The organism is Epilithonimonas lactis (genome assembly GCF_900110605.1).
Taxonomy (GTDB): domain Bacteria; phylum Bacteroidota; class Bacteroidia; order Flavobacteriales; family Weeksellaceae; genus Epilithonimonas; species Epilithonimonas lactis.
In genome coordinates this window covers 749727-980412 of sequence record NZ_FOFI01000001.1, presented here as the reverse complement: position 1 = coordinate 980412, position 230686 = coordinate 749727, and the positions used below count along the sequence as shown (strand labels likewise).

Here is a 230686-nt window from a genome sequence, read left to right as displayed (position 1 = left end):
ATTGTGTTTTTATGTTGACTGTTGGTTTTATGTTGAAATCTGCAGCCCGACTTGAAAGGAAATCCTTTTTTGCGTGGTCATCGGGTTCAACTAAACTGAAAACGTCTGCAAAAAAGATTGGGAGTGGAAGGCGGAAATAGCTGCCCAAACAATTATTCATAACCATTATTTATAAAGAAAAACAAAGTGCGCCGGGATGTTGCCGCCTTCTGTTTTCCATTTGAATTTTCCGTTTTTATCGAAGCAATAGACGAATCCGGTGGAAACGTAATTCCGCGCATCGGTCATATAAATATCTTCTGTGATTGGGTTCACGGCGATTCCGTAAGGCGTTTTGATGGCGTCCACATATTCCTGGTCGATGATTTTGTTGGAGATGATTTGCTCCGTTTTCACATCGATGATGCCGAAAGATTTGGTGTAGGCGTGCGTGTTGTAGTTGAACTCATTGCCGTAATAATAGAGTTTACCGTTCACAATCGTCATTTCGCTGACCGCAATTTTGAAGTCTTTTTTGACTGTTCCCGTTACTGCATCTACCAAAAATAAACTGGACGGAACGTTGTAATAATCGCCTCTGGAACTGACGTACAAATCGCCGTCGTCGTCCTTCGCAATGTGATGAAGATTTATTGCCACATCGATTTTCTTGGTTTCGGTGAAAGTACTCAAATCAACGACTGAAACGGTTCTGTCGTAATTCGGGAAACGGTACCCGCCGGAGTTGGCGACGTAAAGATTGTTTCCGATGATTTGCATTTCTTCCGGCTGGTAACCGACGACAACTTCCCGTTTTATAGAAAGCGAAATCGTGTCAATTTCAGCGACTTTTCCGAGTGGTGCGTTGGGATTTAGAACGACAGGTCCAGCGTAGCTCGAAGCGTAAACTTTCCCATCTTTGAATGTCACATATCTGCAATTTTCGAGGTTGATGGTTTTGATTCGTCTGGCCGTTTTTGCCTCCAGAACTTCGATTTTGTTGGATACGTTGATGACCGCGTACATTTTGCTGCCGTAGATTTTGATGTCATTCCCGACGTCTCCAAGTTCCTTCACCACATCCGGATTGATGTCCGCGTAGATATTCCGGTGGTAAGTTCCGGTTGTGTAATCGAAGAAATCCAAGGTGGCTTTGTTGCTTCCCATATTGCCTTCGTTCAGAAGATAAAATCCTTTGATAGCCGTATTTTCCGGTGTCGCAAGACCTTCCTCCACTTCCGGGCGAACGATTATTTCATCTGTTCGGCAAGACATCAGGCAGAGTAGAGTGAGCAGAAAAAAGTTTATTTTTTTCATAATGTAAAGCTTAAAATGAGTTTGAAATTCCGGCCTGGCATTGGGTAATTCAGCACGACATCGTAGTATTGATTGAAGATATTATTGACCTCGAAACTTGCTTTGAACTGGTGATTTTTCCAATTCATTTTTTTTTGTATTGATAAATCGTGTGTGTACCAAGGCTGGATGTAATTGTATTGGATGTTGTTCTGCTGACCGTCGTAACGCTCGCCGACGTACATAAAACTGTAATTGAAACTCCAATCCTTGTAATCTGACATCAGGGAAAAAGTTCCGGAATGCCACGGCGTGTAAGGGATTTGGTCACCAAAATAAGTTTCGTTTCTGTCGGAAAAATCTCTGGCTCTTTGGAACGTGTAACTCAACAATGGTTTCAGTTTGACATTGCCGACGAGCAAATCAGCTTGAACATTGACATCGGTTCCGATGATTTCCACTTCGCCGAGATTCAGCATCATCCAGCGAAACATATTTCCGGTTGGTGCAGCGATGATTTTGTTTTCAACTTTGTTAAAGTAGCCATCTACCTTCGCATAGAAACTTTGAAAAAACTGATTATTAAAAGACTTCTGGTACGTGAATCCAAGATTGTACTGATTGGTAAATTCCGGCTTCAGGAAAGCGTTTCCAATCATCGTATAATACAAATCGTTGAAAGTCGGCATCCTGAAAATCCGTTTGTAGAAAGCTCTGACCGTAAAATCATTAGAATCAAAAGGCTGATAACTGACAAAAGCGGCGGGCGTCCACTCGGTTTTGTCTGGCGATTTGGCATTTTTCTCCACATCTTCGTGGACGAAAGTTCCCAAAATACTTCCAAGGAATTTCAGTTTTTTCCATTGGTAAGTTGTGGCAAAAGCAAGCAAAGAAGTGTAGCGCGTCGGATAAGAAAAGTTGACCAAATCCGCATCCAGATTGTTGTACTGAAAGTCAAAACTGGCGCTGACATCCCAGTTCTGGGTTACATTATAAATATTAGATGAAGACAAATAAATCTCTCTCTGGATGTACTGATTCTGGATTTTGATTGATGAAACCGTGTCGATATAATGCGTGAAATCGTAAGCGAATTTGGCTTTGAACTGCGTTTCTAATTTCGGAAACAACTTCTTCCTCAAATTGGCCTGAACGAAATAATTCTCGTCGACCAACCTTTGTCCGCGCCCATCAAAACGATTATTGACAATTGCTGCTGGAATGCCGCGGTCAGAAAGATAGCCGTAACCACGCACATTCCAACTTCCATTGTTCAAGATTCCGTGAAAGCTGGTTTCGAAACGTTTGGCGTGGATATCGGAATCGAAACGCTTCGCAATTGTGTCGTAAGCAACAGCGCCATCGGGATATTTTTTGCGGTAACGAAATCTATAAATCCCGTCACTCTGCAGAAACTCCGAACTGAAACTTGCTGAAATTTTATCCGAAATCTTCTGTTCCAATCGGATAGAAGGATTGAACAAATCGATGGAACTGTTCTTGAGTCTCAGAACGAGATTTGTTTTTTTATTAAATTTAAAACTTGGTGTTTTGGGCTGAAGATAAATCGAACCTGACGAACCGAAATCCTTCGCTGGCTGGAAAATTTCAGATTTTTGCCCATTGTAAAGTGAGATTTCCTCGATATCATCCAAAGAGAATCTACCTAAATCGACGACACCATTTTGCGCATTTCCCAATTGGATTCCGTCATAGAAAACACCAATGTGCTGGCTTCCCATACTTCGGATATTGATGGTCTTAAGGCCGCCAATGCCACCGTAATCTTTGATTTGAACGCCTGAAAAATACCTCAGCGCATCGGCAACCGATTGGCTATTGAGTCTTTCCAACTGTTCTCCGGAAAGTGTTTGCGCCGGTAAAATCTCTTTGAAATTCTTTTTGTAAACATCAACTTTGAGAATCTCAGTTTCGATAGAATCTTTTTTGGATTGGGAAAAACAGAAAGATGAGGCTGTTACAAATATTGCAACAACAGTTTTGAAAAACCGGGAAGTAAATCGTGTCACCATTAGCTCATATCGAATAATGATGACGCCAATGGAGGTAAGAAAGCAAGGATAAGGCGCAGTTTGTGCTGCACAAAATCATTGTTGACTAAGCTTTATTCCACGAAAGCGTCAAATATTAAAACATTCTGGCAGGTCTTCTGACTTACTTCATTTTTGAAATCCTTCCCATCTTGCGACAGTGGATATAATTTCCAAAAACCTTTGTGTGAAGCTTACAGCAGCGGGTCTGCTCCGGATTTTCACCGGATTCCCTATTAAGCGCTTTTTACGGCTCACCAGATTGGCGCAAAGATATATAAAATAGGTTTATAAAGCACCGCTCTCTTTTTGTTTCGTTAAAATTTAAATTAATTACTAATTATCAATAACTTACAACTTCAAATCACTAAAACAAAAGGAACCACAGAATAATCTGCAGTTCCTTTTTTTATTAATATGTAGAGAAAAATACGTCTCTTCTATTTCCAATAGTTCCAAACCGTGCCGTCAAAGACAGCCAAACTTCGGCTCGTGGTATCGTAACACATCATTCCTGGGTAAGGATTCAGCACATTCAAATGTGGATTCGCAACCCAAGGCAAAACCATTGCTTTGTTGGCAGCTTCCAAGACCAAAACACCTTTTGCGGCACTCGTGGCCGAACCAATGATGGTTCCCTGATTTGGGACGATTTCATCAGAAGTATTTGGGGTGATTTTTGCTTCGCTGCCAGGGTCGCTCAGGTTGACCCAAGTCTGGTTTTGATACATTTTGACGCGGTCATCACTTCTATCAAAAAGAAAAGTGCCGTTGTTTACCGCTGGAGTCGCAGTAGTGATCGCGTTATTTACATTTTCGACTCCAGACAGGATAATACCTTTTTTGTTTGTTGTGGCATTATCAAACTCCAAAAGGACACTGGCGTTTGTAATCGTACTTTTGCCAATTGCAACCTGCGCGTTGACATTAGTCATAATTAAGCTCAAAACCGCTGTGAATATTATGTTTTTCATTTGTTTAATTATTTAGATTAATTACTAGCCGTGTTACAACTTCTCTCTAGACATTTCCAGTTGATGCCATTGAAAAGTTTCACACAAGCATCCTGAATATCATAAACCAACATTCCCGCAAATGGTGAAGCGATGGAATCTGTAGCCTGCGGTACAAAACTTACGTGCGCAACTCTTGTGATCACAAGGCCTTTCTCTTTGGATTCCAGAACGATGTGACCATTCGGGATATTCTCTGGCCAATTTGTCTGTTTCTGCTGAACTGAGATTCCTACTCTCGTAATTTCTCCTGTTCCCGCAGCAGGTGGTTGTGTACAATAACAAGCAGTAATCGCTCCGTTTTGCGAATCTCCAACTGCTTGTCCTGTTGTATTGCTGTAGCCAGTAGGCAATGTGGCAAACTGTGGTAATCCGATGTTTGCTCCGCTTGTACTAATACACGTGGTACATATATTCTGATTCACACTGGTGCTTCCACCGTTTACAGTTCCTCCAGCAGTTAACAGTTGATTTGCCAGAATATTAGCACCACCTTCCAAAGCATCGGAACATCCGTCGGCATCGGAATCTAAGTCTAGTCTGTTTGGAATCCCGTCCATGTCAGAATCACACTCCAGATACAAAACGACCTCATAAGTAGGATCTGCAAATCTGGTAGTGGTAGAGAACCCGAATCTTTTGTCTCCGAAATTCATATTGATAAACCTCCAGTCTCCTGGAACTGTTGAAGTAGATTGCTCTGCTCTAAGACTTCTTAAAGTTTTTACAGTAGCTGTTTCGCTGACACTCCACTCTGCTGAATTGACCTCATTTTCTAAGGACGGCAAAGCAAAGGGAATCACTGTGGAACCATCGTAAATATGAATGGTCTTGGTATCTTGACCATAAAATTGTGGATTTTGTGCCATCAATACGAATGAACTTAGTTTTCCGCTTACTGTCCAAATGGTAGGTGCTTCGCCATCTTTTGTCCAAAAGGAATTCGTAAGTGGATGAACTGAAGCATTTTGCAGCGTAATAACCAAAGCTCCTGAATTTGCAGGATAGCCGAACTTAGCACTCAAATCTCTGGTAACTGTTTGATTCTTAACACCCAATGCTAAACCAAAATCTGAAGGAACAATTCCCTTTGCACCTCCTGTTCCATCTGAGTAATACGATTGTAATTTTGTGTACATAATACTGACCGCATTGCTACATTCTTCAGTATCCAAAATCCCGTCATTATCATCATCCACATCTTGCCAATCAGGGATGCCATCGCCATCAGAATCAAGACAGTCATTTTTGCTTACATCTTGGGAATTGCCAATAGTTTGTCCTGTGGCCACTATCGTAGGAACACCAAGTGTAGTTGCTGTATTACCCACTGTATTTCCAAGGTTTTGATTTGGAGTCTGAGTCGCAAGCGGACCAACGGTCACCGTCACCAAGCTGGAAGCTGCGATTGTATTTCCACCTTCTATTGCATCTGTACATCCATCGCCATCAGAATCTAGATCCAGACGATTTGGAATACCATCACCATCGTTGTCTAGATCGATTGGAAGACTGCAAATATTAGCAAAACGTATTCTCTGATCATTAAAATACAGACCTGTGGATGCCGTGTACCCAAAATATACTTTACTAGCGCCACCAAAATAGCTGGTAATAGGAGTTGATGCAGGGAAAGTATAAGTTCCCGCATTGATGCCACCTACCGTGTAAGATAGTGTTTTAGTCTGGAAGTTCCAGTTGATCACTACTGCCTTCCACGTACCATCTTCAAGCTCACCAAGGTCTGCAGCTGCAGTCAATAAACCAGCTCCGGCTTGATTGCTAGATACCCAAATCTGACCGTGATCATTCGCGATGTCACCAACACCCTCGCCTGCATTTTCAAAAGTATCTATCTCGAGAACTATTCCGTTCGCAATACCCCTTGCACCCATTCCAACACCAGTACTTCCTAAAGCATTAACACCCAGTGGAGAATTGTGAAAAACAGCAGCAATACCATCTGCTCCTGTAGCATTGTTGTTCCCTAAATTAGCTTCATAATTAAGAGTGAAACTTTTAGAAAAATCAATTTTCCCATAAGACCACATTTGCCCGGCCTCACTACCAATTGCTGCAGTCAATTGTATTTCATTGCTGCTTATCGCGTTTGCTGTTCCATTAAGTTCAAAGACCGTACTTGCAGTAGCGCCAGCACCTAGTCCATTTTCTACACAGTCTAAGATGCCGTCGTTATCATCATCCAGATCCTGCCAGTCAGGAATTGTATCTCCATCAGAATCTAAACAGTCGTTTCTAGAAGCATCTTGGGACTGACCGATTGCTTGACCTGTAGCCACAGCTGTTGGAATACCTGTGGTAATATCTATTGCGGTTCCAAAATTGGTATTTGGCGTTTGTGTTGCGATAGGTCCAGAAGCTGATGTTGTTGGATTAAAATCTCCCGCTCCTTCTCTCGCATCTGGACAGCCATCACCGTCAGAATCCAAGTCTAAATTATTAGGGATACCATCTCCATCCGTATCTCCACAGATTTGAAGACTTATATTCTCAAAGAAAATATCATCTGCATTTCCATTGCTGTTGGGAGATGAATACACTAATGCAAAGGTTCCACTTGCAGGCACTGAATAAGGTAGAGCCAACGCCAAATCGGTGTAAGGTCCTATTGCACTTCCGTTATTAAAACTATTAAGTACATTCGTATTTACAGTGGCACCATTACTTGCCACAATTGTACCTGGACCACTAGCACCACTTATGCTGGTCAATGTCGCATAGGTAACGCCTGCATATTGAATTAAGACATTGATACCCGTATTATTAAGGAATAGATTATCCCTATTCTGAACTCTTATATTAAATACCGGCGAAGTGTTAGGATATTTAATATTGGTTAAATTCTGAGATAATGTTTGTGTTGTATTTTCTAAATTAAACACAATGGCATTATTATTTTGAGATGTTACAGTTCCACTACTTAATGACCAACCTGGAACTGAAGAAAGAACAACATTAGTCCCAAAGCCATCAAAAGTACCTGAAGTAATTTTTTCGATAGAATTACACTCTAAAGTATCAGGAATACCATCATTATCATCATCCAAATCCTGCCAATCAGGAATTGTATCTCCATCAGAATCTAAACAGTCGTTTCTTGAAAGATCCTGAGATTGTCCAACCCCTTGTCCTGCACCTACAGCTGTTGGAATACCTGTGGTAATATCTACCGCGGTTCCAAAATTGGTATTTGGCGTTTGCGTTGCGATAGGTCCCGAAGCTGATGTTGTTGGATTAAAATCCCCCGCTCCTTCTCTTGCATCTGGACAGCCATCACCATCAGAATCTAGATCCAAACTATTTGGAATCCCATCAACATCTGTATCCGTTCCACAATTGAAACTCAGTGTTGGTGCTTCGGAAATATCAAGCCAAGTATATGCTGAGAGATTTGTGGTCAATGCTCCCTCATTAGCTCCTGTATGGGTATTAATGCGTATTAAATTACCGCTATTACTACCTATCAGATCACCATTGGCTCCAAAGAACAATTGAGACGAAGCTGCTGGTGACGCAGTACCTAACAAGGACCATGCTGAAGCAGGTGCAGTTACGGAAAGATTCAAAGCTGCCAGATCCAATCTGTAGATTTGACCACCAGAATTAATATAAACGATTCCTGAGCGGCTAATCGCCATATCACCTAAATCAAAACCCGCAACAGGATTTGCTACTTTACTAAGTGAAGACGCGTTTCCAGTGGCATCAAAAATAACTCTAAACAAACCTTGATTCGTTCCATCATCATCATAAATGTAATAATCTCCGTTATACATAGAACCACCACCGCCGGACGCATCTAAAGTTGAAAGAAAGTTAGAGGTGCTTACTGTCACCACAGTATTTGTAGAAAATTGATAAGCAGATATTGCTCCCTGAGTACCTCCAGGAGTAAACAGAATCCTGTTCCTAGAAGCATCAGTTGCCAAGTGATTAGCACCAACTGTTCCCAGAATACTTGCACTTATCAAGACAGGAGCATAATTTGTACCAGTAAAGCCATACAAATCTGTTCCCGTGGAAGCACTTCTCAGTCCAAATCCTGTATAATTATAGATCGCACCTCCGCCACACTCAGCAGAATCCAAGATACCATCATTATCGTCATCAAAATCACATTTATTATAAACGCCGTCATTGTCGGAGTCCAAGGTGTCAATTCTTGCTATCACGGGAGCTGAAGCAGGAGTATAACAATTTGCGGCAGTTGAATAATAAAAAGCATAGTAAGTTCCGGCACCAGCTGCAGTGATGCCAGTACCTGTAACTTGAGTTCCCGCAGCACGGTTGCTTGTGGTAAACCAGAGCAACAATGCATTGGTCGGTACAGTTCCTGTATGAGCGTTATTTAGATTGACCGTCGGCTGAGAGCAGGCATTTTCTAAAGATGTAAAAACCGATGGTCCTGTATTTCCTGCAGTACATGCAGTCACTCCAAATCTGTTAACTGTATTACTCGCACTATTGGCGGTTCCAATCGTTAGGGTGAATTCTCCGTTTGGTGTTCCATCACTTGTTCCCGAAGCTGTACTTTCACCAACTGTTCCCCAACCGTCTGGCAATTCTTTAACTGGTGCAGGCTGACCAACGACACCTTGATTTCTGCTTAACTGAAATCTTACAACATCATTTTCAATTAGATTCCCTCCTGAAGGAAAGCTAAAAATACCGGTATTGCTAACCAAAGATGTTGCTATAACATTCCCATTTACATCGACTGCATTCACATAAAGTGTATTGGCTGTATTCCAAACGCCTCCACCAGTACCTCCACCATCAATAGTTCCACCATTATTATCCCGGTAAACTGTTCCAGAAACACTTGGTCGGGCTAAAGGAAGCAGCACGTTCATACGCCCATAGAAAGTTAAGATTTTAGTACTAGAACTTCTGGAAAAAGTAACACTTGGATTTCCTGTAACACCTGTGAGGTAGATTGACTTTAGCGCTATGCCATCCGCCTCATTATTGGGCATATAGGTAGTCGTCTGTTCTAAACCAACTAAGTTTCGACCTAAATTATTTGTTGAATTGATGGAATGAACATCCGTCCAACCAGCTGTATTATTAAGTGCAACATCCTGAGAAACTGCACCTATGGTATAATACACGACATTGGCCTGAGTTGTACCTACAGGTATTGCGGTTCCTGTAGGCGCTGCCGCTGTTAGCGATGTAAATGTTGTCGAAGCTGAAGGAAAATCAGTGACATTTCCGGAAGGGAGGGATGGTTGCTGACTCGCATTTTCAAATATAGCTACACTAATGACAACATCATCCCCTGCAGACAAAGGTGGCTTACCTGCAATAGTAGGAAAGGAAAAATTTGTAAGTCCTGTGGGTAAATCTTGATTTAATATTCTGTAAACAAATAGTGATGTACTGAAATGAGCGGTAGTAGGAGCATTATTTGTTGCGGCAAAATAATTATAGCGAGAAGTTTGAGTGTTTATAGCTGTGCCGATATTGAGCTGTGGAGTTGCATCAGCGTTTGCACCTGGATAATTTGAACCAGGTGTAACGTGATCCCTCTCAAAATAAGCATTTACATACATTACCCTGTTTTTTCCCGCAGGAATATTGTAAGAGAAAGCAGGAACTCCAGCTGCTCCAGCACCTTTGGTCGTATAGGTAAACTGACCTATAAGTGTTGGTGTCTGAGCTGACAAAATACCTGATGTTACAAGCACCAATGCCAAAGTAGAAATCAAAGAACTGAGCTTATTATTTCTGTTAACAGGAACCGCTTCAGATTTTCTGATAATTTCTAAAATACAGTTTCTGAGATTGGCGTATACCGATACCAACCAGACAAATTGAAATTTATCTTTTATAAATTTGGATAAAGTTTTTTTCATTTTTAGTTGTATAAAAATTATTAATTAAAGCATCACCGCTACATAAGTAAATCATGAAGAAGTGTTGATTGATAAGTTTTATACAAGCACTGGCGGTGGCCTTACAAAGAGTAATGCAAATTGATTATTTGAAATTAGAGAATCAGAATACGAGAATGATCCTGAAGTGATATCAATGGTGATCTTATTAAAATCAAAAAACTGCAATATGACATCAGCGTTTTCGATCTTGTTGTTGGAAGGCGTGAAGATGGCCAACCGGGATTTGGAAAACGTGGTAAAATTGATCTCGGAAGGGATTTTACCAGAGAACTTATATCGATTGACAAAGACCTTTTCCTTTACATGCTTCTTTTCTTTTTTGGCAAGAAGTATTTTCTTTGCAACAGGTTTGGCGTGTTCTACTTTTTGTTTTGTAACAGGAGCTTTGGTCCTTACAACTGTAAAATTAGTATCACCTCCTGTAACCATCGTGGTTCCAGGCGTTATGTAGATCGTAACATTTGAAGGCGTTTGATCTTGTTGATCAATAGAGGCAGAATCTCTTACAGAAGTCGCTTCTCCGTCACTAACTATTTTATCCGTTTCAATACCAACATGGGCGGACAAAAAGTGAATGAGAAAAAAAAACAAAAAACCACACATTTTTCTCGTATTGAGAAAAATATCTGATTGATATTCTCTTAAAAATTGTTTTTTTTCCATCATCGTGATTTCTAAATATCTTAATCAATTGAACAAGAAATCATCTAAAAAGTGAGTATAGATAAGCTTCTTGATATTTAATTTAAACAATTGATTAATAAATATTTATAACTACATCGACAAAAGTAAAATAATTAATTTGAATAACAAAATAAATAACAATAGGCTAATATTATTACAGGATTCTAATGATTAATCATTTATTAAGCTAAAATCAACAGAATAGTAGCTTTAATTAAATTTATAATTATTCAAACCGATGATTAGGAGCAACTTAAGATAATATTATAAGTGGATAAAGATTTTATTTCAATCTAGGAGATAAACAATTAAGAATATGACATGATTTCAAAGTAGATATTATATTGATGCGATAACGAAATCACAGAAAGACAGTCCAAATTTCTGTGATTAAATGAAGATTTGACAGAAATCATTTTTCCAACTTCTTGATCACCTTCAACATATCAACACCTTTTCCAAGGACTGTTTTGAAAAGGTCGCCTTTCTCCTTCAAGCGTTCCAAAGCATTGTGAATCGTGAAATCCGTCGGCTTTAAACCAACTTTCACCTCATCCCATTCCAAAGGCATCGATACGGTCGCACCTTCTTTTGGTCGCAGACTGTAAACGCTCGCGAGCGTCTGTCCACGGCGGTTTTGAAGATAATCGAGATAGATTTTGTTTTTATCCCGTTTTTGAAGACTTCTTTCAAGCGTTGTCAAATCCGGCAATTTTTGCTGAACCATTTGCATCAAAAGATGTCCAAAATCCTTGACTTGGTCGTAATCATATTTCGCACCCATCGGAATGTAAATATGAATTCCCGAACTCCCAGAAGTCTTCGGAACAGCTTTGATTCCTGCTAAATCCAAAACTTCTTTCACCGCCAAAGTGGTTTCTATGACGTCTTCAAACGTATTTTTGTCTGATGGGTCAAGGTCCAAAACCAAGTAATCGGGGAAATCGGCTTTCGGTAATCGGCTGGTCCAGACATTCAGTTCAATGCAACCGAGATTGTTGAGATAAGCCAAAGTTTCCTTGTCATTGCAAATGATGTAATTGATGTATTTGTCACTGCTTTCCGAGAAAACTTTTTCAATTTCAATCCAATTGGGCGTTTCTTCGGAAGCATCTTTTTGGTAAAAACTCAAGCCTTTGATGCCGTTCGGAAAACGGTTCATAGATTGCGGACGCGCTTTGAGATGTGGCAGAATATATTTCGAAATGCTTTGGTAATAATCGATGACATCGCCCTTGCTCACGTCATCATCGGGAAAATAGATTTTGTTCTGATTCGTTAGTTTCAGCTCTTGTTTTCCGATTTTTTTGGTGATTTCGTTTTTGGCAGTTCTGGTTTTTGGTTCGGCTTTTTTCACAATTTCGTTTTTTGATTTGTTTTCAGCATTGAATTCCACCTCTTTCGGTTTCACATCGTCGCGAAGTCGCAGGAAAACGGGATGACGGTAAATAAAATCTTTGGTGACTTCCGTAAATTTGATTTCAGCAACCAATTCCGGTTTTATCCAAGTCGCTTTCGCATTGGTCTTCGGCGTGATTTTGAAGACCGATTTTTCGACAATCAAAGGTTTCATTAATTGATGAAGTTCAGAAAGCGCTTTGTCGTTGAAACCTGTTCCCGTGTGACCACAAAAAACCATTTCGCCGTCCAAATATTTCCCGAGAATCAGGGAACCAAATTTATTCCGAGAGCCTTTCGGTTCCGTAAATCCGCAGATAATTGCTTCATCGGTTTGGTTGATTTTAATCTTCAGCCACTCCGAACTTCGGACACCTTCTTTGTAAGTGCTGTCGATTTTCTTCGCCACAATGCCTTCCAAACCAAGGTCATTTGCGACTTGATAAAAATCTTTTCCGTCTTTGATAATGTGGTCGTGGAATTGGACAATGTCGTTTTGAACCAAAGCTTCTTTCAGCAATTCTTTTCGTTCAAGATAAGTCAGTTCCTCGGTTGAATGTCCGTTAAGCCAAAGCAAATCGAACACCTGATAAATCAAGGCCAAATCAGGATTATCACCAATTCTCTGAAGCCATTGGAAGTTCGGTTTTCCCTTGTCATCGTACGCTACAATTTCGCCATCCAGAATCATCTCGTGCTCCTGAAGTTTCAATGCATTCGCCACTTTCTTGAATTTCTGAGAAAAATCCAGTCCGTTTCTGGAATACAATCCAACAGAATCATTTCTCAAATCTGCAATTGCCCGGTAACCATCCCATTTGATTTCAAATGCCCATTCCGCATCATCAAAAGGTTTATCAGTGGTTTTGCACAACATCGGCACAATGAATTCCGACAGTTTTTTCTCACCTGAAAGTGCTGGCGTATAATTTTTAAAATGCTTTATGCTTTCGGAGGCGGTATTTTTTTTTTACTGTCTTTCCCTTCTAGGTAAGCCGTTACTTTTGAGTTTTTGGATGTGTGTTCTTCGGCGTTGTAATCGTCGGAAACTGCGAAATCGTCTTTATGTTTGATGAGCAACCAAGCGTTGTCCTCTTGCGGATTTTTGATTTTGACCAATGCAAACTCGCCTTTCAATTTCTTGCCGTGAAGAATAAATTTCAAAGATTGCTTATGCAGTTCGGCACGCATCACAAGGTCATCTGTTTTGCCTTTTACTTTTTCGATGGGTTCGTACGTTCCTTCATCCCAAATTTCAACTTCACCAGCGCCATAATTTCCTTTCGGAATCGAGCCTTCAAAAGTTCTGTACTCGTAAGGATGGTCTTCCACCATCATCGCCAATCGTTTGTCAGAAGGATTCAGCGATGGTCCTTTCGGAACAGCCCAACTTTTCAAAACGCCTTCCATTTCCAATCGAAAATCGTAATGCAATCGCGACGCAGCGTGCCTTTGAATCACGAATTTCAGTTTTTTACCACTCGCCTTTTCCTTTCCACTCGGTTCTGAAGTTTCTTTGAAGTTTCTTTTTTTGTTGTAATCCTCTAAAGCCATAATTGATAAATGATGAATTATAAATGATTTCAATTCTAAAGCCTGAATATTTTTTCTTTTTTCTTCTATCTTTTTTTATCCAGCTTTTTTCTTTTTGCCTTCGAGACTGGCTTTCAGCATTGCCATTAAGTCGGTGGTTTTTCCTTTTGGTTCTTTTTCTTCCACCAATTTCACTTTTTTGCCTTTTGCCTTTTGCTTGATGATTTTCAATAAATCTGCGTTGTAAGTGTCCTTGTATTTTAAAGGGTCAAAAGTGGTTGCCAAAGATTTGATTAAGGACTCAGCCATTTTAAGTTCGTCCGGTTTCGGCGCTTTTCCAGTTGGGATTTTCAAATCTTCGTAGCTTCTCATTTCCTCGGGATAACGCATTCTGTTGACCATCAATATTTTGTCATCATAAGGCCGAATCAAACAAAGGATTTCACGTTCTCTTAAAATAAAAGAACCGATGCCGGCCATTTTGGTTTTCATTAATGATTTTAATAATAATTTGTAGGCCGCTTCGCCATTCTTTTGAGGTTCAAGGAAATATGGTGTTTCGAACAAGGCAGAATCAATTTCATCTTGTTTTACAAACTGCGCAATACTGAGAACTTTTGATTTTTCCGGACTTGCGGCCGCGAAATCTTCTTTATCAAGAACAATATATTTGTCCTCAAGTTTGTAACCTTTGACAATATTTTCCCAAACCACTTCTTTTCCAGATTTCTCGTTCACACGTTTGAATTTGATATTACTCAAATCCTTGCTGTCCAACATATCCAAATCCAAAGTGCTGGAATCTGTCGCAGAATATAATTTGATGGGAATATTCACAAGTCCAAAGCCAATGGCGCCATTCCAGATTGCTCTCATAATTCAGTTTTTAAAATTGAAATTAATAATGAAAAATTATTACTGATTCTGTTACAATAAATATTCCATCATCAAAACTTTTAAAATTTCATTATTAATAGGATTGAAATCTTTTAGCACATTATTTGTAACTGCTACAGAAATCAATCACTAAAAAATAAATTATTATGTCTACAAAAGATTTAACAAACCAAGAAGCAATAGAAAAAATCAAGGAACTGTCGGAAAAAGCGAGAATCTGTATGTTTTGTACAGAGTTGGACAGATTGCCAGTAAACTCCAGACCAATGGGAATCCAGGAAACCGACGAAAATGGAAATCTATGGTTCATCAGCAGTGAAACGAGCAACAAAAATTTCGAAATCAAAGAAGACAAGCGCGTTCAGCTTTATTTTATGAACAACAGCGATTCCGAATATCTTTCCATCTTTGGCGATGCTTACATTTATAAAGACAAATCCACCATCGAGGACAAATGGTCGCCAATGGCAAACGCCTGGTTCGACGGGAAAGATGACCCCAACGTTTCCATCATCCGAGTTGAGCCGAAAGAAACTTATTATTGGGATACGAAAGCCGGCAAATTGGTAAGTCTTCTTACTTTCGCCACAGCAGCAATCACAGGAAATAAAACCGACAATTCTGACGGAGTGGAAGGAAACGCGACGATTTAATTTTCTAAATTAAGAATATAATTTCTCCAGCGATAATCATTTATTGTTGGAGATTTTTTTTGATTGAAATTTAAATTTCGAAAATAAATAATTTTGTTCCTTTGCAAAACAGACCAATAGGTATTTTATGAAAAAATCTCAGGAAACCCGCTTAAATATTCTTCAGAAAGCTTTTGAACTGATTTACCAAAAAGGGTATCAGACAACAAGTGTTGATGAAATTATTGCTACAACTCAGGTTACGAAAGGTGCCTTTTATTATCACTTTAAAATCAAAGATGAAATGGGTCTGGCGATTCTCAATGAACTGATGATCCCCAATTTTAAAAACAACTTCATCCAGCCTTTTCAAACTGAGGGAAATCCTTTGGACACGATTTATAATTTACTTCATTATTTACTGATGGAAAGTAAAGATTTAAAAGTGGAATACGGCTGTCCGGCCTCCAATTTCACTCAGGAAATGGCGCCGTGGAATATTGATTTTACAAAAGTTTTAAATAACCTCTCCCTCGACTGGGAAAAAACAATGATCGATGCCATTGAAAAGGCTAAGAAGGAACAAGTTTTAAAATCTGACGTAAACGCAAAAGAGGTTGCTGTTTTTGTAATATCGGGATATTGGGGTGTACGGAATTTAGGTAAACTTGAAAATTCAAAATCTGTATATCTTATTTATTTAAAAGGACTTAAGAATTATTTTGAAAGCCTGAAATAATTTTTTCTTTAAAAACATACTAATTAGTATGTTTCTGCTTTATCTTTGCTATATTAAAGTTTAAACAATGTATCAAACGCTTACATTTCTCCATTCCATATTTCGCTGGCTGGTTTTACTGAGTTTGCTCTACTCGATTTTCAGAGCTTATCAAGGTTACTTTTCCGATAAAATCTTTTCAAAAACAGAAGATTCCGTCAGACACTGGACGGCGACCATTGCACATATTCAACTGGTTTTGGGAATCACCTTATATTCTCAAAGTCCCATTATCAAATATTTTTGGAAGAATTTCACCGAAGCCCGAGAATCTTTTGACTTATTTTTTTTCGGATTGATTCACATTTCACTGATGCTTATTTCCATTATTCTAATTACCATTGGTTCCTCCATTTCAAAAAGAAAGACCGATGACAGGGAGAAATTTAAGACAATATTAATTTACTTCGTTATCGCTTTAGTGATAATTTTCATCGCTATTCCGTGGCCATTTTCACCGCTCGCCAACAGACCTTATTTCAGATAATTATGATTAATTTATTTAGAACAAAAATCGGACGCCTGAGAATCATTGCCATTCTTGAAGGGATTTCGTTATTAACCTTGGTATTTATCGCCGTACCTTTAAAATATGGATTTGATAATCCTGCTTTCGTCAAAATGATGGGCCCAATTCACGGTTCATTATTTCTGCTTTTTTTATTCAATACGTTAAGTGTTGGCGTCGAACAAAACTGGAAGTTTAAAGAAACAACCTGGAAAGTTCTTTTGGCTTGCATCATTCCGTTCGGAACATTTTATATCGATAAAAAAATCCTGAGCAAACTATGAAGAATATCTTGATTTTCTGCGGAGTAATCTTGTTGATTTATGTTGTATACAGAGTTTATCAATATCAGACTTTGGACGATGGTCTAGACAAATTGATTAAAAACGGAGCTGTAATTTTAGATGTAAGAACAGAAAAAGAATTTGAAACTGGACATATCGCTGGTTCACAGAATATTTCTTTAGGAACAATCCGTGAAAGATATATTGAACTTGACCCTGATAAAACGTATATCACAGTCTGCAGTCACGGTTTGCGAAGTGTAAAAGTGGAATCTATTTTAAAGGAAAAAGGATTCAAAAAAGTATACAACGGCGGTGCGTGGAGTGATTTGCAGAAAAGTCTTGAACAAAAGTAATTTGGTTAGGTTTTTGAATATTCAGAGACACACTAATCATCGCACTTTTGAAACTCATCACATTCACAAACAAAGGTATTTACTGTCCGCAGGGAAAATTTTACATTGACCCGTGGCGACCTGTAGATTATGCGGTCATCACGCACGGACACGCCGACCATGCGCGTTGGGGAATGAAAAAATACCTTTGTCACCATTTTACAAAACCAATTTTACATCAAAGAATTTCTCCGGACATAGAATGTCAGACCTTGCAGTACGGCGAGGTTTTAGACATTAATGGTGTCAAACTTTCGATGCATCCGGCTGGTCATATCATTGGCTCGGCACAAATTCGCTTGGAATATAAAGGTTATGTGAGCGTGATTTCAGGTGACTATAAAGTTCAGGATGATGGTTTGAGTACACCGTTTGAGTTGGTAAAATGCAATGAATTTGTGACGGAAAGTACTTTCGGACTTCCCATTTACAACTGGCTCGAAGTTCCGGATTTAAATAAGAGACTGCAGAATTGGGTTTTACGAAATCAGGAAAATCAGAAGACTTCTGTGTTCATCGGATATTCTTTGGGTAAAGCACAAAGAATTATGAAAGCCGTAGAAGGAATGGGAAAAATCCACGTTCACTACTCGATTGGCAAACTTAACAAAGCCTTTGAAGAAGTCGGCATCGTGCTTCCTGATTATGAAGTTCCCGATTTCAGGGAAAGCATTAAACACGTTGCGGGCGATATTGTGATTGTTCCTCCGGCTTTGTTGGACAGCAATGTCATCAAGAAAATTCCTGATGCAGCAACTGCAATTTGCTCCGGTTGGATGCAGGTTCGTGGTGCCAGAAGGTGGCGTAGTATGGATGCAGGTTTTCCGATGAGCGACCACGCCGACTGGAAAGGATTATTGCAGGCCATCAAAGCAACGGAAGCAGAAATAGTCCACGTAACGCACGGACAAACCGAAGTTTTTTCTAAATATTTAAATGAATTGGGAATTAAATCTGATGTTGTGGAAACTTTGTATGGCGACGATGATGAAGAGGTAACTGAAAAAGAAGTTGTAAAAGATGATGATTGATTCTAAATAACCTTGACAAGGTTGATAGCAAACTTCAAAAACAGATATCACATTGAAAAATGTTGAATATTATTTAACAGCTCCGTAGGAGCGAACTGCTAATAGCAGATTAGAACAAGAATTATAATAGCTCCGTAGGAACGACCTGTTAATTTTTAAACATCGAATTGCTCGCAGCCCGACTTGAGTGTAAATCCTTTTTTTGCATAAAATGAAACTTCAATTAAAGACAAAACGTCTTGCAAAAAAAGATTGAGAACGTAAGGCGGATACAGCTGCCCAAATTAAACAAAAGATAAGAAATGAAAAATTTCGCAGAACTCATCAATGCTCTCGAAAGCACGAATAAAACCAATGCTAAAATCGATGCCATCATCGATTATCTTGAGCGTGCACCTGATGATGATAAATTGTGGTTCATCGCCCTGTTTACGGGGAAAAGACCTAAGCGGAATGTGAACACCAACTATATGAAAGAATGGGCGTTGGAAATTACCCAACTGCCATTCTGGCTCTTCCAGGAAAGTTATTCTTCAGTCGGCGATTTGGGTGAAACGATATCCTTGATTCTTCCGCCACCAACTGAAAAAATAGAGAAAACTTTATCTGAATGGATGAATGAAATCATCGGACTTAAAACGAAAACCGAAGCTGAGAAAAAGGAATTTGTTCTTAATTCCTGGAACGGTTTGGATTATACGGAACGATTGATTTTCAATAAATTACTGGGTGGAAGTTTCAGAATTGGGGTTTCCTCGAAGACTCTGATTAATTCTCTGACCAAATTTTCCGGACAGGAAGCGAGCACGTTGATGCACAGTTTAATGGGAAAATGGCAACCGGATGAAGTTTCATTTCATGAACTGATTTCTGCTGAAAATATCAATCCCGACAATTCAAAACCCTACCCTTTCTGTCTGGCTTATCCGCTTGAAAAAGAGCTGGAAGATTTGGGAAAACCTGAGGAATGGCTCATCGAATACAAGTGGGACGGAATCCGTGGACAAATTATCAGACGAAATAATGAAGTTTTCATCTGGTCGCGTGGTGAAGAATTGGTTACCGAGCAATTTCCTGAAATTGCCGAGACCGTGAAAGTGATGAAAGGCAACTTTGTGATAGATGGAGAAATACTTGCGGTAATGGAAGGTAATGTTTTAAACTTTAATGAATTACAGAAACGTTTGAACCGTAAAACTTTAACTAAAAAAATGCTCGCCGAAATTCCGATTGAAGTTTTTGCATATGATATTTTGGAACTGGAAGGAACTGACTTAAGGGAAAAACCTATCTCCGCCAGAAGAGCAATGTTGGAAGAATTATTATTAAATGAAGCGCCAGAAAACATTAAAATTTCTCAGGCCATTGATTTTGAAGACTGGAGCAAATTAGATTTAATCAGAGAAAATTCGAGGGAAATCAATAGTGAAGGCTTAATGCTGAAACAGAAAAATTCACACTACCATTCCGGACGGAAAAAAGGCGACTGGTGGAAATGGAAAATCAGTCCGTTGACGATTGATGCAGTTCTGATTTACGCCCAAAAAGGAAGCGGACGACGAAGCGCCTACTACACCGATTACAGTTTTGCCGTGAAAAGTGGCGATAAATTGGTTACCATTGCCAAAGCTTATTCGGGATTGACGGATAAAGAGATAATGGAAGTGAGCAAATTTGTCAATAAAAATGCTATTGAAAAATTCGGACCCGTCCGCACTGTGAAAGCCGAGTTGGTTTTCGAGATTGCGTTTGAAGGAATTGGCTTCAGTAACCGACACAAAAGTGGTGTGGCATTGCGTTTTCCAAGGATTTTAAGATGGCGGAAAGACAAAACCGTGAATGATATTGATGATATTGAAGAGATTAAGAAATTGATACAATAACGGAAAAAATTAACCACAAAAGTCACAAAAGTTTTTTGTGTTTTGATTAATGAGAATCAAAAGTTCAAAAAAGCTGATGCAAAAGGCTTTTTTGAACTTTAATAAGTATTAATTAAAACTTTTCTTTTGTGACTTTTGTGGTGAAATATTATGCAGTAAAAAATGAGCAACTACGAAAATACCGAAGGCTTTAAAATCATTCAGAACTGGATGATGGAAAAAGGCAACGCGCCATTTAAATTTCAGGTCGATACCTGGAAGAAATTTAGCAGTGGCTATAGCGGAATGGTGGTAGCTCCGACCGGTTTTGGCAAAACGTTTTCTGTATTTTTAGCTTTGGTTTCAGATTTTCTGACAAATCCTGACAAGTACAAAAAGGGGCTTAAAATGATTTGGATTACGCCTCTTCGTTCTCTTTCCAAAGACATAGCCAAGGCAATGCAGGAAGCAATTGATGAGATTGGTTTAGATTGGGCAGTTGGCGTGAGAAATGGCGACACCGACCCGAAAGTCCGGCAGCAACAGGTAAAAAATATGCCTGAAATTCTAGTGGTCACACCTGAAAGTTTACATTTACTTTTAGGACAGAAAAATCATCAGCGGTTCTTCACCAATATGCATTGCGTTGCAGTGGATGAGTGGCACGAATTGCTTGGTTCAAAACGGGGCGTGATGGTCGAATTGGGGATTTCACAACTCTTTCATTATGTTCCGAAACTTAAAATCTGGGGAATTACCGCAACCATCGGAAATCTTGATGAAGCGCAGGATGTTTTGATTCCCTATGATATTAAGAAGACAAAAATTACGGCGAAAGAACTTAAGAAAATCGATATCATTTCGGTTTTTCCGGATGAAGTTGAACTTTTGCCCTGGGCAGGGCATCTCGGACAAAAATTAGCCGATAAAGTGGTTCCGATTATTTTGGAATCAAAATCGACCATCGTCTTTACGAATACGAGGAGCCAGAGTGAAATGTGGTATCAGCTTCTGCTGAATGCCTATCCTGATTTTGCCGGACAAATCGCTATTCACCACAGTTCGATTGATGCGCATCTCAGAATTTGGATTGAGGAAAATTTAAGTTCAGGAAAGTTAAAAGCCGTCGTTTCAACGTCATCTTTGGATTTGGGAATTGACTTTAAACCTGTCGATACAGTCATTCAAATCGGCTCTGCGAAAGGCGTTGCGAGATTTCTGCAACGTGCCGGACGAAGCGGCCACTCCCCTTTTGAAACCTCAAAAATTTTCTGTGTTCCCACGCATTCTTTGGAACTGATTGAAGTTGCGGCTTTGAAAGAAGCCGTAAAACAGAAAGTGATTGAGCCTCGAGAACCTGTGGTTTTGTGTTTCGATGTCTTGGTTCAGTTTCTGATGACTTTGGCGGTTGGCGATGGATTTTTACCGAACGAAGTTTACGAAAGAATTAAAAAAGTCTATACTTTTCAGGAAATCAGAGATGAGGAATGGAAAGCGATGATTGATTTCCTCACGATTGGTGGAAGTGCTTTAAAAAGCTACGAAGAATATCACAAGGTCGTCGTTATGGAAGACGGTTTGCACAAAGTGACTTCCAGAAAAATTGCAATGCTCCACCGGATGAATATGGGTGCAATCGTAAGCGATGCGATGCTGAAAGTGAAATTTATTTCCGGCGGTTACATCGGGATGGTTGAGGAATATTTTATTTCAAGACTGAAAAAAGAAGAGAAATTTATTCTGGCCGGTCGTGTTTTAGAGGTGGCAATGATTAAAGATATGACCGTTTTCGTGCGGGCTTCCAAAGGAAAAGCGCAGGCTCCGAGTTATCTGGGCGGACGATTGCCTTTAAGTTCCAATCTAGGTCATTTTTTAAGAGAAAAACTATCCGGTGCATTAAACCCGAAAGCGTCTGAGAAGGAACTGAAGTTTCTGCATCCACTTTTGGCGAATCAGGAAAAACGCTCTCACATTCCAAGAGAAGATGAATTTTTGATTGAATTAATTAAAAACCGCGAAGGTTATCATTTGTTTATGTACCCATTTGAGGGGCGTTTGGTGCACGAAGTGATGGCGGCTTTGATTGCCTACCGAATTTCAAAACTGGCTCCGATTTCTTTTTCGATGGCGATGAATGACTACGGTTTTGAATTGTTCAGCGACAAAGAAATTCCTGTGACTGAAGATAATTTAGATAGAATTCTGACCAGAGATAATCTGATGGTTGATGTGATTTCGAGTATCAATTCAGCGGAAATGGCAAGCCGCAAATTCAGAGATATTGCGGTGATTTCGGGAATGGTCGTGCAGAATTTCCCTGGACAGCAACGTTCGAATAAAGCTTTACAAAGTTCAGCCGGATTGATTTTCAAAGTGCTGGAAGATTACGACCCGAATCATTTTCTCGTGAGACAGGCCTATACGGAAGTTTTTAATATGCAGTTGCAGGAACAGCGATTGGTCGAAGCTTTTAAAAGGATTGAAAAATCGAAGTTTATTTTAAAATATTCCAATAAATTTACGCCTTTAAGTTTTCCGATTAAAGTTGACAGTTTAAGACAGACTTTGACGAGTGAAAATCTCGATGCGAGAATTCAAAAATTAATTAAACAATCCGGTAGAAATATTAAAGACGATTGAGTCGAAAGATATCCGTAAAGTTGTCATTCCAAAGGAATTTCAACGTTGCCGATATTAAAAAAATTAAGTTATTGCAGAATGAAAAATGATAAATTTAAATGAATATAGCGACTAAAGATATTACGATACATAACGAAATTTTTACCTTAACTAATCAACGCGCGCTATACTGGGAAAAAGAAAAAGCCTTAATTTTTTCAGATTTACATATCGGAAAAACCGCTCATTTCCGTAAAAACGGAATTGCTTTGGCCAATCATATTATGAAAAATGATTTGGAGCGTTTATCTATTTTAATTGAAAATTTCCAGCCCGATAGATTTATTATCGTTGGCGATTTGTTGCACGCAGGAAATAATTCTGATGTAGATGAATTTTGCGCGTGGCAAAATCAATATCCAGAGATTAAGTTCTGTCTCGTAGAAGGCAATCACGACAGGATTTCGAAAACCTTGGAAAAGAAATTATGTTTGGATTCGAGAAGTGCTTCTTTGGAAATTGATGACATTGCTTTTGTCCACGACTTTGACCGGTCAAATCCAAAATTTCAGATTACGGGACATATTCATCCGGGTTTTGTTATTAATTCTCCTGTAAAAAGAATAAAACTCCCCTGTTTCGCCCAGACTTCAAAACAATTATTGTTACCTGCCTTCAGCGAATTTACGGGATTGGACACGAAAAACATTCCCAAGAAAGGAAGTTACTTTGTCTTCACCGATTCTGAAATTTATGTAATTTAATCTTTATTTTTGAAGATTAGACAACACGTCAACAAGGTCAAATTGACCAAGACTGAAAATCCATTAGACAAAATAATCGGTAATTCGTCTTTCAAGATTCCGTACCAGACCCAAAGTGAAAGTCCGGAAATCAGGACCAAGAGCATCATTACCGAAATGTCTTCTACGTTTTTTTCCCTAATGACTTTGATGAGTTGTGGCATCATTGCGACCGATGTCAGGATACCTGCGATAATTCCGAGTAAGTTTTCGTCCATAATGGTCATCAATCCAAAATAAAGCCAAAAAAAATAAGCTCTAAAATTAATTAGAGCTTATCATTTTCAATGGAAAAACTTTTATGCTTACGCAAGTTTTACATTAACTGCGTTTAATCCTTTTTGTCCTTTTTGTACTTCAAAAGTTACTTTGTCATTCTCACGAATGTTTCTGCTAACTAGACCTGATGAATGTACAAAGATGTCGTCTCCTCCAGCTGATGGAGAAATGAATCCGAAACCTTTTGTTTCGTTGAAAAATTTTACTGTGCCTTCTTGCATTGTAATGGTATTAAAAAATTGTTGTTATAAATTATCTATTTGATAAGTTGAATGTTGATAGCGGAGTAACCTTTTGGCGACCTCTCTTTTTCGAAAGAGACCTTGTTTCCTTTTTTCACCAAGTGCACACAATTGTTGCTATGGAAGAAAACGTTTTCTTTGTTACCATCCTCTGTGATAAAACCGTAACCTTTCTCGCTAAAGAATGTTACAATTCCTGTTTTTACAGCTTCTTCGGCTTCAATAGGCGCTGCACCTAATTGGATGTCATCCAAATTAACTTCTAATCTTTCCTCTGGAGGTGTAGAAGTAAGTCTGCCATAAGCATCTACGTACATGAACTCTGACTCTTTTCCTTTGTCATTGTTGTTTTTACGGTCTTCACGACGTATTGCCTTTTCTTTTTGTTTTGCGATTTTTTTCTTAAAATTTTCTTTTTTGGAGAAAGAATCTGCCATAAATTATTCTAGTGTTATATTAATATTTTTGTTGTGATGATAACTCCTTTCCACCAGAGCTATGGTTTTTTTTATAATTTTAAAATCGAGGTCAACAACATATTCAATTTTATAATTAAAATTTGAAGTTTGGTACTGTAAGCGAAAACTGGGAGGGAGTAAAATTGGTATTCTAAACTGTGACAGAAAAAGCAAGGCAGAAACCTCTGTTTGTAAATTATAATGCAAATATACAACATTAATATGACACAAACACTATTTTAATTAATTGATTTTCAAATTAATATTAAATCCAAAGATTATTGAGAATCTATTAATAAAAAAATGACCTCAAAACGTTTAGCCTTGAGGTCATTATATTTTAATTATTGAAATTACGCAAATGCCATCCAATCACTGTTTCCTAAATCTTCTAAAGCAGAGATGTTTTGATGATTTTGCAAGGATGCCGACAACATTACAATCTCCTGTCTCACCATTTCGATAGAGTTATCTGTCAATTGCTGGCTGAAACCTTCGTTATTCAATTCCAAAAGGTCATTGACGGTTACAACTCTTGCGATAATTTTACCAAGATCGATCATTTTTCTTTGAGAGATCGGACTTCCAATCGTAAAATCAAATTCCTTCTTATAAAGTTTTGAAGCGTTGGCAGTCAACTCGTTGATGGCAAGATAATCTCCCAAGTTATCAGTTTTCTTCTTCTTCATATCTTTCAAGATGCCTTCTGAGATCTGCGTGTACAGCATTTCGTTGGAACCTTCGAAGATTTGGAACGGACGGCTGTCCATAATGCCACGTCCACCGATATGGCTCAATCTGTAACCTTTCCCGCCAGAAAGCTGAACCAACATCTGTGCAGAATCTTGCATCATATCCGTCACCAACGCTTTCATACTGTTGGCGTGAACGCCGCTTCCTGAAACGTCATTTTCAATTCCGCTCACTTTGCAACTTTTCGCACACATTGCTGAACAAAGCGTGAAATAAGACTGCATTTTCGCCAATTGGAACTGAACTTGGTCCAAAGCAAAAAGATTGGAAGTTCCAACGATTCTTTCTTTGCAATGTGTGGTTGCCTCGTCCATCATTCTTTTTAGGAATCCCATTCCCATTCCTGGAAATTGGAATCTGCTTCTGTGAAGTACGTCCAGCATCAATTTTAATCCGGTAGATTCTGGGATCAATTTATTTTCCTGAGGAAGTTTGACATCTACTTTATTAAGACCGTAAGGAATCATATATAATCCCGCATTGTCATAATATTCTAGAACCTCGATATTTTGATTTGGCTTGTGCGTGTCTGCGATGAAGAAATCTACATCTCTTCCCAGATTGCCTTCTGCATTGGCGTTTCTGGAAGTGATCAACCAGTAATTGGCCAATCCTGTAAGACCTTGCCAGTGTTTTGTTCCTTTTACGTGATATTCGTTATCGATCAATTGATTTTGAGTTCTCATGCTCAAGGCATCACTTCCGTAATCTGGCTCGGTGATCATCAAACCACCCATTGCGCCATAATCTAAGAAATGTTTGAAGATATCACCCTTGATGATCTCATTCCCATATTTTGCCAAAGGCTCCAGGAAAAGTGCAATGTTGATCCCGAATGTCAATGACAAAGGCAAAGACTCATATGAAGCAGCGGACAAAATGCCAAGACACTCCTTCACCTTCACACCTCTCCCACCGAATTCTTTGGGAATAGCAACAGATAACGGTTTCAAATTGAAGATCTCTTTCCAAACATTGGGCGGCAAACCTCGCGAAAGGCTGAGCTGGTCAATATTTTCTTTTTGAAAAAGTGATGAGATAGAAGTTTTGAAACGTTCCAGAAATTCTGAGTAAGAATCTGTAGGTAAATCTAATGCTAGTGCATTCATATAGTGTGAGAGATAAAATGCCGTAAGCCATTAATTACAGCAAAAATTTTAAGGTGAGGCGAATGGCGATTGAATCAATAAAATAATCCAGCAGCTTCACAATTATAAATAATAAAACAAAGGTAAGATAATTAATTGGTTCATACTACTTTGATCATCTTATGTTGAGATTTCTATTGATATTACAAACAATTGATGCAAAAAGTAAAAGAACAGGAAGCCGAAGCTGCTGTTCTTTATATTAAAACCTGCGAAAAGATATTCTCTCCTCTTCGATCTTAAGTCAGTGATCTTATGATAACTGAGTCTTGGTTACCATTCATCATCGTGTGTTTTTTAGCGGTCAATGAAACTCTAGTTGATATGATTATCACAATGACAAATTTCGGTTAAACATATTCTAACATTATTACAGTATTCCTAAATATAATTACATATATCACACTTTTTTTTACAGATCTTCCAGATTATCCAGGCGTTTCTGATTAAGTTGTTTGTAATAAGACGGTGAAAATCCAGTGACCTTTTTGAACTGGTTGGATAGGTGCGCGACGCTGCTGTAATTGAGCTTATAGGATATCTCGGTCAAATTCAGTTCATTATACAAAAGCAGCTCTTTTATCTTTTCAATTTTATTGATGATGATAAATTGCTGAAGTGTAATGCCTTTGACCTCAGAGAACGTGTTGGCAAGATAAGTATAATCATAACCCAGCTTTTCGCTGATGTGATCTGAGAAATTCTCTTTTGGAAGTTCATTGTAATGGTGGATCATTTCGGTGACGACGTTCTTTATCTTTTCGGTCAAGATGCTCTTTTTGTCGTCTAATAATTCCAGGCCAGATTTCAGCAGATTGATTTTCAATTCTTCTCTTATCTCCAAACTCAGGTCTTCGGGAATTTCCACCAATCCAAGATCTACGATAGCATTTGTAATATTTAATTTTTCCAGTTCCTGATGGACCATCATTTTGCACCTGAGACTTACCATGTACTTTATATATAATTTCATCTCTGGTGTTTTGTGCTGACAATCAAATATTTAATATTAATTTTCATCAAAGTTAGAATTTAAATCGATGCATGTACATTTTTTTTACAAATAAAAATAATATTGAAAAAAGTCAACAGCTCCGTGAGCATATTCTAAACATCATTATTAGAAAGGCTTAAAAATGAATAAAAAATTCTATTAATGATAATCTTATAATTAAAAATATAACGAAACCAGTGAATTTGTAAATAATTAAAAATCAAATAATTAAATTTAGCAACTATTGGCATACATGTTGAAAGTAAGACATCACAAATCAAAAACAAACATATTATGGCAACTAAAACTGCACCAGCTGCAAAAAGTACAGCGAAGAAAAAAACGGTAACAAAAAGCACAACTTCCAAAGCGGCAACAACAAAGAAAACACCTGCCAAAAAGGATGCAGCCAAAAAGCTGGAAGACCTTTTCGAAGATAGCTTGAAGGATATCTATTGGGCAGAAAAAGCATTAGTAAAAGCATTACCGAAAATGCATAAAAATGCAACGGATGCAAAACTGAAAAATGCGATCAGCGACCATCTTGAGCAAACCAAAAATCAAGTCAAAAGATTGGAAGATTGCTTCGCAGCACTCGGTAAAAAAGCAGTTGCAAAAAAATGTGACGCCATGCAAGGTCTATTGGACGAGGGAACAAGCATCATCGAAGAAACTGAGCCAGGAAGCGTGAGAGATGCAGGGATCATCGCAGCTTCTCAGAAAGTGGAGCATTACGAAATTGCCACTTACGGCACATTGGCAGCATTCGCAAAAGTTTTGAAAGAAAAAAAATGCCTGAAAAATTTACTGGAAACACTAGAAGAAGAGAAAGGCTGCGACGAATTGCTAACAAGCATCGCCGATACCAATCTGAATTCTAAAGCGAAATAACATCATAAAATTCTGGCTCGCCCAGAATTTTTTTTATTTAAAATCGAAACTAAAGCCATGAAACCAAAACTAATTCCAGGCATTCCAGAGCAAACGCACGGCAGCTTTCATGATTCCGAAAGCCGAAAGATATTTGACAATTCTGAATCCACAAAACTTGCCTATGAAGAATTGAAAAAGAGATTTTTAAACATCAACGACTGGAAAAACTATTGCAAAAAAAAGTCAGCAGATTTTAAACTATTTGATTCTTCCGGCAATCATATCAATGACAATCCGAAAGTTAACAACCTCATCAGGATAAGGATTCCCGGACCTGGAAATCCCGAATCAAACGGCTATGACTGGGTAAAGATCACAAAAATAACCGACCAAGACCTTGCTGTGGGCGAAGAAGAAAGTCTCACGATGATCTGCGAACCGACGACCATTCCAGGACAAGATAGCAACAGGCATATTGCACATTTCTATTCCAAAGATTCAACTTCTAATTTTAGGATCACGAGAGGTTCAAAATTTATAAAAATTGGAATCTACGGCCGAAACGAAACGCCCAACATGGAGACCAAATTTACTGGCAAGATCAGAAATCTATTGATTGGCGCTGGCGGCATGTTCGGAATGTCCAAAACGCAATGGAAGGTTTTTGCTGATGAGATCGTAAACTTATAAATAATCATTTAAGCACATTATTACCAATCTTTGTCATTTTAATTTTCAGTTTTCATAATTTAGCCTAATGAGAAATTTTATCTATATTTTCTTGGGCGGCGGTTTGGGAAGCGTCATGCGTTTTTTGATATCAAATTATACACAGAAGTTGTGGCATATCAATGCTTTTCCGATGGGAACCTTTGTGGTGAACATTTCCGGTTGCTTTCTGATTGGCATTTTGTCGGCTTATTTTCTAAAAATTGACAGTTCACTCAAATATCTTTTGATCACTGGAATCTGTGGCGGTTACACTACTTTCTCCACATTTTCGGCTGAGAACTTCTCGCTTTGGCAAAATGGCAACTACAGTATTTTGATTTTATATGCGCTATTGAGTCTTTTAGTAGGATTACTCATGGTTTTTTTAGGCTTTCAAATGGTGAAGAATTAATTTTTCCCTTTGATAACGAAAGATTTAAACTTTTTTCGTAAAAATAATTTGGTCATAAAGTAAAAGCGTTTTATATTTGCACCACTGAAAACGACAATGTCGTAGCAAGTTTGGAGAGATGGCAGAGTGGTCGATTGCGATAGTCTTGAAAACTATTGACTGTAACAGGTCCGGGGGTTCGAATCCCTCTCTCTCCGCCAGGTGAGACACCAAAATAAGCTGAAACGCTGTAAACATCGAGGTTTACAGCGTTTTTTGTTTTACGCCGGTATCAAAAATAATCAAGATAGGTCACGAATTATAAGACCTATTCCGTGACCCATTCTTAAATTTTTAAAATGGGTCATGGAAAACTGAAGGAAACCCGACCAATAGGCAATCTAACGGTTGTACATCTTGCAAAAAGTGGTAACAAAAATTAAATTATCAAACATTTAAAGTTGCCATATCATGAACAGAACATTCAATCTTTTATTCTTTGTAAAAAAGGGTAAAATCAGAACAAACGGAACCGCTCCCATCTACTTGCGTATAACTATCGATGGCAAAGCAGCGGATATCACAGCCAAAAGATATATTGACCCAAAGAAATGGGATAATAAGGCACACAAAGCAGTAGGTAATTCCTTAGAGGCGAAAACACTGAACAGCTATCTCAAAACTCTCGAACAAAAGGTTTACGATTCTCATTACCTGATGCTGAAAGAAGAAGACCTTGTTACATCAGAAAGTTTAAAATCTAAACTGCTTGGAACCGATGTTTCCAAACGAATGCTCATTCCTATTTTTCAAGACCACAATGATAAAGTGGAAGCGCTTGTAGGTCAGGATTTTGCGCCCGGAACATTGGAAAGGCACAAGACATCTTTGAAACATACACAGGAATTCATTAACTGGAAATACAAGATGTCTGATATTGACATTACCAAGATCGACCATGCTTTCATAATGGATTATGACTTCTGGCTTCGCAGTGTGCGTAAATGTGCAAACAATACAGCGGTAAAGTATATCAAGAATTTCAAAAAGATCATTCGTTTATGTATGGCGAATGGCTGGCTCTCTAAAGATCCTTTTCTAGGCTACAAGGCAAAGCTTAAAGTAGTTGATCGTGCATATCTTACCAAGGAAGAAATCCAGACGATCTCTGAAAAGGAATTTGCATCCGACAGATTGAGGCAAGTAAGTGATATTTTCCTTTTCAGCTGCTATACCGGACTGGCATATGTGGATGTAAAGAAATTATCGAGATCCCACATCAATGTAGGAATAGACGGTGACAAATGGATATTCACCAATCGTCAAAAGACCGATACTTCAACTAGAGTTCCCTTACTACCTCTCGCAGAGCGGTTGATCTCAAAATACGATGACCATCCCGAATGCGTAAATAAAAACATCCTATTTCCTGTCCTAAGCAATCAGAAAATGAATTCCTATCTCAAGGAGATCGCAAATATCTGTGGAATTAATAAGGAGTTGACATTTCATATTGCCAGACATACGTTCGCAACCACTGTCACGCTGTCCAATGGCGTCCCTATAGAAACAGTGAGCAAGATGCTCGGCCATACCAACATAAAGACCACTCAGCATTACGCGAAGATCCTGGATAAGAAAGTAAGCGAGGATATGTCGATACTGAAAGATCAATTTAAATAGGTGATAGGAAGATATTTCACCCTTCTTTGGATAACGACGGATATTGATATCGTTCATCTTTCAAAAGAAAAACAAATCCACCAATTGGAACCTTGATCAGATGCAGCTACGACAGCAGGTGCCATATCGTACGACAAACTTTCAATGTGACCTTTTCAGATCCAATAGATCTACTTTTACAAAGGTCCTCCAGCTTAAAATTTTAAATGGTAGATCATTACAAATATTAAATCAATCACAAAAAAATCAATTATGGAATTAAACATCATCACAAAAGAAGACCTCCAGGAATTCAAGATAGAGTTGTTGGCTGAGATCAAAGACCTTTTCAATAATAAAGCCAAAGATACAAGGTCATGGCTGCGATCTTCAGAAGTCAGGGAACTCCTGAAGATCTCACCTGGCACATTGCAGAATCTTCGTATAAATGGCACATTATCCTATACCAGGGTCGGAGGTACACTATATTACAAATATGAGGATATAGAGACCGTCCTTAATAACAAAATATAAGGATGTAACCCTATCAGAATATTCCCCAACTTACTTAGTAAAACCATAAAAAGCAAACAAATGTATTACATCAAACACTTGACAGGCTTCTTTCAAAAGGTATCCCAAGACAAGATGCTCAAACCTACACATATCAGTCTTTATATTGCACTATTCCAATACTGGAACTTCAGCCGCTTCAGAAATCCCATCAACATCTCGCGAGATGAGCTGATGACGATCAGTAAGATAAATTCAAGGGCAACCTATCATAAATGCCTGAAGAATCTGCACGCCTCAGGCTATATTGATTATCGACCTTCTTACGACCCCTTCACAGGAAGTAAGGTATTTATGCTTGACCTTACGGTAGAAAAGCCAAATCCCAAGCAGGCGGTCAAATAAATGACCAAAATCAACATGTAATCCTTTTATAAAATTAATTCATTTATGATTTAAAGCAACTCAAATAAAAAATAATGCTACCATCACATGGTGGTTATATAAATTAAATAAAAAATCTCAGAAAATGATGATCATTACTCTCCCTGCTTACCAGTTATCATTTTGCGATGCTCTATTCCCCAATCTGCTAGATTATTTATAATAGTTTTCAACGATAGACCATATTTTGTAAGTTCATATTGAACTGTAATTGGCTGAGTATCCAAAACAGTCCGTGTAACAAGTTTGTTGATTTCCAATTCCTTCAATTCTTTGCTTAGCATTCTGTTAGAAATTCCTTTTACATCGTTTAAGATATCAGAAAATCTTCTTTTGTTATAATAGCAAATAGAAGATAAAATAGATATTTTCCATTTACCATTCAGGACATCCATCGCATCGTGTACTGCCATAATTTCTCTTTTGTGTTCTGCTACTGCTTTTGTTCCGATCATAATGTTATCTGGTTACTCAAATGTTACTGTTACTTTACGTTACAAAGTTACTGAAATTAATTACTTCCTCGTAAATTTGCAGCATAAATAATTTTTTTACTATGAATTTTGAAAATAAAAATATTGTAATAACCGGGGGAACTACTGGAATTGGATTAGCAACAGCAAAAGCTTTTATCAATGCAGGAGCACAAGTATGGATCACTGGTCGAAGTGCAAGCAATTTAGAAAAAGCTGCTACGGAGATCAATAATCCTAATTTAAAAACAGTGATCTCGGACACGTCAAAAATCAGCGAGATCGCAATCTTGGAAAAAACAATCGCTGAAACAGGAAATAAATTGGATGTGTTATTTTTAAATGCCGGGATCGGAAAATTTGAGCCGATAGCAGAAGTTACCGAAGAGAATTTTGATGCACAGTTTAACACCAATGTTAAGGGAAATTTCTTTACCCTACAAAAACTAATCCCTCATTTAGCTGACGGAGCATCAGTTGTTTTAACATCCTCTACAGTAGCTACGGCTGCAAATGCTGGCGCAATTGTATATTCAGCTACAAAAGCTGCGATCAATAAAATTGCACACGTTGCTGCAAACGAATTAGCAAGCAGAAAGATACGTGTTAACATAGTGAGTCCTGGCTCAACGGAAACGCCTGGATTGAATAGTGTAGTTTCCCCAGAAATCAAAGACTATTTTGCAAGTGTTACAGCATTGCAAAGATTGGGTCGCCCGGAAGAGATTGCGCAAACCGTGCTGTTTCTGGCATCTGATTCTGCAAGTTTTATCACTGGTACCGAGATCGTGGCCGATGGTGGTTACCTCAACTACCTCTTAAAATAATCTTCAGATTTTAAAGCATTAAAATGGGAGAAGCGGCAAATGCCACTTCTCCTTTTTTTAGTTGTATAGTTAACCTTTCATTTGTGAGTGAACTTATTTTGCGATTCAGATCAAATTATCTAGCTATCTAACATTGAATAGATATTTCCATTCAAATTTAGAAAAATTGCCCCATTTATGTTAATCAATTCCCTGATTCTGTTATTTCTATTTCCTGTGGTTGCCGCAATTTTGTATTCATAAATATAAGTACAATGAATATCGTATTAACAGGTTCTTTAGGGAACATAGGAAAACCACTTACAAAATTATTGGTAGCAAAAGGGCATCAGGTAACACTCATCAGCAGTAAAACTGAAAGAAAAGCTGAAATACAAAAATTGGGCGCTTGGCCTGCTATTGGAACTATTCAGGACGTTAAGTTTTTAACGGAAACTTTTCAGGGTGCCGACGCGGTCTATTTGATGGAAGCTTGGGAAGGAATTGGAAGTATCTTCGATAAGGATATTGACTTCTTAAAACAATTCAAAAAAATAGCTGCAAATTATGTGCATGCTATTCAAAGTTCCGGAGTAAAAAATATCATCCACCTAAGCAGTGTTGGTGCCCATTCGGAGCAAGGTACAGGAAGCCTTCTCGTACATCACAATGTAGAAAATATTTTGCGGACATTACCAGAAGGTTTTTCCATAAAATTTATTCGCCCCGTAGGTTTCTTCAGCAATACCTACAGATGGATGCCAATGATAAAATCTCAGGGAGCTATTATCCAAAGTTATGGCGGCAGCATAAAAGAACCCTGGGTCTCTCCTCAAGATATAGCAACAACCATTGCAGATGAAATGGAAAGACCTTTTGCTGGTAGAACGATACAGTATGTCGCAAGTGATGAAGTTTCGCCGGACGAAATTGCAGATGCTTTAGGAAAAGCGATCGGAAATACAGATCTACAGTGGAGAACGATCCCGGCAGAAGAATTGCGTAATCAGATGCTTTCTGCAGGAGTCAATGAATGGATTGTACAAGGTATGATAGCGATGCAGAAAGCACAGGCTGATGGAAGTCTGTATCAAGATTTCTACTTGAACAAACCCAAGCTAGGCGTGATAAAACTTAATGATTTTGCGAAAGAATTCGCAGAAGTATACAACCAATAAATAATTTAGCTAAACGCTAGCCTGAAATATAAAATTGGCCATTATGAAAGATACAAAGAACAAATTCCATAAGTTCAGTTCGCTGTCCGAGTTTCATCATAAATTTGGTTTGACAAAACCTGAACATCCTTTAATCAGTTTTATTTCCTTAGAAGAAATGTCGATGCCTGAGGATATTCTGCCCGACTTTATGGTAATGGAATTTTATAAGATAGCGTATAAAGATACTATTGGGAGCGCAAAATATGGACAGAGTCATTATGATTTCGGTGAAGGCGGGATGGTTTTTACAGCTCCCGGACAGCTATTTGAAAAACCTAAAAACAATAAAAGCAAAGGTTATATTTTGCTTATACATCCTGACTTTTTATTGTCCTATCCTTTGGCCAAAAAAGTAAAGCTATATAATTATTTTACATACGCTACAGACGAAGCATTGCATCTTTCCGAAAAAGAAAAGGTAACAATATTCTCTGTATTTAATATCATTAAAGAGGAGCTGGATAGCAGGATTGATAATTTCAGTCACGATGTGTTAATTTCACAAATTGACCTTTTGCTTACTTATTGCGAACGATTTTATAAAAGACAATTTATTACGGAAAAAGCTTTGAATAACGGTCTCATTCAACAGTTTGAGGATATATTAAATCAATATTTTAATAATGAACAGGCTATTCAGAAAGGCTTACCCTCTGTTCAGTATATCGCAGAGCAACTGAATGTATCAGCCAACTATTTAAGTGATATGCTCCGGTCGTTAACGGGATCGAATACCCAACAACACATCCACAATAAACTCATTGAGCTAGCAAAAGAGATATTGTCGACAACAGATCTATCAGTCGCTGAAATTGCCTATCAGTTGGGTTTTGAATATCCGCAGTCATTCAGCAGACTATTTAAAACCAAAACCTCTATGACTCCGGCCCAATTCAGGCAATCATTTAATTGACAGATTCAGAAATAAAATCAAAAGGCGATCCAGGTTAAAAATTAAATCCTAAATCGCCTTTTCATTTTTTAACACCTCAGTTTTCTCGATGCATTGCACAATATGTGTTGCTTTGTCTGCGTGGAATAGGCCTGATAATCGCTTTCAATAAATATGGGAACCGTCTTGTCTCATTGAAGCGGAGGAATGCTGAAACGGAAATTTTTCACTTTCCGCCCAACGCATACATTACATCGGATATGACTCTTACATGTTCATCACACTTGCTGGTCAGGAGTTTATCACCTTACATATGTTACCTAGTTATCCGAATGTTACAGTTACTTTTTGATACTTTGTTACAAATTTAAACAATTGAGTTGTAAATTTGCAAAGGAAATAATATGATTCTGGAAGGAATTTATTATAAAATTAAATTTTAAGCCCTAAAAAAATGGAACAATTTACATTAGCGATCAAGTTTACTGCAAAACCTGACAATTACGAACAATTTAAAAAAGCCCTTGCGGACCTTTTTGAAACGGTGAGTCAGCAGGAAAATTTCGTTCACGCCACTATTCATCAGAATATTCAAAAAGCCGAAGAATTTTTTGTTTATGAGGTATGGAATGAAGATATTGAGCATTTTATGAATGTTACCCTCAAGCAACCTTACGTTCTGGAATGGGAACAGTTGTTATTGGATTTGGAAATACAACGTGAACCATCGGTCTACCAGTCTTTTGCAAAATTTAAAAAATAAAAAAAAGCGTCTCAAAAAATATCTTTGAGACGCTTTTTTTTAATGTGAGATCACTGTTGGAATAAATTATCTGACTTTCAAATAATATGATAAAGAAATTAAATGCCTTCGATAGATCAATTACTAAGGCATGAGATGCGTCTAAATTGATATAGTCTGAATGGAATTATATTTTGACTCGTACGAAGATGTTCAAACGTTTCACATTTCCTGCGCGCTTCCATAACAAAATACTGATAGACGTTTTAGTATCATTTAAACTTTACAAAATATAACTAGTACTATCAATTTATCATGATACTGCCTGCTCTATTTTTTTTTTGAGACTTCTGTTCAAACTTTGAACGGAGACTCTAAGATACGCTGCAAGATCGTCTTTAGACAAATTCATATTTTGTGTAGATTGCAGTCTTAAAAGCCTACGAACACTATGGTCTAAAGTATATAATTGCTGAAACGAGGATTTGTTGGAAGTATTAAACAGACGCTCGGCAAAAATATCTAGTAACAGCTCATTCAATTTGATACTATTTACTAACAGATCCCGAAAAAAGGGAATTGAAAATGCATATACGGATACATTATTCATCGCTTCTACACTACATAGACATGGCAGATCCTTAATACATTCGATCTCTCCCAAAATTTGCCCCTGGCCCAAAAATTCCAGGATATATTGTTTGCCATTTTCCTCGCTAACCTAACATTTAGTGATCCCATCTTTTATAAGGAATACTTTTAGCGCCTGATCATTTTGAACTAGGATCGTTTCACCTGACTCATACTCTTTTGGGGTCAAGTCTTCTTTTCTTTCCTGAGCTTGATACAATTTCTCTGTGAATTCCAGGAATGACTGATTGATACGTAACATTTTAGGCTAGCGGGACAAGAAATGAAGATCAACAATTAGAAGTTAACCTTGGACCGTTCTATTATTTTATAGACGAAAAAGACTAGATAATTTATTGAAAGTCCAAAAGGCAAATTCTGTTTTTTTTCGTATTCGTAATCACAAAAATAATAGAATTTTTAAAGGGTCATTTCCTGATTAGAAAACAAGAGCTCATTTTTCTGCCATCATTTAGAATTCTTCTGTTTCAATGCTCTCTGGTAGAAAGTTTGATCGTTAATTTTTGCTTCAACTTCTTCAATAGCTTTTAAAAGGTGATTTCCATTATCTGAGATCTCCTCCAATACACTTGATATCAATTCCCAAACAGGTTGGATCTGGCCAACTAATCCAATACCTTTTGTCGTAAGTAGCACCAGGCGTCTTCGCTCATCCAGCTTATCTTTCTTTGAGGTGACCAAACCTTTTTTCTCTAATTCTTTAAGCATACTGATAGTTGATGGATGGGTATATCCAATCTCACCAGCTATCTGAACCACACTTAGAAATTCTTTCTGAGCTAATACAAAGATGATAGGAAACCATTTTGGTTCGAACTCGATGTCGAAGCTTTTATAGATAAGTGCACCATCTCTACGCAATTGATCACTTAGTCTTTGCAATCTTGTGGATAGTGCAAGAACACCAGCTTCATTGATAACATTCATTCTATTTTAATTTAAGTGAATAGAAAACATCATCTGCGCCCATTATGGGGAATCTGTCGGGAAGCTTGACTTTCTCAATTTTCCCAAAACCGTTGCGCTCGTAGAATCGTTGAGCAGCTTTAAGGACAGAGACGGTTCCTAATAAAACATTTTCGATATTGTTCCTTCTACATTGATCAATGAGAACATTAAACAAATTTTGCGCGATATTCAATTCTTTACCTCGAAATTCCTTCTTCACGAACATCTTTCTGATAGCACCAGAATTTTCATCGAACTTGATCAGTGCGATCGTGCCAACCAATTGGTCACGTACAAAAGCTCCAAAGAAATTTCCTCCTTTGGCAAAGTAAAAGTCTTCAATTGCTAAAAGATCTGGCTGATCTTCTATAGAGATCGATATATTGAACTCATTCTGCTGGATATTCAAAATGAGGTCTGTGACCTGTTGGATGTAGCTATCATCCAGTTCTATAATTGTTAAGTTCATAATAAATCAATTTAATGTACAAAACTACGTAGTTAAATACATAATAAAAAATATATTCTCTTTTTTATCAATATAAAGCAATTGAATGTGCTATAATGACTCTCAAATATTGACCATCATCTCATAAGTAGATTGATGAATAAATATACGATTCAGTTCTAGACTTACCATCCTGTGTAAAACATAAAAAAAAACTTTCAATATCAAATTTGTCTCATTTATGAGACATTAATCTTTTTTTTATTAGCTTTGCAGAGTATGACCACACTAACAAAAGATCGTATTATAGAAGCTGCCATTTCAGTTTTTAATCAGGACCATTCTGCACCACTTCAAAAAGTAGCGGACAGAGCGGGTATCACTAGACGTACCTTGCATCGCTATTTCAAAGATAGAGAAGAACTTGTGGCGATCTGCGAACTTGAGATGGAGATCAGTTGTAAGAAAGCTATGATCTCTGCTATAAAGAGTTCTGATGATGCTTTTACACGTTTGAAAAATATCTTGTTCGCAGGTGTTGATTGTGGCGCTAAATATTCTTTTTTTTATAAACTTCACCAAGAAGAAGGCTATTATCATAATGCAAACGATAAGGATTGTTCAGACTATGATTATATATTCCAAAGTTTCAGATCCACCATCCAACAGCTACAGGACAAAAATGTTGTCAATAAAAGTATGACCGTCAAGTGGATCCAGCATCTACATGCAGGAATTATTAATTCCAGCGTTAATGCGTCGAGTTCTGGTGAATTGGATCAGAAGACCATCAAAGATCTAGCATGGCAATCATTTATAAAAGGAATTAGCAGCTAAAAAAAATTTGACCACAAATGTCTCAAAATTGAGACATTTATTTATATTTTAATTTATCATGAAAAAGAACCAATTTAAAATTTTAGCATTTCTAATGCTCCTTTTATTTTTCTCAACAACAAATTTTGCCCAATCAAGTGCAGAAAAAGATATTGAAGATCATATTGCGAAGTTGGATGATCAACAGATCCATTATTTGAAATTAGGTTCAGGTCCAAAAACCTTGGTCCTGCTACACGGATGGCCAGAAACTTCATTGATGTGGAAACAAATGATGCCAAAACTTTTAGGCAACAACGAATATACCATTATCACACCTGATCTGAGAGGAATTAATGGCTCTTCTATTCCCACTGCCGAATTTGACAAAGCAACTTTAGCAAAGGATGTACATAAACTCATTCAGTACTTAAAGCTAAAAAATGTCATCATCATCGGTCATGATATCGGCGGAATGGTCACTTATGCCTATGCGAGGCTCTATCCAAAAGAGATCCTTGGCTTTGCCATTCTTGATGTTCCTTTACCGGGATTGGGAACGTGGGACCAGTTGATGACCACTGAACACGTCTGGCATTTTAGACTCCACGATCAAAAACCACTGGCAGAGGAACTGGTTCTTGGAAAGCAGGATATTTATTTCCGATATTTCATCCGTGGTCATTCTGCCAGCCCCGATGCGGTGGCGGATACGTCTATTAATTCATATGCCAACTCCTATAGTACCTACGCAAGTTTAAATGCGGGATTCGAATGGTATAGGGCGTTTGGAGAAGATGTGTCTTTTAATCGATCCCACAAAGAAAAAATAAATGTTCCACTGCTTTTGGTTGGAGCAGAATTTAGCATGAAAGAATCTCTGACCATAACAAAAGATAGCTTACAAAGTTTTGGAATAACGAATATAAGAACTGCGGTTGTGGACAAAGCAGGCCATTATATTGTGGAAGAGAAAGCAGAGGAAACGTTCAAGATAATTTCTAAATTCATTTCAGAGGTAGCACGTTGATCTCAGGTCCAATGCACCACTCCGCTTCAACTGTAAATTAATACAAAACGATTATTTTGAGCACAAGAAGAACATTTATCAAAAAAGGAAGCCTAGGATTGGCAGCTCTAGTGTTCCCATATTCCTCACTATCATTTGAACAATACATAACAATGGAAAGCAATAAAAATTTTGATGTGATCATAGTAGGTGGCAGTTATGCAGGTCTTTCTGCGGCGATGGCCCTTGGAAGATCTTTACGAAATGTACTGATCATCGATTCAGGTGATCCTTGCAACAAACAAACTCCCCATTCACACAACTTCATCACCAATGATGGAAAAGCACCTTCTGCAATATCGAACAAAGCAAAAATGGAGGTGCTAAAATACCCAACAGTACAATTTCTAAATGACGATGCTATTGATGGTATTAAAACAGATATGGGTTTTGAAATAACTACCAGGTCAAAGAAAAAATTCAGTGCAAGAAAGATCATCTTCGCGACAGGAATTAAAGATACAATTCCTAAAATAGAAGGATTTGAAGAGTGTTGGGGCATCTCGGTAATCCATTGTCCTTATTGCCACGGATACGAGGTCCGTAAAGTTAAAACCGGCATTCTGGCCAATGGTGATGGAGCTTTCGAAATCGCCAAACTCATATCCAACTGGACCGATGACCTTACCATCTTCACCAATGGAAGATCAGAACTTACTAATATCCAAATAAAACTGCTTGCCAAGAAAAATATTTCTATCAATGAACATACGATAGGTAAGATCGAACATACAGAAGGTTACATTTCAAGACTCACATTTGACAATGGCGATTCTACTCCACTTAAAGCATTGTATGCACGTGTATCATTTACACAAAAAAGTGAGATCCCTAGAGAACTGGGTTGTGAAATAACGGATCAAGGTTATTTAAATGTTGATATGTTCCAGAAAACTTCTATTCCAGGAGTTTATGCTTGCGGAGACAATACCACATTTATGAGGTCAGTTGCCCAAGCGGTCTATGCCGGTGGGGTTACGGGATCTGCGGCCAACATGGAAATGATACATGAACAATGGACCGGTTTATAAGTTATTGGCCGAACTTAGAAGTAAAATAAATTTTAATCTGATCACAGATCAACCCTTTTGCCAAACAGAGAGATTGCAATATCAAAAAAGACACTTACAGTAATGTAAATGTCTTTTTTGATGGATAGAACCATTAGATCATTATTTAGACAAAAGCGTCTATGATCCAGGTTGGATTCCAATATTCTTTAAAGTTAGAGATCTTGTCTCCATTCATCGTAATACGGGCGATGAATATTTGATCGTACGTTTTACCTGTCGAAGTTACCAAAGCACTGCCGTTGAACTCAACAAAAAACACATTAGGATCAGACGTTGCACTGAATTCAAAATCGGTAAAGTTCCAGTCGGTAGCACCTTTTACTACATTCTCGATATACGATGCAATGGCATCACGGCCCTCTATCTTTGTTGAAAAAGGTGCAGGTGCATATGGGTATTCCTGTACTGCATCTTCTGTAAATAAATTGGCATAGTCTTCTCTGCTCATGCCTGTTGTGAACATTGAAAGATGTTTGTAAAATATGTTCTCAGCATTGATCTTGTTTTCCTCATTAACAATTGTTGTCATATGTTCTATTTTTTAAAGATTTTATTTTATTGAACTCTTTTTTCGTGTGTACAAAGCTAGCGGGAAATTCATTAATTTTGTCTTGTGTTACATTTAGGATACTGGTTACAAAAAGGATATCATGACAAGAAAAACCCAATGTTTAATACCGGCAACTGACCGGGAATGTAAAATAGCCATGCTTACACTTCAGGATACACTACATGTTGTAGGCGGTAAATGGAAACTGGTCCTTATCTCAATATTGAGGGCTGGCAAATTAAAGTTCAGAGAGCTATCGAGAGAAGCCGGGATATCATCTCGTATATTATCAAAGGAACTAAAAGAAATGGAAATGAATGGTTTGGTAACACGCACCGTATGCGACACGAACCCAATAACAGTTGAGTATGAACTGACTCCCTATAGTGATACACTATCTGAATTGATCACCGTAATGCATGCATGGGGCAAACAACACCGCGAAAAGATCAAAGGATAGAATAAAAAAAATTATGTCTGTTTTCATAAATATTACCATGATCATGCTGTTTGAATGATACAGTATCTGTTTTGAACCGAACAATTTTTCAGGCAGACCTCAAGATAACTTTGCATTATCAAAAAGATCATTATGATTACAGATTACAAAATTTGAATCTATCAACGATTCATCAACTAAAGAATTAGAATTACTTTTTAATAACTGTTTCAGGAACAGCGCAAGAAAAAGTTTTTATTGTGTATGAAATTCTATCTGTAAAAGAATATTCCACAGTTTATTATGTTGTTGAGAAATGCTATTTGGAAGAAGATTTGAAAAATCATTCAGAATTAGTTGCGGAGAAAGGTTATGCGACACAGGCAGTCCATTAATTAAAAGATGAGATCAATCCTGTTATTCAAAAAATTTAAATTAATAAAATGAAAACAGTATTAATTACAGGTAGGTCTTCAGGAATTGGAAGAGACTCTGTCTTAAAATTTCAAAAAGAAGGTGGAACGTGATCGCAACGATGCGTACCACTGACAATGAGGCAGAATTAAATCAATTGAAAAACATTCTAAATGTAGATTTGGATGTTCAAAAGCCGGAAACCATCAAGAATGCGGTCGAATCAGTTGAAAAAAAATCCGGTTAGTCCGATGCGGTCGTTAACAATGCAGAAGCAGCAGTATTAGGAATTAAATTGCAAATATTACAAGTTAAATCCTTAATTAGTGATTGTCAATCCCGTTCTTTTTTTGGCTCTAAGGAATTAGATCAGCAATAAAGGTCCTATAAGATATGCTCCTCTTGGTCATAAACTAATACAGTATCTGTAGAAGACTTTATTGATGATGATCTACAAAATACGAGGTGTACCAAAGTGGTAAAATTATTCTTTTATTTTTAGCATTTTAACCAGATCTAAAAAATACTGTTTAGACCAAATATCCAATATTTTTGGATTATGGATAAATCTTTCTACATCTCTCTTAGCTATTTCGACATTCAGATTTTCGATTCGCTCTGTCAGCATCACTGTGAATTCTGTTTCAGAAATAGTTTCTCTTCCCCAATCAGAACTGTCTTTTGCTCTTGATAAGAAATGCTGAAGATTCAAATTAACGCCTTTTCTAATATACCATTCCAGATCATACCAGTCACGACCTTTAACATTATTTCCCCACTTTCTGAAAAGTAAAGCGTGCATTTTACCTGCAAATAGATCCTCTAGCACAAAACATTTCACATAAAACGAATATGGTTTTAAAAGCAATTTTTCTTCTGTCTCAAAACCTAAAGGTGGTTTTGTATCTACTTCAATTTTTATTTTTAATCCGATATTTTGTTTGATACCTAGTCCTGGAACCGAAGTTTCCAAAATGAGTTCTCCCCAAAAGGTCTCTGACTTCAAGAACGCACATTCTATGGCGGAAACAACCGATTTATGTTTTGTTTTGATGGTGACAACCATACCTTGAGCCAAAAATTCATCCTCAATGAACTTGAGATAATACTCTAGATCGAAATTTTCATCTTCTTGCAACAAAGAAAAGTCCAGATCCTCCGAGAATCGATCAAGTCCATAAAAAATCTGCAAAGCAGTGCCTCCGTAAAAAGCAGCTTTTGAAAAAAAACCACCACGGGATAATCCTGCCAGTGCCAATTGTTGCATTATTTCACGCAATGCCTGTTTGTAATCATCGGCAGTTTTGGGTTTATATTCTGCTATCCAATCTTGTATCATAAATTTTCTATAGTTTTTATAACATTCAACAAAGATTCTTTTTTAGGAGCAAATTCCAACCAAGTTCTCATTTCTTTGGTATTGAATATCTTCAATTGCTCATCATCCATTCTTAGATTTTCGAACAAAAACTTTTGAGCAGAGATCTCACTTCTAATGATGATGCCAGGTGTTGTAATAACTTTGTCCATCAAGGCTTTTTCTCCAGTTGCCATCAAACAAAATTGCCCATCTCTGATAGAAATTCTTTTAATTCCAAATGAATAATATGGTGTTGGAATTTTGATATATTCGAAGTTACCGAGTGAGTTTGAGAATTTTTTTGACGTTTTGAACGTCATTGAACTTACTGAAAAAACACGTTCCGGAATCAATCCGTAAAATGACAATGCCGATTCTACTGAAATGTAACTTGGCGTGTAAAGAATATTTGCAATACTGAAGTTCTCGGGTAAAGAATCACTATTCCAAACGTACAGACCTTTTTTCAATGAGATTAGTTTTTCTTCATTTATCAAGGAATGAATTTTATCATTCGGTCTCTTATACCCCTGCAAAAGGCTTATCAACACCTGATGAGGAATCGGGTGTGCACTATATTTTCGGATTAAGACTTCAATACTCACAGTACAAATGTAAAAATAAAAACAGATAATCGGAAATAAATCGATTATCTATTTAATATTTCACATTGCAAGTTTGTTTTTACATTATTTTTACCTATCTAATAGATGTCAATATAATTATCGTATTCTGAGATTATTTAATAATGATTTTTAAAGATAAAATCCTTGCGAAAACACAACGTAAACTTATCACAAAATTTGCAATTGCGAGGCATTTTTAGAAGCACCAATGATATTTCCGCCTTCATCGATAACCGGGAAAACCGTCAACGAAAGGGGCACTAATTTCCCTTTTTTCGTTTTACGAACCGTTTGAAAGTGGTCAACCTTTGTACCTCTGCTAACTTCTCCAATAATGTATGTTTCTTCATCTAACCTGTCATCAGGAATAAATGAGCGAAATATGTTGACCAATTGCCTGCTCCTCTGCAAAGCCAAACAAACGCTCCGCTGCTGGATTCCAGCTGGTAACAATTCCCTGTAACATTTTACTGATGATGGCATCATCTGATGCAGCAACAATGGATGCAAGCATAACCTGTTTTTCCCGAGCTTTTTTCCGTTCCGAGATATCACGTGATATTTTTGATGCTCCAATAACTTTCCCGTCTCCATCTAGGATCGGAGATATGTTGAGTGACAAGGAAATAAATTTGCCATCCCTGGAAATTCTGACAGTTTCAAAATTTTCAACTTTTTCTCCAGCTATTATCCGAGGTCACGTATTGGTAAAAGACTTGCTCAAATATCATAAGAGACAAGTTAAAATGTTAGCCTATCTAATTTCAAGAAAGCACGTTCCAATTAAAAGCAAAAACCAACCCGGTAAAAAGGACGATATGTATTTCGGGACTTGGATCGATGCCGAGGGAGAATATTTTGATACGGCCCATTTTCCTGACAGTCTGAGAAAGTTTCCTTTTAAGGAAGGGGGAATTTATTTGTTATTAGGTACTGTAGAGGTCGATTATCATTTTCCGACGGTCACCATTACAAAGATGGCGAAGATGCCATTGGTTGCAGATCCCCGATATTCTATGGATCAGCATAAAGCCCGTGAGATGGAGAGAAGCCTACGGGAGGATGTAAGTATGACCTCGCGTGATCCGTATCCGCAAGAACACGAAATTGGCTTGCCAAGAAAAAAGAAGATCGATTAAAGTTCAAAATTCTTGTTCATTAAAATGCATTTTTGAATGTAATTTGTTGCATAAGTACCAAAGTTTATCATACGATACTATTTATTCCTACCATCGATAAAAGAGTTTAAATACAATGAAGGGACTATAAAATTAATCACTTTTGATAAACTACTTTGTTCCTATGGACCGGTCTCTAAACTTCATTCGCTTCAGGTAATTTCTTTTCTGTGAGATTTACCCCATTCCAACATTTTTTCTATAATTGGATATAGCGACTCACTGTAGTCTGTTAGCTCATACTCTACCATTTTTGGAAAATCCGGATCTTCCGATCTTTTCACAAGATTATTGAGTTCCATAAATTTTAATTCTTTTGAGAGCATCGTGAAGGTGATCTTGGGAATGCTTCGGGCGATTTCCCGATATCGTCGATTGCCATTGTAGAGGGATATTATAATTGACAATCTCCATTTCCCATGCAAAACATATAGTGTGTCCTCGACATATTTAATATCGATCTGATCTTTAACAGTACATATATGAGAAGTGCTTTCCTGTTTCATCTGCTATACTTTTGAATAGCATTTCCTATTTCAAAATCATTGAACAGTACATTTGCTACTCATTACAATACAAATTTAATAAAATCAGAATGAGTAACATTATGAAAAATGAAGTGTACCAAACAATCAGAACAGAACGCAACGGCGGAGTTGCTACCATTTTCATCAATAATCCGCCAGTCAATGTACTGGGAACAAAGCTTATGAAGGAATTGAAAACTGTACTTCAGGAGTATGCCGGGGATGATACAGTTAAAGTTATTGTTTTTGAAAGTGATAATTCTGAATTTTTTATCGCGCACGTGGATATCAATATCCTGGATGACCAGGAAGCAGTCGAAGAACTTACAAAAGATGTCTACGAAGGATTAAATATTTTTCAAACCATCGGTGAAATTATTAGAAGGCAACCACAGGTTACGATTGTGAAATTGAAAGGAATAGCCAGAGCAGGAGGTGCTGAATTTGTAGCTGCAGCAGACATGAGCTTTGCGTCGCTGGAAACTGGGAAAATAGGTCAGACCGAAGCTTTGATGGGAATTATTCCCGGCGGTGGCGCCACACAATATCTGTCAGAGAAGATGCCTCGAAACCGAGTATTGGAAGTTATTTTGGGTGCTGAACTATTTGATGCCAAAGATGCAGAGCGTTATGGCTGGATCAACCGCTCAGTTCCTGATTCGGAAATAGACCTGTTTGTTGATAAACTTGCACAGCAGATCGCTTCCCTTCCTGATGGTGTTGTTGCCACTGTGAAAAAAGTTTTGCCTCCCGCAAATCTGCAGCAGGGTTATCAGAAAGAAAATGATGGTTGGCTGGAATTAGTTTCAAAGCCAAAAGCTGCTGAAATTTTTAGTTCAATTATGAAAAAAGGTGCGCAGACACCAGATGTTGAAAAAGAGATTGAAACTTTATTGCGCAGTTTGTAATAATGACTCAATTAAAAAAAGCCGGAAGTTTAAATCTCCGGCTTTTTCTTTTAACAAATTCTGACAAAACTTTTTTACTACAAAACGGTTATTGAAATCTTTTATAATGATAAAAAAGCGTTGTTTTAAGACCTAATTCTGAATGAATTTAAAATGAATTAAAATTTAATCGTTTTTTAGAGATTTAAATGGTAATAATTAACGCTTCTCATAATTATGCATTTGCGGAAAAGCCAATTCACCTCTCTCTCCGCCGAAGATATACTTTCTTCATGAAATTCGAAGGCTGAAGCCACTAAGAACCAGATTTGCTGAGTTGCACTGTTATAAACCGTTTTTTCTATTTTACTTTCATACAATGCCTGGTCTACCCTTGATTATAGAAGTGTTCTCAAAGGCTTTTTAAAACAGACGCTGTTTTCGCTATTTTTATACTTTCCGAAATTGGGAATTATGGAATATTGGTTTGCTTTATAGAACTCAATGGCTTCGGGCTGATTTAGACCTGTCTCCAAAACGCAATTTCTATATCCTAACTCTACAGACCAGTTCTCCAACTCGGTCAAGATCGTTGTTGCTATTTTCTTCCCACGATTTCCGGGTTTTACAAACATGCGCTTAACTTCGATATTTTCTTGGTCATATTTTCTGATAGCACCGCATCCTGTCGGTACTCCATTCAAATACACAACAACTGCATTTGGTATTCTGTCAATTTTATTTAGTTCAGAGTAAAGTAAATGTTGGTCTCCATCTCGAATTTTGAGGTCTCGTTCCAACTCATTGGCCAATTCTTGAAAATCCTGATCGTCTGATGTCGTTCGTTTTACTGTAGTTTCTGTCTTCATATTGTTAGTAATTATTTTCAGTTTAGGCTTGCCTAAAATGGCTTAAAAATTATTTATATCCGCTGTACAATAGCGCATAACCACCCTAATCGCAGTACTATGGGCTATCCAAGTATTCGTTTTGTGAGATTTTAAAAGTAATTATTAACTCTTTGGGTATTGCCGAAGTGGGGCAATTGAAACCGTCAGTAAAAATATAGTGCAAAGGCTGATATAGGTAACAATTGTTGATGAGCTCCGTCAGCCCCCATTATGGAAATACCTTGTTACAGGCAGTGTTTTTAGTTCCTTAATATTTCACCGTCTTTTACCAAGGACAACTTGCAGGTTCTGGAAAGTATTCTTCGCTAATAAACTTTCCTGTTGGTCCCTTTTCGTCAATCATAGCATATTTAGCAATTCGTTTTCCTGCTTGTTCAGGAGTACTTGTACCTTGATGTCCTGTAAAATCAGTTTGGGTATAACCTGGGCAAACCATATTTATTTTAAATTTACTACTATCACGAAGTTCATACGCAAGATTTACAGTGTACATATTTAATGCTGCTTTACTTGATTGGTATACCGATGTTTTAAATTCATTTGTGGGACTTTCTGGATTAGAAGCAATTGTAATTGAAGCCATAGCAGTACTTACATTTACAATTCGAGGTTGTTCTGCTTTTTTTAGTAACTCAACAAATATTTGCGTTACACTTACCACACCAAATAGGTTAGTTGCAAATACTGAATAGAATTGTTCCAATGTGGCAGTAAGTGCGGATTGTGGAAAACCACCAGAAATTCCTGCATTATTTATCAAAACATCTAATTTACCTTGTTCCTTTTCAATGATGTTTTTAGCTGATAAAATAGATTTTGAATTGGTAACATCTAATTCGATAGCTTTTATATTTCCAAAACCATTTGCTAATAGATCATTTACTGCTACTTCTCCTTTCTGAATATCTCTACAACCAATGTAAACAAAATATTCATTTTGTAATAACTCTTTTGCTGTGGCTAAGCCAATACCTTTATTAGCCCCTGTGATTAATGCTGATTTCATTTTTTATTCTTTTAAATTAATAATGCAAAATTGCAATGAATAAAAATGAGCTGATTTACCATTTGGTAAAAAATCTAACGTATATTTTTTCTAATTCTGCTTAATGATTGTTGAGTAACTCCTAAATAAGATGCAATATAAGTTAAAGGGATTCTATTTATAAGGGATGGATGATTATTCATAAATTCAAGATACCGAGTAGTAGCATCTTCTGAAATTACAGGACTTTTTCTCGATTTTTGATAAAGGCATTTTTGAACCATTTTGTTTTTGATATTATCCCAACCCACAATGGTATGAGTAAGCTCATCCCAATTATCTTTTGAAAATAAAATCAGTTTACAATCAGTACAAGCCTGCAAATATTCAGTAGATACTGTATGAGCTTCAAAATTAATATAGTCAGCTATAAGGCTATTTTCAGTTATGAAACATCGGGTAATTTCTTCACCTTTGTTATTATAATAACAACCACGAACAACGCCGTCCACAAGGAAACCGACTTGTCGGGGAATTTTTCCCGCTTCCGAAAAATAGTTTTCTTTCGAAAGTTTTAACTCTGTCGCTTTGCCTGCAATAAGGTCAATTTGCTGTTTGTTCAAGTTGCCAAATTGCAAAATATATTCTATCAATTCTTTCATTGTCGCAAAGTTAGCAAATAGCTACGTCTGTCATTTACAAATTGGTAAAAAGCAGTTAGTGTTGTCAAATTTTTTTTATTGGCTTGGGTGTCCTAACATTGCCTGTAACTTTTATATAACCGCTGTATTTATAGCGCGTATCTATCCAAATTCGACTGAATATGCGATAAAATACACGCTTTTATCTTTTTTCAGTTTATTATTACCTAACAAAAAAAAAGAGCCATTACATTTGCAATGGCTCTTTTTATAATAATTTTATTAAATTATTATTTCTTAATAAACTTGATTGTTTGTACACCCTTATCTGTAAAGATGTTAATCAGATAAGTTCCTTGAATCAATGTGTGGACGTTTAGTTTCCTTTCGTTCGACATTGTTTTCTCAGAGACTTTCTTACCATCAATAGACATAATCACAATCTTAGTAATTTTTTCTTCACCACTGAAATGTAATACATCATTAACTGGGTTGGGATAAATTTGAAGCTTGATATTACTGCTCGGATTATTCACTCCTAAAGTATCATTATAAGCTAAAACAGCTAATGACGTTTTGGACTCGCATCCACCAATTGTCTCAGTAGCGTAATAAGTTTTATTATTTACTATTAAAGTAGTCATCGGCAAAGCATTGATGTGATCTGTCGCATCAGTAGCTGTTGCATACCATTTAATTCCCTGACCATTAACAACCAGTGCACTCAGCGTATCTCCCGAATTGAAGGTTTGTGTTGTAATACCAGTCGGCGCATTCACCACATCTGCTTCGGTGATTGTAAATGATTGAGTTGTCTGACAACCATTAGCATCTGTTACAGTGACCAGGTATGGTCCTTCTGCTAGGCAAAGATTATCTTGATCAACAGAAAAAAGTCGAGGAATATATTAACACACCCGAACTTTTTCAGAGTGTTCAGGGAGCGATGCTCGTTGCGGGAAGAAAAATTAAAAATTTAATTGGAAAAGAAGAAGACCCCAATCATTTCAGCATACCCGGATCACATATTTTAGGTGACCGTTACTTCAGTATGGCAGCAATACGATACGGAGATTATGTTGCTAAAATTTCCATTGCTCCGAAATCAGAAAATGTCGCAATCCTTCATGGGAAAGATATGGATGAAAATTTAATTAAGAATGAACCTGAAAGTTTTCTGACCACCATTGTAAAAAACTTTTTTGAAAATCAGACTGCTGTCTACGAACTGTCTGCACAGTTGTGTACTGATCTTGAAAAAATGCCGATTGAGGATGGTTCTGTTCAATGGATGGAAGATGACAGTCCGTTTCAGGCAATTGCAAGTTTGACCATCAGTCTGCAAAACACGTTCAGTCCGGAACGAAGAGTGTACGGTGATGATGTTTTAAGCTTCAATCCTTTCCATTGTCTTCCAGACCACAGACCACTCGGTAACATCATGCGTGTAAGAAAACTCGCCTATGAAACCTCATCCAAATATCGTCATCATATGAATGCTGCACCACGCGTGGAGCCTATCAGTATAGATGAATTGCCTGATTAACTATATGAGCAATGTATAAAAAAGAGATCCTGATTCGATCAGGATCTCTTTTTTGATCAAAAATAATGCATATCTGTTTTTTTTTAACCGATTTTTTTTAAGTCATATTCGACTGCAAAATATCTACTTAGATTTAATTTAAAGTCCACTTTCATTACAAAGTATATATCACATCAAAAATATGAAAGAGAATTAATAAAAAAAAAAGAACCAACGAATGACTGCATTTGTTTAAAATGAGTTTTGTAATTCTTGTCTAATTTGGCTCAAACGAACCAAATCATCGATAAAAGTGTTTAAAGATACGCTCGTCTTGGTCCCAAGACGAGCGTATAATTTTAAAACAGATAAATTCTTTTTAGATATTACGTGAATTTATTTATTATCTAGATTTACTTTATAAATCCCAGCCCCCTCTTTGACCCCCCATTAAAAAACAAACCATTAAATATCAGCATATTAAAGGGTTCTATTGTGATCCCAACTGGATCACTGCCAGGCACCTACATTTTAAAAGGCTTGAAAAAGGATGGAACATCTGTTGTAAAAAAAATAATTAAAAACTAGTCCATCTTTAGCTGATGGAAGGTCTGACCGAATGCCATTCTTGGAGTGGATATTTCCAGGGTTCAAATTCTGTTTATGTCTGCTCCGATCGAACTGACCTGTTTTCGCAACGGTAATTTTCTTGTTTTTATTGGGACCTACGAATGGTAAGGTCTCTATTACTCCCTATTTCAAGATCGATGTTCAGAACAAAGACGACATGGTCCTGTATAGTGATGAACTTGTCGAAAAAGTGAATGGCGGTGGAATTACGATAGAGGCCCGGTCATATCAAGGCAAAATTTATTTAAAAGCAAAATGAAAAGCTTGATATCCTTTGTAATGGTCTTGGTCTTTCGATCCAATGCAGCTAAAGCAAAGACCAATCGAACTTTTCACCTACTAGACTCCAGATCGGGCCATATCTTAAGAAGTTCGATCCAAAAGTCCAAAATGAATCAAAGCTTTTTCTATACCGTGATCATCGACATCTTCAGTGATATGGTCAGCGATCTCTTTGACGTTATCTCCAGCATTTCCCATGGCAACCCCTATCTTTACAGACCTCAGCATAGAGATATCATTTCCACCGTCCCCGAAGGCCATCGTTTCAGACATATCGATATCAAAATATTCACAAAAATATTCTATACCTCCTAGTTTGCTTATCCCCCCTGGATTCACATCCGCGAATAGCGGTGTCCATCTTGAGGACAGTGAATTTGGCATGACCTCCCGCATAAAGGTTTCCTCGACCTCACTATCGATAAAGACATTGACCTGCAGGACGTTCTCAATGTCAACATCTTCCTTGTCATATAAAGGCGGGACTGGAATATCTACGTGGCTATATAGTTCAAGGACCCTTGGGCTTTCATGACTGATCCTTACCTTATCTTCATACATCAATGAAAAACTCACATCAGATCTATGAGAGTACTCGATGAGATTTCTGATATCAACGGGATCGATCACTTTTCTGAACATCACCTGACCATCAACTGTGGTGCAATGACCACCATTGAACGTAAGAAAACCATCGAACTCTATATGTTTTATATGGTCGAGATCATTGACCGACCGACCGGTGGCAACAATCACCTTGATCCCTTTTTTACGGAGATCCTTTATGGCCTTCGTAGTCGATTCCGGGATCGATCTTGTCTTGAAGCTGAATAATGTTCCGTCCACATCAAAAAAGATGGCTTTTATCTTAGTGTTTTGCAAAGAGGTCATATGAAGTAATAACTATATCATTTTTATAAAAATACAAACATTACTACGCAAGATTGCCTTCTAAACATGCATTTAACTCTATTTTAATATTTGGCTCTTTGGAAATGATCTAGAGATCAAGTTTCTAAACTTTCAGTTTCTTAATTAAATTAATAGCTCTTTCCCATTTTGAAAAGATCTCGATCGGTTGGGGATAGTCTGGAATATCGAATTCCCAAGGGATCAATACCTCAATGTCATTTTTGCGTTTCAGCTCAGGGATCCACTCCCTTATAAGATCCTGCGCCTTATATTTGTTCGACTGATGGATGGGGTTTGTATAGTAGATCTCAAAAGCCTGCATATGCCAATTCATCCAGTTCGAACTAACGTCGTAGTCGATCAGTTTACTTTCAAAATAGGCAGCTCCCCATGTCCAGTCAATATTCAGATCGTGCACGAAGTAACTGGCACAGTTGACACGGCCGCGATTGCTCATATACCCTGTTTCGTTCAACTGCCTCATATGTGCATCTACAAATGGAATTCCCGTTCTTCCCTCACACCATCTTTCATATTTTGTCCTATCATTTTCAAACGTGATCTCCTTCTTCTTATACCCTTTCGTCTTGAAGATCTCATCACCGAATTTCATCCCCTTGAAGGTGAAATAGTCGCGCCAAACCAGCTCAAATACGATCCACCATGTGCTTTGGTTTTTCTTTATCTTTTTTTCATATTCTTTCACTGTCTCAAAAATTTCCCTCGGAGAGATGCAGCCTAAAGCCAGGTATGGGGAGAATTTCGAACTGTAATCCAATACCTGTGACTGGTTTCGCGTCCAACGGTATCCTGTCAAGAGTTCAGATCTGAAAGCATAATATTTAAGCCTTTCCAATGCTTTGGTCTCTCCGCCATCTAAAAGCGGCTTTGCGGCGTCATATTCTTTCTTTGTGAAACCAAACTTTTTATATGATGGAAATTTTGTACTCTTTACCTTTCTTACACTATTCAATTTTGCCGGTGCTTTAAGTGTATTTCTTGGCTCCGACTCTTTGCCCGCAGGAATCCTATAGGCTTTACTTGACAACGGGATCTTTGAGATCGAAAAAGGAATATCGTCTTTATGATACAGCGTTTTTCCCCAATAGAAATGAAATTTCACTTTAGGCAAAATGTCCTGAATTTCTTTGATCAGATCGAGCTCTTCGCTCGCATATTCCTCTTCTGCATAAATATCTGAAACATCATATTTCTCTACCAATTCGGGTAGAAATTGAGCAGCAGAGTCTGAGCCTATCAACAAATGGCCACCCAATTTATCCAGATGGTCCTGTAGGTCTACGACAGACTGTTCAAGAAATTTGAACCGGTTGATATCACATTTTTTAAATCCCAGATCCAGTTTCTTATAATTGCTTTTTTCCATGGCATAGCAGAAAATAAGTTTGTCACATTCCTCAATTGCTTTAGTCAAAGCCTCATTATCATGAAGTCTCAGATCATTTTTAAACCAGACCAATCCTGTTTTCATAGTAAGTTTTTTTTTAATGCTAACAAATTCAAAGCCTTTTGATCTTTATTCGGTCCGTTATTTTTAATAATTAGTTCTCATTAGGCGTACTTTTTGACAGGAGACCAGTAAATATCATACTATGACCATCAGATCTCTCTTATCTGTTTCCTCACTACTATTATTCATAGGAATTACTTCAGTACAGTGCGACAGCAACGACGACAATGATAATACTTCAGATCCTACCACAGCTACGGTCTATGCCACAGGCCGTGAAGGCTACAAGGCCAAATACTGGAAGAATGGAAACGCGGTGTCATTAGGTACAGGTTCTGGGAGCTCCGACTCCAATGGTATGGCGATTGTGGGGGATGATGTCCACAACGTAGGATACGAAATGAACCCCGATGGAAGATATGTTGCAAAGTACTGGAAGAACGGTGTTGCCACATATCTGACGGACGGGTCAAGGGATGCCTATGCAAACGACATTTTCATCAACGGGACCGATGTCTATATTGCAGGGCAGGAAATGAAACCAGGTGAAACGACCTATGCGGCAAAATATTGGAAAAACGGGATAGCAGTTGATCTTGCCGATGAAGCTCAGAACGTCATCGCCACAGGCATAGCTGTAGTAGGAAACGATGTCTATGTCATTGGGGAGCGTAGAATGCAGAACTGGCTTACGCCTGTTACCTGCTATTGGAAAAATGGTCAGATAAGTGATCTGTCAGACCGGACCACCACAGCCGATGCCCAGGATATTACCGTATCGGGCAGCGATGTTTATATGATGTGGTCTGTTGTCTATAACAGTTCAGGACAGCTACAGACCAGATACTCTAAAAATCTGGCAACTCCTACATTAATTCAAGATGGAACTCCGTATGCGGGTGGAACGGCTATCGCAGTGAAAGGAAATGATGTCTATGTTGCGGGAACAGGCATCTTGCCTAACAGCCAGTCCCTTGTGTCAAAGTATTGGAAGAATGGTTCACCTGTCATATTGGGTTCAGACGATTCTGCTGCATTGAGCCTCGATATTTCCGGTGATGACATCTATGTTGGAGGTTATCAAGCAGTTCCAGGCGGAGGATCTGAAGCCGTTTATTGGAAGAACGGAAAAGCACAGCAGATCACAAGTGGCACCGGAAGTGGCATGATCAGGCAGATCTTTGTGAATCAGAAATAATTTAAAATATCATTTCTCTATTTACAGAGCTCGCAAATAACATTGGTAAAAACTGATATGACCTTTAATTAGTACCAACCAACAAAGGATTAAAGGAATTGGCTATTATGTGATTGGTAGAGACCGAAAACTTCCCTTTCACGATTTAAAATGCAAATTTATTTGAGAATGCCGTAAAAAGAAGTTGCCGACCAGATAACCTTTCGACCACTGATCAATAGATACTTCAGGTATTTCCAGTTTTTGAGGCATGATCTAGAGCTTGTTTTGTATCTTTGATATCTTTTATTTAAAAGAAAAATTTAGACTTTCTTGGTCTGCAGCTGTACCAGATCCTCAGGAGTCATCTAAGATCCTATCTTTATCTAACATCAAATTATGACAGGTCCCAATAAAGACATTAAATTTCCAATTGAGAATTACGACAGGCTTTGCTTTTTGAAGAATGTTGTAAAAAACCCCAATATAATAGTGGGCGACTATACCTATTATGATGACTTCGAGAATATTGAAAATTTTGAGAAAAATGTAAAATATCATTTTGACTTTATTGGCGACAAGCTGATCATTGGAAAATTTTGTATGATCGCATCTGACGTCAAGTTTATAATGAATGGAGCAAATCATCTGACAGACAGTTTGACAGCTTATCCCTTTGCAATTTTTGGGAACGGCTGGGAAAATGCAATGGATAATAGATCTTATCCAAAAAAAGGTGATATAAATGTAGGAAATGATGTGTGGATCGGTTACAATGCAACAATAATGGCAGGAGTAACGATTGGAGATGGAGCGATCATTGCGACAAATTCTACAGTTGTAAAAGATGTTGAGCCCTATTCGATAGTCGGGGGAAATCCTGCCAAAGTGATCAAGAAGCGGTTTTCCGACGAACTGATTTTAAAGTTACTAGAACTAAAATGGTGGAATTGGGATATTGAAAGGATAACCGCAAACATCCAAAACTTGACAGACAACGAATTTGATAAATTGAAGTTATAAAAACGAACATAAAAAAACAATTTGGCAAAATGATGGACCTGGTGCAAGCGCATCTCTCGAATTTCAATTCAGCCACATCACAGGACAGCAAAATTCTATGAACAGATATCTTAGATGTGGCTCCATAACTGTAACTTTCGGGATCAAACTTTATTTTAGATGGTCCTAAATTACATCAACAGCTTCAATGTTCTATCAGAGAGTGATCTTCGCGATCTTATGTCATTGGTAGAAAGAAGATCATATACCAAAAATCAGTTCTTGGTAAAGGAAGGTGAAAAGTGCACCGAAATAGCTTTTTTAGAATCTGGTATATTTCGCACCTACTATTTGGGAGACGATGGCAAGGAAACGACCTACTGTTTCAGATTTCCTGGTGACCTTGTGGCCTCCTACTCTTCTTACATCTCCGGAAAAGTAAGTAAAGAGAGCATTCAGGCTATCTGTGATGCAGAGATCACCGTTTTTCAAAAAAGCAGGCTGGAGGAAATGTTCAACGATAATCCCAATTGGATCAAATTTTTGAAAATTATCGCAGAACAGGAATATCTGGAGCTGGAAAGAAGATTTTTTCAGCTACAGAGGGACAGCGCCTCTATGAGATACAATGAGCTCATTACAGTACAACCTCATTATATCCAAGAAATTCCATTGCAGTTTTTAGCCTCATATTTGGGGATCACTCAAAGACATTTGAGCCGGATCCGAAAAGAAGTTTCTTTTTAGACAAATGTCCTGTCCAAGGATATAGGGACCCTGTAGTTTTGTAAAAAAAAAATAATGGAGTCAAATATTTTAATTATCGGAGGTACAGGCATTGTCGGGAAGACGATCGCAAGAATTTTACAGGACAGAGATCCCAAGTTGTCCATAAAGGTAGGCAGCCGCAGATCCAACAATTCAATGACAAATATTTTCGTTGATGTCAATGATCCTGATTCATTTCAAAATATTCTCGAGAACAAAATCACACTCATCATTCTGTCGGTCAATGATCCGGAAGATCATATTCTGAAATTTGCGATCGAGAATGGAATTGATTATCTTGATATTACAAAGCCGACCCCGGACCTCATAAAAGCATACACTATCGCCAGGTCCGCACCTGTCAACAGTAGGATCGTCTTCTCCTCAGGATGGATGGGTGGAATCGTTCCTGGATTGGTCGGGAGTTTAGCTGACAGGTCTAGGAAGATCGATGATGCCAAACTCTTCGTCTTTTATTCAACAAAAGATCTAGCGGGTAAGACCTCTGCTCATTTTATGGCAGAAAATGTGGCAAGGCCATTTGTGTGCTATAAGGATAATGAGAGGAGATCGGTCAGGCACTTTTTGAATTCTGAGAACTATCACTTTTCATTTGGTATAGGGACAAGACAATCCTACAACTTCGATGTCCCCGATCTTTTTATTTTAAATCATATTGAAAAGATCCCCAACGTTTCGGTGAAGATGACCTATGACTCCAAGGTGATAACCTGGCTTCTGGGTGCATTCCAATCATTGAGAATTTTTGATATACTATCTCTGAAACAGAGACAGACCATCTTTGGAGGCAGCGGAAATGGGGATCAGGCTGTTTTTGAAATTATCATAAAGCAAGGTGAAAACGTCAGAAAAATGAGCCTTCAAAGTGAACGAGGACAGGCAGAACTCACCGCATTATCTGCAGTTTTGCATACTGAGGTGATCTTAAAGGATACATTGGATAACAAAATTTATTTCAGTCATCAGATCCATCGATCTGATGATCTATTATCATCATTAAGAAGTTATCCTGGGATCAATGTACAGGTTTTATCATGAAAAAACTAGCAATGATCATTCATAGAACCTGTTTCTGAATTGACGTTTTTTAACAGACGGCGAATCGATAGATGTTTGAATGCCTTTCGACGAGACAGAATGGTCGTTGGGAACTTTAAAATCATCCTCTCCCTTTTCACCACAAGCAGACATCGTGATGACGGCCATGATGAGAAATGAAAAATTTTTCATTGCATTATATTATTATAGGTTTTTTATTTTGTTTAAAATTTGGAATGTTTAGTTCGGACCGATAATTGTAACATTGGATCATTTCTCACCGACCATCTCTTTAATAGATCTTATAATAAATTAGCACAGAAAAGTGATAAAGATGACAACATTCCATATGTGACCATCATTTTGCGGAGACCCGCAAAAGACCTATAAAGATCAAAATGATACCTGGATAGATGTAGATATGTGGTGCTTCTGACAGAAACAGATAAGCAAAGACAATTGCAAAAACAGGCTCCAGCAACAATAGGTTAGACAATAATAGCGATGGTAATTTCTTAGAGGCAACAACTCTCACAGACAATATGAGATCTACTCTATGATCGCAGCAGCATACGTAGAGATCAATGATTTTGAAAAATCAGCCAGTTTTTCGAAAAAGTACAAACATCTTTTGGATAGTCTTGATTTTGTGAAGAAAAGATCAGGCGATGTCAATTTTATCAACCGGATCAATCAGAAGGTCTCTGACACAAATGAAAAAATATCATTTTTAAAAGAAAGAGCTTTCCTTCTCACGATCGCGGTTATCATTATTTTGATCTTGGTGGCAATTGTTCATTTTAGAAGGCAAGGCAAAAAAAAGAATACAGCCGAAATAATTACGCCAGAAAATATTTCCACCCCTCAAATTGATATTGTATCCTACGAAAAGTTGCAATCCGATGTTGAGCCGGATACAGTAAAAACTTTAGTTTTCCTAGCAAAAGAAGATATCAATACTTTTCATATAGAGTTCCAGAAAACATATCCATCATTTTATTTAATACTTAAAGACAAATATCCCGACCTTAATATCTCAGACCTTAATTTCTGTTCATTGATCAAAATGAATTTTAGTATCAAAGAAATTTCTCAATTCACCAATTCGACCATCAGGGCGATCGAGGCAAGACATCAACGGGTCTACAAAAAGATGGACCTTAAGAATCAAGATGAGCTATATAGGGTCGTGTCTGTAATGTGAAAAAAAGTACCACATATTGAACACACTATTTTCAGATAAGGAAAATATGCGGTTTAACGCTATCTATTATCATCACTTGTACGGAGTCCTTTCATAAACTATACTAGATCATGATCCGCTTGATATGATCGAACGACGTTCTTAGATAAGAATTTGGTCGGAATCGATCATTACTGATGAAATAGTACAAAAGGAAATGGCAAAAAGACCTTCACATAAAGTAATGATAAAGAGTTGGAAACTTAAAAAGATCACACAGTGTTTTAAATTACGGCAACAATTGCTAAATTACAATTAAGTTTTAAATTTACGATGTGAAACAACAGATCCTTGATTTCTTACAAAGCCGTTTTGATACTTTCGGGTTAGGTGCTGGTACGACATTCTCCGAAATAGTATTCGCCACCAAAATAAAAAGAGAGTTATTGGGACCTTTATTATTTGAGTTGCTTGACGAAAAAAAGATAACGGTCAGAAAGGGTGAACATATAGATCTATATTTTATCCAAACTTGATCTCATCACACAGATAAGATATAGTTACAGTACATTTGCGTCGTCGGATACAAAACGTCATCCTCTGAGTTTATATTTTTATGACAGCCAACTCTTACTTTCTGTTCGATAGTGTAGAAGGTCGATCCTCCTTCAAAATATTTTTCCGTATTGGGCATTTCCAAGCGGAATGCCCGGAGAAGTCCATATTTACATTGTGACCGGTCTTACGGGTGACGGGATGACAGTCGGTACGATGACCTTACTGATCATTCCGGACCTTCCTGATGACTCGGAATCAGGACTCGCGCAGCTTTTTCAAACCCTTAGCAAGCGTATCCGGTTTCTTTGATGAAGTTTTCAATAGAGAAACTTAAGGAGACCAACGCAGGAACTGGCAGAATCGTCAAGTTTGAAGGCAAAACCAATGCAGCTTACTTTGATCAAAAAGCAGCAGTACACCTATCATTTACTATATGTCCCGATACTGGCGGTACACTCAAATGGAATCCCTCTGAGGTATCTCGGGACTGCCCTCGCCATGGGTCACCATTCGATAACAATGGTAAACTGCTGAACGGTCCAGCACTTACAGGACCTACATCACTAGCTGATAATAGAGAATGATCTGAAGCACTTACGGAACCGCTTCTGAATAGATTGGAAATAAATGAAGATAACAGTCAAGCAAATTCGTTAAATATAAGGAGAGACCAGATATCTGGTCTCTCATTATATTTAACGAAAAGTTTTTTAGATAAAAAAACACATAGCTGTCCTAAGAAAAATTTATAAAGACGAAAATGGATCTCTTCTTTTATAGAATAATAAAGTCATTTTCATTGACCAGTGTGGACCGATCAGCTTATTTGACAGCCGATCTTGTTTTTTCGGACTCCATTAAATGGTGTTCCAAAGTGGGAACGGTCTTTGTGGCAAATGATCTTAGGGACGCTTCACTGCCATCCGTAGATTCTTTCTTGAACGCTGCCAAGACTTTTTTGTGATCGTTCACCATTACCTCCGCGAACATACGGTCGAACTCAGCGCCTTTTTTAGCTTTCAGCTCATCATAGGTCTTCTGTTGCTCCGCATTGACTGCGCTTGGTAATGTATATCCGGCTGCCGAAGCCCAGCCTTTGAGTTCCTCATTAGCCTTGCCGTGGTCCTTTACCATCATAGCGCCCAAAGATCTTACCGAGGCATTGGTCCCATTAGATGATGCAAGTTCACCAAGCATCACTTCTGCCATCCCGCCTTGTGCGGCCGCATCTGCAAATTTCTTGTCCTGATCTGTCAGTTCAGATCTGCTCTGGTCGGTAGTTGGAGCTACTGCTGTGGAATCGGTCATCGTGACGGTGGTATCAGCCGCTACCGCTGTGCTGTCAGCTGAGCTATTTGCATTTGTCGTTTCTTTCTTTTCGCAAGCCATGATCGCGATCAGTGCCATAGAGGTTAGGATCAATTTTTTCATAATGATAATATTTTTTTATTGGTTAGTGATTGGTATCGTTCTCTTTACAAAAATTAAGCCTAGAAATAAATATGGGTTGGTGTGCCATCAGAAAATGTGTTCTTTCTTATTAAAAAATGACAACGAAAGTGAAAGGAAGAGGGAGAAACAAATTGAACTTTTCATCCCTATGGTATATGGATAAAATTTTGGTCATTCTTAATGACGACACACTCGTGCCCTCATCACAAGATCTGTTAAACTATGAAATTGATCTTTCTTAACAGGTCGATATCAAATTTTTCACCAAAATAATAATTATTAATACAGTAATGATCTTACGGGCGCACGGCATAAGCTTTGAATAGCTACATCGGATCTGATCGCATCAAATATTGACCATAGTATGAATAATAAAGTGATCCTGATCAAAGCCAACAAGGCAATTTCTGAAGGTGACTATGATACGTTCATTAATTTATTGACAGACGATGTCATATGGAATCTTGTTGGTGAACAGGTCTTATATGGGAAATTCAGGTACAGCATTATATAATGGAAAACCACATCCAACCTCCCAGATCTGAAATGGAGCAACCAATCGGAGAAAATGACGCTCTCACAGCTGTAGGCAGGATATCATTATTCAATGCATTAAGCGGATGGACAGAATACAACGATTGTGATGTATGGCGTTTCAAAAATGGCAAGATGCCGGAACTGAAAGCTTTTGTCATTAGGATTTAATGATCGATAGGTCCCGCGATAGACCGAACACTATTTATCACCTTTTATATATGAACAAGAAATGGGCTTATTTTACCGGTACATTCACGGCACTGGTCTCTCTGATCTATATTTCAGGATACGGTTATATTTTCAAAGCGATCCTTACCAACTTTAAGAGGGGATCTTTAACTCCCTCAAATGATGATGGTGAAAAGTTCCCTGCTCACCCTGTCACAAATCAGCATGCCCAAGGCTTTGCAAAGGATGGTGGCTGCAATCCCACTGAGCTTTCAGCATATCTGCTGAAGGATCTGAAAAGAACAGGAACATCTTCATTGGTGATGATCCGGAATAACAAGATTGTTGTTGAACGATACTGGAAAGATCATCAGGCATTCATTCCTCAAAATTCTTTTTCAATGGCCAAGGGCATTCTTGCAATGCTTGTAGGTTGTGCAATTGATGATGGATATATTACGTCTGAAGATCAACTTATATCTGAATTTCTCCCAGCCTATAAAGACAGTACCTATGGGAAATATCTGACATTTAAACACCTGTTGACCATGCAGGCTGGTATGGACTGGGATGAGGAGTACCACCACCCTTTTGCGCCTAACGCAAAACAGTATTTTGTTGACGATCTTTCAGAGCAGACCTTAAGTGTGGAAGTTAAAGAGATGCCAGGGAAAAAATATGAGTATCAAAGTGTTTCTACGCAGCTGTTGGGGCTGACATTGAAAGCAGCCATAGGAAAAGATCTGGCAGATTACCTCTCCGAGAGGATATGGAAGCCTCTAGGTATGGAATTTCCTGCAAAGTGGAGTACAGATGAGAAAGGTCTTGAAAAAGCATTTTGTTGCATCCATGCTTCTCCAGTGGATTTTGCAAAGATAGGTCAATTGATACTGCAGGACGGAAATTGGAATGGCAGACAGATCATCAGTAAAAGTTATATTCAAAGGATGCTCACCCCCACAAACGAAAATGACGCTTTTTGTTATTCCGTCTGGGCAGATGATGACCACAACTTAAAACACCGTTTCTTTTATGGATTCCTGGGCCAATTCATTATCATGGTCCCAGAAAAGAATATGGTCATTGTGAAAACCGGTCTTTCCGATGATCTGAAAGTTGATGACAAACTAAGACCTTGCCAGGTGCGCCTATTGATCGATGAACTGAAGGACCTGACCTAGTTTTCCGGCATGACAGAGAACATCATGGATATCATAAGCAGCAGGAACCAGAAGATAGTTCTAAAAATGACCATTGTACAAAATCACCACTGTGAAGAAAGGGATCTGGATAATAATGGTGCGTGCTGAATTCAGTAATAATTCGATGTCTGTTGATTACGTAAATAGATCTCTTGTGAAAGAATATCATTAAAATAGTGGTTTGCCTTTGAAATAATAAAAGGATCGGCCAATTTTTTTCAAAGAAAAGGACCGTTCTTAGCGGTCCTTTTCTTCTGGTAATTCGAAATTATTATTCTGGTCTATGATGGATTATTCCTTTCCATTTCCAAATCCCAGACCCTATGATCTGCTACAGCGTTTATAAAAGCTTCATCAGAACCTTTACTGCCGGAAATGATGATGGCCGGATCTTCGTGCGTTTTTTTGCTTACCTCACTCGCCTTATATATTTCATTTGTGTCCGTTCCAAAATAAATGGCCTTGCAATGCTTATAGGCTTCATTTACAAAAAGGATCGTTCCTGGTCTATTATCTTCATTCAATAGATTTTCAGAAGATCTTTTTCCGCTGCAAAGATATAACGCATCGAAACAGACGCTTGCCGTGCTCGTCAATGAATGCTTAGGGGTAAAACTACTGCCATCATCCCCTGTGACAGGTGATAGACTTCCAGCGATGATCTGGACCATGGCACCCTTGGATTCCAACTTTGACCTTAAGGAATTGACATCCGCAGCAATGACACCATCTTCCATGATGAAACCGATCACCCTGCTTTTTATTGAGTCTTTGACCGTATTTTTCATACTTAACGCATCGGAGCTCTTTGTCGACGGTTCCCTCTCAACGCTTTGAAGCGTTTTTGGATCTGCATCTGCCGGAATACTGCCGTTAGGCTGTTCTAGTTCCGTAACTTCAACACCTACTTTTTTGGCTACCAAAGCTGCTAGATCTTTATCAATAAAGGCCAATTGACCGACCACCCTCTCACGGATCGCAGGAATGGTCACTTTTGACAATTCAAATATCAGGGCGTTTTGAAGGTGCTTTTTTTCCGGAGCAGACTGGCTATTGTAAAATAATTTTGCCTGAGAGTAATGGTCTACAAAACTCTGACTTCTTGCGCGAACTTTATGACCGTCCACCCTTTCTTCCTGTGATGCGAATCCGCCGTCTTTCCACATCGCCTGAAATGGACAGCCACCTCCTATCGAATTTGGTTCATAGCTTACCTTACCTTTGGAGATCTGCTGACGCATATGGCCATCGCGTTGATTGTTGTGAACGGTATTGATCGATCTGTTGATCGGAATTTCGTGGAAATTGGGAGAACCCAATCTAGATAACTGTGTATCGGTATAAGAGAACAACCTGCCTTGAAGTAAAGGGTCGTTGCTGAAATCGATTCCCGGCACCAGATGTCCTGGATGGAAAGCGATCTGTTCGGTCTCTGCAAAGAAATTATCTGGATTTCTATTCAACGTCAGTGTTCCCACCAGCTCGACCGGTACCTCCTCTTCCGGGACCAGTTTGGTCGGGTCCAGAAGATCAAAATCAAATCTGTGCTCATCTTCTTCTGGAATGATCTGCACACCAAAGTCCCATTCCGGAAAAGAACCGTTCTCGATGGCATCCCAAAGGTCCCTTCTATGGAAATCCGGATCTTTTCCAGAGATCTTGGTTGCTTCATCCCAAGCTACTGAGTGCACACCTAATTTTGGTTTGAAATGGAATTTTACAAAGTGCATCTTGCCTGCTTCGTTGATGAATTTAAAGGTATGGACCCCAAAACCTTCCATCATCCTGTAGCTTCTCGGGATCGCCCTGTCACTCATCGCCCACATGATCATATGCATACTTTCCGGCATCAACGAAATAAAGTCCCAAAATGTATCGTGAGCTGATGCGGCCTGTGGTATGGCATTATCTGGTTCAGGTTTTACGGCATGGACCAGATCGGGAAATTTCATTGCATCCTGAATGAAAAAGACAGGAATATTATTTCCGACAAGATCATAATTTCCTTCTTCCGTATAAAATTTAATGGCAAAACCCCTGACGTCTCTCGCAAGGTCCGTACTTCCTGCACTTCCCGCAACGGTAGAAAAACGGACAAATACCGGCGTCTCTTTCCCTTCTTCTGACAAGAATTTAGCTTTCGTGTACTTTGCAAGACTTCTATTGAGTTTAAAAGTTCCGTGTGCTCCCGATCCTCGTGCATGAACTATCCTTTCAGGGATCCGTTCGTGGTCAAAATGGGTAATTTTTTCTCTGAGTATAAAATCTTCCAACAGACTTGGTCCTCTTTCCCCAGATTTTAAGGAGTCCTGGTTGTTGTTGATCTTTAGACCTTGATTGGTGGTGAGCGCCTGATCGGAATTATCTGTCGTATGATCCTCGAGCTGATGTGATTTTTCATTTGAAAGATCCTTTTTTTTCATAATGGTGATATTTTGGTGTTTACTAAATTTCATCATACTTTAACAAATACTGTACCTGCGATACACCACAGATACTATCAACATTGGGTATAAATAATCAAACGGATTGAATGATATCAAGATGCCATTATAGATGGGATCAATACCAGCTGTACTGCCATACGAATGAATTCCGCTGTCATTTGAAGAAAGGATATCTTTTCATGTAGCTCTGATTTTAGATGTTTTGTGCTGATGCTAGGAGCGCCACCTATGACAATGTCATTCAGAGGGACCTGATCTTTTCGCCGTCGAAATAAGAAAAGTAAGATACCATGATCTATCAATGGACCGATGATGATCTATCCACTAAACTTTTCAATATGTCCTCTCTATTTTAGACCCTTAATATCTGTATAAGTCCTGCACGATTATCTGCCCAAAAAATAATATTTATGTTAAAATCTTAACAAACTTATCAAGATATCAATATTATCATTAATTTTACCCAGCACAAAATCAGATGATTGGATAATTTTTCCCACTCAATTTTTAAGGTCAGATATATACTGAATTACTTCGTGGGTTCCAGTGTTTCGCTGTATTCTATTGCATCACTTCTATTCGTTTTTCACTCCAGCCTATTATCAGCACAAAAAATTTCCGACGGCAAAAGACAGGGTCCTGACGTTATCTCGGTTATCGGAGGTGCACAGATCTATTCCACAGATGAAAGTTTCAATGCCTATATCGTCAATAACAGCACCAAGGTAGATGGTTCTATAACGATCGTTGGAGAAAAACATGGTAGCCGGAAACTAATTGTAAAAAGTGAAGGAGGAATTAAAGATGGTAGAAGGAACTTTGCGTCCCATATCAAAGAGAACCAGAGGAAAAAGGATGCTTCAGATCTGAAAAAGGTCAAAGCCCAACTTAAAAAATATGAAGAACAAAAGGCCCATCTCCTAGTAAAGGTCGTAGAGGCCCCTGGCTCCTCTGATCGTTATTTTCGATCAAAATATTCTTCTCGGTCAACTGCAGTTCCCAATTTTAATAAGAATGATGTTTCTAAATCCTGTATCGTTCAAGACAGTTATATTTTAAAACGCGCGCTTCACGACTTACATTATCAAAAATATCTATTTTACAACAATAGATCTCTAGCTCTTTCTTTTACGTTGGTCTTTTCTGTGAGACCTCCCCCTGTTTTAGCTTAATTTATCGAATTTTTATTAAATCTTCATCTCACTTTTTTTAATGAGATGTGCTAAAACATTACCATATGAATTATAAATTTACTTTTGATCAGCTAAGGAAGCTGTCCATTGCCACTACGCTTATTTTGGGGGCTTTGGTCTCGGGGCAAAACAATGGTCCCGCATTGGAAATGGCAACAGGAGCAGGGAATCCAACTGGAAATGGTCCAGTACTTACCACTGTGATCAATTTTCAGAATAATACAGATAATCCTGGAGGGACTACTTTTACCACACATAATCCACTTCTGTCTGCAACTTACACGATATCGAATCCACGTTTGACAAGTTCTGTCAACAGCTCTCCCCTAAATATCGGACATAATGGTGCCGCGGCACCCATCTTCGATCTGATGAACAGTCAGGGAGTGCCTGCCAATGGCAACTTCACTTCAGCATCTTCTGCAAATGGCACAGGTGTGATGATCGCTAACAACAGAGCAGTTAGAATGTATGTAATGACCTATCCATTGAGGGTCGCGGCAAGATCTACAAGTGGTATCCACGCATTGGCCGACCTGACCATAACATTCAATAGACCAGTGAATAATCCAGTGATCCACCTTGGCGGACTTGGAGGCACTGCAAATTCAGGTCTGGGATTCTCCGGACATTTTAATATTACCGCATCAAATGTCGCTTTGGCAAACTTGTCATTAACACGGCTTTCAGGGATCGATGCGACTGGTTTTCAAACCTCAGGACTTACCATTTCCAATGGTGCAGCTGTCATGACGGGTTCAGGTACGGGTTCCGGAAGTGGCTCGGTTAGGATCAACGGAACCGGGATCACAACTTTGACCTTCACTGTCTCTATCAAAGGCGACGGTACCCAGACCGCAACTACAGCTTGGGCTGACAGTAATACCGATACAACGACAGGTGAAGCTTTCACCATGGGATTCTCTGCTGCAGAGAGCGATATCCAATTGACGAAGACCATGGCGAATACAGCCGTTGCGGTAGGTGGTACTACGAGTTTTACAGTAACTGCCAGAAACAATGGACCTTCAAATAACGCAAATATCAATATCACTGATGTGTTACCGTCTGGATATAACTATAATGGAGCGGCAACAGTAAGTAGTGGTGTATTTAACCAGGCCACTGGTGTCTGGAATATTTCATTATTAAACAATGCCGCCTCTGCAACGCTCACAATACCAGTAACTGTAATGGCTTCAGGCAATTATACCAACACGGCGACATTGACAAGTTCTACCGTTGTAGATTCCAGATCTTTTAACAATTCAGCTACAGCTGCCAGGCTTTTGGATTCTGACGGAGATGGCATATTTGACGATAATGATCTGGATGATGATAATGACGGGATTCCCGATACACTGGAAAAAGGGATATGCGGAACACCTGGAACAGTTACCAATATGACCGGCTACAAAGCGGGTGTTTATGATGGTGTACCCAATGTGGATGCTTGGGCGGAGATGAATGCCAGTACAACATTTCCAACGGCTAGCTTCAATCAGATAGCAACGTTTGACTACAATGAATTCGCAGCTACACAGAATGCATTTAATTTGAATTTTACAGCTAGTGGAAACGTATCAGCTACGACCCCGAAAGTCTCCAATTACCAGGGAATAGCTTTGTCACCAACTCAGCATGAATATGCAATTGTTTTTTCAAAAATAATAAATGCTGATGAGGTCGGCACCTATCAATATACTTTGACAAATGCCGACAACCATGTATTCGTATATAAAAATGGGTTGAAGGTGGCCTCTCGTCAAAATGTCTACTCGTCAGTGATACCAGCTGCGAATTTTGTAACTATTTCAGTCGTTCTGGGAGATAGGATAGATGTGGTCCTGGTAGAGGAAGACGTTAATAATACATACATTACGATGTCTGCAACAAAGACCGCCGGTCAGTGTATTCGTAATACAGATGGTGATGGTATTCCGGACCATCTGGACCTAGATTCAGACGGTGATAGTTGCTTCGATGCAATCGAGGGAGACGAAAATGTAATTCCTTCGCAATTAAATGCAAATGGAAGTATCAACACTGTTACGACAGGAGGTCTTAATGCACAAGGTATCCCAAATCTTGTGAATACAGGCGGAATAGCGGATACAGGCAGTGATGCAGGCCAAGGGACAGGAGATTCCCATAGTAGTTCCGCCAATACACAATGTATTGATAGTGACGGTGATGGCATTCCGAACAATTTGGACCTGGATGATGACAACGATGGGATCCTTGATACTGTGGAAGATGCCTGTGCAACAGAGGGATCGCCTGTTTATAGTAATGATTTTGGAACAGGAGCTGCAGCCACTATAGATGACCCGTTTGTAATTGGGCACACACGTGTTACTGGAGATCCTGGTGACGGTTTTTATATCGTTACAACTTCGGGCGCACGCACTGCAACATACACCAGAACAAATCTCATAGGGGAACTAGACGCCGGTAATCCTAACATAACTGCTGGAAGTACCAATGGAAGATACTTAATGATCAATATCAATTCACCAGTAACAGTTAATCAAGCTATATATAGAACTGGTAGTTTACCTGTTACCATTGGAACCAGGTACCGTTTCCGGTTAGATCTGGCTGGTCTTGCTGATGGTGCGGTAGATATCCCGGATCTTCAGATCTCTCTAAAAGACACAAGTGGTAATATCCTGGCAACGGCCAATTCAGGAGCATTGGGCATGGCGAATGACGATGTGTGGAGGCGACTATCTTTAAATTTTGTAGCTACTACGACCAGCGTTGTTCTGGAGATTGTCAATTTACAGGGTAATGCTAACGGAGGAAACGATACAGGAATTGATAATATCGTTTTGGCACCACTCACTTTATGTGATGCAGACAATGATGGGATTCCAAATTCTCAGGATCTAGATTCAGACGGCGATGGCTGTTTTGATGCCATTGAAGGAAGTGAAAACGTACTTCCTGGACAATTGAATCCTAATGGAAGTATAAATACAACCAGCACAGGCGGTTTTGGCACTGCATTCGGCATCAATGCAGGTGTGCCTAATGCTGTTAATTCTGGAGGTGCGGCAGATATTGGTAGCAATGTAGGACAGGGCATTGGTGATTCTCAGAACAGCGCTGTAAATATACAATGTCTTGATACAGATGGAGATGGTTACACGGATAATATTGATCTCGATGATGACAATGATGGTGTCTTGGACTGTATCGAAAAAGGACTTTCAGGAGGAACTGTCAGCACTGTATTTCAGCTTAATGGCAATGCAACGCAATTAGCAGCTAACGAAGCAAGACTTACATCGGACGCAGCAACTCAGGCAGGACAGATGTGGAGCCGTGGAAAAGTGGATTTCGGTAAAAGTTTTACTCTTTCCTATAGAGCCAATCTTGGTTCGAAAGATGCTGCAGGCGCTGACGGTATAGCAGCAGTATTCCACAATTCACCAGCAGGGCTTAATGCCACCGGTTCTACAGGATCGGGGATAGGCGCACAGGGTATTGCCAATGGTCTTGTCTTGGAGATCGACACCTATTTCAATGAAGGCACATTCGGGGATATTGTAAATGACCATGGTCAGATATGGGTGGCTAGTAATCAAACGGCTACAGGATTTTTAACCACGGCAACAGATCTGGGTAATCTGGAAGATGGTGCTTATCATAATGTTGTTATCACGTGGAATTCTACCACGAAAAATCTATCATATACTGTAGACGGAATCAATGCAGGATCGTACACATTCCCTGCGGCAAATCCAATTACAAGTTACTTTGGTGGTGCTAGCAAGGTCTTCTTTGGCTACACTGCCTCTACAGGTGGCTCCTTTAATGAACAAAAAGTCAGTTTTGTAAACCTTTGTTCGGATCTTCCTGTAGAATTAGACACAGACGATGATGGGATCCCTGATCATTTAGACCTTGATTCAGACAATGATGGCTGTTTCGACTCTCTAGAAGGTGATGAAAATGTAACGGTGAACCAGCTTAACACAAATGGTAGCATCAATACAACCACCACAGGCGGACTTGGATCAACTTTCAATGTCAATTCCGGGGTCCCGAATCTCGTCAATTCAGGAGGTACCGCAGATATTGGTGCAGATATCGGACAGGGAATAGGTGATTCTCAGAATGCATTGTCAAGGGCGTGCTCGTGTTACAGAAAACCTATACTCAATGCTGGCACTAATGTGCCTGTTCAGCACGGTATTACCGCTTTAAGTAGAGCTGGGGGCAATGCAGTAGAATGGCCAACTGTGAGACAAAGCGCCTGGACCGTTCTCGAGGCTAATACCAAAGGTTTTGTTGTAAACAAAGTAGCCTTTGAAAATGCAGATAATGATGCCTCTACCCCAACAACACCGATCGGTATTCCTATGACAAATTATGTAGAGGGGATGATGGTGTACGATACGACCGCCAACTGTCTTAAGATCTACAATGGTACATTCTGGAATTGTTATAGTACTCAGTCTTGTCAATAATCAAGTTTAAAATCAATAGAAAAACAATGAAAAATATTATAAATTTCGCTCTCGTCTTTTTTGGCAGTTTTGCGATAGCACAAGTAGCTATTGGAAAAGCTTCTATTTCTGTCATTCCGTCTACGACGACGCCCAATCCGTCAATTTCTTTGGAATTTGGTAATTATACAGCTCCTCAGGGGAAAGGGATCGTTTTACCTTGGGTCGTCTCTGCAACAGGTACTATAGATTCCGTGACAGGCACTTTGATCTACGATGTGAATGATAAGATCGTCAAATACAAAAACAGCGCAACGACGTGGTTCAACCTATCAAAGAATGAAACGACCTTGGTAGATGGTACGATGAATTATGACACGACCGGAGCTGTGAATACCACTCTTCAGAATTCACTGACAGATGCTGCAACGGCAAAGACGAGTATCGGGACACCGACCGATGTTCCCGGCATACTGGTCTTGGAAGATGGAAACAAGGCGATGGTGTTACCCAAAATGCCGAGTCCCCATCTTAATATCATCAATCCGGAACCTGGAACAATGGCGTACGATACGCTGACCAAACAGCTGGCCATCTACAATGGCAAAGTATGGTCCTTCTGGAAACCTTAAAGAATATTGTAGATCAAATATACGAAGCCACCTCAGAGATGAAGTGGCTTCGTTATTTCTTAAAGATCGAACTTGCTGACCAGCTACTTTACCGATAGCCAACGAAGAGATTCAATTAGAGATCTTATAGATGTAGAGGTTGACCTTTGCACTGCTCAGTAATGCGACATCAACCGGTAACAAACCAGAAACATTGACCGCAAAAGTCAGCGTATCCCCAGCATTTAGCTGTACCAAAGATGTAAGTTTTGTGGAGGTTATAGGTACGGAAGCAAGTGTGATACCTAGCAGTGAGACTCGTACGCCGTCAAAGATTTTCTCGTCCCACAATACATTTCCATTTTTGATCAGACCCAATCTCTTCCCACCTAGAACTTCTAGATTGACACCGGCGTTGAACTGAAATTCATAATTGACGGCATAGGTCCCACTTTGTGCTGCTGTATATACCCCTGCATTGAACAATTGGGCATTGCCAAGCTTTGTATCAAGTGCACCCGTAAGATTGATCTTGGACCATGAATTTCCGAGGCCTAGATCGAGAAGTGACCATGAACCGGTCTTTGAGGCATAATAGGCATTGGCATTGGCGATAATTAGGATGTCAGAACTGATCTCCTTTATTTCGAAATCACCAGTGGAAGCATTCTTATCCCTTAAGAGAATGGTGCGGTCGCTATTCACAGAAGTGACAGATGGAATGTTTCTGACCTTTAGATTCCCATTGATATCCAAAGTAGCTTTTGGGTCTGATGTGTTGATACCGACTTGAGCCGTGCAGATATGTGCCACAAAGAAAAAAATAAAAGACATAAGATACTTTTTCATAATCGTGTTATTTATCATTACTATTAAAATTCAGGTTACCTTGATATTTTATCACGATCAAAGGAGATCGACATCCATCGATTTCTCAATTATTTTTGTGAGGCTTCCATTTCAAAATTAGCAACACGGATTTTTAAAAAAAAATATTCAATGTATCAATTTTCGAATTAGTACAGATAATCGGTTGTCCATAACCATCAGGAAACAAATGATTTATATTCCAATATCATTCATAATTAATTATAATTATTAAAATGAAAATGTTATTTCGTTTAGCACGATTTTAGCTGTTTTGATACAAAACCTAACAGCCATAAAATCAACTTTAAATGGGAAAGTTCTATTTTTTAATAGGAATCTTATTTTTCGAGTTGCCGAGAGCTCAAAGTAAGGACCATTCCGACAATCAAATTTTCAGCAAAGATTTTCAGCACTCTCAAAAGAATGCCGATCGCACTCTTGAGATCGCTAAAGGGAAGATACGGACCGCAAAGAAGAAAAAGAAGTATGCACATATGGCGAATGGGTATCAGGATGCCGTCTTCTCTTCTCATTCCAAAGAGGTCAAACTAAAATATGCCGACAGTGCGGTCGTTGCGGCCTTGTTATCAAAGAATGACCATGTGATCGCCAATGCCTTTCTCCTCAGAGGTAAAGTTTACCATTATAGTTTTCGACAATATAAAGATGCATTGGATGATTATATAATGGCGTTCGACATTACCAGATATTCAGCGGATGCTTATTTACAAAATGACCTCTCTTACCATATCAGCATCTTAAAGTGTAATTTGGGCTATTTTGAATCAGCTTATAGAGACCTTCAAAAGACCACCGCTTTTTTTAAGAGAAACCAACAGACGAAACGCCACCAGAAGGTACACCTGCAAAACGTCAAGGCCTACTATAATAGCCTCCATCAAATGATCGTCTGCCTTAGACATCTTCGTGATCTCAAGCCGATCGACTCTCTGATCGGTGTTGGCCTAGATCAAACGCAGAACAGACTGGAATTGCAACTGGAATATGGTCTTTTTTTAAAGGAGCAAGGTATTGAGCAGTTTCGCAAAAAAAATATGGATAGCGCAATACGGTCTTTAAAAAGGTCATTGGAATACCTGAGCGTTGATGACGATCTTACCTGGGAACCGGTAAACTACTTCCATATTGGTCAGATCTACCTGGCATCAGGCGAACAGCACAGAGCCATAGGTTACTTTCAAAAAATAGACTCAGTATTTCAAAAACATCATCAGATACTCCCAGGTGTTCGAGAAAGCTATGAGTTACTTATCAATTATTATAAAGCACAAAATGATGTTAAAAAAGAACTTTACTATACCAGACAACTTCTAAAAGTTGACAGGGTACTTTCCCAAGATGTAAATTACTTGTCATCGACCATACATAGACGATACGATACCGCTAGATCGGTACTGGAAAAAGAAACATCGGAGAGACCAGCGGAGATCGCTTTGGTCGTTTGCCTTATTCTAGCGTCAGCATCTATTATCGTTATTGTGATACGAAAAATGAGAAATGAAAAAAAGGCGAAGAACGATCACTGGATACTGGAAAACAAAATTCTTGACAACGCCGTTATCGCTGCTGAAAAAATCGACCAGCAGCTTTCTGAGGGTGAGGGGTCCATATTAAATGAGGAGACCTCAGATAACATTTTGGCAAAATTGAAGATCTTCGAGGAAGCAACAGGTTTTACAGAACAAGGGCTGACCCTGCATAAGTTAGCGAGTAGATTGGAAACCAATTCCAACTACTTGTCACATGTCATCAACCAGTACAAGGGGATGAATTTTTGCAGGTACATCGGTGAGCTGAGGATCAAATACATTACAGAAAAATTAGAGAATGACAAAACGTATCTCAGTTACAAAATTGAATACCTGGGACATGAATGCGGAATTTCTTCAAGGACCAATTTTTCCAACCTCTTTCGGGAGATCAACGGGATAAGGCCAAAGGATTTTATAAAAAATAGATTGAGAAAGATCAGAGACGATGAGGAGGCCTTGAAAATAAATAAATAAATAAATAAATAAATAAATAAATAAGGTCTCATCATGCTCGATCTACCAATACCAGAGAAACATCAACTATTTAAAAATTACGCGGCACTCATTTCCAGTAACTCCAATTTACACCATCATATAACGCCAAGGTATCCGATTCCCTATCATAGACCATTGTTCCTGCTACGGCACCTTTCATATTTAGGTTCGGGCTTGAGACCCCTGGCAGGACAAGGGCCCTCAAGGAAGATTCTAGGATCAAAACCCCATCCTTGTTAGTGCTGCTATTACCAATGATCGCTCCTTTGGCTGATGCAACATCATGTCCTGAGTTAATGAAATTATGGTTGATGCCCGAGGTCTCATTTTTTGTAAGGTCTGTCCATCCGCCATTTCCAGAGTTCGCACGCCCTTCCCAGACCTGTACCGACCGATCTTTTGCACTGTAGATAAAGGTTCCCCCGATCGAGCTTTTCGAGGACAAGACCTGCGGTAAGATGATCCCCTTATTTTCATCTCCGAACTCTAAAAGAACACTTGCATTGGTCACACTCTTCTTACCGATGGCTACTTGAGCACTGGTCAAGGTACAGACCCCAAAGCTGAACACTGTCAGAAATATTTTCATATTATTTTTTAAATAAAACTCATAAATGGTCGGTTGAGATACTAATCTTCATTACATCCACGGTCTATACAATTCCATCCTATTCTCTTAGGATCGATCTTGGGTGCTTTTCCCCTATAGATCTGAACGCACTTCAGATCTGTATTATAGACCATCATTCCAGGTATTGCATTGAGTGCGTTTCTCTGGTCCGTCGTAACATGGGTAATGACAAAGCCTTTAGTTTCGCTATCCAGTACTATATGACCATTCGGAACGGTGTAAGGCCATTTTACATTTTTTTCATTTACATTGTCAATACTTTGTTTGGTCGTAATTCCCAGTTTGGAATAACTGTCAGGTGTGCCTGAAGCTCCTGGTTTTAGACACACCGGAACAGACACGCCGAAATTGACATTTTTTATACTTGGACTTGCAGCATTAAATCTGACCGGTACCCTGAGTTCCGGCGCACCATTTTTGACACCGCTGCCAGCGAGATTACCTGTTCCGTAATCTTCTCCGACCATATTCCAACCTTCTGGGAGTATGGACATGCTATATGGATATGTCGAAGTGACGTTCCGTGTATCAATGATGACCTGATAGTGGTTATCATCTGCATCAAGCATAGTTGAAGGAATATTGTAAGTTCCGTTTGGGTCGACGTTTGTTTTTGCAAGTATCTCTCCGGTAGTGACCCTTACCAGATACACAAACAGAGGAATACCTTTGATAGAGCCGATACCGGTTCCATTGATAACGGCGCTACCATCTCTATCTACGAAAAGTTCTCCACTGACCTGACCTGGGACGGCACGATCGGCTAAGGAGAATTTAACTCTAACGGGATCCAAGACCTTTGGTCTTGCAATAATACCCAGCTCTTGATCTTTATAAGATGTCACTTTCAGGTCACCATAGTGGATAAGGCGTTGACATTTTTTGTCAGTTGCTGATAATACATTTTCACTTGTATTTATCTTTGAATCGATCTGCCCTGAATATACAATGAGTGTATTGACAGACGGAAGATCTGTTATCTCACTTTTAAAGAAATCCTGTTTATCAGCGGCAGTATTAGCAAGAAAATGATAATTGCCTGGAACTTTTGCAAGAGAAAGACCCGATTTTAAAAGTAAACAATAAATAGATATCTTTAGCATTTTCATTCGATAATAATATATATTGACAAATTAATTTGATAAAATTTCGGTTATTCTTTCAAAATGATAAATTTAATGATTTTAGATAAATGATAATACATATTTTTTGTTTTGATCTTATTTTACCTGAAGATATCGAAGCCCTGATTCAACGATCCGATCCACTGAAGCCACTGCCAAGGAAATAACAGTTCTAATTGCATTTCATATCTCTATCTATAAGCTAATTCTCCAGAAGTTAACGTTATACCATATGATGGTTGACCAAATTTCAATCAAGCGAAATTGTTTTGTTTCAAGCGTATTGAAATATCTTGCATGCAGATCTTAATTGAATGTTTAAATTGGATACTACTGCAGTATTTTCACAAGAACCGAGACCTCACAATGAATGTGACAGACCTTCGGAAAACAAAAGTACGCTTTCCAGATTCTGACGCCCCTCTATTATTAACTCCCCAAAAAAAATATGCTTATCCTTGATGGATAAGCATATTCAATATCATTTATCGATCATGTATCGTAGTGGTCGATCCTTAGGAAACATCTCTAAAAGACCTTTCTTGCCAACAGGATATTTAGCAGAAATGAGGCGGTCCAGTTTGCAGAGTTATTTACATTGGTCCCTATCTGATCGACCCTTGCAACGGAAACTGTGATTCGGGTCTTTCCATTGACATTTGCTATACCGACAAATGAGGCGATAAATACATCCGGAAAACTTGAGCTATTTCCCGTAGTAAGCGTTGGATAAAGATTGGTTATATTGAATGCTGGACCTTGATATTCGTAGACCAGTAGCATCCTCGCCGCATTTGAGTAGTCAGCCGTCTGGGCCGTAACTGTCGATGCCTTGGAAACGATCCACCACACATCTGTCCCTGTGCCAGAATCGTAATTTGTATTTGAGTGGTTTATCCAGTCTGCAACCGTACCGTTATGTGGAGGAATTCTTACCTGTGTTCCATAGATCTCCACATTATTGGGCTTTGGAAGTACCGTAAAGGACAGGTCCCATGTGCCAGCTGTTGTATTCCTGTTATTGACCACTTCTGCATAAGCGCCTGGTGGGATGACAAATGTGCTTACAGGTGTATTGTCAATTCGAAGTGTGTTGCTATTCGAAGCTTGCAGTATAACATTGAAATTTGAAATGTTCTTTATCTTATACAACCTGCCGGAATAGTTTGTAGCCGCTGTACCGATGGGTGGTAAAGTAAAGGTCGAAGCTGCTGTTCCGTTATATGTAACGTAATGGTCCAACGCATCCAGAGTGTAAGCTGTGGAAGTTAGTTCTTTGTAATTGGCACCAAATGAACCATTGACGGTCAAAGTACTATTTGGCTGTGTTGTATTGATACCTACCTGTGCACTAAAAAATACCGAAGTGCTTAACCCTAGAAGTAGAAATAGTCTATTCATTTATAATTCTTTTTTTTTGATTTCGCAAAAATAAAAAAATATTGATAAAAATATCCTAAAATATTAACTTTATGGATGTTATATTTATGTTACATTATCATGAGCTTTGACGACGTGCGAGGTTCAATGTTCGCAGATCTGGAATATCACAGCTTTGACCTCATATCGATGTCCTTTTGATCATCAAATAAAACCTAGATATACTTCATGTAATTTACTTCCAACTAAAACATAAAAGGAACTGTAAAGGGATGCGCTATATATTACCAATTGAATTCCGATATCCTCCTAAAAATAATTTGATATTGTCATCGCTGTATCTGTAGAATAAAAATGATCATAGCACAGGCAGAATAACACACTTCGGGACCCTCTAAATATTGTTTATTTTGAATAACTGTATCGTTATTTTTTCGGCCGAAAAAAATTGACCACTACTCGACTGCCCATGATATCAAACTCGTCATCCGCATCATTAGATCCTGGAGTTTTTAGATCAGTACAATGCCGTTTCACCAATTGCTGTAAGACCATTTTTTTCAGAAATGAGATATTTTCTCCTTCACACTTCGAGCTCTTCGATTTTGGAAATACATCACTTGGATAAAAATATCGATCCTTATTTTCCTCACCTTTGACCTGTCGATCTGTAAATAAATGTGTATAAAGTGAAGATCCGGGACCTGGAGGATGGATCAAGACCATACAAATAAGATGTCGTCCAACAATGTGCGATCGATCGGAATTATCAGTATCTTTAAATTTCGAACGGACAACTAATCAAAAATGATAACAATAACACGGTTCACAATGCTCGCCCTGATCGGTATGATGACTCAACAGCATGTACAAGGCCAAAAGGCCACTACAGCAAAAGAACAACCTGTCTACACTTTGGAAAACTGTGTGAACGAATTCAACAAGGCCAAGGCAAAAGAAACGAGATCAGGATATCAATACTGGTTTGCCGATAAAGATCTTACACACGAGAATACCTTGAAGATGAGCATCGTGGCACCTGGAAGATCGACACACCCACCCCATCATCATCCTGAGGAAGAATTGTTTTATATCCTTGAAGGGAACGCCACTTTCTATCTAGACGGCGAGACCGTCGAAGTAGGACCTCATACGAGTTTGTATTGCCCACCAAATGCTGAACATGGCATCAGTAATGCCGGATCGGGGGACCTGAAATACCTGGTCATAAAAAAAGACCTTCGTTGATCGTCATTATAGAACAAAACGAGATCCAATGATAGCAGTAATAAGGGGAGATATCACAAAAGTACATGCGGACGCCATAGTGAATGCTGCAAATTCCTCTTTGCTTGGAGGAGGAGGCGTCGATGGTGCCATCCATAGAGCAGGCGGACCAGAGATCCTGGAGGATTGCAGGAAGATCATTGCACGACAAGGTGGATGCAAGACGGGCAAGGCTGTGATCACCACTGCGGGCAGATTGCCTGCAAAATATGTGATCCATACGGTTGGACCAGTGTGGAATGGAGGATCGACAAATGAGAGAGATAGGCTTAAGGACTGCTACCATAATTCCTTAGCTCTCGCCCTGGCAAACGATTGCAGGTCGATAGCATTCCCAAATATCAGCACAGGTATCTATGGGTACCCGAAAGAAGAGGCCGCCATCATCGCAGTGGGAACGGTCAAGGACTTTCTCAGTGACCATCCGGTACTGGAGGTCATATTCGTGAGTTTTGATGATGCAAGTGAGCAGCTGTTACGAGCAGCACTAAAGACCGATTGATGGCAGAACCTAGTACAGCAAATTTATCCACCGTCTATCCCGGTTCACAAGGAATGTCTTTCCATGACCGGTCCGCCAAGACACAGATCACCTTCTTATGTCTTGACAACAGACATCAAATGGATATCGGTAGTAATTATTTCGGATAAGACGGTCCACGTACTGAATGGGCAAGATCACTCGACAAGGTGAGACCAATGATGAAAACATTCCGCGATTTGAAACTTATTAAGTTTGGTCAAATATCACATGTATATGTTCATTATTTCTGGTATTGCCGCCACCGAGTGTAAACGTAGAGCACCATTGAGAAAAGACCCATCCAACAGGTGATCTGTAAGCTTGCATCTGTTGAGACAGGTTCGTCTGAATGACCAGTTCTATTCGTGAAACAGATGGAAAAGGTCCTTTGACAACCGCATAGAACTGAAGTGATGTATGACCGGCGTTTCTAAAAGAGCAAGATCTATCCGACAATGTAGTCTTTATTTCCAAAATGCATGATAAGGTCATGGCGTGCGACCTGAATAAAGGTCTGGGATATTAGACAGCGATCACCTTATTTGATCCGTGTCAAAGTCGCAGGAAGTATGAATGGTGATGAAATAACGAGGAAGAACAAGCTCCTGTAGATCGTCAAATATTCGATCTGCCATATGTGAACTTCACATTTTGATTTCAGGTGTCTGTTCAAGAAGGATCTTTATGAAATGCGGAACAATGTATTATCCTACAGGAATGTAATATCCCGCTTAATAACGTATCGTACTTAAGTGCAACCGATGATCATACTGTACACAACCTATTTCTCCTTTATGATCTCCTGCACCTTTGCAAGGAGTTGTTCGAGATCGAAAGGCTTGGGAATGAAGTGGTCCGGATGGCAGATGTGACCTATCTCTGCCAGCTTTGCATGTGCACTCATGATGATTACAGGAACATCGATGTTGTAGACGTCCCTTTTGATCTCAGAGCATAGGTCGATGCCTGAACCGTCAGGGAGCATGACATCGAATATGTAAAGGTCTGGATCCACATCCGTAACTCTCCGTTTAAATCCATCGACCGTTGAAAATACCTGAACTTCGTAATTTTCACCTGAAAGTACTATCTCAAGCACTTCCCTTATGTTGGGGTCATCTTCAACTACAATAATTTTCCGCATATTCAGGGATTGCAATAATGGAACCAAGAAATTGTAGACGTCCTTAAATATATTGGCCGCTTGAATGAAGACCAAACTAGAGATAAAGATCCATGGAGACCTATCATCCATTTTCAATGGTGATGTTCGGATTAGATGACACCCACAGCACATCCGTATGTGATGGCTATCAGATCAATTTTGAGACAAGTCCTTCCAATGCCTCGATATCGAAAGGTTTTGCGAGATATCCGTCTGCATGCGCCATTTGGGAAAGGGTTGCCACATCGTTCTTTGCCGTGATGAAGATGACCGGGATACCACTGTAAGAACTATGGGACCTTATCAAGGCTGTCGCACTGAGCCCCCCTATGGTGGGAATGTTTATATCCATCATGATCAGGTCAGGTTCAAAATGGTCTATCCTTTCGATGATACCATCAACAGTTTCAGCTGTTTCGACCTCATAGCCTATATCGGTGCATATGATGCACACAACCTCCAAAGTGGCTTTATCATCATCAAATATCAGAATTTTCTTTCTATTCATAAACTCAACTGTGGGCCGTCCATCAGGGTCTGAGATTTGTTCTGTCAATGGACATGGCAAAAATAGTTGTTAATAGAACACGTCGATATGATTTGAATCATATTGGTGACTGTGAATATATTTCAGCGATACCTGGCGTTCTACATAATGATACAGGCTATAAAATATTATATTTTAGTTGATTATCATAGAGACGATGATACAATGACCAAGCACCTCCAACTTAAATTATATATCCATGGTTATCAGTGATGGTCTAAAGAGATGGCCGTCCACACCTTTCACTATCCTTCGTCGTTGGTCGTCAAAAAATAGTGGCAAATAAATCTTAAAGCTGCCAGGCAACTGTAAAATGGATATATTTGTATCGTAGATGCGACAACTTCCAATCTTTTAAAGCATGCTGATATCCGAAGAACTACTCAAATCCTATGGCGCCACCATTGAACACTACAGACAGGGCGATATTATTTTCAATGAGCACGAGAAACCGAAATACTATTACCAGATACTATCAGGGCGAGTTAAGCTGAATCATTATAATGAGGAAGGTAACGAATTGATATTTGCCATTCTGGATGAAGGATTGAGTGTCTGCGAGATGCTTCTCTTCATCGACCAGACATTTCCTGTCAATGCTGTCGTTTTCGACCAGGTGAGCGTTCTCCGTCTACCGAAGGTAAAGTTCATAGAGATGCTGGATGACCATCCGAAAGTATCAAGGGATGTCAATAGATTTCTGGCAGAGAGGCTCTATCAAAAATATATGATGTTGGAGAATAATTCCTCCAAATATGCCAATGTCCGGATAAAAGGTGTCCTAGACTATCATAAAAGCTTCAGTCCGGAACAGACCCCTTTCTCCTTCAAAGTACCATTGACACGCAAACAGATCGCAGCGATGACAGGATTACGGATCGAGACGGTGATCAGGGGTATCAAAAAATTCGAGAAGGAGGGTGTTCTGCGGATAAGCAACGGTAAGATCCATTTCTGAGCTTGACATCAGTAGAATATCTTTCGTTTGATTATCTTGACAAGACCTTGTTTTTCCATGAGCTTCAGCGTTCTTATGGTCGTTTCAACACGCATTCCCGTGATGCTTGCCATCTGCTGTCTGGTGATAGGCACCTGAAATGAAAAGTTGGCAGCTTGACCAGGCGTCTTTAGAAAGTCCATGAGCAGCGTTAACTTGGACGCCGGATCTTTGATGGACATCATCTGTCTCATCAGGACGGCCACAAATAAAGAGTCTGACAGTTTTCTGATCATAGCCATCTTCAGTTCGGGATGACCGTCCAAGAGTTTGTAGAATTTCATGCTTGATACCCTAAGGATCTCACATGGCATTATCGCAATTGCATTGCAGGGAGATCTCCTGTCTGTGAATAGAAGGAATTCACCGACACTCTGTCCTTTGACCGCAATATTATGAATGGATTCCTTTCCTTCCTCGTCAAAGTTACTAAGCTTTACACTACCTTCGATGATCAGATAATAATAGTTCGGGGTGGATCCTTCGCAGAAGATGGTATCTCCTGTATCATATCGCTTGACCCTACCTATGTTGGCATTAATTAAAAACTCTTCTATTGTCATAAAAACTAAAATACAGACTATGACAGTTTATCTATAATGCCCCATACATCTATTCAAGTTGTAGATCGGTTCATGGTCAAGTTCTGCACCTCAAAAATATCCAGAACTTTAATATGGAATTATGATTGAGGTCATATCATACTTTAGAAATTTTGATATTCAATGGTCCCCTTGTTATTTGAATGATTCAGAGCTTTCATCCCCCCCTGCTTCCAGCACGATCGTCAAAGAATGGAGTTGCACATCTTGCTATATCCATACCCACTGTTTCGATGGAATTTCATATCCTGTCATATCATATTCCAAATTACATTAGGAGGATCTTCCTTAAATATCGAACATACCGAGGAGAGAAGGTCGATGGTCTTTGCACCAGCTTCGATATTGGACATTGTGAAAGTTCCATTATCGGAATTAGATATATGGTCAAGTGAGAACTACGATATATATTGAATTGTGATCTCTTGGAAAAGCTTAGTATGGTATTTGATGGTCATATCCGATCTAACCAAATACATTGACGATATGCAATTCATAGATTTTAACAAGGAACACTTTTCCAAAAAGGAGGGCACAGAAGAATATTTCATTGAGATCCTGAAAGAGGACATAGGATTCGGAGATATAGAGGTCCAGGAGAAACAGGATGAAAGTTTTTCCAAAGCAGAATACCAGTTGGTAAATGATGCTGACAGAGTGACCATAATAATGAAGGGGCCTAGCGACATCCGGGTGAACTTTTAGAAATAAAAGACCCAAATAGAGGTCTCAACAAGTCACATCACTCAACTATCTCACTATCCGGTGAGATAGTTTTTTTTGACCTATGATGATCTATCTATGGCAGGGCATAGTAAATTATTTGATATTTAAATATCTATATGACAAATGTTTTCAGTTAGTCATAGAATTTCTTTTATGAAAGACCATAGAGTATTGATACCACGCATATATCCGACCGGTTCCCCTGTGACATTATCCTGATATATCCACATACAGGTCAATTGTCATGAGAGGTCCTACCCTCACTCTTACAAGTATTAACGTCCTAACATGATCCTTGCTGGATTTCACCGTGTTCGAGGTTATCCTGATGAAAGACGTTCCATCATTTTCATCTAATTCCTACAACATTGACCTGGATATCACTTCACTTGAGGACCGTTGTCATTGCTTACAAACATCTCATTAGAACGGTCGGCGATTATTTTAAGGAAGCGGTCATAATGTTTGAGCACGTCGCTGATCAGTTCATTCTTAGTGAAGTATTGGACATCGTATCCTTCTCGGGAATCCCCGAAATAGGTCTTAGGAAAGTAGGTGACATTACTTTCCAGATCAGGTAGATTCTTGTCATCGACCATATATTCCGAAACGATCCTCTTCTCACACTTCACGCCATAGATGAAATCATTGACAATGTCATGGCGTATTTCAAGATAGACCCTTTTCGAATCCTCGATATAATGGACCTCAGCAATTATCCCATTGGCTTCTAACTCATCCCTCAGATCATTGAAAGCAGCCAATGCCTCCTCGTCGATGAACTTTTTTACCGATTCCTCTGTCTTGAACGAGACAATGGTCTTAAGACGCTGTCTCCAAAATTCACCTGACCATGGAACGGTCGAGACAGAAAGTCCTTTTTCATAATAAGCATGGTCGATGACGAGTGCCTTCATGAGGGATACCACAAACAGCACCATAATGATGGCAAAAGGCAAGGCTGTAATGAGCGTCATCGTCTGTAAGGCCTGTAATCCTCCGGCATTCAGCAACATCAACGCCAGTGCCGCAAGGAGAATTCCCCAAAAGAGCATCTGGACCTTTGGTGAACGTGATGAATTCTTGGTAGAGATACTATCCATGACCAGTATCCCGGAATCTGCCGACGTGACGAAGAAGATCATAATGATACAGACCACTGCAACGCTAAGGATATCAGAAAATGGAAGATATTCCAGGAATCGGAACATTAGTGCATCCGGATCTGAGACCAGGTTGCCCAATGCACCGTTCGCAACATTGAGATCGATCCAGATCGCACTGTTGCCTAGAACAGACATCCATAGGAAGTTGAACAAGGTCGGGATGATCAATACGGCGGCAATGAACTCCCTGATGGTCCGACCCTTCGAGATCTTCGCAATGAAAAGACCTACAAAAGGCGACCATGATATCCACCATGCCCAATACAGGATCGTCCAGTTGTAGAACCATGGTAAGGTCTTTTCCTCATAGACGTGTGTATTGAATGTAAGGTCGAAGAAATTATTGATATAATTTCCCAGACCATATGTGAAGCTCCCTATAAGATAGACCGTAGGCCCCAGTATCAATATAATGGCAAGTAGGACAACGACCGCAACGACATTGATGTTACTCAATATCCTAACTCCCTTGTCAACTCCCGACGTCGCAGAAAAGACGGCAATGGATACCAGGACCGCCACGATCATGAATTGGTAGATCGCCCCTGTACCAGGCAGGATGTTCAAGGTCTCCAGACCTGAGTTGATCTGCACTACGCCGAACCCAAGTGTCGTGGTAATACCAAAAAAGGTACTGCACAATGCGAAGATATCTATCACATCTCCCCATTTGCCGTTGACCCTTTCCTTCAACAATGGATACAGACAACTGCGGAGCGACAGAGGAAGGCGGTACCTGTATGTGAAATATGCCAAACATAGTCCTACAAGACCATAGATAGCCCATGCATGGATACCCCAATGGAAGAAGGTGTAAAGCTGGGCATTTTTCGCCCTACTGATGATATGACTTTGTGAGAAGGCGTCCGTCGAATAGTGCTGCATTGGCTCCGCAACGCTGAAGTACATCAGTCCGATCCCCATACCCGCTGCAAAAAGCATTGATATCCATGAGAAAAAAGAATATTCCGGTGTGCTTTCATTCGGTCCTAACTTGATCTTCCCGTATTTACTGAACAAGAGGAAGACCAGAAATACCACGAAGATCGTGACACACCAGACATAGATCCAATTCAGGTCGACAAATATGAAGTTCTTCACATCTGTCAATAAGGAATTGACCATTGTTGGAAAAATGACAGACAGGAGACAGGTCCCAATTATAAAAATAAGACTAGGTACTGTCACACCATAGTCAAATGTGAGTTTGGGTCTGGAGAAATTTTTGGGTAGGTCCATGGCGGTCAAAGGTATTGATATATTTCTGAGGTGATCTTGTGATGATTGCAAAAAATAGACCTTTAAGATATTCATTAACATCGTTGCCCATTATAAATGATATAAGGTCTCACCTGAGAGCTTGAAATATCATAAAGACCATCGTAGAGGTATTTTCGGACCATCTCTGGTAGAAAAAAGACGCAGGAAAAATATTTTTTCTACGTCTTCGTATTATTCATTTGTCTTGATATGCCGACATTCATCATTCCTCTCTTTGCGAATCATCGCAAAGAGATCCAAAAGGCTATTTTGTCTTGGTCATACCTTCTGACCATTTCCGTTCCAGGTCTTCCACCCTGGATGTTAGTTCTTTGATGACCTGCTGTTGGTCGGTCACCTTTTTAAGAAGTAGCTCCGTTTGTCGCGATCTCGCATTAAGTTCCTGAATACTTTTGATGATAGGTGCAAGAAGGTCATCATAACGGATCGAAAGGTATTCTTCCTTGGACCTGTCACTGCTGATGATCGCGGCACCTTCATAGTGATTGTCCTTAAGCACCTGCTTCAGGTCCTGGGCTATAAGTCCCCATTCCTTTCTCTTTTCCGCATCGTTCTTTTTGACATATTCTACTGGTGTAAGTTGATCTATAAAATCCAGACCAAGGGAGATCGGAACGATGTTCTCTTTGAAACGCCTGTCCGAAGCGATAGACAATCCGACCTGCACCTCTATCGAGGTTACATCCTGATTTCCTATCCTCACCTTGTTTGAAACACCGACCTTTGCCCCATTTCCCAATGCGGTGGCGTTGGTGATATCTGGTGTAGATACATCCGCGGCATTTCCCAACGCTGTGTTGTTATTTCCAGTGGCATTGGTAAGCAATGCAAAATTGCCAACAGCCACATTGCCATTTCCGGTCGTGTTCACCCTTGACGCGTCGTGACCGATCGCAACATTTCGTGACCCCGAGCTGTTGTCCCTCGATGCTTCGGTACCTATGGCGACATTTTCATTTCCATTGGTATTGTCATAGAGTGATGCAAAGCCCAATGCCACGTTGGAGTTCCCTATCCTGTTATTATACATCGATTCTTTACCGATCGACGTATTACCTTCTCCTGAAACATTCTGATAGAGGGAATTGATGCCAGATGCCACGTTTCCTGAACCAATGGTATTGTTATAAAGGGAATATGGACCAATTCCTACATTGTCATTACCTGTTAGGTTATTACGCAATGCCTGTACTCCCGATGCCGTGTTGTTACCGCCAGTAGTATTCAGCTGAAGGGCTTCCCTGCCTACTGCCGTATTAGAATTCCCGCCAATGGTGTTTCTCAAAGCTTCCCTACCTACCGCCGTATTTGAATTGCCGGTGGTATTCTCGAACAGCGACCGATAACCTACTGCCGTATTTGAGTCCGTGGTATTGTTCCGCAAAGCCTGATATCCTACCGCCACATTTTCTCCGGATATAATGTCCGAATACAATGATTCAAAACCTAATGCTGTATTTGCAGAAGACGTAGTACTGGACATCAGCGCCCTAGAGCCTATCGCAGTATTGTTGGCCCCTGTGGTATTATTGTACAAAGCCTCATTTCCGACCCCCACGTTCATCTCGCCATAGTTGCTGTTACCAGATCTATAGCCATAGAATGTCCTTTCTGCATCTATCCTCCCTGCCTTTTCATTGTTGAAACGAATATTGAGAGGCACATTGTCCACCGTACCTAAAAAATTTGTTCCGTCAAGAGTTCCACGATTGCCATTGATGGACCAGTCAGACCTACCGGCTTCAATGGCCACCCACTTCAGCTCGGAAAAGTTCCAGTAGTAAAATCCGGGAGGATTGACACCGAATTGCGATCCGGAGGTCGTGGCCACGGTAAGGTAGACCAACATGCTGTTTTGTGACACTGTTGGATTTAGAGTAGGAAAAGTATTGATCCTCGGGATCAACAGACCGTCCATGTTGGATGGATCGGTGATGTTCTTTCCTGTGATGTCCAGGATAGCCTGTGGCGAATCCGTGTTTATACCTACTTGGGCATTTGTAGCTGACAAGGCCGCAAATAAAAGCGATGAAAATAGAATTTTCTTCATAAAAATTTAAAAGTTGTTTAAGTGTATTTGAAAATCTTCCTACGATCTAAAAGATGATCATAAATAGAAAGATGAAGTGAAATATAGAAAGTTATGTGGCGGATATGCTGAATTAAGATCTTTAATATGTTTATGCATTAACTATGCCGAATATTTGATCATAATCACTTATAATGATAATATCTCTGATCGGACAAAGATGGAATATTCACGCACGCAACCAAGCAGCTCCTTAGCAAATTTCCAATAATAATTATATTTTTATAACAAAAACTGATTAATATCATAAATATTAGGGAAATTATAAACCACTAAGCAATTATCATTACGATTTTTATATTTTCGCGAAAAATTACCGATTTTTTCGGTCTAAAATTTAATGAAACGATCTCTTACTGCCGAAGTGTTTTTACTTCTGGCTTTTTTATCACACAATGTGCTCAGTGCACAACGTAGACCTGATGCTATATTTGGCGATCACAACGGTTATTGGACATCCCAGACGAAGACAACCCCGACTCCCGTCGTAATACCGAACGACAATAATAATATTATCGGCTTCACAGTTGGTGGTACAACTTACACCACCGGGGTCAATGACCAGGCCGTTCGCCAGCGTATACCTTCTGCCATCTTGGAAAATTACAGATCTTTTCCGGTCTCTTTTTCTGTATTGAACAGAGAATCGAATTTCCTTATAGGTATGCCCCGATTCGTCAATAAGGTCGAACAGACACAGACCGTCTCACCTTCCCTACCCTGCGATTCTTCACTTGGATATTACCTCAGAGATGGGCTGAACGGGCTGAATATTGCGACAGCAGTGTTCAACATACCGGCCCAGGACCTTAATTTCCTGGTCAATGTTCTGGCGGACATAAATCCGACCTGCATCGATGACAACATCCCCGACATAGTAGTGACACAGGTCGGCGAACCAGCGAACACCACCGCAGGTTCTGATATATTCAGGTTCACAGATTCCAATGGGACCACAGTCGGCAATCCTATAACCATCAATTTCTCGACCGTGGACCCATCAGGAGAGGCGCTCTGGAATTTTTATTCTGCGGGTGTAGCATCTTGTCCATATCCTATGTATACATCATTCTCGAATACGAAACGTGATATCAGGATGCTTACCTTCAAGCTTAGCGATTTCGGTATCACTTTGGACAATTATCGCAGTGCGACAAAATTTGTACAGAAATTATCTGGACAAAGCGATGTTGCATTTTCTGCATATAGCACCAGGTCGATGTCAATGTATTGTCTGGAAAATGCAGTGAGTTCAGGAAATGCGCTGGATACCAAGATAGGTATCACCTCGCAAGGACGCGCGGGTGAAGATAACAGCAACAACAATTGGCCTATGGTGAGAAAGGGAGGCTATCTGGCCCTGGAGTCCAATACCAAGCCATTCGTACCTACTCGTATCTCCACTGCCGAGCTTGTCAACATCACAAATCCTGTTGGGGGTATGATGGTTTACGATACAACGGCAAACTGTCTGAAGATCTACGTCAATTCATCTATCGGATGGAGATGTTATAACAAAAAGACCTGTCCTTAACATGAAAAAAATAACGCTCTTTATCATCATGAGCTGCTTCAGCAGTTATAACGCCCAGGTCATCTTTGGTGATAACATAGGTACCGCGACAGATAAGACCTCAGTATTGATGGAATTCCCCAACGCTGGAAACAGAGGAATTATCTTGCCCTACATCACGAACAAGGTAGGAACTCCTACGCCTGGAAGCATTATCCTCAATGCCACGACGCCGACAGCGGCAAAGGTGGAATACTACAATGGTACCATGTGGGTAGATCTGAGTGTCCAGACCGCAAACATATCATCATACCTTGGTATCCAACCTCCATCACGGGAAAATCCCAGTGCCAAGATGGTCATAGGGAGTACATCCTCTACAACGGAGGGGATCCTGGTCCTGGAATCAACATCCAAGGCGATGGTCCTACCAATAGTTTCCTCCCATTTGGATATAATAGATCCAGCACCTGGAATGATGGCCTTGATAAATAATGGAGGGAATAAGATAATGGCAGTTTATAATGGGAGCCAATGGGCCTTTTGGACCTATTGACAGGGAGAGACCGAAAGAGGAGATCGTTCTACAACATCCTATGGATCCACTTCAAGTTTACGACCGGTTATGCTACAACGCATTGGAAGCTCTGATCACTGGTTGAAGATTGGAAATATCTACGACCATTTCCAAGTCTTAAAATCGAGTTCGCAATGAATACAAGAAATATCCTGCACCCAGAATTTATCGTTGATAGCGTGGCGAGTACCAGTTTTTGACCAGCTTTTTGTCTTTTACGACCTTTCCTCACATTATAGAATCCCATTTATCTTTGCCGTAAAGACATTTTACGACAAATGGGACCCAGAGATGGCATAGTGTGATATTTTAAATGCTAGCACTATAACTTGACCTGTTGTCTGAGATCATCTCAGTCATAATAAACTAAATATGTTGAATCCCTACGAAAAAGATCCCTCCACAAATAAGCGATCAGAAAAACAGATCGGAGGATAAGATAATAGACTTTATTCAGAATACTTCAAAAAAAGTTTCCTTCGAAAGATCTAAAAAGATTCTCACGGAATCTGGACTAAATCCTATAGATGATGAGATCAGGAGTATGATGGATCTTGCACATCAGTTAGCAGATCTTCTCAAGCCATCAGAATAAGTTCAAATACCAGTTCAAATTTTAGCATAAAAAAGTTGCAAATCCGAACGAAAATTTTTACTTTTACTAAGTAAAAATTTTATATTGGATTTTACCGCTTTTTGCTTATGTCCTATTTAGGGCCCACTACAAGATGTTACTGCGAAACACTTATAAATAAAGGGATTACAACCAAAGTTCGAATCCCTCTCTCTCCGCCAGGTGAGACACCAAAATAAGCTGAAACGCTGTAAACATCGATGTTTACAGCGTTTTTTTATGCAAGACCAGAAAGACAATAATCTATTTCGCGATCAATCCTACAATTGGATGGTCATCTATCATCAAAACGATACTTCACAATAATTTATGTTGTTTTCCATCCCTAATAATCAGAAGATGAATTCCTATCTCAAACCATACACACTTTTAAAGTTCATCTGGAAAAAAATTTTATTTCCAATTTAAATGCAAGATTCGAATGTCTTATTACAAAAAAAGCCGCTGTTATGCGGCTTTTCAATTTTAGTAACTAAATAGTTTTCAAATACAATTCCTGTAGATCCTCTGCAGAAAAGGCTTGTGCCTTCAAATCTTGAACTAAAATACCATTTTTCATAATTCCGATATTTGTCGCGACACTTACTGCATTGAAAATGTCATGGGTCGCCATCAAAATGCTTTTACCCATTTGCCCCAACTCTCGGATGATCTCTGTAAACTCTGCGGTCGCAATCGGATCGAGACCACTTGTCGGCTCGTCAAGCAAAAGGACGTCGGCATTTTTTGCTAGCGCAATGGCTATTCCTACCTTTTGTCTCATTCCCTTAGAATAACCGCCGAGCATCTGGTTATGAGCATTGGTCTGAAGTCCTGTCCGGGATAGAAAATTGGATAATTCGGCCTTTGAATATTTGAAACCAGCTATCCTCGAAAAGAAATCCAAATTCTCAATCCCGGTCAAATTGGGATAAAGCAATACTGTTTCGGGAATATAGGCAATGTCTTTTTTGATAAGTTCAGGAGATTGTTTTACCGAAACACCATTGATGAATGCATCTCCTGACGTTGGCTGCACCAGACCCAAGATCATATTGATCGTCGTACTTTTGCCGGCACCATTCTGACCCAATAACGCGTAGATCTCGCCACTCTTAACTTCAAGGTTCAAAGATTCAAGGGCTGTGAAATCATTATATTTTTTGTGGAGGTTGATTGTTTTTAACATAGTTTTCTGTATTTGAACTGTGATAAGATTAGTAGTAAAAAAATAAGCGAAATGATGGGTAATAACATTTTTAAAAGATCCATTCGATCCGAAGTTTCAAAATATTCTACCTTCAAAGCATTCCAGTCGATGGTTTGCGATGAGGCACCAGAAAATATAGGCATGTAAAAAGACAATCTTTTGTTTTCGTGGAAGGTTTTCAATCCTTCAGCAAATTCCAAATGGTTCTCCATTCCTGTTTTTGCTAGAGCACTTGTTGCCATTTGCAATTGGATGTTCGGGAAAATGTAGCCTAGAACAGAAGCTGCCTCATTACGCATTTTCATCTTCTGTCTGTAGTTTACAGATGATCTTGAAGATTCCAGATCACCCATGTGTTGCATTGCATAATACCAGACCCAACTGGAACTGGCGGTTTCTTCTACCTTATAATTTTTGTATTGTGGATAGACTTTGTAAAATCGATCCATCGTCGGCTTTTTGGCCTCGTCCCATTTCGTATGATAGCCTTCACGCTGTTCCATCACGGCATCCAAAGATTCATTGACCGGATAATTCTTTTGAATGAAGATATTGCTGCTCATAGGCACGATAAAATTCATTCCGACCCAAACGACAAGAAGGATCAGCGCATTCACTCCAGAGGATCGTCTGAAACTAATGATCCATCGGCATAAGGCAAACCAAAACGAAAGATAAAGCCAGCCAAGTGCAGCAAAAGCCAAGAAGTTCCCGTCAATTGGTATATTGACCCAAACCTTTGCGATGATCAGCAACAATAGATAAACTGCTGTGATCGCGATAAATCTTATCAACATTTTTGCATCTATCAATTTTCCAAGATCCTTACTTTGTACGGACAAAAGTTTCCATCTGCCACTTTCCTCTTCCTCCGAGATCAGATTAAAACAAAAAGCGATAATGATCAATGGAAAGAGAAAAACCAACACAAAACTGAGGTCGAAATTTCCAGACGCAGCATTTGCAGGATTGTAGAAATCAGAATTGTAGCGTTGCTCCTCCAGATTTCTGATCGTGACACCTTGTATGGATGGATTGATATCTCTCAAGCCAATATTCAAAGCTGACAATCTTGGTGTTTCGTTTACCAGATTGAATTTAAGATAATAAAGAATTAATCCAAGATCGTCACTGTGGTATTTCACGGTCTTGTCTATGCTTTGCTTTTGATAAGAAGCACTTTTCGCGATGATATCCTGGTTCTTATCAAGGAATTTCTTGCCAGTGTAGATGGCCATTAATCCAGCAAAAAATAAGAGTAAGAGTGAAAGTATATAAGCTTTGTTACGCCAAAACTGTTTTAATAAATAATTGTTCATTTAGATGAATTTTAGGTTTCTGGATCTTATCTCAATGGCACACGTACAGGCAATCAACCAAAATATAAGAATTCCAAAAGGTATTATCTGTTCTTTGATCGTTTCGCTGACATTGGAAAATCTGTACTCGAAATCTGCGAATTCCTTCCAATGGTCACTGTCTACCACAGCAGCAGGCTGCCCAGATGTGGGTTTGATATTGCTTATATTTTCAATTTGAAGGTCATTGAGATGCTGCGCCATTTTGTAGCGATATTGCTCGGCTTGACCTTGAAAACGCTGATACGTGTCAAAATCTGTCCCGGCAGCTGTCATAGAATAATTTTTGACAGCTAGCAATGGATCAACAAAACCAAATAATTCCGAAAATCTCAATTGATTGATGTATTGTCCCTGCAATTCTTTTTGATGCCTTATGTAGATCTGAGAACTCATCTTCTCTCCTTCTTTCATAATAAATCCGCTGTAATTAAATGGCAATTTAGCCGTCTCGTCCACATGATATCTTTTTAAAAGCGAGTCTTTTATTTTCTTAAAATGAGGATCATCCGGATTATGGCTATCACCAGATCTTATAATTTCTTCTTCCAGTGTAGTCTCAAAAGCAATTCGCGATGGTGTAGGAAAAATATTCTGCGCTGCAAACTGCACCGTTTTCGGCAGGAATACAACCAACAACAACCAACAACCAATCGAACTTACCAAAGACAAGGACGAGGTTTTACTGAAGGATGAAATGATCACAGTAATAGTTGCAATGAAGAAATAATACATGGTGTAACTAACCAGGACCATGATGACCCTAACTAAGATATCCACCCACATGGAAGGCTCTGCTAAAACGGCAAATATGTAAGCCACCGGAATTAGCGGGATTAAAAAACAAAGAGAGAACTGCCAAAGTCCTAAGACCTTTCCCCACAATATGTCCCGCGCTGAAGCACCTTGGAGATTGAGAATTTTCAAAGTTGCATTTTCCCTCTCCTGAGAAACGAGTGCATAACCAAAGAAAATGATGATCAGTGGCACCAGGGTTTGAAGGATAAAAGCACTGTTAAACGAACCAAACCGAACAAGAATGCCTGAGCTTCCTGCTTCAGAGATATTGGCCGTGTTTTGTTTATGTGCTTCCAGGAAGATGACATTTCCAAGAAAATCATCCAGTCCACTGTCAAAGATACTGAGCGGATATGCTGACCTGAAGACGAGATAACCGTAATGGGCCATCCGGTGTGGATGTTTATCCGGCCTGTGCTCCCAGTTTTCCCGCACTTCCTTCCTGTGCTCTTGTATTTGAGAAATATGATCACGGTATTTTGCAAATGCCAGAATGATGCTCGCTGTACAAAATAAAAAGACCGTTGCCAGGATAATGCGACTTGCCTTTCCTTTTAGGAGATCTTGCCGAGTTTTCCGGACAATTAATTTTAATGTTGATTTAAACATGTATTGATAGTTGAATTATGAAGATTAATGATGAACCGAAATAGCTTCTCTCTCTTTTTACCTTTTCCAATTCAATATTTGATGGATAGGAGTTGCAATGACACTAAACATCATTATCAATTCCGTACGATATTAGAATTGGGCAAAATAAAATGTTTAAGATTTGAAGTTACGCCGATGAAGGTTCATAGGTGAATGATCACAGACCGCACGACGATCTGTAACAAGGATTTTCAGCAAAGTGTTTACTTAAACTGCTGGAGAGAAAGATTTTGGTGGCGCCCGCGAACTGAAAAAATCCAAAAGGCAATCATACGACGTGGTCTTCTTTTTTGGAATCTCACTATTTGTCGCATCTTGTAAAGAAAAAGCAATGCTTAGGTTTTCTGGCATGATCACATTATGCATATGCATGTGAAGTGCGCATTGACAGTGGTCGCCTTGTGAAAACTTAGCATTTTGATCACTCTTGCCTTCCTTTTTTGTGTTGCTGTGGCTTTCTGCATGGTTTGCGTGTTCTATGCATGTGCTGATGCCACTGACATTGTAAAAGAATATCAGTACCAAGGAAAAAACCATTAAGCCTTGAAGGAATTTTTGCATAGAGATGCGACAAAAGTACAATTTATTTTGGATCTACATTTATAATCAACCATCATCTTAGGAAAACAAACCCAATCGATTGGAGTAGATTAATGGTTTTTCAGATTCTTATTTTTGGATTAATCCCAAACTCGTATCTTTGATTTTTACAAAGCAATGAGCTCTATCACCATCAAAGAATTTTATCAGGATATTTTGGGAGACACTTGTCCTGACATCAATCAATTCCTTACTGAAAATATCAATAAGGATATTGGGCACTTCAATGTTTTTGATATTTCTGAAATCTACAGGACCAGTACTTCGAAGACTGAAATGCCCTACAACAGGAGAACTTACTATAAAATAAGTTTGATCAATGGAAAGAATAAAGTCGAATACGCAGACAAAACCATTGAGATAGAAGATTGCGCCGTTCTTTTCGCATCGCCGAAGATTCCTTATAACTACACCAATCAATGTAAAGAGCAATCGGGACATTTTTGTGTTTTTACGAAAGATTTTTTGCCAGTCACGAAAGTTGGATTGGAGCTTGACTTTCTTCCAGTTTTCTCGGCTCAGAGCGATTTTATCTTTCAAATCTCGACAGAACAGTTTCATCAATTTGAAGCAATTTTTCTGAAAATGCACGAAGAAATCAAGTCGGATTATCTTTATAAATATGATTTGCTGAGAAATTACGTAATGGAATTAATTCATTTGGGTCAGAAATTAAAACCAATTAAACCAATTGAAAATACCAAAACTGCCGCTTCCAGAACGACTACTCTATTCATCGAACTATTGGAAAGACAGTTCCCTATCGAAAATATCAGCCAACTTCTTCAACTTAAAACGCCTGCAGATTTTGCCGGAATTTTGGGTGTTCACGTGAATCACCTCAACAGAGTTCTGAAAGAAACAACTGGCAAAACAACGGGTGAAATCATAGGAAGCCGGATTTTTCAGGAAGCTAAAATATTACTGACCCAAACGCAATGGAATATTTCGGAAATCGCTTTCACATTGGGTTTCGAAGAGGTCGCACATTTTTCTAACTTCTTTAAAAAATACAGCCAACAATCGCCGCAACATTACCGCGAATTACTGATTGTTTGATTTTCACAAATTTAAATTTGATATATGCAAACCAACGAATGCGATAATTTTCCAACTTTGTAGCATTAATTAAAACAAATAAAAATGGCAAGTAAAATAGCATTAGTAACAGGCGCAAGCCGCGGATTGGGAAAAGATTCAGCTTTACAATTGGCAAAAAAAGGATTTGATATCATCTTAACTTATCAAACCAAAAAAGAAGCAGCAGACGAAGTTGTAAAAGAAATCGAAACTCTTGGACAAAAAGCATTCGCTTTACCTTTGGATATCTCTACCACAGCAGGTTTTGACCAGTTCGTAACCGACGTGAAAGATGTTTTGGACACTCAATTTGCTTCTGCAAAATTGGACGCATTGGTCAACAACGCAGGAATCGGAATCAACGAAAGTTTTGAAACAACAACTGAAGAGATTTTGGATGCAATGACAAATATCCATTTCAAAGGCCCATATTTCTTAACTCAAAAACTTCTACCATTATTGAATGACGGAAGCAGTATTGTGAACACATCGTCTGGATTGGCAAGATTCTCAATGCCTGGTTATTCTGCTTACGGCGCGATGAAAGCGGCAATCGATTCTTTGTCAAGATATCAGGCTTTGGAATTTGGCGCTCGAAAAATCAGAGTTAATTCTATTGCTCCTGGTGCGATTGAGACTGATTTTGGTGGCGGTGTTGTCCGTGACATTTCCGATTTGAACAAACATTTGGCTTCTGAAACGGCTTTGGGAAGAGTTGGTTTGCCGGATGATATCGGAAGCGTGGTTGCGTTTCTTTGCTCAGACGATTCCAAATGGATTAATGGTCAAAGAGTTGAAGTTTCAGGCGGTTTCAAACTTTAATGAAATTTAAAATCAATCAAAATCCCATTCGACAAGTTGTTGAATGGGATTTTTTATTACCAGGTTTTACTGAACTGAATAAGTATCGAACTTAAACAAAAAAAAATTCAATAGTTTCTAAAAATGTGAAGAAGAGTAATGAGACAGATTACAAAGACATAATGGCTTCAAAAGTCAGTCAAACTTTGTTGGGAATTCTTCACAACTAGACAGATTATTTTGAATTTGTAAAAAACTGTCTTTTTAGAACATCAAAATTAAAAGTGAATACCTCAAAGTCAATTTCAGAGACCTTTCGTAAGGACCAAAAAAGACTTGCTGTACGCAAACGAAATAAATTTCTAGCATTTTCCTCAAAACAAAAAGCTACTGCGGTGGAGCTTTAAAATTAAATTGTTATTTTTGAACTACCACAACCATTGTGAAGTCTAAACTCTATGAAAAAAATCATTCTGATCGAAGATGAATCCAGCGTCGTTTCCTTTATCAAAAAAGGTCTTCAGGAATTGGAATACGAAATCTCTGTTGCATTGGACGGCAATAGCGGAATCAAGATGGTGGAAAACAATGATTTCGACATGATCATCTTGGACATTATGTTGCCAGACATTAATGGTTTAGAGGTCTGTAAAGAGATTCGAAAAAAGAACAAAACCGTTCCCATCCTGTTTTTGACAGCCTTGGACTCTTCCGAAAATATTGTCATGGGATTGGAAAGTGGTGGCGATGATTATCTCGTGAAACCTTTTAAATTCATAGAATTGGTAGCGAGGATAAAATCTTTGTTAAGAAGAAGCGGACACAGCAATGGTGCGGATGCAATCGAAGTGGAAAACGATGAAAACATCTATCAATTCGAAGATCTTACCATCAACGATTACGCCAAGAAGGTTACCAGAAACGGCACCGAAATATCATTGACCTCCACAGAATATAAACTTCTACTTTATTTCCTAAACAATCCCGAAAAGGTGATCTCCAGAGCAGAAATATTGGAGGCCGTCTGGGGCGTGAATTATGAATTGGGAACCAATGTGGTGGACGTCTACGTGAATTATCTCAGAAAAAAACTCGACAATATGGACGACAACAAAATCATCCACACCGTCATAGGAATGGGCTACGTCCTGAAAAAACCTTAAGAATATGCTAAAAAGGATCTCTACCAATCAAACCAAGACCATGCTTCTTTTGATGCTTGTTTTCACTGTGGTCATACTGCTTTTCAGTGGATTGGTTTATTTTTCCATTGTTAATTTTTCGCATCAGAGATTCTATGAACTTTTGAAGATCCGAGCAACAACGATTGTACAGATCGAGAAAAGCAGACCGCATATTGATACGACGACCAATCAGATCATTTCCAATTTGACCAGAGAAGAGGAATTACCGATGGAGAAAGATTATGTTTTCGAAGTTCCGAAGGATTCCAACTACAGCAAGATCTCACACCAGATCCACATTCCGGATACATTCTTCAAAAATATTGTAAAAAAAGGTGTTGCCAACTACAACGACAAGGAGCTCTATTACATAGGTCAAAGTTTCCATTCGCATAACAAAGATTACATCGCCATAGCATCTGCGAAAAACCATTATGTCGTCTATTACTTGGGATATCTGAAGAGAACTTTGATCACTTGTATGATCTTGGCACTTTTCTTCTCCATGATCTTTTCTTTTTATCTCTCTAAAACCTTATTCAAGCCGATCCTGAAGATCACAAATAAGGTGAAAGAGATCAGTTCCGAAAATCTGCATTTGAGATTGGAACCGCAGCCAGGCAACACAGAATTGAATGAATTGGTCGATACTTTCAACGGCATGCTGAACAGAATCGAGACGTCTTTCGAAACACAAAACCACTTGATCGGAAATGTCTCACACGAACTAAGAACGCCTTTGACTTCCATCATGGGAGAAGCTGACGTGGCGCTATCTATGAAAAGAACCGAGGAACATTATCAGGAAACGCTTCAGATCATCTTGGAAGAAGCTGAAAAGCTAGATAAGAAAATCAAAGCGCTACTAATGATCGCGCAAACAGGTTTTGATGGCAAGATCCAGAAAATGGACAAAGTGAGAATGGACCAGTTGCTCTGGGACGTTATCGAAACGGCAACGAGGATCAATTCCAACAATAATGTCTTCATGGATATCAGCATGTTGCCAGACAATCCTAAGAAGTTAAAAGTGCAAGGAAACGAGCAACTACTCCATCTTGCGATGGCAAACATAATCAATAACGCCTGCAAATACTCTAATTTTCAACAGGTTAAAGTTTCACTTGGCGCAACAGACACGCACGTCTACATCATCGTGAAAGACAACGGAATTGGAATCCCGGATTCTGAATTCGATAAAATCTATGATCCCTTTTTCCGCGCTTCTAATACCAAAAATTACGAAGGTTATGGCATTGGATTGCCGCTGGCAAGGAATATCATCCGAATACACAATGGCGAATTGATCATCAATTCTAAGCAGGATATTGGGACAACGGTGCAGATCAGCTTTCCGATCTTTGTGACCTACTAATTTTCGTTTTGTTTCGCAGTGCCATTTGCCATTTCTTTCGAAATCTTACGAAGTGGTTCGACGACTAAATTCTTTTGAAAAATGAAATTCTAATCTCATTTTAATCTCTCTAATTACATTTTAATTCGGTTCCAAAGACTTTCTAATTTGGTGGGTATAGTTTTGTAGTATCAAAAAACGACAACTCACAAAAATTATAAAGTTATGACCAAAACCATTTTAATAGCGACAGACTTTTCACTGGAATCTTTGGACATCTTGAAAAAAGTTTTGAAGAAGAAGCATGAACAACATGATGAGAACAAATATAACATTCTTTTCGTTACAGGCTACGATATGGGCGATTCTATCAGAGATCTGCTGTTCACAACAAAAAGTACTGTTTTTGGGAAGATAAGATCTCAGGCTTTTTGTGATGCTTATAGCATTATCAACAACAAATATCCGAGTCTCATCAACAAGATCACTTGCGACATCTTCACAGGAAGTTTCCAGCGCACCTTCAACAATTACATCGAGGCTGCAGCGATAGACGAAGCTTACTTCTCTGCTACCAAGAGCAGGACTCTGAAGAAAAACCAATTCGAAATTACAAACTACCTGAAGAAAAACAAGCACGTTGAACCTCAAGAAGTGGTGACTGCGACTACAGAATTCATCCCGGAAAAAGGAAGATTGGCAGAAGTTTTCTTGTAGGGAACGATGATGAAAAATTAGAATTTAATTATTAAAAGTAAAGTAAAATGTTAAGAAATTATAGTAACAGCAGAACGTTGGGAGACAACATCAGACTGGGAACGCTGACTGCTTTCACAGCAGGGACTATAAATATAGCATCTCTATTGATATTTCTCTCTTTTACGTCCAACGTCACAGGACATTACGCCATCTTCGCGGCAGAGATAAGCCAGGGAAACTGGTCTCAGGTCGCCGTGGTAGGTGGATGGATCTTTTTGTTCTTCTTCGGTGGATTTGTATCCAACATGAGTGTGATCAACCTGAATAAGAAAAGTAAATATTTTGCCCACTCATTGCCGATATTTCTAGAAATACTATGTCTGTTGGCAGTCGGTGTCTATGGTCAATTCTTCTACGAAAAGACTTTGGGAGAGACGGAAGCCTTGGTAGCATTGATGTTGTTCGCAACAGGTCTTCAAAATGGTTTGACGGCCAGTATCTCCAACTTCTCGGTAAAAACCACGCACCTTACTGGTACTACCACCGATCTTGGAATCTTGGCTTCAATGTTTACACAGAAGAAATTCAGAAAGAACCCAGAGTTGATCGCAAGAGCAAAGCTTTTGATGAGCATCATGGCAGCCTATGTTTTGGGCGCGATCTTCTCTGGATTGACCTACTACAGCCTAGAGTTCCGAGTGTTCTACCTCATCAGCATCTGTCTTTTGGTAGTGATCGGATATGACTTCTACAAGATCAACTTGAGACATTTCCAAACGGAATATAGATATTACAAAATCTATCACAAACCAACTTTCATCGCATTCTTATATTATAAGATCCATAACAAAGATGAGAATAGGACGACCAGCCGTCCAAGAACAAACACAAAACTTGCTTTCAGCGAGGATTAAAAAAATAAGAAACACATTTTATATATATTAGTTTTTTGTAATAGTTCTTTTCTAAAGAAATACACCGGGAATTCTCGGTGTATTTTGATTTTGTGAGGAAAATTTTTATCTATTCTAAATGCCGTTGGTAGTGACGAAGGTTTTGGAACTCAGTTCGATTTTTATTATTGATTTTTTTTATCTTAGTCTAAAGCAAAAAAAATACACCGAGATTCCCGATGTATTTTGATTTTATAAAGATTGAATTTTTGCTTACTGTTCAACCCAAGTATGGTTTTCACCGGCTAATTCACCTAGATATTTCTCTGCATCCATTGCCGCCATACAACCGCTTCCTGCAGCCGTGATCGCCTGTCTGTAATGATGATCCTGAACATCGCCCGCTGCGAAAACTCCTGGAAGATTGGTTCTTGCAGATTTTCCTTCGGTGATGATGTATTCGTTTTCGTCCAAGTCGATTTGTCCTTTGAAAATCCCAGTGTTCGGTTTATGACCGATTGCGATGAAAATTCCGTGAACATCGATTGTTGAAACTTCGTCAGTCAAATTGTTCACCACCTTTGCTCTTTCTACCAAAGCATTTTCACCTTCAATTCCAATGAGTTCGTGGTTGTACTTCACTTCGATGTTGGATGTGCTCAAAACCCTGTCGACCATTACTTTGGATGCACGGAAATGGTCTTTTCTAACTAATAAAGTCACTTTGTTACAGATCTTTGAAAGATAAGTTGCTTCCTCTGCCGCCGTGTCTCCAGCACCTACCACCACTACATCTTTTCCTCTGTAGAAAAATCCGTCGCAAGTTGCACAAGCCGAAACGCCGCCACCAGAATATTTTTTCTCATCTGCCAATCCAAGATATTTTGCTGCAGCTCCAGTCGAGATGATCACACTTTTTGCAAGGATCTCACGAGAACCTGTACTTAGTTTGTGAATGCCACCTCTTACTTTGGAAAACTCCACTTTGGTGATCATTTCGTAATGCACTTTGGTCTCAAAACGTTCTGCTTGTTTTTGAAGATGAAGCATCATTTCCGGACCTGTGATCCCATCTGGATAACCTGGGAAATTCTCAACTTCGGTCGTCGTCGTCAGCTGTCCGCCTGGTTCCAAACCGGTGAATAATTCAGGTTTAAGACTTGCTCTAGCTGCGTATATTGCTGCTGTAAAACCAGCCGGTCCTGAACCTACAATGACACAATCTAAAATATTGTTTTCCATTTTTATAATTAAATTATTTTATTCTTTACTTATATGTTATTTCTCCTTTTAAAGATATTAAATGAATTATTGATTAATGCCTTCAATAATTATACAAAATATTCTAAGGATATAATATTTGAACAATCAGTGATTCGGAAACGTATGCGAAATTTACAGCATTTTTAAGTTCAACGAACTCTGTATAAATTGAATTTTCGTCAAAAATGTATTTCATATTATATCCATTTTCTCTTGCAATTTTCGTTCTTAATAAACTATTTTCAATTGATATTTTGATTTCTTTATCATTAATACCTTTAAGTATTTCATATAAAATACTTACTTCATCGATTGTAAATATTTTCGTGTATTCATTAGATTCGATGCTTGATTTATACTCACTTAACTTATCAAAAATATTATTTCCTGATATATTACCAAGTAAAGAATATAATGGATTCCAGCTTTTCACAAAAGTTGAAAATGATTTTATTTCAGCTCGATTTTGATTTAAAAAGGTTTCAATATTAAAGTTTGAATTTTTATTATTCTCAATTTCTATTATTAAATTTAAATCTTTAATTACTTCATAACTTACAATTATTCCCATTTTTATAATCGTTTTTTGAAGAAAATTATCAGTCAGATGAATTTCAATTTTTTTTAAATACAAGTTTCCAAATATAAATCTTTATGTGAAAAAGCGGATACAAATTTCGGGAATTAATTATTCAAAACCTATCTAAACTGTCGATTTCAAAGATTGACCAAACGCGTAAATGGAAATACAAATGAATTACTGATGATTGAACACAAAAGCCAAAATGATCAGGACAATGTCGATCCCTACGATGATCCAAATCAATTTGAGGTCTGGTTCTGCAAAACCTGCGATGAACTGTTTTATTTTGAGCGATAAAATACTATTCAGATTTGTATTTGGATTTTTAAGGTCAACGTCATCCATTTTGATTTTTTTGAGGACGAACTTGATGATTCTCTTCTGCAATTTGGGTGTCTGCGAATCATTGTTGATGGTGTCTAGCAACTTTACTTTCACAACGCTCCATTCTGTGATGTTCTTCAAAAATCCAGGTTGCTTCTGGAGCATTTTGTCGATATAAAAATCGATTTTAGGTTCGATGAAATCTGCAATTTTATATTTCCAGACATTATAAACGGCGGAAGCGATGGCGTTTTTATTGGCCAAAACAATGAAAAGGATTGGTGCCAAAATCCCTACAGTCATAAGCAACGCCGTCCAAAACTCGACTGTAAAAAGTACAAAAAATCCGACAATTGCACCCAAGATCCCCGCGTGTGCCGAGGCCGGAAATCCACCACCAGTGTTGTCGCCCAATAAAATAATGGCAATCACAATATTGACAATCATAATGACTGCACCAATCAACGCAACTTTGACCCACGCTAAGGAAGCTTTTCCGCTGATCTTTGCGAACAGCTTGATGTTACCGATTAATTCTTCTTTCATTTGTGTATTTTGTTTTTTATTAATGACTTTAAACTTTCACTTTCAACTCATCCACTTTTATGATTTTGTAAACCAGCTCTTTATAGATCTCGTCATCTTCCATTTGTCTCACACCCACACCTTTGGATTTCAGATCCATTTCTCGAAGTATGGAAATCACTCTTGTCGCGTGCTTCAAAGGATAGAACCGCGCCGCTTCCGAGTAATCTTTAATTGCATAAGGATTCACGCCCATTTGGGAAGCAATGTTCTGAGGAGATTGTCCCGTCAAAGTATGATAAATGACGATATTCGAAAAGAAATTGTACAACGCACCAAAAGCCATTTGAACAGGATTCGATTTTTTGTTTTTGCCCATATAATAAGCAATGCTGAAAGCCTTAGCCTGATCCTTGGTCGCCAACGCCTTTTGAAGTTCGAAGATGTTGAAATCCTTGCTGATCCCAATATGTTCCTCGATGATCTTTCCATCCAGAACGGCGCCGTCTTTCAAAACGATTTTCAGTTTGTTGAGTTCATTCGCAATTCTGGAAAGGTCATTACCAAGATATTCTGCCAAAAGGTGGCTGATGTTCGGCGCAGATTTGATTCCCATCACACTCATTTCTCCTTGGATCCAGGTTGGAAGTTGGTAATCTTTCATCTTCTCACTCGTGAAAAGCATTCCGGATTTGGCTAATGTTTTCGTGACTTTTTTCCTAGCATCTAATTTCTTAAGCTTGTGTGCAAAAATTAAGATTGTTGACGGAACAGGATTTTCCAGATAAGTTTCCAAAGCTTTGGATTCGTCGTCATTCAATTTCATATCCTGAGCTTCCTTCACGATGATGAGCTGTTTGTCGCCCATCATTGGATATTGTCTGGCCAATGACAGAATTTCCAGATAATTGGTATCTCTTCCGTAAGCAACGGTTTGGTTGAAAGCCTTCTCATCTTCTTCCAAAACATCCTGCTCAAAATGTTTGACAGCAAGGTCGATATAAAAGGACTCGTCGCCGTGAAGAAAATAAACCGGTAATAGTTCTTTATTTTTAATATTTTTGAGGATAATATCTATTTCTTTCATCTTAACGTATGCAGGTTCCGAAACTTAACTTTGAAAATGACTTTGATCTGCAGATCAAACAAGACAAAGATACATTTTTTATCTATGATCTGGTAAGGAAAAACTGGTTCTTGCTCACGCCCGAAGAGTGGGTGCGACAGCATTGGTTGCACTATTTCCGGTTTGTAAAAAAGAAAAATCTGTCATCATTGATCCTGGAACAAAAGCTGGAACTGAACGGCACAACCAAACGAATCGACCTTTTAGTCACAGAAAAAACAAAACCAAAAATCCTGATCGAATGCAAAGCACCGAACATCGCTTTGAAACAAATTCATTTTGAGCAGATTGCGCGTTACAACAGTTTGATCGGTGCAAAACAAATCATCATCAGCAACGGACTTCATCATATCTTTGCAGAACATACAGAGAATGGTTATCAGTTTCGTAAGGATTTTGAATAAGTTAATAATAATGATTTATAATTTTGGAATAAGTATTGTTTATACCGAAATCTGAAACGGACACAGAATGAATGAAAAAACTACTAAGCCATCTAAACTGAAAAAAATATTGATTATCACAGGAAGCATTATTCTTGTGTTATTTTTGATATTTCCTTTTGCGCTGGATGCTTACCTGAAGCGTAAACTTCCAGACCTCATCAACGATAAAACACCTTATCATCTCACGTTGGACCAATTCGATCTCGATCTATTTTCTGGTAATTTGAATGCCGAGAATTTGGTCATTAATAATAAAAACAAAAAAGATTCTACGGTAACACAGATCAATGGAACGGTAAAAGAACTAAAAATTGAGGATTTCAGTATTTGGAAAGCAGTTTTTGATAAGACCTACAAAGCCAAAGATGTGGTTTTGACAGACCCGAATATCGCCGTCGTTTTCGCCCCGAAAAAAGATAAAACCAATCAGAAAAAGAAGAAAATAGATATTGCTTTGGAAAACATCATTGTCTCAAACGGCAATGTGAAAATCCAGAATCATAAAGGAAAAATTTTGTTCAATGGACAAAATGTGAACATCAAACTGACGAACATCAAGCAAAGTGACGATGCTTCCAAAATTCCTTTGGCCTTCGAAGAGTTCAAGATCGATGCGCAAAATGTGGTGGTGACGGCGAACGAATTCTATGAAATCAATGCTAAAAAAATATCGGCGAAGAATAAAACTTTGAACATTCTTGGTTTTCATCTAAAGCCTATTCAAAATGCGAAGAACTACAACGCTAAAAGTATTTTTGATTTTTCTTCTGATGAATTGAGTGCGACCAACTTTTTGGTGGATCAAGATTCGTTGATCGTGGATCAGGTCGATTTTGTAAAACCAGACCTGAAAATCACTTCCACAGGCAAAAAAACGGTGGAGAAGAAAGCGGAAAAAGAGAAGGAAATGAACCTGAAAATCGGGTTGAAGAATATCAACTTCAATCAAGGGAAAATATTGGTTCTGCAATCTGATCTTCAGAAAACTGCGTCCATCGATAACTTTAATTTCAAACTCAGCAATATCGTTTTTGATAAGAATACGGTGAAGGAAAAAATCCCGTTCCGATTTACGAATCACAATATCGAAGCTGAAAATATCTATCTGAAGACCGATGATCTGCAAGCACTGAAAATCGGAAAGATCAAATCAGAAAATCAAGATATCACCATTGACAATTTTGAGCTGATCCCACTTGGAAAGAGCAGTCACAAAGATGTTCTTGACATTAAAACAGATAAGATCCTGATCACGAATAACCAATCCAGATACATCGGTCAACAATTGAATTTGAACTTTGCCGGAATCGATGTGGTGAATCCAAAGATCAAAATTTACGCTTCAAAGCATCCATCTAAAGCTAAAAAGAAAAGTTCAACGATGCCAGACTTCAAAGCCTTGGTTGGGAGATTCAATATTAAAAACGGGACTTTCAAACAGATATCGGAAGGAAAAGAAAAGTTGTCCGTTGGTCAGTTTGATATCAATCTTAATGAGATCAAATCTGATAAAAATATTGCCAAAAGTGATCTGCCTTTCACCATCAAAAACCATTTGATCACGGCAAAAACCATCAACTTGGATGCAGGTAAACATTACAGACTGAAGTTGGCTTCATTAAAAAATTCTGGGAAACAGACCGATCTTCAGAATATGGAATTTCTGCCAAAATATTCACGAACAGCCTTCAGCAAAGTGATTGCTGTAGAAGAAGACCTTTATACTATCAAAACAAAGCACATCACGATCACGGACAAAGATTCGAAGATCGGGAAAAATACGGTCATCAATCTGGACAAGATCCTGATAGACAATCTGAACTGCAACATCTATCACGACCTTGCACCGCCAGACGACCATGCGGTGAGATATTTGTTTGCAAAGAAATTGAGAGATGTGAAATTCCCGCTCTTTGTGAAGCAGATCCAGATCAGAAATTCGGCGTTGACCTACGAGGAAAATGCTGAAAACGCCAATAAGCCTGGGAAATTGACCTTCGAGGACTTCAATGCGACCATCAACAATGTGAATAATACAAAGATCAAAGGTTTGCCGACGATGATCACTGTTGATTCTGATTTCAAATTCTATGGAACGGCGCCTACGAATGTGACCTGGAAATTTGATGTGAAAGATATGGAGGACAAATTCACAATCGTTGGAAACATCCAAAAATTGTCTGCCGACAATGTAAATCTATTTGTAAGACCTTATCTGAATGTGACCTTGGACGGGAAGATCGATTACATCAAATTTGATTATTATGGTTCCAGCGCAGGAATTGCGGGGAAATTCTATTTCAAATACAAAGATATGTACGTGAATTTCATCAATAAAAATAATGGAAAAGAACGTAAAATCCTAAGCACGATCGCCAATTGGTTTGTCAAAAATGAATCGACAGGAGAACCAGACCACGTGAAAATCGAGAAAAAAAGAGATCCTGAGAAAAGTTTCTTCAATATGTTGTGGCAAGGTATTATGGAAGGTCTGAAGAAATATGTTATTTGATCTTGATAGTTATAAATCCTAATTTGGCTACAAGTCGTCACTAAAAATCTTGAACAAAACATCGACTATGCGAAGCTGCAGCCCGGCTTGAACGGAGCTCTTTTTTTCATTGCGGCCCCTGAAAACGCTCTTTTGCTTGTTGACATGTCGTACGCAATGACAAAAAAGCGGGAGTGGAAGACGGAAAAGCTGCCCAAATATTCTTAAAGATTAAAATCCCTTTTCGGATTGAAAAGATAGATCAGAAAGAAAAACAACACAGAAACTGCCAGGAAATATTGGTAGTAATGGACCGAAGACTGTGAGCTGATCGTCGTGGAACTGGAGCCCGCAGACTTTTGCAGTTCGGTCGTCAAATGATTGATAGCCTCCTCCAGATTGTTACCGTTGAAGTAGCTTCCGCCCGTTGATGTCGCGATATCCGTGAGTGCTTTGGTCTGCAGTTTGGAAACGACCGTTTCGCCATAAATATCAGATTTGTAACCCATCAATTGGCCATAATAGTACTCTGGAATCGGTGCGCCTTCCTCGGTCCCGACTCCAATCGTTGTCACTTTGATGCCATGTTTTTTTGCCAGGTCTATGGCTTCGTCTTCATGGCCTTCGTTGTCTTCCCCATCGCTAATCAGGACGACGTTTTTCGAACCTTTGTTAATGTTCTTAAATTTTTGGGAAGCAATTTCCATCGCTTTTAGAAAGTCGGTTCCCTGGTTTTGCACAACACTGGTCTCGATGCCGGAAAGGTAAGTTTCCGCCGCCGAATAGTCACTGGACAAAGGCATCACAGAATAAGCATCGCCTGCAAAAACCACAATCCCTACTCTATCATTGGTCATCTTTTGAAGGGAATTGATGATGATATTCTTGGCCTCGTCCAAACGGCTTGGCTGGATGTCTTGCGCATTCATCGAGTTGGAAACGTCCAAAACGAAAATCGTATTGCTAACATTCTGGGTGACACTGATCTCTTCTTTTCCGCCTAATAGATCGATGATGGCAAAAATTAGAAATAGAAATCCAAACAGGTAGAGAATTGGGAAAATCTTTGCGAACCAAGACGTCTTATCAAAGAGTGTTTCCTGAAATCTGTCCTCCGCAAAAATATTCCGCCTTTTCCCTTTCCATCGGATATAATGAATGATAAAGTAACCGATGACAGGCAACAGCAGAAGTAATAATAGATAGTAATAATTTCCTAAAGACCAATTCATCAGCTTAATTCAAAATTTTAAAAATGACCCAACGAAACAAAGCGTCCAACAACAAAAATCCTAATGCGATCCAAAGGAAGATCCTGAAATATTCCTCATAATTGTAAAGCTTTGAAGTCTTGACATCAGATCGTTCCAGTTGGTTGATCTCGTCATAAACGGTCTGAAGGCTGTTATTATCTGTCGCCCGGAAGTATTTTCCGCCTGTCAATTGTGAAATGTCCATCAAGGTATTTTCATCAATTTCTGTTTTTTGTTCTGTGAAAACGATGTCGCCAAATATATTGGTCCCTGTAGGGAACGCTGCAAATCCGTTGCTTCCAATTCCGACCGTGTAAACTTTGATGCCGTTGTTCTTCGCCAATTCGGCAGCGATCTGCGGAGGCATCGCGTTGATAATGGTATTCACGCCATCCGTCATTAGAATGATGATCTTGCTTTTTGCTTTGCTGTTCTTAAGGTGATTCACCGCAACCGATAATCCTTCTCCAATCGCAGTTCCAGGTTGCAGTTCCAAAGGATTTAATTGATTGAGTTCATCTACAACCACTTGATGGTCGGTCGTCAAAGGAACTTTCGTGTAGGCTTCTCCTGAGTAGGCCACCAAACCAATTCTGTCATTTTCCCTTTTGTTGACGAAATCGACAGCAATCTTTTTCAACGCTTCCAAACGGTCCGGATCTAGATCTTTTGCCAACATACTGAGTGAAACATCCACAGAAAGCATAATGTCAATTCCCTTGGATTCATCGCGGTCCTGGGAAATGGTGTAAGTTCTTGGTCGTGCCAAAGCGATGATAAGCGCTGTGAGAATAAAATATTTCGAAACCTTCAGAAAGGTCATTACCAGAGAGATGTTTCCGCTTGGCCGCATATTCTGAACCGAAGGAACAGCAATTCCCCGACTTTTCTTTTTGCCCGCATCCAAGATGAACAATGGAATGAACAAAATAAAAAGCAATAAAAACCAGGGACTGTAAAATTCGAAATTCACGGGTTGATTATAATTGATAAATGATGGTTGATAATTGATTGAATGAAACTTTACGTGTTTTTATTTCTAAAGTTTTCTTGCTCTCCGCTGTTCAAAGTTCTTAGATTTTCTGCCTCAACATCTTTGGTCGAACGTTTCACAAAATCTCTGATGTCTGCAAAATCCTTGGACATGATCTCCTGATTTGGAATTGTTTTCGCAAACTTCACGAGGTCGCCACGCAAGAAGATATCTTCCACAATTTTCTCGTTTTCCTCAGAAATGGCGTTGGTCGATTTCATATATGTGATGAGATCATCCGTCAACAGAACATCTGCAGGAATCTGATATTGTTTTGTAATGAATGCTCTGGAAATCTCGATTAACTCTACATAAAAAGCACGGAAATTTTCATTCTCGATGTAATTTTTCTTTTTCAATTTCTCCAGATCCTTCAAGGTTTGATTGGTTGTAACGGCTGGGCTGCTTTTGCGCTTTCGTCCATATTTTACAATTCCAATGATCAAAACGATGATGGCAATGAACAACAAAGCCAGAAGAATGTAGAATTTATAAAGTTCCCAATAATCTTTGACATCCAAACGAACTTCCTTGTTCTTCATAATGTCATTGATCTGATCACCTTTTTTGGCTGTGTTGATGACCTCCACTTCGTAAGGAATGGTCTTCAGGATCTTGTCTCCGACTTTGACCTCAATTTCTGGAATCGTAAATTTGCCTTCCTGGAAAACCGCAAATTTCACCGACCTTAGATAAATATCTTTTTGTACCGCAATACTGTCATTCACCATTTCAAAATGAAAAGGCAACAACTCATTTCTCGCCGCGATCTGCACATCTTTGCCATTCAGATCCAAGATCTGGATCTTGAAAATCGCCACTTCTCCCAACGCCAAAGTCGTCTTATCAAGATTGGATGATAAGGTTTGCGAAAATCCTAAAAATGATGTGAGGATAAAAAAGAAAAAATATAATCTATATGTTTTGAATCTTTGCATTTGCAATTTCTAACTTCTAATAACTAATTTCTAAATCTATTTCTTAAAATATTGATACAAAAACTTGCTGTAATCATCTGATGTTTTAATATCTAAAAAATGAGCCGATGAATTCTCGAATTCTTCTTTTGTCTGGCGCATTTTTCGTTTTTGTTGTTCGGCAAAATCGTATCGCCATCTAGCGCTGGAAGTGTTTGCCCAAACTTGCTGACCAGTTTCCGCATCACGAAAAAATGCATAACCAATGTCTGGGATCTCCATATCTTTTTCGTCAAAAACACGAAGTCCCAAAACTTGATGTTTTCTGGCAGTCACATTTAGGATTTTTTGGTCAAATTCATCTTCGAAATCCGAAAACAAAAACACCAAAGATTTTCTTTTGAAAACGCTCATCATATAATTGAAAGCCAAATCCAGATTGGATTTTGTAGGAACATAATCTGCCGACAAAATGTTGCTGATGATGGACAAAACGTGTTTTCTACCTTTCTGTGGCGGAACCACTTTCAGAACTTTGTCGGCGTAGAGAATCAATCCGATTTTGTCATTGTTTCCAGCGGCCGAAAATCCAAGAGAAGCGCAGATTTCTGCAACAAATTCTCTTTTCAACTGAGTTCTCGTTCCATAATCCATCGAGGCGGAAACGTCCACGACAAGCATCATTGTGAGCTCGCGTTCCTCTTCCATTACTTTTACGAACGGCTCGCGGAAACGTGCGGTTTTGTTCCAGTCCATTCTTCGGGTGTCATCACCAAATTGGTATTGGCGAACCTCAGAAAAAGTCATTCCCTGACCTTTGAATGCACTGTGATATTGCCCCATAAGCGATGCTTCCGTCTTCTTACGAGTCCGGATTTCTATCTGCTTTACTTTTTTGACAATGTCCTGTATTTTCAAAGTTCTTTAATTTTTAGTTTAAAGTTTTTACAATTCAACTTTAATACTATTTATATTTTGAACCTTTCAGTTCACTATTTTTTAAATAATTAATAAACGCTCCAATCCTTTTACTTAATGTTTCGGTTTGTTCAATCAATATTTCAAATTTCTCTTTTGAAATAAAATTCCTATCAAAAACCCTATACAATTGTGACCGTGTTTCTCCACAGGATGCTTTAGCAATTGAAAGAAATTGGATAAATTCTTTATTACCGTTTCTTTCAAAACCCTCAGCAATGTTGTCCATTACTGAACCAGAAGAACCATCAATTTGATTACAAAGCCTATAATTGTTTTTAAGATTACTTTCTTCTATAACTTGATAAACTTCTTTACAAAGTATTCTTGATAATTGCCAAATTTCTAAATCTTCAAACTTTTTAACCGTTGCCATAACCTTGAAAATTATAAACTTTAGACATTGAACATTGTAGTTTTGGCGGTCATCGGTTGATAGTTTTCAGACCTCTTAGTTTTTTCAAAAACAATAGGACGACTGACCACTATCAACAGATTAACCAAATTTTAGAACAATATTTGTCCTGAATATTCTTAATATTTTCTCAAACTCAAAAACTCTCAAACCCTCCAACTCATTTACGGCGCTTGTATCTTTGCCAGAATTTTATTCACAATATCGTCTTGAGTTACTTCCTCGGCCTCCGCTTCGAAACTTAAACCAATTCTGTGTCTCAAAACATCTTTCGCAATTTCTTTCACATCTTCCGGGATAACGAATGCTCTTCCTTTGATGAACGCATAAGCTCTGGAAGCAATGGCCAGGTTGATACTTGCTCTCGGTGAAGCACCAAAACTGATGTAATTTTTGATTTCGGACAAGCCGTATCGCTCTGGAAAACGGGTTGCGAAAACCATATCCAGAATATATTTTTCAATTTTTTCGTCAAGGTAAATTTGGTTGATGAGTTTCTTGGCTTCAACAATTTGGTTCAAATCCACCACTTTTCTGATTTGCGGAATATCCTGCGTCGAAATCATTCGCATCACCTTTCTCTCATCCTCGAATTCGGGATAATCGATTTTACATTTTAACATAAAACGGTCGGTTTGCGCTTCTGGCAAAAGATAAGTTCCCTCTTGGTCAATTGGATTTTGAGTCGCTAATACGAGAAAAGGTTTTGGTAAAGGCATTGTTTCATCGCCAATCGTCACTTGTTTTTCCTGCATCACCTCGAGAAGTGCAGACTGAACTTTCGCCGGCGCACGGTTGATCTCATCTGCCAAAACAAAATTCGCAAAAACAGGTCCTTTTTTGATACTGAAATCGTTGTCTTTCACGCTGTAAATCATCGTTCCTACAACATCTGCGGGCAACAAATCCGGCGTAAACTGGATTCTGGAAAATTGTCCGTCAACAGCTTCCGACAAGGTTTTGATGGCCAAGGTTTTTGCCAATCCTGGAACACCTTCCAAGAGAACGTGTCCGTTGCCAAGAAGTCCGATGAGCAAACGGTCTATCATATATTCCTGCCCGATGATGGCGCGGTTGATTTCCTGTTTTAAGATGGAGAAAAAGTAATTTTGTTCTTTAACTTTTTCGGTAAGTTGTCTGATATCTTCTGCTTGATTCAATTCTGACATATCAATTAATAAAAATAATTGGTAAATTTCACATAAAATCCAGCAACAGCAAACATAACAATTGCCAAACTTCCGTTAAATATTTGTTAAAGAGATGGAAGTTGGAAGCCAGATGATGGAAGTTTTAGGCAAAGTGATTTACTTTTTGCTAATAAATCTCAATAATTTGTCGTTTATTTATAATTAATATAACTTTGAACTAAATAAATTTCTCTCCGAAAATGAATTATCATTTTGCCAATCATAGACAGGTTCGAAAAAACCTTTTAAATATTCTACAAACGACCTCAGAAAAAGACCTTCTGACAATCCCGGACGGCTTCAACAACAACATCTATTGGAACATCGCGCATTGCGTGGCTCAGCAACAGTTGCTTTGCTATTATCTCAGCGGAAACCAGTTCCGCATCGACAAATATTGGGTGGAAACCTACAAAAAAGGAACGTTCGCCAACGTGGATGTGAAACAATCCGAAATGGAGGATTTGGCTTATCTATTAATTGAAACTTCAAAAATCCTGATGAAAGATTACGATGATGACTTCTTCTCAGATTACACGCCCTATTCCACGAGTTTTGGGATTGATTTGAAAAATGTGCAAGACGCCATCATCTTTAATAATATGCACGAAAGCATTCATTACGGTTATATTTTGGCTCAGAAAAGAGCTTTGATTGCGGAAGGATTAAGTTTATAATTAATGAAATTCAGATTCCTTTTTCCAGTTTTCCTCTTGGGAATTTTATCATTTTCGAAATCCGATAATGAGCGATTCAAATATTACCAACCTATCAGCAAAACTCAGGAAATCGAAGTTCTGTATTTGACTTGGGATGACTCAACGCTTCCGAATTTCGTGAAAGTTTCGGATTACAAAAAATACGTTGATAAGGCTGAACTCTTTGCGCATTGTTTCTACGTCGATTCCAAAGACCCAGAGAAAAGGAAATTCAAAATTCCGGTGACGACGGATAAACTCATCAAGAAAATCCCTTTAAAAATAAAAGGAAAATTCTTCAAGACCAAACAATTCGACGATACGTTTCCAACGCCACTTTTCGAAGATTACAGAAAAACCGGTGATTTGAAATTCAAAACTGAGAATGGTGAGTTTTTGGTTTTTGTGTTGGATTAATTATAAAAAAACGCTTCCCAGATTTGAGAAGCGTTTGAATTTTATTTTTTAATAAACTTAGAAGTTTGTTCTCCTAATTCTGTTTTCACTTTCAAAAGATAATTTCCTTTTTGTAAAGTAGAAACATCTATTTTAGAGTCGTTTATTTTTTTTCCATTTCTGATTTTCTTTCCTTCTAGAGAATAGATCTCGTAATCAAAAATTGAAACATAATTTTTAATATTTAAAGTATCTTTTACTGGGTTTGGAAAGATTTGAAGACTTTCTTTTATATTTTCTGAAACTGAAAGTATCTCCTCACCATTTATTCTTACAATTTGTTTTTTATTAACTCCATTAAATGAAGTGAAATATCCACAAACCAATATTTTACCATCTGGTTGTAAAATCATCCGTCGAACCTCTCCTCCGGTGTCAAATAATTTATCTGCACTTCCATCTGACTTCAGACGATGAAATTTGCTGGTTGAAAAAAAATTTCCGTTAGTTAATATTTTTCCGTTAGGCAGAACAATCGCTGAATGGGCGCTGGCTGAATTATTTTTTACAAATGTAGTATCCAAACTCCCGTTGATATTAAGACGTGCAATTCCTCCGGTCTCTACATTATTAAAAGAAGAAAAACCTCCGCAAATTATTATCTTCCCGTCTGGCTGTACTGCCATAGTATAAATTGGAAGATTACTACCCGAACCAATTGCGTTGAAGCTCGTATCCAGACTGCCATTACTATTCAATCTGGCAATAGTTCTTTTGGCAATATTGTCATAAGTACTTATATAACCGCCAATCAATATCTTTCCATCAGATTGTAAAATAACAGAATTAAGATTATTATTAGATCCAACTGACGAATCAAAAGTACCATCTAAACTCCCATCTGTATTCAAACGCGCAACCTTACCTCTCCGCACTCCATTGTAGTAATCAAAATCACCAGCAATGAGAATCTTACCATCTGTTTGTTGAACTACAGAGTAGATACTGGTGTTAGCACCAGAACCACCAGCATTAAAAGTATCATCTAAACTTCCATCTGCATTTAGTCGTGTTACATATCTCTTTTCTATATTATTAAATTTTGTAAAATCTCCCGTTATTATAATTTTCCCATCTTCCTGTACAATAATATTTAGAACTCTACCTTCTAAACCTGCTCCTATATCAAAGTTTTGATCAATGCTTCCGTCATTATTTAACCTTGCAATACCTTTTCTCGCAATACCATCGAAGGTAGTAAAATCACCAGCAACAATGATTTTACCATCTTTTTGCAAACCCATAGCCATAATACTATAGCCATTTGAACCTGCACCTGTATTGAAGTTTGAATCTAAAACACCATCCTGAGCAGATAAAAGGAGATGAAATACAGAATAAAAAAGTAGAAATATTTTTCTCATAGTTTAATTTTACGCGAAATTATAAATTAATCGTAAATATTGTAATATATTAAAGAACTAAAATCAAAAACCTTACTTTTGCAAAACAAAATCTCATTAATGAATCCAGAGAAAAAAGACGATTTCATATTCGGTTTAAGACCAGTGATGGAAGCCCTAGAAGCCGGAAAAACCGTAGATAAAATATTTTTACAAAACGCTTTGACGGGCGAAATTTACTTCGAGCTGAAGCAACTTTTGGCCAAGCATAATCTCCGCCCAAACTACGTTCCCGTAGAAAAACTCAACCGTTTTACAAGAAAAAACCACCAAGGTGTGGTGGCCTTTATTTCAGACGTTCCATTCCACAAAATCGAGGATGTTTTGCCTCAGCTTTTTGAAGAAGGAAAGACGCCATTTATCTTGATTTTAGATAGATTGACCGATGTTCGAAACTTCGGAGCTATCTGTAGAACCGCAGAATGTGTGGGCGTTGACGCGATTTTGATTCCTGAAAAAGGTGGCGCACCAATTAATTCTGATGCGATTAAAACTTCGGCTGGAGCGATTTATAATATTAAAATCTGTAAAGAAAAAAATCTTGCGCACTCGGTAGATTTCCTTCAGCAAAGTGGCATCAAAGTATTCTCTGCCACGGAAAAGGCGCAGAAATTGATATACGACGTGGACTTCACAGAACCGTGCGCAATCGTGATGGGAAATGAGGAAACAGGAATCTCAAAAGAGGTGCTTCACCACTCCGATGAAAAAATAAAATTGCCAATCGAAGGTAAAACCCAATCCCTGAACGTCTCTGTAGCGTGTGGTGCGATTCTTTATGAAGCCGTGAGACAGAAGATAGTTGTTGCTGGTTGATAGTTTTTGGTTGATAGAAATCAACTTGATAATTATCAAAACATCAATTATAATTTATTATTAAACATCAATTATGAAAAAAATAACAGCGCTTGCGCTAATTGCAATAGCATTGGTCGCTTGTAAAAAGGAAACAAAAACCGTTACAAGAGTTGACCCGAAAACCGGAAAAACCGAAACCGTAACCGTGGAAGTTTCCGAAGAAGAAGCTTCAAAACCAAAAGCAATAGCTGACAGCAGTGGCGTTTTCAAACAAAAATTCATTCTGGACAAAGGCGTGACTTACCCGTTGGTTTCTTATCAAAGAGAAATCCAATCGTTGAACACACCAGATGGCAAAACAATGTCTGCAACTACAGAAACAACGGACGAAATGTCTGTAACAGTCAACGATTTCAAAGATAACATCTACGATTTGACCTTGAATATGGTAGGCAAAAGAATGTCCAATACTTCAAATGGAAAAACGGTTTCCATCGATACGAAACAAGCCGCTCCAAAAGAAGAAGCGCTTAAAATGGATTATCTTGTAAGCAAAGGTCTGGCAGGAAATAAACTGAATGTGAAGATGGATGCTTACGGCAATATCAAGTCTGTAACTGGATTTGATGTCGTTTACAACAATCTTAAAAAGGCAATCGCTGGAACCGTGAAGGACACAAAACAGCAGAATGCTTTTATTGAAAGTTTCAAAACTGGCTTCAACGAGGCAATGATGAAAGAACAATTAGGCAAAAATCTAAAACTTCTTCCAGCAAAAGGAGCAAAAATCGGTGACAAATGGACCGATTCTGAAGATATCGTTCCAGGCAAAGTAAAACAAACCTTGACTTTCACCCTGACAAAAGTTGAAGATGGAAAAGCGGAAATCAGTGTGACTGGCGTGATTCCTTCAAAATCCGACAAGCAAACTCAAAACGGAATGACGCACACGATGAGCGTTGGCGGAACAGAGAGCGGGAAAATCATCATCGATGAAAACACAGGCTGGCTTCTAAACCAAAACCTGAGCATCAAGACCAATCAGAAGGAAAGTGTTTCTGACGGAAAACAGACGCAGAGTATGAGCAAAAACTCGACGACGTCTATCATTATCAATCCTTCGTACAAATAGATTTTAGAATTAATTAAAAAATAAGGAAATGAAGTACATTTTCGAATTTATCATCGCAACCATCATCATATTCTTCGTTTGGAATATCTTGAAGAGAATCTTTTTCAATGCGTTTTATAAAAACTTTCCGACCTTAAATCCAAAAAATCAACAACAAAACCAGCAAACCAGTTCGAAAAAAATGCCCGAACAAAAAGTTAAATGGGATGCGGAAACGGTGGATTTTGAGGAAATAAAAGAGGAGAAAAAGCAATAGTCAGATTCTGACATAAAATAAACATAAAACCTTTCAGATTATTAAGTCTGAAAGGTTTTTTAATATTAAATTTGGAATTTGAAATTTTAAAGTCATTTGATAATTGATATCAATTGTTAAAACGCTGATTTCAAATCTAATATCAAAAGCTTAATATCTAACATCTATGTTCAAAAACAAGAAAAATCTCATTTTCATCCTTGCAAGTTTGGTCGTTTTCATTTTGCTGGCGATAGTTTACGCCAATCCTGTCATTTCGGGGAAACGTCTGATGCAACACGATATCGTTTTCTACAAAGGTGGCGCGGAAGAACTTTTACAATACCGTGCGAACAACGAAAATGAAACCTATTGGAGCGACGCAATGTTTGGCGGAATGCCGACTTACCAAACTGGCGCGCAATTCCGTGGCGATGTCATCAAGAAAATTGATGATTTGTTTTTGTTCCTTCCAAAGCCTGCGAATTATTTGTTCTTGCTATTTGCCGGATTTTTCTTTTTGGGAATGGTGGCTGTTAGAAATTGGAAATATGCTTTGCTCGGAGCGACATTCTTCGGATTGTCAACTTATTTTTACATTATTATTTCGGCTGGACACAACGGAAAAGTTCATACTATTGCCTACTTTGCGCCATTGGTAGCTGGGATTTTATTGGTCTATTTTAGGAAAAAATATATTCTCGGATTCATCACCACTACCCTATTTATGGGACTTCAGATTTGTGCGAATCACCCACAGATGACTTATTATCTATTTCTCGGATTAGGATTTTTGTTCCTCTCTGAATTAATAAGAGCCATCAAAGGAAAAATCGAATGGAGACATTTTCTTATTTCGACAGGAATCGTTGCAGTGGCTGGAATCATCGGCGTTGGAATGAACTCGCAAAGAATAATGGCAAATGCCGAATACGTGAAAGAAACCGTTCGTGGAAAACAAATCCTGAACGATAAAAATCACACCGCCGGAAAATCCGGAATGGACAAAGAAAGCATCACGATGTGGAGCTACGGAAAACTGGAAACGCTTAACTTATTCATTCCTAGATTAATGGGAGGCGCAAGTCAGGAAGAAGGTTCCGACAAAATAATGGAGCAAATCCAAGTTTTGGCTCAGGACAACATCAAATCCCAACAAGAATACGATATGTTTCTCAGAGGTTTCGGAAGTCCGACTTATTGGGGCGACCAGCCGAGCACTTCGGGTCCGGCTTATCAAGGTGCAGTCGTTTGTTTCCTTGCGGTCTTAGGATTTTTCTTTGCCGGAAGAAAGTACAGATATTGGATTTTGGGTGCTTCGATTTTGACGATTTTCTTGGCTTGGGGAAGCAATTTCTCTGCGCTGACAGATTTCTTCATCGATTATGTGCCGTTGTACAACAAGTTCCGTGCGCCGTCTTCTATCTTGGTGGTTGTGGAATTCTTGTTTCCTCTGATTGCAATTCTTGGTCTATATAAATTCTTTACGGATGAAAATCTGACCGAAGAGTACAAAAAGAAAATCTTGCTTTACGTTTCAGGAAGTGTTCTAGGAATCACATTGATTTTGATGGTTTTCGGAAAAGGAATTTTAGGTTTCTATACTGCGAATGAGAAAACTTATCTTCCGCCGTATGTGTTGGATTATTTGATTGATGAAAGAGCGTCGATGTTCCAAACCGATGCTTTAAAGGCGATTATTTATGTTTTGATTACAGCTGGCGTTTTATTTTTTGGATTAAAGAAAAAACTGAACGTCAACATCGTTTTATTAATTATCGGATTCGTGAGTTTGTTTGACCTTTGGACAGTGAACAGACGTTATCTGAACGATGATAATTATGTTGATAAAACCTTCGCCGATTATCCTTTCCAAACGGAAAATTCGGAATATCTGATGAGCAAAGCAGGCGACAATTCTTTTGTTCAAAGCCTTCTTCAACAGACCGAAGTGAACAAGGCCTTACAAACCATCGCTGAAAAAGACAAAGACCATTACAGGATTTTCAACAATGTTTTGGGGACTTTCAGCGAGACAAATACTTCTTACTTCAAATCTTCAATCGGCGGTTATCACGCGGTTAAACTGAGACGTTATGATGATTTAATCAATAAATATTTCTCGACCACAGACCAGGTAAAAACCATCCGAATACTGAATATGCTGAACACCAAATATTTCTTGGTTGGCGACCAGCAAAAACCAGAAATCTCGCCAAACCCTGAAGCCAACGGCAATGCGTGGTTTGTTTCTGACATCAAATTCGTAAATAACCCAAACGAAGAACTGAATGAAACAGGAAATCTTGACACAAAAAAAATCGCTGTGATTTCTAAAGATGACAAAGCTTATTTCAACGGGAAAAATCTGGTAAAAGATTCAACCGCGTTTTTGGCTTTGAAATCTTACCAGCCGAATGAATTGTCTTTTGATTCATCTTCCAAAACATCTCAATTGGCGGTGTTTTCCGAGGTTTATTACCCTCACGGCTGGAATGTTTACTTGGACGGAAACAAAGTGGATTACATCAAAGCAAATTACCTTTTGAGAGCGCTTTACGTCCCAGCAGGAAAGCATAAAATTGAAATGAAATTTGAACCAGCCGTTATCGAAACTGGGAAATTATTTTCTTTGATAAGTTTTGGATTGTTTGTTTTGTTGAGTTTGATTGGGATTTATTTTCTGTTTAAGGATTCTCGGAAGTCTGAGATTGCGAAAGCTTAATTAAATTTTTAATTCAATAATCACAAACAACCAATTGAAATTAGAAAAATTTAATATCGGAATATTATTAATCATACTAAGTTTTATCGCAAGTGTGATTAGTTTTTATCTCTTAATTTTTACTATTCCAGTTTTTCTAATTGGTTGTATTTGTATCATAAAATCAAAAGAAAAAATTATTTTAAAAGTTTTAAGTATTTTAATTCCGTTGATTGTATACTTTCCTGCAACTTTTCTTTTTTTAAGTCTTTACAATTATACAAATCCAAAAGAATTTCTAATTCCAGAAAATTATGCTGGCCCTCTTCGAATCATCTATGAAGAAGAATGTGGTCAAAAACTTTTTAAAGAAAACGGAAGTGAAGTATTTAAATTTCCAAAAAATGGAATTATTATTTTATCCTCTGAATTTGATGGAGGAATAAATCACAAATATTTTTTCATTGACAAAGCCGGAAACAAAAAGCAGATTCCTCAAGCAAATATTGATGGACAAAACTTAAAATTTCCTAATGTGTCAATTCAAGGAGCAGGCATAATGAGTAATGGAGAAGTGAAAATTGGAGTTAATTCCAATGATGATAAGGATAACATAAAGTATTCAGATTTTAATGTGAATCGAAACAATGTTGATGATTTTAATTATAAGAAACAGCAAACATTTGATTCTTTAACAACGGCAATTGTTTTTAAATGCAGAAAAAATAGAATCTTATATAAACAAAAAAGCAACCCAAATTGAGTTGCTTTAATTTTTTGCTTGAAAGCGGAAATTATTTTCTGATTCCCAATTCAGCGATGATAGCTCTGTATCTAGAGATTTCTTTCTTCTTCAAGTAATCAAGAAGAGATTTTCTCTTACCTACCAATTTCACTAGAGACCTCTCAGTAGCAAAATCGTGACGGTTAGCTTTCAAGTGCTGAGAAAGGTGGTTGATTCTAAAAGTGAATAGAGCAATCTGTCCTTCAGCGCTTCCTGTGTCATTTGCAGATTTTCCGTGCTTTGCGAAAATTTCTGACTTTTTTTCTGTTGTTAGATACATTCCAATATTATTTAAATGATTATTATGTAATTCGGGTGCAAAGATAGGATTTTATTTTAGATTAAAAACTTAAAATCAAAACTATTTTTATTGGAATAAATTCTATTCAATAAAACACATTTTTGTCATTCCGTAGGAAACCTAACGTAGTGGTTCGACGAAGTCAATCTAGACAGCTAAGTTGAGATTCCTACGGAATGACAAACTTACTGAATAAATACTCTTACTTCTCCTCCATCAAAAATTGTTTCACCACTTCAAAATCCTCTGGAAATTCCAACGATTGTTTTTCCTTTTTGTTGAAAGCTTCCAGTTTTTCAGGGATTTCGATTTTCGTTTTTAAAACATCTTCCACAACTTCCACAAACTTTGCAGGATGAGCGGTTTCCAATAGAACACCAACAAAATCTGCACTTGATTTTTCTGAATACTTTTCCAATCCCAAATAAGCCACCGCGCCGTGCGGGTCCAAAGTATAACCGAAATCGTTCTTCACTTTTATCATCGTCTCTTTTGTTGCTTCATCCGAAAAAGAATACGACTCGATTTCTTTTTTGAATTCCGAAACATCATCATTGAAAAGACTTTTCATTCTTTCAAAATTGCTTGGATTTCCGACGTCCATTGCGTTGCTGATGGTTTGTTTTGAAGGTTTTGTTTCGTAATTTCCGGTTTCAAGATAATTTGGAACCACATCATTTGCATTGGTTGAAGCAATGAATTGATAAATCGGCAATCCCATTTTCTTGGCAAAAAGTCCAGCGGTTAAGTTTCCAAAATTCCCGCTCGGAACAGAAAACACGATTGGTTTTCCTAATTTTTCTAATTGAGCAAATGCCCAAAAATAATAGAATGATTGCGGAATCAATCTCGCAATATTAATACTGTTTGCTGACGTCAAAGTGAATTTCTGATTCAATTCTTCGTCGGACAGAATTTGTTTTGCCAAAGCCTGACAATCGTCAAAAGTGCCATCGATTTCCAACGCTTTGATATTTCCGCCCCAAGTTGTCAGCTGTTTTTCCTGCAACGGACTCACTTTTCCTTTTGGATAAAGAATATAAACCTCAATTCCCGCAACATCGAAAAATCCAGACGCAACCGCACTTCCCGTGTCGCCAGAAGTCGCAACAACAACCTTCATCGGTTTTCCTTCTGAGAAATAAGCCATCATTCTCGCCATAAATCGAGCGCCAACATCTTTGAAAGCCATCGTCGGACCGTGGAACAATTCCAGGGAATAAATATTCTCCGTGATTTTCACATCCGGAATTTCGAAGTTCAAAACTTCATCGATGATTTCTTTCAAATTGTCATCGGAAATGGATTCGCCGAGAAATTCTTTTGCTACTTGGAAACCGATTTCTTGCAAGCTAAGATTCGGTAGATTTTCAAAAAACCCAGCATCAAGTTGCGGAATATATTCGGGCATAAAAAGTCCGCCGTCATCTGCCAAACCTTTTAAAATGGCTTTTTTGATGTTGGTTTCTTCGTGTTTTCTTGTTGATATGTATTTCATTTTTGGTTGATAGTTAATGGTTGTTGGTTGATAGATTTAAGGTTTTAACGCAAAGTCCGCTAAGATTTTTTTGATTCTTATTGAAAATATTTAAGGTTCGCAAAGACGCTTACGCTCATCAAAGAATAAAACTTTAAAGCCTTTGTCATTCCTTAGGAATCTAGACCTTTGAGATTGACCTCGTCAAACTACTACATTGATTTCCTACGGAATAACAATATTGGTTTTCAGGACAAATCTTGATTTAACGACGAATCTGCAGCCCGACTTGAGTGGAAATCCTTTTTTGCTTTGACTAAATTTCTTTTGAAAGGGAAATCGTCGGCAAAAAAGATTGGGAACGGAAGGCGGAAATAGCTGCCCAAATAATTTTAATTAATCACTCGTGCGCCTTCGTCGTTGATTTTTGTGACGAATGATTCGCTTTCTATATTTTTTTGGTTGAGTAATTCTTTGATTTTGTATGAAATAACTTCTGCAATATCTTTCTTTTCACACAAAGCAAACACCGACGGACCGGAACCGGAAATCCCAAAACCAATCGCGCCATTGTCCAAAGCGAGTTGTTTCATCTCGTAAAAATATGGAATCAACATCGCGCGAACGGGCTCTATGATGACGTCCTCGAGACTTCGGCTGACCAAACCAAGGTCGTTGGTGCAAAATCCGGCGACCAATCCTGCGATATTTCCCCATTGCTGAACGGCAGATTTCAGGCTGATTCTTTCCTTGATGATTTTTCTCGCTTCGCCTGTCGGAACGTCTACGTGCGGATGAACGGAAACTACCGACAAACCCTTTGGATAAGGCAATTTAAAAGCATCTAAAGGTTCATAACTTCTGACCAAAACCATTCCGCCCAAAAGTGCCGGCGCAACGTTGTCTGCGTGGGCATTTCCGCAGGCGATTCGTTCTCCTTCCATTGCGAGTGGCAACAATTCTTGACGAGAAAAAGGCTTTCCCATCAATTCATTAATGGCGACCAAAGCCGCTACGCTGCTCGCTGCGCTGGAACCCATTCCGCTGTTGAGTGGCATTTTTTTGTACAGCTCGATATCGATTCCTTGGGTTGAATTTACCTTTTCCAAGAACAATCGGATGACGTGGGAAACTACATTTTTCTCTGGGTTTTTGGGGAGTTTTCCGCCGTCGCCTTCGATTTTTGTGATGGTGATTTTGTTGAAATCGTTTTTTGTCAGGATGATTTCGTCGCCTGGTTCATCGATGGCGAAACCGAGAATATCGTAGCCACAAACGACGTTGGCGACTGTTGCGGGAGCGAAAACTTTTATAGAATCCATTTTTATAATTGATAAATGATGAGTGATAAATGATATTTATTAAAACGATGAATTGAAATCAACTAACAATTATCGTTTATCTTTTATGATTATTGAGCCGTAACTCTTACCAAATCTGCGAAAACACCTGCGGCGGTAACTTCTGCGCCGGCGCCTGGACCTTTGACCACCAATGGCGTGTTTTTGTACCTTGAAGTGGTGAATGAAATGATATTATCGCTTCCTGAAAGTCCGTAGAATGCGTGATTGGCATCAACCATTTTGACTTCGATGTTGATTTTTCCGTCTTCCAAAATTCCGATTAGTCTAAGTTTTTGACCAGAACTTTCTGCTTCATTTTTGAATGATGAAAAGTAAGGTTCGTTCTTTTCCAACTCTGCATAAAAACTCGGAATCGAATCTGCTTTGAGGCAAGCTTCCGGAAGAAAATCTTTGATGTTGACATCGGACATTTCCAAAGGTAAGCCAATTTCTCTTCCAAGAATCAGCATCTTTCTGGAGAAATCCATTCCGTTCAAATCGTCTCTTGGGTCGGGTTCTGTGTAACCTAATTCTTGCGCTGTTCTTACGACCTCTGCAAAGGTCTTATCGCCAACATAATTATTGAAAATGTAAGAAATGGTTCCTGATAAAATGGCTTCGATTTTTAGAATTTCGTCTCCAGAAATCCAAAGGTCGTTCAACGTTTTGATTATTGGAAGTCCGGCGCCAACATTTGTTTCATATAGGAAACTGACGTTGTTTTTTTTTGCCAATCTTTTGAACTTGCTGTACTGCTCGTAAGCCGAAGAATTTCCTTTTTTGTTGCAAGTCACAATTGAAATATTATTCTCAAAAAACTGTGGATAATAGCTCACCACATCTTCACTCGAAGTATTATCTACGAAAACCAAATTAGGTAAATTTTTACTTGAAATAGAATTTATAAAATATTTTAAATTAGAATTTTCTAAATTTTTATCTAAAATTTCATTTAAGTCAAAATTCAAAGTTTCATTTTCTGAAATAATCATTTGTCGGCTGTTGGTTACGCCTATAACATTGATTTTGATTTGGTGATTTTTCTCCAGATTTTCTTCTTCTCTTTTCAGTTGTTTGAAGAGTTCTTTACCAATATTTCCTGTTCCAGCGAACATCACATTGAAGGTTTTAACTGGCGAAAGTAACAGCGAATCGTGGACAACATTCAAAGCTTTTGAGAGTTCATTTCTTTCAATGACAGCAGAAATATTGAGCTCGGAAGAACCTTGTGCAATGGCGATAATATTAATTCCATTTTTGCCTAAAGCACTAAAAAATTTACCGCTGATGCCTCTCGTTTTTTTCATATTCTCGCCGACAACTGAGAGAATACTGAGCTCATTATCGAATTGCGGTTCATCGATTTTGTTAGCATTGATTTCAAATTCAAATTCTTCCCGGATGGCTTTTTCGGCTTTTTTCTCATCATTAAAATTGACCACAAAAGAAATGCTGTGTTCCGAACTCGCCTGCGTAATCAAGATGACATTGACGTCATATTTTGCCAAAGCATTGAACAATCTTCCGCTGAAACCTTTCATTCCAATCATTCCGTTTCCGGTGATATTGACGAGACAAGTTTTCTCAATGGAGACAATTCCCTTGATTAGACCTTTTGAAACTTCGGATTTTTGTTGAATCAAAGTTCCTGGATTTTCCGGGTTGAAAGTATTCTTGATATAAATCGGAATTTGACTTTCGATAGCCGGAATCATCGTTGGCGGATAGATGACTTTTGCGCCGAAATAAGACATTTCCATCGCTTCCTGATAACTGAGTTCCGGTTGAGAAAAAGCATTCTTTACCAATCTTGGGTCAGCTGTCATAAAACCATCAACGTCTGTCCAAATCTGGATTTCTTTAGCTCTCAAACCTGAGCCTAAAATCGCTGAAGTATAATCCGAACCGCCTCTTCCAAGTGTTGTCGTATCTTGATTTTTATCTTGCGAAATGAAACCTGTTACTACATAAATTTGATTTTCAGGATTCCAATTCTTTAGATTTTCATTGGTTTTGATGAAATCGACGGACGCATTTCCGAAGTTCGAATCTGTGACAATCAGTTCTCTCGAGTCTTTGTAGTTCGCAGGGAAATTCTCTGATTGAAGATATGTTGCGATGATTTTACTGGACATTTGTTCGCCGTAAGCCAACAATCTATCTTTGATTCTGCCTGATAATTCGCCCAAGTTTTTGACACTGAAAAGAATATCTTCAATCTCATTAAAACTCACTTTGACCATCATCAACAAAGGATTCTGAGAAGTTCTTGGCAACAACCCTGAGATGATTTGATAATGTTTTTCTTCTGCGACTTTCAATATCTCTGAGAAATCATTTTGTAGCAACGCCTCTTCCGCGGACAACAAAAGCGAGTTTGTAATTCCTGAAAACGCGGAACAAACCACAATCAAAGGTTCATTTTCATTGAATTCTTTTTCAACGATTGATTTTACATTCTTCAATGCTTCCAAACTTCCGACTGAAGTTCCTCCAAATTTTAATACTTTCATTTGTATTGTAGTTATTTTAAATAAAAAAAGCCTTTCTGGAAAATTCAGAAAGGCTTTTTTATATTGTTATTATTTTTCAATTTCACATACAGACCTTTCCGCGACATACTGTTGTAGTCGTTGTAGAAATCGTTGTTGTGATTGTTAAATTCATTTCTTTATTCTTAATTCTGTTACAAAAATAGAAAAGTGTTTTTAATATGCAAGTAATTTCGGGTTAAATAATTATTTTATTTTATAAATCAATCAAATTCTTGAAGTTTCATTAAAAATTAATTTTCAGAAAAAGGTATTTTTTTTAAGATATAAATTTCAAAACTCTATCAGTTTTTAAGCTTCAAGTATCAACAAAAGCTTGAATTATTGCTCAATTAAAAATTACTCAAAATCCAATAATGAAATTTTACAATTGATTATCAATACTTTAAATATTAATTTTAAAAATATTTGGTACTTTGTATTGCACAATACCTTTTAGTTTACATATCTTTGCAATGTAAAGTTAAAGAAAGACTTTTTTTTGAGCTTGAAAGACGGAAGTCTGAAGAAGTTAAATATTGAATCTTGAACTTTAAATTTTGAATTAAAAAAACCAAACAATTAATATGAATACCGAGAACACAAAGGCGCAGATGCGCAAAGGAATTCTGGAATTCTGTATTTTGAGTCTTATTCAACAACGTGAAATGTACGTTTCCGACCTGATAGAATCTCTCAAAAAAGGAAGACTGGATGTAGTGGAAGGAACGCTTTATCCGCTCCTTACAAGATTGAAAAATGGCGAATTCCTCGCTTACAGATGGGAAGAATCCACAAGCGGACCGCCAAGAAAGTACTACCAGATCACGGAAAAAGGAAGCCTCTTCCTCGCTGAACTGCAAACCACTTGGCAAGAACTGACAGATTCTGTCAACCAAATTATCTCAAACTCTCAAAACTAATTATTATGAACAAGACATTATCTATAGCACTCGCTGGTTTTTCCTTTACGATAGACGAGCTGGCTTACATAAAATTAAGCGATTATCTGAATGCTCTTAGAAATTCTCTAGACGCCGCTGAAGCAGATGAAGTGATGAACGACATCGAGATCAGAATGGTGGAGATCTTCAAAGAAACACTTGGAAAGAGAGAGGTGATCAATGATTCTGATGTTGAGAGAGTGATTGCTCAAATTGGAACGCCTGAACAAATTGACGAACAAGAGGAAGCTTACTTCTCAGAAGGCAAACAGAAACAATCTAAAACTTCTGGAACATTCTCTTACAGCAGCAATTCTCAAAAGCAATTGTTCCGTGATCCCGAGAAACAAAAGATAGCAGGTGTTTGTGCAGGTTTGGCGGCTTATTTCGGAATGGAGATCAGCTGGATGAGATTGATCTGGATCGGTGCATTTCTTTTCCTTTGGGTAGCGCCAGGATCTTCTTTCCTAGTGGTGATCTTGTACTTTATCCTTTGGGCGGTTTTGCCAAAAGCAGAATCAGCTTCAGATTTTTTGAAAATGAAAGGAAAACCTTTGAACTTCGACAATCTAAAGGAAGAATCTGGAAAAATCGTTCAGTTTGCTAATGAAACTACGACCAGAGCAGGCGAGATCTACACAGAGAACAAACCAAAGATTGGTTCAGCTGGTGACACGATCCTGAAAATCCTTAAATATTGTCTTGCCGTTTGGTTGGCATTGATGGCTGCAGGTTGCTTCATCGGACTTTTCGCAATGACTTTTGCTTATGGATCTGGAAAATTCGGGATAGACAACAACCTTGGATTCTATCTTGAGGAAAACAATATGGGCTATTTGATCTTAGCGATCGCAGCTTTACCAACGATTATCTTCGGTGTTGCGTTCTTATTATTATCGATCAAATTATTCTCTCCGAAGACGAAATTCAACTATGTAGGACCTGTTTTGGGAACATTGGGGATCATCTGGTTAGTTTTGGTTGGCGTATTAGCGGCGAATGCTTCAAGGTTCAACTTTGCTTACAGTGGAGAAAATGAAGATTATGAGAACATCTCAATCAGCGCTCCAAATGCAATTGACACGATCTACATCGATAGCAAAAAGGTGGACATTCCTGAGAACTTCAAAACGTACTTCAATAATATCTATTCTGACAAATCAAAGATCTATAAAAAGGATTATCCTCACGTAGAGATCACGAGAAAAGATGACATCAAAACGCCATATCTGATCGTAAAAAGAGAAGCTGATGGTTACAACCAGCCTCTGAAAATGAGAGTGCCTGTAGAAATCGTTGGAAACAGAATCATCCTTCCAAACTACTTCGAGTATCCTTACGAATACCGTTTCAGAAATTACAGATTGGATTATGAACTTGTAGTTCCTAGAAATACGAAAGTCATCAATGAAAAAGAATATCAGGTCAATGTCAGCGATGATAACGACGATGATGACAACGATTCTGACAATCATAACAACAGCGGAATCACCGTTGAGAAAAACAAGATCAACATCAACGGAACTACAATTGAGTACAATTCTGATGAGAATGACAGTGTGAAGATCAATGGAAAATATTACTCCAAAGATTCTGCAGACGTGGTTTTGGAAAGACTAAAAATTGATGAGAAAGTTAAGAAATCGATTGAAGACCTTAACATCAACATCAAAGATGGCAAGAAAGAGATCAATATCAAAACTAAATAAAAATTGAGAGTGGATTAGTCGAAAAGCGGGTCAAAAACTGTAAAGAGTTTCCGCTTTTCCTCTAGTTCTTCCAAGATTTATAAATGATAATTGTCAAATGATAAATAATCATAAACTATGAAAATCTATACTTTTTTTCTTTTGGTATTTTTCACCACATTATCAAAAGCTCAAACACACCGATTCATTTACGAATATCAATTCAAGCCCAATTCCGAATCCACAGAATACAGAAAGACCAATATGGCTTTGGACATCAATCCAACTGATGTCAAGTTCTACGATTACGAAAGTGTTTTGAATGATTCCATTAATAAAAAAGGAGGTCGCAATTACAATTGGACCGGCGCGCCTGTCATCACCAGGAAGAAAAACTCTTATCAGAATACCAATTACGAAATGATGATGGACTATTTCTCCTACCAAACCACCGACAAAATGGATTGGAAACTGGAAAACGAGACCAAGACTTCTGGACAGTACACTTTGCAAAAAGCAACGACCAATTTCGGAGGTAGAGAATGGACCGCTTGGTTTGCCAAAGATGTCAACATCTCAGAAGGACCTTACAAATTCCGAGGTTTGCCAGGTTTGATCTTTGAAATGAATGACAGTAAGGATAACTTTATATTTAAATTGATCAAAAGTCAGAAAATAGAAAAGACCTACGACACCTCAGATTTCTTAGAAGCTTTCGCAGGCAAGAAACCTCTGAATGTCAAGATCGAAGATATGCACAAGCAAATGCTGAAGTTCTACAACGATCCGATGAAAGATCTACGAGAGAAGTTCGATGATGTACCACCAGGAACTTTCCAAGTGGGCGGAAAGAAGATCACGAGCAAAGACCAATTCAAGGAAATGGCAAAGGTAATGCAGGAGCATATTTTGAAGAGCTACAATCCTTTGGATCTTACAAACGCCGTAACTTATCCGACGGTGAATTAAAAATTTAATAAAATATTAACCAAATTTTTATTAATCCCATTATTTAATTTCTTAAATTTGTTTCAGAAAATCAATTTCTAACTAAAAAACTACAACAAAATGATACAATTGGTAATTACGATCGCCATCAAGTTGGTCGATTTTTTCTCAAGCCTTTTTTGACACGTAAAGAATATCTAGATATTTCTTAGAAAATAAACATATTTTGTAAATTTGTAAAGTATAGCTTTGTCGCTGTACTTTATTTTTTTGTCTATGAAAAAATTCTTAGGAAAAGCCATCCTCAAGTTGGTAGGCTGGAAAATCGCACTTCAAGGCGATGTCAACAATCTCGACAGATGCATCCTCGTGGTTGCGCCACACACCGACAACAGCGAGTACATTCTCGGAAACCTTGCTTACTGGGCATTGGGTAAAAAACTAAAGATCATCATCAAGGATGCTCATACCAAAGCTTTCTACGGCAGCATCGTAAAAGGTCTAGGCGGAATCGGGATCGACCGTTCTCAGAAAAATGACCTTGTGAAATTCGTAGCAGACGAATTCAAGAAGGATGATTTCAGTTTGGTGATCACGCCGGAAGGCACAAGAAGTTGGGTCCCAAAATGGAGAAAAGGCTTTTACAATATGGCTTTGGCAGCAAAGGTTCCTATCGTTTTAGCTGGTGGTGATTACAAACGTAAAACCGTCAATCTAGGCTACATCATTCCGTACGACAAATTAGAAACGCATACTTTTGAAGAGATCATGCAGGAAATTCAGGATTTCTATGTGAAATACGACATCACGCCAAAACATCCTGAGAATTGGAATCCACAGATCTATTAGTGATAGTTGATAGTTGATAGTTGATAGTAAAATTAATTTTTTAATCCTTTAATTGTATTCGATGGACGAAGCAAAAAAAATAGAAACACTGGACCGCTTAAACCAAGCCAGCAAGAACACTTTGGGCGAAACGCTAGACATTGTTTACACCGATGTGTCCGATGATCATCTCACTGCAACAATGCCAGTAACACCGAAGGTTCATCAACCTTACGGCATCATGCATGGTGGCGCGAGTTGTGTGTTGGCGGAAACTTTGGGATCTTGTCTTTCACTAATCAATCTTGACCTTTCCAAATCTGTTCCTGTTGGTACGAACATCAACAGCAATCATTTGCGGGCAATCCGAGAGGGAATGGTGACCGGAACTGCGACCTTCATCCGAAAAGGAAACACGATGCACGTTTCCCAGATCGAGATCCGCGATGAGAAAGGCAACCTGATCAATCACACGACCATGACGAACAACATCGTTCCAGTCGGCAAAGTTTAAAATCGTCTTATTTTATATGCTAATTTTCAGATTGCCAGACTCAGAGGTTTTTCACACTTTGGAAAACTCACAGGAAAAACAGGTTTCGTTCGTCAGTTTTGATTCTAAAACCGTTTTGGATTTTAAAGGTTCTATTGTAGACATTACAAAAGAAGACATTGAAAATCAAATTGTTTCTCCGAAAAACAAAAGTTCACTAATCGAAATTGGGAAAGAAACACAGGAATCCTACGCGGTCAAAATTTCTCATGCTAAAGATTTCATCGAGAAAAATGAACTGAAAAAACTGGTCCTCTCCAGAAGGAAACTTTTGATGTATCTGGATGTAGATTCGGAGAAAAAATTATCATTAACGAAAAGCTTCCTTAAATTCTGTGACAGCTATCCTTCCGCTTTTTGTTATCTATTTGAAAAGAACAATGAGATATGGATGGGCGGATTTTCTGAGATCCTGGGAAAATTTGATAAAAAGACCAACGCATTTGAAACCATGAGCGTTGCCGGAACTCTCCCACTCGATGAAAGCTGGACAGATAAGGAAATTGAGGAGCAAAAGGCAGTTACGGATTATATTCAATCGATCATTAGAAAATTCTCGTCAAATCTAAAAGTATCATCTACAAAAGATTTGATCTCTGGAAATATCAAACATCTGAAAACTGATTTTACGGCAGAGATCAGTCCAGAAAGTTTGGATAAGATTATTTCAGAATTGCATCCAACGCCTGCAGTTTGCGGTTTTCCAAAGGAACTCTGCGCTCAGGGAATCAAAAGTATCGAGCATTTCAACCGTGAATTCTACGCAGGCTATATCAAAGTTGAGACGGCGGATTTTATCTATTACTTCGTGAATCTAAGATGTGCAAGCTTTTTCAAAAACTACGCTTTCCTGTTTGTTGGTGGCGGCATCACTTTGAAAAGCGATGTTCATAAAGAATGGGAAGAAACCGAACTGAAATCTTTAGCAATTCAAAACAATTTGGTTTTCGAATAAAAGCTTGATCATGATTTGCGATTAGATCAATATAATTTAAAATAATTGCTTAATAAGCACAGATTTAAACAAAGCGAATCATAATAAACATTATTTTATTAATTTTACAGGAAACTGACAAATATGAATCAGCTTCTAAAATTAATTTTGACAGGTATTTTGATTCTTTGTTTTTTCAAAATGTCTTTTTTGTTCTATAGGTTTTCCGGCTATATTTTGTTTGCAGGATTCGGATGGCTCGCCTACGATGCATTCCAAAGACAAGACCAATGGGACGTAAAGATCTTTGCCATATTGGCTGTACTTTACAATCCATTCATCCAATTTCCATTTCCCAATTTTTTGTGGCTTATCATCAATACCATTGTTATCATTGGCCTTATCCTTAATATCCTTTTCGCAGAAGACAATCCTTATGATGACCAAATAAAAAAAGATGACCGCTGAGTCATCTTTTAATTTATAATATTTGTTTGATTTTTTTACAATCCAACTTCAATTTTGAAGCCTGTATTAACCGTAATTTTCATCTGTCCAGCAGTGATTTTTGAACCTTTGATCCTAAGAATAAAAGAATTTTGCTTCGACTTCAAATGATTGATTAGATCTTCATTTGTGGGAGTAAAAGTTATAGTCGTTGGATTGGTGTTACCTGTGACTGTCGCAACCAAAACATTTCCTAACTCTGGTGTTTTAAAATATACTTCTGCATCTTGGATCGCGTCCAATGGAACTGCGTTTCCGTCTTTAGCTACAATTGTAAACTTCTCCAATCTCGCTGCCTTCAAATTGTTAATAGACAATGATGAATATTGCTCCTTAATCTTTGCATCTACATCTATATTAACGGGAACTTCCGGATAAGTCACAAAATCTGTGGTGTTAACAGTTGCGAAAGGAAATTCCGTATCAAAATTTAGCGGAATCGTAAAAGGAACAGGCACAGAAATATCGTCAATGATATCTTCAACTTTACTACAGCTTGTTGTAATATTTCCTATCATCAGAAAAGAAGAAACTAAAACGACACTCGTGATTATTTTTTTCATAAAACTTTATTTTTCTGAATGTGTATATAAAAATATGCCAAAAGCATTTATAATTTTAATGAGTCACTTTTTCTACGTCTGCGATAGAATGTTTGTGACGGAAAAATAGACCGAACAAAATCGCGATCACTAAGGAATAAGCCGCAAAGTAAAGCCAGATCTGATTCCAGTCTTTTACAAACACAATATTGGACAAAGTCCCATCTGGATTGACCGCCGAATTAAAAGAATTCTTCAAAATTCCCAAAAATGTGGAATTCTCCGGGGTCGTTTGCAGATAATTAGACAATTCAGAAGCTGTCGTGAATTTGATGGTAAAAAATTTATCAATCGCCCAACCAGCAATATAACTTCCGATGACCGCACCAAAACCATTGGTCATCATCATAAATAATCCCTGAGCCGACGATCTTATCTTTTTGTCCGTTGTCGTTTCTACAAAAAGGGAACCCGAGATATTGAAAAAATCGAAAGCCATTCCATAGACCACACAAGACATGATGATCATCCAAAGTCCATTCACAGGATCTCCGAAAGCGAACAATCCGAAACGCAAAACCCAAGCAAACATACTGATGAGCATCACTTTTTTGATTCCGAACTTTCTCAAGAAAAATGGAATTGCCAAAATGAATAAGGTCTCAGAAATCTGAGAGATCGACATAATGATCGTTGATTTTTCAACCACGATGGAGTTCGCGTATTTTGGAAAATTAGCAAATTCACTTAGGAAAACGTCTCCGTAAGCATTTGTCAATTGTAATGCGGCACCCAAAAGCATCGAGAATAAGAAGAACAAGGCCATTTTGAAGTTGCCAAATAGCTTGAAAGCATTCAGTCCCAATTGCTCAGAAAGTGGCGCATCTTTATCGATCAATTTTTGAGGTGGACATTTTGGAAGCGTGAGTGCATAGATCCCTAAAAGAATCGCAGCTGCACCACCGATGTAAAACTGTCCTTCTGTCGCTTTGTTTCCTGTAAGGTTTGTGATCCACATGGCTACGATGAAGCCAATCGTTCCCCACACTCTGATGGGTGGAAAATCCTTAACAACATCCAAATGGCTGTTTTTCAGAATTGTATATGAAATTGAATTGGTCAAAGCGATGGTCGGCATGTAGAAACACATGGCCAAAAGCATGATGTAAAAAAATGAATCCGGCGTCTCCGAATGCGGCAGAATGAAAAGCACAATACCATAAAAGATCTGCAAAACAGAATAGATCCTCTCTGCATTGACCCAACGGTCTGCGATGATGCCCGTAATGGTTGGCATAAAGATCGAGGCGATTCCCATGGTTCCGAAAACAGCGCCAAACTGCGTTCCATCCCAATGTTTGGTTCCAAACCAGAAGTTTGCCATCGTTATCAGCCAAGCTCCCCAGACAAAGAATTGCAGAAAGCTAAGTATAGTCAATCGTAATTTTAGACTCATTATCGTAAAATGATATTATTATTGGTTAATCAATTTTTTTGTTTCTTCTTTTGATCTCTTCCTGAAGTCTGAGTGCAGTGTCAAAATCTTCCTCCTTCACGGCATCTGCCAGCAACTGGTTCAGCTCTTCTGCAGAGATGCCAGACAGATCGTTGAAATCTGAGACGTCATCGGATTCTGTTTCCTCGTCTCCTACTTTTGGCGTTTCGTCCAGTTCTAGAAGGATTCCTGCTTCATTCAGGACATCAGAAGTCGTGAAGATCGGCGCGTCGAACCGCACAGCCATTGCTACAGCGTCGGAAGTTCTGGCGTCCAAGATCAATTCTTCGTCTGACAATGGATTTTTGAAATTGATATTTGAGAAGAAAACACCATCTTTAATTTGGTAGATGATGACAGATTCTATCTTGAAGTTTGTATTTTTAACAAACTGGGTGAACAGGTCGTGCGTCAAAGGACGAGGTGGATTGATGTCTTTTTCTAATCCCAAAGAAATGGATTGTGCTTCAAAATTCCCGATAACAACAGGCAGTTTGACCGATGTTTCTTCATGTTCCAACAACAGCGCGTACGCTCCCGACTGGGTTTGGCTGTAGGATATTCCCCGTATGATTAATTTTTTATAATCCATTTAGCAAATATAAAATTTTTTAGGAATTTTCTTTTAGAAATTGTTGATTTTTACGTGGTTTGAATCGTATTTATGCAGAAAGTAAAATGTAAAAAGTATTTATTTAAAAATGTTAAACAATAATAAAATGTAATACATTGATTTTAAACAGGAAATGTTTGCAGCCCTGCCTGAGTGAAAATCCTTTTTTGCGAAGAATTCGATTTCTATTGAACTGGAAATCATCTGCAAAAAAGATTGAGAACGGAGGACGGATAAAGCTGCCCAAATAATTGTAAAATGTATATTGTAAAAGTAAAACGTATAAAAAAACCTGAGCCAATGACCCAGGTTTTGATTTTATTGTAAGGAATTTTATGCGCCTTTCAAAGCTTTGATCTTCTCTGTCAATGCAGGAATGATCTGGAAAGCATCGCCTACCACGCCGTAATCTGCAGATTTGAAGAAAGGTGCTTCCGCATCATTGTTGATGACCACGATGGTCTTGGAACTGTTGACACCCGCCAAATGCTGAATTGCACCTGAAATCCCAACCGCTACATATAGATTTGGAGAAATAGCTTTTCCAGTCTGCCCAACGTGCTCTGTGTGAGGTCTCCATCCAATATCTGAAACTGGCTTGGAACAAGCTGTTGCTGCACCTAGAACGTTTGCCAGATCTTCGATCATTCCCCAGTTTTCAGGTCCTTTCATACCTCTACCAGCGGAAACTACAACTTCAGCTTCTTTCAGGTCAAGCTTTCCGGAAGACTGCTCGTGGTTGATCACTTTTGTATCTTCGTTGGTGATGCTCAATTCCTTCACTTCTTCCGAACCAGACGCTGCATTTTCTTTCACGCCATAAGCATTTTGAGAAACCGTCACGATAACGCCCGCTGCATCAGCCTTTGCGTGCATGAAACCTTTTCCGGAGAATGCTCTTCTTTTCACTTGGAAAGGCGAAGTACTTTCTGGAACGTCGATGGCATTGGTGATCAAAGAATAATTCTTCTGAATGGCCAACATCGGCGCTACTGAAGAGGCATCTGTTGTGTGAGGAAAAACAATCACGTTACCGTCGAAAACCTCATTCACTGCTTGTGCATAAGCTTTTGAACTGAAATTCTTAAGGCCTTCATCTTTTACATTAATGACCTTATCCGCGCCATATTTGTAAAGAAGGTCTGAAGAATCTGTAGGATTGATGGAAATCGCAGTCACTGAATCTCCAGTTTTTGCGGCGATTGCCTTTGCATAAGAAACGGCTTCAAATGCTGCTTTTTTATAAATTCCGTTTATATTTTCTGCGTATACGAATACTGCCATAATTTCTAAATTTAAGGTTTAAAATCCAAAATTCAAGTCTGAGAAACTGTGAATCTTGAACTTGAAATTTTGAATGATTAAATAACTTTTGCTTCTTCGTGAAGTAATCTTACCAATTCGTCCAGGTTACCTGCAGAAACCAATTTCACAGCTGCTCTTGGTGCAACGCTGTCGAAAGAAACCGCTTCTACTTTTACCTCCGTGTTAGAAGGTTCTACGACTTGAAGTGCTTTGGTTCTTGCAGACATAATACCTCTCATATTTGGGATGATCAGATCTTTCTCGTCTACCAAACCTTTTTGTCCTGCTACCACTGCTGGTAATTTTACAGAGATCGTTTCTTTTCCACCTTCAATCTCTCTTACCGCAGTTGCTTCTGAACCATTAACATCAAGTCCAACAGCCGCATTTACGAATGGGAAATTAAGCAATTGCGCTACCATTCCTGGAACTGCGCCACCATTGTAATCGATGGATTCTTTTCCCATCAAAACCAATTCGTAGCCGCCATCTTGGGCAACTCTCGCGATTTCTTTCGCTACAGAGAAACTATCTTTGGCTTCAGTGTTCACTCTGATCGCGTCGTTTGCTCCGATTGCCAAAGCTTTTCTGATCACCGCTTCTGTTCCTGCGTCACCAACATTCACAACGGTTACGGTTGCGCCTTGGGATTCTTGTAATTTTATAGCTTTTGTCAAAGCAAACTCGTCCAAAGGATTGATCACCCACTGGATTCCGTTTTTGTCGAATGCAGATTTGTCTGCGGTAAAGTTAATTTTACTTGTAGTGTCTGGTACACTACTGATACAAACTAATATTTTCATATGTAATTTTTATTGTTTTTTATTTGCCATATGTTATCGCTTAATTATAAACAAATATTCGTTTTTGAATTGCGGCGATTTCATTTTAATGTGATATACTTTGTTATATGAACTTCGCTAATTTATATAAAAAATGCTATGCATGCATAATTTATTGTTATTTATTAAATAAGATTCTCTAAGCCTTTATTAATCGAGTATTTAGAACATTTATAAATAATAAGACCGATGAACATTGACTATTTGGTTAAAAAACCAGTCACATTTTTGATAACTTAATGTGCAAAAAACCCTTTTTGAATCCAATTATTTTTTGACCTGACTTGCTCGGAACTCTATTTTACTAGGCAACACTCTTGGATTCATGTTCAACATATCGAGGATAAGATTTCCCATATCTTCCGGCTGAATCTTCCATTCGTCTTTTTCGGAAGGCACATTTCCGTTGAAATAAGTTGCAACAGAACCAGGCATGATGGTCGAAACTTTAATATTATATTTTCTAAGGTCGATCATGGCCGCTTGAGTGAAACCAACCACTCCAAACTTCGAAGCGTTGTAGCCAGCGCCATTTTCGAAGAAGTTGGTTCCGGCAAGACTGGCGATGGTGATGTAGTAGCCTTCTGATTTTTTCAATTCTTCTACGGAAGCTTTTAATGAATAGAAACAGCCTGTCAAATTTGTTTCCTGCATCGCGTTCCAATCTTCGACACTCAGTTCATCGACCGGTTTGAAAACACCCAAACCTGCATTGGCAACCACGACATCCAGACTTCCGAATCTCTCGGTGATCTTGGAAACCGCATTCTCTTCATCTGCAAAATTCCTCACGTCTGAACTTACGCCGAAGATACTTTCTGAAATGACTTTAAGTTCAGAAACAGCTTTATCAACATCTTCCTGCTTTCTTCCGCTGATGGCAACTTTGTGACCGTTTTTCAATAAAACTTCTGCGATTCCGAAACCGATTCCTTTGGTTCCGCCTGTGATGTATATTACTTTTGACATAATTTTTTATTTAGATCACTAAAATAAAAAAAACGCTCCTTATGAGAGCGTTCTTTTATGACTTTAAGAAGATATTATTACTTCTTAATGAATTTTTTGGTTTCAGTACCGTTTTCAGTTTCAACATTGATGATATAAGTTCCTTTGGTAAGATTTCTTACATCAACCTGGTTGTCAGCAGATTTTTTAGAAGCTACAGTTTTACCAGAAAGATCAATGACGTTTACACTAATTACTCTTGAAGTAGATTTGATATTGATGTAATCTGCAGTTGGATTAGGATAAATTGTAACATTCGCAGTTTTCTCGATTTGACCAACAGTTGCCACTCCTAGAGTTGCTGCATTTACAGCAGTCAATGAATAGTTATCTAATGCGCCAGTATTGATCATTGTATTTGCAGGTGTAGCAATAACCTGGTTGATAAGATTATGCTGACTTGGTACCAAATTTTTCGTAATAGTGTAATTATTAATACTTAAAGTACTTTTAACACCATCTATTGTGTAAGTAATCACTCCATTAACAGGATCATAGGTAAATTCTACTGAGATCCAAGTATTCGCAGGGTACGTATTTGGCGTAAGTCCTGAAATTGTGAAAAAGCCAGATGCTCCACCAGCAGAAGGTGTTAGATTAGCATTACCATTTAGCGTTTTCGTTGCAGAATTATAATGGATTCCCACAATTCCAGCGGTCGAACTTTGTACGAAACCTCCCACTCTAGTTGCACCAACGGCAGTACCAGTGTAAATCTCATATTTCCCTTGTAAAATATCATTTCCTGCAGTTCTAGCAGTCCACGCTGTTGCAAGACCTGGTTTAACAACTTGTCTATTAGAAGTTGCAACTGCAGTATTACCAGAAGAGATTTGAATCGATTTGCCGTGTGCAGGATCGATATCTACAATCTGATAATCGGAATTGGCACCGCCATTCGTATAAAGTCCACCTTGTCCTGGCGCACCAAATGTTGTACTTGTACCCACATCCCCATTAGTTAAGGCATTAAAGTTATCTGACTCTAATAATTGTGCAGATAAGAAACTTGTTGAAAGTGCAATTGCACATAATAGATAGATTTTTTTCATGTAAATTTTTTTGTTATAATTCTGGCACGAATGTATTAAAAATAAAAATGATTAACCTAATGTTAATCATTTTTTCTTATTATTTTTTTAATAAAACCAAAGATAATGTAATTATCCTGCATAAAATTCAAAAAAGTATGGTATACTTTCTATTCCTTTGTAATAGTTATAAAGCCCATAATGTTCGTTTGGTGAGTGGATCGCATCAGAATCCAAACCGAATCCCATCAATACTGATTTTGCGCCGAGTACTTTTTCGAACAACGAAGTTATTGGAATACTTCCACCACTTCTATATGGCAACACTTCTTTACCAAACGCTTTTTCCATCGCTTTTTTAGCGGCTTGGAATTCTTTGGTATCGCTCTCCAAAACGTAAGGCATTCCGCCGTGGTGAGGCGTTACTTTTACTTTCACACTTTTTGGTGCAATCTTTTCGAAGTATTTTGTGAACTTTTCCGTTATCTCTTCCGGTGTTTGGTTTGGAACCAATCGCATTGAGATTTTAGCAAAAGCTTTGGAAGCAATCACAGTTTTTGCGCCTTCTCCAGTGTAACCACCCCAAATTCCGTTGACATCTAAAGTTGGTCTAATAGAAGCTCTTTCCAAGGTCGTGTAACCTTCCTCTCCCTGAATATCATTAAGGCCAATCGATTTTTTGTAACCTTCCTGATCATCTCTTAATTTATTCATTTCTGCTCTGTCTTCATCCGAAACGATCAAGACATTGTCATAAAAACCATCGATTGTGATGTGTCCTTTGTCATCGATCAATTCGCCAATCATTTTTGACAGGACATTGATTGGATTTGGAACCGCACCACCATAAAGTCCGGAATGCAAGTCGCGGTTTGGACCTTCTACCTCAACTTCCACATAACTTAGACCTCTTAAACCTGTTGTAACCGTTGGTTGCTCATTAGAATAGATATGCGTGTCGGAAATCAGAATCACATCGCAGCTTAATTTCTCCTTATTATCTTCAAGGAAATCACCCAAACTTGCAGAACCAACTTCCTCCTCACCTTCTATCAAAAACTTGACATTGCAAGGTAGAGAATCTGTCTTCATCATCGCTTCAAACGCTTTGACATGCATAAAGAATTGACCTTTGTCATCAGCAGAACCTCTTGCGAAAATTGCGCCTTCCGGATGAAGTTCTGTCGTTTTCACAACTGGTTCGAATGGATCGCTTGTCCATAACTCTAACGGATCAGCTGGCTGAACGTCATAATGTCCGTAGACCAAAACTGTTGGTAGATTAGTATCGATGATCTTCTCTCCGAAAACGATGGGATAACCTTTGGTTTCTAGAATCTCCACGTTGTCTGCGCCGGCCACTTTCAGATGTCTTGCCACTTCGTCTGCACATTTCAGAACTTCTGATTTGTAGGCTGGATCTGCGCTGATGGAAGCGATTCTGAGAATGTCGAAAAGTTCGTCCAGAAAACGTTGTTTGTTCTCGTTGATGTATGTTTGGGTTGTGCTCATTTTTATTAATGATAAATGATGGTTGATAAATGATTAAAAAAACTTTGTCAAGGATTTTGAAACTTTGACAAAGTAGGTTCGTAAAAATAAAAAATGTCCTGCAAACGCAAGACATTTTTTATTATAATATTTTTATAAAATTCCTATTAGTGTTCAGCTTTTGGTGCTTCGGTCGTAGTTGGAGCCGTTGCTTTGGATTCCATAGATGCTGCTTTTGCTGTGTCAGCAATCTTGTGCTCAGCTTTTGCAGTATCTGAAGCTGGTTTGTAAGTTCCGTGAGCTGCATTTGCATCATCGTATCTTACGACCTCATCTGTTTTTACAATACGTCCTTTGTTTCCTCCAGCAGGAAGATCACAAGAAACAACTAGAATAGCGGAAGCCAACAATATCACTGATTTTTTCATTCTGATAATTTTAATGCATCAAAAGTAGTGAAATTGAGATTTTCTGCAAAATGTTTTTTTGTAAAATGTGCGCTGTATAATGTATTATGTAATAAGTCTAATTAATTCCGCTCGATTTTGATGGAAATATGAAAATCGGAGAAGGAATGTTTGTACTTTGCGAAGCGCGCCCCGACCTGAGTGGAGCTCTTTTTTTGTGGCAGGAAAAGCGAGGGCAAAAAAAGCGGGAACGGAGGGCGGATGAAGGCGCCCAAATTGATCAGGTGACTTGAATTAGTTAGAGGGTTTGAGAGTTGGTGAGTTGGAGAGTTGGTACTATAAATAAAAAAACCTGACTCGATTGAATCAGGTTTTGTGGTTTTAATATATAATATATTAAGGTTTTCTTTCTAGAACTTCGTCTACCATGCCGTATTCTTTGGCTTCGGTAGAGGTCATCCAGTAATCTCTGTCTGAAGCTTTTTCCACCCATTCGTAAGTTTGTCCGGAGTGGTCGGAAATGATGTCATAAAGTTCTTTTTTCAACTTCAACATCTCTCTCAGGTTGATCTCCATATCGGAAGCTACACCTTGTGCGCCGCCGCTTGGCTGGTGGATCATCACTCTTGAGTGTTTCAAGGCAGAACGTTTTCCTTTTTCACCTGCTACCAAAAGGACTGCGCCCATGGATGCTGCGATCCCTGTACAGATGGTTGCTACGTTTGGCTTGATGATCTGCATCGTGTCATAGATTCCCAATCCTGCGTAAACGCTTCCACCAGGGGAATTGATGTAGATCTGAATGTCTTTCGCCGAGTCAGAACTTTCCAAGAAAAGCAACTGTGCTGTCACGATATTCGCCACTTGGTCATCGATGCCTGTCCCTAGGAAAATGATCCTGTCCATCATCAATCGGGAGAAAACGTCCATCTGTGCAACGTTCATTCTACGCTCCTCCATAATGTAAGGCGTGAGGTTGGTCGGATTAAACATTCCCATATATTGATCGGTTACCAGACCGTTGTTTCCCAAATGTTTTACTGAGAAATCTCTGAATTCTTTTTTAATGTCCATATTATCTGTGGTTGTTTTTAATAATCTTTTATTGAGTTTGCAATTTCTATTCCTTTGCTAAAGTAGGACTTTCTGTCACAAAATACGAAATAATTCTTTGTCTAAGTTGTTCTTCAGTTGTGTAAGAAGGATTATTTGCTGGTAGATTGGCGTTCCATCTTCCTCTGTATTAAGCGAATGTTTGAGGTCATTGATGATCTTCACCACATATTCTCTTTTGTGTCTCAAAACAATGTCAGAAACCATTTTTGGAAGAACTTCTTCCTCGGAACTGAAATAGATATTGTATTGATTCCAATTGCTGGTCTGATAATTATCGATGAGCGCATTGGCCAATTTGCCGGAAACTTCCTCGTCCATAAAATTGAAGAAGAACTTGCCAGAACGCAACTCCTTTTTTTCGATTCCTTCTTTGATCTCAGAGATTATCTTTTGATTGATGTTGAGCTGAATTTCACATTCGTCTTCCTCGAGATGATTGAGAATTTCCTCGATAACCGTGATCTGGTATTCGTTGCCTTCGTGGTCTTTTCTGTTGAGAACAAGGTCGCCATATTTCAACATCAAATCTACCAACTTCTCCTCGAGCATCAAAAGCGGATTGATGGTTTCTGAAACTTCCTGAACGACTTCTAATTTCTGAGGCGCTTGTTTTTCCTGAAACGATGAAGGTTTTCTCTCCTGCTCCGCTGAATTTTTATGGATTTGAAGTTCATTGAACAAACTCTGCTCGCTGAGGCCAAATTTATTTGAAACTTCCTTCAAATAAACCTCACGCTTCAAATCATTTTTTACAAAAGCTACCGACTTTACGATGTCACGAATGGCTTCTGCTTTTTTGATAGGATCATCGTTGGCTTCCTTGAGAAGGATCTCAGCCTTAAAATCGATGAAATCTTTCGCTTCTTTGTCGATGAAATTCTCAACGTAATCATGCGGATGTTTTCTTGCGAAAGAATCCGGATCATCGCCGTCTGGAAAAAGCAAAACACGAATGTTCATTCCTTCCGAAAGCAACATATCGATGCTTCGGAAACTCGCTTTGATTCCGGCATTGTCGCCATCGAAAAGAATCGTGACGTTTTCGGTGAGACGTTTTATTAGTTTAATTTGCTCCGTTGTCAAAGACGTTCCGGAACTTGCGACCACATTTTCAATTCCACTTTGATGAAGGGAAACCACATCCATATAACCTTCCACCAAAAGACAGAGATTCTTTCTGGAAATCGCTTGCTTACCTTGATTCAGTCCATAAAGAACGTTTGACTTGTGGTAAATCTCGGTTTCTGGCGAATTGAGATATTTTGCCGTTTTGACATTATTCTTGAGAATCCTCGCGCCAAAACCTAGAACCCGACCTGAGAAACTGTGGATTGGAAAAACCACGCGATCACGGAATCTATCAATTCCAGAAGGTGTATTTTCTGGAAAAATTGAAAGTCCTGATTTTTCTAATATTTCTTTGGAATAGGCTTTATCGAGCGCAAATTCGGTGAAAGCATTTTTCTTCTCTGGAGAATAGCCGAGTTGGAATTTCTTAATGATATCATCCCGAAGTTCTCTTTCTTTAAAGTAAGAATAGGCGATCATTTGACCTTCCTCAGATCCCCAAAGCTGTGTTTGGAAAAAATCGTTGGCGATCTCGTGGATCTTGTACAGAATATCTCGCTCGGTCTGCGCTTGGATCTGTTCTTCGGAATATTCTTTTACATCTTCTTTGATCTCAATCCCGTACTTTTTCGCCGCGTGGCGAAGTGCTTCTGGATAAGTAAAATTCTCGATTTCCATCAAGAAAGAAATGGCGGTTCCACCCTTTCCTGTAGAGAAATCCTTCCAGATCTGCTTGCTTGGAGAAACGACAAAACTAGGTGATTTTTCCTCGTGAAATGGACTCAAACCCTTGAAGTTGGAGCCTGCTCTTTTCAGTTGGACGTATTCGCCGATGATCTCCTCAACTCTGATGGTCGAAAAAATCTGGTCTATGGTCTCTTTTGTAATCACGATGTAAATTTAGAATATTTTAAATCTGTAAACAAAAAAAATCCCCGTAATGGGGATCTTGTGAAATATCTTGTTCGCAAATTTTATTTCCAATAATTCCAGTAAGCGCCGTCATAGAATGCGACCGTATTGCTGTCTGTATCGTAGCACATCATGCCAGGATATGGACTCTTCACATTAAGATGTGGCTGAAACACCTTTGGCAAAGTAAGCGCCAGATTGGACGATTCCAAAACGAGAACTCCCGTTGCAGAGGATGTTGCAGCGCCCATGATAACACCGTTTCCAACATCGGCACTTGGATTATTAATGATGGATGATGCATTACCATTGCCTTCTGTAAGTGCCAGCCAAGCACTTTTTTCGTAAGTATAAATTTTGGCATCGGACCTATTGAAAATAAAAGTTCCATTTGTAGGACTCGCGGGAAATCCTGTGGTTGCAGGCAAAATAATACCTTGCGTGGTGCTAGCAGCAAAATCCAAAATTGAAGAACCTTCTACCGATGGTTTGCCGATGGAAACTTGGGCCTGAAAAACACCTGCAATCATTATTAGCGAAAGTTGTGCTATTATTTTTATTAAATTTTTCATAATTGATAAAATTTTAATCGTTACAAGATTGAACCAAACAATGCCAAGTAGTTCCGTTGTAAACCTTCAAACAGTTGTCTGTACCAGTATCGTAGATCAACATTCCTGTGACTGGCGTTGCAATGTTTGCTTGCGTAGTTCTAGTGATGACAAAACCTTTGTTGGCAGATTCCAAGGCAATAAATCCATTAGGAATACTTTCTGGCCATGTGGACGACTTGGTTTGATGTGTTGTGATACCTACTTTGGTAAAACTATCTGGCGTACTGACATTGGGAGATTTTCTGCATTTACAATTTTGAATCAAAATATTGACCTTTGCCGAAGCAGGACTATAACAGTTCGCTACAGAATCATAGTAAAATGCATAGTAACTACCTGATGTCCTTATAAAAGTGTTTGAAACTGCGGAGCCTGTATGAGCCGCATTATTGAACCATACCAAAGTAGATCCGGGCGGTACAGTACCATAATGCAGACTATTGAGCTGAACTCCGTTTGGAGAAGGAATGTCAATATCGGCTGTAGGACAAATATTAGTCACCGTGATTTCACTCAAAGCTGGAGGCGTTACTTTTACGTAAGCGGTATTGTTGTTATAATTGGTTTCGAAATTGACCGCTTTTACAGTTGCGACATTTGTATAATTGGTACTTGCCTCTACTTTTGCAACAATGGTAATGGTCTGAGGAGTACCATTGACCAAATTTCCAATGTTCCAGTTTGGATAGGAAAACGAAGTTCCCGATGGCGGTGTTGCAGACACGAAAGAGAAACCAGAAGGAAGAACGTCATTCACAACAACTGATGTGGCGGTGGTTCCAGCTACATTGTTGGTAGCGGTGATTGTAAAATTGACATTGCTGCCGATTGCTGGCGTCGCATTATTAACTGTTTTTGTAATAGAAAGGTCTGTACACAAAAGGCTAGACGTTCCCGAAATCGTTCTAAAGTACAAATATCCCCACGTATTTATCGTACGTGCATTACCAAAATAAGTATAGTAATTTGTCCCCGTACCTACTGTCCAGATATGTGCTGGAGAAGCTGTTCCCACTATTGAATTATCGGTTCCTGGTCCAGTATTATTATCATTGGTACCAGTGGTCCCAACAGAAGTCAAGGCACTATCATCCCAGAATAAATTTGAGACCTGCACACCTACTGGTGCAATCGTGGTAACCTGCAATCCTCCTGCATTTTTTTCTGCATCAAAGATGGGAACGTTGAAACGGTCTGCGAACGCCGTCAATTCGAAAGTTAGAATTGTACTTGGCGTTATAACATTATTAGCACCATCTCTACCATCCCATTGCATGGCGTAGGTGCCCGGTGACAAATTATAGAAGTACAATACACGGTCTGTGTAACCTGACCCTTTCACAATCACCCTGTAATCTCCATATTCCTGAGTTACAAAATTAATATTGTACGGCGCTGTATCACAATTACTGACAGGTGTAATAATCGATGTAGCAAATGACGGCGGAGCACCTTTTACTACACCATACGCAAAGACCGCAGGGTCAGGGGCATTGAGAAATACACTAAAACCGCCTGGCAATTCCGGAGCACTTCCAGTGCTGTTAACGGATTTTCTGTCGTTGAAGAAGTTATTCGTATTGGTGATACCATAATTATTAACCCCAATGGTATAACCCAAAGGTTGAATATTGGGAAGACTTAACTTCAATATATTGTTTGTATCGGTATAGATGAAAAAACCAGGCGAACCCACAGAATTGATATCTGTATAATATTGAGAAGAAGCGTTGGCAGTCGTCGTCACCAATCCCCATTTGGTTGCAAAAACCCTTCCTGGCTTAAACGTATAACTTGTCGGCGTAGTTACAGGTGATGGCGAAGCCACAGTAAAATCAAACAAAGGAGATAAGGCAGTTGTTGTAACCATTGTAGAACTGGTTTCTGATGTTCCTCTCCAATATTGGATAATATAAGTATCGTTCTTTGTAGGAACGAACTGTATCGGAAGATAACCTGCAGAGTTCAAATTTCCAATGCGCGGACCTGCAATAGCTTGGTTATAAGTCGTAATTTGACCTGCCGAACCTTGCGTACGCGGCAGAAGCGTCGGACCAACCATAACATTTCCACCAGAATCAACAATCCTGTAATACATAAACTCGTTTTGGGTCGAATAATTGAGCGATGTATTAGTTGTAGTAGAGCTGTTACTATAAGCAGTCCAACTGAATCCAAAATAAAATCTTTCTGTTGTGTAATCTGAGATGACAAAATTAATATTATTATCATCAGGCGCATTTAAATAGGATCCGTAATTTGAACTTGGACTATATAGTAGTCCAGATAAAGCTGTAGCAGTAGGTGACACTTGTTTTGTTCCTTCCTGCGCAGAAAATAACAATGGAAATACAAGGACCAAACCTAATACCCATCGATTGAAAATTAGTATATTTCTTCTCATTTTAATTATTGCTTTACTTGTGGTGCTGTTGTTCCGCCTTTGCAAACTGTCACGTTCACAGTTGCCGTATTGTTTGCTGGGACATTATCCGGAATCGTTGCTGAACTTATCGATGCGGTGTTATTATAAACTCCTGTTTCATTTACAAGCGCTGCTATCGTAAGCGTCGTTGAAGCATTAGCTGCCATATTTCCAATATTCCAAACACCAGACGTATGATTGTAACCTGATTGATTCGAAGAGATAAAAGTGTAGCCTGTAGGCAGTAGATCCGTTAGAAACACTTCAGAAACAGCGAGTGTGGAATTATTATTTCTTGCAACTACCGTGAAGGTAACCAGGTCATTCACAAATGGATTTGCATTAGAGATTGCATTTGTCACACTAAGGTCAATACTGTTGACTGTGTAATTGACCACCACTCTTCCATTGCCTCCATTACCACCAGCTTTTGACACCGCAGAAGAGTTTGAACCTCTACCACCGCCGCCACTACCAGGCACATTACCTGTTCCAGCAGCATTTCCGGCTGCATTGCCTCTTGTTCCACCGATTCCTCCCACAGCTCCGGGATTGAATCCTGTAGCCGTAATACCAGCAGCTCCTCCAGCACCTCCTGAACCAATGTCTGCTGTACCATTTCCACCAGCACCGCCTCCGCCGCCAGCTCCTGCAGAACCACCACCGCCGCCGCCAGAACCAGATGCAATCGGTACACCGCCAGCGCCACCACTAAATCTTGTGGCACCAGTAGCAGGCAGGCCAGAAGCCAATACACCACCGGCTCCTGCTGTACCACTATTACCGCCCGTACCGCCCGCAGCTTGCACAAGCACTGTACTTCCAGACAAAAAGCTACTTGCGCCGCCAGTACCACCAGGATTACTAGTCCCAGAACCACCTTGACCTACATTTACACTGTAGGATGTTCCCGAAGTTGTCGCTATCACCAATCTGGTGTAAGCTCCACCGCCACCACCTGCACGTGCGTTACCTGTACTTCCGCCTGCACCGCCGCCGCCTGCACCCCAGACTTCTACAGTTATAGAGTTGACGCCAACTGGCACAGTGAAGGTTTGAGAAACGCCCGTGGTATAATTAAAGATTTGTGAACCAGCTGTCTGAGAAAAAAACATTCGATTTCCCACAAGAAACAATGCTACTGTAAAGAGTAGATTTAATTTTTTCATAAAATAATTGTTAATAATAAGTTGACCCTAAAAATGACCACAACCACAGAACGTGATCGTGCAAAAACGAAATCAAATGAAAATTGGCGGAGGCCTAACCGATATATAAGCTATAAAATTGCTTATTTTCAAAATGTGGACATTACTGGAAAATAAATTCGACTGGAAATCATCTGATGCGAAAATCATAGTCTTTGAAATATAGAAAATAGAATTTGTTGAAAAGAAAATGGTCTCTGGCGAAGCGTAAAAATTGTCAGCCATCTCCTTGTCCTTTGTAAATTGAGCAATGCCAAACTTATTGAAAAGAACTTTGTGCACTAGCTTTGTTTCAGAAGTCCCATAATCATCTTTGTAAGAAAAGATCTCTGTTTTACTTAACAGTAAATTTTCCTTCTCTTCAACATTTGATTTCCAGTTTGCATTTCCAGAAATTTGAACTGGATTTTGGAACTTCGAATATTTGCGGTTGTCAATATCGAAATAGCCGTTTTTTAAATAAATTGCTGCAAAAGATTCCGAATCGAATTGAATATCAGCATCTGAGCTGAGTTGGGAAAAACAAACTTGAAAAGTGATAAAACCCAAAAGAAATACATGACGACATTTTGTAAAAAATTCGATATAAATCTTCATTTGAATACAAAGAGGGTTACGGGATTTCATAGCAATGCAATATTAATTAAAAAATTCTAATATTTTTAAAAAATAATTAAAAATAATATCTATATATAAAATTAATCATTGCAGTAAATATTTATCATTAAATAATATGCATTAAATACTTTAAAGATATTAGTCAAAAAAATATATTTTTACAGATAGTTTTTAACTTAGCACAAACCAATCGACATGAACTTCCAAATCAAAACGCTAGCAGAATGGAAAACTGTGGTAGAACAGATCATTCCCGAGATCAAACATCCGATTTTACTATTGAAAGGAAATCTTGGTGCCGGCAAAACGACCTTTTCTCAGTTCCTACTTCGAGAACTAGGAAGCCAAGACGAAATATCCTCGCCAACCTACTCTATTGTTAACGAATATGATACGCCAAAAGGGAAGGTCTTCCACTTTGACCTTTATCGATTGAGATCTGTGGAGGAAGCGTACGATTTTGGGATCGAGGAGTATCTGGACAATTGCTATCTATCAATTATCGAGTGGCCAGAGATCTACATGGATGAGCTGGAAGCTTACGATTTTCACGAAATGAGCATTACGAATACAGAATCCGGACGCGAAATCGAATTTAATTAACCGTACCATAAAATTGTTTTATCTTTGTTCTTTATTTTTGATTAACGATTCATTTTCATGAGCAGTACATCTACCATATTTACGCCTTTTACCGAGGAAGATCTGATTCCTAAGGAAGAGAAACTCGAAGTTGTAAAAAAAGGAAAAGCATTCAGTATCGGGATCCCGAAAGAGACCTGTCTGAACGAAAAAAGAACCTGTATCATCCCAGATGCTGTTCAGATCTTGGTAAACAATGGTCATAAGGTAATCATCGAAGCTGGAACAGGATTGGGCTCGCATTACTCCGACCTACTCTATTCTGAGGCTGGCGCAGAGATCACCGACGACCCAAAAGTGGCATTTGCTCAAGACCTCGTTTTAAAGATAAATCCACCTACAGAAGAGGAGATCGAATATCTAAGACCGATGACCTACCTCATTTCGGCTTTGCAGATCAACCTTCGGGACAAAGATTATTTCTTGAAACTAGCTTGTAAAAAAGTCAATGCGATCGCTTTCGAATTCATTATGGATGAGTACAAGCAGTTGTCATTGGTCAGATTGATTGGTGAAATTGCAGGAAGTGTTTCTATTTTATATGCATCTGAACTTTTAGCCATGTCGAACGGATTGATGCTTGGTGGAATCACTGGTGTTCGTCCCACAGAAGTTGTGATCCTAGGCGCAGGGATCGTTGGCGAATTTGCTACGAAGGCGGCAATCGGACTTGGTGCGAGCGTTAAGGTTTTTGATAATTCTCTTTCGAAGCTTCGAAGACTTCATACTTTGGTAGACAGTCGTGTTCCGACATCCATCATCGACCCAAAAGAATTGACCAAATCATTGAGAAGGGCCGACGTTGTCATCGGCGCTTTACCAAGACTCAACTTGCCACCAATCGTTACTGAAGACATGGTGATGAAAATGAAAAAAGGAAGCGTCATCATTGATATTACAATCGATAACGGAAAAGTGATCGAGACTTCTGAATTGACAACAACCGAAAATCCTTTCGTGGTTAAACATGGTGTGATCCATTGCGGACTTCCGAATCTGACTTCAAAAATGCCGAGAACGACTACGAAAGCGGTCAGCAATTTCTTCCTAAGTTATCTTTTAGGCTACGACGAAGAAGGCGGCTTCGAAAATATGCTAATCCATAAAGCCGAGATCAAACAATCACTATACATGTACAAAGGAAGACACACAAAGCAGCTGATCTGCAATAGGTTTGACCTTCCTTATCACGATATTAATCTATTGATTTTCTAAGACTTAGACTCAACAATGCTCAAAAAACTTAAATTCTACGCAATAGGTCTTATTCCTGGATTATTGATCGTCTTTTTTATCCTTAATCAAAAAGGAACGACTTGCTCTTATTTCCCGAATGACAGAGTGATTGCTGAAACTTTGACCAAAGATTTCAAATATGCTCCAGCCTTCAAAACTGAAATGGAATCCAACAAGATCTCAGAAAAATTCTTGAAAGATAGCATGATTGCAGCCGGAAAAATCGATTTTGACAGAAGCAAGGCGCAAGCAAAACCTTGTCCGCAATATCTTCTACTTTATCCTAAAGACAATCCAAGATTCGAAGTCAGCTATTCCAAATGTAAAGAGTCAGCAGAATTTACAGGATTGAAAAAAATAAAATAGATCTATTGATTTAATTGTAGATCTAATTTCTAAAACCTAACTTCTAAAAGCACGCTATGAATGGCAGAAATCTATTACTCCCGGACTATTTTCTTTTCGGAGGAATTTTCGCCATCTTTCTCCTGATCGTTCTGTCATTTTTTCTCTACGGAAAATACAGGTCTGCAAAAACCAAAAACAAGATCCTGGAGGACAATTACAAGGTCATCGAAAAGAAATTGGACAACGTTCGCTTGGATCACATCGAGACCAAACTGAATCCACATCTTTTCAAAAATATCCTCAATTCTGTACAGTCACACGCTTATCAGACTTACATTTCTCTTGATAAACTAGCGAATATTCTGGATTACATTCTCTACGAAAGCAGCAACAAGTACGTGAGCGCAAAAGCTGAGCTGGAGTTTGCCATGAGTTTGATCGACATCAATAAGATCAAGATCAATCCTCTCTTCGACCTTCGGATCAAAACCAAGATCGACAAAGAAGATTCCATCTATTCGGAGAAGATATTTGCACCATTGATCTCAGTTGATCTGATAGAAAATGCCTTCAAACACACTGATTTTCTGGCGCAGGATTCTTTTATTTCCATTAATTTGAGTCTGGAAAACCGACAGTTTGAAATGAAGGTCAGCAACAAAATTTCAGAAAAAACACCACTACAAAAGGAAAACAGCGGTTTCGGAAGTGGCTCATTTGATCAACGGCTAAAGATGATTTACAAAAACCATTACAAACTAACGAAAAGCATCAACAACGATATCTACACTGCACATTTAAAAATAAATCTGGGAGAATTCTATGATAAAATGCGTTATACTGGATGATGAATTGCTGGCGATCAGCTACCTGAAACTGCTTTGTGATGAGTTGAATGTCGAAGTCATAAAGGCCTTCAACAACCCAAAGGTTTTTCTTCAGGAGATCAACAATATCGATTGCGACCTTTGCATCCTCGACATCGAAATGCCGGGAATGAACGGCCTTCAGGTAGCGGAATTGATCAAAGGGAAACACATCATTTTCACGACCGCCTATAAAGAATATGCTGCGGAAGCGTTTGATCTGGATGTGGTAGATTACGTCCGAAAACCCATCAAAAAAGAACGTTTGCAACAGGCCTTTGAAAAGGCAGAAAAACTCATCACAGAAAAAGAAAAGAACAACTTCTTCGAGTGGAACACGAATCTTGGGAAAACCGTCATCTTTACCAATGAGATCGTTTACATCAAAACCTCAGAAATTGATAGCCGAGACAAAGACATCTTTCTCAAAAACGACTCAGAATTGATTCTTAAAAATTTAAGCTTCAAACATTTATCAGAACTCTTGCCACAGAAATATTTTGTACAGATCAACAAAAAGGAAATGGTGAACACCAAACACATCAAGGTTTTTTCATCATCAGAGATCATTCTGGATATGAATTCGAACGATGGAAATCCGCTGAAGCTCAACGTGAGTGAAGTTTACAGAAATTCTTTGATGGATAAATTCTAAATCCTGTTTAATTACATTTTAAAGCCTTTTCATTACAAGATCTTATTTCGAGTCATTTGTACTATTACATTTGCCGAGAATTTTAAAAGATGATCACAATGAAAAAGCTTATCGGTTCCACCTTATTATTTATTCCAATATTATATTTTGCGCAGGACAATGTGTCAAAGGTCAAACTTTCATTCTTTGAAGGAATTGCCGTCGCTGGCTACGTTGACCATGGCGCGTTCGTGAATTTCACAGGGCCAAGTGTGAGTTTCGTTCAAAATCAGACCAAAGTGATGTTCGGAATGTTACCTTCCATCAGGATCAAAGAAGACAACTCAAATTCTACCAAAAATAGCATCATCACACCAAATCTCGGAATGGGAATCACAATAGCTTACAAAAAATTGGCTTTGCAAGTTCCACTGTACTACAATGCCAAAACATCCATTGATGACGGGAAATGGAAAGTCGGGATCGGCGTTGGTTACCGCTTCAAGTAATTTGATTACATTATTTACAAATTTCATTACATAATAAAAAAAGATGGGTTTGATATTGCCCAAAAGTTCTCAAATTAGCGTCTTAATTCAAGTCAAATACAAATTAATGATGATGAGATCGAGCAATCGATCGCATATGATCTTTAAATAAAATCTACTTATGAAAAAGTACAGGAATATTATTTTTTACGTTCTTACCATTGCCTTCTTTTCCTGTTTGATGTATTGGTTTTTCATCGAAGGAAAAACTTTGGAAGTTGGCGAAAACATCGCTCCAAGCAAAGCAACCGGCGCAACGATGTGGGAAAACTTCACCGATTCTTTTCTGACAAATCTGCACCATCCTTTGGCGCTTTTGTTAGCACAGATTGTGACCATCATTATGGTGGCCAAACTTTTTGGGTGGATTTGTGTCAAGCTAAAACAGCCATCCGTTATTGGTGAAATGATTGCCGGGATCGTGCTCGGACCATCGTTGGTCGGACTTTACTTCCCGGAGTTTTCTGCGTTTATGTTCCCGAAAGAATCGCTTCCAAACCTTCAATTCCTCAGTCAGATCGGATTGATCCTCTTCATGTACATTGTCGGGATGGAACTGGATCTTAGCGTTCTTAGAAAAAAAGCACATGATGCTGTAGTCATCAGCCACGCAAGTATCATTTTCCCTTTTGCTTTGGGAATCGGACTTTCGTATTTCATTTATAAAGAATTTGCGCCGGAAGGCATTCAGTTTAGTTCATTCGCCTTGTTTATTGCAATTGCGATGAGTATCACCGCATTTCCGGTTTTGGCTAGAATTGTACAAGAGCGGAACCTTCATAAGACCAAGATCGGAACCATCGTGATCACTTGTGCTGCAGCAGATGACATCACGGCTTGGTGTATTTTGGCGGCCGTGATCGCGATTGTAAAAGCAGGATCTTTCTCAGGATCTGTGTTTGTGATTTTGATGGCAGTTCTCTATGTTTTTCTAATGATCAAATTGGTAAAACCATTTTTAACCAGAATTGCCGAATCTCAAAAAGGAAAAGGTTTCATCAACAAAGCTTTGGTTGCCGTATTCTTTTTAGTGTTAATTATCTCCTCTTACGCAACGGAAGTGATTGGGATTCACGCATTATTCGGTGCATTCATGGCAGGCGCGATCATGCCGGAAAATGTGAAATTCCGAAATCTCTTTATAGAGAAAGTTGAGGATGTGGCTTTGGTCTTATTGCTTCCACTTTTCTTCGTATTCACGGGACTTCGAACTCAGATTGGTTTGCTTAATGACCCACACCTGTGGAAGATCGGTGGATTGATCATTCTGACCGCTGTCATCGGAAAATTCATAGGAAGTGCGTTGACCGCAAAATTCCTGCGAATCAGTTGGAAAGACAGTCTCACCATCGGTGCTTTGATGAACACAAGAGGACTTACTGAATTAATTGTTCTTAATATCGGTTATGACCTCGGCGTAATGGGACCTGAATTGTTTGCAATGATGGTGATAATGGCACTTTTCACAACATTTATGACCGGACCATCTTTGGATTTAATCAATTATCTTTTCAAAGGAAAAAAATCAATGTTGGAAGAAGACCAAGACGTGAATGACGAAAAGTACAAGGTCCTTCTATCTTTTGAAACACCCAATGCCGGACGCGCATTATTGAAATTTGCGGACAATCTGACAAACAAGATGAATGGCAACAAGAGCATCACCGCAATGAACATTGCACCTGTAGATGAGCTTCACGCCTATGATATTGAAAATTACGAAAAAGAACTCTTTGAAGACGTGATTGAAACTTCAAATGAACTGAAACTGGAAGTCACTACCCTTTTCAAAGCTTCTACAGATATCGAAAACGACCTCATCAACATTACAAACAAAGGCAATTATGACCTTCTTCTTGTGATGCTGGGGAAATCCATCTACGAAGGAAGTTTGCTCGGAAAGCTTCTCGGATTCACGACCAAGATCATCAATCCTGAGAAACTTTTGAACACTGTAAAAGGAAAATCTTATATCTTCAATGCATCGCCTTTTGACGATTTCACACTGAGTATTCTTGACAAAACGAATATTCCTGTAGGTGTGATGGTGAATAAAAAATTTGAAAGTGCAGACAAGATCTTCATCCCGATTTTTGAACTAAATGATTTCTTCTTGGTTGAATATGCGAAACGACTGATCAATAACAATGATTCTCAAGTGATTATTTTGGATGCTGCTGGACAAATTAGAAAGAACACGGAGATCCGCGAATTGATCAGAAACATCGAACATATTGCGCCGAACCACATTACGCTTTACAATGAGAAAACGATTGAAAAAGATTTCCTGCAAAGTCAAGATCTGATGTTGATCAGCAGCAAGAGCTGGAGAAACCTCATCGATTCCAAAAGTCTTTGGCTGTCGGACATTCCATCGACATTGATTATTTCGAATCCATAATTTATTTGAAATTTCAGAATTAATGTCTATCTTCGTTCTGTGAAAACAATGAACACGACATATTATTACGCAATTTTGGCCCTTAAGAAGGATTAGGATTCGTATGTACCCATATCAAAACCTCGTCCTAGTGACGGGGTTTTTTGTTTTAAAAATTAAATTATTATGAAAATTAGCATTATAGGAACTGGATTGATCGGTGGATCCATCGCATTGAAATTGAGAGATAAAAAATTCACAGATTTCGTTTACGGAATCGATCAGGACGAGACTCATCTCAACAATGCATTGGAATTAAAGATCATTGATGAAAAAGCAGATCTGGAAAGCGGCCTGAAGAATTCCGACTTGATCATCATTGCCATTCCGGTAGATTCTGCGAGAAAAATATTGCCTTCGGTTTTGGATCTCATCAATGAAAATCAAACGGTGATGGACGTTGGTTCCACAAAATCTGGAATTGTAGATTCTATCAAAGATCATACGAACAGAAAAAGATTCGTGGCATTTCACCCAATGTGGGGAACGGAAAACTCTGGTCCGAAATCTGCGACCAAAGAAAGTTTCGCGGGAAAAGCAGCCGTGATCTGCAACCGAGAAGATTCCGATGCTGATGCTTTGGCAATCGTTGAAAAAATGATTGAGAATCTGGAAATGCATCCTATCTATATGAATGCCGATGCACACGATGTTCACACCGCTTACATCTCGCACATTTCCCACATCACCTCTTACGCTTTGGCGAATACGGTTCTGGAAAAAGAACGCGAGGAGGACACGATTTTTCAGCTGGCGAGTTCCGGTTTTTCCAGTACGGTTCGTTTGGCAAAATCACATCCGGAAATGTGGGTTCCTATTTTCCGTCAGAACAAAGAAAATGTGTTGGACGTTTTGAATGAACATATCACGCAACTAAGAAAATTCAAATCTGCGTTGGAAAAGGAGAATTTTGATTATTTGGAAGAATTGATTACGAATGCGAATAAGATTCGGGGGATTTTGGATAAGTAATTTTCTATTGAAATAATTTCAGTTTTACGGATTCCCGTAAACAAGTTATAATTCTATGTTTTAGTTTTACAAATAATTTTTAAAAACTAATTAATGAAAAAAATATTTTTAATTCTTCTTACGTTTATTTTTAGTTGGATAAATGCACAATCATCTTGTAACGAAATTATAGAAATCGTAAAATCAAAAGGTTACGGATCTACTTTTTTCAGCCCATCTAGTGAGGCTATATCTCAAGTCACTTTCTACAACGTAAATATTGATTATAAAACTTATTATTTTGCAGTAGTCAAGTTTAGCAGTAATTTCTATAAAGAATACATCTATCAAGTAGGTTCCAATACACAAACGAATTATTCTATGAATTATCTTACAAGTGCTGGCAAATCATTTTGGAAATTTATAGCACCTTATAATGACAATTTAAAATGTGCTCCAGATTTTGATTAATTAGTAGATAATTGTTGAGATTCCTACGGAATGACAAAATGTTGTTTTATCTGGAATCCGCAGCCCGGCTTGAGTGGAAATCCTTTTTTGTGGCTGGAAAGCGTAGGCAAAAAAGATTGGGAACGGAAGACGGAAAAGCTGCCATAAAAAAATAATAAATAGCTTTCAACGTAGTCAAATAGCTGCCCAAATACTTCTATTGATCAAACTGATTCGGATGCAATTTCTTGATGTCATCCACAGTTCCAAGCACTTTATCCTTCAATGAGTTTTGGTACATCTCTAATTTTTGAGAAACTTCTGAATCTGAAGTGCCAATGATCTTTGCAGCGAGAATTCCTGCATTTGTCGCACCATTTAGCGCAACTGTTGCAACGGGAATTCCGGATGGCATTTGCAAAATGGACAGCACCGAATCCCAACCGTCGATGGAATTTGAGGATAAAATCGGAACACCGATCACGGGCAAACTGGTACAGCTGGCGACCATTCCTGGCAAATGAGCTGCGCCGCCTGCTCCTGCGATGATGACCTTCAGGCCTCTTTCTTTTGCTGTTTTTGCGTAATCGAACATTCTTTCGGGCGTTCTGTGCGCGGAAACCACGGTGAGTTCGTACGGGATTTCCAGAGATTTCAAAAAATCTGCTGCTTGTTGCATGATTGGGAGATCGCTTTGGCTGCCCATTATTATTCCGACCATTTTTTCAAGTTTTATTAGATGCTCAAAGATAAAGATTTATGAGTAAAACTCGGGATTTTTGGAATATCTTTGTTTTTAATTCTTTCCATTTGACTTCCAAAACCATCATTTGTATTTTTATCGTTGCCATCGTTTGGGGAACGACTTTTTTGGGCATCAAGATCGGTGTGGAAACTGTTCCGCCTTGGTTTGTTGCAGGATTGCGTCAGTTTTTGGCAGCAATCATCCTTTTTCCAATTTTACTTTTCAAAAAAGAACTGAAATGGATCGGCTGGAAAAAACTTTCTATTCAAATGACACTTTCTACCTTGATGTTGATCGGCGCGAATGGATTGACCACCGTTGCAGAGAAAGACCTGACGAGTAGTTTGACGTCGTTAATCAGCGCACTTTCGCCAGTTTTCATATTCATCGGAAGTATGATCATTGGGATGGAGAAGTTCACTTTTCGGACTTTGATCGGGCTTTTGATGGGATTGTTTGGTGTGGTTTTTATATTTTGGGATGGGATCAACGACCTTGCAAATCCGGATTATCGAAATGGATTGTTGATCTTGCTCCTGGCCATCTTGTGTTGGGGCGGCGGAACGATCTACACCAAAAAATTACACTCGGAAAACAACAATCTGTTTCTGAATCTCTTCTATCAATTTGCCTTTGCAGGCGTTGTACAGCTGATCTTCGCCTTCACCTTTTCTGAGGAGATCAATGTGGCAAAATGGTCTGCGCAAAGTATCTCGGCAATCGTTTATCTTGCAGTTTTCGGTTCTGTGACTGCCTTTTTCGCTTATCATTATTTATTGAAAACATTACTTCCGACACAGGTTTCCATTCTTTCTTATGTGAATACGATCATCAGTATTTTCCTAAGTTGGCTGATCTTGGGCGAGACGATCTCCGCAAAATTCATTCTGGCAACGGCCTTCATTATTTGTGGTGTTTTTGTCATTAATTATAAACCAGGAATGTTAAAATTCAGAACAAAACAGTCATAGTTGATTGTCGTATCAATATATTTTTTAATTTTAAAATTAATAAAAACACTTTAATAAATTAATTCTCAAACAATGAAAAAAACCTTGATACTAGCTTCTACAGCTATTTTACTATTCGCAACATCTTGTAAGAAAAACGAAACCGTGATCACAACGGACGGCTCTGACACATTGAGCGTTGTAAAAACAACTGAAACTACAACCTTGGCCAACGATGAAGCCAAAGCAAAAGTTGATAAAGCACAAGCTGACCTGGATGCTGCCATAAAAAATGGCGATAAGAAAGCAGAAGAAGCTGCGAGAAAAGCTCTTGCTGATGCCAACGTAGCCTGGGAGAAGACCAAAAATGTAGTCAACAACGCCGCTCAAGATGTGAAGGAAGGCGTAGACAACACGGTGGACAAAGCAAAAGTTGCAACTGAAAATGCGAAGCAGGACATGAAAGAAACTGCCCAAGACACCAAGGAAGCCATCAACAAAGCCGGAAAAGACGCCAAAGATGCGACCAGAAAAGCAACTGAAGACACCAAAGAAGCTTACAACAATACACTTGACAAATTGAAAGCAAAATAGTTTTCAATTTTATATAAAAAAGAAAAGCAAGGTTTTAGGCCTTGCTTTTTTGTTAGGCGATCACTTTTACAAGCGATTTGATGTGGATCAACTTTTCCATCAATTCTTCTCTGGAATCTGCGAGAACATTGATGTGTCCCATTTTTCGTCCCGGTTTTGTTTCGGTTTTTCCGTAGAGATGAACGTAGGTTTTTGGCAATTTGAGAACTTCCTCCAAACCTTGATATTTTACTTTTCCAGAATGGTTTTCTTCTCCTATCAAATTCAACATTCCAGAAAATCCGCAAGCATCCGTATCGGCCAAAGGTGAGTTTGTCACTACTCTGTAAAATTGCTCGAACTGGGAATTTGAATTTCCCTCTTGAGATTGATGTCCAGAATTATGAAGTCTCGGTGCGGTCTCGTTGACCCAAACTTTTCCGTTTTTATCAAGGAACAATTCGATGGCAAAAAGGCCTGGAGAATCGGCACTTGAGATGAATTGCTTACCGATTCTATCAATTTGATCTTGGACATCTTTTGAAATGTCGGCCGGGCAAATATTAAAATCCAAAAGATTCAGTTTCGGGTCGGCAACCATTTCGGTTACGGGAAAAGTTTTGGTTTCGCCATTCTCATTTTTGGCAATGATCAAAGATAATTCTTTATCAATATCAACCAGATCTTCCAAGACAGATTCCTGCGTCCAAAGGTTTCTCCAATCTTGTGTTGTACGGATCAATTGTACGCCCTTTCCGTCGTATCCGCCAGTATTGAGCTTTTGAACGAATGGCAATTGGATCTTGATCTCTTCCTCACTTCCATCCATAATTTCAAAATCCGGTGACAGAATACGATTTTCTTCGTAGAATTTTTTCTGAAGGATTTTTTGTTGAATGATTTTGATAATATTTGAATTTGGAACAACCTTCACACCAAGATTTTCAAGCTCTTCCAAAGCTTCAACATTCACATGTTCGATTTCAATCGTTACGACATCCTTGTCTCTTCCAAATTCCAGAACATCATCATAATCATTGAAATTCCCTCTCACGTAATGTGAAATATTGGCGCAAGAACATTCTGGATTTGGGTCTAGAACATAGAATTCATCATCATATTTCAGTGCTTCCTGAATGAACATTCTTCCGAGTTGTCCGCCTCCTAAAATTCCGATTTTCATTTTATACTTTTCTTTTTACTATTAGATTTATTTACTTCTTACAATTGTCATTTCGCCTTGTATCAATGATGTATTGGATCTTCCATTCGTTATTAGTCTTAACCAATTGAAAAGAATTGACACCACAATGCGAAAACTTTCCTTGATAATAAAACTCATAAGGTGTCCATACAGAAGCGAGATTTCCATCAATCAAAATATTAGAAAAAGTGATTCTCTCGTCCAAGCTTCCCTTCACAGCTTTGGAAATACTCACCGCAAAATCTTTGATATTTTCATTTTTCACCTCACCATTTTTTGCGATGGTCTGCAGTACAGCAGTTTTTGAAAAAGCGTTTGTAATTTTGGTAGAATCCGAAGTTTTCATACCATCAAACAAACTATTGATAGAGGCTTTGATCTGTAGCTCATCTGAACTTTGAGAAAACGCGAAGGTTGATATCAACAAAAAAAACAATGAGAATGTTTTCATAATTATTTGATTTTAAAATAACCGATCTCCATCGGATTTTCTTGATGTTCAACTTTTGATTTTTCAAGAATAAGCGAATATTTGTCCTTTGTAATTTGAGACAGCAGATCGTTGACCGTGTAAAGATCATCTATGTCAACTCCAAGTTTGTCATCAATATGGCTGGGTGCATTTTTAAAACCCATCGTCTTGTAAAACTTAGTTTTCTTCACACGTTTGATGACTTCTGCCATAGACGTCCCGACCATCAGATGCTGCTCGTGAAACTCTTCGAAATGTCCCAATTTGTAGCCGCCAAGATTGATAAAAAACAGCTGATCATCATTAGCTGCAGAAGATTTCTCAATAATCTTTACCTCATAACCATCAACGAATTTCACTTCCTGATAACAATCCATATGTAGCTTGACACCTTTCCAAAATTGTTTGATCTCCGGGTACAGATCTTCAACTCGTTCGGCGATACCAAAGAAAACATCGTGTTGTTCGATATTTCGTTCTGCTGGCTCTGCTCCCAGGATGATGTAGAATAATTTCATTTTGGAAAAATTGTTACACAAAAATACATCAAAATTATCTTTTTCAAAGTTTGTGTACCCAAATCAATCCTTTTATATTTGTGGGATGTCAGAAATCATAATTCTATTTGTTGGAGCTATCGCAGCTGGATTGATGGGATCTCTTACCGGACTGGGCGGCGGCGTCATTATTATTCCTCTACTCACACTCGGTTTTGGCGTTCCAATGCATTACGCGATTGGCGCTTCTCTTATTTCGGTGATAGGAACCTCTTCCGGAGCAGCAGTGGCTTTTGTGAAAGAAGGTTTCACCAATATGCGGATCGGAATGTTCCTGGAGATTGCGACCACAGCTGGTGCAGTTTCTGGCGCATTGGTCTCAGGATTTCTGAATCCGAATACAATCGGGATCATCTTCGCGAGTATCTTGATCTTAACGGTTTTATTGAATTTAAAAGGAAAACCAGACCATCAGGAAACTCTAATCAAGGGAAGTCTTGCCGACAAACTGAAACTCTACGGGACTTTTCCAGACAAAGATGGCATCAAACATTATGCTTCCAGAAACACTATTCCAGGATTTCTGATGATGATCTTTGCTGGCGCAATGTCTGGACTTTTGGGCATCGGTTCCGGCGCTTTGAAGGTTTTGGCAATGGACAATATGATGAAATTGCCTTTCAAAGTTTCTACGACAACGAGTAACTTTATGATTGGCGTTACGGCTGTTGCAGGCGCGTTGATCTATTTTCAAAGAGGACAGATAATTCCAGTGATTGCTGCGCCGGTTTTGATTGGTGTGGTGGTTGGAAGTTTCATCGGTTCGAAAACTTTGATGATCTCTAAAACCAAGAAACTGAAAGTATTTTTCGCAATCGTAATCACGATTCTTTCAATTTATATGATGTACAACGGTGTAACCAAAAATTTTCATTAATGAGAACAAAACCATTTACAGACGTTGACCTGAATCGTTCCGTTGGGAATCTCCTGAGATTGGGTGTGCTACTTTCCGTCGTGACTTCTTTGGTTGGATTTATCAAACTTTTTATGGAAGGTTTTGTGATGCCGAAGAAGTACAAGCTTTTGGATATGGGAACGACCTCAGAAAAAGTGTGGGGTCAATTTTGGAATTCGCTGATGAAAGGCGAAGGAATGGCAATCATCCAGCTAGGAATTTTGTTCCTGATTTTAACGCCGTTAGTAAGAATTATTTTTGCCCTAATCGGTTATCTTAAGGAGAAAGATTACGTTTACGTTGCCATTTCAATGATTGTATTGGCGATTATGACTGTGAGTTTTCTGACAGGTTACGCACATTAAATATAAATGATAATTGATGAATGATAATTGATTTTAATCTATCAATTTAGTCTATAATCTATCCGTCTATTATCTCTAAGTCTAATTTTCGTAAAACTCCAAAGGCAAATTGTCTGGGTCGGTTGTAAAAAAGAATTTCTTCTCCGTAAACTCATCGATTCTGATGTCTTCACAACCCAAACCTTTTTCCATTAATTCATTTCTCTTTTTTTCAACATTATCAACAGAAAAAGCCAAATGACGAAGGCCACAACTTTCTGGTCTGGAAGGTCGTTCTGGCGGATTTGGAAATGAAAACAATTCGATGACATAATGTTCTCCGATGGCCAAATCTAACTTGTAAGATTGTCTTGCTTCACGATAAACTTCACGAATGATATTCAAACCTAAAACTTCGGTGTAGAATTTTTTGGAAACTTCGTAATCGGAGCAGATGATGGCAATGTGATGGATTTTCATTTTATTGTATTACGTATGATGTAAAAAAGTATAAAGTAATTTATTTTGTTTGAGATTCCTCTTTCACTTTTTCCAGGTAATCATCTTCCAAACCCTTCAGTCTTTTGAAATAATTTTCCTTATCCATAAACAATTTCGGATTGTAGGCATCGCCTTCTTTTCGTTTTTTGTGAAGGTCGAATTGGCTTGCGTGAGAAGCCACCCAAACATCGAAATCCAGTTTTTTCATTGCATCAAGTGTGTAAGCATAATCTTTTTGGATGGTTGGATACGCTTTCACATCAGAAAATTTGTGGTCGATGATGATGGAAGGCATATTCGCAATCAAGACTTTGTATTTTCCATTTTTATCTTTCGTTTCGAAGATAAAACTGCACGAGCCTTTTGTGTGACCTGGATGATGAAGCAAAGTCAAAGTCGTGTTTCCCAGTTTGATTTTGTCATTATTTTTCAAAAGGAAATCAGGCGATAACGGTTTGAAGGTCACGCCATATTTTCCCAATTCGTAATCCGATTTTCCACCAGATTTCAGTTCGGCAACATCAGCTTCGTCCACATAAAGTTTGGCGCCAGTTTCTTTTCTGATATCGGCCATTGCGCCCATATGGTCGAAATGTGCCTGGGTCAAAGTCAGGATTTTCGTGTCCTTATATTTGAATCCGAGCTTCTCGATATTCGCTTTGATTTGAGGATAAGAATCCGCCAAACCAGTGTTGATAAGGATATTCCCTTTGTTCGTCACGATGAGATACGACGCCAAATCGTAAGTTCCAACGTAATACAAATTCCCCACAATTCTGAAAGGTTCGTAAGGTTGCGACCATTCTTTCGGGTTGTTTTTTGGCTCTGTTACGGTTTGTGCATTTCCGGTAAAGGAGATGATTAGCAGAAGTATTAGGGTAAGTTTTTTCATCATAAAATTGTATTATTCAAATAATTATCAAAACTAACATTTTCTATTTTGTTGATGTTTTGACTTAAAAAATTGTAATCTCTTTTAATTGGACCATTATATTTTTTATAAAACGAATTAATCAAAACTTTTAATTTGGTTTTTGAAATTGGTAAATGTTTAAATTCTAAGACAAACTCTTCACTTTCTGTTATAATATAAATACCTATCGAAGAATTTCTTTGAAGTAGATTATAATTTGAAATTTCTTCCCAGAAAATCGTTCTTGTATTTGAAAAAGTGATTCCAATTTTATTTATGACAATCTCAGGATTTTTTCTTAAATGCTTTGCTATAAAATAATTGGCTACAAAACTGAAAAAATAACCAAGAATAATTATGATTAAAAACTTCGGCTCATAGTTATTATCTCGAAAATACTGAAAGCCTACAAAAGTGAATATTGTTGGGATTATAAAATATTGGGCATACACAATACTACTTTTTTCAATAACAATTTTATCCGCAAAATTATCCAGATAGTAATACCTATTCTTTCTTGAGCGATGTCTGCTCTTATTTTTAAGGAATCTTACCATCTCATCACATCCTTCACAACGCCTCCTTTCTGAGTCAACGGAATCAATTCTGTCGTTATGAAATCTGTGATTCTTTTATTATCAATATCATTCGGGAAGAGCAAGTGAACGTTTGCGCCAGCGTCCAACGTGAAGAACAAAGCCAAACCTGTGATTTTTCTGAATTCCCAGATTTTGTTGATGACCTGCAAGGTTCCGGTTTGCATCAGGATAAAAGCCGGCTCACTCATCATCATCATTGCGTGAAGTGTCAACGCTTCGTGCTCTACGAGTTTGATGAAACCTTCCATATCACCTGTTGCAAGGATGGTTTTCAGTTTTGTGAAGTTTTCGTGTGCTTCCTGGAATCGTCTTTCGGCGTAAGGATTGGTGTTCATCAAGCCGTGCCCAACGGTGGATGAAACGGATTTCTGACCTTCGTGAATGAGCAACACCCAATCATTGAAGTTTTTGAAGATTGGATGGATTTCGTTGTTGTTATACGGAACAGCGAATAAATCTGAACTCCCCTCGACTTCTTTTGTTTTCCCCCAGACTACCAAACCTTCGTAGAGACTTCTGGATGCACTTCCACTTCCTAATCTTGCGAGGAAACTTTCTTTTTTGGTTTTTGTCAGGCTGAGGCTCTCGAAGCCTTCTTCCTTAGTAGTGAAAATATCATCCAGATTCATCAGGCATTTTGCAATCGCGCCGAACCCTGAAGCTGAACTTGCAATGCCTGAACTGTGAGGAAATGTATTTTCCGTTTTGATGATGTATTTTCCTTTGAGAATCCAAGGGAGATATTGCTCGATGTTTTTGAAATATTTTTCGATTTTCTCAGCGAATTTTTGTTCTTCATTTCCTGCAAGAAAGGTTTGAACGGAAAATTCTTCTCCAGCAATAAATTCCATTGTGGTGTTGGTTCTGCAATGGTTCAGCGTGTAGCTGATGCTGGGATTTGCCGGTATTTGGTTTTCGTATTTTCCCCAATATTTGATGAGGGCGATATTGGACGGACAGCTTGCGGAAACCGCTTGGTTTGATATGTTGAATTGGGAATTTCCCAAAAATTCTTGAGTCATAGTGTTGCTTTTGGCTTTGGCAAATTTAAAATAAAATAGTTGTTTATGGGAATTTTGAACGCAAAGTGCACAAAGATTTTTTGGACTTATTGAAAATATTTTTAAGGTCCGCAAAGACGTAAACTCAGCAAAGAGATTGAAAACACATTTCGTCAAGCCTTCGAATAATTACGAAATCTCTTTGTATCATTTCTTTGTGTAGTTGATTCATTACTTTGAACCAGTGATTCATTACGTTAGGTCATTGATTCATTTAGTTGAGCTTTTGATTCATTTAGTTAAGGCGGTGATTCATTTAGTTGAGCCGTTGATTCACTTAGTTGAGGCGTCTTCACGTATTCATCGGCATTTCCTGCAATTGGGATTGTGTTTGATTTGAATTTTTGAAGGATAAATGAAAAGTTTACAGTCTAAGATAACTGCATCATCCAAATCTGTTGTTACAACGAATATAGACAGTGATTGTCATTCCTTAGGAAACCTAACGAAGTGGTTCGACGAAGTCAATCTAAACCGTCTTCTCTTCAGTGCGTTGAGATTCCTACGGAATGACAAACAAACTGTTGAAAACTAAGTTATTAATAATTACAGGTATCGATTATTAACTTTTTTGGACTGACAAAGAACAGTTCAATTACAAAGTTTTTCTGTAACATTTTTGAGATTAATGAACTAATTTTGTGAGGTTTTAAAAATCGTCGATGGAAAGACGAAACCTCAACATAGCCCCGATTGTAGTGGAAATCCTTTTTTGAAAAAAAAGATTGCAACGGAAAGCGGGTGGGACAGGTGAATCGAAGGGGAAATCGTCTTGCTCCTCAATATTATTTATTCATTTTTAATTACAGATTATCAATGCTGAAAGCTGAAAATATCAAAAAAACATACAACGCGGGGAAGAAAATTGCGCTTCAGGATTTTTCTATCGATGTGCCTACGGCGAGTATTTATGGGCTTTTGGGTCCGAATGGTGCGGGGAAAACGTCGTTTATCCGTATCATCAATCAGATTACGCAGGCAGATGAAGGCAAGGTTTGGATTGATGGCAAGGAACTGAATCCGGAACACATCCGGAACATCGGTTATATGCCGGAAGAACGCGGACTTTACAAGAATATGACGGTGGGCGACCAGCTTTTGTATTTTGGGGAATTGAAAGGAATGTCACGTGCAGAAGCGCTTTCCCAAGCTAAATTTTGGTTTGAACAACTGAATATCGACCAATGGTGGAAGAAAAAACTGAGCGAACTGTCAAAAGGAATGGCACAGAAAATCCAGTTTGTGGTAACGGTTTTGCACCGACCGAAATTGTTGATTCTAGATGAGCCTTTTTCTGGATTTGACCCTGTGAATGCGAACCTCATCAAAGACCAAATCATCCGTCTGAAAAATGAGGGAACGACCATTATTCTATCGACGCACCGAATGGAAAGTGTGGAGGAAATGTGTGATTTTGTGGCTTTGATTAACAATTCTAAGAAGGTTTTGGACGGGAAAGTTTTTGATGTTCGCGAGCAATTCAAACAAAATGTTTTCTCTGTGGTTTTGGCGGACACGAATGCTGAAAGTCTGGAGGAACTGACGAGAAAATATCAGATTGAAAATATGACGACTAACAATGGTTTGTTTCATTTTGAACTGAAGAATTCTGAGAATCAAAATATTTTGCTTCAGGATTTGGTGAAAACGGGAACGATACGGACTTTCAATGAGAAGATTCCTAGTATGAATGAGGTTTTCATTAATGCGGTTAAAAATTAGTTTTTAGTTTCTTGTGTTTAGTTTTTAGATTTTTTCTGAACTAAATACCAAATACTATAAACAAAATACTATAAAATTTTAGATGAAAAATATATATTTAATTACCAAAAGGGAATTTTTGACGCAGGTCAAGAAGAAATCTTTTATTATTCTGACGATTCTTGCGCCACTTTTGATGGTTGGTTTTGGGGTTTTGATTGGTTTTATGTTCAAGGCGAACGAAGCGGAATATCATTTTGATGTGGTGGACAAAAGCGGACTTTTCGCGGGACAATTGAAATCGACGAAAGAAATCACTTACACTTTTGTGCCTGAAAATACGGAAAACGCACTCGTCAAAAACCTGAAAGATTTGAAGGGATCCGACGGTTTACTCATCATCCCGGAACTGAAAGATACCAATTTTGATGCTTTGGAAAGCGGGACAAAACTGTTGACCAACAAGAAGGTCGGGATGGATACGAAAAATTTGGTCTCGGCTGACCTAAGCAATATTCTGAAAAAGGAAAAAATAAAACAACTTGGAATCAAGGAAGACAGAATTGTGAATCTTGATAAGAATTTCAAATTGATTTCGCAAAACGTGACGGAAAGTGACAAGCCGGAAAGTGACCTGGCTTTCGGCATCAAAACCGCGCTGAGTATGGGATTGATGTACGTTGTGTTTATGTTCATCATCATCTACGGCGTTCGTGTGATGCGAAGTGTTTTGGAAGAGAAAAATAACCGCGTAGTGGAAATTATCATCTCATCTGTGAAACCATTTGAACTGATGATGGGGAAAATATTGGGTGTGACTCTCGTTGCTTTGACACAGTTTATTGTTTGGATTGCAATGACCGTGACAGCGGCGATTTTCTTGAATACAGGATTTTCGGCAATGCAGAAAAACATTCCGGCTGGAGAAGAAGGCGTTCTTAAAAACCTGGACATCCAGCAGATTGCGACGGAAGTTTCGCACATTCTTTTGGATATGAATTATGTTGGAATCATCGGCGTTTTTGTGTTTTTCTTTTTGTTCGGATATATCTTTTACAGTTCGATGTACGCGGCGATTGGAAGTGCGGTTGACAATGAAACTGAGACGCAACAATTCACTTTGTTTGCTGTTGTTCCGCTGATGTTGGGACTTTACGGAAGTTTCACGATTATGAATAATCCGGATGGTCCGATGGCTTTTTGGTTGTCCATCATTCCGTTTACTTCGCCGGTTGCGATGATTGCGAGGATTCCGTTTGGGGTTCCACTTTGGGAGATTTTGTTGTCGATATTTTTGTTGATTGCTTCTACTCTATTAATGGTTTTCATTGCGTCGAAAATCTATAGAGTTGGAATTTTGATGTATGGGAACAAGGCGACTTTGAAAGAGATTTGGAAGTGGATCAGGAGTTGATCTTTCCATAATTTATTATAAACAAAAAAGAGATTCCAAATTTGGAATCTCTTTTTATTATTTCTTTCTCTTCGCAATAGACTTTGCTTTTTGCTGAGCTCTGTTCGCTCCGAATTTCTTTGGTTCTTTTCGCTTGCTTGGTCCGCCTAGATTGGTTTTTTTGTTCTTGGCTTTTTTCTCGTGGAAAGCAGATTCGCCTTCGTTGAGTTTGGCTGTGGTCAAGAATTTCATCTTCACTTCTTCCTGCTCCGATGCGATCTTCACTTTGGAAATTGTCACAGCTTCCGGGAATTCCGTTTTCTTGATTTCTCTGTCCATTAGAAGTTCGATGTCCAAAAGTTGCGCTTCTTCTTTTTTTGTGAAGAACGTGATGGAAATCCCTTCTTTGTCCGCACGACCAGTTCTACCAATCCTGTGAATGTATTGCTCTGGAACCTCAGGAACTTCGAAGTTGAAAACGTGCGAAATATCCGGAATATCCAGACCTCTCGCCATAATATCCGTCGTAATCACGCCTCGCAATTCTTCATTGGTGAATTCCTGCATTACTCTTAATCTGAAATTCTGAGATTTGTTCGAGTGAATTACACCAAATTGGTCAGGAAACTCAACATTCAGTTTTTCGAAGATCAGATCCGCGTGTTTTTTATTATTAGCGAAAATCAGAATTTTTTCTAAGTCTGTTTCTGTTTTAAGAAGATGAATTAATAAATTCAATTTGGTATTAAAGTTCTCCACCGGAACTGCAGATTGAGCAATCTTCTCCAAAGGCGTTCCTGATCTTGCCAATGAAATCTCAATTGGGCCAGCGAAATATTCGTTCAACAAAGCATCTACAGCATCTGTCATCGTTGCAGAAAAAAGGATATTTTGTCTTTTCTCCTTCATCATTTCGAAGATGTGCGTGAGCTGTGGACGGAAACCAAGGTTCAACATTTCATCAAATTCATCGATGATCAATTTGCCTACTTCCTTCAAAGAAATGGCATTGTCAATAGCAAGATCCATTACTCTACCAGGCGTTCCCACCAAGATGTCGCAACCGTCATTGAACAATAATTTTTGTGTATTGATGTTTTTTCCACCGTAGATTCCGATTACTCTTGCGGTCAGATTTTCTGTCATTTTTGTGATCACTTCGGTTACCTGAACCACCAATTCTCTGGTTGGAACCAAAACCAAAACGGTTGGATTTCCAGATTTGTTGTATTTCCAGGTTTTGAGGACTGGAAGTGTGTAGGCCAAAGTTTTACCTGTTCCTGTTTGGGCAATTCCCATCACATCGCGTCCGGAAAGTATCGGACCGATACTTTTTTCCTGAATAGGTGTTGGTTCAAAAAGATTGAGATCGGCTAGAACATCCAGAATCTTTTCCGGTAAATCGAAGTCTGCAAAAGTGGTTTTCATCTGGGAAAATTTATTTTAAAGTGGTAAAGAATAACATAGAAAATTAAAATTGTAACGAATTGATACAATATTTTCTTTGGTTTCAATCGGCAAAGATAGGGATTTTGAAATCAAGAGGAAAACTATTGATTTTTGGAGACAATTGTAAAACCTATTTCTGCTCTTCCCTCAAAACAATCCTAAAAGTCGTTCCTTTCCCCACTTCAGAATGGGCAATTTTTACTTCGCCTCTGTGATATTCTGTCACGACTCTTTTGGTCAATGAAAGTCCTAATCCCCAACCACGTTTTTTGGTGGAGAATCCCGGTTTGAAGGCATTTCTCACTTGTTGTTTTGTCATTCCGCTTCCAGAGTCGGTCACGTCGATATAGACACTCTTGTTTTTCTTGTAAAGTGAAAGTTCTAATTTCCCTTCACCTTTCATCGCATCGACAGCATTTTTGATCAGGTTTTCGATCACCCAGCTCATTAGGATTTTACTATGTGGAATCAGAACTGGTTCGTAGGTTTTTCTTAAAGTAAAATCAACTTTGGTAGAAATTCTGGATTTCAAATAATCGAAATTCTGCTGAACGGTTTCATTGATATCAAGATCATTAAGCGCAGGAATGGATCCGATCTTCGAGAATCTTTCGGAGATGGTTTTCAGTCTTTCAACATCTTTTTCGAGTTCTTTTACGCCTAATCCATTTTCATCTTCGAGTTTCATAATTTCGACCCAACCAATCATTGATGACAATGGCGTTCCGATCTGATGCGCTGTTTCCTTAGCCAAACCAGCCCAAACAAAGCCTTCGTCGGTTTTCTTGAGAGTTCTCAGGAACCAAAAGGAAAATATCAGATAAGCTCCGATGAACAAAGCGATCAGGTACGGATAGAACCTGAAATAATTGAGAAGATCGGAGTTGTCGTAATAGATGAATTGATTTTGTCCAGACGGCAATTCTACAACAAAAGGATCGTAGGAATTTTCCATTTTTCGAATCAGATTTTTCAGTTTGAGGGAATCTTGTTCGATGTGTTCGGGAATGTTGGCTTGGAAAATGGGTGTTTTATGTTTGTCTGTCACAACAATTGGAAGATTGGTATTATCCTGCATTACAGCAAGATACAACTCCTGAATCTTAGGATCTGCTGAAATCTCATCATCAGTATAGGCTTTTAAAGCAGTACCAATCAGATTGATCTTCTGAATCTCCTGCTTCCTAAGATTGTCAATAATTAAAAAAGAAGAAACTGCAATACCAAGTACAATCGCCGTGAGTATAAAGTACACGACCCAACTGTTGATCCTTTTAAGAAAATTGAAACCTTTCATTATTGCTTATAAAACGGCAATTTAGGAATTTATTGTAAAATTGAGATTAGAGACAATAGATTTTTAGAGGATAGACTAATAAATCAAAGATTATCCTAGATTTGTAATCGAATAAATTTCAAAATAAAAATCATGATCCAACTTCAAAATACAAAACTAAAGGCCAGCTTCAACGAACTCGGTGCAGAACTGATTTCGCTAATTAATCTCGAAACAGGAAAAGAGATCATTTGGGAAGGCAACCCTGATTTTTGGGGCGGTCAAAGTCCAGTCCTTTTCCCGACTGTTGGCGCCTTGAAAGACGATTCTTATATTTTCAAAGGCGAAACTTATGAGATGCCAAGACACGGATTTGCCAGAAGAAAGTTTTTCGACGTGAAAAATTCTTCTGAAAATGAAGTTGTTTTTGAATTAAATTCTGATGAAGAAACCTTGAAATTCTATCCTTTCGATTTCAATTTGGAGATCAAATATACTTTGACTGAAAACAAGTTGACCGTTTCTTACAACGTAAAAAACACTTCGGAAAGAGAACTATATTTTTCGTTGGGTGCACATCCTGGATTTGCTATTGACACGAAGAATGGATTGAATTATGATGATTACGAGATTGCCTTTTCTGATGATGAAAAATTGGAAATCCATCCTTTGATCGATAATCTCATTAGCAAAAAAACCGAGACCATCAACCTGGAAAATAAAACACTTCCACTCACGCATAAACTCTTTTCAAAAGATGCGTTGGTCATGACCACGATGAAAAGCAGAGAATTGATTTTGAAAAACAATCAAAACAATCACAAAGTGATTTTCACTTTTTCAAACTTCCCATATTTCGGAATTTGGGCGGCAAAAAATGCTGATTTCGTTTGCCTGGAACCTTGGCAAGGCATTGCAGATATCGAAGACCACAACCAGGAATTAACTGAGAAATTCGGGATTTTGAAGTTGGAAAGGAATGAGGATTGGAAGGGTGATTGGGCTGTTGAAATTGAGTGATTAAAAACAAAAAAAGTGTTAGAGATTTTCTGACACTTTTTTGTTATCGAACAATTGATTTTTTCCATTCTTCAATCTGTTCTTCAGCACTTTTTGGTTTTTCTTTTGGAAGTTTTATTTTCTTTGGATCTAAAGTCAGTGTTAACGGAATTTTATAAATATTTGTATGAAATTCCCCATCAGAATCCTTCACTTTCCATTTTGCGTCACGAAGATAATAGTTTTCATTATCCGGAAGTTTTACAAAATCTGCTCGTGTACTAAACAATTCTACATAAGAAAATGCCCTTAAATCCGTATCAATGCTGATAAAATCTGCGGTCATTTCTACATCTGGTTTTTTAGCTTTAGCATTTTTGAACTTTTTCAAAATCATTCTTTTACCTCCAGGAATATCTTCCAAAAAAGTATGTGTGTAAACTGGTTCTTTCTGTTCTTTTTCTAATTTTTTATTTGGAAGGAGATAACCTGAATTCACATACACATATTTAGAGCCATCACTTGGAGAATCTGTTTTAGCAATTTGAAATGTATGCATCAAACTACTTTTATAATCATAAACAATCAGATTATATGCTTTTTTATCAAGTGTTGGGGAAAAACTTCCATAATAAAATAATTCTTTAGAATTAACAAATTGGTCATTAGATTTTGCATAACCATTCTTATGATTAGCCAGAGCATATTTAATTAAATAATCAAATTGATAAGTTTGTGAGAAAATATTATTTGAAAATAAAATCGCAATAACAAGTATAAATATTTTTTTCATTTTTAATTATAAATTGAACTCTGCAAATATATTTATTCTTTATCCAACTTATTCCAATATTCCAAAATCTCATTCTTGATATTCTCTGGTAGATTTTTAAAATTATCAGAATAAACATCTTTCGAATAACCACTTTCAGCAGAAGTTGAGATTTCGTAGAACTCAGCATTTTTTGAGAAAATCAAATGAACAGATTGTTGTTTGAAATCATAATCGTTCAATGAATAAATGAAAAGTGCGTCGATGCTTTTGTCTTTATCGTAGTCGGCAAAGGACTTTCTTTGTCCCCAAGAACTAATGATTCCCGCGTGCTCGATTTGTTTTTTGGCTTTCACTTTCCATTCTCCACCGATTTTTGTAAATCTTTGGAAAGTCATTTTATCAGGCTTCGCTCCTTTTTCGATTTTTGAAAAGATAAAGACATTGTCCTCACTGTCCGGCGAATTCACCTCGTCCACCTGAACAATTCTAACGCCTTCGAAAGGGAAATCTTTGTAAGAATCCTGATGCCTTACGATGTTGGAAACTTGCGCAGTCATCATCGTTCCGATGAATAGCATTGGTAATAAAATTTTCATATTCGTGTTTTTTATTTAGATAAATATAAAAAAATGCAGATGATAATTCAACTGCATTTTAATTTTTATTTAAAAACCACCCCGTCAAAAATTAAAAAATTTTTGACACCCCTCCAATGGAAGGGAATTTAAAGTGTTTCTTTCAACCATTCGAAGAATTCTCTTTGCCAAACCAAACCGTTTTGCGGATGAAGCACCCAATGGTTTTCGTTCGGGAAATAAAGGAATTTGGTTTTCAGACCTTTCAGTTTTGCGGCCTGGAAAGCTTCCTGACCTTGCTCGTAAGGAACTCGGAAATCGATTCCACCTTGGATCACCATAATCGGTTTGTTCCACTTGTCCACAAAATTACTTGGATTGAAGTCTGAATACGCTTTTGGTGTTGGCTTTTGCCAGTAATTTCCACCTAGGTCCCAATTGGCGAACCAGAGTTCCTCAGTTGTTCCGTACCATGATTTCATATCAAATAATCCATCGTGTGCAATGAATGTTTTGAATCTGTTCTCGTGAACACCAGCCAGCATAAACACGGAATATCCGCCGTAACTCGCACCAACAGCCGCTACTCTGCTTCCATCTACGTAAGGTAATGTTTTAGCGAAGTCGGTTGCTGACAAATAATCTTTGATCGGTTGTCCGCCCCAGTCGCCACTGATCGTTTCGTTCCATTTTACGCCCCAGCCTGGCATTCCTCTTCTGTTTGGTGCCACGACGATGTAGCCGTTTGCCGCCATCAAAGCGAAGTTCCATCTGGTGGAGAAGAACTGCGTCAGTCCAGATTGTGGTCCTCCTTGGCAATAAACTAGAGTTGGATATTTCTTATTTGGGTCGAAGTTGGGCGGATAATGGAACCAAACGCCCATTTCTTTTCCGTCAGTCGTTTTCACCATTTTCAGTTCAGATTTCCCATGAACCAGTTTGGAATAATTATCTTTATTGATGTCCGTGATCTGTTTCAATGCACCTTTGGAATCTACTTCGAAAAGGTCTGCATTGTGGTTGATGTCTGTTTTGGTGACCCAAAGTTTGCCTTTGTTTTCGAGTACGATCTCGTTGATATCAAAATCGCCTTTCGTAATTTGTTTTACAGTTTTATTTTTAACATCAACGGAGAATAATTGTTTCGTGCCGCGGAAAGCTGAAGTGAAATAGATTGCTTTTGCATCTGCACTCCAGGAAACATCGCCAGTTACACTTTCGTCCCAGGCTTTTGTAAGATTTTCAGACTTCATCGCCTTCCAATCCATGATCATAATATCATTCTTATCGGCTTCAAAACCGTCTCTTTCCATTGAGTTCCAAAGGAGAAATTTACCATCTGGACTGAATTTTGGATTAACATCGTAACCCATCATTCCTTCTGTAATATTCTTGGTAATGCCACTTGCCAGATCATAGCAATAAATATCTGTGTTCGTGCTTTGCGCATATTCTGCGCCGCTTTTTTTCTTGGAAACGTAAAGCAACTGCGACGAATCCGGACTCCAAACAAAATCCTCTGCTCCACCAAATGGTTTCTGTGGCGAATCGTAAGCTTTTCCCTCCAAGAGGTCTTTGGCCTTGTCCACAGACTCAGAAATATTCACTGTGAAAACGTGGTTGTACGAACCTTCGTTGAAAGCATCCCAATGTCTGTGATTAAGGTCTGTATAGATTTGAGCTGTCGTTTTTGGAAGATCTTTATACTTATCCTTCCCCAGAAGATCCTCGATATGAACGGCTTTGCTGAAAGCCACTTTTTTCCCGTCTGGAGAAATGACAATATTGTCAACCTCACCAATTGCATAGAATTCTGACCAAGTTTTACCTGAATCTTTCGACAAGAAAATTTGGTTGTTCTCTAGAGCGTAAATTCCGTTTTTGTCCCATTGGATCAGGCTTTTCCTGCCTAAATCAATTTTGGTAGATTTTCCGGAAAGGTCCAGCCAAAAAGCTTCGGAGTTTGACTTTTCGGTTTTGAGGTCTGTTTTGCTGACTTTGTAAATGAGAGAAGAATGGTCCGGCGAAACAGACTGTACACCCAACCGATTGAGCGTCCACATCGTTTCGGCAGTCATGACCTGTTGTGCATTCATCATAAAAGGTGTTGCTGCGATTGCAGTGAGGATATGTTTGAATTTCATTAAAATTGATTTAAAAAAAACTCGGACGAAGTTATTAAAATATTACGTAAATTTGGGTTTAACCCTTTAAAACTAATTTCTATGAAAAAACTACTACTATTTTCTTTGATGGTAATTTTCCAATTAGCATCTAGCCAAACCACAAAAACCGCTTATTTCAAACCACCTTCCAACTGGACCTCTGCTTGTGTCTGGCCCATTGTGATAGATCCACCTTCCACCGTTGATTTTTTTACACCGCCGGCAATGACTGCTACTTGCGAAGGCTGGTACAAGTACAGCACTATTTTTAACAAGGCAGAGTTTACCTTCAACAATTGTCTGTATGTTTACGGCGCTCCCGCTCATCCTGATTATATTTCTGTTTCTATCATTACGGAAGACACGATCTTCTACGATTTCTCAGCAGGTCCAATTTCCAATCCGCCGGCATGTCTTTTAGCTGTGAATGACCCTTCAAAAAGAGTGGCAGTGGTCAAGATCTTTCCAAATCCGGTGCAAGATTTCGTAAATATAGAATCAGATAAGAATTTCATTGCTTATGAAATTGTGGATGAATCCGGAAAATTGATTGTCAACAAAGACATGAAGGGAAGCAAAATCGATATAAGCAATCTGAAAACAGGCGTTTATTTCATTAAATTAAAATCTTTGAACAACGAAACCAATATTGTGAAATTTATCAAGAAATAAGTTTTATTATTGATTAAAATCCATATATTTGCGCTTCAAAATTTATTACTAAGACTATACTATGAGCACAATATTTACGCTGTTTATGATCTTGATCATCATTGCTAGCATCCTATTAGTTATCATCATCATGGCTCAGAATCCGAAAGGAGGCGGACTTTCTGGAACTTTCGGCGGTGCATCTGCTACTAATTTTGGGGTACAAAGAACCAATGATTTTATGGAGAAAGCAACTTGGACCTTGGGAGGAACTATCGTTGTTTTGATCTTCCTAAGTATCATCCTTACGGGAAAACCATCGCAAGTAGCGCCAACAATGCCAACACCAGCGAGATCTGAAGCGCCAGTAAATCAAGCACCAGCTAACAATACTCCAGCGACGCAAGTGCCTGCAACTAAATAATAGAATATTTCTAAAAATAAAAGATCGCCTCGAAAAATTTTCGAGGCGATTTTTGTTTGTGTCGGTTTTTAGTTTCTAATGATTTTGTTATCATCCAAACATCTTTCCATTAAGGTTTTAAAACAATCTCCCAGATCATCAGACGACCTGCAAATGGCGGTTTCCAACATTGCTCTCACCTGTTTCTCGGTAACACCAGCTTCTGTCCAGCTCTTTGCAGATGTATGGGCGTTGAGGATGAATGGCATGATCCTATCAATAGCGCAGGCGAAGATCGCATCGGGCGTTTTTTCCTCTTCGAACTCGATCCAAAGGTTGTAGAAATCTGTTGACAAAGGCTCATCCAAAATTCCAAATATCCTTTTTGCAGCCATCTTTTCACGTTCGAATTTACCTTGCATTCCGACTTCATCAAAAAGGAAAGTGTCGCCAGCGTCGATCTCTACCAAGTCGTGGATGGACAACATTCTGATGACTCTTAACAAATTGATGTTGTGATTGTCCTTGGCATAAGGATAAAGGATCTGTGCCAGAACGATGATCTGCCAGCTGTGTTCTGCTGTGTTCTCTCTACGGGAATCGTCGGCGTTGTAATTTCTTCTGTTGACATTCTTCAAAGCATCGATTGCCAGGATGAAGTCTATTTCTTTCTGGATCTTCATTTTTATTTTGTTAATTATAGTTCAGTTCCGGGATCTACTTCGTACGGTTCTTTTCCTTTTTCGAAGATCCTTGTCAATTCTGCGCCTTCTGTGGTCACTCGGTTTCCGATTCTTCTGATCCAGTTGCCTTCTCTCAGGCCAACAACTTTGATGTCATTTTGGGTCAGGAATTCTTTGATCCTGGTTTCTCTGGTTTCTCCGTTGTGTTTGATCTCGGGATTTGGGTCCAGGTAATGTGGGTTGATATTAAAAGGAATCAATCCCATACAATCGAAGCTTGGTGGATAGACGATGGGCATATCGTTGGTGGTTTTCATATTGACGCCGCCGATGTTGCTGCCTGCACTGCAACCTAGATATGGTTTTTCTGATTCTATATTTTGCTTCAAGACATTCATTAATCCTAATTCGTGCAAGGTCTTTACTAATAGAAATGTGTTTCCGCCGCCGGTGAAGAATCCCTGCGCAGAATTGACCGCTTCTATTTTATCCTCGAACTCGTGAAGGCCTTTGACATTGATATTAATCGTTGAAAAGAAATCTTTGGCTTTCTGCGTGTAGTCATCGTGGGAGATGCCGCCTGGTCTGGCAAATGGGATGAAGATGATCTCTGTGATGCCTTCAAACAAATTGACGAGTTCTGGTTTGAGGTATTCCAAATATTGTCCGCCGAAGAGTGTGGAAGTGGATGCGAGGATGATGTTCATATTGATAGTTGATAGTTGATAGTTGATAGTTGATAGTTGATAGTTGATAGTTGATAGTTGATAGTTGATAGTTGATAGTTCAAATTTCGGGAAATGTTTTTTTATGGCGGTAGAAAATACTTTGAAGTTTTTTAAAATTATTTTGCGGATGCAAGAATATTGTTTCCGGATGCTCCAATATAACTTCCGGATGCAAGAATATTGTTTCCGGATGCTCAAATATAACTTCCGGATGCAAGAATATTGTTTCCGGATGCTCAAATATAACTTCCGGATGCAAGAATATTTTTTCCGGATGCTCAAATATAACTTCCGGATGCAAGAATATTGTTTCCGGATGCTCCAATATAACTTCCGGATGCAGGAATATTGTTTACAGGAGCAAGAATATAAGTTACAGGTGCTCCAATATAAATTGCAGATGCAAGAAAATTGTTTACAGGTGGTCTAATATTAATAAGAAGCTACTTTATGCTATTAACAGGGCGCTTCTACGGAGCGTTGGTTCTTAGTGATCGATGTTTTTTTACCAACAGTGTTCCGCTCTGCGATTTATTATTAGCATTATATATTTATGAAATGTAAAACCAAAAAAAAGCCCGCAGTGAATTGCGGGCTCAAATAAATTTGATTTGATATGAAGAAAAAAGAAATTATAATCCTGCCCAACCAGAAGCCCAAGTAGGATTGGCTGTTCCGTTGCCAGCACCTACTGCATTGGCATTTTCTGAATAAGTCCCATCTGCTGCAGGTACTGGTAGAGAACCAGTGGCAGAAGCGATAGTGACAGCTTTTGTGGTCACATTGTCAAATTTGATGTTTGTGAATTTGTTTTTCCCATTAAGAAGCGTTACAGATTCATCGTGCTGAATTGTGATCGCTCTCTCCCATCCTGAGAATACGATATTGTCTAACGTTGCGCTAGTTCCCTCTCTGAAAATGTTTGTTCCTACACCTTCTGTATCACTAGTCGTAAAACCTATGAAAGTTGCATTTTTGATGGTCGGATTCGATCTTGGCTCTTTTGATCTGTTGTTTGCGTTGTTATCACCTTCGATCCCTCTGTTACCAACAGTAGCTCCCGTTCTTTTTGTGAAAACGTTTGTAGCAGTTCCGTTCCATCCCTCTGTCCAGTCAAAAGCATCATCATCATTGTTTACAGAAACAATGTTGCTAACATTCACTGTACCTCCGAAGAACTCGATACCATCATCTGCACCATCGATCACAGAAACACCGTCGATCTTGGTTCCGTTACCAACTCCGAAAAGAGAAAGGCCGTTGTACTCTTTGGAAGCGTTGAATCTTGCTCCAGCATATCTGATCTGCGTATATGTGATCGATCCACTGTTGTCATTAGCAATGTTACCACCGTAAGGCAAAGTTGCAACCTCTGACACGGCCGTTTCACCAGCGTTGATAGGTGCTTTACCACAGATTACGATACCACCCCAATCTGACTTCTTGGCTGTAGTAGAAGTGAAGATCACAGGATTGGCAGCTGTACCGTTTGAAAATATCTTACCACCTTGTGCTACTGCAAGATAAGTATTGGTTCCGCCTGTACAGTTGATTTTCGTACCTGCAGGAATTGTGATCTCTGCACCGTTGTTTACGATGACAGGTCCAGTCATAGTGTAAGTTACGTTTGCATCAAGAACCAACTTATCTCCAGAGTTAAGTGCAATTTTGAAATTGTTTGGGTCAATGTTTACATTGCTCGGGTTTGGTGTGATAGTCGTGTCATCATCAGAAGAACAAGAGTTGAAAACTGTAACTGTTGTAAGAGATAGTGTGCAAAGAACTAACGCACTTGAGATTAACTTTTTCATTGTAATTTACTTTTTTGTTTATTTATTATTTTTATTTAATTAGAATTTATAGCCTACGTTGACGCCGATGATCTGTCCTCTCTTGAAGTTATAGGTCTCTGAATTGAGTGAGTTTGACTGTACTCTTCTGATCTCTGGATTGAGTAGGTTTTTTAAGGAAATTCCAAAGTCGATGTTGTTCTGGAATCTGAATTTGGCTGTAAGATCCAGCATATTGACAGGCTTTTGCTCTATGTTACCAATTTGGTTTGTACTGATGGAATACAGATAACTTCCAACGTAGGAATATGAAGCCACCAGGTCCAACTCGTTTCCGCCATTCCACTTGTGGTTGAACCCAAGATTGGCATTGGCCACAAAATCTGCCGCACCTTGAAGTCTATCTTCTTTCACATCAAAACTAACCGCGAAAAGACTTGCCTGTGAAAGCGCATCATACGTGTCCTTTTTCACTTTCTCTCCATCCAATTCCGCTTTGGAATCCATGTAGGTCGCATTCACAAATGTGTAGAGTTTGGATCCATTACCAAAACTAAAAAGGTCTTTTCTCACCTCGGCTTCGATACCATAAACATAAGCCCAATCTCCTGCATTGAGGTAAGAGAAGTAAGGATCAGATGAATTGATAAAAGCTCTTGAGATCGGATTTTGAATATATTTTCCGAATGCTGATAATGAGACCACTTCTCCTGCTTTCGGGAAAAACTCCCACTTGAGGTCCACGTTATTATTATCAGAAGGATTGAGATAATAGTTCCCCTGCGTCGTTTCTGTGACATCTATGTAAATGTAAGGCGCCATCTCCTTTAGCTGTGGAAGCGTGTAGGTTCTGGAAGCGGCCAATCTTAGATTCTGCCTGTCATTGATGGCATATTTCAAGTTGAAAGCCGGCAGGAATTTGTTATACACTTTTTCGATCTCGGTGATTGGTGTGTAGAAGTTGACACTCCATTCCACAAATTGTCTTATACGATCGTACCTCACACCCAGCTGGGCCATAAACTTGTCCGAGAATTTGTAATCCACGTTTGCAAAACCTGAGTTGATATCCTGATCCCCATTGTAGATGATCGGTTGCAAAACATCTGCGGGACCAAAGTTACTCGTGATATCAAAGAATCCCTTGGCATAATTGTAGGCGTTGAAAACCGCATCTACATTATTAGGGTCTGTAATTCTGATCGGATTGGAATTGTCATTGTTCCATTTGAAGTCCATCTGCTTGGATAAGAATGATCTCTTTTTGAATCTCCCTTGATAACCGAAGGCCACTTTGGACTGGTCTTTCAAATTGTAGTTGAAAGTTAGGTTACCTGTATATTCCTTATCATCCAGATTATCATAATAACGGTTGTTGAGTCCCGCCTCTCTGGTTACAGAGTACGTGCCTTCTGCATCGTTGTTGCTGACTAAAGTATTGGTGATCCTGTCTGGCCTTTGGCTATTAAGATAGTTGTAACCCGCGATCCAGTTGATAGAGAATTTGTCCCCGAATTTGTGATCACCACCCAATTGATTGACCAATGTATTGGTTACCTTGTAATCTGCTCTTCTAACATAAGCACCACCTGTTTCCGCATAATCCCTGATCGCACCTTCGAAGATCTTGGCTTCCTGGTTGGTGGAATGGATATAGTTGGTGATCAACTTCAACTGGTGGTTTGGATTGATCCTGTAGAATAGATTTAATAATCCCGTTGAGTTTGTGTTATATGAATATTTTTGAACCTTGTCGAAATCTTTGAACATTGTTTCTTTCCCGAACTGTCCCTCTGATCCTTCACGGTATGTGAAATCATTATTGAAACCAGCATAAGCGTAAGTGTTAAGTCGACCTTGCGCTCCAATTTTAAAAGATTTTCCAGCTTGGATATTCATGCCTGAATTGATAGGCATCAACATCGATGGGCCAAAGGCATCTTTGAAATTCCAGCTCGTCTGATAGTTGTAGGCAGAAAGCGGATTTGCAGGTGCCTTCTGAACTTTGGTTCCGAAAAAGTTGGGACCGTCCTGCAGATAGAATTTATCTGTTTTGGAATTTTGAAGGTTGTAACCGCTATCCATTCCTAAAGTGATAAAACCTTTACCAGAATACTCTTTGGAGACGATGTTGATATTGGCACCTCCAAAATCTCCCATCAATCTTGGATTGAAAACCTTCTCCAGAGAGATGTAATCTATGATATCTGTTTTGAGTAATGATAGGTCGATGTTTTTGTTTTCGGGATCATCCGACGGAATTGGCAGGCCATTCATAGTGGTAGCGTTGTAGCGGTCCAACAAACCTCGAACCGAGATCGTGTTTCCGCCTTCCTGCTTTACAGTTCCGGTAGCTTTTGTAACAGCAGTGGCCACGTCGCCAATACCTTGCTTAGAAAGTTGGACCGCGCCCACTCTTTCTATGATCTCCGCAGATTTTCTTTGGGTGGAGATGAGATTTGATTCGCTCCCCTTTTTCGTGTTGCCGATGATCTTCACCTCATCGATCTTCTTCTCGCCTTTCAGCGTATCCTGTGTAGTTTGTGCCAACAACATTGTGGTTGACATACAAAGAAACAAAGCACTAATGCCTATTGTTTTTGCTTTCATTTTTTTCTTTCCTTTTTTCTTCGTTGCCAAAGAAATGCTTTGGAAAGCAATCCGAATGTATAAGAATTAACAACTATTTTTTAACATCCTGTTACGAAAATCAAGATTATGTTAAATCCAGGTTAACAGGTTAAGGCTATTTAAAAGTCTGTTCACCATTTGTTAAATTTGAAGCAGATAATTTTGACTGCAAAAAATCCTTAAACTATTTAAAGCACTAAAAATGAGTGGTTTGAATTTTTAAAAATATGTTAACATTCAGAAATTCCCGAAAATTGCAGTCGTTTGTGGTTTCCAAATGTTTTAAAAACTTTGCACTCCAGTTCAGTGACCATCAAAAATTCTATTTTCGGGAAGAGCCAAACAAAAAAAAGACACTTTAAAAAGCGTCTTTTTTTATTATAATTGGATCGTATCTCTATTTAATAATCATATTTATGAGAATAGTCTGACGTGGAGGTCACTGTGAAATTCTCGTCATTCGTCACCACTTTTCCATTCACCTCAGCTTTGAAACTCACTTTGAATGGAGGATTGTCAGCACCTGGATTCAGACATTGTGAGCTTGTGGTTACCAATCTCAAAGGCGTCGTACTTTCTATGACATAGGTTTTGGTGCTTCCTAGAAAATCATTTTTACCCAAAGAAATTGCGGTTTCGTTATTTTTTGTCACGCCATTCACTTTCCAAACCGTGTTGGAATTGTTTAGGTCTGCGCCTACGAAAACAAAGGAAACATAATCCTGATCCTCCACGTCCGTTGCAGTGACCGTGAATTTGATATTCTTACTATTCTCATTAGCATCATCATAATCGTCGTCATCATTAGAACACGACAATACCACCGACAAGGTGAGGATAGGTAACAATACCCAAACTAATTTCTTCAAATTTTTCATAATATTTTTGTTTGATTTAAAGTTCGAACAGCAACAATTTTTAAACCAAACATCATCCAAATACCGATTATGATTGATTTTTTAACAAATTAATTCGATTATTAATTCATTATCAACAATTTATAATTGCATTTTCCAACAATTCAAATTCTTATCAACACAGCATTTTTGAGTCTATATTTAAAAGGACAATCATCTTTCTATAATTAGTAAATTTGCAGCTGATCAGAATCAATACAATTTTCAATATGGATTTTACCAAAGCTCTAGAAACCTTGCAATCCGGCGGAACCATCCTTTACCCAACAGACACAATCTGGGGAATCGGCTGCGACGCTACCAATATAGAAGCCATCCAAAAGATCTTCGATATCAAAAAACGTGAAGCCAACAAATCACTCATCATCTTGGTCGAGTCCGAGAAACGGCTGCAAGATCTGGTAGATGTTCCGGAGATGGCTTGGCAAATAATGGACGTCAGCGAAAAACCCGTGACCATCGTCTATGAAAATCCAAAGAATCTCCCGACAGAACTGTTGGCAGAAGATGGAAGCATCGGAATCCGTTTGGTGAAAAATGATTTCTGCAAAAAGCTTATTACAAAACTCAACAAACCTTTGGTCTCCACCTCCGCAAACCTGAGCGGACAAAGATCACCTTTGAAGTTTTCTGATATTTCCGACGAGATCAAAGATTCGGTGGATTATATAGTAGAGGAATTTCACGACAAGGTTTCGGAATATCCCGGCTCGTCCGTTATCAAGATCTGGAACAACAGCCAGATCAAAATCCTTAGACAATAGCTCTATTCTCTGAGGATTTTCTTCATCGTAGATTTTCCTCCCTGGATAATTTCTATGAAATAAATGCCTTTCACGAGATGACCTAAATTATTTAAGGTGTAATTATTTTCTTTGATGTCACCTTCACTTTTAGTAAGGACATTTTTACCGGAAGCGTCATAAAAATTAACTTTTAATTTTTCATTTTTATTCAACCCCGAAATCTGAATTTTGTTTGTGAAAGGGTTTGGAGAAATAACTAATCCTTTCGGATGATCAGTTTCATTGCTTGATAGTTTTGGTTTCACAGTTACATTTAAGCTGTAATAAGGTGATGAAGCACAAGAATTTACTTTTCTGACTTTGATGATGTGGTCGCCTTCATCTTTCCAGTTTATTTTTATTTTGTAGAACTTGGTGGAAGGTTCAAAAGTCATAATACCTCCGGATTCCAAAGTCCACTCGGTCTCTGAAAATAAATCCTGCGCTATGAAATATTCTTCGTTTGAATTGACATCTACCTCGGTACTACCAAAGATTTTTGGAGCAGAATTTAATTCATAATTATGAATTTTTTCCATTTTGAAATCACTGTTCGCAATCACTACCTCTTCTGTATCTGAATTTAAATACACATTTCCGGTACAGATAAAACATGATTGTTGTTTCCAGGTTTTGCCTTTGTCTCGGGAATAATAATAAGTCCCGTCACTATAATAATTCGAATTTCCCGGATGGTACCAGAAGTCATCTTTTAAGATTTTTAAGCTGTTTGTATATATTGGATCGCCGGGAATAGTTCCATCAAATAAAGAATATTCTCTTGTGGTTAAATCTATTTTAAAGAATTTTTTCCCACCCGTCGATACGAATGCATAATTGGATCCGAACACGGTGAATTCTGATACATAGCCCATATCATTGCCATCATTATCAGGAATTGTAAGTACTTTCTCCCAGCTATCTCCTTGGTTTGTGGTTTTATATAATGAATAATCGTACACAGTCGGGAACGACTGATATCTTCCCCACGTGTAAATCTCATCATTTTTTATGTACTTCATTCCATAAAAAGAAAAATTTGGTATTACCGGTGCTTTTATCTGTTTCCAGACGACGCCTTTATTAAAACTTATGGCCCCACCATTATAATTGTTTGAGTAAAAGAGCGTATTCTCATCTATTTGAATGATGTAATTTGAGGAAAAATTAAAATTTTGCGGAACATTCATCTGTCTCTTTGTCCAGGTAATGCCTTTATCCAGTGATTCATTGAAAAAATATTTTGGAGGCGTCTGCAAATTATTTACGATATCTGTCTGTGTAAAACCGTAGCTTAAATAATTGTCTTTAATACTGATAACACTCACATTTCCCACCCAAGGTCCTGAATCATAACTATATTCTTTTCTAATTTCTTTCCAACTCAAACCGCTGTCATTCGAAACATATAGTAAGTAAGAAGAATCAAACGTGCCGTGATATCCAATCTTACTCATAAACATGTTTTGTCCGTCATTCACAATTTTGTAATTATCGCCATAAGATGCGCTTACATCCAAGATGGTCTCCCAACTTTGTCCTCCGTTATTTGTTTTCACTACTTTTTTTCCGGAATTTCCTGTAGATGCAATGAATGATAAAATGATGTTATCATCATCAAGTACATCTATTGCGAACATAGTTTGGTAACCGTAATCTTTGGAGTCTATATCAACTATCGGTTTCTGTGTTATTGTCTTAGTATCAAAATTATATCTAAGTAAATTTTGATTACTTAGTCCATACAAAATTCGGTCTTTAACCACTATTTTATAAGATAAATAGATATTATTCGGATATTGTAGTTCAGGTATATTCTGAAAAGTTTGCCCCAAATCTTTGGATGTATAAATATTCCCGCCTAGGGAAATTACCAGAGTATTGTCATCCAAAGCTTCCAAACTATTAATAACGCCGATATTATTGAAATCAGAATATCCCTTTACCTCTTTCCAATTTTTTCCGCCATCTAATGTTCTGTACAAATAGTACCGATTATATAGAAAACCAATATCTTCATTTAGAAATTTTATTTGCGCTGCAGAAACATCATCACTGAAAACAGAATTGATATTGGACTCCACTTTTTTCCATTTTTTTCCGCCGTTCGTCGTCTTATAAAATATTCTGCTGAAGTAATTGGGTTCAAAATATTTGTAATCTCCGAAAATATATCCCACGCTATCATTTACAAAATCTACAGACTGCAGATACTCATCACCATTAAATGCTAAAGACTGGCTGTCCCAGGTGACACCTTTATTTGTAGTTTTTAATATTTTCCCGTGAAAACCTACCAAGATAGCGGTAGAGTCATTGATCTTTTCAGAATCATAAAGCTGATAATATCTATTTTCTATTGGATAAGGTAACAGATTCCATTTTCCACCTTCATTTTCGGTATTCAGAACAGTTGTACCTCCCATTCCTACGATGTGATTCTTATCAAAAAAAGTAAGATTGTACATTGGATCTGTCAGCATTTGGGGAAATTGCTGGCATTGGGAAAATAAAATCTGTGAAAATAAAAGTAAAAAGAGAAGATAGTTTTTTTTCATGGCTAATTTTTTACAAAACTAATTTTTTTTTAATGACAAAAAGAATAGCCAGAGAGATATATAAAAATTAATTAATGAGCACTTTAAAAACCAGCGGATGACCTCTCGCAAGATCATCCGCCGGAAAAATAAACTATGAAAAAAAACTACTTTTTGTATTTACTCTTATCGCAAAAGAAATACCGAAAGATTTTTGCGGACAGAATTTCTCGATTTCAGATTTCGACCTCAAATTAAAAGTCAAAATGTCCTGATTCATAACAGTTTGGGCGTATCTCCCAATTTTTCCCAAAGCTAAGGCCCACGCAAAAAATAGGGAGACCGCGCTATCCGCTATTATCTTTCTTATGGGCTGGCAAGCCCATAAGAAAGGATAACCGCTACTATCGCTTACGCAGCTTCGCATAGTAGGAACTTTTCCCAAAAGAATTATCTTTGCCCATTATCATAATTGATAAACGATTAATGATCACAATGACCTAATATTTTATTTTCCGATGATTATCAACTTAGCTCAAAATAAAAACCTCAAACTTTTCAAAATCATTTCTGAAGTCGCTTCCAGAAACGGACAAACCGTTTACGCTGTTGGCGGATTCGTTCGTGATTTGATAATGAAAAGAAAAGCCTCTACAGATATAGATTTCGTCACAGAATCCAGCGGAATCGAATTAGCAGAAAGAATCGCTAAAGAGATCGACCCAAAAACCAAGGTCGCCGTTTTCAAAACCTATGGAACAGCGATGTTCAGATACAAGGATTTGGAACTGGAATTTGTTGGCGCGCGAAAAGAAAGCTATAGCGAGGATTCGAGAAAACCATCCGTAGAAATTGGAACCATTGAGGATGACCAGAAACGCAGAGATTTTACCATCAATGCAATGGCGATTTCATTGAACAAAGAAAATTTTGGCGAACTCATCGACCCTTTTGACGGACTTCAGGATTTGAACAAAAAAATCCTGAGAACGCCACTAGAACCGCATCAAACCTATTCCGACGATCCACTCAGAATGATGCGGGCCATTCGTTTTGCGACAACTTTGGATTTCAAAATCGAAGAAAATTCTTTGAAAGCCATCAAAGACGAAGCGGAGCGAATGAAAATTGTCTCTATGGAAAGAATTATGGTGGAATTCAACAAAATAATGCTTTCCGACAGACCTTCAAAAGGTTTGAAATTGCTAGAAGAAACTTCACTTCTAAAATACATTCTCCCAGAACTTACCGCACTAAAAGGCATCGAAGATATAGACGGACAAACGCATAAAGATAATTTCTATCACACTTTAGCAGTCGTAGATAATATTTCTGAAAACACAGATAAACTTTGGTTGCGTTGGTCAGCGCTACTCCACGACATCGGGAAAGCACCAACGAAAAAGTTTGTCGAAGGAATCGGCTGGACTTTTCACGGTCACGAATTTCTAGGCTCGAAGATGACAAAATCGATTTTCAAACGGTTGAAACTTCCACTTGGACAGGAACAAAAATATGTGGAAAAACTCGTGAGAATGCACGCCAGACCAATTGCGCTGATAACCGATGACGCTTCGGATTCTGCGTTGCGACGTTTGCTTTTCGATTCCGGAGAAGATTTGGAAGACTTGTTCACACTTTGTAAGTCCGACATCACGACCAAGAATTATTCTAAGCAAGCCAAATTCAAAAAGAATTTTGAATACGTTGCACATAAAATCAAAGAAGTTGAGGAAAAAGACCAGGTTCGAAACTTTCAACCGCCAATTTCTGGGGAAGAAATTATGGAACTTTTTGGTTTGAATCCTGGCAGAGAAATCGGAATTCTAAAAGAAAAAGTGAAGGAAGCAATTCTGGAAGGCGAAATTCAAAATGACAAGGTTGAAGCCAGAGAATTTGTAATCAATGAAGCTGAGAAATTGGGATTGACTTTAATAAAATAATTGATGAAGAAAATATTTTTACTCCTTATATTACTGTGTAGTTTTCAAACATTGTTTTCTCAAAAAAAAGCTTTGACAGCTGTAATTGGAAAATCAAATTCGCGACTTTTGTATTACGAAATTCAAATCAATGACGTTCATTTCCAAATCAGTGAAGCTGGAGATTATCTGGGATTTTATCTCGAAAATAGCGAGGGAAATTTCACTTATTATGATGACTTCAAAAATGATGGAACGTTCGGAAAACTTAAAACACAAGGCACGAAAAAAATAATCTATTGGGATGATTATAATTTTGATGGTGTAAAATATGGCAAGCCCAAGTCTATCGCAGATATTGACCTGGATTATTGGCGAGATGAAACTTTTGATAGAATTAAATTCAAAAAACTGAAAAATATTGGTACGATTAAAATCGACTATTTTGATGATGAATTTTCTGATAAACACAATTATGGGAAAATCAGAAAAATAGGAAACATCGTTGTCTCTTACAGAGATAATTTCGTTTTTGATGCCAATAAATACGAGCAAATCAAACAAATCGGAAATACGACCTTTGAATATTGGGATGACACTTTTGATAAATCTACAAGTGGAAAATTGAAATCTATCAATGGGAAAAATCCGAACGTTAAAATCACTTTAAAATAAATGGACAAAGCATCTCTCCTTACTTTGACAAGAGAAAAACTCTCCGAAAAAATCGAGAATTTCGAGAAACTGATTTCAGAAACCCGCGCATCAAGCAACGATACCAAAAGCTCGATGGGCGACAAATATGAAACGGGAAGAGAAATGCTGCAGCAGGAAATCAACAACCTGCAAGTTCAGCTGAATGAGATTTTGAAACAAAAGGATTTCCTCAAAGCTGTTTTGCCCAAACCAAATGACAAAGCTGAAAAAGGTGCCATTGTAAAAACTGAAAAAGGTTTGTTTTTCATTTCGGTTTCCTTAGGTGAGATTAAAATTGATAATGAGAAAATCATTTGTATTTCGCCGGAATCTCCTTTGGCAAAAGCGATGAATGGCAAACAGAAAGGTGATACTTTTTCTCTGAATAATATGAGCCAGAAGATTATTGAGATTGAATAATCACAAACTCTTTCCGCCAATATATTCCATCAACGCATCTTTGTAGTTTGGCGCAATCGCGATTTGCTCTTTTCCTATGACGATGTGATTTCTTTCGATGGCCTCAATTTTATCCAAACCGATGATGAAAGACCGATGGATTCTCATAAAATTGTCAGAAGGCAATTCTTCTTCCAGCTTTTTCAGGCTCATTAAAGTGAGAATTGGTTTTGGATTATCCTTTAAATGAATTTTGGCATAATCTTTCAAACCTTCGATGTAGAGGATTTCTGAAAAGTTGATTTTGATTTGCTTGTACTCTGATTTTATGAAGAAAAATTCCTGTTTTTTTTCTGGCTTTGATACTGAACCTGGTTGTTGTGATTCAAAATAATTCCTGGCTTTTGTGGCTGCACTCAGAAACTCATTGTAATCAAAAGGTTTCAACAGATAATCCAAAGCGTTGACTTTATAACCATCAATCGCATATTGGTCAAAGGCGGTTGTGAAAATGACTCTGCTGTTTTGCGGAACAAGTTTTGAAAATTCCAGACCAGATAAATCCGGCATTTGAATATCAAGGAAGAACAACTCGATGTCATTATCTTCTTCCAAAACCTGCATTGCCTCGATGGCGTTGTTGCATTTGGCTTTCAGTTCCAGAAACGGCGTTTTCAGGACATAACTTTCGATTAAGCTGAGAGCCATTGGTTCGTCGTCGGCGATGAGGCAGGTTATTTTCTTCATTATCTATGTTTTTTAGTTTATCCAAGTTAATGCTCTATCAACCACTTTCCATTTATCATTTTCCTTTTTAAGAATGTAGGCAATTCCTTTTCCAAAATAACCTTTAGAATGACAATTCAATTCAATGTAAGCGGTTTTATTATCCTTTGAAAAGAGAGGAATTTCAAATTCATAATATTGATAATAATTTCCATTATCTCTATCCTTTAAAATTTTAGAAAGTTGAGAATAATTATATTTTTCTTTTAGCTTATTGCTAATCTCTAAACTATCTGGATTGGTATTTTGAGACAGTAAATAAAGTGAATCATTTTTGCTGAAAACTCGTTCAGATTTGGAATTATATATTTCATCTAATTCTTTAGCATCTCTATTTGGAGGACTAATTATATTTTTATCAGGATTGGGAAGAACAACTTTTACCTTTTTTAGAAACTGCAAAATTTTGTTATTTTCAGGATTATTTTTCGAAACATTGAGGCTATCTGTTTCAATAACTGTTTTTATAATCGAGCTTATATCTTCGTTTCTTTCTTCAATATCAAATTTAGATTTTGAACAGCCAATCAAAATCAATAATAAAAATAATGGCAAAAGTTTTTTCATAGATTGAATCTTACTTCGTTTTCAATTTCACTTCCGCGATGTACATTCCGTCATTCAAACAGGAATGAAACTCGTGTTTTTCGGGATAAAGCAAGTTAAGTCTTTTTTGCAGATTTTCTACGCCAATTCCGGAACCGCTTTTGTCCGTATCGGTTTTTGGAAAATTGGAATTTGAAGCTGTGAAGTGAATTTCGTCTTCAATAATTTCCATTTTAAAACTAATATCCGAATGTTGCGTGGCAGAAACGCCGTGTTTAAAAGCGTTTTCAACAATCGAAATGAAAAGTAAAGGCGCAATTTCGAGATTGGGAATGCTTGTTGGAAAATTGGTGTAGACCTTGGTTTTATCATTCAATCGCACGGACATCAAATCGATATATTTATTCAGGAATTCGACTTCTTCGGAAAGGCTGATTTTATCAACATCGGTTTTGTACAGAAGATGACGCATCAGTTTGCTCAGGCTGTGAACACTCTGTTTTGCCTTCTCGGAATCAAAATCAATCAAGGAATAAATATTATTGAGAGAATTAAAGAAGAAGTGCGGCTGCAACTGGTACTTCAGATGTTTGAGTTCGGATTGCAGTTTGATATTATCGGCTTCGATTTTCATTTCTTCTGCTTTCTTCATTCTTTTGCTGGCGTTGATGGCGATTGAAAATGCAACAGGAATCAGATAAATCAGGAAGTCGAAAAAATACCGTATTCCATCTGGTGGCCGTCTGCCGAACATTCTTGGCTTTTGTGGTTCCAGCCATTCGAAAATTTGACTTTTAATGAAAATCAAAAAAATCAGAAGCGCGGCGTTTGAGACGTAAAACCAAATTTTCTTGCCATCAAAAAGCCATTTTACGAGAACGAAATTATTGACATAAAATATGATAGCAAGGAAAACCAACTGCAACCAAAAATGCCTGAAAATCCCGCTCCAATCGGTCGCCGAACCAATGGTAAATGCCGCAGGAAGAAAAAACAAAACCAGCCAAATCAAAAGATGAAGGCTGATTTCGAGGTTTTTATTTTTGATTTTTATCATTTATATATTATGGACTTGAAATGATTTATAATTTCAAGTCTTTTTTAAAATTTGAATTTGTTTAAGTTCCTGAAAATATTGGTTTTGTGAAAATTTTCAAGCAGTGAATTTAAGATTTTTTCCAGCATCGTTCATTCATTTTAATTTAACTTCTCTAAAGATTCAGACGATTTATCTGAAATTATTAACAAGCTATTTTTAATAAAAACTTTTTACAAAACCGCTTCTTCATTGTCTTTTCATTTTCGCTCTTCATCGCAGCTGCATTTGGTTTTGCAAAAAGTTCACTTCATTAATTCATCATCATTGGGATTTTTTAAAATATTCTTGAACAAGTTTAATTAATGTCCTTTAGTTGCTTCATCAAAAATTCTGCAATAGTTTCCGCCTCCTATTTTTCCAATTTCCTTTTCATTGAAACCAGCTTTCAATAAGGCTTCAACAATACTGTAGTAGAATCCACGCTTCTGATTTTCCCAATTGGTATTGGTGGTTTTTTCTGTGTGTTGTTTATTTTCTTGCTTGCGATTATTATCAGTATTGACATTTCCTTCCGACTTTGGTTTTGCCTGATTTTGTCCCCAATTGTCGTTTGGTGAATGGTAAGCCGGCGTCATCTTCGTATCTGTACCAATGGCCACGTGGTCTATCCCAACGATGTCTACCATTGCTTTTATGTTAGCGGCAAACTCTGTCGGTGATTCGGCGAGGTGTGTCCAGACGCCAATCACGCCACCTTTTTCTGCAACGATTTTCGCTTGTGCTTCACTGATTAATCTTGGCCGCATCATTTTGGACATCAATTCATTATTCCCCAAACGTGTGTTGAGTCCGGTGTGAGAGACAAGAACTGGTTTTGTAGCTATCTTGAGTGCGCCGTTGATGGTATTGTCATCGCAATGTGAAAGGTCTACCAAAATGCCGAGCCGTTCACATTCTTTCACGACGTCTGCACCAAAAGTCGTCAGTCCGCCCCATTTTGGAGGATTGGTAAAAACATCGCCCAGTGGAACAGAAGCGTCATTGTCGTGCAGCAAACCCAAATGTCTCAAACCACGCTTGTAAGCCACTTCCAAACGTTCAATTTTGCCTTCTAAAAAATGACCGCCTTCCACGGATTGAATGACGATGGGTTTCTTTGATTTTTTAGCCGCTTGCAGGTCGGCTAGATTCAAAGCTCTTTTCATCGCGTTGCTTTCCAAGACATTGTCCATTGCTGTAAGGCCGTTTAAAAATCTTTCGTAAGCTTCGCCTTCTCTGGTCAGCTTCTGATAATCTACCGCAAAAGTCATCACCATACCGGACAATCCTGACTTTTTGATTTCTCCCATCAGGTCGAGTTTTGGACCGGGAAGTTCTGCCAGATTCAGTGGAACATCAATATGATTGTGGGTGTCAATTCCGAATGTTCTGGCCACTATCTTCGCAACTTCGTCCTCCGAGTTGTTTGCGAAAGTCCAGGAAGAAAAAGGATTGATGAGAACAAATGCGCCTGCGCCACCCATTGTAAATATGAATTTTCGTCTTGACCAGTTATTTTGAGTGTATTCCATTTTTTATAAAAGTTTTTTAATGGTATAAATTTAAGCTAAAAGATATCAGTGAATCTTTCGCAGCCCGACTTGAACGGAGCTCATTTTTTGCGTGGGTTTAGCGTCGGCAAAAATAGCGGGAGTGGAAGGCGGAAAAGCTGCCCAAATCTATAAATGCTTTCTTATGTCGTCAATTATTCTTTTGATATTAAAAAATTATTAAGGATTTCCTTTTCTGTTATATGAATCAAAATTGCGTCGGAGAAAATTTAAAATCAAATCTAATAGACAAGCAAAGGATTTTCATAGACGAATACAAAGATTGTATCGATGGAAAATTTCGCCATTGATTCATAATGAATCATTTATGAAATTATTAACTTTTGTAGATTGCGATTTGCATATTTATTGTTGCATGTGATTCATAATTAAACAATTCAGTTATTATGAAAATTCTTGACAATAAAGTAGCTTTGGTTACAGGTGCAGGTTCCGGAATCGGGCTTGCCATCGCAAAATTATACGCAAAAGAAGGTGCAAAAGTAATTGTATCAGACATCAATGAAGAACACGGAAAATCAGCCGTTGAAGACATAAAGTCAACTGGCGGAGAAGCGACTTTCGTAAAAGCCGACACATCAAATCCGGAACAGGTTGAAGCCTTGATAAAAGCAACCGTTGACGCTTATGGCAGATTGGACATTGCCTGCAACAATGCGGGAATTGGCGGTGAACAAGCCACAACAGGAGATTACAGCATAGACAGTTGGAAAAAAGTTCTGAATGTAAATCTTGATGGCGTTTTCTATGGCTGCAAATATCAATTGAGTCAAATGGAGAAAAATGGTGGCGGCGTTATCGTCAACATCGCATCCATCCACGGAACGGTTGCTGCGCCACTTTCCTCAGCTTATACAACTTCTAAACACGCGGTTGTGGGTCTTACGAAAAACATTGGTGTTGAATATGGCCAAAAAAATATACGTTGCAATGCTGTTGGGCCAGCTTACATTGAAACGCCTTTGTTGGAAAGAGCAAGCGGCGATATGAAAGAAGCTTTGATTGCAAAACATCCGATGGGAAGATTAGGAAAATCGGAAGAAGTTGCGGAATTGGTTCTTTTTCTTAGTTCAGAAAAATCATCTTTTATGACTGGTGGCTATTATCTTGTAGATGGCGGTTACACGGCAGTTTAAGATTTCGAGGCATAAAAAAATTAAGGCATTCACAATTTGTGGATGCTTTTTTTCTATCACTAATATTTGTGTTTTTGAATGATTTTTAAATTAAAAATTCTTTATTTTGTACTCCTAATTATTAGCCTCAAAAATGCAAAACTACCTCGATTTACTTCAGCATATTATAGATAACGGAACCGATAAAACCGACAGAACCGGAACTGGAACCCGAAGCGTTTTCGGTTACCAATTGCGTTACGATTTGTCGAAAGGTTTTCCTTTGGTGACGACGAAAAAGGTACATTTGAAATCGATAATCTATGAATTGCTTTGGTTCATCAAAGGTGATACGAATACCAAATACCTGACGGACAACGGCGTTTCCATCTGGAACGAATGGGCTGATGAAAATGGAGATTTAGGTCCTGTTTATGGCGCACAATGGAGAAGTTGGAGCGGTGCTGACGGAAAAGTGGTTGACCAGTTCTCGGAAGTGATTGAGCAAATCAAAAAAAATCCGGATTCCAGACGATTGATTGTTTCCGCCTGGAATGTTGCAGAAATCCCGAATATGGCTTTGGCACCTTGTCACGCTTTATTTCAATTCTATGTAGCGGATGGGAAATTGTCACTTCAGTTATACCAGAGAAGTGCGGATGTTTTTCTGGGCGTTCCGTTCAATATTGCGAGTTATGCACTTTTGTTGATGATGGTGGCACAGGTTACCGGACTTGAAGTTGGCGATTACGTGCACACGTTTGGTGACGTTCATATTTACAACAATCATTTTGAACAGGTGAACAGACAGCTTTCCCGAGAAACCAGACCGTTACCAACAATGAAACTAAATCCTGAAATCAAAGATATTTTTGATTTTGATTTTGATGATTTCACTTTGGAAAATTATGACCCGCATCCGGGAATCAAGGCGCCGGTGGCGATATAAATTAGGCGGGAATTTCCCGCTTTTTTTGTAACATTTTCCTAAAAATCAACACTTATCTCTTTTAAAATAAATCAACGATATAATTTCATAAAATGAAGAAAATATTCATTGCTGCACTTTTTCTGGGTGCTATATTTAATTCAAATACCATCTTTGCTCAAACGGAAACTTCTGGTAGAAATCCAGTTTACAGAGCAACACATACCAAAGTTACAGAGCTAAAACATACCAAACTGAAAGTCAATTTTGATTATCAAAAAGAACAGATGAATGGTGAAGAATGGCTGACCGCAAGTCCTTATTTCTATGCGACAAACGAATTGACACTTGACGCCAAAGGAATGCTGATCCACGAAGTGGCTTTGGACAAAAACGGTTCCAAGTCGCCTTTGAAGTTTGATTATAAAAATGATGTCCTGAAAATCACGCTGGATAAAACTTATCAAAAAAATCAGGATTACACCGTTTACATCAAATATACAGCACGTCCAAATGAAGTGAAACAGGAAGGAAGCGCGGCTATCAATGATGCGAAAGGTCTTTATTTCATCAATGCACAAGGCAAGGACAAAGACAAGCCGACTCAAATCTGGACGCAAGGTGAAACCGAATCTTCATCTGCCTGGTTCCCAACCATCGATAAATCCAATCAAAAAACCACTCAGGAAATCTATATGACCGTTCCTGACCAATATGTGACACTTTCCAACGGTCTTCTAAAAGATTCCAAAAAAGAATCTGGAAACCTTAGAACAGACCATTGGGTGATGGACAAAAGACATTCTACCTACCTATTCTTTATGGGCGTGGGAGACTTCGCTGTGGTGAAAGACAAATGGAGAAACATCGACGTCGATTATTATGTGGAGAAAGAATATGAGCCTTACGCAAAACAAATTTTTGGATTGACGCCAGAGATGATGGAGTTCTATTCCAAAAGATTGGGCTACGATTATCCTTGGTCCAAATATGCACAGATCACAGGTAGAGACTATGTTTCTGGCGCTATGGAAAACACGACTGCCACACTTCATCAGGAATCTGCGCAGCAAAAACCTGGCGACCTCATCGATGAGAACAAATGGGAAAATACCATCGCGCACGAACTTTTCCACCATTGGTTTGGTGACTTGGTTACAGCTGAGAGTTGGAGCAATTTGACGGTCAATGAATCTTTCGCCAACTATTCAGAATATCTTTGGCAGGAGCATAAATATGGGAAAGACAATGCTGACCACCATTTGATGAGCGACCTTTCGGCCTACATTCACAATCCAGGCTTATTCAAAAAAGATCTGGTGAGATTTGATTATGCTTCCCGTGAAGATGTCTTCGATGCGATCACTTACAACAAAGGTGGCGGAATACTTCATATGTTGAGAAATTACCTTGGAGACGACGCTTTCTTCGCTGGTTTGACAGATTATCTTAAAACCAATGAGTATCAAAACGGAGAAGCGCATCAATTAAGATTATCCTTTGAGAAAGTGTCTGGGAAAGACCTGAACTGGTTCTTCAACCAATGGTATTTCGGTAGCGGGAATCCGAAGTTGAGCTACACATCTACCTATGAGCCTGTGAAAAAACAAGTGACGGTGGTCATCAACCAATCTCAGGAAACACCATTTGAATTTCCTCTAGCCATCGATGTTTATGACAACGGAAAACCAAAACGTACCAATGTTTGGGTGAATGCAAAGGCGAAGAATACCTTTACATTTGATTCCTCCAAAACGCCTGACCTTATCAACATCAATGCCGATGGAATCTTACTTTCCGAGATCACAGAAACCAAGACACCAGAGCAAAACTTATTACAGTTCACCAATTCAAAAGAATTCCTAAACAGATACAGAGCTTTATCATCCATCAAAGAAGCAGATGCTAAGAATCCGGCGGTCATCAAATTGTTGACGGCGGCACTTAAAGATCCTTTCTTCCGATTGAGAGAGCAGGCTCTGGAACAAATGGACCTTTCCAATGCGGACCAGGCAAAAGCTTTGACAGCAGAAGTTGAGAAATTAGCTTCCAATGACCCGAAAACCTTGGTTCAGGCGGCTGCTATTTCAGCTTTGACAAAGACCAAAAATGCAAAATACGCTTCACTATATGAGAAAGGGATGACGGCAGTTTCTAATGCTGTGAAAGGTGCATCACTGGCAGGAATTGCTGACCTCGACCCAACAAAAGTAGCGGCTTTGGCAGACAAGATCGACCTAGACAAAGCTTCGGAAGACCTTATCACAAAACTGCTTCCGATCATCGTCAAGAACAAAATTGAGAAACACATGCCAGCAATCGGGCAATCTGTGGCGTTCTACCCTTTCATCAAGTTCCAAGATCCTGTATTGGGAAAATCTGCTGAGGAAGGTTACAACTGGATCATGAGCTCCGACAATTTGAAAGCGACGGAGAAAGTGACCAAAGTATTGGTTCAGGCCAAATCCCAGATCCCGGACAATCCACAAGTGAAGATGATGATCGTACAAATGTTAAAAGATGGACTTGCCAAGAAAATGGAAGTCCTGAAAGCAAATCCAAACAGCCCGACCATCCACCAACAGGTAGATGCAATCAACAAAGCTTTGGAAGCTTATAAATAGAAGTTAGATGATGCATTTATTTCTAACATCATTTAAATAAGGCAACAAATAAAAAAAACCATCTCAAATGAGATGGTTTTTTTTATTTGTTTTTCAGCAGTCTCCTACTGTTTTATAATTCTTTCAAAGGGTCCCAAAAAAGTGTTTTAAAATCCTTGATCTTCCAATTTTCCTGTACGACCACATTTTCTTTTTCTAAACGCTCTCGGAATGCTGGCACCGATAATTTTCCTGAACTACTGATGACGCGATGTGCTGGAACATCTGCCGGACAACTGCCCATTGCATTGCCAACGTGGCGGGAATGATTGGGATAGCCAACCGCCTTTGCCACTGCGCCATAAGTGGAAACCCGTCCTTTTGGAATGAGTCTCGTGATCTCATAAACCTGTTGTTTGAAGAGGTCGTTCATTTTTTATTTAAAGTTAATCAAATTAATTTGACACTGACTTTTTCTATACACTGAATCTCTGCAGCCCGGCTTGAGTGGAAATCCTTTTTTGCAGCTGGAAAAGCGAAGGCAAAAAGATTGACTTCGTCGAACCACTTCGTTAGGTTTGGGAACGGAAGACGGATATAGCTGCCCAAAAAATATTAAAACTCTAGCAACTTGAACTTCAACTGAACACCGAAGTTATCATTGAATTTGGTGGTATTGTAATGTCCCACTCTGTAGAAAAACGCCAGATTGAACCTTGAACTTAGGAAGTTGTTGTATTCAAATCCGATTTCCTGATATAGATGATTTAGCGGGGAGAAGTTCTCTACGGTATGATACTCTGGATTCTTCAAATCACCAATGATACCTCTGGCAATGATGTCGAAACTACTCGTATTTTTTCCAAAACTTTTGAAATACCACGGAATACGGTGCGAAACATAATAGCCTGCAAATTTGTCATTGAAATATTTCCCAGACGTCATCGTCGCAAATCCTAGATAACTGGTTAAAGAGAAATTAGATAAGATTCCGGTTCCGCTGTTGGCATCCAGACCGCCCATCTCGAACAGGTGCCACATTGGTGCTTTCCCAACATAATAGCCACCATAAACTCGGGCCAATGTTGTTCCCCAAGAGCTGCGGAATTGGTGCGTAATCAAAGCATCGAATCTGCTGTAATTGAACTCACCGCCTAAGCTTTTGTAGCCTTGCTCATAATTAAGAAAAGCCTCTGGGAAGTTCTGTTCGTAGGTATATTTGCCGTAAGGCGTCATAATGTTTCTACTGTTTGGAGAAAACTTGATTGTCGCTGTAGAGCTAAAGTTCTCAAATTTTCTGGACATTCCCATAAACTCGTACGGAATCCCAGATTCCTCGTTCTGCTTTTTCCCGGAAACATCCAAGGTCAAAGAGTTCGTAAGGTCTACCTGATAGCCAAATCTGAAACCATCGTATTTGTAATATTTGTCATTTCGGATGGTCATTCCACTATTGTTGATGGCCATTTTCGCGCTCCAAAGATTTTGGCTGAATCGTCCGGAAGCTGCAACATCATTAAAATATTCAAAACGGAAAAATGAATTTCTTGCCAAGGTGGTTTTCACGTCCACACCTGCGCCATATTTGAAACCACGGTCTTTGAAACCATAAGCCAAATAAACATCAGGCGAAATGTATCTGTTGAATTTCTCATTCAATTTGAAACCGGCACCCAATCGGAAACCTTCATATCGGTTGTATCTGGTTTGTAAAGGATTGATATCTACCATTCCGACAGTAAATTTAGCTCTTAACAATCCCGTTAGAACCTTTACTTTTCTGTCCAAAGTGTATTTTTTTCCCAAACTGTCAATCTTCACATAGGTGAGCTTTTCCCTTGCAGAAAGGCTGTCTGTTCTGTATTGATTCAACAATGTTCCATCTGTATTTTCAACACTCATCGTATAACCATTAAATTGCGAAGGCTTCAGTTCCACAGGCGTTTTGAAGTCGAAATAATCCGCTTTCATATAGGCGTAGTTCCCAAATTTTTTGACACTTTCGAGTCTCACCTTTTTCTCTTCAGCCGTTTCGTTTTCCTTTTTCTGAACGGTATTGAATTCTGAAACGCCCATTTTTATTTTAAGATTTTCAGTCTTCAAAAACCATTTATCATTAATAGGTACCCAAACTGAGGTTATGTTTCCATCCGACTTCACTTTGCTGTTGCTGTCAATCTTTTTAATGGCGTAGGAATCTTTGTCGATGTACAGGTAACCGTTGTATTTCCTCCTGTTAATGGGAACTTTGTAATCCACTTGTCGGAATCTGATGACGTAGTTCATTCGCCCTTCGATTTCGATGGAATCTGTCAGGAAATACCTGTAAAGGCTTTTATTTTCCGGAAGAATCTCTCTTGGAATTTTATCTCTGTTGGACCTTAGAGCAAGCATTTCGTAAACCGGATTTTTTAAACCTGAGATTCTGTTATCAAGAATGTTAACTTTTTCGCCGTACTTTTTGGAATAAAGAAATTCCATCGCGCGTTCCCATAAAAACAATTTGCTGTCTTTGGCAACAGACATCATCTGCTCGCCTTCGATAGAATCTTTTTTGTCTTTTTCCTTTTTCGGAAGCAATCTGTTGGTCGCTCTGGAAAGCGAATCTTTCCTTGCCTCCACAAATCTCGAATAATCTTTGATGCTGTCTTCATCCAAATCGAATGACATTTTCTCATAGGATTTGTAGGAATATGAGTCCAAAGCATTCGGAGAATTGTCCTTGAATCTTTTAAAAGTTTGTTCGATGATTGCCAAGGCGCGCGGGTCACTTTCGTTGGAAAGCGTGACGCCTTGTATTTGATTTGATTTGATGTTATCGCGGTCCAGCGTCAGTTCCATCACTTTATCCACCACGACTTCATCGCCGATAAAGTTGTCTATCTCTACATCCACCTTTGGACATTTGGTCGTAAAAGTGACGATTCCCTTGTCATTGGTCCTGCCCAAAACTCTGCCGTTGCAAGAAACAGCCGCACCTTTGATGGGCTTTTGATTGTCCGACCTCGTAACGGTAAGTGTGCTTTGCGAATACAGCATCGAGAAGGAAATTGAGAAAAAAAGCAGGTAAAGCGATTTCATCATATTTTTAAATTATTTTTTTAAATTAGGTTTAACCTTAAGCTGTAGGCAATTTATCAGCCAAACATTTAAATTTATGAAAATAAAAAACATCTCACAGATAATATGAGATGTTTCGAATAGTTTATTGACAATTTTATTAATTCAGTTCGAAGTAATTGAGGTTAGCATTTCCAGCTTCGAAGTACAATCTTAACTTGTTTTCGCCTTTTACTAGAGCCACGTTATTTACAGAAACCGTTTTCCAGATTCCTTTGCCTGTCGGTGGTAATTTGATGGTTCCCAGGTCGTCACCATCTTCAGTTTTGATGACCAATTCAGAAGCTTGACTTGTTTCATTATTGTAGCGAATACTGGCTTTGTACTTTCTTGCCGCAGAACTTCTCACAGTATATTGCAGCCACTCGCCTTTTTCAGTTTTCCCGACGAAATATTTGTTGGTGATTTTATCTTTGCAAAGGTAAATATCAACGCCGTCGTTCCTCATTTTGTTTCCTGAGTTCCATTCCGTACGATTGCCGGTTGACACCCAAACATTTTGGAAATCATTGTCTGAATAAGCACTTCCGAATCTTCCCAAGTCATAGTCTGTTGCAAAGATTCTTCCCGGCGCAACGTGCTTTTTGTAAGGTTTTGTACTTTCATCATTCACTTGTCGAAACATCGCATCGATGACATCTTTTTTGACTTCCACATTTTCCATTTTGTAGTTGTCGGCGATTTTCATTAAGGTTTTTCTAGCAAATTCCTTCGTTGGTTTCTGTCCGCCATTTTTCCAATAGTTCAGTAATTTTTGATAATCTGGAGTGATTTTTACATTCGTCACGCCCGCAATATTATCAATCTTTTTCATTGGCCAATAAGCATAACCGATGTTGTTTTTCAATAATAACTGATTAAGTTCCGTAAACCAAACGTTGGAATTTTCCCCAGTCTCGCCCAACCAAACCGGAACATCCAGCTTTTGACGCATATCTACAATATTCTGAATAGATTCTGGCGCATTGGTCGTCCAATATTTGTGAAAACTCAAGACCAAGTTGTCGTCCCAAAGTTTCGGCAAACCGTTGTAATTATTTCCCCAACCATTTCCTTCAAGGATGATGATGTGGTTTTTGTCCACTTGTCTGATGGCGTCAGAAATATCTTTTTGAAGTTTCCAAAGCGGCGCATTGGACATCTCGTCGGTTCCGTTAGGATTTTTGCCAGTGAAGGGATAATTTGGTTCGTTGATAAGGTCGTAACCCGCAATCCATTCTTTGTCTTTGTAGCGTTCTGCAAGTTTTTTCCAGAGTGCGATGGTCTTTTTCTGATTCTCCTCGCTTTCCCAAAGATTCGGTTTTGATTTGTCGTTATCAGAGATATTCGCGTCGTTGCCTTGTCCGCCTGGCGCAGCGTGAAGGTCCAATATCAAATAGATTTTGTTGTTCTCGCACCATTGTAGAAGGTCGTCTGTCATTTTGAAACCTTCTTCCAACCAAGTATTTTCGCCTTTCACTTTTTCTTTCTCGATGGGCAACGTATAAAGGTCGTAATGCATCGGCAATCTGATGGAATTGAATCCCCATTTTGCCAAGGAATCGATGTCTTTTTTGGTGATTCCATTTTTGAGATAGGCTTTGTAAAATTCATTTTTGCCATCTTCACCTACGACTTCTTCAATCTTTTCTTTGATTTTGAATTGAGGTCCAGCAAAGTCATCGGTCTTCAGCATATAACCTTCCTGAAGCATCCAGCCGCCCAATCCGAGGCCTTTCAAATAAACATTCTCACCTTTTGAATCTACAATTTCCTGACCTTGAGTCTTTAAAAAACCTTGAGCTGTCCCGAATTGAGACAATAAAAGTGCAGAAAAAAATACAAGTCTCTTCATAATTTTGATTTTGATAAAGATAATATTATTTTTCTATCGGAAAAGGAATTTGGATAACTTTAAAATCCACAACACATTTTATTAAAAAAGGACTGCTACCTTTCAACCACAAAAGGCACAAAAGTTAAGTGCCTTATATTTGAGAACAACATAATAATCTCTTCAAATTTCTTTTTGCTCTTCTTAGAAAGAATTTTTTATCATTTTTTCTTTTGTGACTTTTGTGGTTTAATCTTAAAATTTCATATTCTGGATTCGGACAGCGTTCAAAATTGCCAACAAAGCGACGCCAACATCTGCGAAAACCGCTTCCCACATATTAGCCAATCCACCAGCGCCTAAAATCAATACAATTATTTTAACTCCGAAAGCTAAAGCAATATTTTGATAGACAATTTTCTTCGTCGCCTTTCCGATTTTAATTGCGGTAGAAATCTTCGAAGGTTGGTCGGTTTGGATGATGACGTCAGCGGTTTCAATCGCAACATCGGAACCCAATCCGCCCATTGCAATTCCGACATCACTCAAGGCTAGAACTGGAGCATCATTGATTCCATCACCAACGAATGCAACGATTTCCTTCGGATTATTTTTAAGGTTTTGTAATTTCTCCACTTTTCCTTCCGGAAGCAAACCTCCAAATGCAGAATCGATTCCTAATTTTTTGGCGATGTTTTGAGTCAATGCATCTTTATCGCCACTCAGCATCATCGTTTTGACGCCTGCATTTTTCAGATTTTTGATTGCCAATTCTGAATCTTCTTTCACTTCATCCGAAATCACAACGTAACCTTTATAATGATTATCGATTGCTAAAACTACGGTTGTTTCTACAATCTGGTCTAATTCCGAAGGATAATTGATATCAAAACTTTTCAGTAATTGTGTATTTCCTGCGAGAATTTGTTTTTGATTAATGACAGCTTTAATGCCTTTTCCAGAAATTTCTTCTATTGATTTAGGAGTTTGGTCTGATGGATGAAATTGCGAAATCGCTTTTGCAATCGGATGTGTTGAATGACTTTCTACTGATGATAAAATTGATAGAAATTCGGATTCAGAAATGTCATTTGTTACCACTTTTTGAACTTTGAAAACACCTTTTGTTAAGGTTCCGGTTTTGTCCATTACAACGGTTGTCACGTTTGCAATTAAATCCAGGAAATTGGAACTTTTGAACAAAATTCCGTTTCGGGAAGCCGCACCTATTCCACCGAAATATCCTAATGGAATTGAGATTACCAAAGCGCAAGGACAGGAAATCACAAGGAAAACCAAACCTCGGTAAAGCCAGTCTCTAAAAATATAATCATCGACAAAAAAGTAAGGAATGAATGTTATTAACAAAGCCAAAACAAAAACGATTGGCGTGTAAACTTTTGCAAATTTTCTAATAAACAACTCCGTTTTTGCTTTTCTGGAACTCGCTTCCTGAACCATTTCTAAGATTCTGACGATAGAACTGTTCTCGAACAATTTGGTGGTTTCAACTTCGATGACTTGGTCAAGATTCAACATTCCGGCAAGAACAGTTTCTGATTTTTTGATGGATGAAGGTTTGCTTTCGCCCGTCAAAGCTGAAGTGTCGAGACTTCCTTTTTCTGAGATTAAAATTCCGTCCAAAGGCACTTTCTCGCCCACTTTAATTTGAATCTTTTCGCCAACTTTCACTTCATTTGGCGCAATCGTTTCCCATTTATCATTTTGGAAAACTGTCGCTTCTTTTGGACGAACATCCAACAAGGCTTTGATATTATTTTTGGCTTTATTCACGGCGGATTCTTGGAACATTTCGCCAATCGTATAAAATAACATTACCGCTACACCTTCCGGAAATTCGCCAATGGCAAAAGCACCGATGGTTGCGATTCCCATCAAAGAAAACTCATTGAAGAAATCAAAACTTTTGGCCAATTGAAACGCATCTTTGAACACCGAAAATGCCACCAAAACGTAAGACACAAAATACCAGCTGAATCTTAGCCAAACATTTTCTGTAAACCAATCTGCCTTAATCCAAAAATCTAATATTAATCCAGAAAAAAAGATAACCAGACTTATGATTAATCCAAGTTTGGAATTGCTATGAGAATGGTCGTGGTCGCTATGGTCGTGACCTTCGTGGTTGTGTTCTTTTTTTGGTTTTGTACCGCAACATTCTTCCATATCAAATAATTTTTAACAAATGTAGCGGTATTGGGAATGCAATGCTATTGCAAAGTGATGTTGGCTGATGGCAAATGGCGGTTAGCGATTGGCTTTTGGCAATTGGCAATTGGCTTAAATGTTTAAAGTCTTCGAGAGCCTCAGACTGACAAAAGTGGTTATTTTAATTATTAAAATTTTCTTCTAGGCAGTTTTCACAGATTCCTTTGGCGAAAAGTTTGATTTCATCGATTCTGAAATTGGTTTTCATACTTTCGGGGAACGAGATGTCTTCTTTGCAGGTGGTTTGTTTGCAGATTTTGCAGTAGAAATGGAGATGCCAGTCTTTGTGCGTTTTTTCGTCGCAATCGTTGTGGCATAATTTGTATTTGGTGGTTGTGTTTTCCTGAATGCTGTGGACAATTCCTTTTTCTTCGAAGGTTTTTAGGGTTCGGTAGATTGTGGTTCGGTCGGCGTTGTCGAAGTGGTTTTCGATTTCGGATAAGGAGGTGGCGACTTGTTGTGAGCTCAAGAAATCGTAGACCAAGATTCTCATACTTGTTGGTTTGGTATTTTTGTGGATGAGTTTGTTTTCGATTTCTTTGTTCATAATTTTTCTCTTAAATAGGGGAATTTTTAACACAAAGTGCACAAAGATTTTCTTTACTGTATTGAAAATATTTTTAAGGGTCACAAAGGCGCTTACGCTCAGCTATGAAATAATGAAATTTACTTCTCGCAGATTGGGCGGATTTTGCAGATTTTAAAACGCAATATTGTCATTCCGTAGGAATCTAAACCTATTTATTAATGGTGTGTTGAGATTCCTACGGAATGACAAACTGTGTGTTTCGGTGCATTTTTCAATTTTTGACAAATCTTAAATTTTGATGACAAAACGTGATTGTATAGACGAAATCCCTAGCCCCGATGGGAACGGCATCCTTTTTTATTTTTTTTGTGCTTCGCTTGATTTGGAAAACGAAATGTGTAAAAAAATAAAAAAGATATAGTGGACAGCGAGATTAAGCTCCTAATCAATTGTCTTATCTTAATTTATTCTATCAAAGTTAAGGGAAATAAGTGGGAATTTTTGATGAATTAGCGGATAATAAATACCTTTGAAAAAAATTTTGATATGGGCGTAGCGGATTTGTTATTCAAAAGAAAAAAGGAACTGGCTGAGAAAAACCTGAGAAGTGGCCAGGATTATATGGTTGAAAACGGGAAAAGAGAAAGCGTGACTATTTTGCCAAGTGGTTTGCAATATGAAATCCTGGTGGAAACGGAAGGCCCAAAACCGACAGCGAAAAGTACTGTGAAATGCCATTATCACGGAACTACGATTACGAGCAAAGTTTTTGACAGCTCTGTAAAGCGCGGAAAACCAGCTTCTTTTCCATTGAACAGGGTCATCAAAGGTTGGACAGAAGGTTTGCAATTGATGTCTGTTGGTAGTAAATTCAGATTTACGATTCCGCCACATTTGGCTTATGGTGAGCAGGAAGTGAGCAAAGAAATTGGACCAAACAGCACATTGGTTTTTGATGTGGAACTGTTGGAAATCAAATAGTAATTGGCTTTTGGCGGTTGGCTTTTGGCTATTTGCTTTAATGTCAATGCGATAGCATTTCTGAGTGAAAGATTTTCGGCTTGGAAAAAGTTATGATTTAATTCAAATTAATCTTTGTTGTTTTAAAAATTATTTTTATTTTTGCAACCTGTTAATCAACCTCTGACGAAGGACGTGAATGTTGCTTGGCTTGACAAAACAAATTTTTTATTACAAAAAATGGATTTAGTAAAATACGTACAAGATAAGTACATTACGAAAAAAGAATTCCCAGAATTCAAAGCCGGTGACACCATCACTGTGTATTACGAGATTAAAGAGGGTGCTAAAACAAGAACTCAGTTCTTCAAAGGTACTGTAATCCAATTGAGAGGAACTGGTCTTACTAAGACTTTCACTATCAGAAAAATGTCTGGTGATGTAGGTGTAGAAAGAGTTTTCCCTATCAATATGCCTGCCCTTCAAAAAATCGAAGTTAACAGACAAGGTAGAGTTAGAAGAGCTAGAATCTACTACTTCAGAGACCTTAGAGGTAAAAAAGCAAGAATCAAAGACAAGTCTTACGGAGGTAAAAAATAATCCCGAGATTTTCTTCTTGAAATATAAAAGACCAGCATTTTTTGCTGGTCTTTTTGTTTGTTGAATTTCAAATAAATTCTGTTTGCCCCAACCCTAAAGGGAGCAGAATTTATTTAAAATTTCATCAAAATTACTCCCTTTATGGCTGGGGAAATAATTTTGATGAAATTTTTAGAACTTATTTTGAATTAAGAAATTACACCTAGCTCCTTCCCTACTTTTTCGAAGCCTGCAATCGCTTTGTCAAGATTTTCTCTGGAATGTGCTGCAGACAACTGAACTCTGATTCTAGCTTTTCCTTTTGGAACCACCGGATAGAAGAATCCAATCACATAAATTCCTTCTGATAAAAGTTTTTCTGCCATTTCCTGAGCTAATTTTGCATCATACAACATCACAGGAACGATTGCTGCGTCACCGTCCGGAATATCGAAACCTTTGGCTTTCATTTCTTTTCGGAAGTATGCTGCGTTTTCCATTACTTTGTCTCTCAACGAAGTATCTTCGGAAATCATATCCAAAACTTTGGACGCTGCGCCTACAATTCCTGGTGCTAATGAATTTGAGAATAAATAAGGACGAGAACGTTGTCTCAACATATCGATGATTTCTTTTTTTCCAGAAGTAAATCCGCCTAAAGCGCCACCTAACGCTTTTCCAAGCGTTGACGTAATGATATCGACTCTTCCAATCACATCATTTGCTTCGTGCGTTCCACGTCCAGTTTTTCCGATAAATCCGGTGGCGTGAGAATCATCTACCATTACCAACGCATCATATTTGTCTGCCAAATCGCAAACGCCTTTTAGGTCAGCCACAATTCCGTCCATCGAGAAAACGCCGTCAGTAACGATAATTTTGAAACGGTGATTTTTTTCGGAAGCGGCAATCAACTGTGATTCCAAATCTTCCATATTGTTGTTTTTGTAACGGTATCTAGCAGATTTACACAATCTTACACCATCAATAATTGAAGCGTGATTGAGTTCGTCTGAGATAATTGCATCTTCATCTGAAAATAAAGGTTCGAAAACGCCTCCATTTGCATCAAAGCACGCGGCGTATAAAATGGTATCTTCCATTCCTAAGAACTTGGAAATCTTGGCTTCCAAATCTTTGTGAATATCCTGAGTTCCGCAAATGAAACGAACCGATGACATCCCATAACCGTGAGAATCGATTGCATCTTTGGAAGCTTTCATCACTTCTGGATTGTTGGATAATCCCAGATAATTGTTCGCACAAAAGTTCAGTAATCGCTTGCCACCAACTTCTATCTCCGCACTTTGTTGGGAAGTGATAATTCTTTCTTTTTTGTAAAGACCGTCATTTTCTATATTAGTTAGCTCATTGGTAATGTTCTCGAGGAATTTTTGTGATATCATTTTTATTGATTTTCGATTTTAACAAAAATAAAAAAAGCACTTCAATTGTGTGCTTTTTTGTGATGTTTTAACGTTTGGGAAAATTAAAATATAAACGCAAATATTTGAAAACTTAACCCCTTCAGAGTTTGAAACTCTGAAGGGGTTTATTCTATTTATTCCTTAATCACTTTAATCGATTGATTATTAAATTTCAAAATATAATTTCCTTTCACCAAAGTAGAAATATTGATTTCAGAGTTTGGATTAGCTTTCCCTTCTTTAATTAATTTTCCATCGACAGAGAAAATTTCATACTCTGAAGATTTTTCTAAGCCTGCAATTTTAATGAAGGATTTTGCGGGATTTGGATAGACATTTAATTTTTCTTTATTAATATTATTGACTCCTAAACTGTTATCTCTAACAACGTTTGAACCTTTTGTAATGATTTGCTTTTCGTCATTAAATGCAACATTCGTCACTTCAAAACCAACATCTTCCACAAAATATTGGTTGTTTGAATTATGATTGAGAACCAAATTAGCCGTTTGACCACCAGAGCCTGAAATCTTGATTGGCAACGGCATTTCGAAGAAATTGACGCTCGAATGACTTGTGGTTTGCCCCACTTGAAATGTGAGTTTGTTTGTTGTAGGATTTTGAGTCCATTTGATTTGATAGGTTGGATAACCTTCGCCATAAATCCAATCGTTGAAAAATTCCGTGAAATCTCTTCCTGTAAAACTGCTCAAAAAGCTCTGAAAATCTGAGGTTTTCACATAATTGTAAGCAAAAGCAGGATTGTCTTGATAAGCCTTCAACATTGCATAAAACTGCGTATCACCAAGAATCCATTTTATCATTCGAAGTACGTAACCGCCTTTGGTGTAAGATAATCTGCCATCAAAAATCCGATTGAAACTCAACTGACTGTCGGGAATATAAACGCTTCCTCCAGGCAAGCTTGTGATTTGGTCCATCTCGGTTTGCAGATAATTTTGAAACTGCGACGGACTCATCAACAATTTTTCATAAGCCACATATTCGCCCATTGTCGCAAAGCCTTCGTTGAGCCAAATGTCGTTCCAGGCGCCACAAGTCAGCTTGTCGCCAAACCATTGGTGCGCCAACTCGTGGGCAATCAAATCCTGCGCGAAATAGCCCATTGTAGACATCGTTGCGTGCTCCATTCCGCCACCCCAGTTGGATTGCATATGCCCATATTTTTCGTTTCTGTACGGATACAAACCGAAGTGGTCTTCAAAGGTTTGCATATTGGTCGCCGTCCAATCCAAATTGGCTTGTACACTTGCGTTGGCCGACGATGGATAAACATAATTGAGAAATGGAAAAGAACTTCCAGCGGTGGTAATCATTGAATTTAATTTAACATAATTTGAAATTCCTAGAGCAAAAAGATAAGCCGGAATTGCATAATTGGTTTGCCAATACGTGAGTTTTTTTCCGTTTCCAAGAGTGGTCTCAGACATTAGTTTTCCGTTTGAACCGACTGTATATTGCGCTGGCGTTGTGATTTTAATATCTAATTTCTCAATTTTGTCATTAAGGCTTTGCTTGGTCGGCCACCACTCTTTGGCGCCAAATGGTTCTGACAAAGTCACCAAAACAGGATTTCCAGCTTGTGTCTGGCTTGCGACAAAAGCATTGGCACTTCCATCCGGAATTCCGCTGTACGTGATGGATAGAGAATCTGTGACTTGAGCTAAAACAGAAGCGGGAAAATTGATTTTAATTTCATCTGTATTCAATTGTTGAAAAGTCAAATCCTGACCGTGGTATTTTACATTTGAAACGGTGAGATTATCGGCCAAATCAAAATAAATATTACTGGAATTCTGCAACATTTTGAAATGCGAGGTCACCGTTCCGGAAACGTATTGCTGGTTTGGGTCGAGGTCCAATTCCAATCTGACATAAGTCAAATCATAATTAAGTGTATTTGGATTCACATTCACGTCCAAAATTCCTCGCGAAGCTCTATTCTTCTCAGCTTCTATCAATCCTTTTTTGTCGATATTATGGAATTGTCCAAACAAGGAATTGACCGCTAAAAAAACTATGATTAATGTGTAAAAATTTTTCATAACCTCAGAATTATTTAAATCAAAGCTACAAAAAAACTCACAAGAAATTGTGAGTTTAAAATTTTATAAGATGTTGATTGTTACAAATCTAAGGTCGGGTCCAGCAATTGTTCCATTCTGTCTTTCACCTGCGCTACGGAACCTGAGAATCTATTAATTAAAAGAGAAAAAGCCAGCGTTCTGTTGCTTCTGGTTTTGATGTAGCCAGCCAAACATTTTACCCCGTTCAAAGTTCCAGTTTTCGCGAAAATCTGTCCATTGGAGTTGACCAAAAACATATGTTTCAATGTTCCGGTCTGTCCCGCGATTGGCAAAGATTCCATATATTCCTTGTAATAAGGCGCTTTCATTAATGCCGTTAAAAATTTGACCTGAGAAATTGGCGTCACCGTATGTGCTTTGGAAAGTCCGCTTCCATCCATATAATTGAGTCCAACGGTATCGAAATTAATGTCTTTCAAATGGTCTGTCACAACGATTCTGCCAGATTCTGTGGTTTGGTCGCCCAATTTCATAAAACCGTTCGATTTCAAAATAGCTTCTGCGTAACCGTTGTCACTTCTCTGATTCGTATAGTTCACGATTTCTGCTAAAGTTGGCGATTTGTAAGTCGTCAGAATTTCTCTTGGTTCTGGTTCTCTATCAACGATTTTCGGCGTTACTTTTCCAGCGATTGAAATTTTACTTCTTACCAAACCTTCTCTTAATTTGTTAGCCAAAAAAGCAGGTGGTTCTGCGACTTTCGTCGTCACCCAAGCGCCATCAAACTGGTCTGCAAAAACCATCTTGTTGGAGTAAGGCGAAACGTAAAAATACTTTTTAACCTGATTGAAAGGATTGTTGGATTGGCTTACAATCAGTTTTTCATTTCTTGGATTGATGTCCTTCGTAGTGCCGACTGGCAGGAAATAATTGGCTTGTTCCAACCAAACGATGTTCTGCGGAAGGTCGGTTTTATTTTCTTTGAAAATCGCTGTTTGGATTATGATGTCGCCCGTGATTTTCTTGATTCCTTTATCTCTTATCGCGTCCAAATATTGATTCACGATTTGTCCGTAACTCGATGCGCCACCTCTGTTTCCACCCAAAGACGGGTCACCACTACCGACGATGTAAAGATTTCCGGTCAAAACGCCTTCCGCATCGATGCTTCCAGAATATTCCAACTGCGTGTTCCATCTGTATTTGGTTCCCAACAATGCAAAAGCAGTCTCTGTGGTCAACAGTTTTGTGGTTGAAGCTGGAACCAATGGTGCATTTTCGTTATAAGAAGTGACAATTTTTCCAGTTTTCGTATCATAAACCACAAATCCCCAATTCGCATTTCGGAGAACCGGGTCGGTGAACATTTTGTTGATGTTGAATTCGATTTGCTCTTTTGGAGACAACAACGCTTTCTCCGCGGTGATGTCTTTTACGAGAAGCTGTTGGTCTGCAACCTGAGGCAAAGTTCCTGCAGATGTGCCTTGTGAAAAAATAAAAGAGGAAAGCCCTAAGCCTAAAATCGAAAAATAATTTTTGAATTTATTCATTCTCAAAAGAATTACATTTTTATTGAATTATTTTTAATTAAGATTTTGAAGAAATTAATCTAATTTCAAAACGTAGTAAATTTAGAGAATATTGCCAAGGTAGTTACGGGAACCCGTAATAAAAGATTCAAAATTTTGTTAATTATAGTTAAAAATCAACTAAGAAATCTTTTTTGATAGATTTATATGCGGTAATTTCATCAAATTCTTCCAATGATTTTGCAAGCAATTCTTTGTAGATTTTGTAGTTTTTATTCTTCGGAAACTTCAATAGAATCTGATATTGATAAAGATTGTTGATTCGGGCAATCGGCGATTTTTCGGGTCCGAGAATACATTCTTCAGGAATATATTTTCTCAAAACCGAACCCAGAAATTGCGAAGCTCTGTTCAATTTGTCTTCTTTTCTGTGTTTCAGCTCAATCATTATCAATTTCACAAATGGAGGATAGAGAAATTTCTTTCTTTCATCAAGAAAATAATCGTAAATCTCTTTAACATTTTGATTCTTAATCAATTCAAAAATCGAGTGCGACGGATTGTAGGTTTGGATTAAAATTTTTCCTTCGCCTGAAACTCTTCCGGCTCTTCCTGCAACTTGCGTAATCAATTGGTAAGCTCTTTCCTCAGCCCGAAAATCCTGGACATAAATCAATGCGTCTGCTTTTGGAATCACGACCAATTCTATGTTTTCGAAATCCAAACCTTTGGAAATCATCTGCGTTCCGACCAAAATATCGGTTTCGCCATTTTCCAGTTTTTCGTAGAGTTTTTCGTACGCAAACTTCTTGCGCATCGCATCTACATCCATTCGGTCAACTTCGGCGTCGGAAAAAATCTTTTGAGTTTCCTCTTCGATTTGCTCCACGCCAACACCTTTTGTGTTCAGATTGGTACCGTGACAACTCGGGCAAGCCGTCGGTTTTCCGGCTCTGTGTCCGCAATAATGGCATTTCAGTTCATTCGCAGATTTGTGATAGGTCATCACGACGTCGCAATTGCTACAATAAGTCACGTGTCCACAGGTTTCACACTCGATAACATTGGCGTATCCACGGCGGTTGTGGAGAATGATGCTTTGCTTTTTGTGTTTTAACTGAAGATTGATTTCGTCAACCATTTTTTGGCTGAAATTACCTATAATTTTCTTCTGACTCTGCGCTTCCTTAACATCGATGATTTCAAATTTGGGCACAGCCACATTTCCAAATCTCTCATTCAAAGGCACATAGCGTAGTTTGTCTTTCATCGCCAAATCATAGCTTTCCAACGATGGCGTCGCTGAACCTAGAATCAGTTTTGCGTTGTAAAATTCCGCCAACATCATCGCCGAATCTTTCCCATTGAAAAAGAAATTGGAATCTCTGGATTTATAGGCAGAATCGTGTTCTTCATCAACGATTATCAATCCTAAATTTTCAAACGGAAGAAATAAAGAATTCCGAGTTCCAATCAGGATTTGAAGTTCATTTTTTTTGATTTTCCGCCAAACTTCTACTCGTTCAAAATCCGTTAATTTATTATGATAAAATCCGAGTTTTTTACCGTATTTTTTTTCAAGACGAATGGTGATTTGTTTTGTCAACGCAATTTCTGGCAAAAGCAAAAGCACATTTTTTCCTGAATTGACGCAGTCTTCTATTTTTTCTAAATAGATATGCGTTTTTCCGGAGGACGTGATGCCGTGGAGCAAAACATTTTTGTCTTCTTCGAAGGCTTTGTTAATTTCCGAAACTGCTAACTTTTGATTATCAGTCAATTGCTCAATTTCCTCCAACTCGCCTTCGTAAGAATCGATTCTGTCTTTCTCGAGATAATATTCTGAAACCCAACCTTTTTCTATCAAAGATTTGAGTTGTTGATTCACAAAATTTCCCTCATCAAAAACCAAAGATTTCCGAATCGGCGTTTTGGGTTCATCAATTTGTTTAGATAAAATATTGAGGAATAAATCTTTCTGTTTCTTGGCTTTGTCCAATTTCAAAAGAATCTTCGCCAGATTTTCCGAAACCAAAGCTTCATCATTCACTTTCACGTAAGCGATTTCCTTGGCCTTATATTTCTCCGTGATTTTTTCGTCGACCGAAATATATCGTTCATCAATCAAAGCATTGATGGTTTTGATGATTTCTTTTTTTGGAATGAAGGCTTCGATTTCCTGCAAGTTCAACATTTGACGCACTTCTAAAGCTTGCAACAAATAAGTCTCATTCGCATCCAGATTTTGCCAATCGATTGTTCTTTCTGATAATAATCGGACATAAGTTTCGCTTTCCAATTTTAGCGAAGATGGAAAAGCAAAACGGTAGATTTCGCCGAGATTGCACAGATAATACGAACTCATCCAATTCCAGAATTCCAATTGTTGTTTCGGAACAATCGGTTGATTGTCAAGCAAATTGATAATTTCTTTCGGAACAAAACTGTCCTCAAAATCATCAAATAATTCGGCAACAATTCCAGTGTAGATTTTCTTTCCGCCAAACGGAATCAGAACCCGCATTCCAACTTCAATTTTATCCAAAAAATCTTCTGGAACTTTGTAGGTGAAAGTTCCTTTGAGATTGAGCGGAAGGATAATTTGGGCGAAGTTCAAGTTGTTATTTTAAACGCAAAGCGCGCAAAGATTTTTTGAAATTATTGAAAATATTTTTAATGTTCGCAAAGTCGTAAAACTCAGCAGAGAACTAAAGATTATACTCAATAACTGAGTACGTTTTAATTTTTTATTTAACTCTAATTATTGGAGCTGGTTTGAGATTTTCTTGATCGGAACCTTTTATCAATTCTACAGAATTTTCAACATACATAGTTTTTAAAAATTTGTTGTTTGAAACATTAAGTTTCTCAATAGAAGTTCCGTTTAAATACAATTGAACCAATTCAGTATTAGTGGATAGATTTAATTTTCTCAGCGGTTTACAACCATCAAGATTCAAAGTATGTAATTTCGGAAAATTAGTTGTATTAAAATCTGTAAATAAATTATCCTGCAGGTAGATAAATTGAATGTTTTTCGAATTAATTTTTATTTTACTCAGACCTAATCTAAACGCGTATATACCTTTTAATTTTACAAGTTTATTTAGGTTCAATTCGTTAACTTTTTCATTATCGCCAATATATAGGTCTTCTAAATTTACAAGCTTATTTAAAACCGAAAAATCTGAAATTCTATTTTTTCTCAGATTTAACTCTCTTAAGTTTTTGAAGTGTTCAATTCCGCTTAAATCAATAATATTTTTTTCATCTAATTTCAGCTTTGTAACATTTTCAACTTCAAAAATATCTAATTTTCCATTTTTATTATTGTCCAATTGCTTTAATAACTCAAATTTCAAGTTTGTATCTTTTATAGAAATTTCTTGTGCATTACAATTAATTAAAGTTAGCACAAGAAATAAGAAAATAATTCTTTTCATTAGAAAGTAAATCGTTTATAATTAAACCGTATAACTCTGGAACGCTTCCTCCAAACTTCCAAATTTTCCTTTGAACTCAGAAATTGGCGAATCCTGGATGATGTTTCCCTGATGAATCAAAATCACACGTGAACAAAGCGCTTCCACTTCCTGCATAATATGCGTGGAAAGAATCACGGTTTTTTCTTTCCCGATTTCTTTGATGACGTTTCTAATTTCGACGATTTGATTGGGGTCGAGGCCGTTGGTTGGTTCGTCGAGGATTAACAAATCCGGTTCGTGGAGAATGGCTTGAGCGAGTCCGACACGTTGTTTGTAACCTTTGGAAAGTTGCGAGATTTGCTTGGACTTTTCTGGCGTGATCCCGACCAATTCTATCACTTCTTCTACTCTTTCTTTTTTGATGTTGTGAAGATTGGCTACGAATTGCAGATATTCTTTCACGTACATCTCATTGTAAAGCGGATTGTTCTCCGGCAGGAAACCGATTTTCTTTTTGGATTCGATTTCGTTTTCTTTGATGTTTTTGTCATTAAACAAAATTTCGCCTTCGTCAATTTTCAGGACGCCTGTGATGGATTTCATCAAGGTGGATTTTCCAGCGCCGTTTGGGCCGAGAAGTCCGATGATTTCATTATTTGAAATGCTTATGTTGATATCGTTGAGCGCAGTTTGCTCTCCGAATTTTTTTGTGAGTCCTGAAATTTTTAAAGACATCTATTATTTTTATAAATGATGAGTGATGAATTATGAATGATTTACAAAATTATGAAAAATTACTGCATCTTTTTGAACGCAAAGTCCACTAAGATTTTTTTACATCATTGAAAATATTTTTAAGGTTCGCAAAGGCGTAAAACTCATCAAAGCAAAAGTGTTAAAACATTCAGTTTGTCATTCCGTAGGAATCTCACCAGTCTAGATTCCTACAGAATGACAAATAGTGTAGATATAAAAAATGTTGATTTATTGACAAATGTTCAAATTATGCAAAGCGCGCCCCGACTTGAGTGGAGCTCTTTTTTTGCTGAGGGAAAAGCTTTGGCAAAAAAAAGCGGGAACGGAAGGCGGAAAAAGGCGCCCAAATTGGGTTTGAGAGTTGGAGCGTTTAATTCTTTTGCTTTCGTTCTTATGGCTTCCATTTTTTTTGTAACAAATAATTTTTATTTCTACTAACCGAATAGAGTTAAAGCAAGGAATGGATTCTGAGAAGGAATTTTTAGAGAAAATCGAAAAACATAAAGGGATTATTTTTAAAATCTCCAAAATGTATATGGACAACCGTGACGACCAAAATGACCTCTTTCAGGAGATTGTTTATCAGGTTTGGAAGTCTTTTTCGAGCTTCGAAGGAAAGTCTGAATTCTCAACTTGGCTTTACAGAATTGCATTGAATACGGCGATAATTTTCCTAAAATCGGAAAAGCGACGGAGCTTCATTCAAAACGATGATGTTTCGGTTTATAAAATCAAAGAGGAAGATTACAACCTGGAAGATGAGCTGAAACTGAAGCAAATGTATGAAGCCATCCAAAAATTGAATCCCATTGACAAAGCCTTGATTTTCTATTATCTCGAAGATTTTTCAGGAAAAGAAATGGCGGAACAATTGGGAATCTCGGAGGGAAATGCGCGGGTGAAACTAAATAGAGCAAAGGAGAAACTGAAGGAATTAATTTTATAGCGGGCTTCGAGAACCTCAGCCTGACAACCTTTCTCCAGACTACACAAACTATCAACTATCAACTATCAACTATCAACTATCAACTATCAAAAATATGGAACTCGATAATCTTAAATCACTTTGGAATAAGGAAGATGTTTCCGAAACGCCGGAGATCTCGCCTGAGAAGCAGAGGCAACTGCATCATCCTCTGGAAAGGATCAGGAAAAATATGCGCTATGAATTTTGGTCAACGGTGATTCTGATGCCTTTTATTTTAATTGGAATCTGGTTTTTTCCGTTACCTTTCAGATTCAATCTTTACATCGAAATTTTGGTCATTTGTATGACTTTGGTAACAGCATTTTTCTTTAGTAAATTTTTCAAACTTTATAAAGAAATTAGCAATCCTGCTTTGGGAACTTTGGACTCGTTGAAGGATCTGCTTCATCAATTTGATCTCAATAAGCAATATTACCTCTCATTTTATCTAAGTTTCGTTCCGTTCTTTGTCTGTGAGATGATCATTGTTATTGAGTCTATTCCGCACACGCATCAGTACACGAACGGCTATTTGACCTTGGTTTTCATCGGTTCGGTTGTGTTCGGATTGTCAACAATATATTTCATTGGAAATTGGTGGTTCAAACATTTCTATGGTAAATATATTGAGAAAATCGAGATTTTGGTTGAGGAGATGAAAAAGTAGCATTAGGCTGAGATTATCAATATTCAGGTCGCAAATTCAAAAGTTTGCGGCTTTTTATTTTTATTAATAAGCATCTGATTTTCATAAGCTGAAAATTTTTGTAAATTTGCGAACTTATGGGACAGATCCTGGCAATTGACTACGGAAAAGCAAGAACGGGAATCGCCGTAACAGACGATATGCAGATCATTGCAAGCGGACTGACAACGGTGGAAACACTAAAGCTAATGGATTTTCTGAAAAAATATTTTTCCGAGAACCAAGTCGATGAAATTGTTGTTGGACTTCCCACCGATCTGAAAGGAAATATGTCCGACATCGAAACTGAAATTCAGAAATTTATTTCAAACTTCGAAAAGGAATTTCCAGATAAAAAGATCAATCGTCTGGATGAGCGTTTCACTTCCAAAATGGCTTCGTTTTTCATTAGCCAAAGCGGAAAGAACAAGAAACAAAGACAGGAAAAAGGATTGATCGACAAAGTGAGTGCAACGATCATATTGCAGAATTTTTTAGAACAAAAAAGATGATTTTACCAATTAGAGCCTTTGGCGACGCGGTTTTAAGAAGAAAAGCACAGGAAATAGACAAAGATTATCCTGAGCTGAAAAAGCTAATCGAAAATATGTTCGATACGATGAATGGTGCCAACGGAATTGGTTTGGCAGCGCCACAGATTGGTTTGGATATTCGTCTTTTCATCATCGATGTTTCGCCTCTTGCGGATGACGAGGATTATGAAGATATTGCGGACGAATTGAAAGACTTCAAAAAAGTGTTCATCAATGCAAAAATATTGGAAGAGTCTGGCGAGGAATGGAAATTCAACGAAGGTTGTCTCAGCATTCCGGAAGTTCGTGAAGATGTGAAGCGCAAATCGACCATCAAAATAGAATATTACGACGAAAATTTCGTTAAACATACCGATACTTTTCAGGACATCAGAGCGAGAGTCATTCAGCATGAGTACGACCATATCGAGGGAATCTTATTCACTGACCATTTGAGCGCTTTGAAGAAAAAAATCGTGAAGGGAAAACTTCAAAAGATAGCAAACGGCGACGTGAGCGTGAATTACAAAATGAGGTTTCCGAAGTAGAGATGGAAGTTGGATGCGGGAAGATGGAAGTTTTCTCAATCCAAATCAATCAACCATCAACAGACAACTATCAACTAAGTTAAAATAGATTAAAGAAAACATACTAAAATGCAGTTAGAAAAAATTATTTCAATCTCCGGAAAACCGGGACTTTTCAAATTGGTTTCTCAACTAAAGAACGGATTTATCGTTGAGGATATCTCAACTAAAAAGAAAACGAGCATCTCAAACTCCAGCCAAGTAAGTTTGTTGGACAATATCGCGATGTTCACTTTTGACAAAGAAGTTCCATTGTTCGAAGTTTTTGAAAATGTTGCAAAAAACTACGATTACAAAGCGACCATCAGTCACAAATCCTCTGGCGATGAGCTTAGAGCATTCATGACTGCTTCTCTTCCAAACTATGATGTGGAAAGAGTTTACGAATCAGACATCAAGAAATTGGCTCAGTGGTACAACCTTTTGCACAAAGCAGGTTACATCACGCCTGAAAGTTTCTTAAAAACAGATGCACCTTCTGAAGTGGTAGTGGCTGAAGAAAAAACTGAAGACGCAGCAGAAAAAAAACCTGCAGCTAAAAAACCAGCAGCTAAGAAAGCGGCTCCAAAAACGGAAGAAGCAGCTGAAGAAAAACCGGCAGCTAAAAAGCCAGCAGCTAAGAAAGCGACTAAAAAAGAAGATCAATAAAATAGATTTTCCTTCCCCGACCCTAAAGGGAGGAAAATTGTTTTTTAGTTTCAATTCATAAAACTCTCTCAGAAATGTTTATTTTTGAGAGAGTTTTTTTTGTTTTAAGTCTTAATGACTTAGACCGACATCATTGAAAATAATTATTATTAAATCAAATCATTAATGAAAGTTGTTTCGCTTGTTCCATCCATTACGGAAACATTGTTCGATTTAGGTTTGACTTCCAGTGAAATTGTTGGAAGGACAAAATTCTGCATTCATCCGAAAGAATTGGTAAAAGATGTCGAGATCATTGGCGGAACGAAGAACCTTAATATTGAAAAGATCAAAGCTTTAAAACCAGACCTCATCATTGCCAACAAGGAGGAAAACGTGAAAGAACAGGTTGAAGAATTGATGAAAGACTTCAAAGTTTTGTTGACGAATGTGGAGACTTTGGAAGACAATTATTATTTGATCAAACAACTTGGACACCTATTTGGGAAGGAAGAAAAAGCGCAATTGTTCAATCTGAAAACTTATGAAGCTTTTGATATTCCGAAGTCTGAAAATAAATTGAAAGTTGCTTATCTGATTTGGAAAGATCCCTATATGACGGTTGGTAGCGACACTTTTATTTCGAGGATTTTGGAAGAATTGGGATTTGAAAATTTGTTTAAAGACCAAAAACGTTATCCCGAAGTTCAATTGGAAGATTTGAAAGAAGCAGATTTGATTTTCCTTTCGTCAGAGCCTTTTCCTTTTAAAGAAAAACATATTGCGGAGATCCAGAATGTCTGTATTAATCAGAAAATTATGATTGTGGATGGAGAAGCTTTTTCTTGGTATGGATCGCACTTGGCTAAGTGTGGGGAATATTATCGGAAGCTGTTGGAGGAAATTAATTAATTAAATTATAAAAAAAAGTCGCAAAATAAATTTACGACTTTATATCTTTAATTCTGATTTTAATATTTTACAAAACCTTCGCAACCTCCTCGCAAAGCCAGTTCAGCAACTCCTCGTCTTCCTTGGTGAATGGGTCAATAGAATGACTGTCGATGTCGATTTGACCGATGTTTTCACCGTCTTTGAAGATTGGAACCACGATTTCCGCTTTTGTATCAATGGAACAAGAAAGATAATTATCCTGAGCGTGAACATCTGGCACCACGAAAGTCTCTCCAGAAACCGCTACCTGACCGCAAATTCCTTTTCCAAATGGAATGATTACGTGATCCGTCACCGCACCAACATAAGGCCCAAGAGCCAACTCGTCCTTGTCGCCGTTTTTGAAATAGAAACCTGTCCAGTTGTAATAAGAGATCTCTCTATCCAAAAGCTGACAAACTTTCAGAAGTTTCACATTTGTATCTTGTGGACTTTCCAAAATTACTGAAAGTCGTTTTTTTAGCTCTACCATTTTTTTATTTTAATCCTTCGAAAGTTAATTCTTTATATCCGAACATTCCTCGGTCTTTTATCATTTGTGCCACACTCTTCGGCAATTCATCTTCCCAACCCAGATCGTGGGCCATAATCTTTTTCAGGATCTCTCTGGAATAGATCTCCAGGAATTTTGGATTATATTTTTCGATGTCAACAATTCTCTTGTTGAGCTTGAAGTACTTGTATAATTCTTTCAGGTTATCGTGAACTTTTAGGTTCTCTGACGTCAGCAATTCGCCATTCTCAGGGTCTTTGTAAGGATACAAGTAAACGCGCATATCCTTTTTGAAGAACTTACCGAAGGCTTCCAAAATTCCACCTGGAAGATTCTTGTAATATTCCTCATCAAAAACATCCAACAGGTTGTTAACGCCCATTGCAACGCCGATGTGTTGATTGGTAAACGATGAGAAATAATCCACCATCCTGTAATATTCTGAGAAGTTGGAGATCATCACCGTGTAGCCTAAAGTTCCAAGAATATCAACCCTATCAAGGAAATCACGCTCATCGATATCACCGGCCGCTCTCAGATTCGAAATGGTAATTTCAAATAGAATCTGCGTATTCTCACTATCGCAGGCATTATCCTGATTGAATAGATCCAAACCATGCTCGAACATATCAATATTCACGCGAGTTACAGGACGGAAACTTCCTCTCACGGCAAAAATATTTTTCTTGTAAAGGATATCCGCAGGCAACATATTGCTTCCTTTGGAGTTAAAGATCACCGCGTCTGTCATTCCCAATTTCACCAACTGAAGACTCATCAGACGATTGTCCACATATTGGAAAGCCGGTCCGCTGAAGTCGATCATATCAATTTCCAAACGGTCAAGTGAAAGATCATCATATAAAGATTCAACCAAAACTCTTGGATTATCGATATAGAAATAAGCGCCGTAGATCAAATTAACACCCAAACTTCCCAGAGTTTCCTGCTGCAAAGTTGGATTGGTCTCTTTGAATTTGACGTGGATCACGATCTCGTTATATTCCTCGCTTTCAGAGTTTTGATATCTGATTCCCACCCAGCCGTGGCCTTTGGAGGTTTTATCAAAATTGATGGTCGTTACGGTATTGGCGTAGGAAAAGAATTTTTTTCCTGGATTTTTCTCTCTCGGAATTCTTTCTTCGATAAGCGCCATTTCGTAGCGTAACATCTTTCTGAGACGGTTTTGCGTAACATATCGGTTTTTGTTTTCGGTACCGTAGATGGCATCACTGAAATCCTTATCATAAGCAGACATCGCTTTTGCAATCGTCTGAGAAGCACCTCCAGCACGGAAAAAATGTCTCACAGTTTCCTGACCTGCTCCAATCTCCGCAAAAGTTCCGTAGATGGATGAATCCAGATTGATGGCTAATGCTTTCTGCTTAGGGGTAAGTTTTGGCTTTATCACGAAGAATTAGATTTATTTTGTAAATTTACCAAAATAACAGCAAAAATAAAAATGCTTTTAAAATTTTTAGGAACCGGTACCTCGCAAGGCATTCCTGTTATTGGCAGCCATCATCCGGTCTGCCTTTCTACCAACCAAAAAGACAAACGTTTACGCACTTCTGCCCTTGTAACTTCGGATTCTGGAAAGAAAATATTAATTGACTGCGGCCCCGATTTTCGTCAGCAAATGTTGACGAATATTGAGGAACAGATCGATGCAGTTCTCATCACACACGAACACAACGACCATATTATCGGTTTGGATGACCTTCGACCTTTGATCTTTAAAAATAAAAGCTCGATGCCCATCTATTGTAATTCGCGGGTTGCCGTTGAGATCAAAGACAGATTTCCATATGCTTTCTCAGAACAAAAATATCCAGGCGCACCAAGCTTTGACCTTTATGAAATCGAGAAAGAATTTAAACTATTTGAAGAAGTGGAAGTTCAACCAATCGATATCATTCATTCAGAGATCAATATTCTAGGTTTTAAATTTAAGGATCTCGCTTACATTACGGATGCCAGTAAAATTGATGATAAGGAAAAAGAGAAATTGAAGAATCTTGATTTTTTCATTATCAATTGTCTTAGGAAGACGGAACCACATCATTCACATTTCATTTTGCCACAAGTTTTGGCGTTGGTGGATGAACTTAAACCTAAAAAAACCTATCTCATTCACATCAGTCATCATTTGGGATTCCATGATGAAGTGGAAAATGAGCTTCCCGAGAACGTTCATCTGGCTTTTGATGGTCTGGAAATCGAATTTTAGAAAAAATATATTTTTGATTTACAGTTCGTTAAAAAATAAATGTAAAATTATTTGTGAATCATTTTTATCGGGTCAAAAATAATCCTATATTTGCACACCAATTTAAAACAAACATCAGCCCAGTTGGCGGAATTGGTAGACGCGCTAGACTCAAACTCTAGTATCGAAAGATGTGCCGGTTCGATTCCGGCACTGGGTACAAAACCGGAAAAAGGTGATAATTCACTTTCTCTCCGGTTTTTTTTGGCTCCTAACTCATTATTTATTTGATATAATGGAGTAGTATATCTAGCTGTTCGTGACGATTTGCAAAAAGTTCTAATTTTTTTTATAGGAATCTCGAACCAATTAAGCTATTATTCAATCCATCTACTTCCACGAACATTCTTTCATTTTAATGATTACTGATGAACATCTCCAAAGGCAAATCATTATTAATATTCAATTTAAATCTTGACCGTTATTCTTCTTCAGTTCTCATAAGTTGAGGATCGGTGAACTCCACCTTTAAAGTATTTTGAAGCTTCGCACTGTTTATCTCTTCACTTCCTTTAACATTAAAGGTGATCAGATCATTGGCTTTCAATTGTATTTGAAAATAGAATTCGCCATTGGAAGGGAAATCACGTTGGTTTTTACTAAAAGCTTCTTTACCATTTAAGTTCACATAATAACTTAAATCCTTTTGCTTTCTCTCCGTTGTAGCCAAATTTGTATTTAAAGTAAATCTGTAAATACCGTCTTTCTTCGCTTTGATTGCACTGTCAGTCATCTCAAAATCGGAGTTACTTTCTGCTCCCGAAAAAGAAAGTTTTCCATTGGTCCCGACATTTAAAATTCCATTTCCTGATATGGTATGAATAGGATTGGAATCTATTATTTTATGGTCATTACCTTTCGCATTTCCCTGAGCATACATCACGTACGCCGAAAGAATCAACATAGCGGATAATCTTATTTTATTTAAAAGTTTCATCGTCTTTCATTTTAATTAAGTAATTTTTTTTTCTTAATAACATAAGCAAATCGCCTATGCTATTTTTTAATGATCAAGGTTTCCAAAAACTCCCACAAAACACCACTTATTATTTATCAATCTTACTTAAAAATGATGATTATTCATCTCAAATATAGTAGTAATTCGACCAGAAAACTATTACATAAATAAGCTATAATACTAGAAAATTTTTATTTTGAACAAAAGAATAATACTTCGAAAAAGAACATTATTTTAGTTTTTTTTTCTCATTTTGAAATAAATGGAAAATCGGCTTTAGATGTAAAAATTTATTGAAACCTTTCACTGACCTCGTGGGAAAATATCTAGTTGAATAAAGTCTAAAATTACTCATTTTTCCTTGTACAGATGTTGTGACTTTCTGAGAAGGCGTGCTGTTTTACGAATGGTAATGGCGGTAAACTTGTTATTACAGTCAATTATTAATAAAAAAAAGAAATATGGACCAGAATTGGAGCAAAATTTTCGTTGGTGACCTTAATTTCAGCTTTGCGTTGGAAATAGTCGTACGAACACTTATCATGTTCAGTATGGTATTGCTGATTTTAAGGTTATCTGGAAAGAAAGGCGTGCGACAATTGTCCCTGTTCGAGGTCGCCATCATCATCGCACTCGGTTCTGCAGCAGGAGACCCTATGTTTAGCAAGGAGACCCCGATCCTTCCCTCCGTGATCGTATTCATTTCAATCATCGCACTTTATCGGGCCATCACCTATTTTGCGATGAAGAGTGAGAGATTCGAAAATATCATAGAAGGAGAACCTATCTATGTCATCGAGGATGGAGAGTTCGTGTTGGGAATAAGGAAAGACCATACATTCGCATAGGATGAGTTCTTTTAGTGGTTTTTTCGCTTATCATTTGATCAGCTTAGTATTGTTTTTCTTATAAACTTTTGCATCGAACTTGTAATATCTTGCCGCTCTGTGCGAAACATTGGTTTCCATCTCATCCAGCGGAATGATATAATTAAAAGAAGCGATCTTCTTGTGGAAATTTTTGATATCAATGTATCGCTCACTTAGATCGTTGTACAGTTGATAAAGTTGCCTGATCGTGAATTTTTTGGGCAACAATTCGAAGATGATCGTGAAATCGGACTCGATCCATTTTCTGATTTCGATCAAAGATTCTTTCACGATCAGATTGTGGTCAAAGGGTAAATTTGGGATTTTATCAATCGGAAACCAATCCACCGTATCATACTTTGTACTGTTCATCTTTTGATCGATCCTGCAAAGCGACAGATAAGCAACTGTGATAATTCTATCGATGCTTGATTTATATTCTTCCTCCATCCATTTCGCATCTTCCGGATCGCTGGCGCGGTTCGGATCCGCAAAACACCTGAATTGTTTGAGAACCATCTTTTTGATCCCCGTGATCTCATGCAATACCCTTTGCGCCGCATCATCCACATCTTCATCACTTAAGATCAGGCTTCCTGGCAATCGTCTCTGTTTTTCCATCTGAGCCTTATCGCGGTTTTTTAGGACCAAGAGGATATTCAGTCTGTTCTCTTTGTCGAAGCCGAAGACGACACAATCTACAGAAACGTATGTGTGAATAAAATTATAATTCATTTTAATAGCAGGATTTAAGTGATTAACAAATATAACTATTACTTTCAATACGCAGTACTCAATTTAATTAACTAAAAAACAGCATATTATACCATTACAATAATATTAATGGAATACATTAAATGATAAGCTTACTGTAATTTTTATGATATTAAAATGTCGCCTCGATTTCTGAACGATTTCTCCTCATTTTTTCTTGTTTAATAAAATTCTCCTTGCGCCGACAAGATTTTGGTTAATTAAAAGTGAGAAAAAGCACCACGACAAGCCAAAAACAGCCTACCTTATCATACTTTTCCGAATAAGTTCAGAATTGATGACATTTCACGATTTCTCATTTAATAATGCATTGTTAAGTCAACAATACAATACCTTAACATGAAATAAAATTTAATTCCATAAAAACAACCTGTCAATTAAGAATAATTCTATATTAAACCCATGATTTTACAAAAGAATTTACAATCATGAAGTTCATAGGATATGATGTCGGAAGCTCATCGATAAAAGCATCCATCGTAGATGAAAACGGAAAAGTGATCGCTCACGCGAAATATCCTGAAAGTGAGATGGCTATTGATTCTCCAAAGATCGGCTGGGCAGAACAAGACCCGGAACAATGGTGGCAAAATCTTAGAATTCTGACTCAAAAAATAATTGCAGAAAGCCACATCGACAAAAACGAGATCAAAGGCATCGGGATTTCTTATCAGATGCACGGTTTGGTTTTGGTGGGAAAAGATAAAGAAGTTTTGCGTCCGTCCATCATCTGGTGTGACAGCCGTGCGGTAGAAACCGGCGACAAAGCTTTTGATGATTTGGGTGAAGAAGTCTGTATGAATAAACTT

General features: G+C 38.4%; 219 protein-coding genes, 2 tRNA genes, 2 pseudogenes and 1 riboswitch (1 of these 224 running past the window's edge). Of the genes and pseudogenes, 109 read left to right on the top strand and 114 right to left on the bottom strand.

Annotation, left to right across the window (positions count from 1 at the left end; all coding sequences use genetic code 11):
* Window positions 1-165: 165 nt before the first annotated feature.
* The 8 genes from BMW39_RS04610 to ku all read right to left on the bottom strand — a co-directional run bounded on the left by BMW39_RS04610 (window position 166) and on the right by ku (window position 14751).
* The gene (locus BMW39_RS04610; RefSeq protein WP_034979697.1) at window positions 166-1296 is read right to left on the bottom strand and encodes a YncE family protein; all 1131 of its coding nucleotides are present in this window, start codon (window positions 1294-1296) and stop codon (window positions 166-168) included.
* Window positions 1293-3308, bottom strand: a complete 2016-nt coding sequence (locus BMW39_RS04605) for a TonB-dependent receptor (RefSeq protein ID WP_034979701.1) — start codon at window positions 3306-3308, stop codon at window positions 1293-1295. The genes BMW39_RS04610 and BMW39_RS04605 overlap by 4 nt, the downstream gene beginning before the upstream one ends.
* A gap of 110 nt (window positions 3309-3418) precedes the next feature.
* Window positions 3419-3603, bottom strand: a riboswitch (cobalamin riboswitch).
* A 163-nt stretch (window positions 3604-3766) separates the two neighbouring features.
* The gene (locus BMW39_RS04600) at window positions 3767-4300 is read right to left on the bottom strand and encodes a hypothetical protein (RefSeq protein ID WP_034979704.1); all 534 of its coding nucleotides are present in this window, start codon (window positions 4298-4300) and stop codon (window positions 3767-3769) included.
* A gap of 17 nt (window positions 4301-4317) precedes the next feature.
* Complete coding sequence (locus BMW39_RS04595; RefSeq protein WP_034979707.1) at window positions 4318-10218, bottom strand: lectin-like domain-containing protein; 5901 nt, start codon at window positions 10216-10218, stop codon at window positions 4318-4320.
* 78 nt (window positions 10219-10296) lie between these two features.
* On the bottom strand, window positions 10297-10923 hold the full coding sequence (locus BMW39_RS04590) for a hypothetical protein (protein ID WP_034979711.1): 627 nt from the start codon (window positions 10921-10923) through the stop codon (window positions 10297-10299).
* A gap of 433 nt (window positions 10924-11356) precedes the next feature.
* Window positions 11357-13219 (bottom strand): DNA ligase D, encoded by a 1863-nt coding sequence (gene ligD, locus BMW39_RS04585; RefSeq protein WP_034979716.1) that lies wholly within the window; start codon window positions 13217-13219, stop codon window positions 11357-11359.
* A 65-nt stretch (window positions 13220-13284) separates the two neighbouring features.
* On the bottom strand, window positions 13285-13896 hold the full coding sequence (locus BMW39_RS04580; RefSeq protein WP_034979719.1) for a DNA polymerase ligase N-terminal domain-containing protein: 612 nt from the start codon (window positions 13894-13896) through the stop codon (window positions 13285-13287).
* A 75-nt stretch (window positions 13897-13971) separates the two neighbouring features.
* A complete protein-coding gene (gene ku / locus BMW39_RS04575) occupies window positions 13972-14751 on the bottom strand; it encodes a non-homologous end joining protein Ku (protein ID WP_034967648.1) in 780 nt (259 codons plus the stop codon).
* A 167-nt stretch (window positions 14752-14918) separates the two neighbouring features.
* On the opposite strand from ku, the gene BMW39_RS04570 reads away from it, so the two are divergent.
* From BMW39_RS04570 to pdeM, 9 genes are all read left to right on the top strand, one after another.
* Window positions 14919-15425, top strand: a complete 507-nt coding sequence (locus BMW39_RS04570; protein ID WP_034979721.1) for a pyridoxamine 5'-phosphate oxidase family protein — start codon at window positions 14919-14921, stop codon at window positions 15423-15425.
* 127 nt (window positions 15426-15552) lie between these two features.
* The gene (locus tag BMW39_RS04565; RefSeq protein WP_034979725.1) at window positions 15553-16143 is read left to right on the top strand and encodes a TetR/AcrR family transcriptional regulator; all 591 of its coding nucleotides are present in this window, start codon (window positions 15553-15555) and stop codon (window positions 16141-16143) included.
* 67 nt (window positions 16144-16210) lie between these two features.
* Window positions 16211-16669 (top strand): hypothetical protein, encoded by a 459-nt coding sequence (locus BMW39_RS04560; RefSeq protein WP_034979726.1) that lies wholly within the window; start codon window positions 16211-16213, stop codon window positions 16667-16669.
* Window positions 16670-16671: 2 nt separating this feature from the next.
* Window positions 16672-16974 (top strand): DUF3817 domain-containing protein, encoded by a 303-nt coding sequence (locus BMW39_RS04555; protein ID WP_034979729.1) that lies wholly within the window; start codon window positions 16672-16674, stop codon window positions 16972-16974.
* Complete coding sequence (locus BMW39_RS04550) at window positions 16971-17330, top strand: rhodanese-like domain-containing protein (protein WP_034979732.1); 360 nt, start codon at window positions 16971-16973, stop codon at window positions 17328-17330. Before BMW39_RS04555 ends, BMW39_RS04550 begins: the two co-directional genes overlap by 4 nt.
* Window positions 17331-17377: 47 nt before the next feature.
* Window positions 17378-18400, top strand: coding sequence for a ligase-associated DNA damage response exonuclease (locus tag BMW39_RS04545; RefSeq protein ID WP_034979735.1), 1023 nt, complete (start codon window positions 17378-17380; stop codon window positions 18398-18400).
* Window positions 18401-18702: 302 nt separating this feature from the next.
* Window positions 18703-20283, top strand: coding sequence for an ATP-dependent DNA ligase (locus BMW39_RS04540; protein WP_034979738.1), 1581 nt, complete (start codon window positions 18703-18705; stop codon window positions 20281-20283).
* 162 nt (window positions 20284-20445) lie between these two features.
* Window positions 20446-22902 (top strand): ligase-associated DNA damage response DEXH box helicase, encoded by a 2457-nt coding sequence (locus BMW39_RS04535; RefSeq protein ID WP_034979742.1) that lies wholly within the window; start codon window positions 20446-20448, stop codon window positions 22900-22902.
* A 98-nt stretch (window positions 22903-23000) separates the two neighbouring features.
* Window positions 23001-23645 carry a ligase-associated DNA damage response endonuclease PdeM gene (gene pdeM, locus BMW39_RS04530; protein ID WP_034979745.1) on the top strand — a complete coding sequence of 215 codons (645 nt, stop codon included), beginning with the start codon at window positions 23001-23003 and terminating at the stop codon, window positions 23643-23645.
* On the opposite strand, the gene BMW39_RS04525 is transcribed toward pdeM, so the two are convergent.
* From BMW39_RS04525 to BMW39_RS04505, 5 genes are all read right to left on the bottom strand, one after another.
* Entirely contained in the window at window positions 23642-23902 is a 261-nt protein-coding gene (locus tag BMW39_RS04525; protein WP_034979807.1) for a SemiSWEET transporter, read from the bottom strand. The genes pdeM and BMW39_RS04525 overlap by 4 nt on opposite strands.
* Before the next feature lie 87 nt (window positions 23903-23989).
* Window positions 23990-24184, bottom strand: a complete 195-nt coding sequence (locus BMW39_RS04520) for a cold-shock protein (protein ID WP_028123823.1) — start codon at window positions 24182-24184, stop codon at window positions 23990-23992.
* Between the two features lie 35 nt (window positions 24185-24219).
* Entirely contained in the window at window positions 24220-24642 is a 423-nt protein-coding gene (locus BMW39_RS04515) for a cold-shock protein (RefSeq protein WP_034967718.1), read from the bottom strand.
* A gap of 374 nt (window positions 24643-25016) precedes the next feature.
* A complete protein-coding gene (locus BMW39_RS04510; protein ID WP_034979747.1) occupies window positions 25017-26525 on the bottom strand; it encodes an acyl-CoA dehydrogenase family protein in 1509 nt (502 codons plus the stop codon).
* A gap of 451 nt (window positions 26526-26976) precedes the next feature.
* Window positions 26977-27537 carry a helix-turn-helix domain-containing protein gene (locus BMW39_RS04505; protein WP_221406061.1) on the bottom strand — a complete coding sequence of 187 codons (561 nt, stop codon included), beginning with the start codon at window positions 27535-27537 and terminating at the stop codon, window positions 26977-26979.
* A gap of 315 nt (window positions 27538-27852) precedes the next feature.
* Between BMW39_RS04505 and BMW39_RS04500 the strand changes: the two genes are divergently transcribed.
* From BMW39_RS04500 to BMW39_RS04470, 7 genes are all read left to right on the top strand, one after another.
* On the top strand, window positions 27853-28449 hold the full coding sequence (locus BMW39_RS04500; RefSeq protein WP_034979751.1) for a YciE/YciF ferroxidase family protein: 597 nt from the start codon (window positions 27853-27855) through the stop codon (window positions 28447-28449).
* Between the two features lie 57 nt (window positions 28450-28506).
* Window positions 28507-29121: a hypothetical protein gene (locus BMW39_RS04495; RefSeq protein WP_051880096.1), complete on the top strand. Its 615-nt coding sequence runs from the start codon at window positions 28507-28509 to the stop codon at window positions 29119-29121.
* Between the two features lie 67 nt (window positions 29122-29188).
* Complete coding sequence (crcB, locus tag BMW39_RS04490) at window positions 29189-29554, top strand: fluoride efflux transporter CrcB (protein ID WP_034979754.1); 366 nt, start codon at window positions 29189-29191, stop codon at window positions 29552-29554.
* Window positions 29555-29666: 112 nt separating this feature from the next.
* Window positions 29667-29754 (top strand) — tRNA-Ser (locus tag BMW39_RS04485).
* Between the two features lie 250 nt (window positions 29755-30004).
* Entirely contained in the window at window positions 30005-31216 is a 1212-nt protein-coding gene (locus BMW39_RS04480) for a site-specific integrase (protein WP_034979757.1), read from the top strand.
* 252 nt (window positions 31217-31468) lie between these two features.
* Window positions 31469-31729: a helix-turn-helix domain-containing protein gene (locus BMW39_RS04475; RefSeq protein WP_034979760.1), complete on the top strand. Its 261-nt coding sequence runs from the start codon at window positions 31469-31471 to the stop codon at window positions 31727-31729.
* 60 nt (window positions 31730-31789) lie between these two features.
* The gene (locus BMW39_RS04470; protein ID WP_175459324.1) at window positions 31790-32113 is read left to right on the top strand and encodes a hypothetical protein; all 324 of its coding nucleotides are present in this window, start codon (window positions 31790-31792) and stop codon (window positions 32111-32113) included.
* Between the two features lie 134 nt (window positions 32114-32247).
* Here the strand turns inward: BMW39_RS04470 and BMW39_RS04465 are convergent, their stop codons facing one another.
* A complete protein-coding gene (locus tag BMW39_RS04465; RefSeq protein WP_221406062.1) occupies window positions 32248-32565 on the bottom strand; it encodes a winged helix-turn-helix transcriptional regulator in 318 nt (105 codons plus the stop codon).
* A 143-nt stretch (window positions 32566-32708) separates the two neighbouring features.
* Between BMW39_RS04465 and BMW39_RS04460 the strand changes: the two genes are divergently transcribed.
* The 4 genes from BMW39_RS04460 (at window position 32709) to BMW39_RS04445 (ending at window position 36306) form a co-directional block, all read left to right on the top strand.
* On the top strand, window positions 32709-33452 hold the full coding sequence (locus BMW39_RS04460) for an SDR family oxidoreductase (protein WP_034979764.1): 744 nt from the start codon (window positions 32709-32711) through the stop codon (window positions 33450-33452).
* A gap of 254 nt (window positions 33453-33706) precedes the next feature.
* Window positions 33707-34609, top strand: coding sequence for an NmrA family NAD(P)-binding protein (locus tag BMW39_RS04455; protein ID WP_034979767.1), 903 nt, complete (start codon window positions 33707-33709; stop codon window positions 34607-34609).
* 43 nt (window positions 34610-34652) lie between these two features.
* On the top strand, window positions 34653-35564 hold the full coding sequence (locus BMW39_RS04450; protein ID WP_034979769.1) for a helix-turn-helix domain-containing protein: 912 nt from the start codon (window positions 34653-34655) through the stop codon (window positions 35562-35564).
* A 433-nt stretch (window positions 35565-35997) separates the two neighbouring features.
* Entirely contained in the window at window positions 35998-36306 is a 309-nt protein-coding gene (locus BMW39_RS04445; protein ID WP_034979773.1) for a putative quinol monooxygenase, read from the top strand.
* A 292-nt stretch (window positions 36307-36598) separates the two neighbouring features.
* Here the strand turns inward: BMW39_RS04445 and BMW39_RS19470 are convergent.
* The 4 genes and pseudogenes from BMW39_RS19470 to BMW39_RS04430 form a co-directional block, all read right to left on the bottom strand.
* A pseudogene (locus BMW39_RS19470) lies at window positions 36599-36988 on the bottom strand (Crp/Fnr family transcriptional regulator); the annotation flags it as partial.
* A gap of 18 nt (window positions 36989-37006) precedes the next feature.
* On the bottom strand, window positions 37007-37177 hold the full coding sequence (locus BMW39_RS19465) for a hypothetical protein (protein ID WP_165569361.1): 171 nt from the start codon (window positions 37175-37177) through the stop codon (window positions 37007-37009).
* 206 nt (window positions 37178-37383) lie between these two features.
* Window positions 37384-37863, bottom strand: coding sequence for a MarR family winged helix-turn-helix transcriptional regulator (locus tag BMW39_RS04435; protein WP_034977713.1), 480 nt, complete (start codon window positions 37861-37863; stop codon window positions 37384-37386).
* Window position 37864: 1 nt separating this feature from the next.
* A complete protein-coding gene (locus BMW39_RS04430) occupies window positions 37865-38353 on the bottom strand; it encodes a GNAT family N-acetyltransferase (RefSeq protein ID WP_034977711.1) in 489 nt (162 codons plus the stop codon).
* Window positions 38354-38611: 258 nt separating this feature from the next.
* On the opposite strand from BMW39_RS04430, the gene BMW39_RS04425 reads away from it, so the two are divergent.
* The 3 genes from BMW39_RS04425 to BMW39_RS04415 all read left to right on the top strand — a co-directional run bounded on the left by BMW39_RS04425 (window position 38612) and on the right by BMW39_RS04415 (window position 41248).
* A complete protein-coding gene (locus BMW39_RS04425; RefSeq protein WP_034977709.1) occupies window positions 38612-39169 on the top strand; it encodes a TetR/AcrR family transcriptional regulator in 558 nt (185 codons plus the stop codon).
* Between the two features lie 94 nt (window positions 39170-39263).
* The gene (locus BMW39_RS04420; RefSeq protein WP_165569360.1) at window positions 39264-40178 is read left to right on the top strand and encodes an alpha/beta fold hydrolase; all 915 of its coding nucleotides are present in this window, start codon (window positions 39264-39266) and stop codon (window positions 40176-40178) included.
* A 56-nt stretch (window positions 40179-40234) separates the two neighbouring features.
* Window positions 40235-41248 (top strand): NAD(P)/FAD-dependent oxidoreductase, encoded by a 1014-nt coding sequence (locus BMW39_RS04415; protein ID WP_311316408.1) that lies wholly within the window; start codon window positions 40235-40237, stop codon window positions 41246-41248.
* Window positions 41249-41393: 145 nt separating this feature from the next.
* On the opposite strand, the gene BMW39_RS04410 is transcribed toward BMW39_RS04415, so the two are convergent.
* Window positions 41394-41819: a nuclear transport factor 2 family protein gene (locus BMW39_RS04410; RefSeq protein WP_034977703.1), complete on the bottom strand. Its 426-nt coding sequence runs from the start codon at window positions 41817-41819 to the stop codon at window positions 41394-41396.
* 121 nt (window positions 41820-41940) lie between these two features.
* Between BMW39_RS04410 and BMW39_RS04405 the strand changes: the two genes are divergently transcribed.
* From BMW39_RS04405 to BMW39_RS19585, 3 genes are all read left to right on the top strand, one after another.
* Window positions 41941-42300, top strand: coding sequence for a winged helix-turn-helix transcriptional regulator (locus BMW39_RS04405; protein WP_034977701.1), 360 nt, complete (start codon window positions 41941-41943; stop codon window positions 42298-42300).
* A 239-nt stretch (window positions 42301-42539) separates the two neighbouring features.
* Window positions 42540-42674, top strand: a complete 135-nt coding sequence (locus tag BMW39_RS19590; RefSeq protein WP_260262217.1) for a hypothetical protein — start codon at window positions 42540-42542, stop codon at window positions 42672-42674.
* Between the two features lie 140 nt (window positions 42675-42814).
* A complete protein-coding gene (locus BMW39_RS19585; protein ID WP_260262216.1) occupies window positions 42815-42940 on the top strand; it encodes a hypothetical protein in 126 nt (41 codons plus the stop codon).
* Window positions 42941-43177: 237 nt separating this feature from the next.
* Here BMW39_RS19585 and BMW39_RS04400 read toward each other — a convergent pair whose 3' ends face one another.
* From BMW39_RS04400 to BMW39_RS19710, 3 genes are all read right to left on the bottom strand, one after another.
* Window positions 43178-44032, bottom strand: coding sequence for a nucleotidyl transferase AbiEii/AbiGii toxin family protein (locus tag BMW39_RS04400; RefSeq protein ID WP_034977698.1), 855 nt, complete (start codon window positions 44030-44032; stop codon window positions 43178-43180).
* On the bottom strand, window positions 44029-44550 hold the full coding sequence (locus BMW39_RS04395) for a type IV toxin-antitoxin system AbiEi family antitoxin domain-containing protein (protein ID WP_221406045.1): 522 nt from the start codon (window positions 44548-44550) through the stop codon (window positions 44029-44031). The genes BMW39_RS04400 and BMW39_RS04395 overlap by 4 nt, the downstream gene beginning before the upstream one ends.
* A 490-nt stretch (window positions 44551-45040) precedes the next feature.
* Window positions 45041-45328: a PAS domain-containing protein gene (locus BMW39_RS19710; protein WP_375600495.1), complete on the bottom strand. Its 288-nt coding sequence runs from the start codon at window positions 45326-45328 to the stop codon at window positions 45041-45043.
* A gap of 43 nt (window positions 45329-45371) precedes the next feature.
* Between BMW39_RS19710 and BMW39_RS04380 the strand changes: the two are divergent.
* Window positions 45372-45818, top strand: a pseudogene (locus BMW39_RS04380) (DNA polymerase III subunit alpha); the annotation flags it as partial.
* 191 nt (window positions 45819-46009) lie between these two features.
* Here BMW39_RS04380 and BMW39_RS04375 read toward each other — a convergent pair.
* On the bottom strand, window positions 46010-46363 hold the full coding sequence (locus BMW39_RS04375) for a winged helix-turn-helix transcriptional regulator (RefSeq protein ID WP_051880016.1): 354 nt from the start codon (window positions 46361-46363) through the stop codon (window positions 46010-46012).
* Between the two features lie 89 nt (window positions 46364-46452).
* Between BMW39_RS04375 and BMW39_RS04370 the strand changes: the two genes are divergently transcribed.
* Window positions 46453-47292, top strand: a complete 840-nt coding sequence (locus tag BMW39_RS04370) for an enoyl-CoA hydratase/isomerase family protein (protein ID WP_221406044.1) — start codon at window positions 46453-46455, stop codon at window positions 47290-47292.
* Between the two features lie 377 nt (window positions 47293-47669).
* Here BMW39_RS04370 and BMW39_RS04365 read toward each other — a convergent pair whose 3' ends face one another.
* From BMW39_RS04365 to BMW39_RS04350, 4 genes are all read right to left on the bottom strand, one after another.
* Window positions 47670-48140: a GNAT family N-acetyltransferase gene (locus tag BMW39_RS04365; RefSeq protein WP_034977689.1), complete on the bottom strand. Its 471-nt coding sequence runs from the start codon at window positions 48138-48140 to the stop codon at window positions 47670-47672.
* Window positions 48141-48447: 307 nt separating this feature from the next.
* Window positions 48448-49188, bottom strand: a complete 741-nt coding sequence (locus BMW39_RS04360) for an SDR family NAD(P)-dependent oxidoreductase (RefSeq protein ID WP_034977687.1) — start codon at window positions 49186-49188, stop codon at window positions 48448-48450.
* Between the two features lie 74 nt (window positions 49189-49262).
* Window positions 49263-49829 carry a Crp/Fnr family transcriptional regulator gene (locus tag BMW39_RS04355; RefSeq protein ID WP_034977684.1) on the bottom strand — a complete coding sequence of 189 codons (567 nt, stop codon included), beginning with the start codon at window positions 49827-49829 and terminating at the stop codon, window positions 49263-49265.
* Between the two features lie 269 nt (window positions 49830-50098).
* Entirely contained in the window at window positions 50099-50587 is a 489-nt protein-coding gene (locus tag BMW39_RS04350) for a T9SS type A sorting domain-containing protein (RefSeq protein WP_139175275.1), read from the bottom strand.
* Between the two features lie 71 nt (window positions 50588-50658).
* On the opposite strand from BMW39_RS04350, the gene BMW39_RS04345 reads away from it, so the two are divergent.
* Window positions 50659-51354, top strand: a complete 696-nt coding sequence (locus tag BMW39_RS04345) for a catalase family protein (protein ID WP_051880015.1) — start codon at window positions 50659-50661, stop codon at window positions 51352-51354.
* A gap of 972 nt (window positions 51355-52326) precedes the next feature.
* Here BMW39_RS04345 and BMW39_RS04340 read toward each other — a convergent pair.
* Window positions 52327-53136, bottom strand: a complete 810-nt coding sequence (locus BMW39_RS04340) for a Cof-type HAD-IIB family hydrolase (RefSeq protein WP_034977678.1) — start codon at window positions 53134-53136, stop codon at window positions 52327-52329.
* Window positions 53137-53260: 124 nt separating this feature from the next.
* Entirely contained in the window at window positions 53261-54649 is a 1389-nt protein-coding gene (locus BMW39_RS04335) for a DASH family cryptochrome (RefSeq protein WP_034977675.1), read from the bottom strand.
* Window positions 54650-54770: 121 nt separating this feature from the next.
* Here BMW39_RS04335 and BMW39_RS04330 point away from each other — a divergent pair, with 121 nt between their 5' ends.
* From BMW39_RS04330 to BMW39_RS04315, 4 genes are all read left to right on the top strand, one after another.
* Window positions 54771-55826 (top strand): hypothetical protein, encoded by a 1056-nt coding sequence (locus BMW39_RS04330; RefSeq protein ID WP_034977672.1) that lies wholly within the window; start codon window positions 54771-54773, stop codon window positions 55824-55826.
* Window positions 55827-56204: 378 nt separating this feature from the next.
* Entirely contained in the window at window positions 56205-56828 is a 624-nt protein-coding gene (locus BMW39_RS04325; RefSeq protein WP_034977670.1) for a CatB-related O-acetyltransferase, read from the top strand.
* Between the two features lie 159 nt (window positions 56829-56987).
* The gene (locus tag BMW39_RS04320) at window positions 56988-57554 is read left to right on the top strand and encodes a Crp/Fnr family transcriptional regulator (RefSeq protein WP_034977667.1); all 567 of its coding nucleotides are present in this window, start codon (window positions 56988-56990) and stop codon (window positions 57552-57554) included.
* A gap of 54 nt (window positions 57555-57608) precedes the next feature.
* On the top strand, window positions 57609-58634 hold the full coding sequence (locus BMW39_RS04315; RefSeq protein ID WP_034977664.1) for a saccharopine dehydrogenase family protein: 1026 nt from the start codon (window positions 57609-57611) through the stop codon (window positions 58632-58634).
* A gap of 15 nt (window positions 58635-58649) precedes the next feature.
* Here BMW39_RS04315 and BMW39_RS19295 read toward each other — a convergent pair whose 3' ends face one another.
* Both BMW39_RS19295 and BMW39_RS19705 read right to left on the bottom strand, forming a co-directional pair.
* Entirely contained in the window at window positions 58650-58826 is a 177-nt protein-coding gene (locus BMW39_RS19295) for a hypothetical protein (protein ID WP_165569359.1), read from the bottom strand.
* A 166-nt stretch (window positions 58827-58992) separates the two neighbouring features.
* Window positions 58993-59169, bottom strand: coding sequence for an EamA family transporter (locus BMW39_RS19705; protein ID WP_375600494.1), 177 nt, complete (start codon window positions 59167-59169; stop codon window positions 58993-58995).
* Between the two features lie 21 nt (window positions 59170-59190).
* On the opposite strand from BMW39_RS19705, the gene BMW39_RS04305 reads away from it, so the two are divergent.
* Window positions 59191-59838, top strand: a complete 648-nt coding sequence (locus BMW39_RS04305; protein WP_034977661.1) for a helix-turn-helix transcriptional regulator — start codon at window positions 59191-59193, stop codon at window positions 59836-59838.
* Window positions 59839-61197: 1359 nt separating this feature from the next.
* Here BMW39_RS04305 and BMW39_RS04290 read toward each other — a convergent pair.
* Window positions 61198-61806 carry a DUF4142 domain-containing protein gene (locus BMW39_RS04290; RefSeq protein WP_034977649.1) on the bottom strand — a complete coding sequence of 203 codons (609 nt, stop codon included), beginning with the start codon at window positions 61804-61806 and terminating at the stop codon, window positions 61198-61200.
* Window positions 61807-62191: 385 nt separating this feature from the next.
* Here BMW39_RS04290 and BMW39_RS19285 point away from each other — a divergent pair, with 385 nt between their 5' ends.
* From BMW39_RS19285 to BMW39_RS04275, 3 genes are read left to right on the top strand one after another with little or no spacing between them, the layout of a single operon-like run.
* On the top strand, window positions 62192-62341 hold the full coding sequence (locus tag BMW39_RS19285) for a nuclear transport factor 2-like protein (RefSeq protein ID WP_165569357.1): 150 nt from the start codon (window positions 62192-62194) through the stop codon (window positions 62339-62341).
* Window positions 62341-62532 carry a hypothetical protein gene (locus tag BMW39_RS19075; RefSeq protein WP_051880014.1) on the top strand — a complete coding sequence of 64 codons (192 nt, stop codon included), beginning with the start codon at window positions 62341-62343 and terminating at the stop codon, window positions 62530-62532. Before BMW39_RS19285 ends, BMW39_RS19075 begins: the two co-directional genes overlap by 1 nt.
* 50 nt (window positions 62533-62582) lie before the next feature.
* Window positions 62583-63713 (top strand): serine hydrolase domain-containing protein, encoded by a 1131-nt coding sequence (locus BMW39_RS04275; protein ID WP_051880013.1) that lies wholly within the window; start codon window positions 62583-62585, stop codon window positions 63711-63713.
* 302 nt (window positions 63714-64015) lie between these two features.
* On the opposite strand, the gene BMW39_RS04270 is transcribed toward BMW39_RS04275, so the two are convergent.
* On the bottom strand, window positions 64016-66157 hold the full coding sequence (locus BMW39_RS04270; RefSeq protein ID WP_034978015.1) for a catalase: 2142 nt from the start codon (window positions 66155-66157) through the stop codon (window positions 64016-64018).
* Window positions 66158-66663: 506 nt separating this feature from the next.
* Here BMW39_RS04270 and BMW39_RS04265 point away from each other — a divergent pair.
* The 3 genes from BMW39_RS04265 to BMW39_RS04255 all read left to right on the top strand — a co-directional run bounded on the left by BMW39_RS04265 (window position 66664) and on the right by BMW39_RS04255 (window position 72463).
* Window positions 66664-67353, top strand: a complete 690-nt coding sequence (locus BMW39_RS04265) for a hypothetical protein (RefSeq protein ID WP_074719295.1) — start codon at window positions 66664-66666, stop codon at window positions 67351-67353.
* Between the two features lie 65 nt (window positions 67354-67418).
* Window positions 67419-71852 (top strand): lectin-like domain-containing protein, encoded by a 4434-nt coding sequence (locus BMW39_RS04260; RefSeq protein ID WP_034977641.1) that lies wholly within the window; start codon window positions 67419-67421, stop codon window positions 71850-71852.
* Between the two features lie 26 nt (window positions 71853-71878).
* Entirely contained in the window at window positions 71879-72463 is a 585-nt protein-coding gene (locus tag BMW39_RS04255; protein WP_034977639.1) for a hypothetical protein, read from the top strand.
* A 111-nt stretch (window positions 72464-72574) separates the two neighbouring features.
* Here BMW39_RS04255 and BMW39_RS04250 read toward each other — a convergent pair whose 3' ends face one another.
* On the bottom strand, window positions 72575-73291 hold the full coding sequence (locus BMW39_RS04250; RefSeq protein WP_034977636.1) for a hypothetical protein: 717 nt from the start codon (window positions 73289-73291) through the stop codon (window positions 72575-72577).
* A 329-nt stretch (window positions 73292-73620) separates the two neighbouring features.
* On the opposite strand from BMW39_RS04250, the gene BMW39_RS04245 reads away from it, so the two are divergent.
* The gene (locus tag BMW39_RS04245; protein WP_034977634.1) at window positions 73621-75339 is read left to right on the top strand and encodes a helix-turn-helix domain-containing protein; all 1719 of its coding nucleotides are present in this window, start codon (window positions 73621-73623) and stop codon (window positions 75337-75339) included.
* 88 nt (window positions 75340-75427) lie between these two features.
* On the opposite strand, the gene BMW39_RS04240 is transcribed toward BMW39_RS04245, so the two are convergent.
* The 3 genes from BMW39_RS04240 to BMW39_RS04230 all read right to left on the bottom strand — a co-directional run bounded on the left by BMW39_RS04240 (window position 75428) and on the right by BMW39_RS04230 (window position 78516).
* Entirely contained in the window at window positions 75428-75949 is a 522-nt protein-coding gene (locus BMW39_RS04240; RefSeq protein WP_034977632.1) for a hypothetical protein, read from the bottom strand.
* Window positions 75950-75990: 41 nt separating this feature from the next.
* The gene (locus BMW39_RS04235; protein ID WP_131474353.1) at window positions 75991-76785 is read right to left on the bottom strand and encodes a hypothetical protein; all 795 of its coding nucleotides are present in this window, start codon (window positions 76783-76785) and stop codon (window positions 75991-75993) included.
* A gap of 858 nt (window positions 76786-77643) precedes the next feature.
* Window positions 77644-78516, bottom strand: coding sequence for a hypothetical protein (locus tag BMW39_RS04230; RefSeq protein WP_034977627.1), 873 nt, complete (start codon window positions 78514-78516; stop codon window positions 77644-77646).
* Between the two features lie 831 nt (window positions 78517-79347).
* On the opposite strand from BMW39_RS04230, the gene BMW39_RS04220 reads away from it, so the two are divergent.
* Genes BMW39_RS04220 through BMW39_RS19280 form a run of 3 tightly spaced genes read left to right on the top strand, consistent with a single transcriptional unit; the run spans window position 79348 to window position 80433 of the window.
* Window positions 79348-79743: a cupin domain-containing protein gene (locus BMW39_RS04220; RefSeq protein ID WP_245750443.1), complete on the top strand. Its 396-nt coding sequence runs from the start codon at window positions 79348-79350 to the stop codon at window positions 79741-79743.
* A 28-nt stretch (window positions 79744-79771) separates the two neighbouring features.
* Window positions 79772-80284, top strand: coding sequence for an O-acetyl-ADP-ribose deacetylase (locus BMW39_RS04215; RefSeq protein WP_034977619.1), 513 nt, complete (start codon window positions 79772-79774; stop codon window positions 80282-80284).
* Window positions 80284-80433 carry a hypothetical protein gene (locus BMW39_RS19280; RefSeq protein WP_165569355.1) on the top strand — a complete coding sequence of 50 codons (150 nt, stop codon included), beginning with the start codon at window positions 80284-80286 and terminating at the stop codon, window positions 80431-80433. Before BMW39_RS04215 ends, BMW39_RS19280 begins: the two co-directional genes overlap by 1 nt.
* A 79-nt stretch (window positions 80434-80512) precedes the next feature.
* On the opposite strand, the gene BMW39_RS19130 is transcribed toward BMW39_RS19280, so the two are convergent.
* From BMW39_RS19130 to BMW39_RS04205, 3 genes are all read right to left on the bottom strand, one after another.
* Entirely contained in the window at window positions 80513-80779 is a 267-nt protein-coding gene (locus tag BMW39_RS19130) for a hypothetical protein (RefSeq protein WP_131474352.1), read from the bottom strand.
* Window positions 80780-81086: 307 nt separating this feature from the next.
* A complete protein-coding gene (locus BMW39_RS04210) occupies window positions 81087-81560 on the bottom strand; it encodes a response regulator transcription factor (protein WP_051880012.1) in 474 nt (157 codons plus the stop codon).
* Between the two features lie 58 nt (window positions 81561-81618).
* Window positions 81619-81978, bottom strand: a complete 360-nt coding sequence (locus BMW39_RS04205; protein ID WP_034978010.1) for a response regulator — start codon at window positions 81976-81978, stop codon at window positions 81619-81621.
* A gap of 400 nt (window positions 81979-82378) precedes the next feature.
* On the opposite strand from BMW39_RS04205, the gene BMW39_RS04200 reads away from it, so the two are divergent.
* Window positions 82379-82975 carry a Crp/Fnr family transcriptional regulator gene (locus BMW39_RS04200; protein ID WP_051880010.1) on the top strand — a complete coding sequence of 199 codons (597 nt, stop codon included), beginning with the start codon at window positions 82379-82381 and terminating at the stop codon, window positions 82973-82975.
* An 8-nt stretch (window positions 82976-82983) separates the two neighbouring features.
* Here the strand turns inward: BMW39_RS04200 and BMW39_RS04195 are convergent, their stop codons facing one another.
* Window positions 82984-83577 (bottom strand): Crp/Fnr family transcriptional regulator, encoded by a 594-nt coding sequence (locus tag BMW39_RS04195; protein ID WP_034977616.1) that lies wholly within the window; start codon window positions 83575-83577, stop codon window positions 82984-82986.
* Window positions 83578-84102: 525 nt separating this feature from the next.
* Here BMW39_RS04195 and BMW39_RS04190 point away from each other — a divergent pair.
* Window positions 84103-84321, top strand: coding sequence for a hypothetical protein (locus BMW39_RS04190; protein WP_131474351.1), 219 nt, complete (start codon window positions 84103-84105; stop codon window positions 84319-84321).
* 401 nt (window positions 84322-84722) lie between these two features.
* On the opposite strand, the gene BMW39_RS04185 is transcribed toward BMW39_RS04190, so the two are convergent.
* Both BMW39_RS04185 and BMW39_RS04180 read right to left on the bottom strand, forming a co-directional pair.
* Complete coding sequence (locus BMW39_RS04185; RefSeq protein WP_034978004.1) at window positions 84723-86747, bottom strand: BCCT family transporter; 2025 nt, start codon at window positions 86745-86747, stop codon at window positions 84723-84725.
* A gap of 286 nt (window positions 86748-87033) precedes the next feature.
* Window positions 87034-88839, bottom strand: coding sequence for a tail fiber domain-containing protein (locus BMW39_RS04180; protein ID WP_051880009.1), 1806 nt, complete (start codon window positions 88837-88839; stop codon window positions 87034-87036).
* 379 nt (window positions 88840-89218) lie between these two features.
* On the opposite strand from BMW39_RS04180, the gene BMW39_RS04175 reads away from it, so the two are divergent.
* A complete protein-coding gene (locus BMW39_RS04175; RefSeq protein WP_034977609.1) occupies window positions 89219-90412 on the top strand; it encodes a hypothetical protein in 1194 nt (397 codons plus the stop codon).
* A 1-nt stretch (window position 90413) separates the two neighbouring features.
* Window positions 90414-90947, top strand: a complete 534-nt coding sequence (locus tag BMW39_RS04170) for a hypothetical protein (RefSeq protein WP_034977607.1) — start codon at window positions 90414-90416, stop codon at window positions 90945-90947.
* Between the two features lie 1127 nt (window positions 90948-92074).
* Here the strand turns inward: BMW39_RS04170 and BMW39_RS04165 are convergent.
* The 4 genes from BMW39_RS04165 to BMW39_RS04150 form a co-directional block, all read right to left on the bottom strand.
* A complete protein-coding gene (locus tag BMW39_RS04165) occupies window positions 92075-92770 on the bottom strand; it encodes an ABC transporter ATP-binding protein (RefSeq protein ID WP_034977605.1) in 696 nt (231 codons plus the stop codon).
* A complete protein-coding gene (locus BMW39_RS04160; RefSeq protein ID WP_034977602.1) occupies window positions 92764-94110 on the bottom strand; it encodes a DUF3526 domain-containing protein in 1347 nt (448 codons plus the stop codon). Before BMW39_RS04160 ends, BMW39_RS04165 begins: the two co-directional genes overlap by 7 nt.
* A complete protein-coding gene (locus BMW39_RS04155; protein ID WP_051880007.1) occupies window positions 94111-95556 on the bottom strand; it encodes an ABC transporter permease in 1446 nt (481 codons plus the stop codon).
* 249 nt (window positions 95557-95805) lie between these two features.
* Window positions 95806-96159, bottom strand: a complete 354-nt coding sequence (locus tag BMW39_RS04150) for a hypothetical protein (RefSeq protein ID WP_034977599.1) — start codon at window positions 96157-96159, stop codon at window positions 95806-95808.
* A 156-nt stretch (window positions 96160-96315) separates the two neighbouring features.
* Between BMW39_RS04150 and BMW39_RS04145 the strand changes: the two genes are divergently transcribed.
* From BMW39_RS04145 to BMW39_RS04120, 6 genes are all read left to right on the top strand, one after another.
* Window positions 96316-97257 (top strand): helix-turn-helix domain-containing protein, encoded by a 942-nt coding sequence (locus BMW39_RS04145; RefSeq protein WP_034977596.1) that lies wholly within the window; start codon window positions 96316-96318, stop codon window positions 97255-97257.
* Between the two features lie 84 nt (window positions 97258-97341).
* Window positions 97342-98100: an SDR family NAD(P)-dependent oxidoreductase gene (locus BMW39_RS04140; RefSeq protein ID WP_175459322.1), complete on the top strand. Its 759-nt coding sequence runs from the start codon at window positions 97342-97344 to the stop codon at window positions 98098-98100.
* 437 nt (window positions 98101-98537) lie between these two features.
* The gene (locus BMW39_RS04135) at window positions 98538-99242 is read left to right on the top strand and encodes a response regulator transcription factor (protein ID WP_034977591.1); all 705 of its coding nucleotides are present in this window, start codon (window positions 98538-98540) and stop codon (window positions 99240-99242) included.
* A gap of 4 nt (window positions 99243-99246) precedes the next feature.
* Window positions 99247-100638, top strand: a complete 1392-nt coding sequence (locus tag BMW39_RS04130) for a HAMP domain-containing sensor histidine kinase (protein ID WP_034977590.1) — start codon at window positions 99247-99249, stop codon at window positions 100636-100638.
* Window positions 100639-100842: 204 nt separating this feature from the next.
* Window positions 100843-101334: a hypothetical protein gene (locus BMW39_RS04125; RefSeq protein WP_034977588.1), complete on the top strand. Its 492-nt coding sequence runs from the start codon at window positions 100843-100845 to the stop codon at window positions 101332-101334.
* Between the two features lie 47 nt (window positions 101335-101381).
* Window positions 101382-102230, top strand: a complete 849-nt coding sequence (locus BMW39_RS04120) for a YoaK family protein (RefSeq protein ID WP_083391879.1) — start codon at window positions 101382-101384, stop codon at window positions 102228-102230.
* 252 nt (window positions 102231-102482) lie between these two features.
* On the opposite strand, the gene trxB is transcribed toward BMW39_RS04120, so the two are convergent.
* From trxB to holA, 4 genes are all read right to left on the bottom strand, one after another.
* Window positions 102483-103451, bottom strand: a complete 969-nt coding sequence (trxB, locus tag BMW39_RS04115; protein ID WP_034977585.1) for a thioredoxin-disulfide reductase — start codon at window positions 103449-103451, stop codon at window positions 102483-102485.
* Between the two features lie 103 nt (window positions 103452-103554).
* Window positions 103555-104043, bottom strand: a complete 489-nt coding sequence (locus tag BMW39_RS04110) for a hypothetical protein (RefSeq protein WP_131474349.1) — start codon at window positions 104041-104043, stop codon at window positions 103555-103557.
* Between the two features lie 186 nt (window positions 104044-104229).
* On the bottom strand, window positions 104230-104925 hold the full coding sequence (locus BMW39_RS04105) for a hypothetical protein (RefSeq protein ID WP_034977579.1): 696 nt from the start codon (window positions 104923-104925) through the stop codon (window positions 104230-104232).
* A gap of 28 nt (window positions 104926-104953) precedes the next feature.
* Complete coding sequence (gene holA, locus BMW39_RS04100; RefSeq protein WP_034977576.1) at window positions 104954-105991, bottom strand: DNA polymerase III subunit delta; 1038 nt, start codon at window positions 105989-105991, stop codon at window positions 104954-104956.
* Between the two features lie 8 nt (window positions 105992-105999).
* Here holA and BMW39_RS04095 point away from each other — a divergent pair, with 8 nt between their 5' ends.
* Together BMW39_RS04095 and BMW39_RS04090 are read left to right on the top strand one after the other, a co-directional pair.
* Complete coding sequence (locus BMW39_RS04095; protein WP_034977573.1) at window positions 106000-106434, top strand: type I restriction enzyme HsdR N-terminal domain-containing protein; 435 nt, start codon at window positions 106000-106002, stop codon at window positions 106432-106434.
* Between the two features lie 67 nt (window positions 106435-106501).
* Window positions 106502-108988, top strand: a complete 2487-nt coding sequence (locus BMW39_RS04090) for an AsmA family protein (RefSeq protein WP_034977568.1) — start codon at window positions 106502-106504, stop codon at window positions 108986-108988.
* 203 nt (window positions 108989-109191) lie between these two features.
* Here BMW39_RS04090 and BMW39_RS04085 read toward each other — a convergent pair whose 3' ends face one another.
* The 6 genes from BMW39_RS04085 to BMW39_RS04060 all read right to left on the bottom strand — a co-directional run bounded on the left by BMW39_RS04085 (window position 109192) and on the right by BMW39_RS04060 (window position 114732).
* Entirely contained in the window at window positions 109192-110199 is a 1008-nt protein-coding gene (locus BMW39_RS04085; RefSeq protein WP_034977565.1) for a vWA domain-containing protein, read from the bottom strand.
* A gap of 4 nt (window positions 110200-110203) precedes the next feature.
* Window positions 110204-111193, bottom strand: a complete 990-nt coding sequence (locus BMW39_RS04080; RefSeq protein ID WP_083391878.1) for a vWA domain-containing protein — start codon at window positions 111191-111193, stop codon at window positions 110204-110206.
* A 50-nt stretch (window positions 111194-111243) separates the two neighbouring features.
* Window positions 111244-112191 carry a BatD family protein gene (locus tag BMW39_RS04075; protein WP_051880006.1) on the bottom strand — a complete coding sequence of 316 codons (948 nt, stop codon included), beginning with the start codon at window positions 112189-112191 and terminating at the stop codon, window positions 111244-111246.
* 36 nt (window positions 112192-112227) lie between these two features.
* Entirely contained in the window at window positions 112228-113088 is an 861-nt protein-coding gene (locus tag BMW39_RS04070; protein WP_034977559.1) for a DUF58 domain-containing protein, read from the bottom strand.
* A 46-nt stretch (window positions 113089-113134) separates the two neighbouring features.
* Window positions 113135-113524, bottom strand: coding sequence for a four helix bundle protein (locus BMW39_RS04065; RefSeq protein ID WP_034977557.1), 390 nt, complete (start codon window positions 113522-113524; stop codon window positions 113135-113137).
* Between the two features lie 203 nt (window positions 113525-113727).
* A complete protein-coding gene (locus tag BMW39_RS04060) occupies window positions 113728-114732 on the bottom strand; it encodes an AAA family ATPase (RefSeq protein WP_034965374.1) in 1005 nt (334 codons plus the stop codon).
* Window positions 114733-114953: 221 nt separating this feature from the next.
* Between BMW39_RS04060 and BMW39_RS04055 the strand changes: the two genes are divergently transcribed.
* Window positions 114954-115430 (top strand): DinB family protein, encoded by a 477-nt coding sequence (locus tag BMW39_RS04055; protein ID WP_034965372.1) that lies wholly within the window; start codon window positions 114954-114956, stop codon window positions 115428-115430.
* Between the two features lie 3 nt (window positions 115431-115433).
* Window positions 115434-115868: a hypothetical protein gene (locus BMW39_RS04050; RefSeq protein WP_034977554.1), complete on the top strand. Its 435-nt coding sequence runs from the start codon at window positions 115434-115436 to the stop codon at window positions 115866-115868.
* 41 nt (window positions 115869-115909) lie between these two features.
* Here the strand turns inward: BMW39_RS04050 and BMW39_RS04045 are convergent, their stop codons facing one another.
* Complete coding sequence (locus BMW39_RS04045) at window positions 115910-117271, bottom strand: T9SS type A sorting domain-containing protein (RefSeq protein ID WP_034977551.1); 1362 nt, start codon at window positions 117269-117271, stop codon at window positions 115910-115912.
* A gap of 99 nt (window positions 117272-117370) precedes the next feature.
* On the opposite strand from BMW39_RS04045, the gene rlmB reads away from it, so the two are divergent.
* From rlmB to BMW39_RS04020, 5 genes are all read left to right on the top strand, one after another.
* Window positions 117371-118126 (top strand): 23S rRNA (guanosine(2251)-2'-O)-methyltransferase RlmB, encoded by a 756-nt coding sequence (rlmB, locus tag BMW39_RS04040; protein WP_034965369.1) that lies wholly within the window; start codon window positions 117371-117373, stop codon window positions 118124-118126.
* Window positions 118127-118199: 73 nt separating this feature from the next.
* Window positions 118200-119240: a DUF6263 family protein gene (locus tag BMW39_RS04035; protein WP_245750442.1), complete on the top strand. Its 1041-nt coding sequence runs from the start codon at window positions 118200-118202 to the stop codon at window positions 119238-119240.
* Window positions 119241-119268: 28 nt separating this feature from the next.
* Window positions 119269-119496, top strand: a complete 228-nt coding sequence (locus BMW39_RS04030) for a hypothetical protein (protein ID WP_034977546.1) — start codon at window positions 119269-119271, stop codon at window positions 119494-119496.
* Between the two features lie 166 nt (window positions 119497-119662).
* Complete coding sequence (locus BMW39_RS04025; RefSeq protein ID WP_034977543.1) at window positions 119663-122200, top strand: YfhO family protein; 2538 nt, start codon at window positions 119663-119665, stop codon at window positions 122198-122200.
* Between the two features lie 34 nt (window positions 122201-122234).
* Window positions 122235-122942, top strand: coding sequence for a DUF6843 domain-containing protein (locus BMW39_RS04020; protein WP_034977540.1), 708 nt, complete (start codon window positions 122235-122237; stop codon window positions 122940-122942).
* A gap of 31 nt (window positions 122943-122973) precedes the next feature.
* On the opposite strand, the gene rpsO is transcribed toward BMW39_RS04020, so the two are convergent.
* The 4 genes from rpsO to thrA form a co-directional block, all read right to left on the bottom strand.
* Complete coding sequence (gene rpsO, locus BMW39_RS04015; protein ID WP_034965356.1) at window positions 122974-123243, bottom strand: 30S ribosomal protein S15; 270 nt, start codon at window positions 123241-123243, stop codon at window positions 122974-122976.
* 223 nt (window positions 123244-123466) lie between these two features.
* Entirely contained in the window at window positions 123467-124762 is a 1296-nt protein-coding gene (gene thrC / locus BMW39_RS04010) for a threonine synthase (RefSeq protein ID WP_034977537.1), read from the bottom strand.
* A gap of 371 nt (window positions 124763-125133) precedes the next feature.
* On the bottom strand, window positions 125134-126063 hold the full coding sequence (locus BMW39_RS04005) for a homoserine kinase (protein ID WP_034977534.1): 930 nt from the start codon (window positions 126061-126063) through the stop codon (window positions 125134-125136).
* A gap of 89 nt (window positions 126064-126152) precedes the next feature.
* Window positions 126153-128597, bottom strand: a complete 2445-nt coding sequence (thrA, locus tag BMW39_RS04000; protein ID WP_034977532.1) for a bifunctional aspartate kinase/homoserine dehydrogenase I — start codon at window positions 128595-128597, stop codon at window positions 126153-126155.
* 605 nt (window positions 128598-129202) lie between these two features.
* Between thrA and BMW39_RS03995 the strand changes: the two genes are divergently transcribed.
* The 7 genes from BMW39_RS03995 to BMW39_RS03965 all read left to right on the top strand — a co-directional run bounded on the left by BMW39_RS03995 (window position 129203) and on the right by BMW39_RS03965 (window position 134978).
* Window positions 129203-129538 carry a PadR family transcriptional regulator gene (locus BMW39_RS03995; protein WP_034964729.1) on the top strand — a complete coding sequence of 112 codons (336 nt, stop codon included), beginning with the start codon at window positions 129203-129205 and terminating at the stop codon, window positions 129536-129538.
* A 5-nt stretch (window positions 129539-129543) separates the two neighbouring features.
* Entirely contained in the window at window positions 129544-131268 is a 1725-nt protein-coding gene (locus BMW39_RS03990; protein ID WP_034977529.1) for a PspC domain-containing protein, read from the top strand.
* A 117-nt stretch (window positions 131269-131385) separates the two neighbouring features.
* The gene (locus BMW39_RS03985) at window positions 131386-132216 is read left to right on the top strand and encodes a GLPGLI family protein (RefSeq protein ID WP_034977526.1); all 831 of its coding nucleotides are present in this window, start codon (window positions 131386-131388) and stop codon (window positions 132214-132216) included.
* A gap of 255 nt (window positions 132217-132471) precedes the next feature.
* Window positions 132472-133044 carry a 1-acyl-sn-glycerol-3-phosphate acyltransferase gene (locus tag BMW39_RS03980; RefSeq protein ID WP_034977524.1) on the top strand — a complete coding sequence of 191 codons (573 nt, stop codon included), beginning with the start codon at window positions 132472-132474 and terminating at the stop codon, window positions 133042-133044.
* A gap of 61 nt (window positions 133045-133105) precedes the next feature.
* A complete protein-coding gene (locus BMW39_RS03975; RefSeq protein WP_034977523.1) occupies window positions 133106-133537 on the top strand; it encodes a PaaI family thioesterase in 432 nt (143 codons plus the stop codon).
* A 16-nt stretch (window positions 133538-133553) separates the two neighbouring features.
* On the top strand, window positions 133554-134531 hold the full coding sequence (locus BMW39_RS03970; RefSeq protein ID WP_034977521.1) for a chorismate-binding protein: 978 nt from the start codon (window positions 133554-133556) through the stop codon (window positions 134529-134531).
* A 123-nt stretch (window positions 134532-134654) separates the two neighbouring features.
* Window positions 134655-134978 carry a DUF6804 family protein gene (locus BMW39_RS03965; protein WP_034977518.1) on the top strand — a complete coding sequence of 108 codons (324 nt, stop codon included), beginning with the start codon at window positions 134655-134657 and terminating at the stop codon, window positions 134976-134978.
* A 35-nt stretch (window positions 134979-135013) separates the two neighbouring features.
* Here the strand turns inward: BMW39_RS03965 and BMW39_RS03960 are convergent, their stop codons facing one another.
* The 14 genes from BMW39_RS03960 to BMW39_RS19580 all read right to left on the bottom strand — a co-directional run bounded on the left by BMW39_RS03960 (window position 135014) and on the right by BMW39_RS19580 (window position 151055).
* Window positions 135014-135580, bottom strand: a complete 567-nt coding sequence (locus BMW39_RS03960; protein WP_034977516.1) for a hypothetical protein — start codon at window positions 135578-135580, stop codon at window positions 135014-135016.
* 55 nt (window positions 135581-135635) lie between these two features.
* A complete protein-coding gene (locus BMW39_RS03955; RefSeq protein ID WP_034977513.1) occupies window positions 135636-137015 on the bottom strand; it encodes a nucleoside permease in 1380 nt (459 codons plus the stop codon).
* 25 nt (window positions 137016-137040) lie between these two features.
* On the bottom strand, window positions 137041-137646 hold the full coding sequence (locus BMW39_RS03950) for a bifunctional nuclease family protein (RefSeq protein WP_034977510.1): 606 nt from the start codon (window positions 137644-137646) through the stop codon (window positions 137041-137043).
* 354 nt (window positions 137647-138000) lie between these two features.
* Entirely contained in the window at window positions 138001-138951 is a 951-nt protein-coding gene (locus BMW39_RS03945) for an electron transfer flavoprotein subunit alpha/FixB family protein (protein WP_034977507.1), read from the bottom strand.
* 77 nt (window positions 138952-139028) lie between these two features.
* Window positions 139029-139775 (bottom strand): electron transfer flavoprotein subunit beta/FixA family protein, encoded by a 747-nt coding sequence (locus BMW39_RS03940; protein WP_034977504.1) that lies wholly within the window; start codon window positions 139773-139775, stop codon window positions 139029-139031.
* A gap of 306 nt (window positions 139776-140081) precedes the next feature.
* Window positions 140082-140783, bottom strand: coding sequence for an SDR family oxidoreductase (locus tag BMW39_RS03935; RefSeq protein ID WP_034977501.1), 702 nt, complete (start codon window positions 140781-140783; stop codon window positions 140082-140084).
* A gap of 77 nt (window positions 140784-140860) precedes the next feature.
* A complete protein-coding gene (locus BMW39_RS03930; RefSeq protein WP_175459321.1) occupies window positions 140861-141772 on the bottom strand; it encodes a T9SS type A sorting domain-containing protein in 912 nt (303 codons plus the stop codon).
* Between the two features lie 213 nt (window positions 141773-141985).
* The gene (locus BMW39_RS03925; RefSeq protein ID WP_034977495.1) at window positions 141986-143365 is read right to left on the bottom strand and encodes a dipeptidase; all 1380 of its coding nucleotides are present in this window, start codon (window positions 143363-143365) and stop codon (window positions 141986-141988) included.
* Window positions 143366-143511: 146 nt separating this feature from the next.
* Window positions 143512-143772 carry a hypothetical protein gene (locus BMW39_RS03920; protein ID WP_034977492.1) on the bottom strand — a complete coding sequence of 87 codons (261 nt, stop codon included), beginning with the start codon at window positions 143770-143772 and terminating at the stop codon, window positions 143512-143514.
* Window positions 143773-144147: 375 nt separating this feature from the next.
* Window positions 144148-144825 carry an ATP-dependent Clp endopeptidase proteolytic subunit ClpP gene (gene clpP / locus BMW39_RS03915; RefSeq protein ID WP_034964710.1) on the bottom strand — a complete coding sequence of 226 codons (678 nt, stop codon included), beginning with the start codon at window positions 144823-144825 and terminating at the stop codon, window positions 144148-144150.
* Between the two features lie 75 nt (window positions 144826-144900).
* Entirely contained in the window at window positions 144901-146826 is a 1926-nt protein-coding gene (dnaG, locus tag BMW39_RS03910; protein WP_034977490.1) for a DNA primase, read from the bottom strand.
* 83 nt (window positions 146827-146909) lie between these two features.
* Window positions 146910-147419: a hypothetical protein gene (locus tag BMW39_RS03905; RefSeq protein ID WP_034977487.1), complete on the bottom strand. Its 510-nt coding sequence runs from the start codon at window positions 147417-147419 to the stop codon at window positions 146910-146912.
* Window positions 147420-147432: 13 nt separating this feature from the next.
* On the bottom strand, window positions 147433-149865 hold the full coding sequence (locus BMW39_RS03900) for a DUF11 domain-containing protein (protein ID WP_083391877.1): 2433 nt from the start codon (window positions 149863-149865) through the stop codon (window positions 147433-147435).
* Between the two features lie 5 nt (window positions 149866-149870).
* The gene (locus tag BMW39_RS19580) at window positions 149871-151055 is read right to left on the bottom strand and encodes a DUF11 domain-containing protein (protein ID WP_051880005.1); all 1185 of its coding nucleotides are present in this window, start codon (window positions 151053-151055) and stop codon (window positions 149871-149873) included.
* Between the two features lie 852 nt (window positions 151056-151907).
* On the opposite strand from BMW39_RS19580, the gene tsaE reads away from it, so the two are divergent.
* The 9 genes from tsaE (at window position 151908) to BMW39_RS03845 (ending at window position 159848) form a co-directional block, all read left to right on the top strand.
* Window positions 151908-152315 carry a tRNA (adenosine(37)-N6)-threonylcarbamoyltransferase complex ATPase subunit type 1 TsaE gene (tsaE, locus tag BMW39_RS03885; RefSeq protein ID WP_034977477.1) on the top strand — a complete coding sequence of 136 codons (408 nt, stop codon included), beginning with the start codon at window positions 151908-151910 and terminating at the stop codon, window positions 152313-152315.
* Between the two features lie 57 nt (window positions 152316-152372).
* Entirely contained in the window at window positions 152373-153569 is a 1197-nt protein-coding gene (locus BMW39_RS03880) for an alanine dehydrogenase (protein ID WP_034977474.1), read from the top strand.
* A gap of 15 nt (window positions 153570-153584) precedes the next feature.
* A complete protein-coding gene (locus BMW39_RS03875; RefSeq protein ID WP_034977471.1) occupies window positions 153585-153956 on the top strand; it encodes a hypothetical protein in 372 nt (123 codons plus the stop codon).
* 56 nt (window positions 153957-154012) lie between these two features.
* On the top strand, window positions 154013-154786 hold the full coding sequence (locus BMW39_RS03870) for a histidine kinase (RefSeq protein WP_034977467.1): 774 nt from the start codon (window positions 154013-154015) through the stop codon (window positions 154784-154786).
* On the top strand, window positions 154761-155459 hold the full coding sequence (locus tag BMW39_RS03865) for a LytR/AlgR family response regulator transcription factor (protein ID WP_034977466.1): 699 nt from the start codon (window positions 154761-154763) through the stop codon (window positions 155457-155459). Before BMW39_RS03870 ends, BMW39_RS03865 begins: the two co-directional genes overlap by 26 nt.
* A 98-nt stretch (window positions 155460-155557) precedes the next feature.
* Window positions 155558-155947: a hypothetical protein gene (locus BMW39_RS03860; protein ID WP_034977984.1), complete on the top strand. Its 390-nt coding sequence runs from the start codon at window positions 155558-155560 to the stop codon at window positions 155945-155947.
* Between the two features lie 160 nt (window positions 155948-156107).
* Window positions 156108-158387: a cation:proton antiporter gene (locus BMW39_RS03855; protein WP_034977464.1), complete on the top strand. Its 2280-nt coding sequence runs from the start codon at window positions 156108-156110 to the stop codon at window positions 158385-158387.
* A gap of 165 nt (window positions 158388-158552) precedes the next feature.
* The gene (locus tag BMW39_RS03850; RefSeq protein WP_034977461.1) at window positions 158553-159398 is read left to right on the top strand and encodes a prephenate dehydrogenase; all 846 of its coding nucleotides are present in this window, start codon (window positions 158553-158555) and stop codon (window positions 159396-159398) included.
* 93 nt (window positions 159399-159491) lie between these two features.
* Complete coding sequence (locus BMW39_RS03845) at window positions 159492-159848, top strand: hypothetical protein (protein ID WP_034977459.1); 357 nt, start codon at window positions 159492-159494, stop codon at window positions 159846-159848.
* 196 nt (window positions 159849-160044) lie between these two features.
* Here the strand turns inward: BMW39_RS03845 and purE are convergent, their stop codons facing one another.
* On the bottom strand, window positions 160045-160548 hold the full coding sequence (gene purE / locus BMW39_RS03840) for a 5-(carboxyamino)imidazole ribonucleotide mutase (RefSeq protein WP_034977456.1): 504 nt from the start codon (window positions 160546-160548) through the stop codon (window positions 160045-160047).
* A gap of 38 nt (window positions 160549-160586) precedes the next feature.
* Between purE and BMW39_RS03835 the strand changes: the two genes are divergently transcribed.
* A complete protein-coding gene (locus tag BMW39_RS03835; RefSeq protein ID WP_083391876.1) occupies window positions 160587-161543 on the top strand; it encodes a DMT family transporter in 957 nt (318 codons plus the stop codon).
* A 72-nt stretch (window positions 161544-161615) separates the two neighbouring features.
* Window positions 161616-162116 carry a hypothetical protein gene (locus BMW39_RS03830; protein ID WP_051880004.1) on the top strand — a complete coding sequence of 167 codons (501 nt, stop codon included), beginning with the start codon at window positions 161616-161618 and terminating at the stop codon, window positions 162114-162116.
* Window positions 162117-162168: 52 nt separating this feature from the next.
* On the opposite strand, the gene BMW39_RS03825 is transcribed toward BMW39_RS03830, so the two are convergent.
* Genes BMW39_RS03825 through BMW39_RS03815 form a run of 3 tightly spaced genes read right to left on the bottom strand, consistent with a single transcriptional unit; the run spans window position 162169 to window position 164289 of the window.
* A complete protein-coding gene (locus BMW39_RS03825; protein ID WP_034977453.1) occupies window positions 162169-163278 on the bottom strand; it encodes a 5-(carboxyamino)imidazole ribonucleotide synthase in 1110 nt (369 codons plus the stop codon).
* A 31-nt stretch (window positions 163279-163309) separates the two neighbouring features.
* Complete coding sequence (locus BMW39_RS03820; protein WP_051880003.1) at window positions 163310-163750, bottom strand: nuclear transport factor 2 family protein; 441 nt, start codon at window positions 163748-163750, stop codon at window positions 163310-163312.
* A gap of 2 nt (window positions 163751-163752) precedes the next feature.
* Window positions 163753-164289, bottom strand: coding sequence for a DUF1543 domain-containing protein (locus tag BMW39_RS03815; protein WP_034977447.1), 537 nt, complete (start codon window positions 164287-164289; stop codon window positions 163753-163755).
* Between the two features lie 85 nt (window positions 164290-164374).
* On the opposite strand from BMW39_RS03815, the gene BMW39_RS03810 reads away from it, so the two are divergent.
* Both BMW39_RS03810 and BMW39_RS03805 read left to right on the top strand, forming a co-directional pair.
* A complete protein-coding gene (locus BMW39_RS03810; RefSeq protein ID WP_034977443.1) occupies window positions 164375-165205 on the top strand; it encodes a sulfite exporter TauE/SafE family protein in 831 nt (276 codons plus the stop codon).
* A complete protein-coding gene (locus BMW39_RS03805; RefSeq protein WP_034977440.1) occupies window positions 165205-165591 on the top strand; it encodes a DUF1634 domain-containing protein in 387 nt (128 codons plus the stop codon). Before BMW39_RS03810 ends, BMW39_RS03805 begins: the two co-directional genes overlap by 1 nt.
* Window positions 165592-165672: 81 nt before the next feature.
* On the opposite strand, the gene gloA2 is transcribed toward BMW39_RS03805, so the two are convergent.
* The 4 genes from gloA2 to BMW39_RS03785 are packed head-to-tail and all read right to left on the bottom strand — an operon-like array spanning window position 165673 to window position 168605.
* Window positions 165673-166050, bottom strand: coding sequence for an SMU1112c/YaeR family gloxylase I-like metalloprotein (gloA2, locus tag BMW39_RS03800; protein WP_034977437.1), 378 nt, complete (start codon window positions 166048-166050; stop codon window positions 165673-165675).
* A gap of 40 nt (window positions 166051-166090) precedes the next feature.
* Window positions 166091-166966 (bottom strand): ESP-1 family subclass B3 metallo-beta-lactamase, encoded by an 876-nt coding sequence (blaESP, locus tag BMW39_RS03795; RefSeq protein WP_074719292.1) that lies wholly within the window; start codon window positions 166964-166966, stop codon window positions 166091-166093.
* Window positions 166963-167541: a hypothetical protein gene (locus BMW39_RS03790; RefSeq protein WP_034977432.1), complete on the bottom strand. Its 579-nt coding sequence runs from the start codon at window positions 167539-167541 to the stop codon at window positions 166963-166965. The genes blaESP and BMW39_RS03790 overlap by 4 nt, the downstream gene beginning before the upstream one ends.
* Window positions 167535-168605, bottom strand: a complete 1071-nt coding sequence (locus BMW39_RS03785; protein ID WP_034977429.1) for a diphosphomevalonate/mevalonate 3,5-bisphosphate decarboxylase family protein — start codon at window positions 168603-168605, stop codon at window positions 167535-167537. Before BMW39_RS03785 ends, BMW39_RS03790 begins: the two co-directional genes overlap by 7 nt.
* 394 nt (window positions 168606-168999) lie before the next feature.
* On the opposite strand from BMW39_RS03785, the gene BMW39_RS19125 reads away from it, so the two are divergent.
* The 3 genes from BMW39_RS19125 (at window position 169000) to BMW39_RS03775 (ending at window position 171759) form a co-directional block, all read left to right on the top strand.
* Window positions 169000-169179: a hypothetical protein gene (locus tag BMW39_RS19125; protein WP_131474348.1), complete on the top strand. Its 180-nt coding sequence runs from the start codon at window positions 169000-169002 to the stop codon at window positions 169177-169179.
* A 281-nt stretch (window positions 169180-169460) separates the two neighbouring features.
* The gene (locus BMW39_RS03780; RefSeq protein ID WP_034977426.1) at window positions 169461-170366 is read left to right on the top strand and encodes an ABC transporter ATP-binding protein; all 906 of its coding nucleotides are present in this window, start codon (window positions 169461-169463) and stop codon (window positions 170364-170366) included.
* 82 nt (window positions 170367-170448) lie between these two features.
* On the top strand, window positions 170449-171759 hold the full coding sequence (locus BMW39_RS03775) for an ABC transporter permease (RefSeq protein WP_034977423.1): 1311 nt from the start codon (window positions 170449-170451) through the stop codon (window positions 171757-171759).
* Between the two features lie 57 nt (window positions 171760-171816).
* On the opposite strand, the gene BMW39_RS03770 is transcribed toward BMW39_RS03775, so the two are convergent.
* Complete coding sequence (locus tag BMW39_RS03770; protein WP_034977420.1) at window positions 171817-173166, bottom strand: DEAD/DEAH box helicase; 1350 nt, start codon at window positions 173164-173166, stop codon at window positions 171817-171819.
* Between the two features lie 151 nt (window positions 173167-173317).
* Window positions 173318-174484, bottom strand: a complete 1167-nt coding sequence (locus tag BMW39_RS03765; RefSeq protein WP_034977418.1) for a sensor histidine kinase — start codon at window positions 174482-174484, stop codon at window positions 173318-173320.
* A 132-nt stretch (window positions 174485-174616) separates the two neighbouring features.
* Between BMW39_RS03765 and BMW39_RS03760 the strand changes: the two genes are divergently transcribed.
* Complete coding sequence (locus BMW39_RS03760) at window positions 174617-175483, top strand: aldose 1-epimerase family protein (RefSeq protein ID WP_051880002.1); 867 nt, start codon at window positions 174617-174619, stop codon at window positions 175481-175483.
* A gap of 43 nt (window positions 175484-175526) precedes the next feature.
* On the opposite strand, the gene BMW39_RS03755 is transcribed toward BMW39_RS03760, so the two are convergent.
* From BMW39_RS03755 to BMW39_RS03745, 3 genes are all read right to left on the bottom strand, one after another.
* Window positions 175527-176255, bottom strand: a complete 729-nt coding sequence (locus BMW39_RS03755) for a hypothetical protein (RefSeq protein WP_034977412.1) — start codon at window positions 176253-176255, stop codon at window positions 175527-175529.
* 32 nt (window positions 176256-176287) lie between these two features.
* On the bottom strand, window positions 176288-176833 hold the full coding sequence (locus tag BMW39_RS03750) for a hypothetical protein (RefSeq protein ID WP_034977409.1): 546 nt from the start codon (window positions 176831-176833) through the stop codon (window positions 176288-176290).
* 128 nt (window positions 176834-176961) lie between these two features.
* Complete coding sequence (locus BMW39_RS03745; protein ID WP_034977406.1) at window positions 176962-178956, bottom strand: S9 family peptidase; 1995 nt, start codon at window positions 178954-178956, stop codon at window positions 176962-176964.
* A gap of 81 nt (window positions 178957-179037) precedes the next feature.
* On the opposite strand from BMW39_RS03745, the gene BMW39_RS03740 reads away from it, so the two are divergent.
* A complete protein-coding gene (locus tag BMW39_RS03740; RefSeq protein ID WP_034977404.1) occupies window positions 179038-179649 on the top strand; it encodes a T9SS type A sorting domain-containing protein in 612 nt (203 codons plus the stop codon).
* 61 nt (window positions 179650-179710) lie between these two features.
* Window positions 179711-180052, top strand: coding sequence for a preprotein translocase subunit SecG (secG, locus tag BMW39_RS03735; protein ID WP_034977402.1), 342 nt, complete (start codon window positions 179711-179713; stop codon window positions 180050-180052).
* Window positions 180053-180120: 68 nt separating this feature from the next.
* On the opposite strand, the gene BMW39_RS03730 is transcribed toward secG, so the two are convergent.
* Together BMW39_RS03730 and pepE are read right to left on the bottom strand one after the other, a co-directional pair.
* A complete protein-coding gene (locus tag BMW39_RS03730) occupies window positions 180121-180714 on the bottom strand; it encodes an HD domain-containing protein (protein ID WP_034977399.1) in 594 nt (197 codons plus the stop codon).
* 14 nt (window positions 180715-180728) lie between these two features.
* Window positions 180729-181421, bottom strand: coding sequence for a dipeptidase PepE (gene pepE / locus BMW39_RS03725; protein ID WP_034977396.1), 693 nt, complete (start codon window positions 181419-181421; stop codon window positions 180729-180731).
* 158 nt (window positions 181422-181579) lie between these two features.
* Between pepE and BMW39_RS19700 the strand changes: the two genes are divergently transcribed.
* On the top strand, window positions 181580-181933 hold the full coding sequence (locus BMW39_RS19700; RefSeq protein ID WP_394332485.1) for a hypothetical protein: 354 nt from the start codon (window positions 181580-181582) through the stop codon (window positions 181931-181933).
* Window positions 181934-182074: 141 nt separating this feature from the next.
* Here BMW39_RS19700 and BMW39_RS03715 read toward each other — a convergent pair whose 3' ends face one another.
* The 3 genes from BMW39_RS03715 to BMW39_RS03705 all read right to left on the bottom strand — a co-directional run bounded on the left by BMW39_RS03715 (window position 182075) and on the right by BMW39_RS03705 (window position 186741).
* Window positions 182075-183253, bottom strand: a complete 1179-nt coding sequence (locus BMW39_RS03715; protein WP_034977393.1) for a hypothetical protein — start codon at window positions 183251-183253, stop codon at window positions 182075-182077.
* 39 nt (window positions 183254-183292) lie between these two features.
* A complete protein-coding gene (locus BMW39_RS03710) occupies window positions 183293-185842 on the bottom strand; it encodes a TonB-dependent receptor domain-containing protein (protein ID WP_131474347.1) in 2550 nt (849 codons plus the stop codon).
* A gap of 422 nt (window positions 185843-186264) precedes the next feature.
* Entirely contained in the window at window positions 186265-186741 is a 477-nt protein-coding gene (locus BMW39_RS03705) for a hypothetical protein (RefSeq protein WP_034977390.1), read from the bottom strand.
* Window positions 186742-186989: 248 nt separating this feature from the next.
* On the opposite strand from BMW39_RS03705, the gene BMW39_RS03700 reads away from it, so the two are divergent.
* On the top strand, window positions 186990-187544 hold the full coding sequence (locus BMW39_RS03700; RefSeq protein WP_034977976.1) for an L-threonylcarbamoyladenylate synthase: 555 nt from the start codon (window positions 186990-186992) through the stop codon (window positions 187542-187544).
* A 2-nt stretch (window positions 187545-187546) separates the two neighbouring features.
* Here BMW39_RS03700 and BMW39_RS03695 read toward each other — a convergent pair whose 3' ends face one another.
* Window positions 187547-190123 carry a YCF48-related protein gene (locus BMW39_RS03695; RefSeq protein ID WP_083391874.1) on the bottom strand — a complete coding sequence of 859 codons (2577 nt, stop codon included), beginning with the start codon at window positions 190121-190123 and terminating at the stop codon, window positions 187547-187549.
* 497 nt (window positions 190124-190620) lie between these two features.
* Here BMW39_RS03695 and BMW39_RS03690 point away from each other — a divergent pair, with 497 nt between their 5' ends.
* Genes BMW39_RS03690 through BMW39_RS03680 form a run of 3 tightly spaced genes read left to right on the top strand, consistent with a single transcriptional unit; the run spans window position 190621 to window position 193140 of the window.
* A complete protein-coding gene (locus BMW39_RS03690) occupies window positions 190621-192045 on the top strand; it encodes a CCA tRNA nucleotidyltransferase (RefSeq protein WP_034977383.1) in 1425 nt (474 codons plus the stop codon).
* A gap of 3 nt (window positions 192046-192048) precedes the next feature.
* Window positions 192049-192699: a hypothetical protein gene (locus BMW39_RS03685; protein ID WP_131474346.1), complete on the top strand. Its 651-nt coding sequence runs from the start codon at window positions 192049-192051 to the stop codon at window positions 192697-192699.
* A complete protein-coding gene (locus BMW39_RS03680; protein ID WP_034977376.1) occupies window positions 192700-193140 on the top strand; it encodes a GreA/GreB family elongation factor in 441 nt (146 codons plus the stop codon). It abuts the gene before it with no gap.
* Here the strand turns inward: BMW39_RS03680 and BMW39_RS03675 are convergent, their stop codons facing one another.
* The 4 genes from BMW39_RS03675 to BMW39_RS03660 all read right to left on the bottom strand — a co-directional run bounded on the left by BMW39_RS03675 (window position 193141) and on the right by BMW39_RS03660 (window position 197061).
* Complete coding sequence (locus BMW39_RS03675; protein WP_034977373.1) at window positions 193141-193866, bottom strand: LytR/AlgR family response regulator transcription factor; 726 nt, start codon at window positions 193864-193866, stop codon at window positions 193141-193143.
* A 12-nt stretch (window positions 193867-193878) separates the two neighbouring features.
* The gene (locus BMW39_RS03670) at window positions 193879-194472 is read right to left on the bottom strand and encodes a hypothetical protein (protein ID WP_034977370.1); all 594 of its coding nucleotides are present in this window, start codon (window positions 194470-194472) and stop codon (window positions 193879-193881) included.
* Window positions 194473-194482: 10 nt separating this feature from the next.
* Window positions 194483-195508, bottom strand: a complete 1026-nt coding sequence (locus BMW39_RS03665; RefSeq protein ID WP_034977367.1) for a sensor histidine kinase — start codon at window positions 195506-195508, stop codon at window positions 194483-194485.
* 341 nt (window positions 195509-195849) lie between these two features.
* Entirely contained in the window at window positions 195850-197061 is a 1212-nt protein-coding gene (locus BMW39_RS03660; protein ID WP_034977365.1) for a dipeptidase, read from the bottom strand.
* 425 nt (window positions 197062-197486) lie between these two features.
* Between BMW39_RS03660 and BMW39_RS03655 the strand changes: the two genes are divergently transcribed.
* From BMW39_RS03655 to BMW39_RS03645, 3 genes are all read left to right on the top strand, one after another.
* The gene (locus tag BMW39_RS03655) at window positions 197487-198236 is read left to right on the top strand and encodes an SDR family NAD(P)-dependent oxidoreductase (protein ID WP_034977363.1); all 750 of its coding nucleotides are present in this window, start codon (window positions 197487-197489) and stop codon (window positions 198234-198236) included.
* 133 nt (window positions 198237-198369) lie between these two features.
* On the top strand, window positions 198370-199164 hold the full coding sequence (locus BMW39_RS03650; RefSeq protein WP_034977360.1) for a thymidylate synthase: 795 nt from the start codon (window positions 198370-198372) through the stop codon (window positions 199162-199164).
* A gap of 92 nt (window positions 199165-199256) precedes the next feature.
* The gene (locus tag BMW39_RS03645) at window positions 199257-201767 is read left to right on the top strand and encodes a M1 family metallopeptidase (RefSeq protein WP_034977357.1); all 2511 of its coding nucleotides are present in this window, start codon (window positions 199257-199259) and stop codon (window positions 201765-201767) included.
* Window positions 201768-201879: 112 nt separating this feature from the next.
* On the opposite strand, the gene BMW39_RS03640 is transcribed toward BMW39_RS03645, so the two are convergent.
* The 5 genes from BMW39_RS03640 to BMW39_RS03620 form a co-directional block, all read right to left on the bottom strand.
* Entirely contained in the window at window positions 201880-202179 is a 300-nt protein-coding gene (locus tag BMW39_RS03640; protein ID WP_034977353.1) for an MGMT family protein, read from the bottom strand.
* 182 nt (window positions 202180-202361) lie between these two features.
* Entirely contained in the window at window positions 202362-204830 is a 2469-nt protein-coding gene (locus BMW39_RS03635; protein ID WP_051880000.1) for a hypothetical protein, read from the bottom strand.
* A 136-nt stretch (window positions 204831-204966) separates the two neighbouring features.
* Window positions 204967-206700 carry a cellulase family glycosylhydrolase gene (locus tag BMW39_RS03630; protein WP_034977350.1) on the bottom strand — a complete coding sequence of 578 codons (1734 nt, stop codon included), beginning with the start codon at window positions 206698-206700 and terminating at the stop codon, window positions 204967-204969.
* Between the two features lie 234 nt (window positions 206701-206934).
* On the bottom strand, window positions 206935-208866 hold the full coding sequence (locus BMW39_RS03625) for a heavy metal translocating P-type ATPase (protein ID WP_034977348.1): 1932 nt from the start codon (window positions 208864-208866) through the stop codon (window positions 206935-206937).
* Window positions 208867-209029: 163 nt separating this feature from the next.
* The gene (locus tag BMW39_RS03620; RefSeq protein ID WP_034977346.1) at window positions 209030-209455 is read right to left on the bottom strand and encodes a Fur family transcriptional regulator; all 426 of its coding nucleotides are present in this window, start codon (window positions 209453-209455) and stop codon (window positions 209030-209032) included.
* A gap of 528 nt (window positions 209456-209983) precedes the next feature.
* Here BMW39_RS03620 and BMW39_RS03615 point away from each other — a divergent pair.
* Together BMW39_RS03615 and rplS are read left to right on the top strand one after the other, a co-directional pair.
* Window positions 209984-210418: an FKBP-type peptidyl-prolyl cis-trans isomerase gene (locus tag BMW39_RS03615; RefSeq protein ID WP_074719289.1), complete on the top strand. Its 435-nt coding sequence runs from the start codon at window positions 209984-209986 to the stop codon at window positions 210416-210418.
* Between the two features lie 219 nt (window positions 210419-210637).
* Complete coding sequence (gene rplS / locus BMW39_RS03610; protein ID WP_028123220.1) at window positions 210638-210997, top strand: 50S ribosomal protein L19; 360 nt, start codon at window positions 210638-210640, stop codon at window positions 210995-210997.
* Window positions 210998-211185: 188 nt separating this feature from the next.
* Here the strand turns inward: rplS and kbl are convergent, their stop codons facing one another.
* The 6 genes from kbl to BMW39_RS03580 form a co-directional block, all read right to left on the bottom strand.
* Window positions 211186-212382, bottom strand: coding sequence for a glycine C-acetyltransferase (kbl, locus tag BMW39_RS03605; protein WP_034977343.1), 1197 nt, complete (start codon window positions 212380-212382; stop codon window positions 211186-211188).
* Between the two features lie 155 nt (window positions 212383-212537).
* Entirely contained in the window at window positions 212538-214469 is a 1932-nt protein-coding gene (locus BMW39_RS03600) for a M1 family aminopeptidase (protein WP_034977339.1), read from the bottom strand.
* A gap of 80 nt (window positions 214470-214549) precedes the next feature.
* On the bottom strand, window positions 214550-216001 hold the full coding sequence (gene dacB / locus BMW39_RS03595) for a D-alanyl-D-alanine carboxypeptidase/D-alanyl-D-alanine endopeptidase (RefSeq protein ID WP_034977336.1): 1452 nt from the start codon (window positions 215999-216001) through the stop codon (window positions 214550-214552).
* A gap of 148 nt (window positions 216002-216149) precedes the next feature.
* The gene (priA, locus tag BMW39_RS03590) at window positions 216150-218597 is read right to left on the bottom strand and encodes a replication restart helicase PriA (protein WP_034977332.1); all 2448 of its coding nucleotides are present in this window, start codon (window positions 218595-218597) and stop codon (window positions 216150-216152) included.
* A gap of 130 nt (window positions 218598-218727) precedes the next feature.
* Window positions 218728-219423, bottom strand: a complete 696-nt coding sequence (locus BMW39_RS03585) for a leucine-rich repeat domain-containing protein (protein WP_034977329.1) — start codon at window positions 219421-219423, stop codon at window positions 218728-218730.
* A 21-nt stretch (window positions 219424-219444) separates the two neighbouring features.
* Window positions 219445-220140, bottom strand: coding sequence for an ABC transporter ATP-binding protein (locus BMW39_RS03580; RefSeq protein WP_034977325.1), 696 nt, complete (start codon window positions 220138-220140; stop codon window positions 219445-219447).
* Window positions 220141-220621: 481 nt separating this feature from the next.
* Here BMW39_RS03580 and BMW39_RS03570 point away from each other — a divergent pair, with 481 nt between their 5' ends.
* The 6 genes from BMW39_RS03570 to BMW39_RS03545 all read left to right on the top strand — a co-directional run bounded on the left by BMW39_RS03570 (window position 220622) and on the right by BMW39_RS03545 (window position 224472).
* On the top strand, window positions 220622-221107 hold the full coding sequence (locus BMW39_RS03570; RefSeq protein ID WP_034977319.1) for an RNA polymerase sigma factor: 486 nt from the start codon (window positions 220622-220624) through the stop codon (window positions 221105-221107).
* Between the two features lie 94 nt (window positions 221108-221201).
* Entirely contained in the window at window positions 221202-221795 is a 594-nt protein-coding gene (locus BMW39_RS03565) for a hypothetical protein (protein WP_034977317.1), read from the top strand.
* A 116-nt stretch (window positions 221796-221911) separates the two neighbouring features.
* Window positions 221912-222325, top strand: coding sequence for a Holliday junction resolvase RuvX (ruvX, locus tag BMW39_RS03560; protein ID WP_034977314.1), 414 nt, complete (start codon window positions 221912-221914; stop codon window positions 222323-222325).
* Window positions 222322-222894, top strand: a complete 573-nt coding sequence (gene def, locus BMW39_RS03555) for a peptide deformylase (protein WP_034977310.1) — start codon at window positions 222322-222324, stop codon at window positions 222892-222894. The genes ruvX and def overlap by 4 nt, the downstream gene beginning before the upstream one ends.
* A gap of 108 nt (window positions 222895-223002) precedes the next feature.
* Window positions 223003-223581 (top strand): DUF5606 family protein, encoded by a 579-nt coding sequence (locus BMW39_RS03550; RefSeq protein WP_034977306.1) that lies wholly within the window; start codon window positions 223003-223005, stop codon window positions 223579-223581.
* Window positions 223582-223746: 165 nt separating this feature from the next.
* Window positions 223747-224472 carry an ABC transporter substrate-binding protein gene (locus BMW39_RS03545; protein ID WP_034977302.1) on the top strand — a complete coding sequence of 242 codons (726 nt, stop codon included), beginning with the start codon at window positions 223747-223749 and terminating at the stop codon, window positions 224470-224472.
* Window positions 224473-224539: 67 nt separating this feature from the next.
* Here BMW39_RS03545 and BMW39_RS03540 read toward each other — a convergent pair whose 3' ends face one another.
* Window positions 224540-224986: a GAF domain-containing protein gene (locus BMW39_RS03540; protein ID WP_034977299.1), complete on the bottom strand. Its 447-nt coding sequence runs from the start codon at window positions 224984-224986 to the stop codon at window positions 224540-224542.
* 4 nt (window positions 224987-224990) lie between these two features.
* Entirely contained in the window at window positions 224991-226415 is a 1425-nt protein-coding gene (locus BMW39_RS03535; protein WP_034977970.1) for a nicotinate-nucleotide adenylyltransferase, read from the bottom strand.
* 54 nt (window positions 226416-226469) lie between these two features.
* Here BMW39_RS03535 and BMW39_RS03530 point away from each other — a divergent pair, with 54 nt between their 5' ends.
* Together BMW39_RS03530 and BMW39_RS03525 are read left to right on the top strand one after the other, a co-directional pair.
* Window positions 226470-227237, top strand: coding sequence for an MBL fold metallo-hydrolase (locus tag BMW39_RS03530; protein WP_034977296.1), 768 nt, complete (start codon window positions 226470-226472; stop codon window positions 227235-227237).
* Between the two features lie 117 nt (window positions 227238-227354).
* A tRNA-Leu gene (locus BMW39_RS03525) sits at window positions 227355-227436 on the top strand.
* 261 nt (window positions 227437-227697) lie between these two features.
* On the opposite strand, the gene BMW39_RS03520 is transcribed toward BMW39_RS03525, so the two are convergent.
* On the bottom strand, window positions 227698-228213 hold the full coding sequence (locus BMW39_RS03520) for a hypothetical protein (RefSeq protein ID WP_131474345.1): 516 nt from the start codon (window positions 228211-228213) through the stop codon (window positions 227698-227700).
* Window positions 228214-228695: 482 nt separating this feature from the next.
* On the opposite strand from BMW39_RS03520, the gene BMW39_RS03515 reads away from it, so the two are divergent.
* Window positions 228696-229082, top strand: coding sequence for a DUF421 domain-containing protein (locus BMW39_RS03515; RefSeq protein ID WP_034977968.1), 387 nt, complete (start codon window positions 228696-228698; stop codon window positions 229080-229082).
* A 30-nt stretch (window positions 229083-229112) separates the two neighbouring features.
* Here BMW39_RS03515 and BMW39_RS03510 read toward each other — a convergent pair whose 3' ends face one another.
* Window positions 229113-229838: an NUDIX hydrolase gene (locus BMW39_RS03510; protein ID WP_034977291.1), complete on the bottom strand. Its 726-nt coding sequence runs from the start codon at window positions 229836-229838 to the stop codon at window positions 229113-229115.
* Between the two features lie 467 nt (window positions 229839-230305).
* On the opposite strand from BMW39_RS03510, the gene BMW39_RS03505 reads away from it, so the two are divergent.
* Window positions 230306-230686, top strand: partial view of a xylulokinase gene (locus tag BMW39_RS03505; RefSeq protein WP_034977288.1) — the start only. The gene runs 1110 nt beyond the window's last position; 381 of the gene's 1491 nt are visible here — the first part of the coding sequence; the start codon lies at window positions 230306-230308; its stop codon lies beyond the right edge, outside the window.

Coding starts and splice junctions, on each gene's coding strand:
- BMW39_RS04600 (WP_034979704.1), bottom strand. CDS start 4,300: ATGAAAAACATAATATTCACAGCGGTTTTGAGCTTAATTATGACTAAT.
- BMW39_RS04325 (WP_034977670.1), top strand. CDS start 56,205: ATGACAGGTCCCAATAAAGACATTAAATTTCCAATTGAGAATTACGAC.
- BMW39_RS03770 (WP_034977420.1), bottom strand. CDS start 173,166: ATGAAAACCACTTTTGCAGACTTCGATTTACCGGAAAAGATTCTGGAT.
- BMW39_RS03940 (WP_034977504.1), bottom strand. CDS start 139,775: ATGAAAATATTAGTTTGTATCAGTAGTGTACCAGACACTACAAGTAAA.
- BMW39_RS04535 (WP_034979742.1), top strand. CDS start 20,446: ATGAGCAACTACGAAAATACCGAAGGCTTTAAAATCATTCAGAACTGG.
- BMW39_RS04290 (WP_034977649.1), bottom strand. CDS start 61,806: ATGAAAAAATTGATCCTAACCTCTATGGCACTGATCGCGATCATGGCT.
- BMW39_RS03870 (WP_034977467.1), top strand. CDS start 154,013: ATGAATGGCAGAAATCTATTACTCCCGGACTATTTTCTTTTCGGAGGA.
- BMW39_RS04400 (WP_034977698.1), bottom strand. CDS start 44,032: ATGATACAAGATTGGATAGCAGAATATAAACCCAAAACTGCCGATGAT.
- purE (WP_034977456.1), bottom strand. CDS start 160,548: ATGGTCGGAATAATAATGGGCAGCCAAAGCGATCTCCCAATCATGCAA.
- BMW39_RS04335 (WP_034977675.1), bottom strand. CDS start 54,649: ATGAAAACAGGATTGGTCTGGTTTAAAAATGATCTGAGACTTCATGAT.
- BMW39_RS04525 (WP_034979807.1), bottom strand. CDS start 23,902: ATGGACGAAAACTTACTCGGAATTATCGCAGGTATCCTGACATCGGTC.
- BMW39_RS03545 (WP_034977302.1), top strand. CDS start 223,747: ATGAAAGTTGTTTCGCTTGTTCCATCCATTACGGAAACATTGTTCGAT.
- BMW39_RS04275 (WP_051880013.1), top strand. CDS start 62,583: ATGAACAAGAAATGGGCTTATTTTACCGGTACATTCACGGCACTGGTC.
- BMW39_RS03685 (WP_131474346.1), top strand. CDS start 192,049: ATGAAGAAAATATTTTTACTCCTTATATTACTGTGTAGTTTTCAAACA.
- BMW39_RS03985 (WP_034977526.1), top strand. CDS start 131,386: ATGAAAATCTATACTTTTTTTCTTTTGGTATTTTTCACCACATTATCA.
- BMW39_RS04590 (WP_034979711.1), bottom strand. CDS start 10,923: ATGGAAAAAAAACAATTTTTAAGAGAATATCAATCAGATATTTTTCTC.
- BMW39_RS04045 (WP_034977551.1), bottom strand. CDS start 117,271: ATGAGAAAAATATTTCTACTTTTTTATTCTGTATTTCATCTCCTTTTA.
- BMW39_RS03780 (WP_034977426.1), top strand. CDS start 169,461: ATGCTGAAAGCTGAAAATATCAAAAAAACATACAACGCGGGGAAGAAA.
- pepE (WP_034977396.1), bottom strand. CDS start 181,421: ATGAACATCATCCTCGCATCCACTTCCACACTCTTCGGCGGACAATAT.
- BMW39_RS04315 (WP_034977664.1), top strand. CDS start 57,609: ATGGAGTCAAATATTTTAATTATCGGAGGTACAGGCATTGTCGGGAAG.
- BMW39_RS03520 (WP_131474345.1), bottom strand. CDS start 228,213: ATGAAACTTTTAAATAAAATAAGATTATCCGCTATGTTGATTCTTTCG.
- BMW39_RS03815 (WP_034977447.1), bottom strand. CDS start 164,289: ATGAAATTATTCTACATCATCCTGGGAGCAGAGCCAGCAGAACGAAAT.
- BMW39_RS03970 (WP_034977521.1), top strand. CDS start 133,554: ATGCTAATTTTCAGATTGCCAGACTCAGAGGTTTTTCACACTTTGGAA.
- BMW39_RS04075 (WP_051880006.1), bottom strand. CDS start 112,191: ATGCAAAGATTCAAAACATATAGATTATATTTTTTCTTTTTTATCCTC.
- BMW39_RS04220 (WP_245750443.1), top strand. CDS start 79,348: ATGACTCAACAGCATGTACAAGGCCAAAAGGCCACTACAGCAAAAGAA.
- kbl (WP_034977343.1), bottom strand. CDS start 212,382: ATGATATCACAAAAATTCCTCGAGAACATTACCAATGAGCTAACTAAT.
- BMW39_RS04160 (WP_034977602.1), bottom strand. CDS start 94,110: ATGAACAATTATTTATTAAAACAGTTTTGGCGTAACAAAGCTTATATA.
- BMW39_RS03900 (WP_083391877.1), bottom strand. CDS start 149,865: ATGAGAAGAAATATACTAATTTTCAATCGATGGGTATTAGGTTTGGTC.
- BMW39_RS04410 (WP_034977703.1), bottom strand. CDS start 41,819: ATGACAACAATTGTTAATGAGGAAAACAAGATCAATGCTGAGAACATA.
- BMW39_RS03925 (WP_034977495.1), bottom strand. CDS start 143,365: ATGAGCACAACCCAAACATACATCAACGAGAACAAACAACGTTTTCTG.
- BMW39_RS03950 (WP_034977510.1), bottom strand. CDS start 137,646: ATGGATTATAAAAAATTAATCATACGGGGAATATCCTACAGCCAAACC.
- BMW39_RS03515 (WP_034977968.1), top strand. CDS start 228,696: ATGGACCAGAATTGGAGCAAAATTTTCGTTGGTGACCTTAATTTCAGC.
- BMW39_RS03565 (WP_034977317.1), top strand. CDS start 221,202: ATGGAACTCGATAATCTTAAATCACTTTGGAATAAGGAAGATGTTTCC.
- BMW39_RS03540 (WP_034977299.1), bottom strand. CDS start 224,986: ATGGTAGAGCTAAAAAAACGACTTTCAGTAATTTTGGAAAGTCCACAA.
- gloA2 (WP_034977437.1), bottom strand. CDS start 166,050: ATGAAAATCCATCACATTGCCATCATCTGCTCCGATTACGAAGTTTCC.
- BMW39_RS03810 (WP_034977443.1), top strand. CDS start 164,375: ATGTCAGAAATCATAATTCTATTTGTTGGAGCTATCGCAGCTGGATTG.
- BMW39_RS04140 (WP_175459322.1), top strand. CDS start 97,342: ATGGCAAGTAAAATAGCATTAGTAACAGGCGCAAGCCGCGGATTGGGA.
- clpP (WP_034964710.1), bottom strand. CDS start 144,825: ATGGACATTAAAAAAGAATTCAGAGATTTCTCAGTAAAACATTTGGGA.
- BMW39_RS03715 (WP_034977393.1), bottom strand. CDS start 183,253: ATGAAAAAGTTAATCTCAAGTGCGTTAGTTCTTTGCACACTATCTCTT.
- BMW39_RS19585 (WP_260262216.1), top strand. CDS start 42,815: ATGCGTACCACTGACAATGAGGCAGAATTAAATCAATTGAAAAACATT.
- BMW39_RS04345 (WP_051880015.1), top strand. CDS start 50,659: ATGGTCCTTCTGCTAGGCAAAGATTATCTTGATCAACAGAAAAAAGTC.
- BMW39_RS04125 (WP_034977588.1), top strand. CDS start 100,843: ATGACCAAAACCATTTTAATAGCGACAGACTTTTCACTGGAATCTTTG.
- holA (WP_034977576.1), bottom strand. CDS start 105,991: ATGAAAGAAATAGATATTATCCTCAAAAATATTAAAAATAAAGAACTA.
- thrC (WP_034977537.1), bottom strand. CDS start 124,762: ATGAAATACATATCAACAAGAAAACACGAAGAAACCAACATCAAAAAA.
- BMW39_RS03935 (WP_034977501.1), bottom strand. CDS start 140,783: ATGTCAAAAGTAATATACATCACAGGCGGAACCAAAGGAATCGGTTTC.
- BMW39_RS04095 (WP_034977573.1), top strand. CDS start 106,000: ATGCAGGTTCCGAAACTTAACTTTGAAAATGACTTTGATCTGCAGATC.
- BMW39_RS03995 (WP_034964729.1), top strand. CDS start 129,203: ATGAATACCGAGAACACAAAGGCGCAGATGCGCAAAGGAATTCTGGAA.
- BMW39_RS04065 (WP_034977557.1), bottom strand. CDS start 113,524: ATGGCAACGGTTAAAAAGTTTGAAGATTTAGAAATTTGGCAATTATCA.
- BMW39_RS03880 (WP_034977474.1), top strand. CDS start 152,373: ATGAGCAGTACATCTACCATATTTACGCCTTTTACCGAGGAAGATCTG.
- BMW39_RS04460 (WP_034979764.1), top strand. CDS start 32,709: ATGAATTTTGAAAATAAAAATATTGTAATAACCGGGGGAACTACTGGA.
- BMW39_RS04215 (WP_034977619.1), top strand. CDS start 79,772: ATGATAGCAGTAATAAGGGGAGATATCACAAAAGTACATGCGGACGCC.
- BMW39_RS04580 (WP_034979719.1), bottom strand. CDS start 13,896: ATGGCTTTAGAGGATTACAACAAAAAAAGAAACTTCAAAGAAACTTCA.
- ku (WP_034967648.1), bottom strand. CDS start 14,751: ATGAGAGCAATCTGGAATGGCGCCATTGGCTTTGGACTTGTGAATATT.
- BMW39_RS04430 (WP_034977711.1), bottom strand. CDS start 38,353: ATGAACTTAACAATTATAGAACTGGATGATAGCTACATCCAACAGGTC.
- BMW39_RS03905 (WP_034977487.1), bottom strand. CDS start 147,419: ATGAAAAATTTAATAAAAATAATAGCACAACTTTCGCTAATAATGATT.
- BMW39_RS03785 (WP_034977429.1), bottom strand. CDS start 168,605: ATGACTCAAGAATTTTTGGGAAATTCCCAATTCAACATATCAAACCAA.
- BMW39_RS04500 (WP_034979751.1), top strand. CDS start 27,853: ATGGCAACTAAAACTGCACCAGCTGCAAAAAGTACAGCGAAGAAAAAA.
- BMW39_RS04305 (WP_034977661.1), top strand. CDS start 59,191: ATGATCGCAGCAGCATACGTAGAGATCAATGATTTTGAAAAATCAGCC.
- BMW39_RS04495 (WP_051880096.1), top strand. CDS start 28,507: ATGAAACCAAAACTAATTCCAGGCATTCCAGAGCAAACGCACGGCAGC.
- rlmB (WP_034965369.1), top strand. CDS start 117,371: ATGAATCCAGAGAAAAAAGACGATTTCATATTCGGTTTAAGACCAGTG.
- BMW39_RS04340 (WP_034977678.1), bottom strand. CDS start 53,136: ATGACCTCTTTGCAAAACACTAAGATAAAAGCCATCTTTTTTGATGTG.
- BMW39_RS04475 (WP_034979760.1), top strand. CDS start 31,469: ATGGAATTAAACATCATCACAAAAGAAGACCTCCAGGAATTCAAGATA.
- BMW39_RS03585 (WP_034977329.1), bottom strand. CDS start 219,423: ATGAAAAGAATTATTTTCTTATTTCTTGTGCTAACTTTAATTAATTGT.
- BMW39_RS03830 (WP_051880004.1), top strand. CDS start 161,616: ATGAAAAAAACCTTGATACTAGCTTCTACAGCTATTTTACTATTCGCA.
- BMW39_RS03645 (WP_034977357.1), top strand. CDS start 199,257: ATGAAGAAAATATTCATTGCTGCACTTTTTCTGGGTGCTATATTTAAT.
- BMW39_RS03510 (WP_034977291.1), bottom strand. CDS start 229,838: ATGAATTATAATTTTATTCACACATACGTTTCTGTAGATTGTGTCGTC.
- BMW39_RS04085 (WP_034977565.1), bottom strand. CDS start 110,199: ATGAATTGGTCTTTAGGAAATTATTACTATCTATTATTACTTCTGCTG.
- BMW39_RS04570 (WP_034979721.1), top strand. CDS start 14,919: ATGTCTACAAAAGATTTAACAAACCAAGAAGCAATAGAAAAAATCAAG.
- blaESP (WP_074719292.1), bottom strand. CDS start 166,966: ATGATGAAAAAACTTACCCTAATACTTCTGCTAATCATCTCCTTTACC.
- BMW39_RS04260 (WP_034977641.1), top strand. CDS start 67,419: ATGAATTATAAATTTACTTTTGATCAGCTAAGGAAGCTGTCCATTGCC.
- BMW39_RS03620 (WP_034977346.1), bottom strand. CDS start 209,455: ATGAACAAAGAAATCGAAAACAAACTCATCCACAAAAATACCAAACCA.
- BMW39_RS04135 (WP_034977591.1), top strand. CDS start 98,538: ATGAAAAAAATCATTCTGATCGAAGATGAATCCAGCGTCGTTTCCTTT.
- BMW39_RS03625 (WP_034977348.1), bottom strand. CDS start 208,866: ATGGAAGAATGTTGCGGTACAAAACCAAAAAAAGAACACAACCACGAA.
- BMW39_RS04035 (WP_245750442.1), top strand. CDS start 118,200: ATGAAAAAAATAACAGCGCTTGCGCTAATTGCAATAGCATTGGTCGCT.
- BMW39_RS04150 (WP_034977599.1), bottom strand. CDS start 96,159: ATGCAAAAATTCCTTCAAGGCTTAATGGTTTTTTCCTTGGTACTGATA.
- BMW39_RS19580 (WP_051880005.1), bottom strand. CDS start 151,055: ATGAAAAAATTAAATCTACTCTTTACAGTAGCATTGTTTCTTGTGGGA.
- BMW39_RS03755 (WP_034977412.1), bottom strand. CDS start 176,255: ATGAAAAAAATATTTATACTTGTTATTGCGATTTTATTTTCAAATAAT.
- BMW39_RS04360 (WP_034977687.1), bottom strand. CDS start 49,188: ATGAAATCAGCATTAATCACAGGGGCTAATAAAGGTATTGGCTTAGCC.
- BMW39_RS03710 (WP_131474347.1), bottom strand. CDS start 185,842: ATGAAAGCAAAAACAATAGGCATTAGTGCTTTGTTTCTTTGTATGTCA.
- BMW39_RS04330 (WP_034977672.1), top strand. CDS start 54,771: ATGACCATCAGATCTCTCTTATCTGTTTCCTCACTACTATTATTCATA.
- BMW39_RS03820 (WP_051880003.1), bottom strand. CDS start 163,750: ATGAAAACATTCTCATTGTTTTTTTTGTTGATATCAACCTTCGCGTTT.
- BMW39_RS04515 (WP_034967718.1), bottom strand. CDS start 24,642: ATGGCAGATTCTTTCTCCAAAAAAGAAAATTTTAAGAAAAAAATCGCA.
- BMW39_RS03640 (WP_034977353.1), bottom strand. CDS start 202,179: ATGAACGACCTCTTCAAACAACAGGTTTATGAGATCACGAGACTCATT.
- BMW39_RS03600 (WP_034977339.1), bottom strand. CDS start 214,469: ATGAAAAATTTTTACACATTAATCATAGTTTTTTTAGCGGTCAATTCC.
- BMW39_RS03980 (WP_034977524.1), top strand. CDS start 132,472: ATGAAAAAATTCTTAGGAAAAGCCATCCTCAAGTTGGTAGGCTGGAAA.
- BMW39_RS04425 (WP_034977709.1), top strand. CDS start 38,612: ATGACCACACTAACAAAAGATCGTATTATAGAAGCTGCCATTTCAGTT.
- BMW39_RS03765 (WP_034977418.1), bottom strand. CDS start 174,484: ATGAAAGGTTTCAATTTTCTTAAAAGGATCAACAGTTGGGTCGTGTAC.
- BMW39_RS03835 (WP_083391876.1), top strand. CDS start 160,587: ATGAGTAAAACTCGGGATTTTTGGAATATCTTTGTTTTTAATTCTTTC.
- BMW39_RS04375 (WP_051880016.1), bottom strand. CDS start 46,363: ATGAAACAGGAAAGCACTTCTCATATATGTACTGTTAAAGATCAGATC.
- thrA (WP_034977532.1), bottom strand. CDS start 128,597: ATGAAAGTATTAAAATTTGGAGGAACTTCAGTCGGAAGTTTGGAAGCA.
- BMW39_RS04420 (WP_165569360.1), top strand. CDS start 39,264: ATGCTCCTTTTATTTTTCTCAACAACAAATTTTGCCCAATCAAGTGCA.
- BMW39_RS03855 (WP_034977464.1), top strand. CDS start 156,108: ATGAAAAAGTACAGGAATATTATTTTTTACGTTCTTACCATTGCCTTC.
- BMW39_RS19280 (WP_165569355.1), top strand. CDS start 80,284: ATGGCAGAACCTAGTACAGCAAATTTATCCACCGTCTATCCCGGTTCA.
- BMW39_RS04565 (WP_034979725.1), top strand. CDS start 15,553: ATGAAAAAATCTCAGGAAACCCGCTTAAATATTCTTCAGAAAGCTTTT.
- BMW39_RS03750 (WP_034977409.1), bottom strand. CDS start 176,833: ATGAAAATTTTATTACCAATGCTATTCATCGGAACGATGATGACTGCG.
- BMW39_RS04505 (WP_221406061.1), bottom strand. CDS start 27,537: ATGAAATTATATATAAAGTACATGGTAAGTCTCAGGTGCAAAATGATG.
- BMW39_RS03655 (WP_034977363.1), top strand. CDS start 197,487: ATGAAAATTCTTGACAATAAAGTAGCTTTGGTTACAGGTGCAGGTTCC.
- BMW39_RS04190 (WP_131474351.1), top strand. CDS start 84,103: ATGCAATTCATAGATTTTAACAAGGAACACTTTTCCAAAAAGGAGGGC.
- BMW39_RS03660 (WP_034977365.1), bottom strand. CDS start 197,061: ATGGAATACACTCAAAATAACTGGTCAAGACGAAAATTCATATTTACA.
- BMW39_RS04170 (WP_034977607.1), top strand. CDS start 90,414: ATGAAAAAAATAACGCTCTTTATCATCATGAGCTGCTTCAGCAGTTAT.
- BMW39_RS04245 (WP_034977634.1), top strand. CDS start 73,621: ATGGGAAAGTTCTATTTTTTAATAGGAATCTTATTTTTCGAGTTGCCG.
- BMW39_RS03530 (WP_034977296.1), top strand. CDS start 226,470: ATGCTTTTAAAATTTTTAGGAACCGGTACCTCGCAAGGCATTCCTGTT.
- BMW39_RS04560 (WP_034979726.1), top strand. CDS start 16,211: ATGTATCAAACGCTTACATTTCTCCATTCCATATTTCGCTGGCTGGTT.
- BMW39_RS04240 (WP_034977632.1), bottom strand. CDS start 75,949: ATGAAAATATTTCTGACAGTGTTCAGCTTTGGGGTCTGTACCTTGACC.
- BMW39_RS03730 (WP_034977399.1), bottom strand. CDS start 180,714: ATGAAGATCCAGAAAGAAATAGACTTCATCCTGGCAATCGATGCTTTG.
- BMW39_RS04595 (WP_034979707.1), bottom strand. CDS start 10,218: ATGAAAAAAACTTTATCCAAATTTATAAAAGATAAATTTCAATTTGTC.
- ligD (WP_034979716.1), bottom strand. CDS start 13,219: ATGTTGTGCAAAACCACTGATAAACCTTTTGATGATGCGGAATGGGCA.
- BMW39_RS04200 (WP_051880010.1), top strand. CDS start 82,379: ATGCTGATATCCGAAGAACTACTCAAATCCTATGGCGCCACCATTGAA.
- crcB (WP_034979754.1), top strand. CDS start 29,189: ATGAGAAATTTTATCTATATTTTCTTGGGCGGCGGTTTGGGAAGCGTC.
- BMW39_RS03670 (WP_034977370.1), bottom strand. CDS start 194,472: ATGAAAAAACTTTTGCCATTATTTTTATTATTGATTTTGATTGGCTGT.
- BMW39_RS03975 (WP_034977523.1), top strand. CDS start 133,106: ATGGACGAAGCAAAAAAAATAGAAACACTGGACCGCTTAAACCAAGCC.
- pdeM (WP_034979745.1), top strand. CDS start 23,001: ATGAATATAGCGACTAAAGATATTACGATACATAACGAAATTTTTACC.
- BMW39_RS03945 (WP_034977507.1), bottom strand. CDS start 138,951: ATGGCAGTATTCGTATACGCAGAAAATATAAACGGAATTTATAAAAAA.
- BMW39_RS03960 (WP_034977516.1), bottom strand. CDS start 135,580: ATGAAAAAAATAATCACGAGTGTCGTTTTAGTTTCTTCTTTTCTGATG.
- BMW39_RS04110 (WP_131474349.1), bottom strand. CDS start 104,043: ATGGGAATAATTGTAAGTTATGAAGTAATTAAAGATTTAAATTTAATA.
- BMW39_RS03675 (WP_034977373.1), bottom strand. CDS start 193,866: ATGAAGAAAATAACCTGCCTCATCGCCGACGACGAACCAATGGCTCTC.
- BMW39_RS04520 (WP_028123823.1), bottom strand. CDS start 24,184: ATGCAAGAAGGCACAGTAAAATTTTTCAACGAAACAAAAGGTTTCGGA.
- dacB (WP_034977336.1), bottom strand. CDS start 216,001: ATGAATAAATTCAAAAATTATTTTTCGATTTTAGGCTTAGGGCTTTCC.
- BMW39_RS04210 (WP_051880012.1), bottom strand. CDS start 81,560: ATGGATGATAGGTCTCCATGGATCTTTATCTCTAGTTTGGTCTTCATT.
- BMW39_RS04025 (WP_034977543.1), top strand. CDS start 119,663: ATGTTCAAAAACAAGAAAAATCTCATTTTCATCCTTGCAAGTTTGGTC.
- BMW39_RS03615 (WP_074719289.1), top strand. CDS start 209,984: ATGGGCGTAGCGGATTTGTTATTCAAAAGAAAAAAGGAACTGGCTGAG.
- BMW39_RS03845 (WP_034977459.1), top strand. CDS start 159,492: ATGAAAAAAATATTTTTAATTCTTCTTACGTTTATTTTTAGTTGGATA.
- BMW39_RS04105 (WP_034977579.1), bottom strand. CDS start 104,925: ATGAAAGAAGAATTAATCGGTAACATCAAGCTGTTCGCAAAGATCAGC.
- rplS (WP_028123220.1), top strand. CDS start 210,638: ATGGATTTAGTAAAATACGTACAAGATAAGTACATTACGAAAAAAGAA.
- BMW39_RS04050 (WP_034977554.1), top strand. CDS start 115,434: ATGAAATTCAGATTCCTTTTTCCAGTTTTCCTCTTGGGAATTTTATCA.
- BMW39_RS04510 (WP_034979747.1), bottom strand. CDS start 26,525: ATGAATGCACTAGCATTAGATTTACCTACAGATTCTTACTCAGAATTT.
- BMW39_RS04550 (WP_034979732.1), top strand. CDS start 16,971: ATGAAGAATATCTTGATTTTCTGCGGAGTAATCTTGTTGATTTATGTT.
- ruvX (WP_034977314.1), top strand. CDS start 221,912: ATGGGACAGATCCTGGCAATTGACTACGGAAAAGCAAGAACGGGAATC.
- BMW39_RS03745 (WP_034977406.1), bottom strand. CDS start 178,956: ATGAAATTCAAACATATCCTCACTGCAATCGCAGCAACACCTTTTATG.
- BMW39_RS03920 (WP_034977492.1), bottom strand. CDS start 143,772: ATGAAAAAATCAGTGATATTGTTGGCTTCCGCTATTCTAGTTGTTTCT.
- def (WP_034977310.1), top strand. CDS start 222,322: ATGATTTTACCAATTAGAGCCTTTGGCGACGCGGTTTTAAGAAGAAAA.
- BMW39_RS03955 (WP_034977513.1), bottom strand. CDS start 137,015: ATGAGTCTAAAATTACGATTGACTATACTTAGCTTTCTGCAATTCTTT.
- BMW39_RS04255 (WP_034977639.1), top strand. CDS start 71,879: ATGAAAAATATTATAAATTTCGCTCTCGTCTTTTTTGGCAGTTTTGCG.
- BMW39_RS04555 (WP_034979729.1), top strand. CDS start 16,672: ATGATTAATTTATTTAGAACAAAAATCGGACGCCTGAGAATCATTGCC.
- BMW39_RS04540 (WP_034979738.1), top strand. CDS start 18,703: ATGAAAAATTTCGCAGAACTCATCAATGCTCTCGAAAGCACGAATAAA.
- BMW39_RS04145 (WP_034977596.1), top strand. CDS start 96,316: ATGAGCTCTATCACCATCAAAGAATTTTATCAGGATATTTTGGGAGAC.
- rpsO (WP_034965356.1), bottom strand. CDS start 123,243: ATGTATCTAACAACAGAAAAAAAGTCAGAAATTTTCGCAAAGCACGGA.
- BMW39_RS04230 (WP_034977627.1), bottom strand. CDS start 78,516: ATGAATAGACTATTTCTACTTCTAGGGTTAAGCACTTCGGTATTTTTT.
- BMW39_RS04130 (WP_034977590.1), top strand. CDS start 99,247: ATGCTAAAAAGGATCTCTACCAATCAAACCAAGACCATGCTTCTTTTG.
- secG (WP_034977402.1), top strand. CDS start 179,711: ATGAGCACAATATTTACGCTGTTTATGATCTTGATCATCATTGCTAGC.
- BMW39_RS03805 (WP_034977440.1), top strand. CDS start 165,205: ATGAGAACAAAACCATTTACAGACGTTGACCTGAATCGTTCCGTTGGG.
- BMW39_RS04405 (WP_034977701.1), top strand. CDS start 41,941: ATGACAAGAAAAACCCAATGTTTAATACCGGCAACTGACCGGGAATGT.
- BMW39_RS03705 (WP_034977390.1), bottom strand. CDS start 186,741: ATGAAAAATTTGAAGAAATTAGTTTGGGTATTGTTACCTATCCTCACC.
- BMW39_RS03775 (WP_034977423.1), top strand. CDS start 170,449: ATGAAAAATATATATTTAATTACCAAAAGGGAATTTTTGACGCAGGTC.
- BMW39_RS04450 (WP_034979769.1), top strand. CDS start 34,653: ATGAAAGATACAAAGAACAAATTCCATAAGTTCAGTTCGCTGTCCGAG.
- BMW39_RS04320 (WP_034977667.1), top strand. CDS start 56,988: ATGGTCCTAAATTACATCAACAGCTTCAATGTTCTATCAGAGAGTGAT.
- BMW39_RS04365 (WP_034977689.1), bottom strand. CDS start 48,140: ATGAAGACAGAAACTACAGTAAAACGAACGACATCAGACGATCAGGAT.
- tsaE (WP_034977477.1), top strand. CDS start 151,908: ATGAACTTCCAAATCAAAACGCTAGCAGAATGGAAAACTGTGGTAGAA.
- BMW39_RS04175 (WP_034977609.1), top strand. CDS start 89,219: ATGAAACGATCTCTTACTGCCGAAGTGTTTTTACTTCTGGCTTTTTTA.
- BMW39_RS04090 (WP_034977568.1), top strand. CDS start 106,502: ATGAATGAAAAAACTACTAAGCCATCTAAACTGAAAAAAATATTGATT.
- BMW39_RS03860 (WP_034977984.1), top strand. CDS start 155,558: ATGAAAAAGCTTATCGGTTCCACCTTATTATTTATTCCAATATTATAT.
- BMW39_RS03550 (WP_034977306.1), top strand. CDS start 223,003: ATGCAGTTAGAAAAAATTATTTCAATCTCCGGAAAACCGGGACTTTTC.
- BMW39_RS19465 (WP_165569361.1), bottom strand. CDS start 37,177: ATGTTACGTATCAATCAGTCATTCCTGGAATTCACAGAGAAATTGTAT.
- BMW39_RS04270 (WP_034978015.1), bottom strand. CDS start 66,157: ATGAAAAAAAAGGATCTTTCAAATGAAAAATCACATCAGCTCGAGGAT.
- BMW39_RS04605 (WP_034979701.1), bottom strand. CDS start 3,308: ATGGTGACACGATTTACTTCCCGGTTTTTCAAAACTGTTGTTGCAATA.
- BMW39_RS04355 (WP_034977684.1), bottom strand. CDS start 49,829: ATGAAAGAATTGATAGAATATATTTTGCAATTTGGCAACTTGAACAAA.
- BMW39_RS04470 (WP_175459324.1), top strand. CDS start 31,790: ATGTATTACATCAAACACTTGACAGGCTTCTTTCAAAAGGTATCCCAA.
- BMW39_RS03695 (WP_083391874.1), bottom strand. CDS start 190,123: ATGAAAAAAAACTATCTTCTCTTTTTACTTTTATTTTCACAGATTTTA.
- BMW39_RS03665 (WP_034977367.1), bottom strand. CDS start 195,508: ATGATAAAAATCAAAAATAAAAACCTCGAAATCAGCCTTCATCTTTTG.
- BMW39_RS04250 (WP_034977636.1), bottom strand. CDS start 73,291: ATGAAAAAGTATCTTATGTCTTTTATTTTTTTCTTTGTGGCACATATC.
- BMW39_RS04455 (WP_034979767.1), top strand. CDS start 33,707: ATGAATATCGTATTAACAGGTTCTTTAGGGAACATAGGAAAACCACTT.
- BMW39_RS03570 (WP_034977319.1), top strand. CDS start 220,622: ATGGATTCTGAGAAGGAATTTTTAGAGAAAATCGAAAAACATAAAGGG.
- BMW39_RS04120 (WP_083391879.1), top strand. CDS start 101,382: ATGTTAAGAAATTATAGTAACAGCAGAACGTTGGGAGACAACATCAGA.
- BMW39_RS04205 (WP_034978010.1), bottom strand. CDS start 81,978: ATGAATAGAAAGAAAATTCTGATATTTGATGATGATAAAGCCACTTTG.
- BMW39_RS04370 (WP_221406044.1), top strand. CDS start 46,453: ATGAGTAACATTATGAAAAATGAAGTGTACCAAACAATCAGAACAGAA.
- trxB (WP_034977585.1), bottom strand. CDS start 103,451: ATGGAAAACAATATTTTAGATTGTGTCATTGTAGGTTCAGGACCGGCT.
- BMW39_RS03700 (WP_034977976.1), top strand. CDS start 186,990: ATGGATTTTACCAAAGCTCTAGAAACCTTGCAATCCGGCGGAACCATC.
- BMW39_RS03740 (WP_034977404.1), top strand. CDS start 179,038: ATGAAAAAACTACTACTATTTTCTTTGATGGTAATTTTCCAATTAGCA.
- BMW39_RS03630 (WP_034977350.1), bottom strand. CDS start 206,700: ATGAAGAGACTTGTATTTTTTTCTGCACTTTTATTGTCTCAATTCGGG.
- BMW39_RS04030 (WP_034977546.1), top strand. CDS start 119,269: ATGAAGTACATTTTCGAATTTATCATCGCAACCATCATCATATTCTTC.
- BMW39_RS19075 (WP_051880014.1), top strand. CDS start 62,341: ATGGAAAACCACATCCAACCTCCCAGATCTGAAATGGAGCAACCAATC.
- BMW39_RS04480 (WP_034979757.1), top strand. CDS start 30,005: ATGAACAGAACATTCAATCTTTTATTCTTTGTAAAAAAGGGTAAAATC.
- BMW39_RS04180 (WP_051880009.1), bottom strand. CDS start 88,839: ATGAAGAAAATTCTATTTTCATCGCTTTTATTTGCGGCCTTGTCAGCT.
- BMW39_RS19125 (WP_131474348.1), top strand. CDS start 169,000: ATGAAAAGTTTACAGTCTAAGATAACTGCATCATCCAAATCTGTTGTT.
- BMW39_RS04610 (WP_034979697.1), bottom strand. CDS start 1,296: ATGAAAAAAATAAACTTTTTTCTGCTCACTCTACTCTGCCTGATGTCT.
- BMW39_RS04165 (WP_034977605.1), bottom strand. CDS start 92,770: ATGTTAAAAACAATCAACCTCCACAAAAAATATAATGATTTCACAGCC.
- BMW39_RS04195 (WP_034977616.1), bottom strand. CDS start 83,577: ATGACAATAGAAGAGTTTTTAATTAATGCCAACATAGGTAGGGTCAAG.
- BMW39_RS03875 (WP_034977471.1), top strand. CDS start 153,585: ATGCTCAAAAAACTTAAATTCTACGCAATAGGTCTTATTCCTGGATTA.
- BMW39_RS04060 (WP_034965374.1), bottom strand. CDS start 114,732: ATGTCAGAATTGAATCAAGCAGAAGATATCAGACAACTTACCGAAAAA.
- BMW39_RS19285 (WP_165569357.1), top strand. CDS start 62,192: ATGAATAATAAAGTGATCCTGATCAAAGCCAACAAGGCAATTTCTGAA.
- BMW39_RS03825 (WP_034977453.1), bottom strand. CDS start 163,278: ATGAAAATCGGAATTTTAGGAGGCGGACAACTCGGAAGAATGTTCATT.
- BMW39_RS04185 (WP_034978004.1), bottom strand. CDS start 86,747: ATGGACCTACCCAAAAATTTCTCCAGACCCAAACTCACATTTGACTAT.
- BMW39_RS04155 (WP_051880007.1), bottom strand. CDS start 95,556: ATGTTTAAATCAACATTAAAATTAATTGTCCGGAAAACTCGGCAAGAT.
- BMW39_RS03680 (WP_034977376.1), top strand. CDS start 192,700: ATGGACAAAGCATCTCTCCTTACTTTGACAAGAGAAAAACTCTCCGAA.
- BMW39_RS19295 (WP_165569359.1), bottom strand. CDS start 58,826: ATGAAAAATTTTTCATTTCTCATCATGGCCGTCATCACGATGTCTGCT.
- BMW39_RS03760 (WP_051880002.1), top strand. CDS start 174,617: ATGATCCAACTTCAAAATACAAAACTAAAGGCCAGCTTCAACGAACTC.
- BMW39_RS03635 (WP_051880000.1), bottom strand. CDS start 204,830: ATGATGAAATCGCTTTACCTGCTTTTTTTCTCAATTTCCTTCTCGATG.
- BMW39_RS04445 (WP_034979773.1), top strand. CDS start 35,998: ATGGAACAATTTACATTAGCGATCAAGTTTACTGCAAAACCTGACAAT.
- BMW39_RS03790 (WP_034977432.1), bottom strand. CDS start 167,541: ATGGTAAGATTCCTTAAAAATAAGAGCAGACATCGCTCAAGAAAGAAT.
- BMW39_RS03650 (WP_034977360.1), top strand. CDS start 198,370: ATGCAAAACTACCTCGATTTACTTCAGCATATTATAGATAACGGAACC.
- BMW39_RS03850 (WP_034977461.1), top strand. CDS start 158,553: ATGAAAATTAGCATTATAGGAACTGGATTGATCGGTGGATCCATCGCA.
- BMW39_RS03965 (WP_034977518.1), top strand. CDS start 134,655: ATGAATCAGCTTCTAAAATTAATTTTGACAGGTATTTTGATTCTTTGT.
- BMW39_RS03865 (WP_034977466.1), top strand. CDS start 154,761: ATGATAAAATGCGTTATACTGGATGATGAATTGCTGGCGATCAGCTAC.
- BMW39_RS04005 (WP_034977534.1), bottom strand. CDS start 126,063: ATGGATTCTATAAAAGTTTTCGCTCCCGCAACAGTCGCCAACGTCGTT.
- BMW39_RS03690 (WP_034977383.1), top strand. CDS start 190,621: ATGATTATCAACTTAGCTCAAAATAAAAACCTCAAACTTTTCAAAATC.
- BMW39_RS03990 (WP_034977529.1), top strand. CDS start 129,544: ATGAACAAGACATTATCTATAGCACTCGCTGGTTTTTCCTTTACGATA.
- BMW39_RS04465 (WP_221406062.1), bottom strand. CDS start 32,565: ATGGCAGTACACGATGCGATGGATGTCCTGAATGGTAAATGGAAAATA.
- BMW39_RS04055 (WP_034965372.1), top strand. CDS start 114,954: ATGAATTATCATTTTGCCAATCATAGACAGGTTCGAAAAAACCTTTTA.
- BMW39_RS04435 (WP_034977713.1), bottom strand. CDS start 37,863: ATGAATGTTATCAATGAAGCTGGTGTTCTTGCACTATCCACAAGATTG.
- BMW39_RS03580 (WP_034977325.1), bottom strand. CDS start 220,140: ATGTCTTTAAAAATTTCAGGACTCACAAAAAAATTCGGAGAGCAAACT.